At 66.0% G+C, this 224,262-nt stretch carries 195 protein-coding genes, 1 tRNA gene, 1 other RNA gene and 6 pseudogenes (2 of these 203 only partly in view); 87 read left to right on the forward strand and 116 right to left on the reverse strand.

Going from position 1 to position 224,262, the window contains the following annotated elements; translation table 11 throughout:
- The 12 genes from CCZ28_RS22145 to lipA form a co-directional block, all read left to right on the forward strand.
- On the forward strand, positions 1–855 hold the 3' portion of the coding sequence (locus CCZ28_RS22145; protein WP_140220898.1) for a glutamate-5-semialdehyde dehydrogenase. 411 nt of this gene lie to the left of the window's left edge; the window shows 855 of its 1,266 coding nt (coding positions 412–1,266); its start codon lies off the left edge, out of view; its stop codon occupies positions 853–855.
- Complete coding sequence (gene nadD / locus CCZ28_RS22150) at positions 855–1,508, forward strand: nicotinate-nucleotide adenylyltransferase (protein WP_140220899.1); 654 nt, start codon at positions 855–857, stop codon at positions 1,506–1,508. The genes CCZ28_RS22145 and nadD overlap by 1 nt, the downstream gene beginning before the upstream one ends.
- 20 nt (positions 1,509–1,528) lie before the next feature.
- Positions 1,529–1,879 (forward strand): ribosome silencing factor, encoded by a 351-nt coding sequence (gene rsfS, locus CCZ28_RS22155; RefSeq protein WP_058762171.1) that lies wholly within the window; start codon positions 1,529–1,531, stop codon positions 1,877–1,879.
- 5 nt (positions 1,880–1,884) lie between these two features.
- A complete protein-coding gene (gene rlmH / locus CCZ28_RS22160; RefSeq protein ID WP_007159668.1) occupies positions 1,885–2,352 on the forward strand; it encodes a 23S rRNA (pseudouridine(1915)-N(3))-methyltransferase RlmH in 468 nt (155 codons plus the stop codon).
- 12 nt (positions 2,353–2,364) lie between these two features.
- Positions 2,365–4,272: a penicillin-binding protein 2 gene (gene mrdA, locus CCZ28_RS22165; RefSeq protein ID WP_140220900.1), complete on the forward strand. Its 1,908-nt coding sequence runs from the start codon at positions 2,365–2,367 to the stop codon at positions 4,270–4,272.
- Between the two features lie 44 nt (positions 4,273–4,316).
- A complete protein-coding gene (gene rodA / locus CCZ28_RS22170) occupies positions 4,317–5,420 on the forward strand; it encodes a rod shape-determining protein RodA (RefSeq protein WP_140221416.1) in 1,104 nt (367 codons plus the stop codon).
- A gap of 21 nt (positions 5,421–5,441) precedes the next feature.
- Entirely contained in the window at positions 5,442–6,464 is a 1,023-nt protein-coding gene (gene mltB / locus CCZ28_RS22175) for a lytic murein transglycosylase B (protein WP_140220901.1), read from the forward strand.
- Between the two features lie 5 nt (positions 6,465–6,469).
- Positions 6,470–7,453, forward strand: coding sequence for a septal ring lytic transglycosylase RlpA family protein (locus CCZ28_RS22180; protein WP_437179239.1), 984 nt, complete (start codon positions 6,470–6,472; stop codon positions 7,451–7,453).
- A gap of 80 nt (positions 7,454–7,533) precedes the next feature.
- On the forward strand, positions 7,534–8,694 hold the full coding sequence (locus tag CCZ28_RS22185) for a D-alanyl-D-alanine carboxypeptidase family protein (protein WP_058762175.1): 1,161 nt from the start codon (positions 7,534–7,536) through the stop codon (positions 8,692–8,694).
- 73 nt (positions 8,695–8,767) lie between these two features.
- Entirely contained in the window at positions 8,768–9,043 is a 276-nt protein-coding gene (locus CCZ28_RS22190) for a DUF493 domain-containing protein (protein WP_058762176.1), read from the forward strand.
- Positions 9,043–9,699, forward strand: a complete 657-nt coding sequence (gene lipB / locus CCZ28_RS22195; protein WP_140220903.1) for a lipoyl(octanoyl) transferase LipB — start codon at positions 9,043–9,045, stop codon at positions 9,697–9,699. Before CCZ28_RS22190 ends, lipB begins: the two co-directional genes overlap by 1 nt.
- Before the next feature lies 1 nt (position 9,700).
- Complete coding sequence (gene lipA / locus CCZ28_RS22200; protein ID WP_140220904.1) at positions 9,701–10,699, forward strand: lipoyl synthase; 999 nt, start codon at positions 9,701–9,703, stop codon at positions 10,697–10,699.
- A 142-nt stretch (positions 10,700–10,841) separates the two neighbouring features.
- Here lipA and pgm read toward each other — a convergent pair whose 3' ends face one another.
- From pgm to leuS, 6 genes are all read right to left on the reverse strand, one after another.
- Positions 10,842–12,506, reverse strand: coding sequence for a phosphoglucomutase (alpha-D-glucose-1,6-bisphosphate-dependent) (gene pgm / locus CCZ28_RS22205; protein WP_140220905.1), 1,665 nt, complete (start codon positions 12,504–12,506; stop codon positions 10,842–10,844).
- 159 nt (positions 12,507–12,665) lie between these two features.
- A complete protein-coding gene (locus CCZ28_RS22210; RefSeq protein WP_140220906.1) occupies positions 12,666–13,988 on the reverse strand; it encodes a lytic murein transglycosylase in 1,323 nt (440 codons plus the stop codon).
- A gap of 84 nt (positions 13,989–14,072) precedes the next feature.
- Entirely contained in the window at positions 14,073–14,234 is a 162-nt protein-coding gene (gene arfA, locus CCZ28_RS22215) for an alternative ribosome rescue factor ArfA (RefSeq protein WP_140220907.1), read from the reverse strand.
- 96 nt (positions 14,235–14,330) lie between these two features.
- A complete protein-coding gene (gene holA, locus CCZ28_RS22220) occupies positions 14,331–15,374 on the reverse strand; it encodes a DNA polymerase III subunit delta (protein WP_140220908.1) in 1,044 nt (347 codons plus the stop codon).
- Positions 15,375–15,422: 48 nt separating this feature from the next.
- Complete coding sequence (gene lptE / locus CCZ28_RS22225; RefSeq protein WP_140220909.1) at positions 15,423–16,037, reverse strand: LPS-assembly lipoprotein LptE; 615 nt, start codon at positions 16,035–16,037, stop codon at positions 15,423–15,425.
- Positions 16,038–16,062: 25 nt separating this feature from the next.
- Positions 16,063–18,726 carry a leucine--tRNA ligase gene (leuS, locus tag CCZ28_RS22230; protein WP_140220910.1) on the reverse strand — a complete coding sequence of 888 codons (2,664 nt, stop codon included), beginning with the start codon at positions 18,724–18,726 and terminating at the stop codon, positions 16,063–16,065.
- Positions 18,727–18,902: 176 nt separating this feature from the next.
- Between leuS and CCZ28_RS22235 the strand changes: the two genes are divergently transcribed.
- Positions 18,903–19,226, forward strand: a complete 324-nt coding sequence (locus CCZ28_RS22235; protein WP_240795192.1) for a hypothetical protein — start codon at positions 18,903–18,905, stop codon at positions 19,224–19,226.
- A gap of 40 nt (positions 19,227–19,266) precedes the next feature.
- Positions 19,267–20,028, forward strand: coding sequence for a YdcF family protein (locus tag CCZ28_RS22240; protein ID WP_140220911.1), 762 nt, complete (start codon positions 19,267–19,269; stop codon positions 20,026–20,028).
- Here CCZ28_RS22240 and lnt read toward each other — a convergent pair.
- The 5 genes from lnt to miaB form a co-directional block, all read right to left on the reverse strand.
- Positions 20,019–21,566 (reverse strand): apolipoprotein N-acyltransferase, encoded by a 1,548-nt coding sequence (gene lnt / locus CCZ28_RS22245; protein WP_140220912.1) that lies wholly within the window; start codon positions 21,564–21,566, stop codon positions 20,019–20,021. The two genes, CCZ28_RS22240 and lnt, sit on opposite strands and share 10 nt — an antisense overlap.
- Positions 21,567–21,825: 259 nt before the next feature.
- Entirely contained in the window at positions 21,826–22,662 is an 837-nt protein-coding gene (locus CCZ28_RS22250) for an HlyC/CorC family transporter (protein WP_140220913.1), read from the reverse strand.
- Between the two features lie 7 nt (positions 22,663–22,669).
- Complete coding sequence (gene ybeY, locus CCZ28_RS22255) at positions 22,670–23,125, reverse strand: rRNA maturation RNase YbeY (protein WP_058762193.1); 456 nt, start codon at positions 23,123–23,125, stop codon at positions 22,670–22,672.
- Positions 23,115–24,134: a PhoH family protein gene (locus CCZ28_RS22260; RefSeq protein ID WP_140220914.1), complete on the reverse strand. Its 1,020-nt coding sequence runs from the start codon at positions 24,132–24,134 to the stop codon at positions 23,115–23,117. Before CCZ28_RS22260 ends, ybeY begins: the two co-directional genes overlap by 11 nt.
- Before the next feature lie 100 nt (positions 24,135–24,234).
- Positions 24,235–25,608, reverse strand: coding sequence for a tRNA (N6-isopentenyl adenosine(37)-C2)-methylthiotransferase MiaB (gene miaB, locus CCZ28_RS22265; RefSeq protein WP_140221418.1), 1,374 nt, complete (start codon positions 25,606–25,608; stop codon positions 24,235–24,237).
- Between the two features lie 290 nt (positions 25,609–25,898).
- Between miaB and CCZ28_RS22270 the strand changes: the two genes are divergently transcribed.
- The gene (locus CCZ28_RS22270) at positions 25,899–26,234 is read left to right on the forward strand and encodes a DUF1820 family protein (RefSeq protein WP_058762196.1); all 336 of its coding nucleotides are present in this window, start codon (positions 25,899–25,901) and stop codon (positions 26,232–26,234) included.
- A 52-nt stretch (positions 26,235–26,286) separates the two neighbouring features.
- On the opposite strand, the gene CCZ28_RS22275 is transcribed toward CCZ28_RS22270, so the two are convergent.
- The 4 genes from CCZ28_RS22275 to CCZ28_RS22290 all read right to left on the reverse strand — a co-directional run bounded on the left by CCZ28_RS22275 (position 26,287) and on the right by CCZ28_RS22290 (position 29,761).
- The gene (locus tag CCZ28_RS22275; protein ID WP_140220915.1) at positions 26,287–26,832 is read right to left on the reverse strand and encodes a tetratricopeptide repeat protein; all 546 of its coding nucleotides are present in this window, start codon (positions 26,830–26,832) and stop codon (positions 26,287–26,289) included.
- 198 nt (positions 26,833–27,030) lie between these two features.
- Positions 27,031–28,317 (reverse strand): glutamate-1-semialdehyde 2,1-aminomutase, encoded by a 1,287-nt coding sequence (gene hemL / locus CCZ28_RS22280; RefSeq protein ID WP_140220916.1) that lies wholly within the window; start codon positions 28,315–28,317, stop codon positions 27,031–27,033.
- A 20-nt stretch (positions 28,318–28,337) separates the two neighbouring features.
- Positions 28,338–28,967, reverse strand: a complete 630-nt coding sequence (gene thiE, locus CCZ28_RS22285; RefSeq protein WP_140220917.1) for a thiamine phosphate synthase — start codon at positions 28,965–28,967, stop codon at positions 28,338–28,340.
- Positions 28,964–29,761 (reverse strand): hydroxymethylpyrimidine/phosphomethylpyrimidine kinase, encoded by a 798-nt coding sequence (locus tag CCZ28_RS22290; protein WP_058772694.1) that lies wholly within the window; start codon positions 29,759–29,761, stop codon positions 28,964–28,966. Before CCZ28_RS22290 ends, thiE begins: the two co-directional genes overlap by 4 nt.
- A gap of 192 nt (positions 29,762–29,953) precedes the next feature.
- Here CCZ28_RS22290 and CCZ28_RS22295 point away from each other — a divergent pair, with 192 nt between their 5' ends.
- From CCZ28_RS22295 to amn, 3 genes are all read left to right on the forward strand, one after another.
- Entirely contained in the window at positions 29,954–31,687 is a 1,734-nt protein-coding gene (locus CCZ28_RS22295) for an ABC transporter ATP-binding protein (protein WP_140220918.1), read from the forward strand.
- Entirely contained in the window at positions 31,684–33,429 is a 1,746-nt protein-coding gene (locus CCZ28_RS22300; protein WP_140220919.1) for an ABC transporter ATP-binding protein, read from the forward strand. Before CCZ28_RS22295 ends, CCZ28_RS22300 begins: the two co-directional genes overlap by 4 nt.
- A 71-nt stretch (positions 33,430–33,500) precedes the next feature.
- Complete coding sequence (gene amn / locus CCZ28_RS22305) at positions 33,501–34,973, forward strand: AMP nucleosidase (RefSeq protein WP_140220920.1); 1,473 nt, start codon at positions 33,501–33,503, stop codon at positions 34,971–34,973.
- Between the two features lie 100 nt (positions 34,974–35,073).
- On the opposite strand, the gene CCZ28_RS22310 is transcribed toward amn, so the two are convergent.
- Positions 35,074–35,973, reverse strand: a complete 900-nt coding sequence (locus CCZ28_RS22310; protein ID WP_140220921.1) for a DMT family transporter — start codon at positions 35,971–35,973, stop codon at positions 35,074–35,076.
- A 446-nt stretch (positions 35,974–36,419) separates the two neighbouring features.
- Between CCZ28_RS22310 and CCZ28_RS22315 the strand changes: the two genes are divergently transcribed.
- The 4 genes from CCZ28_RS22315 (at position 36,420) to CCZ28_RS22330 (ending at position 43,218) form a co-directional block, all read left to right on the forward strand.
- On the forward strand, positions 36,420–37,583 hold the full coding sequence (locus tag CCZ28_RS22315; RefSeq protein ID WP_140220922.1) for a type III PLP-dependent enzyme: 1,164 nt from the start codon (positions 36,420–36,422) through the stop codon (positions 37,581–37,583).
- Positions 37,584–37,763: 180 nt separating this feature from the next.
- Positions 37,764–39,980, forward strand: coding sequence for a TonB-dependent receptor (locus tag CCZ28_RS22320; RefSeq protein WP_140220923.1), 2,217 nt, complete (start codon positions 37,764–37,766; stop codon positions 39,978–39,980).
- Between the two features lie 65 nt (positions 39,981–40,045).
- Entirely contained in the window at positions 40,046–40,729 is a 684-nt protein-coding gene (locus CCZ28_RS22325; RefSeq protein WP_140220924.1) for a Fe2+-dependent dioxygenase, read from the forward strand.
- On the forward strand, positions 40,729–43,218 hold the full coding sequence (locus CCZ28_RS22330) for a PepSY domain-containing protein (RefSeq protein ID WP_240795313.1): 2,490 nt from the start codon (positions 40,729–40,731) through the stop codon (positions 43,216–43,218). Before CCZ28_RS22325 ends, CCZ28_RS22330 begins: the two co-directional genes overlap by 1 nt.
- A gap of 2 nt (positions 43,219–43,220) precedes the next feature.
- On the opposite strand, the gene CCZ28_RS22335 is transcribed toward CCZ28_RS22330, so the two are convergent.
- Positions 43,221–43,664, reverse strand: coding sequence for a DMT family transporter (locus tag CCZ28_RS22335; protein ID WP_140220926.1), 444 nt, complete (start codon positions 43,662–43,664; stop codon positions 43,221–43,223).
- A 114-nt stretch (positions 43,665–43,778) separates the two neighbouring features.
- Here CCZ28_RS22335 and CCZ28_RS22340 point away from each other — a divergent pair, with 114 nt between their 5' ends.
- Positions 43,779–44,270 carry a hypothetical protein gene (locus tag CCZ28_RS22340; protein WP_140220927.1) on the forward strand — a complete coding sequence of 164 codons (492 nt, stop codon included), beginning with the start codon at positions 43,779–43,781 and terminating at the stop codon, positions 44,268–44,270.
- An 11-nt stretch (positions 44,271–44,281) separates the two neighbouring features.
- Positions 44,282–44,734, forward strand: coding sequence for a DUF421 domain-containing protein (locus CCZ28_RS22345; protein WP_140220928.1), 453 nt, complete (start codon positions 44,282–44,284; stop codon positions 44,732–44,734).
- Between the two features lie 68 nt (positions 44,735–44,802).
- Here CCZ28_RS22345 and CCZ28_RS22350 read toward each other — a convergent pair whose 3' ends face one another.
- From CCZ28_RS22350 to CCZ28_RS22360, 3 genes and pseudogenes are all read right to left on the reverse strand, one after another.
- The gene (locus CCZ28_RS22350; protein WP_140220929.1) at positions 44,803–45,153 is read right to left on the reverse strand and encodes a general stress protein; all 351 of its coding nucleotides are present in this window, start codon (positions 45,151–45,153) and stop codon (positions 44,803–44,805) included.
- 72 nt (positions 45,154–45,225) lie between these two features.
- Positions 45,226–45,357, reverse strand: a pseudogene (locus CCZ28_RS22355) (general stress protein); the annotation flags it as partial.
- Between the two features lie 299 nt (positions 45,358–45,656).
- Positions 45,657–46,520 (reverse strand): MBL fold metallo-hydrolase, encoded by an 864-nt coding sequence (locus tag CCZ28_RS22360; protein WP_140220931.1) that lies wholly within the window; start codon positions 46,518–46,520, stop codon positions 45,657–45,659.
- A gap of 206 nt (positions 46,521–46,726) precedes the next feature.
- Between CCZ28_RS22360 and CCZ28_RS22365 the strand changes: the two genes are divergently transcribed.
- Together CCZ28_RS22365 and CCZ28_RS22370 are read left to right on the forward strand one after the other, a co-directional pair.
- Entirely contained in the window at positions 46,727–47,107 is a 381-nt protein-coding gene (locus CCZ28_RS22365) for a GtrA family protein (protein ID WP_140220932.1), read from the forward strand.
- 8 nt (positions 47,108–47,115) lie between these two features.
- Positions 47,116–48,048, forward strand: coding sequence for a glycosyltransferase family 2 protein (locus CCZ28_RS22370; RefSeq protein WP_140221419.1), 933 nt, complete (start codon positions 47,116–47,118; stop codon positions 48,046–48,048).
- On the opposite strand, the gene zapE is transcribed toward CCZ28_RS22370, so the two are convergent.
- Positions 48,042–49,142: a cell division protein ZapE gene (gene zapE, locus CCZ28_RS22375; protein ID WP_140220933.1), complete on the reverse strand. Its 1,101-nt coding sequence runs from the start codon at positions 49,140–49,142 to the stop codon at positions 48,042–48,044. The genes CCZ28_RS22370 and zapE overlap by 7 nt on opposite strands.
- 160 nt (positions 49,143–49,302) lie before the next feature.
- Here zapE and CCZ28_RS22380 point away from each other — a divergent pair, with 160 nt between their 5' ends.
- Complete coding sequence (locus CCZ28_RS22380) at positions 49,303–50,523, forward strand: pyridoxal phosphate-dependent aminotransferase (RefSeq protein ID WP_140220934.1); 1,221 nt, start codon at positions 49,303–49,305, stop codon at positions 50,521–50,523.
- Here the strand turns inward: CCZ28_RS22380 and CCZ28_RS22385 are convergent, their stop codons facing one another.
- From CCZ28_RS22385 to CCZ28_RS22410, 6 genes are all read right to left on the reverse strand, one after another.
- Positions 50,524–51,285 carry a hypothetical protein gene (locus tag CCZ28_RS22385; protein WP_140220935.1) on the reverse strand — a complete coding sequence of 254 codons (762 nt, stop codon included), beginning with the start codon at positions 51,283–51,285 and terminating at the stop codon, positions 50,524–50,526.
- Positions 51,286–51,438: 153 nt separating this feature from the next.
- Positions 51,439–52,776 (reverse strand): sigma-54-dependent transcriptional regulator, encoded by a 1,338-nt coding sequence (locus CCZ28_RS22390; RefSeq protein WP_140220936.1) that lies wholly within the window; start codon positions 52,774–52,776, stop codon positions 51,439–51,441.
- Positions 52,761–54,206, reverse strand: coding sequence for a sensor histidine kinase (locus CCZ28_RS22395; RefSeq protein ID WP_140220937.1), 1,446 nt, complete (start codon positions 54,204–54,206; stop codon positions 52,761–52,763). Before CCZ28_RS22395 ends, CCZ28_RS22390 begins: the two co-directional genes overlap by 16 nt.
- Before the next feature lie 72 nt (positions 54,207–54,278).
- Positions 54,279–55,430, reverse strand: a complete 1,152-nt coding sequence (locus CCZ28_RS22400) for an L-talarate/galactarate dehydratase (protein ID WP_140220938.1) — start codon at positions 55,428–55,430, stop codon at positions 54,279–54,281.
- Between the two features lie 24 nt (positions 55,431–55,454).
- Positions 55,455–56,807, reverse strand: coding sequence for an MFS transporter (locus CCZ28_RS22405; RefSeq protein WP_140220939.1), 1,353 nt, complete (start codon positions 56,805–56,807; stop codon positions 55,455–55,457).
- Positions 56,808–56,894: 87 nt separating this feature from the next.
- Positions 56,895–57,929: a LacI family DNA-binding transcriptional regulator gene (locus tag CCZ28_RS22410; RefSeq protein ID WP_140220940.1), complete on the reverse strand. Its 1,035-nt coding sequence runs from the start codon at positions 57,927–57,929 to the stop codon at positions 56,895–56,897.
- Positions 57,930–58,081: 152 nt separating this feature from the next.
- On the opposite strand from CCZ28_RS22410, the gene CCZ28_RS22415 reads away from it, so the two are divergent.
- The 3 genes from CCZ28_RS22415 (at position 58,082) to CCZ28_RS22425 (ending at position 61,655) form a co-directional block, all read left to right on the forward strand.
- A complete protein-coding gene (locus CCZ28_RS22415) occupies positions 58,082–58,684 on the forward strand; it encodes a LysE family translocator (protein WP_140220941.1) in 603 nt (200 codons plus the stop codon).
- Positions 58,685–58,702: 18 nt separating this feature from the next.
- Complete coding sequence (locus CCZ28_RS22420) at positions 58,703–59,560, forward strand: AraC family transcriptional regulator (RefSeq protein ID WP_140220942.1); 858 nt, start codon at positions 58,703–58,705, stop codon at positions 59,558–59,560.
- A 121-nt stretch (positions 59,561–59,681) separates the two neighbouring features.
- Complete coding sequence (locus CCZ28_RS22425; RefSeq protein ID WP_140220943.1) at positions 59,682–61,655, forward strand: BCCT family transporter; 1,974 nt, start codon at positions 59,682–59,684, stop codon at positions 61,653–61,655.
- A gap of 154 nt (positions 61,656–61,809) precedes the next feature.
- On the opposite strand, the gene CCZ28_RS22430 is transcribed toward CCZ28_RS22425, so the two are convergent.
- The 4 genes and pseudogenes from CCZ28_RS22430 to CCZ28_RS22445 all read right to left on the reverse strand — a co-directional run bounded on the left by CCZ28_RS22430 (position 61,810) and on the right by CCZ28_RS22445 (position 67,794).
- Positions 61,810–62,559 carry a carbon-nitrogen hydrolase family protein gene (locus CCZ28_RS22430; RefSeq protein WP_140220944.1) on the reverse strand — a complete coding sequence of 250 codons (750 nt, stop codon included), beginning with the start codon at positions 62,557–62,559 and terminating at the stop codon, positions 61,810–61,812.
- 169 nt (positions 62,560–62,728) lie between these two features.
- Positions 62,729–63,957, reverse strand: a pseudogene (locus CCZ28_RS22435) (IS481 family transposase).
- Between the two features lie 127 nt (positions 63,958–64,084).
- Complete coding sequence (gene bglX, locus CCZ28_RS22440; protein WP_140220945.1) at positions 64,085–66,370, reverse strand: beta-glucosidase BglX; 2,286 nt, start codon at positions 66,368–66,370, stop codon at positions 64,085–64,087.
- A 206-nt stretch (positions 66,371–66,576) separates the two neighbouring features.
- Positions 66,577–67,794, reverse strand: a complete 1,218-nt coding sequence (locus tag CCZ28_RS22445) for an MFS transporter (protein ID WP_140220946.1) — start codon at positions 67,792–67,794, stop codon at positions 66,577–66,579.
- 98 nt (positions 67,795–67,892) lie between these two features.
- Here CCZ28_RS22445 and CCZ28_RS22450 point away from each other — a divergent pair, with 98 nt between their 5' ends.
- Entirely contained in the window at positions 67,893–68,783 is an 891-nt protein-coding gene (locus tag CCZ28_RS22450) for a LysR family transcriptional regulator (RefSeq protein ID WP_140220947.1), read from the forward strand.
- Positions 68,784–68,810: 27 nt separating this feature from the next.
- On the opposite strand, the gene CCZ28_RS22455 is transcribed toward CCZ28_RS22450, so the two are convergent.
- Positions 68,811–70,088 (reverse strand): glucarate dehydratase family protein, encoded by a 1,278-nt coding sequence (locus CCZ28_RS22455; protein ID WP_140220948.1) that lies wholly within the window; start codon positions 70,086–70,088, stop codon positions 68,811–68,813.
- A gap of 182 nt (positions 70,089–70,270) precedes the next feature.
- Between CCZ28_RS22455 and CCZ28_RS22460 the strand changes: the two genes are divergently transcribed.
- Together CCZ28_RS22460 and CCZ28_RS22465 are read left to right on the forward strand one after the other, a co-directional pair.
- Positions 70,271–71,932, forward strand: a complete 1,662-nt coding sequence (locus CCZ28_RS22460; protein WP_140220949.1) for a VRR-NUC domain-containing protein — start codon at positions 70,271–70,273, stop codon at positions 71,930–71,932.
- On the forward strand, positions 71,929–74,202 hold the full coding sequence (locus CCZ28_RS22465; protein WP_140220950.1) for an ATP-dependent DNA helicase: 2,274 nt from the start codon (positions 71,929–71,931) through the stop codon (positions 74,200–74,202). Before CCZ28_RS22460 ends, CCZ28_RS22465 begins: the two co-directional genes overlap by 4 nt.
- Positions 74,203–74,462: 260 nt before the next feature.
- On the opposite strand, the gene CCZ28_RS22470 is transcribed toward CCZ28_RS22465, so the two are convergent.
- The gene (locus tag CCZ28_RS22470) at positions 74,463–74,846 is read right to left on the reverse strand and encodes a glyoxalase superfamily protein (RefSeq protein ID WP_140220951.1); all 384 of its coding nucleotides are present in this window, start codon (positions 74,844–74,846) and stop codon (positions 74,463–74,465) included.
- Between the two features lie 244 nt (positions 74,847–75,090).
- Here CCZ28_RS22470 and CCZ28_RS22475 point away from each other — a divergent pair, with 244 nt between their 5' ends.
- Positions 75,091–76,725, forward strand: coding sequence for a glucan biosynthesis protein D (locus tag CCZ28_RS22475; protein WP_140220952.1), 1,635 nt, complete (start codon positions 75,091–75,093; stop codon positions 76,723–76,725).
- Between the two features lie 127 nt (positions 76,726–76,852).
- Here CCZ28_RS22475 and CCZ28_RS22480 read toward each other — a convergent pair whose 3' ends face one another.
- The 5 genes from CCZ28_RS22480 to CCZ28_RS22500 form a co-directional block, all read right to left on the reverse strand.
- A complete protein-coding gene (locus CCZ28_RS22480; RefSeq protein ID WP_140220953.1) occupies positions 76,853–77,587 on the reverse strand; it encodes a GGDEF domain-containing protein in 735 nt (244 codons plus the stop codon).
- Positions 77,584–77,973 carry a DUF1987 domain-containing protein gene (locus CCZ28_RS22485; RefSeq protein ID WP_140220954.1) on the reverse strand — a complete coding sequence of 130 codons (390 nt, stop codon included), beginning with the start codon at positions 77,971–77,973 and terminating at the stop codon, positions 77,584–77,586. The genes CCZ28_RS22480 and CCZ28_RS22485 overlap by 4 nt, the downstream gene beginning before the upstream one ends.
- An 18-nt stretch (positions 77,974–77,991) precedes the next feature.
- Positions 77,992–78,555, reverse strand: a complete 564-nt coding sequence (locus CCZ28_RS22490) for a SiaB family protein kinase (protein WP_140220955.1) — start codon at positions 78,553–78,555, stop codon at positions 77,992–77,994.
- Positions 78,549–79,787, reverse strand: a complete 1,239-nt coding sequence (locus tag CCZ28_RS22495; protein ID WP_140220956.1) for a SpoIIE family protein phosphatase — start codon at positions 79,785–79,787, stop codon at positions 78,549–78,551. The genes CCZ28_RS22490 and CCZ28_RS22495 overlap by 7 nt, the downstream gene beginning before the upstream one ends.
- 123 nt (positions 79,788–79,910) lie before the next feature.
- On the reverse strand, positions 79,911–82,055 hold the full coding sequence (locus CCZ28_RS22500) for a polysaccharide biosynthesis tyrosine autokinase (protein ID WP_140220957.1): 2,145 nt from the start codon (positions 82,053–82,055) through the stop codon (positions 79,911–79,913).
- A 534-nt stretch (positions 82,056–82,589) separates the two neighbouring features.
- On the opposite strand from CCZ28_RS22500, the gene CCZ28_RS22505 reads away from it, so the two are divergent.
- On the forward strand, positions 82,590–84,170 hold the full coding sequence (locus CCZ28_RS22505; protein ID WP_140220958.1) for a hypothetical protein: 1,581 nt from the start codon (positions 82,590–82,592) through the stop codon (positions 84,168–84,170).
- A gap of 40 nt (positions 84,171–84,210) precedes the next feature.
- On the forward strand, positions 84,211–85,485 hold the full coding sequence (locus CCZ28_RS22510) for a hypothetical protein (protein ID WP_140220959.1): 1,275 nt from the start codon (positions 84,211–84,213) through the stop codon (positions 85,483–85,485).
- A 95-nt stretch (positions 85,486–85,580) separates the two neighbouring features.
- Here the strand turns inward: CCZ28_RS22510 and metE are convergent, their stop codons facing one another.
- Entirely contained in the window at positions 85,581–87,869 is a 2,289-nt protein-coding gene (gene metE / locus CCZ28_RS22515; RefSeq protein ID WP_140220960.1) for a 5-methyltetrahydropteroyltriglutamate--homocysteine S-methyltransferase, read from the reverse strand.
- Positions 87,870–87,968: 99 nt separating this feature from the next.
- Here metE and CCZ28_RS22520 point away from each other — a divergent pair, with 99 nt between their 5' ends.
- From CCZ28_RS22520 to CCZ28_RS22530, 3 genes are all read left to right on the forward strand, one after another.
- On the forward strand, positions 87,969–88,886 hold the full coding sequence (locus CCZ28_RS22520) for a LysR family transcriptional regulator (RefSeq protein WP_140220961.1): 918 nt from the start codon (positions 87,969–87,971) through the stop codon (positions 88,884–88,886).
- A gap of 242 nt (positions 88,887–89,128) precedes the next feature.
- Entirely contained in the window at positions 89,129–90,223 is a 1,095-nt protein-coding gene (locus CCZ28_RS22525) for a DUF1615 domain-containing protein (RefSeq protein WP_437179240.1), read from the forward strand.
- Positions 90,224–90,366: 143 nt separating this feature from the next.
- The gene (locus CCZ28_RS22530; protein WP_140220963.1) at positions 90,367–90,723 is read left to right on the forward strand and encodes a hypothetical protein; all 357 of its coding nucleotides are present in this window, start codon (positions 90,367–90,369) and stop codon (positions 90,721–90,723) included.
- Between the two features lie 34 nt (positions 90,724–90,757).
- On the opposite strand, the gene CCZ28_RS22535 is transcribed toward CCZ28_RS22530, so the two are convergent.
- The 3 genes from CCZ28_RS22535 to CCZ28_RS22545 all read right to left on the reverse strand — a co-directional run bounded on the left by CCZ28_RS22535 (position 90,758) and on the right by CCZ28_RS22545 (position 95,223).
- Positions 90,758–92,005: a diguanylate cyclase gene (locus CCZ28_RS22535; protein WP_140220964.1), complete on the reverse strand. Its 1,248-nt coding sequence runs from the start codon at positions 92,003–92,005 to the stop codon at positions 90,758–90,760.
- 132 nt (positions 92,006–92,137) lie between these two features.
- Positions 92,138–93,382: a sensor domain-containing phosphodiesterase gene (locus tag CCZ28_RS22540; protein WP_140220965.1), complete on the reverse strand. Its 1,245-nt coding sequence runs from the start codon at positions 93,380–93,382 to the stop codon at positions 92,138–92,140.
- A gap of 83 nt (positions 93,383–93,465) precedes the next feature.
- Complete coding sequence (locus CCZ28_RS22545) at positions 93,466–95,223, reverse strand: putative bifunctional diguanylate cyclase/phosphodiesterase (RefSeq protein ID WP_140220966.1); 1,758 nt, start codon at positions 95,221–95,223, stop codon at positions 93,466–93,468.
- 240 nt (positions 95,224–95,463) lie between these two features.
- Here CCZ28_RS22545 and CCZ28_RS22550 point away from each other — a divergent pair, with 240 nt between their 5' ends.
- Both CCZ28_RS22550 and CCZ28_RS22555 read left to right on the forward strand, forming a co-directional pair.
- Positions 95,464–96,144, forward strand: coding sequence for a haloacid dehalogenase type II (locus CCZ28_RS22550; RefSeq protein ID WP_140220967.1), 681 nt, complete (start codon positions 95,464–95,466; stop codon positions 96,142–96,144).
- A 70-nt stretch (positions 96,145–96,214) separates the two neighbouring features.
- Positions 96,215–97,519 (forward strand): leucine-rich repeat-containing protein kinase family protein, encoded by a 1,305-nt coding sequence (locus CCZ28_RS22555; RefSeq protein WP_140220968.1) that lies wholly within the window; start codon positions 96,215–96,217, stop codon positions 97,517–97,519.
- Here CCZ28_RS22555 and CCZ28_RS22560 read toward each other — a convergent pair.
- Complete coding sequence (locus CCZ28_RS22560) at positions 97,516–98,208, reverse strand: aspartate/glutamate racemase family protein (protein WP_140220969.1); 693 nt, start codon at positions 98,206–98,208, stop codon at positions 97,516–97,518. The genes CCZ28_RS22555 and CCZ28_RS22560 overlap by 4 nt on opposite strands.
- 182 nt (positions 98,209–98,390) lie before the next feature.
- Here CCZ28_RS22560 and CCZ28_RS22565 point away from each other — a divergent pair, with 182 nt between their 5' ends.
- Entirely contained in the window at positions 98,391–98,582 is a 192-nt protein-coding gene (locus CCZ28_RS22565; RefSeq protein WP_140220970.1) for a hypothetical protein, read from the forward strand.
- Positions 98,583–98,646: 64 nt separating this feature from the next.
- Here the strand turns inward: CCZ28_RS22565 and CCZ28_RS25215 are convergent, their stop codons facing one another.
- From CCZ28_RS25215 to CCZ28_RS22575, 3 genes and pseudogenes are all read right to left on the reverse strand, one after another.
- Entirely contained in the window at positions 98,647–99,513 is an 867-nt protein-coding gene (locus CCZ28_RS25215) for a methyl-accepting chemotaxis protein (protein WP_437179241.1), read from the reverse strand.
- Positions 99,508–100,275, reverse strand: a pseudogene (locus CCZ28_RS25220) (MCP four helix bundle domain-containing protein); the annotation flags it as partial. The gene CCZ28_RS25215 and the pseudogene CCZ28_RS25220, both read right to left, overlap by 6 nt.
- A gap of 575 nt (positions 100,276–100,850) precedes the next feature.
- Entirely contained in the window at positions 100,851–101,660 is an 810-nt protein-coding gene (locus CCZ28_RS22575; RefSeq protein WP_140220972.1) for an SDR family NAD(P)-dependent oxidoreductase, read from the reverse strand.
- A 122-nt stretch (positions 101,661–101,782) separates the two neighbouring features.
- On the opposite strand from CCZ28_RS22575, the gene CCZ28_RS22580 reads away from it, so the two are divergent.
- Entirely contained in the window at positions 101,783–101,995 is a 213-nt protein-coding gene (locus CCZ28_RS22580) for a DUF3820 family protein (RefSeq protein ID WP_058760073.1), read from the forward strand.
- Here the strand turns inward: CCZ28_RS22580 and CCZ28_RS22585 are convergent.
- The gene (locus tag CCZ28_RS22585; protein WP_140220973.1) at positions 101,992–102,444 is read right to left on the reverse strand and encodes a GNAT family N-acetyltransferase; all 453 of its coding nucleotides are present in this window, start codon (positions 102,442–102,444) and stop codon (positions 101,992–101,994) included. The two genes, CCZ28_RS22580 and CCZ28_RS22585, sit on opposite strands and share 4 nt — an antisense overlap.
- Positions 102,445–102,446: 2 nt before the next feature.
- A complete protein-coding gene (locus tag CCZ28_RS22590; protein ID WP_240795194.1) occupies positions 102,447–102,671 on the reverse strand; it encodes a hypothetical protein in 225 nt (74 codons plus the stop codon).
- A 1,386-nt stretch (positions 102,672–104,057) separates the two neighbouring features.
- Here CCZ28_RS22590 and CCZ28_RS25225 point away from each other — a divergent pair.
- The 3 genes and pseudogenes from CCZ28_RS25225 to CCZ28_RS22600 form a co-directional block, all read left to right on the forward strand.
- Positions 104,058–104,237 (forward strand): annotated as a pseudogene (locus tag CCZ28_RS25225) (HAMP domain-containing protein); the annotation flags it as partial.
- A 36-nt stretch (positions 104,238–104,273) separates the two neighbouring features.
- A complete protein-coding gene (locus tag CCZ28_RS25230; protein ID WP_437179242.1) occupies positions 104,274–105,074 on the forward strand; it encodes a methyl-accepting chemotaxis protein in 801 nt (266 codons plus the stop codon).
- A 68-nt stretch (positions 105,075–105,142) separates the two neighbouring features.
- Positions 105,143–105,556: a VOC family protein gene (locus tag CCZ28_RS22600; RefSeq protein ID WP_140220975.1), complete on the forward strand. Its 414-nt coding sequence runs from the start codon at positions 105,143–105,145 to the stop codon at positions 105,554–105,556.
- A 13-nt stretch (positions 105,557–105,569) separates the two neighbouring features.
- Here the strand turns inward: CCZ28_RS22600 and CCZ28_RS22605 are convergent, their stop codons facing one another.
- Positions 105,570–105,920, reverse strand: coding sequence for a 4a-hydroxytetrahydrobiopterin dehydratase (locus tag CCZ28_RS22605; RefSeq protein WP_140220976.1), 351 nt, complete (start codon positions 105,918–105,920; stop codon positions 105,570–105,572).
- Positions 105,921–106,077: 157 nt separating this feature from the next.
- On the opposite strand from CCZ28_RS22605, the gene acs reads away from it, so the two are divergent.
- Both acs and CCZ28_RS22615 read left to right on the forward strand, forming a co-directional pair.
- Positions 106,078–108,036 carry an acetate--CoA ligase gene (gene acs, locus CCZ28_RS22610; protein WP_140220977.1) on the forward strand — a complete coding sequence of 653 codons (1,959 nt, stop codon included), beginning with the start codon at positions 106,078–106,080 and terminating at the stop codon, positions 108,034–108,036.
- Positions 108,037–108,323: 287 nt separating this feature from the next.
- Complete coding sequence (locus tag CCZ28_RS22615; RefSeq protein WP_140220978.1) at positions 108,324–109,286, forward strand: GlxA family transcriptional regulator; 963 nt, start codon at positions 108,324–108,326, stop codon at positions 109,284–109,286.
- A 13-nt stretch (positions 109,287–109,299) separates the two neighbouring features.
- Here CCZ28_RS22615 and CCZ28_RS22620 read toward each other — a convergent pair whose 3' ends face one another.
- From CCZ28_RS22620 to CCZ28_RS22630, 3 genes are all read right to left on the reverse strand, one after another.
- A complete protein-coding gene (locus tag CCZ28_RS22620; protein WP_140220979.1) occupies positions 109,300–111,867 on the reverse strand; it encodes a bifunctional diguanylate cyclase/phosphodiesterase in 2,568 nt (855 codons plus the stop codon).
- A 182-nt stretch (positions 111,868–112,049) separates the two neighbouring features.
- Complete coding sequence (locus CCZ28_RS22625; RefSeq protein ID WP_140220980.1) at positions 112,050–112,730, reverse strand: hypothetical protein; 681 nt, start codon at positions 112,728–112,730, stop codon at positions 112,050–112,052.
- A gap of 59 nt (positions 112,731–112,789) precedes the next feature.
- Entirely contained in the window at positions 112,790–113,389 is a 600-nt protein-coding gene (locus CCZ28_RS22630; protein WP_140220981.1) for a short chain dehydrogenase, read from the reverse strand.
- A 101-nt stretch (positions 113,390–113,490) separates the two neighbouring features.
- Here CCZ28_RS22630 and CCZ28_RS22635 point away from each other — a divergent pair, with 101 nt between their 5' ends.
- Positions 113,491–114,402, forward strand: coding sequence for a LysR family transcriptional regulator (locus CCZ28_RS22635; protein ID WP_140220982.1), 912 nt, complete (start codon positions 113,491–113,493; stop codon positions 114,400–114,402).
- A 139-nt stretch (positions 114,403–114,541) separates the two neighbouring features.
- Here the strand turns inward: CCZ28_RS22635 and CCZ28_RS22640 are convergent, their stop codons facing one another.
- The 5 genes from CCZ28_RS22640 to CCZ28_RS22660 all read right to left on the reverse strand — a co-directional run bounded on the left by CCZ28_RS22640 (position 114,542) and on the right by CCZ28_RS22660 (position 119,567).
- A complete protein-coding gene (locus CCZ28_RS22640) occupies positions 114,542–115,243 on the reverse strand; it encodes an ABC transporter ATP-binding protein (RefSeq protein ID WP_140220983.1) in 702 nt (233 codons plus the stop codon).
- Between the two features lie 11 nt (positions 115,244–115,254).
- Entirely contained in the window at positions 115,255–116,022 is a 768-nt protein-coding gene (livG, locus tag CCZ28_RS22645) for a high-affinity branched-chain amino acid ABC transporter ATP-binding protein LivG (RefSeq protein WP_058760085.1), read from the reverse strand.
- Positions 116,019–117,275: a high-affinity branched-chain amino acid ABC transporter permease LivM gene (locus tag CCZ28_RS22650; RefSeq protein ID WP_140220984.1), complete on the reverse strand. Its 1,257-nt coding sequence runs from the start codon at positions 117,273–117,275 to the stop codon at positions 116,019–116,021. The genes livG and CCZ28_RS22650 overlap by 4 nt, the downstream gene beginning before the upstream one ends.
- On the reverse strand, positions 117,272–118,195 hold the full coding sequence (livH, locus tag CCZ28_RS22655; protein ID WP_058760087.1) for a high-affinity branched-chain amino acid ABC transporter permease LivH: 924 nt from the start codon (positions 118,193–118,195) through the stop codon (positions 117,272–117,274). Before livH ends, CCZ28_RS22650 begins: the two co-directional genes overlap by 4 nt.
- A 250-nt stretch (positions 118,196–118,445) precedes the next feature.
- Positions 118,446–119,567: a branched-chain amino acid ABC transporter substrate-binding protein gene (locus CCZ28_RS22660; RefSeq protein ID WP_140220985.1), complete on the reverse strand. Its 1,122-nt coding sequence runs from the start codon at positions 119,565–119,567 to the stop codon at positions 118,446–118,448.
- A 212-nt stretch (positions 119,568–119,779) separates the two neighbouring features.
- Between CCZ28_RS22660 and CCZ28_RS22665 the strand changes: the two genes are divergently transcribed.
- Positions 119,780–120,097 carry a DUF2288 domain-containing protein gene (locus CCZ28_RS22665; protein ID WP_140220986.1) on the forward strand — a complete coding sequence of 106 codons (318 nt, stop codon included), beginning with the start codon at positions 119,780–119,782 and terminating at the stop codon, positions 120,095–120,097.
- A 46-nt stretch (positions 120,098–120,143) separates the two neighbouring features.
- Here the strand turns inward: CCZ28_RS22665 and CCZ28_RS22670 are convergent, their stop codons facing one another.
- On the reverse strand, positions 120,144–121,130 hold the full coding sequence (locus tag CCZ28_RS22670; protein ID WP_140220987.1) for an aldo/keto reductase: 987 nt from the start codon (positions 121,128–121,130) through the stop codon (positions 120,144–120,146).
- Between the two features lie 109 nt (positions 121,131–121,239).
- Between CCZ28_RS22670 and CCZ28_RS22675 the strand changes: the two genes are divergently transcribed.
- The 3 genes from CCZ28_RS22675 to CCZ28_RS22685 all read left to right on the forward strand — a co-directional run bounded on the left by CCZ28_RS22675 (position 121,240) and on the right by CCZ28_RS22685 (position 124,235).
- On the forward strand, positions 121,240–122,127 hold the full coding sequence (locus CCZ28_RS22675) for a LysR family transcriptional regulator (protein ID WP_140220988.1): 888 nt from the start codon (positions 121,240–121,242) through the stop codon (positions 122,125–122,127).
- Between the two features lie 89 nt (positions 122,128–122,216).
- Entirely contained in the window at positions 122,217–124,130 is a 1,914-nt protein-coding gene (gene selB / locus CCZ28_RS22680; RefSeq protein ID WP_140220989.1) for a selenocysteine-specific translation elongation factor, read from the forward strand.
- A 9-nt stretch (positions 124,131–124,139) separates the two neighbouring features.
- Positions 124,140–124,235: transfer RNA gene (locus CCZ28_RS22685), tRNA-Sec, on the forward strand.
- Between the two features lie 17 nt (positions 124,236–124,252).
- Here the strand turns inward: CCZ28_RS22685 and CCZ28_RS22690 are convergent.
- A complete protein-coding gene (locus tag CCZ28_RS22690) occupies positions 124,253–125,410 on the reverse strand; it encodes a Fic family protein (RefSeq protein ID WP_140220990.1) in 1,158 nt (385 codons plus the stop codon).
- Positions 125,411–125,785: 375 nt separating this feature from the next.
- Between CCZ28_RS22690 and CCZ28_RS22695 the strand changes: the two genes are divergently transcribed.
- Genes CCZ28_RS22695 through CCZ28_RS22705 form a run of 3 tightly spaced genes read left to right on the forward strand, consistent with a single transcriptional unit; the run spans position 125,786 to position 129,039 of the window.
- Complete coding sequence (locus CCZ28_RS22695) at positions 125,786–126,109, forward strand: DUF485 domain-containing protein (RefSeq protein ID WP_167509272.1); 324 nt, start codon at positions 125,786–125,788, stop codon at positions 126,107–126,109.
- The gene (locus CCZ28_RS22700; RefSeq protein ID WP_140220992.1) at positions 126,106–127,950 is read left to right on the forward strand and encodes a solute symporter family protein; all 1,845 of its coding nucleotides are present in this window, start codon (positions 126,106–126,108) and stop codon (positions 127,948–127,950) included. The genes CCZ28_RS22695 and CCZ28_RS22700 overlap by 4 nt, the downstream gene beginning before the upstream one ends.
- 54 nt (positions 127,951–128,004) lie before the next feature.
- Complete coding sequence (locus tag CCZ28_RS22705) at positions 128,005–129,039, forward strand: carbon-nitrogen hydrolase family protein (protein ID WP_140220993.1); 1,035 nt, start codon at positions 128,005–128,007, stop codon at positions 129,037–129,039.
- Here the strand turns inward: CCZ28_RS22705 and CCZ28_RS22710 are convergent.
- From CCZ28_RS22710 to CCZ28_RS22725, 3 genes are all read right to left on the reverse strand, one after another.
- Positions 129,007–129,906, reverse strand: coding sequence for a LysR family transcriptional regulator (locus tag CCZ28_RS22710; RefSeq protein WP_140220994.1), 900 nt, complete (start codon positions 129,904–129,906; stop codon positions 129,007–129,009). The two genes, CCZ28_RS22705 and CCZ28_RS22710, sit on opposite strands and share 33 nt — an antisense overlap.
- A gap of 533 nt (positions 129,907–130,439) precedes the next feature.
- The gene (locus CCZ28_RS22720) at positions 130,440–131,033 is read right to left on the reverse strand and encodes a LysE family translocator (RefSeq protein WP_140220995.1); all 594 of its coding nucleotides are present in this window, start codon (positions 131,031–131,033) and stop codon (positions 130,440–130,442) included.
- On the reverse strand, positions 131,030–131,935 hold the full coding sequence (locus CCZ28_RS22725) for a TauD/TfdA family dioxygenase (protein WP_205894612.1): 906 nt from the start codon (positions 131,933–131,935) through the stop codon (positions 131,030–131,032). Before CCZ28_RS22725 ends, CCZ28_RS22720 begins: the two co-directional genes overlap by 4 nt.
- Positions 131,936–132,070: 135 nt before the next feature.
- On the opposite strand from CCZ28_RS22725, the gene CCZ28_RS22730 reads away from it, so the two are divergent.
- From CCZ28_RS22730 to CCZ28_RS22755, 6 genes are all read left to right on the forward strand, one after another.
- Complete coding sequence (locus CCZ28_RS22730; protein ID WP_205894613.1) at positions 132,071–132,991, forward strand: LysR substrate-binding domain-containing protein; 921 nt, start codon at positions 132,071–132,073, stop codon at positions 132,989–132,991.
- Positions 132,992–133,313: 322 nt separating this feature from the next.
- Positions 133,314–134,531 carry an iron-containing redox enzyme family protein gene (locus CCZ28_RS22735; protein WP_240795195.1) on the forward strand — a complete coding sequence of 406 codons (1,218 nt, stop codon included), beginning with the start codon at positions 133,314–133,316 and terminating at the stop codon, positions 134,529–134,531.
- 3 nt (positions 134,532–134,534) lie between these two features.
- Positions 134,535–134,879 (forward strand): Rieske 2Fe-2S domain-containing protein, encoded by a 345-nt coding sequence (locus CCZ28_RS22740; RefSeq protein WP_140220998.1) that lies wholly within the window; start codon positions 134,535–134,537, stop codon positions 134,877–134,879.
- Complete coding sequence (locus tag CCZ28_RS22745; protein ID WP_140220999.1) at positions 134,876–136,054, forward strand: MFS transporter; 1,179 nt, start codon at positions 134,876–134,878, stop codon at positions 136,052–136,054. The genes CCZ28_RS22740 and CCZ28_RS22745 overlap by 4 nt, the downstream gene beginning before the upstream one ends.
- 10 nt (positions 136,055–136,064) lie before the next feature.
- Positions 136,065–137,306, forward strand: coding sequence for an ATP-grasp domain-containing protein (locus tag CCZ28_RS22750; RefSeq protein ID WP_140221000.1), 1,242 nt, complete (start codon positions 136,065–136,067; stop codon positions 137,304–137,306).
- On the forward strand, positions 137,299–137,979 hold the full coding sequence (locus tag CCZ28_RS22755; protein ID WP_140221001.1) for a phenylalanine--tRNA ligase beta subunit-related protein: 681 nt from the start codon (positions 137,299–137,301) through the stop codon (positions 137,977–137,979). The genes CCZ28_RS22750 and CCZ28_RS22755 overlap by 8 nt, the downstream gene beginning before the upstream one ends.
- Here CCZ28_RS22755 and CCZ28_RS22760 read toward each other — a convergent pair.
- Entirely contained in the window at positions 137,945–138,385 is a 441-nt protein-coding gene (locus tag CCZ28_RS22760; protein WP_167509273.1) for an Lrp/AsnC family transcriptional regulator, read from the reverse strand. The two genes, CCZ28_RS22755 and CCZ28_RS22760, sit on opposite strands and share 35 nt — an antisense overlap.
- Positions 138,386–138,624: 239 nt before the next feature.
- Positions 138,625–142,653: a bifunctional nitrate reductase/sulfite reductase flavoprotein subunit alpha gene (locus CCZ28_RS22765; protein WP_140221003.1), complete on the reverse strand. Its 4,029-nt coding sequence runs from the start codon at positions 142,651–142,653 to the stop codon at positions 138,625–138,627.
- Positions 142,654–143,237: 584 nt separating this feature from the next.
- Here CCZ28_RS22765 and nirB point away from each other — a divergent pair.
- Positions 143,238–145,787, forward strand: a complete 2,550-nt coding sequence (gene nirB / locus CCZ28_RS22770) for a nitrite reductase large subunit NirB (RefSeq protein ID WP_140221004.1) — start codon at positions 143,238–143,240, stop codon at positions 145,785–145,787.
- Positions 145,788–145,789: 2 nt separating this feature from the next.
- Positions 145,790–146,146: a nitrite reductase small subunit NirD gene (gene nirD, locus CCZ28_RS22775; protein ID WP_140221005.1), complete on the forward strand. Its 357-nt coding sequence runs from the start codon at positions 145,790–145,792 to the stop codon at positions 146,144–146,146.
- 87 nt (positions 146,147–146,233) lie between these two features.
- On the opposite strand, the gene CCZ28_RS25235 is transcribed toward nirD, so the two are convergent.
- From CCZ28_RS25235 to CCZ28_RS22790, 4 genes and pseudogenes are all read right to left on the reverse strand, one after another.
- A complete protein-coding gene (locus CCZ28_RS25235) occupies positions 146,234–146,512 on the reverse strand; it encodes a hypothetical protein (RefSeq protein ID WP_437179246.1) in 279 nt (92 codons plus the stop codon).
- A 188-nt stretch (positions 146,513–146,700) separates the two neighbouring features.
- Positions 146,701–146,859: pseudogene (locus tag CCZ28_RS25240) on the reverse strand (helix-turn-helix domain-containing protein); the annotation flags it as partial.
- 141 nt (positions 146,860–147,000) lie between these two features.
- Positions 147,001–147,669 (reverse strand): glutathione S-transferase family protein, encoded by a 669-nt coding sequence (locus CCZ28_RS22785; RefSeq protein ID WP_140221006.1) that lies wholly within the window; start codon positions 147,667–147,669, stop codon positions 147,001–147,003.
- Between the two features lie 27 nt (positions 147,670–147,696).
- Positions 147,697–148,977 (reverse strand): mechanosensitive ion channel family protein, encoded by a 1,281-nt coding sequence (locus tag CCZ28_RS22790; RefSeq protein ID WP_140221007.1) that lies wholly within the window; start codon positions 148,975–148,977, stop codon positions 147,697–147,699.
- 112 nt (positions 148,978–149,089) lie between these two features.
- Here CCZ28_RS22790 and CCZ28_RS22795 point away from each other — a divergent pair, with 112 nt between their 5' ends.
- Both CCZ28_RS22795 and CCZ28_RS22800 read left to right on the forward strand, forming a co-directional pair.
- Positions 149,090–149,479, forward strand: coding sequence for a DUF6491 family protein (locus CCZ28_RS22795; RefSeq protein ID WP_140221008.1), 390 nt, complete (start codon positions 149,090–149,092; stop codon positions 149,477–149,479).
- A gap of 6 nt (positions 149,480–149,485) precedes the next feature.
- Complete coding sequence (locus CCZ28_RS22800; RefSeq protein ID WP_140221009.1) at positions 149,486–150,040, forward strand: DUF488 domain-containing protein; 555 nt, start codon at positions 149,486–149,488, stop codon at positions 150,038–150,040.
- Here CCZ28_RS22800 and CCZ28_RS22805 read toward each other — a convergent pair.
- Both CCZ28_RS22805 and lldD read right to left on the reverse strand, forming a co-directional pair.
- Positions 150,037–150,243: a hypothetical protein gene (locus tag CCZ28_RS22805; protein WP_140221010.1), complete on the reverse strand. Its 207-nt coding sequence runs from the start codon at positions 150,241–150,243 to the stop codon at positions 150,037–150,039. The genes CCZ28_RS22800 and CCZ28_RS22805 overlap by 4 nt on opposite strands.
- Before the next feature lie 228 nt (positions 150,244–150,471).
- Positions 150,472–151,614 (reverse strand): FMN-dependent L-lactate dehydrogenase LldD, encoded by a 1,143-nt coding sequence (gene lldD, locus CCZ28_RS22810; RefSeq protein ID WP_140221011.1) that lies wholly within the window; start codon positions 151,612–151,614, stop codon positions 150,472–150,474.
- Positions 151,615–151,723: 109 nt separating this feature from the next.
- Between lldD and CCZ28_RS22815 the strand changes: the two genes are divergently transcribed.
- On the forward strand, positions 151,724–152,608 hold the full coding sequence (locus tag CCZ28_RS22815) for a LysR family transcriptional regulator (protein ID WP_140221012.1): 885 nt from the start codon (positions 151,724–151,726) through the stop codon (positions 152,606–152,608).
- 51 nt (positions 152,609–152,659) lie between these two features.
- On the opposite strand, the gene CCZ28_RS22820 is transcribed toward CCZ28_RS22815, so the two are convergent.
- Together CCZ28_RS22820 and CCZ28_RS22825 are read right to left on the reverse strand one after the other, a co-directional pair.
- Positions 152,660–153,481, reverse strand: coding sequence for a peptidoglycan DD-metalloendopeptidase family protein (locus CCZ28_RS22820; RefSeq protein WP_140221013.1), 822 nt, complete (start codon positions 153,479–153,481; stop codon positions 152,660–152,662).
- Between the two features lie 76 nt (positions 153,482–153,557).
- Positions 153,558–154,664, reverse strand: coding sequence for an L-dopachrome tautomerase-related protein (locus CCZ28_RS22825; protein ID WP_140221014.1), 1,107 nt, complete (start codon positions 154,662–154,664; stop codon positions 153,558–153,560).
- Between the two features lie 163 nt (positions 154,665–154,827).
- Between CCZ28_RS22825 and CCZ28_RS22830 the strand changes: the two genes are divergently transcribed.
- Positions 154,828–155,082 (forward strand): hypothetical protein, encoded by a 255-nt coding sequence (locus tag CCZ28_RS22830; protein ID WP_140221015.1) that lies wholly within the window; start codon positions 154,828–154,830, stop codon positions 155,080–155,082.
- An 11-nt stretch (positions 155,083–155,093) separates the two neighbouring features.
- Here CCZ28_RS22830 and CCZ28_RS22835 read toward each other — a convergent pair whose 3' ends face one another.
- A complete protein-coding gene (locus CCZ28_RS22835; protein ID WP_140221016.1) occupies positions 155,094–156,131 on the reverse strand; it encodes a purine-nucleoside phosphorylase in 1,038 nt (345 codons plus the stop codon).
- 73 nt (positions 156,132–156,204) lie between these two features.
- Entirely contained in the window at positions 156,205–157,584 is a 1,380-nt protein-coding gene (xseA, locus tag CCZ28_RS22840; protein WP_140221017.1) for an exodeoxyribonuclease VII large subunit, read from the reverse strand.
- Positions 157,585–157,714: 130 nt separating this feature from the next.
- Between xseA and CCZ28_RS22845 the strand changes: the two genes are divergently transcribed.
- A non-coding RNA gene (locus CCZ28_RS22845) (sX9 sRNA) lies at positions 157,715–157,806 on the forward strand.
- A gap of 40 nt (positions 157,807–157,846) precedes the next feature.
- Positions 157,847–158,398, forward strand: coding sequence for a hypothetical protein (locus tag CCZ28_RS22850; protein WP_058780128.1), 552 nt, complete (start codon positions 157,847–157,849; stop codon positions 158,396–158,398).
- A gap of 253 nt (positions 158,399–158,651) precedes the next feature.
- Here the strand turns inward: CCZ28_RS22850 and otnI are convergent, their stop codons facing one another.
- The 6 genes from otnI to CCZ28_RS22880 form a co-directional block, all read right to left on the reverse strand.
- A complete protein-coding gene (gene otnI, locus CCZ28_RS22855) occupies positions 158,652–159,431 on the reverse strand; it encodes a 2-oxo-tetronate isomerase (protein WP_140221018.1) in 780 nt (259 codons plus the stop codon).
- 14 nt (positions 159,432–159,445) lie between these two features.
- Entirely contained in the window at positions 159,446–160,906 is a 1,461-nt protein-coding gene (locus CCZ28_RS22860) for a GntT/GntP/DsdX family permease (RefSeq protein ID WP_140221019.1), read from the reverse strand.
- 141 nt (positions 160,907–161,047) lie between these two features.
- Positions 161,048–161,686 carry a 3-oxo-tetronate 4-phosphate decarboxylase gene (gene otnC / locus CCZ28_RS22865; protein ID WP_140221020.1) on the reverse strand — a complete coding sequence of 213 codons (639 nt, stop codon included), beginning with the start codon at positions 161,684–161,686 and terminating at the stop codon, positions 161,048–161,050.
- Positions 161,683–162,975, reverse strand: a complete 1,293-nt coding sequence (otnK, locus tag CCZ28_RS22870) for a 3-oxo-tetronate kinase (protein WP_140221021.1) — start codon at positions 162,973–162,975, stop codon at positions 161,683–161,685. Before otnK ends, otnC begins: the two co-directional genes overlap by 4 nt.
- A gap of 5 nt (positions 162,976–162,980) precedes the next feature.
- Positions 162,981–163,874 (reverse strand): L-threonate dehydrogenase, encoded by an 894-nt coding sequence (gene ltnD, locus CCZ28_RS22875; protein ID WP_140221022.1) that lies wholly within the window; start codon positions 163,872–163,874, stop codon positions 162,981–162,983.
- Between the two features lie 20 nt (positions 163,875–163,894).
- On the reverse strand, positions 163,895–164,599 hold the full coding sequence (locus CCZ28_RS22880) for a FadR/GntR family transcriptional regulator (protein ID WP_058787973.1): 705 nt from the start codon (positions 164,597–164,599) through the stop codon (positions 163,895–163,897).
- Positions 164,600–164,791: 192 nt separating this feature from the next.
- Here CCZ28_RS22880 and dksA point away from each other — a divergent pair, with 192 nt between their 5' ends.
- Complete coding sequence (gene dksA, locus CCZ28_RS22885) at positions 164,792–165,196, forward strand: RNA polymerase-binding protein DksA (protein WP_140221023.1); 405 nt, start codon at positions 164,792–164,794, stop codon at positions 165,194–165,196.
- 216 nt (positions 165,197–165,412) lie between these two features.
- Here dksA and pdxY read toward each other — a convergent pair whose 3' ends face one another.
- Positions 165,413–166,306, reverse strand: coding sequence for a pyridoxal kinase PdxY (gene pdxY, locus CCZ28_RS22890; RefSeq protein WP_140221024.1), 894 nt, complete (start codon positions 166,304–166,306; stop codon positions 165,413–165,415).
- 198 nt (positions 166,307–166,504) lie between these two features.
- Here pdxY and CCZ28_RS22895 point away from each other — a divergent pair, with 198 nt between their 5' ends.
- Entirely contained in the window at positions 166,505–166,942 is a 438-nt protein-coding gene (locus CCZ28_RS22895; protein ID WP_140221025.1) for a DUF4345 family protein, read from the forward strand.
- On the opposite strand, the gene CCZ28_RS22900 is transcribed toward CCZ28_RS22895, so the two are convergent.
- Positions 166,943–167,875: a LysR family transcriptional regulator gene (locus CCZ28_RS22900; RefSeq protein WP_140221026.1), complete on the reverse strand. Its 933-nt coding sequence runs from the start codon at positions 167,873–167,875 to the stop codon at positions 166,943–166,945.
- 120 nt (positions 167,876–167,995) lie between these two features.
- Between CCZ28_RS22900 and fpr the strand changes: the two genes are divergently transcribed.
- Positions 167,996–168,775: a ferredoxin-NADP reductase gene (fpr, locus tag CCZ28_RS22905; RefSeq protein ID WP_059229966.1), complete on the forward strand. Its 780-nt coding sequence runs from the start codon at positions 167,996–167,998 to the stop codon at positions 168,773–168,775.
- Positions 168,776–168,913: 138 nt separating this feature from the next.
- A complete protein-coding gene (locus tag CCZ28_RS22910) occupies positions 168,914–169,600 on the forward strand; it encodes a dihydrofolate reductase family protein (RefSeq protein ID WP_140221027.1) in 687 nt (228 codons plus the stop codon).
- Here the strand turns inward: CCZ28_RS22910 and CCZ28_RS22915 are convergent.
- The 6 genes from CCZ28_RS22915 to CCZ28_RS22940 all read right to left on the reverse strand — a co-directional run bounded on the left by CCZ28_RS22915 (position 169,597) and on the right by CCZ28_RS22940 (position 176,165).
- On the reverse strand, positions 169,597–171,810 hold the full coding sequence (locus CCZ28_RS22915; protein ID WP_140221028.1) for a putative bifunctional diguanylate cyclase/phosphodiesterase: 2,214 nt from the start codon (positions 171,808–171,810) through the stop codon (positions 169,597–169,599). The genes CCZ28_RS22910 and CCZ28_RS22915 overlap by 4 nt on opposite strands.
- A gap of 350 nt (positions 171,811–172,160) precedes the next feature.
- On the reverse strand, positions 172,161–173,537 hold the full coding sequence (gene ppnN, locus CCZ28_RS22920) for a nucleotide 5'-monophosphate nucleosidase PpnN (protein ID WP_140221029.1): 1,377 nt from the start codon (positions 173,535–173,537) through the stop codon (positions 172,161–172,163).
- 121 nt (positions 173,538–173,658) lie between these two features.
- On the reverse strand, positions 173,659–174,354 hold the full coding sequence (gene tsaA, locus CCZ28_RS22925) for a tRNA (N6-threonylcarbamoyladenosine(37)-N6)-methyltransferase TrmO (protein ID WP_140221030.1): 696 nt from the start codon (positions 174,352–174,354) through the stop codon (positions 173,659–173,661).
- Positions 174,355–174,385: 31 nt separating this feature from the next.
- The gene (locus tag CCZ28_RS22930; protein ID WP_140221031.1) at positions 174,386–174,652 is read right to left on the reverse strand and encodes a hypothetical protein; all 267 of its coding nucleotides are present in this window, start codon (positions 174,650–174,652) and stop codon (positions 174,386–174,388) included.
- A 69-nt stretch (positions 174,653–174,721) separates the two neighbouring features.
- Entirely contained in the window at positions 174,722–175,348 is a 627-nt protein-coding gene (locus CCZ28_RS22935; protein WP_140221032.1) for a CatB-related O-acetyltransferase, read from the reverse strand.
- A 67-nt stretch (positions 175,349–175,415) separates the two neighbouring features.
- Entirely contained in the window at positions 175,416–176,165 is a 750-nt protein-coding gene (locus CCZ28_RS22940) for a haloacid dehalogenase type II (protein ID WP_140221033.1), read from the reverse strand.
- 103 nt (positions 176,166–176,268) lie between these two features.
- On the opposite strand from CCZ28_RS22940, the gene CCZ28_RS22945 reads away from it, so the two are divergent.
- Both CCZ28_RS22945 and CCZ28_RS22950 read left to right on the forward strand, forming a co-directional pair.
- Complete coding sequence (locus CCZ28_RS22945) at positions 176,269–176,856, forward strand: HAD family hydrolase (protein ID WP_140221034.1); 588 nt, start codon at positions 176,269–176,271, stop codon at positions 176,854–176,856.
- 94 nt (positions 176,857–176,950) lie between these two features.
- The gene (locus CCZ28_RS22950; RefSeq protein ID WP_140221035.1) at positions 176,951–179,137 is read left to right on the forward strand and encodes a GAF domain-containing protein; all 2,187 of its coding nucleotides are present in this window, start codon (positions 176,951–176,953) and stop codon (positions 179,135–179,137) included.
- Here CCZ28_RS22950 and CCZ28_RS22955 read toward each other — a convergent pair.
- The 4 genes from CCZ28_RS22955 to CCZ28_RS22970 form a co-directional block, all read right to left on the reverse strand.
- Positions 179,134–180,135: an alpha/beta hydrolase gene (locus tag CCZ28_RS22955; protein ID WP_140221036.1), complete on the reverse strand. Its 1,002-nt coding sequence runs from the start codon at positions 180,133–180,135 to the stop codon at positions 179,134–179,136. The two genes, CCZ28_RS22950 and CCZ28_RS22955, sit on opposite strands and share 4 nt — an antisense overlap.
- A gap of 18 nt (positions 180,136–180,153) precedes the next feature.
- Positions 180,154–181,014 carry a KPN_02809 family neutral zinc metallopeptidase gene (gene ypfJ / locus CCZ28_RS22960; RefSeq protein ID WP_140221037.1) on the reverse strand — a complete coding sequence of 287 codons (861 nt, stop codon included), beginning with the start codon at positions 181,012–181,014 and terminating at the stop codon, positions 180,154–180,156.
- Between the two features lie 118 nt (positions 181,015–181,132).
- Positions 181,133–182,200: an NAD(P)-dependent alcohol dehydrogenase gene (locus CCZ28_RS22965; protein ID WP_140221038.1), complete on the reverse strand. Its 1,068-nt coding sequence runs from the start codon at positions 182,198–182,200 to the stop codon at positions 181,133–181,135.
- 226 nt (positions 182,201–182,426) lie between these two features.
- Positions 182,427–183,359, reverse strand: a complete 933-nt coding sequence (locus CCZ28_RS22970) for a LysR family transcriptional regulator (protein WP_140221039.1) — start codon at positions 183,357–183,359, stop codon at positions 182,427–182,429.
- Positions 183,360–183,523: 164 nt separating this feature from the next.
- On the opposite strand from CCZ28_RS22970, the gene CCZ28_RS22975 reads away from it, so the two are divergent.
- Together CCZ28_RS22975 and CCZ28_RS22980 are read left to right on the forward strand one after the other, a co-directional pair.
- Positions 183,524–184,588: an SDR family oxidoreductase gene (locus tag CCZ28_RS22975; protein ID WP_140221040.1), complete on the forward strand. Its 1,065-nt coding sequence runs from the start codon at positions 183,524–183,526 to the stop codon at positions 184,586–184,588.
- Between the two features lie 100 nt (positions 184,589–184,688).
- Positions 184,689–185,459, forward strand: coding sequence for a sulfite exporter TauE/SafE family protein (locus CCZ28_RS22980; protein ID WP_140221041.1), 771 nt, complete (start codon positions 184,689–184,691; stop codon positions 185,457–185,459).
- 164 nt (positions 185,460–185,623) lie between these two features.
- Here the strand turns inward: CCZ28_RS22980 and CCZ28_RS22985 are convergent, their stop codons facing one another.
- From CCZ28_RS22985 to CCZ28_RS23010, 6 genes are all read right to left on the reverse strand, one after another.
- The gene (locus CCZ28_RS22985; protein WP_140221042.1) at positions 185,624–186,598 is read right to left on the reverse strand and encodes a D-2-hydroxyacid dehydrogenase family protein; all 975 of its coding nucleotides are present in this window, start codon (positions 186,596–186,598) and stop codon (positions 185,624–185,626) included.
- 144 nt (positions 186,599–186,742) lie between these two features.
- Positions 186,743–187,549, reverse strand: coding sequence for an ABC transporter ATP-binding protein (locus CCZ28_RS22990; protein WP_140221043.1), 807 nt, complete (start codon positions 187,547–187,549; stop codon positions 186,743–186,745).
- Positions 187,531–188,544 carry a FecCD family ABC transporter permease gene (locus CCZ28_RS22995; protein ID WP_140221044.1) on the reverse strand — a complete coding sequence of 338 codons (1,014 nt, stop codon included), beginning with the start codon at positions 188,542–188,544 and terminating at the stop codon, positions 187,531–187,533. Before CCZ28_RS22995 ends, CCZ28_RS22990 begins: the two co-directional genes overlap by 19 nt.
- The gene (locus CCZ28_RS23000) at positions 188,541–189,581 is read right to left on the reverse strand and encodes a FecCD family ABC transporter permease (RefSeq protein WP_240795196.1); all 1,041 of its coding nucleotides are present in this window, start codon (positions 189,579–189,581) and stop codon (positions 188,541–188,543) included. The genes CCZ28_RS22995 and CCZ28_RS23000 overlap by 4 nt, the downstream gene beginning before the upstream one ends.
- Positions 189,578–190,522 carry an ABC transporter substrate-binding protein gene (locus CCZ28_RS23005; RefSeq protein ID WP_140221045.1) on the reverse strand — a complete coding sequence of 315 codons (945 nt, stop codon included), beginning with the start codon at positions 190,520–190,522 and terminating at the stop codon, positions 189,578–189,580. The genes CCZ28_RS23000 and CCZ28_RS23005 overlap by 4 nt, the downstream gene beginning before the upstream one ends.
- A gap of 296 nt (positions 190,523–190,818) precedes the next feature.
- Complete coding sequence (locus tag CCZ28_RS23010) at positions 190,819–192,834, reverse strand: TonB-dependent siderophore receptor (RefSeq protein WP_167509307.1); 2,016 nt, start codon at positions 192,832–192,834, stop codon at positions 190,819–190,821.
- A gap of 275 nt (positions 192,835–193,109) precedes the next feature.
- Between CCZ28_RS23010 and guaB the strand changes: the two genes are divergently transcribed.
- The 3 genes from guaB (at position 193,110) to CCZ28_RS23025 (ending at position 197,832) form a co-directional block, all read left to right on the forward strand.
- Positions 193,110–194,579 carry an IMP dehydrogenase gene (gene guaB / locus CCZ28_RS23015; RefSeq protein ID WP_140221047.1) on the forward strand — a complete coding sequence of 490 codons (1,470 nt, stop codon included), beginning with the start codon at positions 193,110–193,112 and terminating at the stop codon, positions 194,577–194,579.
- A gap of 89 nt (positions 194,580–194,668) precedes the next feature.
- Positions 194,669–196,246 (forward strand): glutamine-hydrolyzing GMP synthase, encoded by a 1,578-nt coding sequence (guaA, locus tag CCZ28_RS23020; protein WP_140221048.1) that lies wholly within the window; start codon positions 194,669–194,671, stop codon positions 196,244–196,246.
- Positions 196,247–196,536: 290 nt separating this feature from the next.
- Positions 196,537–197,832 (forward strand): hypothetical protein, encoded by a 1,296-nt coding sequence (locus tag CCZ28_RS23025; RefSeq protein WP_140221049.1) that lies wholly within the window; start codon positions 196,537–196,539, stop codon positions 197,830–197,832.
- A 341-nt stretch (positions 197,833–198,173) separates the two neighbouring features.
- On the opposite strand, the gene CCZ28_RS23030 is transcribed toward CCZ28_RS23025, so the two are convergent.
- The 8 genes from CCZ28_RS23030 to CCZ28_RS23065 form a co-directional block, all read right to left on the reverse strand.
- The gene (locus tag CCZ28_RS23030; RefSeq protein ID WP_140221050.1) at positions 198,174–200,612 is read right to left on the reverse strand and encodes an AAA family ATPase; all 2,439 of its coding nucleotides are present in this window, start codon (positions 200,610–200,612) and stop codon (positions 198,174–198,176) included.
- 484 nt (positions 200,613–201,096) lie between these two features.
- On the reverse strand, positions 201,097–203,043 hold the full coding sequence (locus tag CCZ28_RS23035; RefSeq protein WP_140221051.1) for a putative bifunctional diguanylate cyclase/phosphodiesterase: 1,947 nt from the start codon (positions 203,041–203,043) through the stop codon (positions 201,097–201,099).
- 618 nt (positions 203,044–203,661) lie between these two features.
- Positions 203,662–204,339: a type 1 glutamine amidotransferase domain-containing protein gene (locus CCZ28_RS23040; protein WP_140221052.1), complete on the reverse strand. Its 678-nt coding sequence runs from the start codon at positions 204,337–204,339 to the stop codon at positions 203,662–203,664.
- Positions 204,340–204,506: 167 nt separating this feature from the next.
- Positions 204,507–205,769, reverse strand: coding sequence for a hypothetical protein (locus tag CCZ28_RS23045; protein ID WP_140221053.1), 1,263 nt, complete (start codon positions 205,767–205,769; stop codon positions 204,507–204,509).
- 346 nt (positions 205,770–206,115) lie between these two features.
- The gene (gene arsC / locus CCZ28_RS23050) at positions 206,116–206,541 is read right to left on the reverse strand and encodes an arsenate reductase (glutaredoxin) (RefSeq protein ID WP_140221054.1); all 426 of its coding nucleotides are present in this window, start codon (positions 206,539–206,541) and stop codon (positions 206,116–206,118) included.
- Positions 206,538–207,584 (reverse strand): ACR3 family arsenite efflux transporter, encoded by a 1,047-nt coding sequence (arsB, locus tag CCZ28_RS23055; RefSeq protein WP_140221423.1) that lies wholly within the window; start codon positions 207,582–207,584, stop codon positions 206,538–206,540. The genes arsC and arsB overlap by 4 nt, the downstream gene beginning before the upstream one ends.
- An 85-nt stretch (positions 207,585–207,669) precedes the next feature.
- A complete protein-coding gene (locus CCZ28_RS23060; protein ID WP_140221055.1) occupies positions 207,670–207,993 on the reverse strand; it encodes an ArsR/SmtB family transcription factor in 324 nt (107 codons plus the stop codon).
- Between the two features lie 58 nt (positions 207,994–208,051).
- Positions 208,052–208,975 (reverse strand): LysR family transcriptional regulator, encoded by a 924-nt coding sequence (locus CCZ28_RS23065; RefSeq protein WP_140221056.1) that lies wholly within the window; start codon positions 208,973–208,975, stop codon positions 208,052–208,054.
- Between the two features lie 64 nt (positions 208,976–209,039).
- Here CCZ28_RS23065 and CCZ28_RS23070 point away from each other — a divergent pair, with 64 nt between their 5' ends.
- Together CCZ28_RS23070 and CCZ28_RS23075 are read left to right on the forward strand one after the other, a co-directional pair.
- A complete protein-coding gene (locus tag CCZ28_RS23070) occupies positions 209,040–209,573 on the forward strand; it encodes a GNAT family N-acetyltransferase (RefSeq protein WP_140221057.1) in 534 nt (177 codons plus the stop codon).
- Positions 209,573–210,733 carry an MFS transporter gene (locus tag CCZ28_RS23075; RefSeq protein WP_140221058.1) on the forward strand — a complete coding sequence of 387 codons (1,161 nt, stop codon included), beginning with the start codon at positions 209,573–209,575 and terminating at the stop codon, positions 210,731–210,733. The genes CCZ28_RS23070 and CCZ28_RS23075 overlap by 1 nt, the downstream gene beginning before the upstream one ends.
- Here the strand turns inward: CCZ28_RS23075 and CCZ28_RS23080 are convergent.
- The 8 genes and pseudogenes from CCZ28_RS23080 to mntR all read right to left on the reverse strand — a co-directional run bounded on the left by CCZ28_RS23080 (position 210,730) and on the right by mntR (position 217,876).
- A complete protein-coding gene (locus CCZ28_RS23080; RefSeq protein WP_140221059.1) occupies positions 210,730–211,482 on the reverse strand; it encodes a class II aldolase/adducin family protein in 753 nt (250 codons plus the stop codon). The two genes, CCZ28_RS23075 and CCZ28_RS23080, sit on opposite strands and share 4 nt — an antisense overlap.
- Positions 211,479–213,029 (reverse strand): amino acid ABC transporter permease/ATP-binding protein, encoded by a 1,551-nt coding sequence (locus CCZ28_RS23085; RefSeq protein WP_140221060.1) that lies wholly within the window; start codon positions 213,027–213,029, stop codon positions 211,479–211,481. Before CCZ28_RS23085 ends, CCZ28_RS23080 begins: the two co-directional genes overlap by 4 nt.
- 55 nt (positions 213,030–213,084) lie before the next feature.
- A complete protein-coding gene (locus CCZ28_RS23090) occupies positions 213,085–213,879 on the reverse strand; it encodes an ABC transporter substrate-binding protein (protein ID WP_140221061.1) in 795 nt (264 codons plus the stop codon).
- 28 nt (positions 213,880–213,907) lie between these two features.
- Positions 213,908–214,942, reverse strand: coding sequence for an isopenicillin N synthase family dioxygenase (locus CCZ28_RS23095; RefSeq protein ID WP_140221062.1), 1,035 nt, complete (start codon positions 214,940–214,942; stop codon positions 213,908–213,910).
- Between the two features lie 10 nt (positions 214,943–214,952).
- Positions 214,953–215,798, reverse strand: a complete 846-nt coding sequence (locus CCZ28_RS23100) for a sugar phosphate isomerase/epimerase family protein (protein ID WP_140221063.1) — start codon at positions 215,796–215,798, stop codon at positions 214,953–214,955.
- A 207-nt stretch (positions 215,799–216,005) separates the two neighbouring features.
- The gene (locus CCZ28_RS25245) at positions 216,006–216,548 is read right to left on the reverse strand and encodes a methyl-accepting chemotaxis protein (RefSeq protein WP_437179243.1); all 543 of its coding nucleotides are present in this window, start codon (positions 216,546–216,548) and stop codon (positions 216,006–216,008) included.
- A pseudogene (locus tag CCZ28_RS25250) lies at positions 216,543–217,319 on the reverse strand (PAS domain-containing protein); the annotation flags it as partial. The pseudogene CCZ28_RS25250 and the gene CCZ28_RS25245, both read right to left, overlap by 6 nt.
- A 107-nt stretch (positions 217,320–217,426) precedes the next feature.
- The gene (mntR, locus tag CCZ28_RS23110) at positions 217,427–217,876 is read right to left on the reverse strand and encodes a manganese-binding transcriptional regulator MntR (RefSeq protein WP_140221065.1); all 450 of its coding nucleotides are present in this window, start codon (positions 217,874–217,876) and stop codon (positions 217,427–217,429) included.
- A gap of 217 nt (positions 217,877–218,093) precedes the next feature.
- On the opposite strand from mntR, the gene CCZ28_RS23115 reads away from it, so the two are divergent.
- The gene (locus CCZ28_RS23115) at positions 218,094–219,443 is read left to right on the forward strand and encodes an Nramp family divalent metal transporter (protein ID WP_140221066.1); all 1,350 of its coding nucleotides are present in this window, start codon (positions 218,094–218,096) and stop codon (positions 219,441–219,443) included.
- A 112-nt stretch (positions 219,444–219,555) separates the two neighbouring features.
- Entirely contained in the window at positions 219,556–220,566 is a 1,011-nt protein-coding gene (locus CCZ28_RS23120; protein ID WP_140221067.1) for a hypothetical protein, read from the forward strand.
- A 231-nt stretch (positions 220,567–220,797) separates the two neighbouring features.
- Here the strand turns inward: CCZ28_RS23120 and CCZ28_RS23125 are convergent, their stop codons facing one another.
- Positions 220,798–221,355, reverse strand: coding sequence for a TetR/AcrR family transcriptional regulator (locus CCZ28_RS23125; RefSeq protein WP_140221068.1), 558 nt, complete (start codon positions 221,353–221,355; stop codon positions 220,798–220,800).
- 96 nt (positions 221,356–221,451) lie between these two features.
- Between CCZ28_RS23125 and CCZ28_RS23130 the strand changes: the two genes are divergently transcribed.
- Positions 221,452–222,633 carry an MFS transporter gene (locus tag CCZ28_RS23130; protein WP_140221069.1) on the forward strand — a complete coding sequence of 394 codons (1,182 nt, stop codon included), beginning with the start codon at positions 221,452–221,454 and terminating at the stop codon, positions 222,631–222,633.
- On the opposite strand, the gene CCZ28_RS23135 is transcribed toward CCZ28_RS23130, so the two are convergent.
- Complete coding sequence (locus CCZ28_RS23135; RefSeq protein WP_140221070.1) at positions 222,630–223,565, reverse strand: DNA/RNA non-specific endonuclease; 936 nt, start codon at positions 223,563–223,565, stop codon at positions 222,630–222,632. The two genes, CCZ28_RS23130 and CCZ28_RS23135, sit on opposite strands and share 4 nt — an antisense overlap.
- Positions 223,566–223,714: 149 nt before the next feature.
- Here CCZ28_RS23135 and CCZ28_RS23140 point away from each other — a divergent pair, with 149 nt between their 5' ends.
- Positions 223,715–224,262: the beginning of an OprD family porin gene (locus tag CCZ28_RS23140; protein WP_140221071.1), read on the forward strand. It continues 808 nt past the right edge of the window; 548 of the gene's 1,356 nt are visible here — the first part of the coding sequence; it begins with the start codon at positions 223,715–223,717; its stop codon lies off the right edge, out of view.

Here is a 224,262-nt window from a genome sequence, read left to right on the forward strand (position 1 = left end):
AGCCTCTGCCTGAAGTCCGGCAACGCCACCATCCTGCGCGGCGGCTCCGAGGCCATCCATTCCAACCAGGCCATCGCTGCCTGCATCCAGGCCGGCCTCGCCGAAGCCGACCTGCCGGCCGAGCTGGTTCAGGTCGTGGAGACCACCGACCGGGCCGCTGTTGGCGCACTCATCACCATGCCGGAATATGTGGACGTCATCGTGCCGCGTGGTGGCAAGAGCCTGATCGAACGCATCAGCCGCGATGCCCGGGTACCGGTGATCAAGCATCTGGACGGCATCTGCCATGTCTACATCGACCGTGCCGCCGACCTTGACAAGGCCATCCGCATCGCCGACAACGCCAAGACCCAGCGCTACGCGCCCTGCAACACCATGGAGACGCTGCTGGTGCATGCCGCCATCGCCGAGCGGGTGCTGCCGCCGCTGGCCGCCATCTACCGCGACAAACAGGTGGAACTGCGCGGTTGCGAACGGACCCGGGCGTTGCTCGACACTGACGTCCTGCTCGCCACCGAAGAGGATTGGCGTACCGAGTACAACGCGCCGATCCTGTCCATTCGGGTGGTCGACGGCCTCGATGCGGCCATTGAGCACATCAATGCCTATGGCTCGCAGCACACCGATGCGATCGTCACCGAGAACTTCAGCGATGCCCGACGCTTCCTCACCGAGGTCGACTCGGCGTCGGTGATGGTCAATGCCTCGACCCGCTTCGCCGACGGTTTCGAATACGGCCTCGGCGCCGAGATCGGCATCTCCACCGACAAGCTGCACGCCCGTGGCCCGGTAGGGCTGGAAGGCCTGACCAGCGAGAAGTACGTGGTCTTCGGCGACGGTCACGTCCGTCGCTGATGAGCAGCCTGCCCACCCGCATCGGTCTGTTCGGCGGTACCTTCGATCCCGTACACATCGGCCACCTGCGCGCTGCGCTGGAGGTGGCCGAGGCCCTGGCGCTCGACGAATTGCGCCTGATCCCCAGCGCCCGGCCGCCACATCGCGAGGCGCCCAGCGTCTGTGCCGAGGATCGCCTGGCGATGGTTCGGCTGGCGGTCGCCGATACCGCTCCGCTGGTGGTCGATGACCGGGAACTGCGTCGGGCGCGTCACTCCTATACCATAGAGACCCTGGAAAGCCTGCGCGCCGAACTTGGCGATGAGGTGCAGCTGCTGCTCATGCTCGGTTGGGACGCCTTCTGCGGTCTGCCGAGCTGGCACCGTTGGCGCGAGTTGCTGGAGCTGTGCCACATCCTGGTGTTGCAACGGCCCGATGCCGACAGCGAGCCCTGCCAGGAATTGCGTGACTTCCTGGCGGCGCGCAGTCAACCCGATCCCCAGGCCCTGAAGGGGCCGGGCGGGCAGATCACCTTTATCTGGCAGAACCCGCTCGCGGTGTCCGCCACCCAGATCCGTGGCCTCTTGGCCACCGGGAAGTCCATCCGCTTCCTGGTGCCCGATGCCGTGCTTGATTACATCCGGACGCACGGACTCTATCCGGCGTCCTCCTGAACCGAGGTAAGAGCTACACCATGCAAAGCGAACAACTCGTCCAGGTGGCCATCGCCGCCCTGGAAGACATGAAGGCCCAGGACATCATCTCCCTGGACGTACGCGAGAAGACCAGCGTGACCGACATCATGGTCATCGCCAGCGGTACCTCCAGCCGTCACGTCAAGTCGCTGGCCGACAACGTGCTGGAAAAGGTCAAGGAGCAGGGCGTGCGTCCGCTGGGCAGCGAAGGCCTGGAAGGCGGCGAGTGGGCCCTGCTGGACCTGGGCGACGTGGTGGTCCATGTGATGCTGCCGACCACCCGCGAGTTCTACGACCTCGAGCGCCTCTGGCGCGGTGCCGAGCAGAGCCGCGCCGCTCAGGGCGAGTAAGGCCGGTGCGCCTGCGTCTCATCGCTGTCGGCTCGCGCATGCCGCGCTGGGTCGAGGAGGGCTGGCACGAGTACGTCAAGCGTTTGCCGCCGGAGTTGCCGCTGGAACTCGTCGAGATCCCGCTACAGACCCGCGGCAAGAATGCCGACGTCGCCCGGCTGATCCGCCAGGAGGGTGAGGCCATGCTGGCCAAGGTGCAGCCGGGCGAGCGCGTGGTGACCTTGGAGGTCACCGGCAAGCCCTGGAGCACCGAGCAACTGGCTGAAACACTCCAGCAGTGGCGCCTGGAAGCCCGTACCGTCAACCTCATGGTCGGTGGCCCCGAGGGCCTCGCTCCCGAGGTGCAGGCACGGAGCGAGCAGCGCTGGTCGCTCTCGCCCCTGACCCTGCCGCATCCGTTGGTGCGCATCCTGGTCGGTGAGCAGCTCTATCGCGCCTGGACCGTGCTGGCCGGCCATCCGTATCACAAGTAGTCCGTATCTGCGATGTCGCAACCCATACGCCTCAAGGATCACGAGAAAGACGCCCAGCTCGTCCGCACCCGCGTGCTGATCGGCGGGGTGCTGTTTCTCGTGCTCGCCTGCGTACTGGTGGCGCGCATGTACTACCTGCAGGTCATCCAGTACCAGTACCACTCGACCCTGTCGGAAAACAACCGGGTGCACGTGCAGCCGATTCCGCCGACCCGTGGCCTCATCTATGACCGCAATGGCCTGATCGTCGCCGACAACCGGCCCAGCTTCAGCCTGACCATCACCCGCGAGCGGGCCGAGAACTGGCGCCAGACGCTGGACACCCTGGTACAGGTCCTGGGCCTGACCGAGGAAGACCGCGAGCTGTTCGAGAAGCGCATGAAGCAGGGCCGGCGTCCCTTCGAGCCGGTGCCGGTGCTGTTCGAGCTGACCGAGGAGCAGATCGCCAAGATCGCCGTCAACCAGTTCCGCCTGCCCGGGGTCGAGGTGACGGCGCAACTGGTGCGGCACTACCCCATGGGCGAGCACTTCGCCCACTCGGTGGGCTATGTCGGCCGGATCAACGAGCAGGAACTCAAGCGACTGGATCCGGTGAACTACAGTGGCACCCACCACATCGGCAAGACCGGCGTGGAGCGTTTCTACGAACCCGAATTGCACGGCGAAGTGGGTTACGAGGAAGTCGAGACCAACGCCCGCGGTCGGGTGTTGCGGGTGCTCAATCACACCGATCCCAAGCCCGGCAAGGACATCGTCCTCACCATCGACTCCCGGCTGCAGGCTGCGGCGGAAGCTGCCCTGGGTGGCCGGCGCGGTGCCATCGTCGCCATCCAGCCCAAGACCGGCGATGTGCTGGCCATGGTCAGCCAGCCCAGCTACGACCCCAATCCCTTCGTCACCGGCATCAGCTTCAAGGAATATTCCGCGCTGCGCGATTCCATCGATCGCCCGCTCTACAACCGGGTGCTGCGCGGTCTCTATCCGCCGGGCTCGACCATCAAGCCGGCGGTGGCCATCGCGGGGCTGGACAGCGGCGCCACCACGCCCCAGGCGCGCATCTTCGATCCGGGTTACTACGAGCTGCCCAACTACGATCACAAGTACCGCAACTGGAACCACGGCGGCGACGGTTACGTTGATCTGGATACCGCGCTCATGAGATCCAACGACACCTATTTCTACGACCTCGCCCACAAGATCGGCATCGATCGACTCTCGGAGTACATGGGCAAGTTCGGGCTCGGGCAGAAGGTGGCCCTGGACATGTTCGAGGAAGCGCCGGGCCTCATGCCCTCGCGCCAGTGGAAGCGCGCCACCCGCCGGCAGGCCTGGTTCCCCGGTGAGACGCTGATCCTCGGCATCGGCCAGGGCTATATGCAGGTGACACCGCTGCAACTGGCCCAGGTTACGGCGCTGATCGCCAACCATGGCAAATGGATCCGGCCGCACCTGGCCAAGACCCTGGATGGCCAGCCGCCGGTGGACACCCATCCCATGCCCGACATCGTGCTCAAGGACGACAGCTACTGGGATCGCGCCATCCATGGCATGGAGATGGTGGTGCAGAATCCGCGCGGTACCGCCCATAAACTCAGCATTGGTGCCCAGTATCACTTCGCCGGCAAGAGTGGTACCGCCCAGGTGGTCGCCATCCGCCAGAACGAAAAGTACAACTCGGCGGCGCTCAAGGAGCGGCACCGCGACCACGCCCTGTTCGTCGCCTTCGCCCCGGTGGAAAATCCGCAGATCGCCGTGGCGGTGATGGTCGAGAACGGCGAATCGGGTGGCGCCGTGGCCGGTCCCGTCGCGCGGCAGGTGCTCGACGCCTGGCTGCTGGATGAGCATGGTCATCTCAAGGCCGAATACGCCAAGCCCGCTACGGCCGGCACCCCAGCCGCCGCGACCAAGGTGCAGCCATGAGTCTCGCTCCCAACTTCGACCGCACCATCCCCGAAGGGGACGTGATGAAGCGGCGCGCGACCCTGTTGCAGCGCCTGCACATCGATGGTCCGCTGTTGATCCTGCTGTTGATGCTGGGGGCGACCGGCCTGTTCGTGCTCTATTCCGCCGGCGGACGCAATCTCGACCTGCTGTTCAAGCAGGCCAGCTCCTTCGGCCTGGGCCTGGTGGCCATGGCCATCGTCGCCCAGTTGGAGCCGCGCTTCATGGCGCGCTGGGTGCCCCTGGGCTATGTGGTCGGCGTGGCTCTGTTGGTGGTGGTGGACGTCATGGGCCACAACGCCATGGGTGCCACCCGCTGGATCAATATCCCCGGCGTGATCCGCTTCCAGCCGTCGGAATTCATGAAGCTCCTGATGCCCATGATGATGGCCTGGTACCTGTCCAAGCGCAGCCTGCCGCCCAACTTCAAGCACAGCCTGATCAGCCTGTCGCTGGTGGTGGTGCCCTTCGTGCTCATCCTCGACCAGCCCGATCTCGGCACCGCCATGCTGGTATTGGCCTCGGGCGGCTTCGTGCTGTTCGTCGGCGGCCTGCAGTGGCGTTGGCTGATCGGCGCGGTGAGCGCAGCCGTGCCCATGGCGGTGGCTATGTGGTTCTTCGTGCTGCACGACTACCAGAAGCGCCGCATCCTGACCTTCCTCGATCCGGAAATGGACCCGCTGGGCGCCGGTTGGAACATCATCCAATCCAAGGCCGCCATCGGCTCGGGCGGCGTGTTCGGCAAGGGCTGGCTGCTGGGGACCCAGTCCCATCTGGATTTTTTGCCGGAAAGTCACACGGACTTTATCATTGCCGTCCTCGGCGAAGAGTTCGGCATGGTGGGCGTCTGCCTGCTGCTGACGCTCTATCTGTTGCTCATCGGTCGTGGCCTCACCATCACGCTGCAGGCCCAGACGTTGTTCGGCAAGTTGCTCGCCGGCGGCGTGACCATGACCTTTTTCGTCTACGTCTTCGTCAACATCGGCATGGTCAGTGGCCTGTTGCCCGTGGTGGGCGTACCGCTGCCATTCATCAGCTATGGCGGCACCTCGGTGGTCACCTTGCTCACCGGGTTCGGAGTTTTGATGTCGATCCACACGCACCGCAAGTGGATCACCCAGGTTTAACAAGCAATGAAGAAGGGCTAGATGTCGATAATGGGATGGATGCGTCGCTGCCTGCAGGGCCTGGGGCTCGCGGGCGCGATGGGCGTGACGACCGGCGTCGTCGCCGGCGACTACGACGCGACACCGCAGGCGCGTGACTTCATCGCCGAGATGAGTCAGAGCTACGGCTTCGCGCCGGAGCAACTGCAGGCACTGTTCGGCGAGGTGCAACGCAAGCAGGCCATTCTCGATGCCATTTCGCGCCCGGCCGAGCGGGTCAAGCCCTGGAGCGAATACCGCCCCATCTTCATCACCGATCGGCGAATCGCCCAGGGCGTCGAGTTCTGGAAGGCCCACGAAGAGGCGCTGGCGCGTGCCGAGCGCGAATATGGCGTGCCGGCCCAGTTCATCGTCGCCATCATCGGCGTGGAAACCTTCTATGGGCGCAACACCGGTAACTACCGGGTGCTGGACGCCCTCTCCACCCTGGCGTTCGACTACCCGCCGCGCGCACCTTTCTTCCGCAGCCAACTGCGTGAATTCCTGTTGCTCGCCCGCGAGCAACAGGTCGATCCGCTCAGTCTCACCGGCTCCTATGCCGGCGCCATGGGCCTGCCGCAATTCATGCCCGGCAGCTTCCGTGCCTACGCGGTGGATTTCGATGGCGACGGCCATATCAATATCTGGTCGGACCCGACCGATGCCATCGGCAGCGTCGCCAACTACTTCAAGATGCACGGCTGGTCCGGTAGCGGGCCAACCGCGATTCGTGCCCAGGTGACCGGTAGTCGGGTGGAGGAGGGCGTGGTGCCAGGCATAGAGCCGGTCAAGACCGTCGCCGAGCTGCGCGCGCTGGGCTGGAATGCTCAGGACCCTGCCCTGCGCGACGATTTGCGTGTAACCTCGTTCCGCCTCGACGGAGACAAGGGACCGGAGTACTGGATGGGCCTGCCCAATTTCTACGCCATTACCCGTTACAACCGCAGCGTCATGTACGCCATGGCGGTGACCGATCTGGCCGCCGCCATCGCCGAGCGTCACGCGGCCGAGGGTGGTAAGCCGTGAAGCGTCTGGCTACCGTGGTGCGGCTGGCCGGCTGCCTGGGTCTCGGCCTGCTGCTGTTGAGCTGCTCCAGTCAGTCGCCCAAACCCACCAGCAAGGGTGTGGCGGGGCCGGGTGGCTACCTGCGCCCGCACCGCGACGGCGCGCCCTGGTGGGACGTCGACGTCAGCAAGATCCCCGATGCCGTGCCCATGCCCTACAACGGGCCGCTGAAGAACAACCCCTATACCGTACTGGGCAAGACCTACTTCCCGCTGACCGACTCGCGTGATTATCACGTGACCGGTACGGCGTCCTGGTATGGCACCAAGTTCCACGGCCAGGCTACCGCCAATGGCGAGACCTACGACCTCTACGGCATGACCGCGGCGCACAAGACCCTGCCGCTGCCCAGTTACGTCAGGGTCACCAACCTCGATAACGGCCGCAGCGTCATCCTGCGCGTCAACGATCGCGGTCCTTTCTATTCCGACCGGGTCATCGACCTGTCCTTCGCCGCGGCCAAGAAGCTCGGTTATGCCGAGATCGGCACCGCCCGGGTCAGGGTGGATGGCATTGATCCGCAACAATATTGGGCCGAGCGCGGCCAGGCGGTGCCCATGGTACTGGCCCAACCGCGCCAGGCTCCGGTAGCCCAGAAGACTACCGAGGTGCAGACCTTCGGTGCGGTGGAGACCTATACGCCGCCGGTCAACCAGCATGCCGAGCCGGTCACCCCGGCGGCCATAGACGCAAAAAAAAACGCTTCTGTCCCAGCCGCTGGGCTCTATCTGCAGGTGGCGGCCTTCGCCAATCCGGACGCTGCGGAATTGCTCAAGGACAAGCTCAGCGACCTGACCGGTGCCCCGGTGTTCATCAGCTCGACGGTGCGCAACCAGCAGACCTTGCATCGCGTGCGACTCGGCCCGGTCCAGCCGGCTGAGGTGCCCCAGCTCCAGAACAGCGTGCGCCTGGCCCGACTCGGCCAGGCCTCCCTCGTGCAACCGGATTGAAGCAAGGATGTTTCTAGGCGCCTGCCCACTGGCAGGCCCGCCCGCTGCTCCAGCCATACCCTAACCATTCAGAGATTCGGATGACTATCGCAACCTTTGCCCGCCGCCTGCTTCTTCTCGTAACGATCGCCTGTGTCCCGGCCGTCTGGGCGGCCGAGACCATGATTCCGGCTCCCCCGCAACTGGCGGCCAAGGCCTGGATTCTCATGGACGCCAACAGCGGCGCCGTGCTGACCGAATCCAACTCGGACGAGCGCCTGCCGCCGGCCAGTCTGACCAAGCTGATGACCGCCTACATCGCCACCCTGGAAATCAACCGGGGCCGGATCAAGGAATCCGACATGGCCACCATCAGCGAGCATGCCTGGCGTACCGGCGGTTCGCGGATGTTCCTCAAGCTCGGTTCCCAGGTGTCGGTGGGTGACCTGCTGCACGGCATCATCATCCAGTCCGGCAACGACGCCAGCGTCGCCCTGGCCGAGCACATCGCCGGCAGCGAAGACGCCTTCGTCGACATGATGAACACCACCGCGCAGAAGCTGGGCATGCAAAACACCCACTTCATGGATGCCACCGGCCTGCCGAATCCGAACCACTATTCCTCGGCCCACGACATGGCGATCCTGGCGCGCGCCATCATCAACGCCGATCCCCAGCACTACGCCATCTATTCCCAGAAGGAATTCTTCTGGAACAACATCAAGCAGCCCAACCGCAACCTGCTCTTGTGGCGCGACAAGACCGTGGACGGCCTGAAGACCGGTCACACCGACGAGGCCGGCTACTGCATGGTGGCCTCCGCCGTACGTGACGGCATGCGCCTGGTGGCCGTGGTGTTCGGCACCAACAGCGAGCAGGCCCGCGCCGCCGAAACCCAGAAGCTGCTGACCTACGGCTTCCGCTTCTTCGAGACCCAGTCCTTCTACAAGAAGGGCACCGAGCTGGCCAAGGCGCCGGTATGGAAGGGCGATGCGCGTGAGGTCCAGGCCGGTCTGGCCGAGGATCTGACCATGACCCTGCCGCGCGGCCAGGCCAAGAAGCTGCATGCCGAGATGGTGCTCAACCCGCAACTGATCGCCCCCATCGCCAAGGGCCAGGTGATCGGCAAGGTCGAGGTCAAGCTCGACGACAAGGTGGTCCACACCGCCGACCTGGTGGCCCTGCAGCCGGTCGAGGAGGGTGGCTTCATCCGCCGCCTGTGGGATAGCATCCGCCTGTTCTTCTACGGATTGTTCAACTGATCCGTCGCCCCGGAAAGGCCCGCGCAAGCGGGCCTTTCACCCCTGCCGACAAGGTTCGGCCTGGAACTTCCGCATGACCGAAGACGTACAACCCCCCAAGATCGAATTTCCCTGCCCGCGTTATCCCATCAAGGTGATCGGCGATGCGGGTGCCGATTTCGCCGAGCTGGTGCTCGATACCGTGCAGCGCCATGCGCCGGATCTCGACCGTGGCACCCTGGTGACCCGTGACAGCCGCAACGGGCGGTTCCTGTCCGTGCAGGTCCTCATCACCGCCACCGGGGTGGACCAGCTGCAGGCCATCCACCAGGATCTGCGCGCCACCGGCCGCGTGCACATGGTGATCTGATGACGACTCCCGCCCCGGTGACCCTGGGCGTGCGCCGCTGGGGCTTGAGGCCCTACGAGGCGACCTGGCAGGCCATGCGCCGTTTCACTGACGAGCGCGGTCCCGCGACGCCTGACGAACTCTGGCTGCTCCAGCACCCGGCGGTCTTCACCCAGGGCCAAGCCGGCAAGCCCGAGCACCTGCTCGCCGCTGGCGACATTCCGGTGGTGCAGGTCGATCGCGGCGGCCAGGTCACGTACCATGGTCCCGGTCAGCTCATCGCCTATGTGCTGCTGGACGTTCGCCGCAAGGGCCTGGGCGTGCGAGAATTGGTCAGCGCCATGGAAGACAGCCTGATCGCCCTGCTCGCCGACTGGGGCGTACGGGCCGAAGCCCGAGCCGATGCACCGGGTGTCTACGTGGAGGGGGCCAAGATCGCCTCCCTGGGCCTGCGCATCCGCAATGGCCGGTCCTTCCATGGACTGGCCTTGAACGTTGACATGGATCTGGCGCCGTTCCGCCGGATCAACCCCTGCGGTTATGCCGGCCTGGCCATGACCCAGCTCCGCGATCTGGTGACCGGGCCACTAGCTTTCGACGAGGTCCGCGAGTCTCTGGTCCGTCACCTGAGTCTGCGCCTGGGCTACCCCGAACCGATCACCCTGGAATCGGATTGACATGACCACAACAGTACAAGACAGCGCCCAGACCCTTACCCCGCCCGCTCGCCCGAACAAGGTGGAGGCCGGCGTCAAGCTGCGTGGGGCCGAGAAGGTCGCGCGCATCCCGGTAAAGATCATTCCCACCGAGGAACTGCCGCGCAAGCCGGACTGGATCCGCGTCCGCATCCCGGTCACCCCCGAGGTCGAGCGCATCAAGCAGCTGCTGCGCAAGCACAAGCTGCACAGTGTCTGCGAAGAGGCCTCCTGCCCGAACCTGGGCGAGTGCTTCTCCGGCGGCACCGCCACCTTCATGATCATGGGTGACATCTGCACCCGTCGCTGCCCCTTCTGCGACGTCGGCCATGGCCGGCCGAAGCCGCTGGACGTGGACGAGCCGAAGAACCTGGCGGTAGCCATCGCCGACCTGGGCCTGAAGTACGTGGTGATCACCTCGGTGGACCGCGACGACCTGCGCGATGGCGGTGCCCAGCACTTCGTCGATTGCCTGCGCGAGATCCGCAAGCTGTCTCCGGGCATCCAGCTCGAGACCCTGGTGCCGGACTACCGTGGCCGCATGGACGTGGCCCTGGCCATCACCGAGCAGGAGCCGCCGGATGTCTTCAACCACAACCTGGAGACCGTCCCGCGCCTGTACAAGGCTGCCCGCCCGGGTTCGGACTTCGAGTGGTCGCTGGACCTGCTGCAGAACTTCAAGAAGCGCGTGCCCCACGTGCCGACCAAGTCCGGCCTGATGCTGGGCCTGGGCGAGACCGACGAGGAAGTCATCGAGGTCATGCAGCGCATGCGCGAGCACGAGATCGACATGCTGACCCTCGGCCAGTACCTGCAGCCCTCGCGCAACCACCTGCCGGTGCAGCGCTTCGTCCACCCGGATACCTTCGCCTGGTATGCCGAGGAAGGCGCCAAGATGGGCTTCAAGAACGTCGCTTCCGGTCCCCTGGTACGTTCGTCCTACCACGCCGACCAGCAGGCGCACGGCAAGAAGATCAACTGATCCTCGCGTCGTAATCGAAAAGGGCAGCCTGATGGCTGCCCTTTTTCATGGTGGCTTCGAAACCCTCAGCCCCTGTTGATCCGCTCTTGGCCCCCTCTCCCGCACGCGGGAGAGGGTTGGGGAGAGGGCAGGCTCCGTGCTATTAACCGCGCAGCACCCCGTCCACCAGCGCCTTGGCCTCTTCCTGAATGCGGCCCAGGTGGGCTTCGCCCTCGAAGCTTTCGGCGTAGATCTTGTAGACATCCTCGGTACCCGAGGGACGGGCAGCGAACCAGCCGTTCTCAGTGACCACCTTGAGGCCGCCGATGGCGGCGCCATTGCCGGGGGCCTCGGTGAGGATGGCGGTGATCGGCTGGCCGGCCAGCTCCTTGGCGGTGACCTGGGCGGCGGAGAGCTTGCCGAGGCGAGCCTTCTGCTCGCGGTCGGCGGCGGCGTCGATGCGCTGGTAGACCGGGGCGCCGAAACGCTCGGTCAGCGCCTGGTAGCGCTCGCCGGGGTCCTTGCCGGTCACGGCGGTGATCTCTGCCGCCAAGAGGCCGAGGATGATGCCGTCCTTGTCGGTGGACCAGGCGCCGCCGGTCTTGCGCAGGAAGGAGGCACCGGCGGATTCTTCGCCGCCGAAGCCCAGGCTGCCGTCCAGCAGGCCGTCGACGAACCACTTGAAGCCCACCGGCACTTCCACCACCTGGCGGCCAATGCCCTGGGCCACGCGGTCGATCATCGAGGACGACACCAGCGTCTTGCCGATGCCGGCCTGCTGGCTCCACTGCGGACGGTGGGTGAAGAGGTACTCGATGGCCACCGCCAGGTAGTGGTTGGGATTGAGCAGGCCCACCGAGCGGGCGACGATGCCATGGCGGTCATGGTCGGTGTCGCAGGCGAAGGAGACGTCGAATCTGTCCTTGTTCTCGATCAGGCCGGCCATGGCGTGGGGCGAACTGCAGTCCATGCGGATCTTGCCGTCCCAGTCCAGGCGCATGAAGCGGAAGGTCTGGTCGACGCGGGTCGAGAGCACCTGCAGCGGCAGGCCATAGCGCTCGGCGATGCGCGGCCAGTAGTGCACCCCGGCGCCGCCCAGGGGATCGACGCCAAAGGTCAGGCCGGAGCCGCGGATAGCCTCGAGATCGATGACCTGGCCCAGACCCCCGACGTAGCTGTCGATGAAGTCGAATGTCTGCGTGGTGGAGGCCTTGAGCGCCTGGCGGTAATCCATCCGCTTGACGCCTTCCAGGCCGGCCACCAGCAGGGCATTGGCGCGATCCTGGATCCATTTGGTGACGTTGGTGTCGGCCGGGCCGCCGTTGGTGGGGTTGTACTTGAAGCCGCCGTCGGCGGGCGGGTTGTGCGACGGGGTGATGACGATGCCGTCGGCCAGGCCCGAACTGCGGCCGGCGTTGTATTCGAGGATGGCGTTGGACAGTGCCGGGGTAGGCGTATAGCCCGGCTCGCCGTGGGTCTCGGCGCAACCGGCGTCGATGCGCACCTCCACGCCATTGGCGGCGAGGACTTCCAGGGCGGAGATGAAGGCCGGCTCGGACAGCGCGTGGGTGTCCATGCCCATGAACAGCGGCCCGTCGACCCCCTGGGCCTTACGGTATTCGCAGATGGCCTGGGTGATGGCGAGGATGTGCCATTCGTTGAAGCTGCCCTTGAGCGAGGAGCCGCGGTGGCCGGAGGTACCGAAGGCCACCTGCTGGCCCGGATCGCTGGGATCGGGGCGATCGCTGTAGTAGCGCGCCACCAGGCGTGGCAGGTGGGTCAGGGTGTTCTCGTCGGGAAGGCGTCCTGCGTTGGCGGCAATACTCATCTCGGGTTCCTTGGTGTGAATAGAGCCCGGGCGGCTTGAGCGCACCGGGCGACGCGACTCGCGTTCGACCTTGGCGGTAGCGGTTTGCTCACCGCGCCTGGAGGGCGATCCTCAGAATGCCGATTCGTGCACGCTGAGGCCGCTCGTCAGGAGGCTATATCAGCCACGCAACCGCTGCAGCAGCTGCTGGCTGGGATAGCCGTCGGCGGGCAATCGCTGGGACTGTTGGTAGGCGCGGATGGCCTTGCGGGTGTTGGCGCCGATGATGCCGTCGGCACTGCCCGGGTCCAGGCCCAGGGCGGCCAGGCGTTGCTGCAGTTCAACTCTTTCGCTGCGGCTCAGCGGCAGATCGTCGGTGGGCCAACTGCCGGCGATCTGGCCGGCGTCGCGGTAGCGCTCCGAGAGCAGGGCCACGCCCAGGGCGTAGGAGGTGGAGTTGTTGTACTTGAGGATGGTGCGGAAATTATTGAACACCAGGAAGGCCGGACCGCGATAGCCGGCGGGCAGCAGCAGCGAGGCGGTATCCCCGGGCTGGGCGGCCGGTTGCGGCAGGCCGAGGCCCTGGATGCCCAGCGCCGTCCATTCGGCCAGGGTCTTGCGCACGCCCATGTCGGCCAGGCTGTAGTCGAAATTGGCCGGCACCCGGACTTCGTAGCCCCAGGGCTTGCCATCCTGCCAGCCGGAGGCCTTGAGGTAGTTGGCGGTGGAGGCCAGGGCATCGGCGGTGGAGCCCCAGATATCGCGGCGACCGTCGCCGTCGAAGTCCACCGCGTACTGGTCGTAGGTGGTGGGAATGAACTGGGTCTGGCCCATGGCGCCGGCCCAGGAGCCAATCATCCGGTCGGGGGTGACGTCGCCGTGCTGGAGGATGCCGAGGGCGGCGATCAACTGGTCCTGGGCGAAATCCGGGCGGCGACCCTCGTAGGCGAGGGTGGCCAGGGAGCGGATGACGCCCTTGTTGCCCATGTTGTTGCCATAGTTGCTCTCCATGCCCCAGAAGGCCACCAGCCGTGCCGGCTCGATGCCATAGCGCGCTTCCAGGGTCGCCAGCAGGCCAGCCTGCTGGATGAGCAGGCTCTTGCCGTTACGCACCCGCAGCGGCGAGACGGCCGTGGCCAGGTATTCCCAGACCGGCTTGGTGAATTCCGGCTGGCTGCGATCGGCGGCGATCACCGCCATATCGGGTTCAACGCCGGCGAAGGCCTGGTCGAAGGTGCTCGCCGAGATACCACGGCCGAGGGCCAAGTCGCGGAAGCGACTGCGCCACTGTTCGAAGCTTTCGGCCGGCTGCGGCATGGCCTCGGCTGTTGGAGCCGGTGCGTTGGTCGCGGGGGCAGGTTTGGGCGAGCTGGGTGAGGAGGGCGCCGCGGTGGGCGTCGTTGGCGTCTGGGCGCAGGCGGCCAGGGCGGCGGTCAGCAGGGTGACCAGGGTCCCGGCGAGGAGGCCGCCGGTCTTGAATCCGCGGGATTTCCCGAATTGCATCTGTCTCCACCGGACGTCTAGGCAGGAACAGTCACCTTAGCACGCCCCGGGTCATGGCGTCTGGTAGCCGTATCCGCCCGTCTTTCAGGCAGCCATAAAGACCGAAGCCTTCTCGTCTTGCAACGAGAAGGCTTCGCGGCGGTAGCTGCCTTTGCCCTTGGCGGGCTGTTCCTTGCGTGAGCGAAACCGGGGATCGCTGACGAGGGCCTTGGCCTTGTTGGGGCCGCGGCTGTATTTCTTGGCCATGGATGCGTGCTCCGAGAGGGATGGATACCCCTTGATGGGGGCACGCCAGTCTATTGCAAGGACCGCTGATTACAAGGGCCGCTATTGCAGGGGCGGCTATTGTAGGAGCTTGCCCAGCGCCAGCCGTTTGCCGGCGAGCACCAGGGCGAGGCTGGTCAGGGTCAGCCAGACATCGCCGGGCGCCTGGCCCTTGATCTGTTCGTCAGCCATCTGGGCATCGCGCAGCAGGGCTTCCAGACGCCGGGCGCCATGGCGCTGCAGGGCGCGGGTCATCAGGGGGCGGCGCTTGTCCCACACCGGCGGCTTGACCTGGGTGAAGGCGCGCTCCAGCGGCGTGCCGCTCTCCTGCAACTGGGCCAGATTGGCCAGCAAGCGTATTTCCCGCGCCAGGGCCCAGAGCACCACGGCGGCTTCCACGCCTTCGCCGCGCAGGCCTTCGAGGATGCGCAGGGCGTGCGCCGCCTCGCCGGCGAGAGCGGCATCCAGCAAGCCGAAGACATCGTAGCGGGCACTATCGGCCACCGTGGCGCGGACGGTTTCGGCATCCACCTGGGAGCCTTCGGTGAGCAGGCGGAGCTTTTCGATCTCCTGGGCGGCAGCCAGCAGGTTGCCCTCCACCCGCTCGGCGATCAGGTCCACGGCCTCGGGGGTAGCGGCCAGGCCCAGGCGCGATAGCCGCTGGTTGATCCATTGCGGCAGCTGCGCCACTTCCACCGGCCAGATCTGCACGAATTGCGCCTGCTCTTGCTCCAGCAGTGCCTTGGCCCACTTGGTCTTCTGGGCCGCGGCATCCAGCCGGGGCAGGCTGATTAGCAGCAGGGTGTCCTCGGCGGGACGCGCCAGGTAGTCGAGCAGGGCGGCGGAGCCCTTGTCCCCCGGCTTGCCGGTGGGCAGGCGCAATTCGAGGATGCGTTTCTGGGCGAACAGCGAGAGGCTGGCGCCGGCTTCGTAGAGGCGGCCCCAGTCGAAACTGGCGTCGACGTCGAAGACTTCGCGTTCGTCGAAGCCTTGCATGCGCGCCGCACTGCGAATGGCGTCGCTGGCTTCCTGGCAGAGCAGCGGCTCATCGCCGCTGACGGCATAGACCGCGGCCAGCGAGCCCTGGAGTTGCTTGCCCAGTTGATTGGCGTTGAGTTTCATGAGGGGCCGTGACGGCAGCCCGGAGCCTTGCGGCTCCGGGTGCGGCGCTTAGCGCGCGGGGGTGGGGATTTCGATCGGCGACTGCTGCGGCGGCGCGGACTCGCGAGCGCGGCGCTCGGCTTCCTGCTGGGCAGCGGCGCGGGCATCGGCGTCGCGCTGCAGTTTTTCCAGACGCTCCGGCGTCAGGGCCTGCAGGCGAGCGGCCAGCTGCTGCACCAGTTCGCGGCGCATTTCGCGACGCAGCTGATCCTTCTGCTGCTCGGAGCCGACGATGTTGTTCTGGTCGGTCACGTAGTAGCGCTGGGTTTCCAGGTAGTCGCTGAGCAACACGGTCTGGTTCTTGCCGACGATGCTGTAGGGCTGGCGGGTGGTCAGCTCGACCTCGGCGCTGCGGGCGCCGCTGGTGTAGCTGGCGGTACGCTCGCTCAGGGCTTCGCCGCCCAGGTCCAGGGTGTAGGGCGCGCCCGAGCTGATCCGCACGTGGGCATCCTCGAGCATGTCGCGCACTTCCTTGACGGTCTGGCCGTAGGCATCGCGCGCCGTCAGGTTCAGCTCGGTGATTTGCAGGCGGGTTTCGCCGGTACCGCGCAGCTGGAAGCCGCAGGCGGTCAGCAGGGTCGCCAGGCCGACTACCGCAAGGCCGGGGAGAATCCGTTTCTTCATCTGTTATCTGCTCCGTTCGCGTGTCTTAGTTGGCGACGATATTGACCAGTTTACCCGGGACCACGACGACCTTGCGGATGGTCAGACCCTCGGTGAAGCGTGCCACGTTTTCATTGGCGCGAGCGGCGGCCTCGATGGCCTCGCGGCTGGCATCGGCCGGGACTTCGATCTGGCCGCGCAGCTTGCCGTTCACCTGGATGACGATCTGCAGGCTGTCCTGCACCAGGGCGCTTTCGTCCACCTGCGGCCAGCGGGCATCGATGACCGCGTCGGCGTGGCCCAGTTGCTGCCAGAGACCATGGGCGATGTGCGGGGTGATGGGCGCCAGCAGCAGGGTGACGGCCTCCAGGCCCTCCTGCAGCAGGCGGCGATCGGTATCGCTATCCTGGGCGGCCTTTTCCAGCACGTTCATCAGGGTCATGACCGCGGCGATGGCGGTGTTGAACTTGTGGTGCTGGCCGATATCCTGGCTGGCCTGGCGGATGGCCAGGTGGATGGCGCGACGCACCTCTTTCTGGGCCGGCGACAACTCGCCAAGCGCGCCGGCAGCCGGCAAGCCCTGGGCGACGTGGGCCTGGGCCAGGCGCCAGACGCGGCGCAGGAAGCGGCTGGCACCTTCGACGCCGGAGTCGGACCACTCCAGGCTCATGTCCGGCGGCGAGGCGAACATCATGAACAGCCGGCAGGTATCTGCGCCGTACTGGTCGATCATCGCCTGGGGGTCGACACCGTTGTTCTTCGACTTGGACATCTTCTCGACGCCGCCGATTTCCACCGGTTGGCCGTCGCTCTTCAGGCGCGCGCCGATCACCTTGGCCTTGGCATCGCGCTCCACCTCGACATCGGCCGGGTTGAACCAGTCCTTGCTACCGTTGGGATTGGTACGGTAGTAGGTCTCGGCCACCACCATGCCCTGGGTGAGCAAGTTCTCGAAGGGCTCGTCGGAGTCGATCAGACCCTGGTCGCGCATCAGCTTGTGGAAGAAGCGCGAGTAGAGCAGGTGCAGGATGGCGTGTTCGATACCGCCGATGTACTGGTCGACGGGCAACCAGTAGTTGGCCTCTTCCTTGTCCAGCATGCCGCCGGTGAAATTCGGCGAGGCATAGCGGGCGAAGTACCAGGAGCTTTCGACGAAGGTGTCCATGGTGTCGGTCTCGCGACGGGCCGGTTGGCCATTGCGCGGATCGACGGTCTCGTAGAATTCCGGCATGCGCGCCAGGGGCGAGCCGGCGCCGTCGGGCACCACGTCCTCGGGCAGCACCACCGGCAGCAGGTCGGCCGGCACCGGGATGTCGACGCCGTCGTCACCATGGATGATCGGAATCGGGCAGCCCCAGTAGCGCTGGCGGCTGATGCCCCAGTCGCGCAGGCGGAACTGGGTACGCGGCTGGCCCAGGCCCTTGGCCTGCAGATCGGCGCCGATGGCGTCGAAGGCGGCGTCGTAGCTCAGGTTGTCGTAGGCGCCGGAATTGATCAGGAAGCCGTCCTTGCTGGCGTACCAGTCCTTCCACTGCACCGGGTCGAACTGGTAGCGCTCGTATTCCTCGGGGCTGTAGTCGTCCGGATTGGCCAGCACCTGGGTGGCTTCGGCGGTATCCACCACCTGGACGATGGGCAACTGGTACTTGTTGGCGAATTCGAAGTCACGCTCGTCGTGACCGGGAACGGCCATGACCGCGCCGTCGCCGTAGTGCATCAGCACGTAGTTGGCGACCCATACCGGCAGGCGGGCGTCGGTCAGCGGATGGCGGACGAACAGGCCGGTGTCCAGGCCTTTCTTCTCCTGGGTGGCGATGTCGGCTTCGGCGACGCCGCCGCGCTTGCATTCGTCGATGAAGGCCTGCAACTCGGCATTGCCCTGGGCGGCCTGGGTGGCCAGCGGGTGTTCCGCGGCCACGGCGACATAGGTGGCGCCGAGCAGGGTGTCGGGGCGGGTGGTGAAGACCTTCAGGGTGCCTTCGGCGCCGATGCTGTCCTGGTCATAGGGGAATTGCACCTCCATGCCGCGGGACTTGCCGATCCAGTTGCGCTGCATGGTCTTGACCTGCTCGGGCCAGCCGGGCAGTTGGTCGAGGGAATTCAGCAGCTCTTCCGCATAGTCGGTGATGCGGAAGTAATACATGGGGATCTCGCGCTTCTCGATCAGCGCACCGCTGCGCCAGCCGCGGCCGTCGATGACCTGCTCGTTGGCCAGGACGGTCTGGTCCACCGGGTCCCAGTTCACCGTGCCGTTCTTGCGGTAGATGATGCCCTTCTCGAACAGTTGGGTGAACAGCCACTGCTCCCAGCGATAGTAGTCCGGCTTGCAGGTGGTGACCTCGCGGGACCAGTCGATCGCCAGACCCAGGCTCCGCAGCTGGGACTTCATGTAGGCGATGTTCTCGTAGGTCCACTTGGCCGGGGCCACGCCGTTCTTCATGGCGGCGTTCTCGGCGGGCATGCCGAAGGCGTCCCAGCCCATGGGCTGCAGCACATTCTTGCCCAGCATCCGCTGGTAGCGGGCGATGACGTCGCCGATGGTGTAGTTGCGCACGTGCCCCATGTGCAGCTTGCCGCTGGGGTAGGGGAACATCGACAGGCAGTAGAACTTCTCCTGGCCCGGGCGCATGACGGCCTTGAAGGACAGATTCTGGTCCCAGAAGGACTGGGCGGCGGCTTCTATTTCGCGGGGCTGATAGTGTTCGTGCATGGGCGTGTCGAGGGCTGCAGAGGCGTTTGATCGAGCCGCCAAGCATACATGACCCCCCGAGTGCGGGGAAATGTCCCGCTCCGCCGCTTGTTTCGCACTCCGAGGGAGGCAAGGTCGGAAGGGCCGTACTAGGCTGTTTAAACGCTTGTTCCATCACCGGGAGGATAAGGCCCATCATGGGAAAGTTTCGACGCGAGTCCGAACGCCTGCCAGCCGATGTGCGCCTGCAACGGCGCCTGGCGCTGGCGCTGGATGAGGCCGCGACCCAGGAGCGCCTCTACGATCTGACGGCAGGGGAAATCGAGGTCAGCGGCCTGAGTCCGGCGGAGTACGCCCTGGTGAAGCGCTGGCTGGCGCGGCGCCAGGCGACGGATGCGGCCCTGGCCTGTTGCCTTAGGTGCGGACAGGTACAGCCGGCAGGCGCCTTCTGCAGCCAGTGCCAGCACCAGCAAGCCCTGGTCGAGAGTCCTTCTGCCTGGGCCCAGGCTCCCCTACACTGAGCGTCGCCGCGGCCCTGAGGTCGCCCCGACGGAAGTGACCATGGGCCTGCGCTATTTCTTCAAGCAACTGTTACTGCCGCCCGGCGGCCTGCTGCTGCTCCTGCTCGGCGGCTGGTGGCTGCGGCGGCGCCATCCCCGGCTGGGGCTGCTGTGCTTCTGTTGTGGCCTGCTGGGACTCTGGGCCAGCACCCTGCCGGTGGTGGTGGAGTTCGGCGGTCGCCTGCTCGAGCGCGATATCGCCTTGCCGCCGGCCAGTTGGCCGGGGCTGGCGCAGCGGGCGGATGCCATCGTCGTGCTGGGTGCCGGGCGCGAAGTGGACGATCCGGGTTGGGGCGGCGATGCCGCCAGTCACCTGGCGGTGGAGCGACTACGCTATGCCGCGCGCCTGGCCAAGGCCAGTGGCTTGCCGGTGCTGATCACCGGGGGCTCGCCCTATGATCGGCCGCTCAGCGAGGCGGCCCTGATGACCGAGGTGATGGAGCGCGATCTGGGAGTGCCGGTACGTTGGCAGGAGGGGGCCAGCCGCACCACCTGGGAGAACGCCACGCTCAGCGCGCCTATGCTGCGCGAGGCGGGGGTCAAGCGAGTGGTGCTGGTGACCCAGGCCTATCACATGGCCCGTTCGCGCTGGTGCTTCGAGCGCCAGGGCTTCGAGGTGGTGGCGGCGCCCGTGGGCTTCATCGGTATTCCCAACCAACGGCCCTTCGGCGGTTGGCTACCGGAAGCCAAGGCGGTCGAGCAGACCGCCCAGTTGCTCAACGAGGCCGCCGGCCTGCTAATGTACCCACTGGCCTATCGCTGAGTGACCACCAGCGGCGCCGGTTCGGGTTTGTCCTGCCGGCGCAGCAGCAGGCCCCACAGCAGGACCAGGGCGGAGAAGATCTCCAGCGGCCAGCGGTGGTACCGCAGATAGGGCGTCAGGCCCTCCATGGGTACCACGGTGCCCTGCAGCACGCCGACCTGGTAGGGCGGAATCTGCCGGCTGATACGACCGAAGGGATCGACCAGCGCCGTGATGCCGTCGTTGGTCACCCGGATCAGCCAGCGACCAGTTTCCAGGGCACGCATCTGGGCCATCTGCAGGTGCTGCTGCGGACCGATGGATTTGCCGAACCAGGTGTCGTTACTGATGGTGAGCAGCAATTGGCTCTGGGCGGCCATGTCGGCGACGAATTCCGGATAGACCACTTCGTAGCAGATGAAGGGCGCCACGCGATAGCCCTTCACCAGCAGCGGCTGCTGGTTTTCGGGTCCGCGAACGAAGTCGGACATGGGCAGATCGAAGAAGCCGATCAGGCCACGCAGGTATTCCTGCAGCGGCACGTATTCGCCGAAGGGCACCAGCTTCTGCTTGTAGTAGGTCCCCGAGCCATTGCCAACCGCGGTGATGCTGTTGAAGTAGCGCGACTCGCCATTGGCATCGCGTTCCCGGTCGGGCAGGCCGGTCACCAGGGCGCCGCCGTGGGCCGCGACCTGGGCGCCTTCCGCGGCGAGGAAGTCGGTGACGTATTCGCGCAGCACGGGAATGGCATTTTCCGGCCAGACCACCAGATCGGCGTCGGTCTGCTCGGCGGTGCGGTCGCGATAGAGCGCCAGGGTGGCGCGGGCGTGGTCCGGATTCCACTTGAGTTCCTGGGCGATATTGCCCTGCACCCCGGCGACCTTGAGCGGAGCGCCGGCCGGTTGCGTCCAGACCTGGCCCTTGAAGACGTCGCCAGCGACCCAGGGCAGCGCCAGCAGCACCAGCGCCGTCACCAACGCCGCCGGGCGCCGCAGCAGGCGTGGGAGATTGACCAGCAGCGCCGCCGTGAGGGCGAGCACCGCCGAGATCAGCCAGACACCGCCCAGGGGCGCCAGGCCCTGCAGCGGGCCGCTAAGCTGGCTGTAGCCGAGGAACAGCCAGGGAAAGCCGGTCAGCGCCCAGCTACGGAACAACTCCAGGGCGAACCAGAGGCCGACGAAGGTGAGGGCATCGCCCAGCGGCGCCTGGTTGCGTCTCAGGCACAGCGCCCAGAGCCAGGCGGGCAGGGCGAAGAACAGCGCGATGCCGGCGGCGAAGCCCACGGTGAGAAACAGCGCCAGGGGCGTCGAAGCCGCGCCGTAGGTGTGGATGCTGACGTAGATCCAGCTGGTGCCGGCGAGGAAGGCGCCGAAGCCGTAGCACCAGCCGCGCAAGAAGGCGCGCCAGGCGGTGAGGCCCTTGAGGCCGAGGTAGAAGAGGCCGGCGGACACCAGTGCCAGCGGCCAGATGTTGAAGGGGGCCAATGCCAGGGGCGTGAGGGCTCCCGCGAAGAGCGCCAGAAGGTTGCCCTTCCAGCCGGGTTGGGTGGTCCAGCGCATCGAGAATCCTTGGTCCGATCGAGGCTGCGCAAGCTTACTCGCCAGCGCGGGGGAGCGCCAAAGGTGCGTGCGGGGGAGCGAGCTGGATCGCAGTTGGGGAGGGCGAGGGTAGAGCTTATCGCGGCCATGGGCCGCTCCTACAGGATGTCAAGCTCTTGTAGGAGCGGCCGCATCGGCGGACCGCCATGGCCGCGATTGAATAGATAGAGCGCTTGGCCCTCACCCCAGCCCTCTCCCAGAGGGAGAGGGGGTAAAGGCGCTACCGGTTTACCGGGGTCACTCGCAGCAGGTGGATGCGGCGACCATCGGCGTTGAGCACGCGGAAGCGGAAGTCGTCGATCACCGTTTCCTCGTTGCGCTTGGGCAGGTGGCCCAGGCGATTCATCACCAGGCCGCCTGCCGTGTCGGCCTCGGCGTCGGCGAAGCGGGTTTCCAGGGTCTCGTTGAGGGTTTCGATAGGGGTAAGTGCCTTGACCACGAAGTCGCCATTGGGCAGCGACTTGATGAAGCTCTCTTCCTCCACATCGTGCTCGTCCTCGATATCGCCGACGATCTGCTCCAGGACGTCTTCGATGGTCACCAGGCCGGCGACGCCGCCGTATTCGTCCACCACGATGGCCATGTGGCTGTGGGTGGAGCGGAATTCGCGCAAGAGCACGTTGAGGCGTTTGGACTCGGGGACGAAGGTGGCTGGACGCAGTACCGTCTTGAGGTCGAAAGTGCGCTCGTGATCCAACAGCAAGGGCAGCAGATCCTTGGCCAGCAGCAGGCCGAGCACATCGTCGGGGCCGTCGCCGATCACCGGATAGCGGGAATGGGCGGCCTCGATCACCGCCGGCAGGAATTCCGCCGGGGTCTGGTGGGCGCGGATGCTGATGATCTGGGAGCGCGGCACCATGATGTCGCGCACCTGGAGGTCGGCCACCGAGATGGCCCCCTCGACGATGGACAGCACCTCGCTGTCGAGCACCTTGTTCTCGTGCGCTTCGCGCAGTAGTTCCAGCAGCTCTTGGCGGCTCTTGGGTTCATGGGCAAAGGCCTGGACGATGCGTTCCAGCCAGGAACGATGCCCATTGCCTGATCGATCTTCGTTCATGTGTGTGTCATTCACCGTAGGGATCGGGGTAGCCCAGTTCTGCGAGCAATTGGCGTTCCAGGTCTTCCATCTCCTCGGCTTCGTCATCTTCCAGATGATCGTAGCCGAGCAGGTGCAAACAGCCGTGGATGACCAGGTGCGCCCAGTGCGCCTTGGCGAGCTTGCCTTGCTCGGCGGCCTCGCGGGCCACCACGGGGGCGCAGATCACCAGATCGCCGAGCAGAGGGATATCGAGGAATTCGTCCGGCACGTCGGCCGGGAAGGACAGCACGTTGGTGGCGTAGTCCTTGTGCCGCCAGGTGCGATTCAACTCGCGGCCTTCGGCTTCGTCCACCAGGCGGATGGTGAGTTCCGAGTCGCCCTGACGGGCGCGCAGGGCCAGTTCACACCAGCGGCGTAAGTCCGGTTCCTCGGGGAGGTCGGCCGCCTCACTGGCGACTTGGACGTCCAGCTCAATCGCCATGGCGATCATCCCCGTTGGCGTTGGCGCGCGGCTGGGCCTGCAGCGCCTCGAAACGGTCGTAGGCCTCGACGATGCGCTGCACCAGCGGGTGGCGCACCACATCCTTGGACTCGAAGTGGGTGAAGCCGATGCCGGGGACGTCGCGCAGCACTTCGATGACGTGCTTGAGGCCCGACTTGGTGCCGCGCGGCAGGTCGACCTGGGTGACGTCACCGGTGATCACCGCGGTGGAACCGAAACCGATCCGGGTCAGGAACATCTTCATCTGCTCGAGGGTGGTGTTCTGACTTTCGTCAAGAATGATGAAGCTATTGTTGAGGGTACGACCGCGCATGTAGGCCAGCGGCGCGACCTCGATCACCTGGCGCTCGATGAGCTTGGCCACCTGCTCGAAACCGAGCATCTCATAGAGGGCGTCGTACAGCGGGCGCAGGTAGGGGTCGATCTTCTGCGCCAGGTCGCCGGGCAGGAAGCCGAGTTTCTCGCCGGCTTCCACCGCCGGACGCACCAGCAGGATGCGGCGGATCTGCTCGCGTTCCAGGGCGTCCACGGCGCAGGCCACGGCCAGGTAGGTCTTGCCGGTGCCGGCCGGGCCTATGCCGAAGTTGATGTCGTGGTCGAGGATCGATTTGACGTAGCGCTGCTGGTTGGCACCGCGCGGGCGGATCATGCCCTTCTTGGTGCGCAGGGCCACGCTGGTGTCGCCGCCGCGGTGTTCCTGCTGCAGGGCTTCCAGACCGGATTCCTGCAGATAGAGGTGCACCAGTTCCGGCGCCACCGGCGTGCCGCTGGCGGTCTCGCGATAGAGGCGCTGCAGGAGATTCTGCGCGGCGCGGGTGCGCTCGGGGTCGCCGACCAGTTCGAACTGGTTGCCGCGGTTGCGGATCTCGATGCCGAGACGGCTTTCGATCTGGCGCAGATTTTCATCGAGCTGGCCGCACAGGTTGGCGAAGCGGTCGGCGTCGAAGGGTTCGAGGGTGAAGTGCTGGAGCGTCTGGGGGGTATTCAAGGTGTGCTGGGAAACCTTTTGGCTTGGCTTTACGAAAACTTGACGTAACTGGAGAGTAACCCGCGTCGCGCCCTTGGCAAAGGGCGCGTGCGACCATCCATCAGGCCAGCGCGACGGCGACGGCCGGGCGGGCGCCGTTGGCGACCGGGCTCAGCAGGGTGCCGCGCAGTGAGTGTGGCAGGGCCTCGTCGATCTGTACCTGGACGAACTGGCCGATCAGGCTGGCATCGCTGCACCGGAAGTTGACGATGCGATTGTTCTCGGTACGGCCCTGCAGCATGCCCGGGTCGCGCTTGGAGAAGTCGCTGACCAGGATGGTCTGGACGCTGCCCGCCATGCGCCGGCTGATCTCGAAGCCCTGCTGGTGGATGCGCGTCTGCAGGATCTGCAGGTGCTGCTTCTTGACCTCGTCGGGAGTGTCGTCGACCAGGTCCGCTGCCGGGGTGCCGGGGCGGGCGCTGTAGATGAAGGAGAAGGAGAAGTCGAAGCCGACATCCTCGATCAGCTTCATGGTCTGTTCGAAGTCCTTCTCGGTCTCGCCGGGGAAGCCGACGATGAAGTCCGAGCTGATGCAGATGTCGGGCACCGCCGCCTTGAGCTTGCGGATGCGCGACTTGTATTCCAGCGCCGTGTGGTTGCGCTTCATGGCGGCCAGGATGCGATCCGAGCCGGCCTGCACCGGCAGGTGCACGAACTTCACCAGCTCCGGGATCTCGGCGTGGGCCTGGATCAGGGCGTCGGAGAATTCCAGTGGGTGCGAAGTGGTGTAGCGGATGCGGTCGATACCGTCCACCGCCGCCACCACATAGAGCAACTCGGCGAAGTCGGCGATGCGGCCATCACCGGTGGCGCCGCGATAGCCGTTGACGTTCTGGCCCAGCAGGGTCACCTCGCGCACGCCGTGCTCGGCGAGGTGGATGATCTCGGCGAGGACGTCGTCCAGCGGCCGGCTGACCTCTTCGCCGCGGGTGTAGGGCACCACGCAGAAGGTGCAGTACTTGCTGCAGCCTTCCATGATGGAGACGAAGGCGCTGGGGCCGTCGATGCGCGGCTCGGGCAGGCGGTCGAACTTCTCGATCTCGGGGAAGGAGATGTCCACCTGGGGCGCCCGGGTGGTGCGCGCGGCGTCGATCATTTCCGGCAGGCGGTGCAGGGTCTGGGGGCCGAAGACCACGTCGACGTAGGGCGCGCGGTCACGGATGGCGGCGCCTTCCTGGCTGGCCACGCAGCCGCCGACGCCGATCACCAGGTCGGGATTCTCCAGCTTGAGTTCGCGCCAGCGACCGAGCTGGGAGAACACCTTCTCCTGCGCCTTCTCGCGGATCGAGCAGGTGTTGAGCAGGATGACGTCGGCCTCGGCCGGATTCTGGGTGACTTCCAGGGGCTCACGCTCGCCGAGCAGGTCGACCATGCGCGACGAATCGTATTCGTTCATCTGGCAGCCATGGGTTTCGATATAGAGCTTCTTGGACATGCGCGGCAGGGAGTCGGTGGCGAGTGGACCGCGCATTATAGTGATGGCCTTAAGGACGGGGAAGAGCCGCCCGGAAGCGGCGGTCTGCCTACGGTGGTTGCTCGTGGCAGCGGGATGGCCCTGTTCGAGGCGGGCGAGGCTGCGCTAGCCAAGGCCCTGATTGGCTTGACGTCGTGACGGTGCCACGGGCGTCATTGGGCTTCCCGCAGCCGCCTGGGCGGGCGGCTGTTCTCGGTCGAGGCCCATGCTATGCTCGCCGCCCTTTTTCCCATCGAACCTCGCGCATCGCCATGAGCTCATCCCCCAGCAAGCCGGCCATCTACAAGGTGATCTTCGTCAACCAGGGTCAGGTCTTCGAGATCTACGCCAAGCAGATCTTCCAGAGCGATCTCTGGGGCTTCCTGGAAATCGAGGAATTGGTGTTCGGCGAACGTACCCAGGTGGTGGTGGACCCCAGCGAGGAAAAGCTCAAGGCGCAATTCGAAGGGGTAGTACGCAGCTTCGTGCCGATGCATTCGATCATCCGCATCGACGAGGTGGAGCGTCTGGGGCAGCCCAAGATCAGCGAGGCCAAGGGCGGCACCAATGTCATGCCGTTTCCCATGCCGATGCCCGACAAGAGCTGAGCATTGCTGAGGACATCAGCGCTGGGCGAGCTACGAGGCCAGCGCTGATAGATCAGTTCTGCGGCGGTTGGAAGGGATTCATGTTGCCGGCGGTCTGCATGTCCTGCAGATAGTCGCGGAAGATCTGGCCCAGCACCTGGGTGGCCACCTCCAGCTCGTCACGGCGCATCTGGGCGCTGACTAGGTCGGCGGTGTCCATGGCTTCGTCGTTGCCGTTGATGGCGGCCATCTTCAGCACGATATAGGCCTGGATGTTGTTGGGGGGTACGCCTTCACCGCGAAAGAACATGTTGCCTAGGCGATTCTGCGCATCGGCATTGCCCTTGAGCGAGGCCTGCTCGAACCACTGGCGTGCCTGGTTGAGATCCTTGGGCGTCTGCTTGCCTTCGTAGTAGAAATCACCGAGTTCGTACTGCGCCTGGGCGTCGCCGTCATGGGCGATCTGCTGGCAGCGGGCGATCGCCTGCGCCAAGGCTTCGTTGGCCAGAGTCAGGTTGCAACGGCTGGTGCTGGGGACGAGCAGGGAGTTGCCACCAGCCATGGAGGCCAGGGGCAGCAAAAACAGGGCTGCGCAGAGGATACGACCAGCGCGGTGCATGAAGCGCCTCCACAATCGAGGCAGGTTCTTAGAACCCGGCCGGCGAAACGCGCCGACGTCTCATTATGGGTCAAGCCACCACACGCTTTCAAAACCTTTACGCGTAACGGTGGAACTTTTTTTACCTGTGACGTCGGCCTCTCAACTAGGTGAGAGGCCGGCAGGGTAGAGAGGTTCCGGGAGCGAGACGGACGGTCCTCAATCGGTAAAGGTGGCGAAGGCGCGCTCGGCGGCATCCAGGGTGATGCGCAACTCCTCGTCGCCATGGGCGATGGAGGTGAAACCGGCCTCGAAGGCGCTGGGTGCCAGGTAGACGCCACCGTCCAGCATCAGGTGGAAGAAGCGCTTGAATCTCTCGCTGTCGCTGCCCATGACATCGCTGAAGGTGACGATGTCTTCGGCGCCGCTGAAGTAGAGGCCGAACATGCCGCCCGCCTGGGTGGTGACGAAGGGCACGCCGGCGGCATCGGCACGATCCTGCAGGCCTTGCAGCATACGTGTGGTGTAGTCGGTCAGCTCGGCGTGGAAGCCGGGGCGACGGATCAGTTGCAGGGTGGTCAGGCCGGCGGCCATGGCCAGCGGATTGCCCGACAGGGTACCGGCCTGGTAGACCGGGCCGAGCGGGGCGATCTTTTCCATGATCTCACGCTTGCCGCCGAAGCAGCCCACCGGCATGCCGCCGCCGACGATCTTGCCGAAGGTGGAGAGGTCCGGACGGATGCCGTAGTACTCCTGGGCGCCGCCCAGGGCGACGCGGAAACCGGTCATGACCTCGTCGAAGATCAGCACCACGCCGTAGCGATCGCAGAGGCTGCGCAGGCCTTCGAGGAAGCCGGGGGCGGGCGGTACGCAGTTCATGTTGCCGGCCACCGGCTCGACGATGATGCAGGCGATCTGGTCGCCGGTTTTCGCCAGGGTCTCTTCCACCTCGGCCAGGTCGTTGTAGGCCAGAGTCAGGGTGTGCTGGGCGAAGGCCGCTGGCACGCCGGGCGAGCTGGGCACGCCCAGGGTCAGGGCGCCGGAGCCGGCCTTGACCAGCAGGCTGTCGGAGTGGCCGTGGTAGCAGCCTTCGAACTTGATGATGGTGTCGCGCCCGGTATAGCCGCGTGCCAGGCGGATGGCGCTCATGGTGGCCTCGGTGCCGGAGCTGACCATGCGCACCATGTCCATGGACGGCACCAGCTCGCAGATGAGCTCGGCCATGGTGGTTTCCAGGGCGGTCGGGGCGCCGTAGGAGAGGCCGTGCTCCAGCTGGCGGCGCACGGCATCGAGCACGTCCGGGTGGCTGTGGCCGAGGATCATCGGACCCCAGGAGCCGACGTAGTCGACGTAGCGCTTGTCGTCTTCATCGACGACATAGGCACCCTGGGCATGCTTGAAGAACAGCGGGGTGCCGCCGACGCTCTTGAAGGCGCGCACCGGCGAGTTGACGCCACCGGGGATGTGGCGCTGGGCTTGGTCGAAGAGTTGGGCGGAACGGGACATAGGAGTCTCCTTGAATAGGGTCAGGCCGCGAACAACTGGGCGAAGGCGCGCGCGCGGCGCTCCACCTCGCCTGCCGTGGCGGCGGAGAACAGGGTGTGGACGACGGCGAGCAGGTCGACGCCGCGTTCGAGCAGCAGGGGGGCGTTGTCCAGGGTGACGCCGCCGATGGCGCACAGTGGCAGGGTGAAACGGCTGCGGGCCTGGTCGAGCAGGTCGAGGGGCGCCGGTGGGGCATCGGGTTTGGTACTGGAGGCGAAGAAGCGGCCGAAGGCCAGGTAGCTGGCGCCGGCCTGGGCGGCGACCGCGGCCAGTTCCAGGCTGGCGTGGCAGGTACCGCCGAGGACGGCATTCGCGCCCAGTTCGGCACGGGCGCTGGCCAGGGAACCGTCTTCCTGACCCAGGTGCAGGCCGACGCCCAGGGCGCGGGCCAGGGCTAGGTCGTCATTGATGATCAGGGTAGCGCCGTGCTGCCGGCAGAGGTCGGCCAGGGCTGCGGCTTCGTCGTGGCGGCGATTGGCGTCCTGCGACTTGTCGCGGTACTGCACCAGGCGGGCACCGCCCTGCAGGGCGGCTTCGACGTAGGGCAGCAGGCGACCGTCGGCGAGCAGGGCGCTGTCGGTGATGGCGTAGAGCCCGCGCAGATCGCTCATGAGCAGAAGTCCAGCGGCAGGCGGCGCGGCACGTACTGGCCGCGACCGGGACGTTCGGCGTCCCTCAGGGTGCGCCAGGTGTAGTCCAGGGCGCTGCGCACGGCGCTGGGCAGGGCTTCGCCCAGGGCCAGGCGACCGGCCAGGGTGCTGGCCAGGGTGCAGCCGGAGCCGTGGTAGCTGCCGGGCAGGCGCTGGCAGACATGGGTCTCGCAACGGCCGTCGCGGTCATAGAGGCGGTTATGCACCTCGTGCTCTTCGCCATGGCCACCGGTGATCAGCAGGTGGGCGCAATGGGGCAGCAGGCGTTCGGCGCATTGCTCCGGGGTGCCCTCGGGCAACTCGGCGAGGATGCGCGCCTCGGGCAGATTGGGGGTGGCGATGGTGGCGCGCGGCAAGAGGCGCTCGCGGATGGCGTAGCCGACCTCGTCCTTGCCCAGGGCGCCGCCGCCACCGGCGCGCAGCACCGGATCGCACACCAGCGGCACGCCGGGCAGGGCTTCCATGATTTCCAGCACCGTCTCGACCATCTCCACCGAACCGAGCATGCCCAGCTTGACCGCCGCCACCGGTAGGTCGGCGATGATCGCTCGAGCCTGGGCCAGCACCCACTCGCGATCCAGCACGCGGAAGTCCTGGACGTCGACGGTGTCCTGCACGGTCAGGGCGGTGACCGCGGGGGCGGCATGGCAACCCTGGGCGAGCAGGGCTTCGATGTCGGCCTGCAGGCCGGCGCCGCCACTCGGATCGTGGCCGGACAGACAGAGGACGACGGGGCGTTGGGGTTCGAGGGTCATGGACGTCAGCCTAGCAAAGAGAAGGGGGCGCAGCGGCCGGGCGCGGCAGGGAGTGGCACCCTACAACGACCTCGCGCCCCGCGCCACCCGTTGCCGTTCCGCCCGTAGATATGGGACCCAGATCGGACGATGGAACTCCGTTACCCCGGCGTGAGCCGATATACTGCACCTTTGGTTGCCTAAGGCGGATTTATGGCGTTGTGGCGGTTGTTGCGTGATTTTTTCCTCCGCCAACGGCGTGCCTACGGGACCGCGATCCTCTGCCTGTTGGGCGTCGGCCTGCTCAACCTGACCCTGCCCTGGTGGATCGGCAAGGCCATCGATGCCCTGCGCGCGGGCGAGCTGGATCAGACCGGGCTGCTCTGGCGCGTCGCTCTGATCCTGGTGGTTGGCTTTGGTCTCTATGTACTCAGATATCAGTGGCGGGTGCGGCTGTTCGGTACCTCCTACCAGGTCGGCGTGGAGCTGCGCGATGCCTTCTTCGCCAAGCTGGCGCGCCTCGATCCCGGCTTCTTCCAGTCCAGCCGTACCGGCGACCTGCTGGCCCGCGCCACCCAGGATATCGACGCCGTGGAGACCGCCGCAGGCGAAGGGGTGCTCGCCAGTTTCGACGGCATGCTGACCCTGCTGCTGGTGCTGCTGGCCATGTTCATCGGCATCGACGCACCCCTGGCCGCTCTGGCGCTGCTGCCCTTTCCCTTCATGGCCTGGGGCTTCTATCGCGTGGCGCGGCGGGTGCAGCAGCGCTTCGGCCTGGCCTTGGCGGGCTTTTCCGCGCTCAACGACCGCACCCAGGAAGCCCTGAGCGGCCTGCGCATGCTGCGCCAGCATGCGTTGATCGAAGCCGAGCTGGACGACTTCGACGAACGCGCCCGCAGCGTGGCCAAGGCCGACTACCAGGTACAGCGCACCGAGGCGCGCTACGAGCCGATCATCTTCGTCGCCCTGAGCCTGGCGACCCTGCTGACCCTGGTGATGGGCAGCTGGCGCTATCTCGAAGGCCATATCACCCTCGGCCAACTGACCAGCTTCAGCCTCTATCTGGTGCAATTGATCTGGCCGATGTTCGCCATTGGCTGGTGCTTCAACCTGCTGCAACGCGGCGAGGCGGGGGCGCGCCGACTGGAAGAGGTGTTCGCGGTCACCGAGCGTATTCGCGACGAGGGCACCCAGACACCGCCGGACCAGGCCGATCTGTCGGTCTACATTCCGGCCTTCACCTATCCCCAGGCGCGTCAGCCGGCCTTGCAGGACGTGGTCATCGACCTGCCTGCCGGCGATACCCTGGGCATCGTCGGTGCCACCGGCAGCGGCAAGAGCACCCTGCTGCGCCTGCTCTTGCGCCAGTTTCCGCTGGAGCAGGGCTGCATCCGCCTGGGCGGGGTGCCGCTGGAGGACTATCGACTGGCCGACCTGCGCGCCCAGTTCGCCTATGTGCCCCAGGACCCCTTCCTGTTCGCCCGCACCCTGGGCGAGAACGTCGCCCTCAGCCGGCCCGACGCCACCGCCGGAGAGATCCGCGAAGCCCTGGACGCCGCCGCCTTCGGTACCGATCTGGTAGCGTTGCCGCAAGGGCTGGACACCCCGGTAGGCGAACGTGGCCTGACCCTTTCGGGTGGCCAGCGCCAGCGGGTGGCCCTGGCGCGGGCGCTACTCTCGCCGGCGCCCATCCTGCTACTCGACGACACCCTCTCGGCGGTGGATACCGCCACCGAGGCCCGGCTGCTACGAACCCTGGCGGGACTGCAGGGGCGTACCACCTTGATCGTCAGCCACCGCCTCTCGGCGGTGCAGCAGGCCGACGAGATCATCGTCCTCGACCAGGGCAGCCTGGTGGAGCGCGGTCGCCATGCCGAGTTGCTCGCCGCCGGTGGGCTCTATGCCCGGCTCTGGACCCTGCAGCAGGCCGAGGAGGCTCGCCAATGACCAGGACCCGCGTACTCTCGCTGCTGCTCAAGCCGGTGCTGGCCAAGCCACGCAAGCTGGCCGGCACCCTGGCCATCCTGGTCGTGGCCACCCTGTTCGACGTGCTCGGCCCCTGGCTGACCAAGTACTACCTGGACACCTACCTGGTGCCCCACGACCTGCGCCTCTGGCCGCTGGTGGGCCTGGTGGCGGCCTATGTGGTCTCCCAGGGCCTGGCCGCCTACGGTCGCTACCTGCAATCTCTGAGATTCGCCGAGATCGCCATGGACGTGGTGCTTTTGCAGCGGCGCCGATTGTTCCGCCATGTGCTGAGCCTGCCGCAGAGTTTCCACGACCGCACCGCCACCGGCGAACTGGTGGCGCGGGTGACCAACGATACCGATGCCCTGCGCGAACTCTATGTGGCCTTCCTCGGCAACATGGTCGGCAATATCGTGCTGCTGATCGGCATCCTGGTGGCCATGGCCCTGCTCGACGTGCGGCTGATGGCCATCGCCGTGCTGCTGATCCCGGCAGCCATGCTGATCGTCTGGGCCTACCAGCGATACAGCGGCGCCGCGGCCATGGAGGTGCGCATGCTGCGCGCCGAGCAGAGCGCCCGGTTGGGTGAGGCCATCGGCGGCATGGGCCTGTTGCAGGCCTTCAACCAGACCGAACGCTTCCGCCAGGATTTCCAGCGGCTCAACCAGGCGCAATACGGCGCTCGCATGCGCACCATCCGCGTCTCCGGTCTGCTGCTGCGTTCGGCGCTGGACTTGGTCAGCGTGGCGGTGCTGGCGGTACTGCTGCTGGTCTACGGCCTGGGCCACCTGGAGGGCGGCGCCCAGATCGGCGTGCTCTATGCCTTCGTTACCTACCTGGGGCGGGTGACCGAACCGCTGATGGACATCACCCAGAGATTCAACCTGTTCCAGCAGGCCTCGGTGGCCGGTACCCGCCTGCTGCATCTGCTGGAGGAGAAGCCGGCGCTGAGCGGCGAGGATGACCGCCCCATCGCGACCGCGCACTTCCACCTCGACGGCGTGCGCTTCCGCCATGCCGGCGCCGGGCACGACACCCTGCACGGCATCGACCTGGACATAGCACCGGGTACCTTCCTCGGCATCGTCGGGCCGACAGGCAGCGGCAAGTCGACCCTGCTCGACCTGCTCGCCGGGTTGCAACCGGTCACCGGTGGTCGTCTCTGCCTGGACGGGCGCGAGCTGGGCAGCCTGACCCCGGAAGTGCTGGGTGCGGCCCTGGCCAGCGTGCCCCAGGAGCCCTTCATCCGTTCCAGCAGCCTCAGGGACAACCTCCTGTTGGGCAGCCAGGTGCCGGATGCGCGACTGCGCCAGGCCCTGGCCGCCGCCCACCTGGACGACCTGGTGGCGCGGCTACCCGAGGGGCTGGATACGCTCCTGGGCGAACGCGGCTTCACCCTGTCCACCGGCGAGCGGCAGTTGCTGGCCCTGGCCCGGGCGCTGCTGCGCGAGCCCAAGGTGCTGCTGCTGGACGAGGCCACCGCCAGCATCGACAGCGCCACCGAGGCCCGGCTGCAACAGGCGCTGGACGAGTTGCGCGGCCAAGTCACCCTGATCGTGGTGGCGCATCGGCTCTCCACCATCCGCCATGCCGATCGCATCCTGGTGCTGCGCGATGGGCGCAAGGTGGAAGAGGGTAGCCACGAGGAGCTGCTGCAGCGGCCCGAGGGCCACTATCGCCGGCTATGGGAGCAGCATGCCCAGGGGGAAAAGACTCTTTGATGGCGTAAGTCGTTGTCATGCAGGGGTGTTAGGCTGTTAGCCATAGCCAGTGACATAACAAGGAAACCCGCATGACGTCCGTACTCGAGGATTTCACCGCCGTTGCCACGGCCAGCGAGGCGGTTGATCGTCTCGCCGCGCTGCACGACGAGGCCACCCAGGCCCTGGGTGCCGCCCTCAAGCGCTATCTCAAGGACCGCGTCGAGCCCAGCGCGGCCGAGCGTGAGCTGTTCCGCTATCCCGAGATCCGTATCCGCTATCGCGCCCCCGGCGTGCCGCCGGCCACCACCCGCGCCTATGCCAAGATCCAGTTGCCGGGCACCTACGTGGCCACCGTCACCCATCCGGCGGCCTTCCGCGGCTATCTGCTGGAACAGCTCCAACCCCTGATGCATGACTACGACGTCCAGGTCGAGGTCGGGCGCAGTCGCCAGGACATCCCCTATCCCTATGTGGTGGAGCAGGGCGACGAACTGGCCGGCAGTGGCGTGACCGCCGCCGAGCTGGCGCGGGTCTTCCCCAGTACCGATCTCTCCGCCGCCCACGACGACATCGCCGACGGCCACTACGACTGGGAACGCATCGATCCGCTGCCGCTGGCGCTGTTCGACGCCGCCCGCACCGATTTCTCGCTGAGACGCATCGTCCACTACACCGGCAGCGACTGGCGCCACGTGCAGCCCTGGATCCTGCTGACCAACTACCATCGCTACGTCGACCAGTTCATCCAGCACGGCCTGGAGCAACTGCGCAGCGATCCGCGCTTCGTGCGCCTGGTGCTGCCGGGCAACGTCATCATCGAGCGCGACATGGAGCCGACCGAGGCCCAGGCGGTCATCGCCGCCATCGCCTGGCACCGCTTCCAGATGCCGGCCTATCACCTGATCGCCAGCGATGGCCATGGCGTCACCCTGGTCAACATCGGCGTGGGGCCGTCCAACGCCAAGAACATCACCGACCACCTGGCGGTATTGCGCCCGCACTGCTGGCTGATGATCGGCCACTGCGGCGGCCTGCGGCAGTCGCAGACCATCGGCGACTACGTGCTGGCCCATGCCTACATGAGACGCGACGGTATCCTCGACCGCGTGGTGCCGCCGCACATCCCGATCCCGGCGCTGGCCGAGGTACAGGTGGCGCTGCAGGACGCCGCCGCCAGCGTCACCGGCGAACGCGGCGAGGCGCTCAAGCGCCGTCTGCGCACCGGTACCGTGCTGACCTACGACGACCGCAACTGGGAGCTGCGCTGGGCCCAGGAACGCCCGCTGATTAATCTGGCCCGCGCAGTGGCGGTGGACATGGAGAGCGGCACCATCGCCGCCCAGGGCTATCGCCTGCGCGTGCCCTACGGCACCCTGCTGTGCGTCTCCGACAAGCCGCTGCACAGCGAGATCAAGCTGCCGGGCTCGGCCAACGCCTTCTATGCCCGTGCCGTCAGCCAGCACCTGGCCATCGGCATCGCCGCCCTGGACCAGTTGCGTACCCAGCTCGACTCCCTGCACTCGCGCAAGCTGCGCAGCTTCGACGAGCCGCCGTTCCGGTAAAACGCTTGGGCTGTTGGGCTTCGCTGCGCTCAACCCAACCTACAGCCGAGGCTCCGGTAGGTTGGGTTGAGACGGCTCCACCGTCGAAGCCCAACGGTACTTACCGTCGCGTCGTCACTGTCGATTCGCTATGCAAGACCAGCCAAACCGCCAGCCCTATCACCAGCGCGCCCAGCAGGGCGTTGGGCGCCAGGGTTTCTCCCAGCACCAGATAGCCCCAGAGCACGCCGAACGGCGGGACCAGAAAGGTCACGCTGAGGGTGCGTAGCGGCCCGAGATCGGCCAGCAGGCGGAAATACAGGCTGTAGGCCAGGGCGGTACACAACAGGCCGACCGCCAGGACGCTGAGCCAGGCGCTCATGGGTGGCGCGGCGGGCAGTGGATTCATGGCCAGGGTCGCCAGGCTGAACGGCAAGAGGAACAGCGTCGCGCCCGCCTGGCTGCCGAAGGCGACCAGGGTGGCATCGAGGCCCCCACGGTCGCCGATCCAGCGGCGTGCCAGGTAGCCGGCGGTACCGTAGCAGGCCGTGGCCAAGAGGCAGGCGGCGATGCCGACCAGCATGCCCGTCCCCGCATCCCCCTCGCCGCGCGGAACGATCAGGGCTACTCCGAGCAGGCCAGTGGCCACGCCGAGCCATTTGCGCCGGCTCAGGACCTCGCCAAAGCAGGCGCAGCCGATCAGGGCGCCCATCAAGGGCGTGGTGGCATTGAGCAGCGCCGAATAGCCCGCGGGAAGGGAGCGCGCCGCCAGGCAGTACAGCAGGAACGGCAACCCGGAATTGACGACGCCGAGCAAGGCCGCTGACCAGAACTTGCCGGCGAAACGCCAGGAGCGCCGCATCAGGAGCAACAGAACCGCCAGCCCCAGGGCGCCGAGCGCTACCCGCAGGAAGGCGGTATTCACGGCACCGAAGGCCGGCACCGCGATGCGCATGAAGAGAAAGCTCGCGCCCCAGATCGCCGCCAGCAGTAGCAGCCTCAGTCCATTCGCCTGGCCCATCCCTTCGCTCCCGAGCGGTGGCGTTTTCGCTCGGACGAGTATCCGCTCAGGTGCAAGGAGGGGCTGGCCGTTTCCGGTCAAGGCAATCGAGGAAAGGCTGAGCCTGAACGGTCCTGTCATCGCCTGTTCGGAACATCTCGTCGCCCGCTCCGGTCGGTTACCGGAGAGGGGTGAGTTCGCAGGCGTCACCGTTCGGTAAAGATGATGGATTTAACATTGATCTTCAGGGCGACTGGCCCTAAAGTTCGCGCCCGAACGTCCATGCTGGAAACGATCCATCCGGCTCAAGTACCGACGACGAGACAGCGAGGTCAACGCCAGCACGCGTTGACCTTTTTGCTTTCGGCGATGTGCCTTGGGAAGTAGGCGAACCAAAGTGGGGAAACGGATTAGGCGTTCAGAACACCCCTTCCTTCAATTTGTTCTGCCCATCGGGAGTCCGACGCATGTCCATCAAGGTCGAAGATTACTATTCTCGCGAAACCTTCCAGAAGATGAAGGCCTTCGCCGACCAGCATGAAACCCCCTTCGTGGTCATCGACACCGCCACCATTTCGCGGGCCTACGATGACCTGGTGAACAACTTCCCGTTCGCCAAGATCTACTACGCGGTCAAGGCCAACCCGGCCATCGAGATCACCGAGCTGCTGCGCGACAAGGGCTCGAATTTCGACATCGCCTCCATTTATGAGCTGGACAAGGTGCTGTCGACCGGGGTCGAGCCGGAGCGCATCAGCTACGGTAACACCATCAAGAAGTCCAAGGACATCCGCTACTTCTACGAGAAGGGCGTGCGCATGTTCGCCACCGATTCCGAGGCCGACCTGCGCAACATCGCCAAGGCCGCCCCGGGCTCGCGCATCTATGTGCGGATCCTCACCGAAGGCTCCAACTCCGCCGACTGGCCGCTGTCGCGCAAGTTCGGCTGCCAGCCCGACATGGCCCTGGACCTGCTCATCCTGGCCCGCCAGCTGGGCCTGGAGCCCTATGGCATCTCCTTCCACGTCGGCAGCCAGCAGCGCGACATCGACGTCTGGGACGCCGCCATCGCCAAGGTCAAGGTGATCTTCGAGCGCTTGAAGGAAGAAGACGGCATCACCCTCAAGATGATCAACATGGGCGGTGGCTTCCCGGCCAATTACATCCAGCGCACCAACAGCCTGGAGACCTATGCCGACGAGATCATCCGCTTCCTCAAGGAAGACTTCGGCGACGATCTGCCGGAAATCATCCTGGAGCCGGGTCGCTCGCTGATTTCCAACGCTGGCATCCTGGTCAGCGAAGTGGTGCTGGTGGCGCGCAAGTCGCGGACCGCCGTGGAGCGCTGGGTCTACACCGACGTCGGCAAGTTCTCCGGCCTGATCGAAACCATGGACGAGTCCATCAAGTTCCCGATCTGGACCGAGAAGAAGGGCGAGATGGAAGAGGTGGTGATCGCCGGTCCGACCTGCGACAGCGCCGACATCATGTACGAGCACTACAAGTACGGCCTGCCGCTGAACCTGGCCAGCGGTGACCGCCTGTACTGGCTGTCCACCGGCGCCTACACCACCAGCTACAGCGCGGTGGAATTCAACGGCTTCCCGCCGCTGAAGGCCTTCTACCTGTAAGGTTACCGGCGGTGAACGAGCCCGCGTCTCCTCGGGAGGCGCGGGCTTTTTCATGGCGGTCGAAAAGAGATCTATCAGCTCAGGTCAGTTTTGTTAAGAATAGTTTACATTCACTATGGATTTGATAATCGTTAGCAAATAGAATCGCGCCGCATTCACAAAAGGAGGCGGCTCGCCATCATGTCCAAGGAACTTTCCTCGTTGTCCCAGCGCCGTTTGCTGGTTTCCACTTTCAGCGTTGCCGTCGCGTCTCTGTCCCTGGGTGCCCTGGCCCAGGAAGCGAAGGAGCAGGTGACCAAACTGGAGAGCCTGACCATCGAAGGTCAGACGCAGCAGGAGGGCTTCAAAGCCGAACAATCCGCCTCGCGCAAGTACACCGCGCCCTTGCTGGACACCCCGCAGACCGTCACCGTGGTGCCGGCGCAGGTCATCCAGGATCAGCAGGCCCTGAGCCTGAGATCAGTGCTGTCCAACGTCTCCGGCATCACCTTCAACGCCGGTGAGGGCGGTGGCGGTTCCGGTGACAGCATCAACATCCGCGGCTTCAGCGCCAACTCGAACATCCAGATCGACGGCCTGCGCGACAGCACCCAGACCAACCGTACCGACACCTTCAACCTGGAGTCGGTGGAGGTCATCAAGGGCCCCAATTCGGTGTTCGGCGGCGCGGGCACCACCGGCGGTTCCATCAACCTGATCAGCAAGAAGCCCCAGGAGCGCCAGTTCACCCGCATCGGCGCCGGCCTGGGTACCGACAGCTATCGCCGCCTGACCCTGGACACCAACCAGCCGCTGCAAGGCGTGGGTGAGGGCAGTGCTTTCCGCCTGAACATGATGGCCCATGAGAACGATGTGCCCGGCCGTGACCAGATCGACCGCGAACGCTGGGGCATCGCGCCGTCGCTGGCCCTGGGGCTGTCGGACGACACCCGCCTGACTCTGAGCTATTTCCACCAGACCGACAACAACCAGCCCGACTACGGCGTACCGGCCTTGAACGGCAAGCGCCTGGCCGGTGTGGATCGCGACGCCTACTTCGGCTTCAAGAATATCGACAAGGAAGACATCAACAACAATGTCTTCACCGTGGAGCTGGAGCATCGCTTCAACGACAACCTGAGCCTGCAGAACCTGACCCGTTACAGCCGTATCGAGCGTGACGTGGTGATCTCGGCGTCCCACGTCAACCTGGGTGGCGTGGCGGCGGGGCGCTATCGCCCGGCCGGTCCGCAGGGCTATGGCCGTGACGTGACCTCGGAGATGTGGATCAACCAGACCAATCTGACCGGCAATTTCGACACCTTCGGCCTGGGCCATGCCTTCGTGCTGGGCGCCGAATTCTCCCGCGAGGACTACGACCGCGACACCTACAGCTACGGCCTCACCTTCCCGGCCGCCGGCTATTCCCTGGCCGCACCGCCGGAGCGCTATAACGGTGCGACCAACAAGCAGACCTCGGCCATCGCCAACAACGTGCTGACCGACAAGGCGCTCTATGCCTTCGACACCATCGCCCTGAATCAGTACTGGGATCTCAACCTGGGCCTGCGCTACGACTGGTTCGATGGCGACAGCGAGACCACGGCGGTCAGCAACGGCGTCCGTGGCGCCAAGACCAAGCTGAGTTCCGATGACGCCAAGTTGAGCGGGCGCGCTGGCCTGGTGTTCAAGCCGGCTCCGAACGGCCGGGTCTACGTGGCCTATGGCACCTCCTTCAACCCCTCGGCGGAAAGCCTGACCTCCACCGGCGCCGGGCTGAGCGCGGCCAACCAGGATCTGGGGCCGGAGAAGAACAAGACCTGGGAACTGGGCACCAAGTGGGAATTCCTCGACAAGCGTCTGGAGCTGGACGGCGCCCTGTTCCGCGTCGAGAAGACCAACGCCCGGGAAACCCTGATCGACGGCAGCACCGCCCTGGCCGGCGAACAACGCGTGCAGGGCATCGAGCTGGGCGCCACCGGTCGCATCACCCAACAGTGGAACGTCTACGCCAACTTCACCTTCCTCGACAGCGAGACGCTCAAGGCCGCCGATACCCCAGACGGACGCAATCGCGAAGGCCAGGCCCTGGCCAACACTCCGCCGCGTTCGTTCAACCTCTGGACCACTTATGAACTGCCGGCTGGCTGGCGGGTGGGCTATGGTGCGCGCTACGTCAGCGAGCGTAACGTCACCTCCAGCAACGACGGTGCCAAGCTCGATGCTTACTGGCTGCACAACGCCATGGTCGGCTATCGCGTCAACCGCAACGTCGACCTGCAGCTCAACGTCAACAACGTGTTCGACAAGGACTACGTGGAGCGGGTGCGCTCGCAATTGGGCGTGAGCACGAGGTCGTCGGCCATCGAGTACGGCGATGCGCGTTCGGCGGTCCTGACCGCCACCTACAGCTTCTAAGCATCCTGGCGATACCCCGAAGCCCTGCCGCCGCAGGGCTTTCGGCTTTGAGGAGGAAACCGCCGATGATGATCAGCGTTCCGGGCATCCTGACGCCCGAGCAGGTGAGGGATTGCCGTCAGCGGCTGGAGGCCGTGGCCTGGGCCGATGGCAAGCACACCGCCGGCTTCCAGTCGGCCATGGCCAAGGACAATCTGCAGCTGCCAGCGGATGACCCGGCGGCGCGTGCGGTGGGCGAACTGATCCAGCAGGCCCTGGCGCGGCATCCGCTGTTCGTCGCCGCGGCGTTGCCGGCGCGGGTGTTTCCGCCGTTGTTCAATCTCTACCGTGGTGGCCAGTCCTTCGGACTGCACGTGGACAACGCCCTGCGCCCCCTGCCGGATGGCGGCGGCTACCTGCGCACCGATCTCTCCGCCACCCTGTTCTTCTGCGCGCCGGAAGAATACGACGGTGGCGAGTTGGTGGTCGAAGACACCTACGGTGCCCACAGCGTCAAGCTCGCCGCCGGGGATCTGATCCTCTATCCGGCCAGCAGCCTGCACCGGGTGCTGCCGGTGACCCGCGGCGCGCGGCTGTGCTCCTTCTTCTGGATCCAGAGCCTGGTGCGCGACGCCGGCCAGCGCAGCCAGCTGTTCGAACTCGACCAGGGCATCCAGCGCGCCGCCGCCGAGCTGGGCCAGGGCCACGAGGCCTGTCTGCAACTGACCGGCGTCTATCACAATCTCTTACGGCTGTGGGCGCAGCCCTGATCCGCAGCGGCCTGTTCCAGCTGCACAGCCTGCTCGGGCTGGCGGCCGGCCTGGTGCTGGTGGTGCTGGGGGTGACGGGTGCGCTCTACAGCTTCCAGCTGGAACTGCTGCAACTACTCAATCCGCCACCAGTCGCAGCGCGGGCGGATCAGCGACCGCTGACGCTCCCGGAATTGCGCCAGCGCCTCGCCGCGCCTGGCCAGGAGCTGAGTTTCGTCTCCAGCCTGGTAGGGGAGGGCTACGGCATGGTCGGGCTGGTTCCGGCGGGAGCTCAGGGGCGCGGCGAGGTGCGGCTGTTCGATCGTTACAGTGGTGACGTCCTCGAATCGCCCCGTGGTCAGGGTTTCTTCGATTTCATCCTCAAGCTACACCGTTCCCTGGCGCTGGGTTCGCTGGGGCGAACGCTGACCGGGGCGGCCACCCTGATCCTGCTGGTGCTCTGTCTGTCCGGACTCTATCTGCGCTGGCCGCGCCAGGTGCGACGCTGGCGGACCTGGCTGACGCTGGACTGGGCCCGCCGCGGACGCAGCTTCCACTGGGACCTGCACGCCGTGGTCGGCACCTGGTGCCTGCTGCTCTATCTGCTGGCGGCGCTGACCGGCCTCTACTGGTCCTATGGCTGGTATCGCGAGGCCAGCGACCGACTGTTGGGAGCGGCACCCGAGCCGGAGATCGCCGGGGTGGTGGCCAGGCGGGACGTGGACCTGGACGCCCTCTGGCAGAGTTTCCGCCGGGAAACCGGAGGGCAGGTCGAGGGCTATGGGCTGCTATTGCCCAATCCGGCGCGCCAGGTCAGCCATCCGACCCTCTGGTACCTGCCGGAGGGCGCCGCCCATGTTCGCGCGCTCAATCGCATCGTCTTCGACGGCGCGGGGCGGGTGCTCGATCATCGTCGCTATCGCGAGCAGCCGCTGGGTGCTCGCTTGCTGCTTAGCGTCTACGCCCTGCACTCGGGTGAGTACTTCGGGCTGGCGGGACGGGTGCTCATGCTGCTCGCCAGCCTGGCCATGCCGGTGTTCCTGGTGACCGGGCTATGGCTTTACCTGGACCGCCGCCGCAAGCGTCGCCAGGCACGGGCAGCTCGGGCCGGACTGCCGCCCGCCACCACCGGGAGCGTCGACTGGCTGATCGGCTACGCCAGCCAGAGCGGCCAGGCCGAAGCCCTGGCCTGGCAGACCGCTGCCCAGTTGCAGGCGGCGGGGCTGGTCGCGGAGGTCGTCGCTCTCGCTCGGCTCGACAGCGCGCGCCTACAGCAGGCAACCCAGGCGCTGTTCGTCGTCGCCACCCACGGCGATGGCGAGGCGCCGGATGCCGCGCGCGGCTTCGAACGGCGGATGCTGGCCGCCGATCTCGCCTTGCCGGACCTGGGTTACGGCATGCTGGCTCTCGGTGATCGGCGCTACCAGGGCTACTGCGCCTTCGCTCACCGCTTGGATGCCTGGCTGGGCCGCCAGGGCGCAAGACCTTTGTTCGGCACCGTGGAGGTGGACAATGGCGATCCCCAGGCGCTGACTCTTTGGCAAGGTCGGCTGCAGGCGCTGGGTGCTGCCCTGGTCGAATCGCCGGCCGAGCGTCCCTTGCAGTCCTGGCGGCTGGCGTCGGTGCAACGGCTCAACGCCGGCAGCCCCGGTGGGCCGGCCTTCGAGTTGCGACTGGTGCCGCCACCGGCTAGCGCGTGGGCGCCGGGCGATATCCTGGAGATAGCGCCGCGGCAGAGCGCCGAGACTGTCAGCACCTGGTTGCAGCCGTTGGGGTTGGCCGCCGAGCGTGAGGTGCAGAGCGATGGCATGACGCTGCCTTTGGCCGCAGCCCTGGAAACCCGGTGGCTGCCGGATGACCGGTCGGCCTTGCGCGGATTGGACGCCCAGGCCCTGCTCGACGCCCTGGTACCCCTCGCCGTACGCCAGTACTCCATCGCCTCACTGCCCGGCGAGGGCGCGTTGCGCTTGCTGGTGCGCCAGGAGCGCAAGGCCGATGGTCGCCTGGGGATCGCCTCCGGTTGGTTGACCACGGCGCTGCGTCCGGGCGATCTGCTGCCGGCGCGGCTGCGCGCCCATCCGGGCTTTCGGCCGCCGCTGGACGAGCGCCCGCTGATCCTGATCGCCGCCGGCACCGGCCTGGCCGGGGTACGACCGCTGCTGGCGGCGCGCATCGCCGCCGGACGACAGCGCAACTGGCTGCTGTTCGGCGAACGCACGGCGGCGCACGACAACTTCTATGACGCGGAGCTGCAAAGCTGGTTGGCCCAGGGCGAGCTGGCGCGGCTGGACCGGGTGTTCTCGCGTGACGGCGATGGCTACGTGCAGGCGCGGCTACAGGCGCGACGCGAGGTGCTGCTCGACTGGCTGGCGGCGGATGCCGTCATCATGGTCTGCGGCAGTCTGCAGGGGCTGGGGCGTGGTGTGCATGCCACCCTGCAGGCATTGCTCGGCGAGACGGAAGTCCAGCGGTTGCTGGAGACCGAGCGCTACCGTCGCGATCTGTATTGAACTCAGGCGCGGGCGATGCACCAGACGCCCGCGCCGATCAGCACCACGCCGGCCAGCTTGCCCAGGGTGACCGGGTCCTGGCGAAAGCCGGCCCAGCCGAAATGATCCAGGCTCAAGGACATGGCCAACTGACCGGCGATGACCAGCGCCATGAACAGGGTGGCACCGATGCGCGGTCCGGCGAAGGCGGCCATGGCGATGAAGAAGGCGCCCAGCAGGCCGCCGCACCAGTGCCACCACTGCAATTCGCGCAGCAGGCCCAGGGTGGGCACGCCGCGTTGCCAAAGGGTCAGCCCCAGCAGGGCGAGCAGACCGACCATGAAGGAAATGGACGCCGCGGCGAACAGGCTGCCGAGGTGCCGTGCGAGTTGGCCGTTGATGCCGGCTTGCAGTGGCAGGCAGGCACCGGCGATGAGGGGCAGGACGAGTAGCCACCAGGCGGGCATCGGCGGGACTCCAGATGAAAAAAGGGCGGGCAGTATGCTCCAGGATGGGGCGAAGCGGTCGAACCGGCGACTCCCGGTCGGGCTCCAAGCCCTACCAGCAAGGGAGAATCCGCCATGGCGCCACCGCTGCAAGAAGGCCGTCCGATCCAGGAGGACATGCGGCTGCAACGCTGGATCTGGCGCTGCGAGCGCCTGGGCTGGGCGCTGCTGGGGCTGTTCGTGGTGCTGGCGTTGGGCGGGCTTTTCGCCAGTGGCGGTCCCTGGGTCACGGCGACCCGCGTCAGTGACGATGGCCAACTCAAGGTGCAATACGAGCGCTTCCAACGCCGCGGCGCCCCTACGACCCTGACTCTGGAATTGGCGCCCGGCTTGACCCGCGTTGGCCTCGACGAACGCCTGGTGGCGGACTGGACGGTGGAGGCCCTCTATCCACAACCGGCGCGGATGACCAGCAGCGACGGCGTGCTCTGGCTCGACCTGACCACCGGCAGCGGACCCAGTCGGCTGCACCTGGCACTGCGGCCGGATGCGCTGGGCAACCGGGACTGGCGCATCCTCAGACCTGATAAGGCACCACTCGCCCTCTCGGCCTTCATCTACCCCTAAAAGGAATCGCCATGGAATCCGTGCTGCGCGCTGCGGCCATCTACGTCTTCTTGCTGGTGCTCTTCCGCCTTACCGGGCGCCGGGCTCTATCGGAGATCACCACCTTCGATTTCGTTCTGTTGCTGGTGATCGGCGAGGCGACCCAACAAGCCCTGCTGGGCGACGACTTCTCGGTGATCAACGCCTTCGTGGTGATAGGCACCCTGGTGCTGATCGACATCCTGCTGTCGCTGTTCAAGCAGCGCTCGCCCCAGGTGGGGCGCTTTCTCGATGGCGTGCCCTTGATCGTGGTGGAGTACGGCAAGCCCCTGACGCAGCGGTTGCGCAAGGCGCGGCTCACCGAGGAGGACATTCTCGAAGCGGCGCGGCAGAGCCAGGGTCTGGAGCGGATGGAGCAGATCCGTTTCGCGGTGCTGGAGAAGAACGGGCAGATCTCGGTGATCCCCGAGTCCGGGGGTCGATAGCGAGGGCTCAAACGCAAGAAGGGCAGGATGATCCTGCCCTTCGTTAGCTCTGGGGTAGCGCCAAATCGCTAGCGGCTACCGCCCTTGCGACCGGCCTCGGAGGCCTTCTCGCGATCGTTGGCGAAGTTACCTCCGCTGTTCTCGCCGCCCTTGCGCCCGGCTTCGGCGGCGCGCTCGGGGTCATTGGCGAAGTTGCCACCGCTGTTCTGGCCCCCCTTGCGGCCGGCTTCGGCAGCCCGCTCGGGGTCGTTGGCGAAATTACCGCCACTGTTCTCGCCGCCCTTGCGCCCGGCCTCGGCGGCGCGCTCGGGATCGTTGGCGAAGTTGCCACCGCTGTTGTGGCCGCCTTTGCTACCGGCTTCGGACGCCTTCTCGCGGTCGTTGGCAAAATTACCGGGATTCGAATTGTTGGTGCTCATCTTGGGTTCCTCTTGCTCGTGGTCTCAGAGGAGCCAGGCCTGTCTGGCCCAGCTCCGCACAACGGCAGTGCCCTAGCGGCTGCCGCCCTTGCGACCGGCTTCGGACGCTTTCTCGCGATCATTGGCGAAATTGCCACCACTGTTCTGGCCGCCCTTGCGACCGGCCTCGGCGGCCTTCTCGCGGTCGTTGGCGAAGTTGCCGGGATTGGAGTTCGAATGCTTGGTGGTCATGGTCGCTCTACCTCTTGTGGGAATGTAGTGCAGAACTCATTGCCTGCCCTGGTATTGAGGGGCAGGTGCGGCGAGGTTTCCCAGCGATGGGATGGGTGGTCGCTGGCATTCGGCCACTGCCAGGGCTGTATCTAGCTTTGCCCGAATGGCTGTCCAACCCGGCCGCTGGGTTGGAAGGCGCATGGCTGTTCTGGACGACACGAGGGCTTGGACGCAGCGGTGCCGCTGCGTCCAAGCCCTGTGGCTATTTGGTTGTACGACGGGTGGTTCGTCTAGAAGCCGTCGATGGGAATCTTCAGATAGCGCCGCCCATTGGCCTCGGCTGGTGGCAGGGTGCCGGCGCGGATGTTCACCTGGATCGCCGGCAGGATCAGCGTCGGCATGGCCAGGGTGGCATCACGGCGGGTGCGCAGGGCGACGAAGGCCTCTTCGTCCACCCCATCGCGGACGTGGACGTTGAGCGCACGCTCTTCACCCACGGTGGTCTCGTGGCGCGCTTCGCGACCTGCGGGCGGGTAGTCGTGGCACAGGTAGAGGCGCGTCGCCTCCGGCAAGGCCAGCAGCCGGCGGATCGAGCGATATAGATCGCGGGCGCTGCCGCCGGGGAAATCGCAGCGCGCCGAGCCGACATCGGGCATGAACAGGGTGTCGCCGACGAAGACGTGGTCCTCCTCCACCTGGTAGGCCATGTCGGCCGGGGTATGGCCGGGCACGTGCAGGGCGCGGGCGGTGAGGTTGCCGATGTGGAAGAGCTCATCGGGCTGGAAGAGATGATCGAACTGGGAGCCGTCGAGGCGGAATTCCGGTTCCAGGTTGAAGACGTCCTTGAAGGCGCCCTGGACGCGGCGGATGCCTTCGCCGATGGCGATGCGCCCGCCCAGTTGCCGGCGCAGGTAGGGCGCGGCGGAGAGGTGGTCGGCGTGGGCATGGGTTTCCAGCAGCCAATCCACCGTCAGCCCCTGGTCGCGGACGAAGCGGGCGACGCGATCCGCCGAGAGGGTGGCGGTCCGGCCCGAGTGCGGATCGTAGTCCAGTACCGAGTCGACGATGGCGCAGCGGCTGCCGGGGGCCTCGTAGACCACATAGGTGAAGGTGGAGGTCGTGGTGTCGAAAAAGGGTTCGATGCGCGGAGTCATGGCCGGGCCTCGTAGAAAGCGGGATGGCCCACCTTAACACGGCTGTCGGCTGGTTCGCCGGGTAGGCGATAGCCACCCGGAAAAGGCCGCCGTGAAGCGTTGCGACCGTTCGTCGCCGGATGACGGAATTGCAACGGATGCAACAGGATGTTTCGGCGTCCGCGGGGTAACGTGCGCCGTCCATTGCCGTTGCGCCGAGGTCTAGCGTGTCTTCTTCCGGATCCCTGGCCAAGTCCGCGGCCAGACCCCTGCGATTCGCCTTGGTCGGGGCGGTTGCCACCCTGGTGCACATGGCCGTCGCCGCGCTGCTGCTGGGCCTGTGGGGCTGGCCGGCCTATGGCGCCAACCTGGGCGCCTTTCTGGTCGCCTTCGGGGTCTCCTACCTGGGGCACCGGCACGTCACCTTCGCCCGGGCTGGCTCGCCCTGGCGCTTCCTGCTGGTGGCGCTGGGCGGCTTCGGCCTCAATAACCTCTTGTTGACCGGTCTGCTCGCCTGCGGCGTGCCGGCGCTCGCGGCGCTGCTGGTGGCCACGGCGCTGGTCCCGGTATGCAGTTATCTGCTGTCGTCCTGGTGGGTGTTCAAATGAGCGATGCCGTGAAGCTGTCCCTGGTAGTACCGGTGTTCAACGAAGAGTTGGCCATCATGCTCTTCTATCAGGCGGTCTGTGCGCACGAGGAACTGGCCGGTTACGATCTGGAACTGCTGTTCGTCGACGATGGCAGTCGCGACGGCAGCGCCCGGGTGCTCGAGCGCCTGCGCCAGGAAGATCCGCGGGTGGTGGTGCTGCAACTGTCGCGCAACTTCGGCAAGGAGGCCGCGCTGTTCGCCGGCATCGAGCACGCCTCGGGCGAGGTGGTGGTGCCGCTGGACGTGGATCTGCAGGACCCGCTGGACGTCATCCCGCGGTTGCTCGAGCAGTGGCGGCAGGGCGCCGACGTGGTGCTGGCCAAACGGGTCGACCGTCGCAGCGACAGCCCGCTCAAGCGGCTGACCGCCGAGGGATTCTATCGGCTGCACAACCGCATCGCCCAGACGCCCATCGAAGAGAACGTCGGCGATTTCCGGCTGATGAGTCGCGAGGTGGTGGATGCCATCAAGGAGTTGCCCGAGCGCAATTTGTTCATGAAGGGCATCCTCTCCTGGGTCGGCTTCGATACCCGCGTGGTCGAATACGAACGGGCGCCGCGCAGCGCCGGCAGCAGCAAGTTCAACGGCTGGAAGCTGTGGAACCTGGCGCTGGAAGGCTTCACCTCCTTCAGCACCGTGCCGTTGCGGCTGTGGACCTACCTCGGCGGCGGTGTCGCCCTGGTGTCCCTGGCCTATGCCGGGGTCATGGTGTTCCGCAAGCTGGTGTTCGGCAATCCGGTGCCGGGCTATCCCTCGCTGATGACCGCCATCCTCTTCTTCGGCGGCGTGCAACTGATCGGCATCGGGGTGCTGGGCGAATACATCGGCCGTATCTACATCGAGACCAAGCGCCGGCCGCGCTATGTGCTCAAGCGCTCCGGGAAGCGTGACCCTCAGTAGCGTGCCTGCTGCATCTCCCGCAACCGACTCAGGGTGCGGCGAAAGGGGAAGTCCAGGCAGCCGCGGGTATAGAGCTGCTCCAGCGGCACGGCGGCGTCCAGGTAGAGCGGGCGACGGCGGTCGTAGGCTTCGTCGACCAGGGCGATGAAGCGACGTACCGCGTCGTCCTGGGGCGCCAGGCGCGGTAATTCGCGGTCCCCGGCGACCACCCGTTCCACGCCGTCTTCGGTGCCCCGGGCGATGCGACCGTCGCGCGGGTCGCCGGAGAGGCAAGGCACGCTACCCAGCAGCAGCGCGGGGAAGCGGGTGCAGAGGTCGATGTAGTCCGTGGTCGCCCAGGCGCCCTGGCAGAGGGTAGCGAAGTCCAGCCAGAGGGCGCCGGGTGCACGCTTTATCACCGGCAAGCAGCGACCGCCGAGCAGCAGGGGTTCGCTTGTGACGGATTCACCTGCGGTCAGGCAGGCGAAGGTCGCGGCCAGGGCGCTGGGGTCGTCCACCCAGTAGCGGGGCTCGGGCTCGCCCTGGTGCAGGCGGTGGTCCTGGCCGCCGTCCACTTCGAGTACGTCCAACTGCGCTTGCAGCGCGGCGATGGCCGGCAGCAGGCGCTCTCGGTTGAAGCCATCGGCATAGAGCTGCTCCGGCGGCTGGTTGGAGGTGACCACCAGCACCAGGCCCTGGTCCAGCAGGGCGCGCAGCAGACCGCCCACCAGCATGGCGTCGCCGATGTCGCTGATGAAGAGTTCGTCGAAGCACAGCACCCGCACCTCGGCGGCCAGTTCGCGAGCCAGAACCTGCAGGGGATCGCGGGTGCCGCTGAGCTGGAACTGGCGCTGGTGCACCCAGCGCATGAAGTGATGGAAGTGCTGGCGGCGCGCGGGCACCGGTAGGCTGGCGTGGAACAGGTCCAGCAGCCAGGTCTTGCCGCGCCCGACCGGACCCCAGAGATAGAGGCCGCGTGCCGGGCGACCGGCGAGCAGGGCGGCATGACAGGCTTCCAGCCGCTGTACGGCGGCGTCCTGGGCGGCATCGGGCAGCCGCTCGCCCCGGGCCAGGGCCTGGCGGTAGGCAGCGAGGGGGGAGGGGGCAGTGGACATGGCCGCCACTCTAGCGTCCACCGTGGCGCCAGACCATGCCCCGGTGGAATGACGTGAGTCCTTTATAGCGTTTGAAGGCGGACGGCAGCGGTTCGATAGTGCGAGACGATCCTTGCCGGACAGATCCGGCGCCTTCGTATTCATCGCCTGGAGCCCTGTCATGGCCGCTGCTTCCACCCTGCATACCGCCCACTGCCTCGCGTCCGTGGGTGTCTCCGAGATCCTCAAGATCACCGAGCGCGCCAATGCCTTGCGCCGCCAGGGCGCCGATCTGTTGGTGCTGGGCGCGGGCGAGCCGGATTTCGATACTCCGGAGCACATCAAGGAAGCGGCCATCCAGGCCATTCGCGACGGCCAGACCAAGTACACGGCGCTCGACGGCAGCCCGGCGCTGAAGGAGGCCATCCGCCGCAAGTTCGCGCGGGAGAACGACCTGGTCTTCGCCCAGGACGAGGTGACCGCCTCGGCGGGTGCCAAGCAGGTGATCTTCAACGCCATGATGGCGACCCTCGATCCGGGCGACGAGGTGATCATCCCCGCCCCCTTCTGGGTGACCTACGCCGATATCGTCGCCATCCTCGGCGGCACGCCGGTGGTGCTGCCCTGTCGCGAGGAAGACGGTTTCCGGCTCACGGCCGCCGCGCTGGAGGCGGCCATTACCCCACGCACGCACTGGGTGATGCTCAACTCGCCGTCCAACCCCTCGGGCGCGGCCTATGGCGAAGCGCACTATCGGCCGCTGCTGGACGTCTTGCTGCGCCATCCGCAGGTCTGGCTGATGGTGGACGACATGTACGAGCACATCCTCTACGACGGCTTCCGCTTCGTCACCCCGGCGGCGCTGGAGCCGCGCCTGCGTGAGCGGACCCTGACCATCAACGGGGTTTCCAAGGCCTATGCCATGACCGGCTGGCGGCTGGGCTATGCCGGGGGACCACGTGAGCTGATCCAGGCCATGGCCAGTGTGCAGAGCCAGGTGACGTCCTGCCCCTGTTCGGTGAGCCAGGCGGCGGCCATCGCGGCGCTGGACGGCCCGCAAGACATCGTGCGCGAGCGTTGCGAGCTGTTCCGCGAGCGGCGGGATCTGGTGGTGGACGCGCTGAATGCGGTACCGGGCCTGGCGGCGCGGCGGCCCGAGGGGGCCTTCTACGTCTATGCCAACTGTGCGGGGGTGTTGGGCCGGCGGACGCCGGGCGGGGAATTGATCGACAGCGATACCGCATTCGCCCGTTACCTGATGGACGAGGGTGGCGTGGCGGTGGTGCCAGGCTCGGCGTTCGGCCTGGCGCCGTATTTCCGCGTGTCCTATGCCACCTCCCGCGCGGTGCTGGAGGAGGCCTGCCACCGGATCGCCGAGGCGACCCGGCGGCTGCTGGCCTGATCAGCCGGCCGGCTGCGCGCCCGGAGCGACCGGCTGGACGCCGGGGGGCGGAGGCGGCGGCAGACGACCGGGACCGGGCGGGGGCGGCGGGGTGTCCAGGGTCTGCAGCGAGTTGGCGTCAGCGCCTAGGGCACTGACCCGGAAGGCCCGGCCCTGGGCATTGGCGATCAGCTCGCCACGGGCGGCCACGCTGGCGCCGGGCTTGAGCAGGGCTTGCAGGCGCAGGGCTTCATGGGGCGGCAGGCGCAGGGCGGTGCCGTCCTGCAGCAGGGCGCCATTCACGTCGCCGCGGGGACCGTGCAGCAGCTGGACGATCTGGCCCTGCAGGCTGTCGCCATTGCGCTCGGTGCCCGGTACCGGGGGAGCCGGCGGACGGGGGCCACCGGCGCGGTCGGGGCCTTCGTCGGTGACGGTCTTGCCGCTCTGGACGTTGGTCAGGGAGACCGCCTGGACCAGCGGCAGGCTGGCGGCGCGCAGGCCGGCGACATTGACGGTGTCACCCGGCTTGAAGGTGGCAGCCAGCTGCGTGGACAGGTGCGGCGGGGTGTTGACCTCGGTGCCATCGGCCAGGATCAGGCCATCGATATCGCCACGGGGATTGATCAGGAACTGCTTGAGTTGACCTTGCTGGGTGGGGATCTGGGCGCTGGCAGCGGTAGTGGTCGCCGCGCTGGTGGCCGGCGCGTTCTGTGCCAGGACGAGGCCGCTGACGGACAGCAGGGCGAAGGTCCCGAGCACGAGGGTTTGGGTCTTGGTAGGCATGGATGACTCCTGCGGTGGTTGACGATCAGGATGTTGCAGGGCCTGTGCCAACTTTTTATTTATATAAAAAACAATAACTTAAGATATTTTCAGGCGATCTTGGCCAGCCGTTGCGTCCGGCTCGCGGACACCCCTGTCGGCAAAGCGGACAGCCTAGCTCGGACTGTCGTCTTCACCGACACCCAGGCCGAGGCGGCTCAGCTTGGTGTAGAGCAGCTGACGATGGATGCCGAGCCGGCGCGCCGCCTCGGCGCGGTTGCCGCCACTGCGTTGCAGTGCCCGTTCGATCAACAGCCGCTCCAGGCGCGCGGTGGCTTCGGCCAGGGTTTCCTCGGGCCAGTTGGCGTCGATGACCAGGGCTTCCGGGGCATCGGCCTGCAGGAAGGCCAGGTCGGCGGCGACGATGCGTTCGCCCTGGGCCAGCGTCGCGGCCCGCTGCATGGCGTTGCGCAGCTCGCGCACGTTACCGGGCCAGGGGTGGCGCAAGAGCAGGGCCGCCGCATCGTCGGCCAGCACCCGGCCGCTGGGGGCGAGGAAGTGCTCGGCCAGGGGCAGGATGTCGGCGCGTCTTTCGCGCAGGGCCGGCAGGTGGATGGGCACCACGTGCAGCCGGTAGAAGAGGTCCTCGCGGAAGTCGCCGCTGGCGACGCGCTGGGCCAGGTCACGGTGGGTGGCAGCTACCAGGCGCACGTCCAGCCGTACCGGGGCGCCGCCCACCGGGGTCACCTCGCGCTCCTGCAGGGCGCGCAGGATCTTGGCCTGCATGGGCAGCGGCATGTCGCCGATCTCGTCGAGAAAGAGCGTTCCGCCCTGGGCCTCACGAAAGGCGCCGAGGCGATTGGCGGTTGCCCCGCTGAAGGCGCCGCGCACGTGGCCGAAGAGCTCGCTTTCCAGCAGGTCTGGCGGAATGGCTGCGCAGTTGACCGCGACGAAAGGCGCGCCCTGTCTCTTACCGTGTTCGTGGATGGCGCGGGCCACCAATTCCTTGCCGGTGCCGGTCTCGCCGGTGACCAGCACAGTGGCCTCGCTGTCGACCAGGCGGCCGATGGTCTTCTGCACCTGGCGCAGGGCATCGCTGCCGCCCACCAGGGTGTGGCCGTCCGCCGTTGCCGCCGGGGCATTGGCCGGACCGCGCTGGGCGGTCATGCCGGCCAGCACCCGGATCAATTCCTCGCGGCCGATGGGCTTGGTGAGGTGGTCGAAGGCGCCCAGGCGTATGGCCTCGATGGTGTTGCCGGCGCTGGCGAAGGCGGTGAGTACCGTGACCGGTGGCGGCTCGGGCAGGGCGCGGATACGCGCCAGCACCTCCAGCCCATCGAGCCCCGGCATGCGCAGATCGAGCAGCACGGCGTCGACGGCCTCTTGCTGCAACAGCCGCAGCCCGGCCTCGCCCTGGTCGGCTTGCAGGACTCGGTAACCCTGGTCCGCGGCGGTTTCCGCGAGGGCGTCGCGCAGGCCAGCGTCGTCGTCGATGATCAGCAGGGTAGGCATGGCAGCAGGATCTCGAAGCGGGTAGGGGGAGAGGTCTCGACCAGGCGCGCCTCGCCGCCATGGGCGCGGGCGGTCTCGCGGACCAGGGCCAGGCCCAGGCCAGTGCCCTCGGGGCGGCCGGTGACGAAGGGTTCGAACAACTGGCCGCGCAGCTCGGCGGGCGGGCCTTGGCCGTCGTCCTCCACCGCCAGCACCAGCCAATCGCCACCTTGGCTGACGTCCAGGCGGATCTCGCTGCCCGTCGGCGCGGCCTGGAGGGCATTCAATAGCAGGTTGTCCAGGGCGCGGCCCAAGGCGTCGCGATCAAAGCGTCCCTGCTCCACAGCGATCTGAGCAGTCAAGCGAATGCCGCGCGCCTGGGCCTGCTCTTCATGCCTGGCCAGGACTTCGTGGCAGAAGGCCGGCAGGTCGACGCAGGTCGGTTGCAACTGGGGTGGCTGGGTAAGGTCGAGCAGCCGCCGCAACAGGGCGTCCAGGCGGGTGATCTGCTGGAGGATGGCATCCAGGGCGCGCTGCTGGCGCACGCCATCGCCGGCCAGGGCGTTCTCGGCCTTGAGGCGCATGGCGGCCAGGGGATTGCGGATCTCGTGGGCGACCCCCGCGGCGACCCGGCCAAGCGCGGCCAGGCGTTCGCTGGCATGCACCTGGGTGGTCAGGCGCTGGGCTTCTTCGCGGGCCAGGGCCAGGCGCTGGCCCGCCTGGTTGAGCGCCGCCAGTACCCGGTCCAATTCCCGTTCGCCGGTCAGGGCAAGGGTGGGCAGGTCTTGGCTACCAGTGGCGCCGAGATCCCGTTCGACCCGGGTGACATGGCGCGACCATTGCCAGGTGAGCCGGCCGAGCAGCAGGGTGGTGGCGAGCATGGCCAGCAGCAACAGGCCCAGGCCCAGTTGCAGTTGGCGCTGGCCGCGGCTGTCGGCAAAGGTCAGGCGGGTCAGGGTCCAGGCGGCGAGATCGGGAATGGGGCCGGACAGCGGGCAGGCGGCGACCAGCACGGTGGACCCGTCGACGCTGAAGGACTCGCTCAGGCTGCGCGCCTCGGCCAGGGTCGTGGCGGCGAGGTCGGCCAGGTGCTGGCGCTCGGTGGCGGTCAGGCTGAAGGGGCTGGCATCGGCCAGCAGGCCAGCCTGTTCCTGCCAGAGGCCACCGGCCATGCCGCGATAGCGCAACAGGCCGACGCTGGCCACGCCGGTGAGGCCCTGGCGCAGCGCCGGATCGGCCAGGCCGGCGGTAGGACCGGACCAGCCGTTGCTGTAGAAGCGGTAGCTACCGGCGATGGTCTGGCAGGCCTGTTCGGCTTCCGCGGTGGCCTGGCCGAGCAGGGCGGTTTCCGACTGGCGCAAGAGCAGGATCATCAGCCAGCCGACGCCGATGGCCATGCCGCCGAGCAACAGCAAGACGGCCAGCAAACGACTGCGCAGCGATCCGAACATGGGTTTTCTCTTCCAGGCCTTGGCCTGGATAGAGTGCCACACCCGTGTGGAGTTCGCGGCGCAGAGCGGGTGTCAGCCGCGGCGGCCGAATTCCGCTTCCTGCGCCGTCCAGCCGGGTACCCGCTCGCTCAGGGATAGCCCAAGACCGGGACGGGTCGGCACCATCATCCGCCCGTCACGAGTTTCCAGACGTTCGTTGAACAGCGGCTCCAGCCATTCGAAATGTTCCACCCAGGGCTCGGTGGGATAGGTGGCGGCGAGGTGCACGTGCAGTTCCATGGCGAAATGCGGCGCCAGCATCACGCCGGCCTGCTCGGCCAGGGCGGCCACCTTGAGGAAGGGGGTGATGCCGCCGACCCGCGGCGCGTCGGGCATCAGGAAGTCGGCGCCGCGCAGGCGGATGAATTCCTGGTGCTCGGCGATGCTGGTGAGCATCTCGCCGGTAGCGATAGGAGTGTCGAAGGCCGCGGCCAGGGCGGCGTGACCTTCGGCGTCGTAACAGTCCAGCGGCTCCTCGATCCAGATCAGGTTGAATTCCTCGAAGCGCCGGCACAGGCGCTGGGCGGTGGGTCGGTCCCATTGCTGGTTGGCGTCGACCATCAGTGGGAAGCTGTCGCCCAGGTGGCGGCGTACGGTGGCGACGCGCTCTAGATCAACCGCGCAATCCGGCTGGCCGACCTTGAGCTTGATGCCGCCGATGCCTTTCTCGCGGGAAAGATCGGTGTTCACCAGCAACTGCTCCAGGGGCGTGTGCAGGAAGCCGCCGGAGGTGTTGTAGCAGCGCACCGAATCGCGCTGGGCGCCGAGCAGGCGCGCCAGGGACAGGTTGGCGCGGCGCGCCTTGAGGTCCCACAGGGCTACGTCGAAGGCGCCGATGGCCTGGGTGGCGAGGCCGCTGCGACCCACCGAGGCGCCCGCCCAGCAGAGCTTGGTCCAGAGTTTCTGGATGTCGCTGGGATTCTCGTCGAGCAACACCGGGGCGATCTCCCGGGCGTGGGCGAACTGGCCCGGGCCACCAGCACGCTTGGAATAGCTGAAGCCCAGGCCGCGCTGGCCGTCGCGGGTCTCGATCTCGACGAAGAGGATGGCGATTTCGGTCATCGGCTTCTGCCGGCCGGTGAGCACCTTGGCGTCGCTGATAGGGTTGGCCAGCGGCAGGAACACGGACGCCAGGCGGACCCAGGCGATGCGGTCCTGGTCGGCGCTGTAGGACATATCGTTCATGGCAGTGATCTCCAGGGGTAAGGATCAGGGACGCGTGGAAGCAAGGGCGGCGGAGGCGGGCGGTTCGTCGTTCAGTTCGCCCAGGTCCAGGCGCTTGAGCGGGCCGACGATGACCAGGTAGGAGAAGGCGCCGAGCAGGCCCATGGCGGCGACGTAGGTGAGGGCCACGTCGAAGGAGCCGAGCTGGTTGATCATCAGGCCGATGGCCAGCGGGGTGACGATGCTGGCGATGTTGCCGCAGAAATTGAAGACGGCGCCGCTCACGCCCATGGCGCGCTTGGGCGAGACGTCGCCGACGATGCACCAGCCGAGGTTGCCCACGCCCTTGGCGAAGAAGGCGATGGACATCACCAGGGTGACCAGGGCGATGGATTGGGTGTAGTTGGCCACCACGATGGTGCTGGAGAGCAGCAGGCCGACGATGATCGGCGTCTTGCGCGCGGCGGTGAGGCTGTAGCCGCGGCGCAGCATGCCGTCCGACCAGAGTCCGCCGATGACGCCGCCCAGGCAGCCGGCCACCGGCGGGATGGCGGCGATCAGGCCGACCTTGAGCATGGTCAGCCCCTTGGCCTCGACCAGGTAGGTGGGAAACCAGGTGAGAAAGAACCAGGTGATGGTGGTCAGGCAGAACTGGCCCAGGTAGATGCCGAGCATCATGCGGTTGCCGCTGATCGTCTTGAGGGTACGCCAGCTGAAGGGCGCCTTGGTGTCACCCAGGTCGGGCAGGCCGCCGCCGGCTTCGATGTGGTCCAGTTCGCTCTGGCTGACGCGCTTGTCGTGCCGCGGTTCCTGCACGGTGGCGAACCACAGCAGGCCGATGAGGATGCCGGCGCCACCGGTCCAGAAGAACACGTGCTCCCAACCGAACTGGTTGAGCAGGATCACCATCAACGGGGTGAACACCGCCAGGGCGAAGTACTGCGCCGACTGGAAGACGGCGGTGGCCAGGCCGCGTTCCTGGCGCGGGAACCACATCACCGTGAGGCGGTTATTGGCGGGAAAGGCCGGCGATTCGGCGACGCCCATGAGAAAGCGCAGCGCGAACAGCGCCAGCAGGGCCGAGGAGAAGAAGCCGACGTAGCCCTGCAGGAAGGTCAGTACCGACCAGAGGATGAGGCTGGCGCCCAGCACCAGGCGGGAGCCGAAGCGGTCGAGCACGATGCCGCCGGGGATCTGCATGGCGGTGTAGGCCCAGCCGAAGGCCGAGAAGGCCAGGCCCATGGCCACGGCGTCGAAGCCGAGATCGTGGCGCATGGCCGGCGCGGCGATGGAGAGGGTGGCGCGGTCGACGTAGTTGAATACCGTGACCAGGAAGATCATCGCCAGGACCAGATAGCGGACGTGGGTCCGCCGCGAAGCAGCAGTGGGAGTGCGCATTGTTATTGTCCTTTTCAGCGGGCAAGACCGGCGGCGAGGCCGGCACCTGCAGAGGGACGCTAAGCTGATTACGCAATCATTCAAGCGTCAGCGCGTGCTCTCGCGCATGACCAGTTCGAAGCCGGTATCCCGTTGCCGCGGCGCCTCCGCACCGGCCAGCCGGGCGAGCAGGGCCTCGGCGGCATGGGTGCCCATCTCGGCGCCGCGCACATCGACGGTACTCAGCGCCGGGATCAGATGGGCGGCGCTGGCGAGGTTGCCGAAGCCCATCACCGCCAGCTCTTCTGGTACCCGCAAGCCGCGGGCACGGGCTTCGGCCAGCACCCCGTGGGCGAGGGTGTCGGAGCTACAGACCACCACCTCGGGGCGGGTGCCGGCGTCGAGCAGCCGCGCCAGGCCTTCGCGACCCAGTGCCGGGGTGGCCGGCGGCGGCAGACTGACCGCGGGTGGCGTGGCCAGCCCGTGGCGGACCAGTTCGGCGGTGAAGGCATCACGGCGCAGGCGTCCACGGGGATCGTCCAGGGTCAGGCTGGCGAAGTGGCGATAGCCGCGTGCCAGCAACTGGCGGGCGATGGCCTGGCCCACCGCCTCGTGGGAAAAGCCCACCAGCATGTCCAGCGGTCGCTCGCCCTGGTCCCAGCATTCCACCAGGGGGATGCCGGCCTGGGACAGGCGCTGTCGGCTGGCGGCGGTGTGCAGGGTGCCGGTCAGTACCATGGCGTCGGGACGCCGGCGCAGCAGGGTGTCCAGCAGCCTTTCCTCGCGCTCGGCGGAGTAGTCGGTCAGCCCCAGCAGCGTCTGGTGGCCCGCCTCGGTGAGGGTCTGCATCAACGCCTGCACGGTGTCGGCGAAGATGGAGTTGACGATGGTGGGCACCAGGATGGCGATCAGCCGGCTGTCCTGGGGCGCGCTGCCGGTGGTGAGCATGGCTGGCTGGTAGCCGCTTTCACGCACCGCGCGGAAGACCTTTTCGCGCAGCACCGGGCGGACGATCTCCGGCCGGTTGAGGGTGCGCGACACGGTGATCGGCGAGACCCCGGCCAGGCGCGCCACGTCCTTGAGGGTCGGCGGCTTGCCGTCGGGTCGGCCACGCCAGGTCGAGGGGCTGCGATCGCTGGGCAAAGGAAGGTGTCCATTACGGGCTGGAGTCCTGGATTCTGCCGAGTCGTATGATGACTCTCAAGGTCGGAGCAGCGGATAGCCACGAACGTACAAGCCAGGGGCGGGGGCGCTGGCTAGCCCGGGCACTCCTTTCGACTGCTGGCAGGTGCCCCGTGGAAATCTTTCTCTATGCCTTGAGCGTCATGTACAGCCCTGGCCCGGTCAACGCCCTGGGCCTCGATGCCGGCCTGCGTGGCCAGGCCCGGCGCGCGGCGGGTTTCTATGCCGGGGTGGGCTGCGCCATGCTGCTGATGTTCCTGGCGCTGGGTTATGCCGGGGCGGCCGTCGTCTCGGGGGCGTGGCTACCCTGGTTGGCGCTGCTCGGCGGCGGCTACAGTCTGTACCTGGGCTATCGCATCGCCACCGCCGCAGCGCCGGTTGCCGAGGGGCAGGGCGCGCCGGCGGAGCGCTTGACCTTCACCCGTGGCCTGCTGATCCAGGGCCTCAATCCCAAGGGTTGGCTGGCCGTGCTGCCCATCGCCACGGTGATGTTTCCCGCTGCCCAGATAACTGGGGCGAAGATCGCCCTCTGCACCTTACCCCTGGCGCTGGCGGCAGGCGGCGCGCCTGCCGGTTATGCCCTGCTCGGCGCCGGGTTGGGACGCTACCTGGTGCGTGGGCGCGGGCTGCGCTGGGTGAACCGGCTGTTGGGCTTGAGTCTGGTCGGCTGCGCCCTGCTGCTGTTCCACGATGCCTGGCGCGGTCTGCTAGGCTAAGCGCCCGGAGGAACTGCCATGAGCACCACGATCGAGCTGCCCGGCGCCAGGGATTGGGTGCGCCATGCCCCGGCCTTTGCCGAGCTGGAGTCCATCGAGGCCTTTTTCGGCGGCCATGCCTTCGATCCGCATCGCCACGCCACCTATGCCATCGGCCGTACCCTGGCTGGGGTCCAGAGCTTTTCCTATCGCGGCGCCAAGGCCAGCAGCCTGCCGGGCGAGACCATGGTCTTCCATCCGGACGAGGTCCACGACGGCCGCGCAGGGGCCGCCTGCGGCTTTCGCTATCGCATGCTCTATGTGCCGCCGGCGCTGGTGCAGGACATCCTCGGTGGCCGGCCCTTGCCCTTCCACCGCGAGGGCGTCTCCCTCGATCCGCGTCTGGCGCGAGCCACCGACGCGGTGTTCGCCGCCCTCGACGAGCGTCCCGATGCCCTCGGACGCGACGATGCGCTCTATGGCCTGGTCACCACTCTGGCCGAGGTCTGCCAGGCCTGGCCCAGTCGCGGTCGGGTCGACTTCGGCGCCGCCCTGCGCGCTCGCGAATACCTGGAGGACAATCTCGACCAGGCCGTCACCCTCGACGACCTGGCGCGCTGCGCCGGTCGCGACCGCTGGAGTCTGAGTCGTGATTTCCGTGCCTACTTCGGCACCAGTCCGCATCGCTATCAGACCTTGCGTCGCCTGGAGCGGGTGCGCTGGCAGGTGCGCCAGGGCATGGGCCTGGCCCAGGCGGCGGTGGAAGCGGGCTTCTTCGATCAGAGTCATATGTCCAGACATTTCCGCCAGGCCTTCGGCATAGCGCCCGCGCGCTGGTTCAACGGGCTGGCCGCAGCGCCCGTCACGTCTGGCCTGGGCGGTTCGTCGGCCGGTTAGCGGCAGAGCGACCTGAGCGATCTCGCCGGACCAGGCGCCTGCTGCCAAGTGCGTCGCCAGCGAAACGATCAGAGGCGAGGGTAGTCAACCTGTGCGCACTTCATACACAGGAGCTCATTCCATGAACGGCCAAGGAGAATCCGCCGCTCGTCCCACCTTTAGTCCCCCGGTGTTCTGGACCTCGACCCTGCTGCTGCTGGCGCTGGTGCTCTACGCCAGCCTGTTCCAGGCCAATGCCCAGTGGCTGTTCGCCGCCATCCAGGGCTGGATCATCACCAACCTCAGCTGGTTCTACATCCTCGCCGTGGCCATCATCCTCGGCACCGTGGTGTTCCTCGGCCTCAGTCGCTATGGTGACATCAAGCTCGGCCCCGACCACAGCGAGCCGGACTACGCCAACACCACCTGGTTCGCCATGCTGTTCTCCGCCGGCATGGGCATCGGCCTGATGTTCTTCGGCGTCGCCGAGCCGGTGATGCACTTCCTCAATCCGCCCTATGCCGAAGGCCAGACGGTGGAGGCCGCGCGCCAGGCCATGCGCATCACCTTCTTCCACTGGGGCCTGCACGCCTGGTCGATCTACGCCATTGTCGCCCTGATCCTGGCTTACTTCAGCTACCGCCACGGCCTGCCGCTGACCCTGAGATCGGCGCTCTATCCGCTGATTGGCGAGCGCATCTACGGTCCCATCGGCCATGCCGTGGATATCTTCGCCATCATCGGCACGGTGCTCGGCGTCGCCACCTCCCTGGGTTTCGGCGTCTCCCAGATCAATACCGGGCTCAACGTGCTGTTCGGCGTGCCGGTGTCCACCCCGGTGCAGATCGGTCTGATCGTCATCACCACGGCACTGGCCACCCTCTCGGTGGTCTCGGGGCTGGACAAGGGCGTGCGGCGGCTGTCGGAGCTCAATCTGGGCCTGGCGGTGCTGCTGATGCTCACCGTGGTCATCCTCGGCCCAACGGTGCTGATCCTGCAGACCTTCGTCGAGAACACCGGTGGCTATCTCAGCGAGATCGTCAGCCGCACCCTCAACCTCAACGCCTACCGACCCACCGACTGGATCGGCGGCTGGACACTGTTCTACTGGGGCTGGTGGCTGGCCTGGTCGCCCTTCGTCGGGCTGTTCATCGCGCGGATTTCCCGCGGCCGCACCATCCGCGAATTCGTCTCCGGGGTGCTGCTGGTGCCGGCCGGTTTCACCCTGCTGTGGATGACGGTGTTCGGCAACACGGCCATCCACATGATCCTCACCGAGGGACTCACCGACCTGGCCGCGGCGGTATCCCAGGATAGCTCCCTGGCGTTGTTCGCCTTTCTCGAGCACTTCCCCTTCGCCAGCGTGATCTCGTTGATCGCCATCGTCATGGTGGTGGTGTTCTTCGTCACCTCGGCCGACTCCGGCGCCATGGTGGTGGACATGCTGGCCTCCGGCGGCCAGGACCAGACCCCGGTCTGGCAGCGGGTGTTCTGGGGCGCGAGCATGGGACTTGTGGCCATCGCCCTGCTGCTGGCCGACGGCCTCAAGGCGTTGCAGACCGCCACCATCGCCAGTGCCTTGCCCTTCACCCTGGCGCTGCTCTTGAGCATGCGTGGCCTGCTCAAGGCGCTGAAGCTGGACGCCACCAAGCGTGGCCTGCGCCATCAGGCGCTGAGTCTCACCCCGCCCACCACCCGCACCCCCGGCGGCTGGCAGCGTCGGCTGCGCGGCCTGGCGCTGTTCCCGCGGCGGGCCCATGTGGTGCGCTTCATCGGCGAGGTGGCGAGGCCCGCCTGCCTGGCGGTGGCCGAGGAGTGGCGCAAGCAGGGCTATGTCTGTGGCGTGGAAGAGCGCGCGGACGGCGGGGTACGGCTGCACGTCGGGCCGGCCGAGCAGCCGGAGTTCGTCTACCAGGTACGCCCCCATGCCTACGCCATGCCCAGTTTCGTCATGGGCAGCGAGCCGGGGGAGGAGCGCAAGTACTTCCGGGCGCAGGTGCACCTGCGCGAAGGCGGCCAGGATCACGACGTCATGGGCTGGTCGCGCGAGGACGTCATCGGCGACATCCTCGACCAGTACGAACGCCATATGCACTTCCTGCATCTGGTCGGTTGAGCCGCCTTGGCCGGGCATCGCGCCCGGCCAAGACTGCCGTCACTTCACCCGGAAGCGCCGCACCACGGCGACCAGCTGTTCGTTGGACGACTGAACCGCGGCGGTGCTCTGGATACGACCGACCAGGTCGTGCACCCCTCGGTGCCTCCAGGGTTCAACGGAGCAGGGGGCGTGGCTCACCCTGCCAGGTCGTCCCCTCCAGGCGGGCGATCAGCAGCAGCTCCCCGGCTCCAGGGGCGGCCGCCAGGCATTGGCCATCGGCCAGCCAGAAGGCGCTGCGACCGACGCAGGCGTAACCGCCCGTCGGAGCGCCATGATTGGCCAGCAGTACCGGAAACCCCAGCTCCCGGGCATGGGCCGCCAGATGCGCGCTGTCGGCGGCATAGCCGGTCGCGCCGATCACCGCCGAGACCAGATAGACGTCGGCGCCCTGGGCCCGGGCTGCCGTGGCGTGGGCGCGGTGATTGCTGTCGGCGCAGATGGCCAGGGCGCCGTTCAGCCCCCTGATGTTCAGTAGATCGCCACCGGTGCCGGCCGTGAAGGGGGGCGACTCGCCCGGATGCAGATACTGCTTGGTGTGTACCTGGCAACTGCCGTCGGCGCCCAGGATCAGGGCGCCGATGTGCAGGCCGGCGGGGCCGTGGACCGGAGCGCCGACGATGGCCGTGAGCCGCGCTTCGCGGCAGGCGTCGCGTAGGGACTGCAGACGGAGGTCGGTGGGTTCAAGCGCCAATTCCGCCGCCAGGGTCGGCTCGTAACCGGTCAGCGACAGCTCGGGAAACAGCAGCAGATCCACCCCTGATTCCGCGGCCGCCGCGATGAAGGCCAGGTGGGTGCGCAGGTTGCTGGCGAGATCGCCGGCGACCGAGGCGGACTGGGCGGCGGCAAGGGTGAGGGTGGGCATGGAGTTTTCTCGGGTCAGGCTTCCTACTTCGACCCTCCCTCAGGAAGACAGCGGGCGTCAAGGCATGCCTGGTGCTGTGATGTCTGGTCCGTTGGGCTTCGCTGCGCTCAGCGCTAACCGGCGGCGATCCGGCCTGGGGCCTCGGAGCGACTACCGAGGCCTCCAGGTGCTAGCTAGGGGCATCCCCAACCCTCTCCCAGGGTGTATAGCCCGGAGACATGGTGGACACCTGTTCGAGGACAAGGTGGACAGGTGTCAGGCGACGGAACGTCCCGTCGTCGCCGTCCGGGTGTGTAAGTTCAGGCACGCGATGCGCCAGGTGCGCCAGAGCACGTCGTACCGGCCGTCCACGCCCTCGGGACGGATCAGCACGGGCTCGCCGATGAAGGCCTTGCCCACGTGCCACTGATGACCTCGCCAGTTGATGAGCCCCTGATCGCGTACCGTGCGGACGATACCGCCTTCAGCGTACAGCGGCGCGGGTGGCGTGGGGCAATAGGCGCGGGGGCTGGGCTGATAGCGTGTCTGGGGCACCTGCATGCCCAGCGCCTGATGCGGCCGCTGGGCATTGTAGAGCTGTCGCCAGTGGTCGAAGGCCCGCTGCGCCTTGTCCAGGTCTGCCCACGGCGGGCCCTGCAGGACTTCGGCCTTGAGTGTGCGATGGAAGCGTTCGTCCTTGCCCTGCGTCTGCGGATGATAGGGCCGCGAATGGCTGACCCGGATGCCCTGGGCCATCAGCCAGACGTCCAGCCGAGTGTAGTGCTGGCCATCCGTGCCCCAGGGGCTGCCGTTGTCCATGGTCATTCGCGCCGGCAGGCCATAGCGCTCGAATGCGGCGATCAGGCACTGACGCACGGTGCTTTCCCGCTCGTCGCCGCAGGCCTGCAACACCACTGCGTAGCGCGAATGGTCGTCCAATACGGTCAACGGATGACAGCGTCCCCGCAACAGGGGTACATGACCCTTGAAGTCCATCTGCCACAGATCGTTGGCGTGCGGGTGTTCAAAGCGCTGCCAGGGCTTGGCCGCTTCCGAGGCCGCCGTGCTCACTGCGCCGTGACGGACCAGGATCGCATGCACCGTGCTAATGGCCGGCATCGGCATGCCCTGATCCTCCAGTCGACGCGCCAGCTTACGTGCTCCCCAAGCCGGGTGCTGCGCGCGCAAGGCCATGACCTGCGCCTCCTGTTCCGGTGCACAGCGGCCTGGCGACGTCGCCGGACGGCGCGAGCGATCCGTCAGCGCCTCACCGGCCCTGGCACGCGCCAGCCACTTGTATCCCGTCGTCGGACTAATCCCGAAGCGGCGACACAGCAGGCGTACGTTTGCTCCCGTCTGTTAAGCCAAGCCAACGAACTCTTCGCGTAGCTCCATCGTGGACCTCTCCTGCCACGGCATCGGCCTGCTCACTTCTGCCAAATGCCACAGCGTGAAGTGTCCACCCTGTCTCCGAACAGGTGTTCACCATGTCCCCGGGCCATACACAGGGGGAGAGGGGTAAAGCCACCGTGCCGCGATGCACCCCTTACAACAGCGTGAAGCTCCCCTCGCGCACCCGCTCCGAATCCAGGCCAACCATCACCTTGAATTCGCCGGGTTCCGAGACCAGTTTCAGGTCGTTGTCGTAGAAACGCAGGTCCGCCTCGGTGATGGGGAAGTCCAGCTCGCGGCTCTCGCCCGGTTGCAGCATCACCTTCTGGAAGCCCTTGAGTTCCTTGACCGGGCGGGCGATGGAGGCGGTCACGTCGTGCAGGTAGAGCTGCACCACGGTGGCGCCGGCGCGGGTGCCGGTGTTCTTCACCGTGACCTTGGCCGTGAGGGTGTCGCCCTGCTTCAGGGTGGCACTGGATAGCTGCGGCGCCGAGACGTCGAAGGTGGTGTAGCTCAAGCCGTAGCCGAAGGGGTAGAGCGGGCCGTTGACGATGTCGAAATAGCGCGAGGTGTACTTGTTCGGCTTGGCCGCGTCGAAGGGCCGACCGCTGCTCAGGTGGTTGTAGTAGAGCGGCACCTGGCCCACTTCGCGGGGGAAGGTCATGGTCAGCTTGCCGGAGGGGTTGTAGTCGCCGAACAGCACGTCGGCCACGGCGTTGCCGCCCTCGGTGCCGGGGAACCAGGCTTCCAGCAGGGCATCGGCCTGCTCCTGTTCCCATTCCAGGGCCAGCGGCCGACCATTCATCAGGACCAGCACCAGCGGCTTGCCAGTGGCCTTGAGCGCCTTGATCAGGTCGCGCTGGGTATCCGGTACGCTGATGCGGGCACGGCTGGACGCCTCGTGGGCCATGCCCTGGGATTCGCCGATCACGGCCACCACGACATCGGCCTGGCGCGCGGCGGCCACCGCCTCGGCGATCAGCTCGGCCGGGCGGCGTTCGTCCACGGCGACCGAAGGCTCGTAGGAGTTGAGATAGGCCAGCACATCGCGGTCGGCCAGCAGGTTGGCGCCCTTGGCGTAGAGCACCTTGCCGTTACCGGCCACGGCGTTTTCCAGGCCACGGCGGATGGATACCGCCTGGGCGGCCACGCCAGCGGCGGACCAGTTGCCCATGACGTCGCGCGGGCTGTCGGCCAGGGGACCGACCACCGCCAGGGTGGCGCCTTTGCGCAGCGGCAACACGGCCTTCTCGTTCTTCAGCAGTACCAGGCTCTCGCGGGCCACCTGGCGCGCCTCAATGCGGTGCAGGCGCGACTCGGCGTTGGTGTCCACCGGGTCCGGGCCCTGCAGGCGGCGGTAGGGGTCCTGGAACAGCCCCATGCGGTACTTGGTCAGCAGCACGTCGCGGGTGGCTTGGTCGATTTCGGCCTGGGTCACCTTGCCGGCCGCCAGCAGGGCGGGCAACTGCTTGCCATAGACGTCGTCGTGCATGTTCAGCTCGACGCCGGCCTTGAACGCCTTGAGCGCCGCCTGGCGGGTGTCCTGGGCCACGCCGTGCATGACCAGCTCGTTGATGGCGCCATGGTCGCTGATGACCAGGCCCTGGAAGTGCCAGTCCTTGCGCAGCAGATCCTGCAGCAGCCAGCGGTTGGCCGTGGCCGGCACCCCGTTGACGCTGTTGAGGGCCACCATCACCGAGCCGGCGCCGGCTTCGACGGCGGCGCGATAGGGCGGCAGATAATCCTGTAGCAAGCGTTGCGGACTCATGTCGACGTTGCTGTAGTCGCGCCCGGCTTCCACCGCGCCATAGCCACCGAAGTGCTTGACGCAGGCCATGAGGCTGTCGGGCGCGCTAAGGTCGTTGCCTTGGTAGGCGCGCACCAGGGTGGCGCCGATGCGCGAGGTCAGCCAGGTGTCCTCGCCGAAGGTCTCCGAGGCACGCCCCCAGCGCGGTTCGCGGGTCACGTCGACGGTGGGGGAGAAGGTCAGGTTGAGGCCGTCGGCGGCGGCCTCGATGGCCGAGATGCGTCCGCTGGTGGCGATGGCATCCAGGTTCCAGGTGCTGGCCAGACCCAGGTCGATGGGGAAGATCGTACGCATGCCATGGATGACGTCATAGGCGTAGAACAGCGGGATCTTCAGCCGGCTGTGCACGACCTGGTCCTGCATCTGGCGGATGTCGGGGCGGGTCACGGTGTTGAACATGGCGCCGACCTTGCCGGCGCGGATGTCCGCCATGATGGCTTCCTTGGGGTAGTCCGGCCCCACGCTCACCAGGTTGAGCTGGCCGATCTTCTCTTCCAGGGTCATCTTCGCCAACAGGGCGTCGACGTAGGCGCGCGCCTCCGGCGAGTCGAAGCTCTGGGCGGTGGCGAGGGTGGCGCTGACAGCCAGTCCCAGGCCGAGCATGAGTGCGGTGAGGCGTGGTGCGTTCAACATCTTCCCCGGATTCCCTGTGCGTGTTTTCTCGTTTTTCTTGGGCACTGCCGTGCCGCGCCGATTGTACAGGGGGAGAGGCGAGGAAGCGGAGCCGTCGACGGCCGGCGCGAGGCCGGTCGTCAGGGGTGGTGGTAGGGTGGATGACTCCCGCGGTCAGCGCGTTCGGTTCCTGCTCTGCCGACGTCTTGCGCGGATGGCACCCGTCGCTAGGCCCGCCCTGCGCTCAGGGCAATGGCCAGGCCAGCGAGCGCGAAGACCAGCCCCACCCAGCAGACCCCAGGCCACCCGGCGATCTGCCAGGCCAGGCCTGAAAGAGCGGCCCCAAGGGCGGAACCGAGAAAGAAGAGTCCGGTGAACAGGCCGTTCAAGCGCCCGCGGGCTTCCGGACGGAGCAGGTTGATCGCCCGGCGCCCCAAGGCTTGGTCGGCGATGACCCCGAGGTCGAGCGCGATGGCAGCCAGCAGCAGGAGCGACAGCGATACTGTCCTATTGGCAGCGAAACTTACCCCGCCCCAGTATGCCAGCAGCAGCGCAACCAAAATCGTGGCATGGGCCAGCAGGGTAGCCGGGCGGGTCAAGCCGCGATCACCGGCTCGCCCGGCCAGTGGGGCAACGATAGCGCCGGTCACGCCAACCAGGGCGAACAGCGCTATGCCGTTCGGTCCCAGGGTCAGGGGCGGCTCGGCCAGGCGCAGCGCGATGGAGGTCCAGAATACGCTGAAGGCGCCCATGCCCAGGGCTTGACTGGCGGCGCGAGCACGCAGCACCGGTTCCTCGCGCAGCAGCCTGCCGAGCGAGAGCAGCAGGCGGCCGTAGCTGATCCCGGCCGGTGGATGTAGGGGAGGAAGGCTGCGTGCCAGCAGAGGGATCAGGCCGCCGACCAGCAAGCCGAGCAAGGCATACAGACAGCGCCAGCTCAGCCATTGGGCGAGGAGGCTGGCCAGGGGCCGCGAGAGCAGGACGCCCAGCATCAGGCCGCTCATGATGGTCCCGACCGTTCGCCCGCGGTTCGCGGCTTCGCTCAACCCGGCTACCACGGGCACCAGCATCTGGATGACGCTCATCGACAGTCCGACGGCGAAGGCGGTGACGAGAAAGACCGGAGCGCTGGGCGCCACGGCGAGTAGCAGCAGCGCCAGGGCGTTGGTGGACAGGGTGGTGAGGATGAGCCGGCGATTCTCGAACAGATCGGTCAAGGGGACCAACAGCAGCAAGCCCGTGGCGTAACCCAGTAAGGTCGCGGTCGAGACCAGGCCTGCCAAACTCGGCGGCAAGCCCAGCTCAGGCCCCAGAACGCCGACCAGCGGCTGGGCGGCGTAGAGCGCCAGCACCAGGATACCCGCGGCCAGGGCGAACACCAGGGTCAGGCGCGAGCTGACTCCAGGCGCGCTGACCGATGCGGTTGCAAGAGGGCGGGTGGGCATGGGTAGCTCTCCTTCGTGAACGAGGGAGGCAATGTACTTTCTTCTGGTTTGCTGATAATCAGCAGGATCCTTGAGTCACTATCCAGGAATCCGTGAGAATGGCCACTCTCGAGCACTACCGTGCCTTCGTGGCGACGATCGAGGCCGGCAGCCTGACCGCAGCGGCAGGACGGTTGGGCTGCTCCTTGCAAACCGTCAGCCGGTCCTTGGCTTGCCTCGAGGAGGAGCTGGGCTGCGAATTGATCCGGCGCACGACCCGGCGCTTGCGGCCGACGCCTGCCGGAACCCTGTTCTATGACCGTCTCAAGGTCGCGTTGGGAGCCATCGACGAGGCTCGCAGCGAGGTGCTACGCGGCGCCGCCGAGATTTTCGGACTGTTGCGCGTCGGTGCCTCCAGGCACTTCGCCGCCCGTTTCGTCGTACCGGCCGTCACGGCTTTTCTGGCGGCCTACCCCGAGACGGAGGTCGACCTGGTGCTCGCCGATGAGCGCGCCGACTTGTTGGCAGAGAACCTGGACGTGGTGATCAGGATCGGCGATCCGCTCTCCATGTCCTTGCGCGGGCGGCCGCTCGTACAGCTACGCCGGGTGCTGGTGGCCACCCCCGCCTATCTCAATCGCCATGGGCGTCCCACGGTGCCCGCCGACTTGGCGGCGCATGTCTGCGTGGTCAGGACCACCGGCCCGGAGCGGGATTTGTGGCCGCTGACCTGCCAGGGAATCGGTATCCAGGTTCCCGTCTCCGGCCGGTTGCGTTGCAACGAAGCGGCGGCGGCCAATGCTGCTGTCGTCCAGGGCGCGGGAATTGGCCTGGCGCCGCTCTGGCAGGTCAGGGCGGAACTCGATCAGGGCCTACTGGAGCTCGTACTCGCCGATTACGAGCCGCCACCCTTGCCCGTCCAGGCGTTATGGCGCGAGCATCCGACCCCGACACGTATCCGTGCCTTCGTCGACCTGCTGCAACAGCGGCTGGCCGGCGAACGGCTTTGAACGCCATCGACGGCCGGCGCGGGGCCTTTAGAAACGCGGCTTGCGCGTCTCCCAATCCGGCTGGTACTTGCGCATCTGGCGCACGTCGTCGCGGCTGCGGATGTCGATGGCGAGGAATTGCTGGTGCAGCTTGGCGAGCTGCTCGTGATCCAGCTCCACGCCCAGACCGGGGGCATCGGTGATTGCCACGCAGCCATTGCGGATCGGCAGCTTGCCGCCCTGGATGACTTCCTCGTCTTCCTCCTGCCAGGGGTAGTGGGTGTCGCAGGCGTAGGCGAGGTTGGGCACCGCCGCCGCCACGTGGGTCATGGCCATGAGGCTGATGCCCAGGTGCGAGTTGGAGTGCATGGACACGCCCAGGCCGAAGGTGTCGCACATCCGGGCGAGGATCTGGGTATCGCGCAAACCACCCCAGTAGTGATGGTCGGCCAGGACGATCTGCACGCTGTTCTGCGCCACGCTGCGGCGGAATTCGGCGAAGTCGGTGACCACCATGTTGGTGGCAAGCGGAATGCCGGTGCGGCGGTGCAGCTCGGCCATGCCGTCGAGACCAGGGGTGGGGTCTTCGTAATACTGGAGATCGTCGCCCAGCAGCTCGGCGATGCGCAGGGACGTCTCCAGCGACCAGTTGCCATTGGGATCGATGCGCAGCGGCGCCTCGGGAAAGGCCTGACGCAGGGCCTTGATGCAGGCCGCCTCAAGATCCGGGCCGAGCAGGGTGCCGGCCTTGAGCTTGATGCTCTGGAAGCCGTTCTCCTCGATCATCCGCGCCGCCTGGGCGACCACCTGCTCGGGGTTGATGGCTTCGCCCCAGCGATCGGGCGGGTAGGGGGCGTCGATGTGCTCGGCATACTTGAGGAACAGATAGGCGCTGAAGGGCACCTCACGACGGACCGCGCCGCCGAGCAGTTCGACCAGGGGAATGCCCAGGGAGCGCGCCTGCAGGTCGAGCAAGGCCACCTCGAAAGCGGAGTAGGCATTGGCCACCTGCTTGCTCGGATGGGAACCGGGCGCCAGCTCGGCACCGGCCTCGACCCCGTCGGCGAGACGGGCGACGGTCGCCACCACCCGCGCGCGCAGGCCATTGAGGTCCCAGGCGGAGAGGCCGACCAGGCTGCTTTCCATGGCTTTCAGCACCGCCAGCACCGGGGCGTCGCCGTAGCTTTCGCCCAGGCCGATGTGGCCGTTGTCGCCTTCCACCTCGATGATGGATCTCAGGGCATAGGGTTCATGGATGCCACTGGCGTTGAGCAGCGGGGCATCGCGAAAGGCGATGGGGGTGACGGTGATGCGTTTGATCTTCACGCGCGGACTCCTGGACTTGTAGTTGTTCTGGAATTTGTCAGTCATCCTATGATCAGCGACAGGGTTCTTCAACTGGAAGAAAGACTGCTGCCCCGGGGAGATGACCGCGCATCGCGTCGGGGTTGCCCGCTCCGATCAGGGCTGGATAAATAGCCAGCCGCCTACCTGCTCGCCCGTTTCGCATGAAAGCTCCGCTCGAAGATCCCTTCTACTATCTGCACAACTTCCAGCGGGTACTGGATTGGGTCGCCCTGCGCTATCCCGATCTGCTCGACGACCGCGAGCAGGGCTTCATCGCTGCCTTTGCCGACTTGCCACAATCCTCGCGGGCGCTGCTGGTGCGCCTGGTGATGCGCAAGGGCGAGGTGTTCCGCGCCAGCAAGCTGGTCTATGCCGAGATCGGCTGCCCCCGTGCCGCGGCGGAGCCGCTGGTGACCCTCGGCTGGCTACTGGCCGATCCCGAATTGCACCTGATCGAGCTCTTCGCCCTGCTGCGCAAGGAAGAGCTGCTCGGCTGCTTCGGCAATCGCCTGTCCAAGGCCGGACGCAAGGAAGACTGGTTGGCCCGCCTGGAGGCCGAGCAGGCCACGCCCCTGGCCTTCAGCGGCTGGGCCGGTACGCTGCCCGAGCTGGTGGGGGAGGGCGTCTGGCGGCTGACGCTGATGGATCTCTGCGACCGCCTGCGTCTGTTGTTCTTCGGCAATCTGCACCAGGACTGGACCGACTTCGTCCTCGCCGACCTGGGTATCTTCCAGTACGAGACGGTGGCCTTCAGCGCCGAATCCCGGGCCTTCGGCCAGCGGCACGAGGTGGATGCCTATCTGCACATCCAGCGCTGCCGCCAGGCGCTGCGCGATGGCCTGCCGGCCGCCGAGTTGCTGCCGCTGCTGCCCGCCGAACGCTTCGCCAATACCTGGCTGGAACTGCGTCGGGGCAAGCTACTGCATGAACTAGCGCAGCATCATGAACGCCTGGGTGAGCTGGCCCAGGCGCAAGCCCTCTATGCCGCCTCGGCGCACCCCGAATCGCGCATCCGCGCCCTGCGCATGCTCGAACGCCTGCAGGACTGGCCCGCCGCCCAGGCGTTGGCGGAGGCCATCGCCGCCGCCCCGGCCCATGACGCTGAGCGCCAGCAGGTGGCGCGCATCCTGCCGCGGCTGGTGCGCAAGCAGGGTGGTCCGCCCAACAAGCGCCGCCCGGCCAGTACTGTGGAGCGCCTCGACTTCGAACTGGTCAACGACGGCCTGCGCCGGGTCGAGTGGCTGGTGCGCGAGCACCTGGGCCGTGACGAGGCGCCGGTGCACTACGTGGAAAACACCCTGCTCACCAGCCTGTTCGGCCTGCTGTGCTGGGACGCCATCTTCCTCGCTATCCCCGGTGCCTTCTTCCACCCCTATCAGCGCGAACCGGCCGACCTGCGCCTGCCAGGCTTTCGCGAGCGCCGCGCCGAGGCCTTCGCTGCCTGCCTGGCGCGACTGGACGACGGCTCCTATCCAGCGGTGATCCGCGAGCGCTTCGCCAGCAAGCGCGGCCTGGCCTCGCCCTTCGTCGCCTGGGGCATCCTCGGTGCGGAGCTGCTGGAGCAGGCGCTGGCCTGCCTGCCGGCGCAGCATCTGCGGCTGTGCTTCGAGCGCCTGCTGGAAGACCCGGAGAACAACCGCACCGGGCTGCCCGACCTGATCCAGTTCTGGCCGGCGGAAGGCCGCTACCGAATGATCGAGGTCAAGGGTCCGGGGGACCGGTTGCAGGACAACCAGCGCCGCTGGCTGGACTTCTTCGCCGCCCATGACATTCCGGTGAGCGTCTGCCACGTGCAGTGGCAGGCCGCCGTGACGCCGGCATGAGCTATCGCATCGCGGTTCGCGCCCTCTGCGAATTCACCGCCAAGGCCGGCGACCTGGACCTGAGGTTCACCCCGTCGCCTACCGCCTTGGAGGGCATCGAGGGCCACCAGCGGGTGGCGGCACGGCGCGGCCCCGACTACGAGCGGGAGGTCAGCCTCCAGGGTGACTTCGAGGACCTGCAGGTGCGCGGCCGGGCCGACGGCTTCGATGCCGCGGCCCAGCGCCTGGAAGAGATCAAGACCCACAGGGGCAGCCTGGACCGTCAGCCGGGCAACCATCGCCACCTGCACTGGGCCCAGGCCAAGGTCTATGGGCATCTGCTGTGCCGGACTCGCGGGCTATCGCGCCTGACCCTGGCGCTGGTCTATTTCGACATCGGCAACGGCGCCGAGACCGTCTTCACCGAAGACTGGACGGCGGCGGACCTGGCCGCGCATTTCGAACTGCAATGTTCGCGCTTTCTCGCCTGGGCGCGCCAGGAACTGGCCCATCGCGCCGCAAGGGATACCGCCCTGGCGACTCTGGCCTTTCCCCATGCCGACTTCCGCCACGGCCAGCGGCCCCTGGCGGAGGCTGTCTACAAGGCTGCCAGCGTCGGCTGTTGCCTCCTGGCCCAGGCACCCACCGGCATCGGCAAGACGGTGGGGACGCTGTTCCCCATGCTCAAGGCCATGCCCCGGCAGAACCTTGACCGGCTGTTCTTCCTCGCCGCCAAGACGCCCGGCCGCGCCCTGGCCCTGCATGGCCTGGAGACCCTGGCCGCGCCGGTGCGGGTGCTGGAACTGGTGGCGCGGGACAAGGCCTGCGAACACCCGGAGCTGGCCTGCCATGGCGAGTCCTGCCCGCTGGCGCGCGGCTTCTATGACCGCCTGCCGGCCGCCCGCGCCGCCGCCCTGGCCGAACCCATGCAACTGACACGGGCGCGGGTGCGGGAGACGGCCCTGGCCCACGATGTCTGCCCCTACTACCTGGCCCAGGAACTGGCGCGCTGGAGCGACGTGGTGGTGGGCGACTACAACTACTATTTCGACGGCAGCGCCATGCTCCACGCTCTGGCTCAGACCCAGGAGTGGCGGGTTGGGGTGCTGGTGGACGAGGCCCACAACCTGCTCGACCGCGCCCGCGGCATGTACAGCGCCAGCCTCGATCAGCGCCGCCTGGCGGCCGGCAAGGCGGTGGCGCCGCCGGCCATCGCCAAGGGGCTGCAGGCGCTCAACCGCGAATGGAATCGCCTGCACAAGGAACAGCAGGTCGACTACCAGGTGCAGCCGGAATTGCCCGCGGCCTTCCTCACCGCCCTGCAACGGGTGGTGGGTCTGCTTACCGAGCACTTCGGCGAACCCGGTCAGCCACCGGCGCCGGAATTGCAGACGCTGTTCTTCGACCTGCTGCAGTTCATGCGCCTGGGCGAGACCTTTGGCGATCACTCCTTGTTCGACGTCACCCTGCTCAAGGGGCGCGGCAAGACGCAGTCGCAACTCAACCTGCGCAACCTGGTGCCGGCGCCCTTCGTCGGTCCGCGGCTGGCGGCGGCCCGCAGTTGCACCCTGTTCTCGGCCACCCTGATTCCCCAGCATTTCCACCGCGACTTGCTCGGGGTGCCGGCTGGCAGTGCTTGGGTCGATGTCGCTTCGCCCTTCGCCGCCGAGCAACTGGAAGTACGGCTGATCAGGCTGTCCACCCGCTACGCCGACCGCGCCGCCTCCCGACTCCCCATCGCCACCCTGATCGCCAGCCGCTATCGCCAGCGGCCGGGCAACTACCTGGCCTTCTTCAGCAGCTTCGACTACCTCGACCAGGTGGCCGAAGCCCTGGCCGAGGCGGCTCCCGACGTACCCCAGTGGCGCCAGTCCCGCGGCATGGACGAAGCCGCCCGCCAGGCCTTTCTCGAGCGCTTCCAGGCCGACGGCCGTGGCATCGGCTTCGCCGTGCTCGGCGGCAGCTTCGGCGAGGGCATCGACCTGCCCGGCGACCGCCTGATCGGCGCCTTCGTCGCCACCCTGGGGTTGCCCCAACTCAATCCGGTCAACGAGCAGCTGCGCCAGCGCCTGCAACGGCGCTTCGGCGACGGCTATCGTTACGCCTATCTTTATCCGGGCCTGCAAAAGGTCATCCAGGCTGCCGGGCGGGTGATCCGTACCGTGCAGGACCGCGGCTGCCTCTATCTTATCGACGATCGTTTCACCCAGCCTGAGGTCAGGGCACTGCTGCCGAGCTGGTGGCAGGTGGAGGAGGGGGCAGTGCCGCTGCCCGAGTCCCTGCCGGCCTGAGACCGTTGGGCTTCGCTGTGCTCAACCCAACCTACGAAGGAGACGGTGAACTTGTGCGGTTGCCTTTCCCTCACCCCAGCCCTCTCCCCGAGGGAGAGGGGGCAGAGCGGCAGGGGGCGTGACGCCGGCGTAGGGTGGAAAACCGCGCAGCGTTTTCCACCTGAGGTCCATGCCCAGGCAGCCGAGGCGACCCGAAGTCCTCGTAGGTTGGGTTGCGACGGCTCCACCGTCGAAGCCCAACGAAGCGGGTCCGCGCCGTGCTAACCCGCCGCCTCTTCCTCACAGAACCTCAGTCGATTACCAAAGGGATCGGCGATCTCCATCACCAGGCCCCAGGGCAGTTCCTGGATGCCCGGGCGGGCGAAGCCGTAGTGCTGGGCCAGCAGCTCCGCCTGGAAGGCGCGGATGCCGGCCATCCGTACGAAGACCGTCGAGCCCGGGCAGGCGTCGCCGTGGTGCCCGGACAGGTGCAGGCGCAGGCCGGCGCGTTCGACTTCGGCGTAGAGCGGCAACCCCGGCTCGAAGCGGTGTTCCCAGACCAGGCGGAAACCCAGGAAGTGGCAGTAGAATTCACGCGCCTTTTCGTCATCGAAGATGCGCAGGATGGGACTGGGTTGCCCGAAGGCGATGGCTGTGTCGGACATGGACGATGCTCCAGGGCGCAAGCGGTATGGACCGGGAAGGGCTCAAGTTGCGCCTTCCACAACGATGGGTAACCCGAACTGTGAACCGGAAAGCTTTGGTAACCCTCCTAGCAAGCCAGAGCGTGAGCTGGGCTGCAGTTCACCGGTGCGATGGCGAAGCTATCCGGGTATCGTGCATTCTTTTTTTCCTTCTGGCGGTTCGGCTGGGCCGAATCTTTCATCCTTAGTGAACCAAGGTTGATCCATGCAGCGTAGACACCTGCTCAAAGCGTCTCTGGCCCTGGCGGCCTACACCGGCATTCCCTCCACCGGGCTGTTCGCCCTCCAGGCCTTCGCCAATCCGGCCGATGGCGAAGGCCAGACCTTCGATTTCGACTGGCTCAAGCAGCAGGCCAAGGAACTGTCCGGCCAGCCCTACCAGCCCACCGCGCAAAAGCTGCCGGACACCTTGGCGAACATGACGCCCCAGCAGTTCAACGCCATCGGCTACGACAGCCAGCATTCGCTCTGGCACGACCTCAAGGGCCAACTGGACATCCAGTTCTTCCACGTCGGCATGGGCTTCAAGACGCCGGTACGCATGTACTCGGTCGATCCCAAGACCCACCAGGCCAAGGAAGTGCACTTCCGCCCAGAGCTCTTCAGCTACAACGACAGCGGTGTCGACCAGAGCCAACTCAAGGGCGACCTGGGCTTCGCCGGCTTCAAGCTGTTCAAGGCGCCGCACCTGTCCCAGTACGACATCGTCTCCTTCCTCGGCGCCAGCTACTTCCGCGCGGTGGACAAGACCCGCCAGTACGGTCTCTCCGCCCGGGGCCTGGCCATCGACACCTATGCCGGTCGTCCCGAAGAATTCCCCGACTTCACCAAGTTCTGGTTCGTCACCCCGCCGAAGAACAGCACCCGCTTCGTGGTCTATGCGCTGCTCGATTCACCCAGTGCCACCGGGGCCTATCGCTTCGACATCGACTGCCTGAACGACCGCGTGGTGATGGAGGTCGACGCCAACGTCAACGCTCGTCGCGACATCAAGCAACTGGGTATCTCGCCCATGACCAGCATGTTCGACTGCGGCACCTACGAGCGCCAGACCTGCGCCACCTATCATCCGCAGGTCCACGACTCCGATCGCCTGTCCATGTGGAAGGGCAATGGCGAGTGGATCTGCCGCCCGTTGAACAACCCGCCCAAGCTGCAATTCAACGCCTTCGAAGACGAAAGTCCGAAAGGCTTCGGCCTGGTCCAGACCGATCATGAGTTCGCCAGCTATCAGGACCTCATGGTGCGCTACGACCGTCGCCCAAGCCTGTGGGTCGAGCCCACCACCGCCTGGGGCAAGGGCGCCATCCAGCTGCTGGAGATCCCCACCTCCGGCGAGACCCTGGACAACATCGTGGCCTTCTGGGCCCCCGCGGAGCCCATCACCGCCGGCAAGTCGCTGCACTTCGGCTACAAGCTGTACTGGAGTGCCCTGCCGCCGGTGAGTACTCCGCTGGCGCGGGTCTATGCTACCCGTACCGGTATCGGCGGCTTCCCCGAAGGCTGGGCGCCGGGCGAGCATTGGCCCAAGGTCTGGGCGCGGCGCTTCGCCCTGGATTTCAACGGCGGCGGCCTGTCGCTCTTGCCCGAGGGCACCGGCATCGAGCCGGTGGTGACCGTCTCCAGCGGCAAGGTGCAGGATTTCCATGTGCTCAAGATCGACGAGATCGGCGGTTACCGGGTGCTGTTCGACTGGTATCCCACCAGCGACAGCACCGAGCCGGTCGCCATGCGCGCCTTCATCCGTACCCAGGACCGTCCGCTGAGCGAAACCTGGCTGTATCAGTACTTCCCGCCGGCACCCGATCAGCGCCGCTATCCGGACTGGAAGAAGTCCTGACGGCGAAACTCAGGGCCGCTGCGTCTTCCGGCGCAGCGGCCCTTTTTCTTGGGCGGCGCAAAGGCCCGGGCATAGCAGGCCCGCCAGTACGAGGGGGAGTGGCTAAGGTGAAGGCGGCCCGAACGTCTCAGTCGGCCAGTACGATCTGGTTGCGACCGCCGCGCTTGGCCTGATAGAGCGCGGCGTCGGCCGCGCCATAGGCGAGTGCGAAGTCGGTGCCCGGCGGGTTGAGGCTGAGGCCGAAGCTGGCGGTCACCGGGGCCGGCCCCGTCGCGTCCAGGGCGATGCGCTGGCGCAGGCGTTCGGTGATGGCCAGGGCCGCGGCCGAATCGCGTGTCGGCAGCAAGACGGTGAACTCCTCGCCGCCCACTCGACCGATGATGGCCGGCGCCTTGACGATCTCCTGCAGGCAGCGGGCGATGGCCTGGATGACAGTGTCGCCGGCCGGATGACCGAACTCATCGTTGATGCGTTTGAAGTGATCTATATCCAGCACGATCATGGCGCCGCCGTTCTGCTGCAGGGCCTTGCCGGCGTAGTCGATGACCGCCCCACGATTGAGTACCCCGGTGAGGGCATCGTGGGTGGCGCGGTATTCCAGTTGCTGGGTGAGCGCCTGCAACTGCTGGTTGAGGGCATTCATCTCGCGTTCGGCGCGGTCGCTGCGGGTGATCAGCCGCCGCGTCTCGCGCATCAGTCGCTCGAAGTGCAGGGTCAGTTCGCCAAGCGCTGCCCGGTAGGCTGCGGCCTCGGCATTCCCCGCGACATACAGCGAGCGGGCCGCTTGCAACGCCAGGGCTTCCTGCTCGAACAGATCCGGGCCAGGGGCGTTGGTGCCGTAGCAGCGGGCGCTGGCGGTCATGCCGGTAGCTCGGGGTGCTCGAAGAACTTCAACGCCTGGAAGTCCAGGCGCAGCTCTTCGCCGAATTCCTGGATGGTTTCGTCTTCCGCATCGAAATACCAGTGCAGCTCGACGACGTTGCCGGCTTGGGCCGCCTGGTCGAGGGCAGCGAACAGGGTGAACAGCATCTTGGTGCTGGAGCTGTTGAAGTAGGCCAGCGCCACATTGACCACGATGGTGGCGCCATGGCGTTGCGCGAGATAGGCGCGCAGCTGTTCGATCACCGGCAAGTAGAAGGCGGCGGCGTTTTCGGGAAAGGACTCTCCCTTGAGCCAGAGCACATCGTCGGCAAAGCGGAAGTCCACTTCGGGAGATGTGGGTGTGGGAGCGATGAACACGGTGTCCATACGAGTATAGGGCCCTGGTCAGATGGTGGCTTTCAGGCAGAACAGCGTCGTGCCCGGATGCCGCGTGGAAGGATGGAAGGCGAATTCCAGCGGAGCGCTGGCATCCCGGGCCATGGTCAGGAAGCCCAGCCCGGCGCCCTTGCTGTCGACGGGCGTCTCGGCGCGCAACGATTCGCGATAGGCCTGCTTGATCTGGTCGAGCGACATGCTGCACAGCGGTTCGAGGCGCTGGCGCAGGGCGTCCACCTTCTGGCTGGCAATGGGATTGGCGCAGAGCATCTGGTAGCTGCCGTCCTGGCGAGTGATACAGACCGAACCCTGGCCCAGCTTGGTGTCCTCGGGCGGATCCGTGGGCAGGGCATCCGCGGAATAATGCAGCACGTTCTGTGACAATTCGATGAAGGAGGAGAACAGCTTGCGCCGGGTGGCCCCGCTGACCCCCGCGAATTCCAGTTGCAGCTTCACCACCTCGGCCATGGCGGCGACGATGCCATGGGAGAAATAACCGTGGTGATAGAAGATGACGTGTTGCTGCTGGGCGATTTCGAGGAAGGCCCCGTCCTCCATGGAAAGATTCAGCATGTCAGCGAGGCCACTTTGATACAGAAGAAGGTGAGGTCGTCACGGCGCAGTTCATCCCCTTGCCAGGTGGCGAGGTCGTCGCTCAGCTGCCGGCAGAATTCGGCGGTGGGCAGGTGCCGTGACTCGGCCAGGCGGGTCAGGGCACGGCGCTTGCCGAAGGAGGTCCGGCGCGGGCCGCCGATCTGATCGATCAGGCCATCGGTGGTGGCGAACAGCAGGCTGCCCGGTTGCAGGGTCAGGGTGGTGGCCGGCCAGTGCTGGTCGACGGGGCTGTCGGCATAGCCCAGGCCGATGCGCAGTGGCGTCAGGGTCACGGCCGTGGTCTCGTCCGGGGGCAGCACCTGGAGCGCCAGGCGGGCGCCGGCATAGGTGAGGGTATGTTCGCGGCGATCCACCCAGAAGCAGGCGATGTCCAGGCCGTCGTTGGATTCGGAGAGATCGCCGGACTGCCCGAGCATGGCCTTGACGCTGGCATTGACCGCCGCCAGCAGGGCGGAGGGATCGCGTGGCCCCCGCTGTTGCAGTGCCTGGGTCAGGGAGGAGGAGGCGATCATGGTCATGAAGGCGCCGGGCACGCCATGGCCGGTGCAGTCGGCGAGGGCACCGAACCAACCGTCTTCGTATTGGGCGAAGTGATAGAAGTCGCCGCCGACCACGTCACGCGGCTGCCAGACCAGGGTGGCGTCCTGTTCCATTACTGCCAGGGCCTCGCGGGAGCTGCGCAGCATGGCGCGCTGGATGACGCTGGCGTACTCGATGCTGTGCATGATCTGGCGATTCTTCTCGGCTTGCAGGTCCGCGACGATGCGCATCAGCTGCACGCCCAGGCCGAGTCCGGCGAAGCGTCCTTCACGGGTGACGATGAAGCCGTCGGCCAGGGCCTTCTCGCCCACCTCGACGGTCCGCCGGGTCAGCTCTTCGATGGACAACCCGGCATCCACTACCAGGGGTTCCTTGTCCATGAAGGCGATGCAGCTTTTGCGGTCGTAGACTTCCCGGTGATACGGCTTGCTCATCTGCGAGAGGAAGATATCCCGGTTGATGAGGCCGATCGGCCGCTCGTTGTCGATCACCGCGAGACTGGTGATCTCGCGCCGCTCGTTGAACAGGTCCATGACCATGGCATTGGTATGCTCGGCCTCGACCGCCGGCCAGGAGGTACAGAGATCGAGGGCGCAGCGTTGTCCGAGATGGACGGCGGCGCGGGAGGCGTGCAGGGGAGCGGACGACATCTGTACGAATCCGTTCGGGAGATCGGGCCAGTCTAGGGGGGCTGTGTTGAGCTTTCATGACAGGCGCTGGCACGACGCCAGCACGCGGCGGCCCGTGCTGGCGTCAGCAGCGGATACGGTGGCTCAGCCGGTCAATACTCCCAGCGTGCCCCGGGTGAAGGGCGCCGTCGGGACGCCATTGAGCACCGCGCCCTGCAGGACCAGTCCACTATGGGCGAACTGGCGCTGGGTGGCCTCGATTTCCTTGGCGGTATTGCAGCCGTGGCGCGATACCAGCAGGCAGGTTCCGGCCTGGGCGGCGAGCAGCACCGCATCGGTCACCGCCAGTACCGGTGGGGTATCGAGGATGATCAATTCGTAGTCATGCTGCAGCTGGCGCAGCAGCTCGGTGCAGCGTGGACTCATCAACAGCTCGGCCGGATTGGGCGGCCGGGTACCGCCCACTAGGCAGTCGAGGCCGGGCACGGCGGTAGCCTGGATAGCCTGGTCCGGCGTCGCCAGGCCCGCCAGCACATCGGCCAGTCCTGGCCGCCGGGCCACCTGCAGGCGCCGATGCAACCGGCCGCGGCGCAGGTCGGCGTCCACCAGCAGCACCCGCGTTCCGCCTTCCGCCATGACCCGGGCCAACTGCACCGCCACCGACGACTTGCCCGCGGCCGGACTGGCGCTGGTGATCAGCAGCAGGTCGTTGCGCGCCGCGGTACGGGTGAAGGCCAGGCTGGTCCTGAGGATCCGCAGGGCCTCCTGGTAGGCGGGATCGGCGGGCGCCTGCAGCGGGCCGCTGATCGCACGGCGCGGGGCGAGCGGCAGTTGCGCCAGCAGCGGCAGGCCCAGCCGTTCGAAGGCGTCGCCATCCTCGATGCCATGCTCCAGGCTGGCGCGCAGATAAACCCAGGCGCCACCGGCCAGGCAGCCGAAGAGCAGGGCGCTGAGTACCAGCAGGGGTTTCTTGGGATAGACCGGGGCGATCTGGGCGTAGGCCGTATCGATGATGCGCACGTCGCTCACCGTGCCCGCGCGGACCACCGCGAGTTCCTGGATGCGCTTGCTGATCAACGCATAGACCTTATCCGCCGCTTCCACCTCGCGCTGCAGGCGCAGCACCTCTTGCTGGGTCTCGGGCAGCGCACCGAGGCGCCGTTGCAGGGCCTGCCGCTCCTGGGTCAGCACCTGACGGCGCGCCAGCAGGGCCTGGTAGAGCGGGTGGGTAGTGGTGAAGCGCAGCGCCAGGGCCAGGCGTTCCATCTCCAGGGCCGAGAGCTGGCCGTCGAGGTCCACCGCCTGGCGCAGCAGGCTGCGCGCCTCTTCGCCAATGGCCACGGAGCCCTGGCGCCGCTGATAGGCGTCGAGCGCCTGGCGGCCCGCGGCCAGGCGCTGACTCACCCGGGGCAGTTCCTGGCGCAGGAAGGCCAGTTGCTGGGTGGCTTCGTCGGCATTGCGGACCACGTCCTGGCGTACGTAGGCCTCGGTGATGCCCTGCAGGATGCGCTGTGCCCGTAGCGGATCCGGGTCCTGCAACTGGATCGACAGGATGCCCGAGCGCTTGCCGCGCTCACTGACGTTGAGCTGCTCCTGCAAGGCCTGGATGGCCACCTCGCGGCGTTGCTTGACCAGGATGAACTCGGTACCCGGATAGGCACGCAGCTGGGCGATGTCCAGGCTCAGGGCGCCCGCACTGGCTGGCTGGCCCAGGCGCCCGTCCAGCAACCGCGTGCCCCGGGCATCGAACAGCACGAAGCGATCCGGCGCCTCGGCCTTGAGCGTGAGCGGCTGACCGTAGAGGGCATCGGGCACCGTCAGCGTGGTGATCGCCAGGCGCTCGCCGCCCCAGCCGTACTGGTTGAGGCCGAAGCGTGCGGGCGCGATGTCGCCATGGCTCCCTTCATGGCGCCGCGCCAGCCAGTCGCCCAGCACTGGCAGGCGGCGCGGCGTGATGGTCAGGTCGAGGCCCTGGGCATCCACCACTTCGCCCACCACCCGCCGCGAGGTCAGCAGCTGCATCTCGGTGATGGCTTCCGGTGGCGGCAGGGGGCGGCCGTTGTCGGCCTCGTCCAGCCGTACGATGCCGCGCTGGTATTCGATCTGGATGGTCGCCACCGCCTGGTAGCGCGGCGCGGCGAACTGGGCGTAGGCCACTCCCAGCAGCGTACAGAACGCCACGCAGGCGAGCAGGCTGCGGCGGTGGCGCCAGAGGGCGGCGCAATAGCGGGCTAAGCCGATATCCACCGCCGGCTGGGCAGCGGGTAGAGCCTGATGCGACATGTCCATGCAGAGTAGGGGCCTTGGGCAGATACGGTGAGGACAGCCGTCGCGGGAAACGCTCGCCCGGCGAGCGTCAACGGTCGGCGAACCGGTTCACACCACACTAGAACCCCAGGCGCTGGATCGGGGATCTGCGCCTCGTCAGCTGGGTGCTACTTCGACTCTAGGCGAAAGCAAAAGCTAAAAATGTGACTTTATGTGCAGAACGCGGCGGCTGCCGGCTTGGCAGTCTCAAGGTGCTAGGGCAGTCTGCTTCGCGACCTCTCGTGTCTTCCTGTGCCTGGCACCGGGAGCGGGTCCGTTCGTTGGCGACCCGTTGCGGTCGTTCTGTTTCAGGCGCCGTTGCCTCCTGGTAGCGGTGTGCTCTTGGCGGCTTCTTGAATGTAGTCAGCGGTTGAAGCCCGGTTACCCGCCAGCAGGCCTGAGTGCCCGCCGTGCGGCTTCGCACCGGTTGTACCAGGCCCGCGGTTGGCGGAGCCCTGGTTCTTCACTGCCCTGGACGGCGTTCTCGACTGCATGGCTGTCAGGAGACAAGCGAACATGAGCGTGCTATCCAGCGTTACCCCTGCCGGGGTCCAGATCAGACGGCGGCCGTTCTGGCTGGGCGGTCTGGCGGTGGCCCTGCTGTTACTGATCGCGCTGCTCTGGCGCCTGCCGGATTTTCGCGACGGCATCGGCGCCCAGAGTCTCGAAGCCAGCTATCACGTGCTGCTCAGCCTCAATGCCCTGGACGAATCCGGCGTGGCCCGGCATTGGTGGCTGCCCACCATCACCCTTGGCGGCAGCCATGACCAGCAGGTGTCCTGGGGGGCTACCATCCCCACCCACAGTGGCGCCTATGTCTACACCAGCTTCACCAGCTACGGCTTTCTCGCCCCCTATCTGGGGCTCAAGGCGGCTGGCCTAGCTCCCTCGCTGCACAGCCTGGCGCTGTTCAATGCGGCCCTCGGTGCCCTGACAGCCCTGCTGCTGTTCCGCCTGCTGTATCTGGTGCTGCGTAGCAACGGTGCCCGCCGCGGCCTGGCGGCCACCACCGCGACCCTGGCCTGCCTGATCGCGGTGTTCAGCCGGGAAGCGCTGCTCTCGCAAGGCGTGCTCTATTGGGTACAGAGCTTCTACCAGGTGCTGCTGCTGGGCTGCCTGCTGACCTTCTTCCACTATCTGGAAACGCCCGACGCCCGCCAGCGCACCCGGCTCGGCTGGCTGCTGGCCGGTCTGGTCTGCTTTGGCGCCCTGACCGAATGGACCGGCTACGTCTTTGGCGGCGGCTTGGCCGCGTTGTTCTGGCTGCAGCGTCAGCAACTGCCGGAAGGCCGGCGGATGGCCTGGCGCCTGGCCTTCGCCTCGGCCTTGGCCGGGCTGCTGGTGCTGTTGCACTACAGCCTGGCGGCAGGCCTGTTGCCGACGCTCAAGGCCTTCGCCCGGCGCTTTCTCGCCCGCAGTCCGAACAACGCCCATCTGAGCGACTTCTTCGCCGGCTATGGCCTGTCGTTCGGGCTGTTCCTCGCTGCCGTAGCGGTCGCGGGTGCTGTGCTGCTCTGGCGGCGCCGCGCCCTGAACTGGCCGCGTAGCACCGCTCTGCTGCTGGTGGTCGCCAGTGTGCCGCTGCTGGAAAACCTCCTGCTGCTGCAACACGCCACCCAGTTTTCCTTCGACCGCCTCAAGTTCATCTTTCCTGCCGCGCTGCTGCTCGGCCTGGCCTTCATCACTCTGAAGACGACCGGTCGCGCCATCCTCGCCGTGCTGCTGGTGTTGGCCGCGCTGCAGAATGCCCACACCTATCGCAGCGATCTCGCCGGCTATGCCGGTTGGACCGCCATCGACCGGCAGAACCAGGCGCTGGCCGGCCTGGTGCGCAATCAGGTCGATCTGGGCTGCACCCTCATCTCCACCGACATGACGGTGCGCGGCTACGCCAATCTGCTGTTCCACCGCAGCATCCACGAGTTGCAGCGCCAGCCGCTGGACTATCGCAGCGAGCCGGGTGCCTGCGGCGGGCTCTATCTGGAAGGCCGGGATTTCCGCGTCGACCTGCCCGAATACACCCGCGCCCGCCTGACCCTGGCGGACGGCCGCCAGCTGACCTACGCCAAGGTGGATGGCGACTGGCGCCGGCAATGAACCTTCTATCCATGACCAGGCCACGAGGAGACCGGGACCAATGCCGGGTACGCTGATCAATCGACTGAGTTTTCTGGCCCTGGGTGGCCTGATGGTCCTGCAATTCGGCGTGTTCGAACAGAGCCCGACCAATCCGGTGGGCATCCGCTACGTGGGCGAGCTGTACCTGGCGATTTGCTTGGGGTTCTTCGCGCTGTTCACCCTGAGCACCTGGCATCGGCCGCAGCGGGACTATCGCCTGCTGATGGCCTTCTGCCTGTTCTCGTCGGCGGTGTTCGTCGGCTTGCCGGCGCTGTTCGCCCAGCTGTTCTGGGGCCAGCCGCTGATCTACGGCATCATCGAGGAGCGGCGGGTGCTCTACTGCTTCAGTGCCTTCCTGGTGCTCTACCTGGCCAAGCGCCTGAGCGCCGCCCAGTTCGAGAATCTGATCATCCTGGTCGGCCTGCTCTCGGCGCTGCTGTGCTGGCTGTCCTACTTCAAGATGCTGCCCGACCTGCGCGAAGAGGTGAAGGATCTCAGCCGTCCCGGCCGGGCCTCCACCGGGGCGGTCGCCATCTTCTTCGGCTACTTCATCTGCATCTACTTCGCCGGCCGCGGTCGCTCCTTCATCGATGGCCAACTGCGACCCAAGCTACGCCATGGCGTGCTGGCGCTGTTCTTCCTCGCCACCATCGTGGTGGTGCTGCAGACTCGCCAGCTGATCGTCGTCTGCATGGTGTTCACCATCCTCGCCTTGCGCGCCCGGCTGATCGGACCGGCGTTGTTCGGCGCCATCGCCATCTCCCCGCTGATCCTCTATCCGCATCTCCTGGAAACCCTTGGCTTCAACCTGGATTTCTATGCGCGCTCGGTCCAGGAAGGGCCCACCGACAACGTGCGGGAAAACACCATCTCCCAGATCATCAACCACCTGCAGCTGTACAACGGCATGCCCAGCGGCAGCCTCAGCCTGATGTGGAACGATGGCTTCAAGCCGATCTTCGGCGACTATTTCTTCCTTTCCGACGTGGGCATCTTCGGCACCGTGTTCCGGTTCGGCTACCTGTCCATCCTGGTGATTCCCATCGGGCTCGCCGTCCACTACCTGGTGGCCCGCAAGCTGTGCCGGGACCTGGAATTCACCCTGGCGGTGTTCCTTTCCTTCATGGTCATCTGGCCGCTGCAGGGCCTGTTCGAATACCAGGGCACCGCCGCCTTGCTCTTCGTCATGCAGGCGCTCAAGACCTACCACGGTGCGCCCCAGTACGGCGTGGTGACCATGCAGGAGCGACCGGGGGCTGTAGCACCCGGTCGACAGTCGTTGCCAGCGGTCTAGCGCGTCGCGGCCGATGAGGGGCATGGGGTGCGCTGACCTGAACAGGCAGGGCCGGGCGCGCCACATCCCGTTTTATCAGGCCGGCTGATCCGCCGTCAGACGAGGTCCTCCCGCAGGGTGCGCGCGGCCGCCACCATATTGACCAGGGCGGCTTCCGTTTCCGGCCAGGCGCGGGTCTTCAAGCCGCAGTCGGGATTGACCCAGAGCCGTTCGGCGGGGATGCGCTGGGTGGCTTTGCGCAGCAGTTTGACCATCTCGGCCTGGCTCGGCACCCGCGGCGAGTGGATGTCGTACACCCCCGGACCGATCTCGTTGGGATACTCGAACTTCTCGAAGGCATCGAGCAGCTCCATGTCCGAGCGCGAGGTCTCGATGGTGATGACATCGGCGTCCAGGGCAGCGATGGATTCGATGACGTCGTTGAACTCGCTGTAGCACATGTGGGTGTGGATCTGGGTGCCATCGTCGACGCCGGACGCGCAGAGACGGAAGGCCTCGGTCGCCCAGGCCAGATAGTGACTCCAGGCGTTCTTGCGTAGCGGCAGCCCTTCGCGGAAGGCCGCTTCGTCGATCTGCACGATCCGTATTCCGGCGGCCTCCAGGTCGACCACTTCGTCACGCAGGGCGAGGGCCAACTGCCGTGCCTGCACCTCACGTGGGATGTCCTCCCGTGGGAAGGACCACATCAGCATGGTCACCGGTCCGGTCAGCATGCCCTTCATGATCTTGTCGGTCAGCCGTTGGGCGTAGGAGATCCACTTGACCGTCATCGGTCGGGGGCGACTGAGGTCGCCGTAGATCACCGCGGGCTTCACGCAGCGCGAGCCATAGCTCTGTACCCAGCCGAAGCGGGTGAAAGCATAGCCATCCAACTGCTCGGCGAAGTACTCGACCATGTCGTTACGCTCGGCCTCGCCGTGCACCAGGACATCCAGCCCCAGGCGTTCCTGGAACTCGACCACCGCGGCGATCGAGGCCTGCATGACCTGCTCGTACGCCAGTTCCGAGAGGCGGCCGCTACGCCAGGCCTGGCGGGCATGCCGGATCTCGGCGGTCTGCGGGAAGGAGCCGATGGTGGTGGTGGGAAAGGGCGGCAGCTGCAGATCGGTCCGCTGCCGGGTGATGCGTTCGGCGAACGGCGAGTGCCGCCGATCGTCACCAGGGCGAATGGCGGCGACGCGCGCCTGCACCTCGGGCTTGTGAATCCGTGCCGAGCTGGCGCGGTCAAGCTGCACCGCACGGCTCTGGGCCAGCGCGGCGGTGACGTCGGCGGCGTGAGGCGCGGTGGCGCTGCGCGCTAGCACGGCGACTTCGGCGCATTTCTGCACGGCGAAAGCCAGCCAGCTCTTCAGTTCGGGGTCGAGCTGGTCTTCGCGCTCCAGGTCGACGGGGCAGTGCAACAACGAGCAGGATGGCGCGATCCACAGGCGCTCGCCCAGTCGCGCCTGGGCGTGGCGCACGAGGCCCGCGGCTTGCTCCAGATCGCAGCGCCAGACATTGCGCCCGTTCACCAGGCCCAGTGACACGACCTTGTCGGCGGGCAGACGATCGAGCAGCTCGGGAAGTTGCTCCGGGGCCCGGACCAGATCGACGTGCAGCCCTTCCACTGGCAGGCCGGCGGCCAGGCCCAGGTTGTCCTCCAGCCCCCCGAAATAGGTCGCCACCAGCTTCTTCAGCGGCGCGCGTTGCAGCTGCTGGTAGGTCCGTTCGAAGGCGTTTTGCCAAGCCCGGGGCAAGTCCAGCACCAGGATCGGCTCGTCGATCTGGACCCACTCCACACCTTGGGCGGTCAGGCGCTGGAAAATCTCGGTATAGAGCGGCAGCAGGCGTTCCAGCAAGGCGAGCTTGTCGAACGGCGTGCCCTTGGTCTTGCCCAACCAGAGATAGGTGAGGGGGCCGAGTATGACAGGTTTCACCGCATGGCCCAGGGCGCGGGCCTCCGCGACCTCCTCGAAGAGCTGCTCCCAGCTCAGGGCGAACGCCTGGTCTTCCGTGAACTCGGGGACCAGGTAGTGGTAGTTGGTATCGAACCACTTGGTCATTTCCTGGGCATGCGCGCCGGCGCCGCAACTGTCGCTCACGCCACGCGCCATGGCGAACAGTGTCTGCAGCGTGGGGGCGCCGGCGTCGCCGCGGAAGCGTTCCGGGATGGCGCCGACCATCAACGAGTGGGTCAGGACCTGGTCGTACCAGGCGAAGTCACCCACCGGCAGCAGTTCGATGCCGGCTTCGCGCTGCACCTGCCAGTGCCGGGCGCGCAGTTCGCACCCCACGGCGCGTAGCCCCGCTTCGTCCAGTTCACCCTTCCAGAAGGCTTCCTGGGCCTTCTTCAATTCGCGCTCGTGACCTATGCGTGGAAATCCCAGGTTATGTGCCAATGCCATCGTCATGACTCCATCAAGAAAAGTTGATGGACCTATTGTTCGATCCCAGAGGTGTATGAGACAAACTCAATAAATTTGTCTGTAACGAGAGTTTTTCTCATGATCGAATTTCGCCACCTGCAGACGATCAGTGCCCTACGCGAGGCCGATAGCCTGATCCAGGCCGCAGAGCGGCTGCATCTCACCCAGTCCGCGCTGTCTCACCAGTTCCGCGAACTGGAGGATCAACTGGGCACTCCGCTGTTCCTGCGCAAGACCCGGCCCGTGCGTTTCACCAGCGCGGGATTGCGCCTGCTGCAGCTTGCCGACCAGGCGCTACCCCTTTTGCGCGAGGCGCAGCGCGACCTCGGCCGGCTGGCGGGTGGCCTGGCTGGACGCCTGCATCTGGCCATCGAGTGCCACAGTTGCTATCAGTGGTTGCTGCCGACCCTGGATTCCTTCCGCGCTGCTTGGCCAGGGGTGGAACTCGATCTGGCCGCGGGGTTCGCCTTCGCGCCGCTGCCCGCGCTGACCCGTGGCGATCTCGACCTGGTGGTGACCTCGGACCCCGTTCCGCTACCCGGCATCTCCTACGTTCCGCTATTCGCGTACGAGGCGTTGCTGGCCGTCGACAATCGCCATCCGCTGTGCGCCAAGCCCTATGTCGAGCCCGCGGACCTGAGCGACCAGACCCTCATCACCTATCCCATCGAGCGCCAGCGGCTGGATATCTTCACGTGCTTTCTCGATCCCGCCGACGTGGAGCCGGCGCACCTACGCACGGCGGAACTCACGCTCATGATGATGCAGTGGGTAGCCTCCGGACGCGGCGTTTGCTGCCTGCCCAATTGGGCGTTGCACGAGTACAGTGCGCGCGGTTACGTCACGGCGTGCCGCCTGGGTCGTGATGGACTCCAGGCAACCCTGCATGCCGCCGTGCGTAGCGACATGCTGGAACTTCCCTACGTCAGGGACTTCCTGCTGACCGCCAAGGACATCTCCTTCTCGACCCTGGAGGGCGTTCAGACCGTCGTTTAGCGTTGCGCGCAGCATGATGTCGAGGTTCATCATGCTGGTGATGTCGAACCCAAACGGCTCGGCCAAGGTAAGGATGTCCGACCATTTTGTAGGACTTGCTTTCGCTGTCCATCCAGCAAGCGCCTTGGGTTTGACAGGCGAAGGCGGTCGTTTGGCTCGCGGCGTGGTCAAAGCGGCCAATGCATCGGTTCGGAGTCGCCGTGTCGTCCACCCTCGTAACCTTTCCTTCCCGGTCTTCGTCCTTGCCGCGGTTGCGGGCCTGGGCTGGCGTGCTCGGTGGCCTACTGCTGGTTGGCTGTAGCCTGACGCCCACGGCACCCGGCCCGAGCCGTTCACCCGCCGAGGTCCGCACCGAATTGCTGCGCCTACTGCCGACCAGCGTGGCGGATCGCCAGGGCTGGGCGAGCGACATCCAGACCGCCTTCAGTGTCCAGCAGCTCGACCCCTCCACGGAGAATCTCTGCGCCGTACTGGCGGTGGCGGAGCAGGAGTCCACCTACCGGGTCGATCCGCCGGTGCCGGGCCTGGGGCGCATCGCTCGCGAGGAGATCGACCGCCGCGCGGCTCGCGCCTATGTGCCTCAGCTGCTGGTACGCACGGCGCTGAATCTCAGGTCGCCCACCGGCAAGACCTATGCCGAACGCCTGGACAGTGCGCGAACGGAGCGCGAGCTGAGTCTGATCTTCGAGGACTTCATCGCCATGGTACCCCTCGGTGGCCAGTTGTTCGGTCGCTTCAACCCGGTACGCACCGGCGGTCCCATGCAGGTGAGCATCGATTTCGCCGAGGAACACGCACGCGGCTATCCCTACGAACGCAGCGGTTCCATCCGCCACGAGGTGTTCAGTCGACGTGGCGGTCTGTATTTCGGGACCCTGCACCTGCTCGGCTATCCCGTGGACTATCCCTCGCCGTTGTATCGCTTCGCCGATTTCAACGCCGGCTGGTACGCCAGCCGCAACGCCGCCTTCCAGAGCGCGGTGAGCCGGGCGTCCGGCGTCAAGCTGGCGCTGGACGGCGATCTGGTGGTGCCGGGCTCGCGGGCCTTGGGCGAGACCGAGCGCGCGGTGAATCGCCTGGCGCCGGAACTGGGCATGAGCGACATCGCCATCCGCCATGATCTGGAAGCGGGCGATACCGCGGAATTCGCCGAGACCGATCTCTATTCCAAGGTCTATGCCCTGGCCGAGCGCAAGGCCGGACGCACGCTGCCCCGCGCCGTATTGCCGGGCATCACCCTGGAGAGTCCGAAGATCACCCGGAAGCTGACCACCGCCTGGTTCGCCCAGCGGGTCGAAGAGCGTTGGCAGCGTTGCCTGGGGCGCGCCCGCCGCTGAGCGGGCCGGCAAGGGCTGAACGGTGTCGCCGGGGGGATGAAGGTCGGTGGCAGGTATGGCAATTGGCCAGACTATTCGCCTACCATGCATGGATGCAGCGGCCTCACGCCGTGCGGTTCTGGTGTAGTCCCCTAGAGGTCCAGATGACCGATACCCCGCCTGGCTCCCGGTTGACGCTGATCGTCGACCAGGCCACCCCTGTAGCAAGCAACCGCATTCCACCCCGTGAGCAGGCCAAGGCGCTACGGCTGCTGCGTACCCTCGGTCTCGAAGCCGATACGCCGCCCGAGCTGGTGCTGGCCTGGCTGGAACGGCGCCAGGGCGGTTGCTCGCTGCCCGAGGCAGCGCGGCAGATCGGTTTGGGCAACTGGCTGGGGGTCACCACCAGCCTGGCTGACCTGAGCCAAAATCTGGCGCGTTTCGAGGCAGTCTATGCCTTGGACAGCGTGCTCGCTTCCCTGGCTACCCTGACCCAGCAATCGCCCCCTGAATCCCGCTGACCCTGGCTGGCGCCGGCGCCAAGGCCGACCGCGCCTAGCCCGCGTCGAGATTCACGCAGGTACGGCCACGGCCCTGCTGCTTGGCCTGATAGAGCCGCTGATCGGCCTCGTGGAGAAAGCCCTCCAGGTCGCTGGCGATCCCGGCGAAGACGCCTGCACTGAACGACAGTGGCGGCGCGCCGGGCGCATAGTGCTGCGATTGGCAATAGCGTCGGAGCAGATCCAGGGCCTGCTGCAACTGCGTCAAGGGCATTCGGCTGACCACCGCGAACTCCTCGCCGCCCAGGCGACCGGTCAGGTCCTGGGGCAGGGTGCGTGCCAGCGCCTGGGCGAATAGCGACAGGGCACTGTCACCGCTGGCATGGCCGTGCTCGTCGTTGATGCGTTTGAAGTGATCCAGGTCGAGCATGGCCACGCTCAGTGATCGCCCCTCGCGCTCGGCCAGCCGGAACCACTCCAGGGCCTGCTCCTGGAAGGAACGGCGATTGCGCAGGCCGGTCAGGGCGTCGTACTGGGCGGCATGGGTCAGGGCGCGCAGGAGATCGCGGCGCTCCAGCGTGGACACCACCCGGCAGTTGAGTTCTTCCGGGCAGAAGGGCTTGCGCAGAAAGTCGTCGGCGCCCTGCTTGATGAACTTGGCGCTCAAGGAGCCCTTTTCATCGGCGGACAGGCCGATGATGCTGAGATCGTGGCGCCCCAGCTTCTGGCGCAGCATCTGCACCAGTTCGAAGCCGCTCAGACCCGGCATGCTGTGGTCCACCACCAGCAGATCGATATCCGGCTGCTCCTGCAGCAGGCGCAAGGCCTCATGACCATCGTGGGCATCCAGCAACTGGTAGCGGTGCGGCCGCAGGACGTAGCGGATGTAGTTGCGGGTAGCGTCCGAATCCTCAGCGATGAGGATTTTCACCTTCGCATTGTTCTCCAGGCGGCGCAGCAGCCGGAAGGCGAATTCGTAGGAGTATTGGCTCTCCTTGAGCACGTAGTCGACCACGCCCTTGGTCAGCAGTTCGTCACGCCGGCGTTCGTCGTAGGAACCACTGAGGACGATGCAGGGCAGGCGATAGCGCAGCACCAGATCGACGCTCTCGCCATTGGGCCCATCGGGCAGGTTGAGATCCACCAGGGCGGCGAAGAACAACTCGGCCGAGGTTTCCAGCATCACCTCGGCATCGGCCAGGGTGGCGCAGAACACCGGTTCGAAATCGCGCTGCTGACGAAAAAGATGCTCCAGGATCTTGAGGACCATGGGGCTATCTTCGATGACCAGAATTGAACGCACCGGTTGCTCCTGCTGAAACGATGATCGGCCGACAGAGGGTCCGGCGTTGACTGGAACCACGGACTTCGTATGGTTATCGACCGACTGGTCAGCAACACGCGACATCGCTGACAACGCTCGGCTCAATCAACGTCAAGGCTCTTCGAGCTGCTGGTAGAGCGGCAGCTGCAGTGCCTCGACGCGGGGCAACGGGCAGGAGAGTAGGTTGCCCTGTACCTTGTCGACATTCAAGGTCTTGAGCGCCCGCAACTCGGCAAAGGTCTCCACGCCCTCCGCGATGACTTCCTTGCGGGTCTCCTGGGCGAAAGCGATGATCGCCGAGGCCAGGGCGCGGCGCTCTGGGTCGTGGTCGATGTCGCGGACCAGGCTCATGTCCAGTTTGATCATGTCCGGTCTTAGCTTGAGGATATGCCGCAGGCTCGAATAGCCGGCACCGGCGTCGTCGATGGCCAGCCGGACGCCCTGAGCCCTCAGGGGTTGTAGCTGGGCATGCAGGGCGTCGTAGTCCTCCACCTCGGCGTGCTCGGTGATCTCCAGCACCAGCCGTCCCGGGGCACTGCCCGCCAACAGCTCCGGCAAGCGGCCGCCGAGAATGGTCTGCGGCGAACAGTTCATGGTGAGGTAGGTGGCGTTCGGCAGGCTTTGCAGCCCCTGCAAGGCATAGCGCATGGCGCTTTCTTCGAGTTCGTCGCCCAGGCCGACGGCGCTGGCTTCGGAAAACCACAGGTCGGGGCTGCGTTGCGGCGGGCAATGGAAGCGCGACAGCGATTCCCAGCCGGCGATGCGCAAATCCGCGAGATGATAGATCGGCTGATAGACGATACTGGGCTGGTGGGCGGCCACCGCGCCGCGGATGCGTTGGCGCATCTCCACTTGGCCACGGCGACTGGACAGGTCCAGGCTGAGCCGGTCGGCCACCAGTTCGGCGAAGGTGCGCACCAATTCCAGATCGCGTGGACTCAAGGTCGGATCGGGCTGGTACCTGAAGCAGCAGAACGTCCCATACAACTCGCCGTCACTGAGTCTCACCGGCACGCTCAGGTGCGCTCCAATGGGCACGCTGCGGGTCTCCGGAATCAGGCGCGTGGCACCCACGGCACGGGTATCGGGAATCAACTCGGGCAGGTGTCCGGTCACTACCTGCTGACAATAGCCTTGGCTGAGCGGGATGACGTCGCCGGCCTTGAGAGGCGCCTTGGGCTCGGCGTCCACGTGGCGAAAGACGCGATCCTGCTGGCGAAATTCGGCGAGAAAGGCCACGTCCATGTCCAGGTGGGTGCGCAGGGCATGCAGCACCTTGTCGATATAACCCTGGCTGCCCAGGTCACCGGTGCCCAGGCTGACCACATCCAACAACTCGGTACTCGATTCCCTCATATCCTCACTCCAGGGAAACTGCGACCTGAGTCAGTGTAGAGGCTGAAGTAAATTTGTCAGTCAAATGACGTCAAGTGAGTTGCTCAGCGCTGAGCGTCGTGCCACGCCTCGAAGGCCGCCAGGGCCATGGGCCGAGCCAGCAGATAGCCCTGCACCTCTTCGCAACCGGCCTCCTGCAGGAAGGCCAGCACCTCTTCGGTCTCGATGCCCTCGGCAACGCTGCGATAGCCCAGTTTACCGACCAGGGCGAGCAACGCCCTGACCACCTCTTGCTTGCGCGGGTCGGTGGGCAGGTCATGGATCAGCGAACGGTCCAGTTTCACACTGGTGACGGGCAGTTCGTACAGATAGGCGAAATTGCTGTAGCCGCTGCCGAAGTCGTCGATGGCGATTTCCACCCCCAAGGCGCGCAGGGCGTGCAACTGGGCGATGGCTGCCGGGTTGCGACGCAGCCATTCGCCTTCGGTGATTTCCACCTCCAGGCGCTGCGGGTCCACGGCGTGATGCGCGCAGGTCGTTTGCAGCAGATGGACCAGATCGCCTTCGTCGAAATCCCGTGGCGAGAGATTGAGCGACAACCGCCCTTGATAGCGTTCACCCCAGTGGGCGAGCTGGGTGATGGCGGTGCGGATCACCCAGCTCGTCACGGTATGGATCAGCGCCGTCTTCTCGATCGCCGGAATGAAGTCACCCGGAGCGATCGGGCCCAATTGCGGATGGGTCCAGCGCAGCAGGGCTTCGGCGCTGCGCAGGGTACGCCCGGGCAGCTCAAGGCGGGGCTGGAATGCCAGGCTGAAGTCGCCGCGTTCGAGCGCTTCGGGGATTTGCCGCACCAATTGGAAGATCCGCTGGAACGCCTCGTCCTGGGGCCGCTCGTAAAAGCCCCAGCGTTGGGCGTTGGCAGTGGCCTGGTCGACCGCCACCATGCCCTTGCGCAGCAGATCGCGTACCTCGCCGGGATTCAGCGTGAAGGGCACTACGCCGGCTTTCACCGGCGGATCGATGGGCACGCGATCGGCCTGCACCGGAGTGCGCAGTTGGGCGATCAAGGCATCGAGCAACGGCGGGTAGTCGTGATCGCCCGGCAGCAGAAAGGCGAATCTCTTGGTGTCGACGTGGTAGACCTTGACCTGTTCACCCAGCGCATCGCACAGGCGCAGGGCCAGCGAACGCAGGAAGGTCTCGAAGGGCCACATGCCCTGGGCCAGGATCAGTTGCTCCGCCCAGACGGCCTCCAGCGGATCCACCAGTACCAGCAGGCGCCGTTCGCCTGGGTGTAGCCCGGCCAGTTGGGCGACATCGGCCTGGAACTGCTGCCGGTTGGGCAGGCCGCTGATCGGGTCGCGGCGACGCACGTGCTGGCGCAGGGCGACGAGCCGCATCACCTGGGCGGCGAAGTCATCCAGCCGCTTGCGCTCCACCGCGTTCAATTCGCGCGGCCGGTGGTCGAGGATGCACAGACTACCGATGGCGTAGCCACCTTCGGTGACCAGGGCCGCCCCGGCATAGAAGCGGACGTAGGGTGCACTCACTACCAGCGGATTATGGCTGAAGCGGGCATCACAGATGGCGTCCCGGATCTCCATCCGGCCATCGGCTTCCCGGATGGTATGGGCGCAGAAGGCATCTTCCACCGGCATCTGCGCAAGGTCGAAGCCGACCCGCGCCTTGAACCACTGGCGATTGCGATCTACCAGGCTGATCAGTGCGGTGGGGACATCGAAGCTGCTGGCCACCAGTTCGCAGAGGCGATCGAATTCCTCCGCGGGCGCGGAGTCGAGCAACTCGAGCGCATGCAAGGCATTGAGGCGGTCGTCTTGTTGCAGCAGGGAATCGGCCATTGGACTATCTCGCGGGGGGCGATGAGCCCAGGAACAACACGTACATCTGAAAGCGCCCTGGCTAGTGAACCGCGCATGGCTGCGCGAGAGGCAGGTTGACCCAGGATATCGGTTAATGATGTCACTACTTTAGTAGCGTTTCCTCGGCTACCTTGCCCGCTCTACGGTACTGGACGAGGGCGGGAGTGCACCTCTGTCAACTGCTCGGGTCGAACGTTCTCCTTGCCCAGAGCCTCTCGCATGACCATCACTTGTTTGTTCGACATCAACGAAACCGTACTCGATCTGTCCGCCCTGGATGGCCTGTTCGCCGAACTTTTCGGCGATCCGCACAGCCGCGTGCTGTGGTTCGCCCAGACCTTGCAGAACGCCATGACCGCCGAACTCTGCGGCCGCCACGCGCCCTTCGCGACCCAGGGCCAGGCGGCCCTGGACATGCTTGGCGAGCGACTTGGGCGACCGCTCGGGGCCGCAGACAAACAGCGGGTGGCAGACGCGCTCAAATGTTTGCCGGCCCATCCCGACGTACGCCCCGCGCTCGCTTTCGCCCATGAGCACGGCGTACGCTGCATCGCTTTTTCCAACAACGCCCGGAGCGCTACCCAGGTGCAACTCGCGGCCGCCGGGCTGGCCGACGGCTTCGCCGCCATCCTGTCCGCCGAAGACGCCGCGGCACTCAAGCCGGCCACCGCCACCTACCGCCAGGCGGCCGCCACTCTCGGTCAGCCCGCCGACACCCTGTGGCTGATCGCCGTCCATGCCTGGGACATCGCCGGGGCTCAGGCGGCGGGGCTCAAGGGCGCCCTGGTGCAGCGCACCGCCGAACAGGTGGCCAACCCCTTGGCGCCGCCCCTGGTTATCGGTCGCGACCTGCAAGAGGCAATGGCGCTCATTCTGGCGCATGAAGACCGCCACCCGTAGCCAGCCGTGCTAACGTCCGCGCCAACACCGGGTTGGTCCCGGTTTTCCAAGACAGTGAGAGTCGTCCCCCATGACGGATACCCTAGCCCGGCTGCGCGCCGGTGAACTGGCCGGGGCCACGCGCCTGACCCTGCGCGCCGACCTGACCGAGTTTCCCGAAGAGATCTACGCCCTGGCCGACAGCCTCGAGATCCTCGATCTTTCCGGCAACCAGCTGACCCGCCTGCCCGCCGACCTGGGTCGGTTGCACCGGCTGCGTATCCTGTTCTGCTCGGGCAATCCCTTCGACGAATTGCCCGAGGTGCTAGGGACGCTGCCCAACCTCGAAATGATCGGCTTCAAGGCCTGTGGGCTGGAGCAGGTGAGCGCTGCGGCGCTACCCCCCAAGTTGCGCTGGCTGATCCTCACCGACAACCGCATCGCGGCCTTGCCGGAAGCCCTCGGCGAACGGCCGGCGCTGCAGAAGCTGATGCTGGCCGGCAATCGGCTCGCGGCCTTGCCTGCCGCCATGGCCAACCTGCACCAGTTGGAACTGCTGCGGCTGTCGGCGAATCGCTTCACGGCGCTGCCGTCGGCCATTCTCGACCTGCCGCGGCTGACCTGGCTGGCCTATGGCGACAATCCGCTGGGCGCCGCCCGCGAGCAGGAGGTCCGTACCCAGGCGGCGCGTCAGCAGCGCATTGCCTGGCGCGACCTGGAGCTTGGCGAACGGCTGGGGGAGGGGGCTTCCGGCATCATCCACCAGGCACTTTGGCAATCGCCCAGCGGCCCACGTGAGGTTGCCGTCAAGTTGTTCAAGGGCAGCATGACCAGCGACGGCACTCCGGAAAGCGAAAGCGCCGCCAGTCTCAGCGCCGGTACCCACCCCTGGCTGATCGGTGCCCTCGGCGATCTGGCCGAGCATCCCGAGCAGCGCAGCGGCCTGGTGCTGGAACTGGTGGAGCCGGCCTTCGGCAACCTAGCCGGCCCGCCCAGCTTCACCACCTGCAGCCGCGACGTCTATCCGGCAGACACCCGCTTCACTGCCGCTGCCGTGCGGGACATGGCCGGCGGCATGGCCAGCGCCCTGGCGCACCTGCACGCCCGTGGACTGGTGCATGGCGACTTCTATGCCCACAACATCCTCTGGGATGGCGGCGCACGCTGCCTGCTCGGCGACTTCGGTGGCGCCTCGCTATTACCCGAGGATGCCCGCCAGGCCGCACGGTTGCAGCGCTTCGAGAGTCGCGCCTTTGGCATCCTGCTGGAGGAATGGCTGGCGCGTTGCAGCGAGCCGGTCGATCCGGCGCTGAGTGCCCTGGCCGAAGAATGCCAGCAGAGCGCCCTGGATGAGCGACCGTTGCTCGCTGAGGTGGAGCGGCGCCTGAAGGACTAAGCCAGGGCCCAATCCACGGCGGCCAGGGCATGCAGGTGGGTGGTGTCGAACAGCGGCACCGCGCTGTCGCTTTGGTCCACCAGCAGCATGATCTCGGTGCAGCCGAGCACTATGCCCTCGGCGCCCCGGGCGACCAGCTCGGCGATGATCGCGCGATAGGCCTCGCGTGAGGTCGGGCAGATCTCGCCGCGCACCAACTCCTCGTAGATCACCCGATGCACGCTTTGGCGCTGCGCCGGTTCGGGCACCAGCACCTGCAGATCGAAGCGCTGTGCCAGCCGCTCGCGATAGAACGCCTGCTCCATGGTGAAGGCCGTCCCCAGCAGACTGATGGTCTTGAGGCCCCGGGCACGGATCGCCGCACCCGTGGGATCGGCGATGTGCAGCAAGGGCAGCGAGGTGGCTGCCTCTATCTCCGTCGCCAGGCAGTGCATGGTGTTGGTACAGAGCACCACTGCCTCGGCGCCTCCGGCGGCCAGCTGTTGCGCATGGCGTTGCAGGCGCTGTCCCAGCGTTGCCCAGTCACCGGCATGCTGCAGGGCGGCGATTTCGGCGAAATCCACCGACAGCAGCAGGCAGGCCGCCGAATGACTGCCTCCCAACCGACGGCGGACCTCTTCGTTGAGGATGCGATAGTAGTGAGCCGAACTCTCCCAGCTCATGCCGCCCAACAGGCCCAGGGTACGCATCGGTCTTCTCGCTCGGATCAAAAAAGCATCTTGCCAGGCGTGAAGGGTGATCAGTAAGGGGCAGTGACCGCCGGATCGGGCGGTACAGTCGCGTTAGCGATAGGTCCGTGCGGCCAGGTGGCAGTCGCCCTGACCTCCGCTATGCTTGCAAAAGGCCACTCCCGGCCTTGGAGGTGATCGTTATGCTGAAAGCGCTGTTCACCGTGGTAGCCCTGACCGTCTTCGCGTCTGCCAGTGTCCAGGCGGCGCCCTGTCGGGATGCCCAGGGCAAGTTCGTCAAATGCGCGGCGACCAAGACCAAGGCCGTGCAATGCAAGGACGCCAAGGGTAAGTTCGCCAAGTGCGGCACGCCCGGCGCCACGCCGGTCAACTAGAGGAAGCGTCCACTGCCCGAAGGTCACGCGCAGGGCGTGACCTTCGGGCGTTCCGGGGCGTGTCTCAGGCCACCTTGAAGCGGCTGACCATCTGATTCATCCGCACGGCCAGCTGCGACAGCTCACTACTGGCCGTGGCGGTCTGGCTGGCACCTGCGGCGCTCTGCACCGACAGATCGCGGATGGTCACCAGCGCTCGGTCGACTTCCCGGGCGACGTGCGCCTGTTCTTCGGCCGCGGTGGCGATCAGGGTAGTGCGCTCGGAGATGCCGGTCACCGCAGTGGTGATGATGGTCAATGACTGCTCCGAATCCCGCGCCAGGGTCAGGGTGCGCTGAGCGAGGCCAGCGGTGGCGTTCATGGTATTGACTGCCTCGCTGCTCCCACGCTGGACCTGGCTGATGACGGACTCGATCTCCTGCGTCGACTGCTGGGTCCGTTGGGCGAGGGCGCGCACCTCATCGGCGACTACGGCGAAACCACGGCCCGCATCGCCCGCTCGAGCGGCCTCGATGGCGGCGTTGAGGGCCAGCAGGTTGGTTTGCTCGGCCACCCCGCGGATCACCTCCAGCACCGTGGTGATGTTGCCGACGTCATGGGCTAGTTGCTGGATGCGGTTACTACTGTCGTTGACGTTGCCATTGAGCGCTGCGATGGCCTGGACGGTCTGTTCGACGCTGGCCCGACCCTGGCGCGAGGCGGTATCGGAATTGCGTGCTTCGCTCGAGGTGCTCTCCGCATTGCGGGCGACCTCTTCCACTGCGGCGGTCATCTGGTTGACGGCGGTAGCAGCCTGCTCGATTTCCTGGTTCTGCTGGTTCAGGCCACGATTGGCATCTTCCGTCACGGCGTGCATCTCGTTGGCGGCCGACGCCAGTTGGATGGCCGAATCGCTGATCTGTTGCAGCGTCTGCCCGAGATTGCTGCGCATCCGCTCGAAACTCAGACTGAGCTGATGGATCTCGTCGCGGCCCTGGTCCTGCCATACCTGTGTCAGGTCGCCATTGGCGATGCTTTCGGCCATCGCCATGCTGCGGCGGACCGGCACGACCAGACTCTGGGTGAAGCGCCAGGCGATCAGCAGGGTCATCGCCAGGGCCAGAGCTATGCTGGTGATGACATAGGTGAGGCTTTGTTCGTAGATTCTGGTGGCCTCCTGACCGACCTGGATGGCTTGACCGCGGTTGGCCTTGATCAGCTCCTGTACCTTGGCCAGCATCGGCTCGTTGAGCGGCCGGAAGCGCTCGTTACCCGTGGTCTGTGCAGTCTTCATACCCTCGCTCTCGGCCTGGCGCAGGACTTCATCCAAAGCGGCGCTCCAGGGGCCGATGAGTTGGTGCAGTTCCTGATAGGTCTGGCGTTCTTGTTCACCACTGACCAGCGACTGGTAATCCTCTATGCCCTTGGAAAAGGCAAGGCGATCCTGCTTGAGCAGCGCCATCTGGGTGCTAGTCTGCTCGGCGTCGCTTGCTTTGAGGAATTTCGTGAGATCGAGGCGGACGCGCAAGATGGTGGAGTCCAGGTAAGCGGCTTGCACTACGCTGGGGAGGACGTCTTTCTCGAGCACCTGCTCACTGTCGCGCAGCTTGCCTATTTGCCACAGGCTGAAACCTCCGAGAACGACCAGTAGCATGGCGAAGCAGGTAAAACAAAGTAATGCCCGTGTCCCGATTTTTAGACTGCGTAGCAACATCTTTCGCTCCTTGATAAAGACAGCAGTGCTGAAAAACAATGTTTCAAAAAAGACGTAGTCTGAAACGCCTGTTCCGATGAGAGCGCATAAATAAGTCGCCAGCCGGTAAAGTTATCAATCAACGGGTATGGCCTGGTTTCGGACTGGCATTTAAGTGGCGTTGTTTTTTTGTCGAATCGGGGCGGGAGGAGCTAGTGAAGCCTTGATCGCCTAGCGAAGGATCGCCGCTGGTCCACCCTTTGGTAGGGGGCGGCCGGGTCTGGTAGCGCGGTGAGTCGAACTTCCTGGCGCAGTGGCGCGGCCAAGGAAAGTGGGTGATATTTCACTGCGGGCGCAATGACAGGCTCGACAGCGTTGAAGAATTTATGGGCAGTTTATAAAAGAAAATTAGGCTGTCTTTTGGGTTCCAAATTTTCCTATGCCTAAAATTGTTATGTACGGCAGGCTTTGGCAGATTTTTCTCTATTTCGTCATGTTATTTACGGCTCGGCTATTTCTGGGAGAGCGGCGAGAGCGTTCTCGGGCCAGGGCGTAAACTAAGTAAGCCTCACGCCCTGGCTATGGATGAGGCTGTTTCAGGTGTCGCGTTGTGCCGAGCCCGGCTCCGACCATTGGCGATGTCGCTCGGCCTTTTCCGCTTCGCTCTCCACACGATTGAGCACCTCGCCTTCGTGCTGTACTTCGGGCCCGCCGCCGTAGACGTGGTCGAGTCCCTGCATCAGGGCCGCGTACCCCTGGGCCGCTACCTGTGCCGGATCGTTCTTCGGTCCGGCGCCGACGTTGGTGTCGTCTTCACCGGCACGATGGAAGAAATTGGTGTCGGTTTGGCCGGGCATCAGCACCGTCAGGGTGACGCCACTGTCCTTGAGTTCGTTGCGCACGGCAAAGGCGAAGGAGTTGATGAAGGCCTTGGAGGCGCCGTAGACGGCCTCGAAGGGAATGGGCGCCGTCGCCGAGATGGAAGAGGTGAAGAGCACCCGCCCGCGACCGGCGGCTACCATTTCCGGCAGCACCAGCTTGGCCAGGTGGACGGTCGACATCACGTTGAGCTGAATCAGCGCCAGCTCGTCTTCCAGGCGCGTCTGGCCGACGAAGGCGCCGCCCAGGCCGACCCCGGCGTTGAGCACCAGCACGTCCAGCGGGCGTCCCTGGCGGCGCAGGAACCGATAGGTTTCTTCCACACCTACGGCGGTGCGCAGGTCCGCCGCCTGGCTCCAGACCTTGACCCCCAGGGCGCGTAGTTCGCGTTCGGCGGCGTCGAGACCATCGCCGCGCGATACCAGCAGCAGATCGTGGCCATGGCGAGCCAACTGCTTGGCCAATTCAAAGCCGATGCCGCTGGAGGCGCCGGTGACGGCGGCTAGCGGCCGGGTAGGGTTATTCATACCGAAATCCTCTGCAGACCTGTGATGGTTGGGATCACCCCGGTTGCCGTGCGCTCCCTCCGGCCGACGGGTAACCCGCTGCGGCATGGCATAATCGCCACGCTGTACCAAGGAGACAAGCGATGCAACCTGCGGATCTGGAAGCCCTGGTGACCTGGACCATGCCCTACGGCAAGTACGCCGGCCGCCTGCTGGCCGACCTGCCAGGTCACTACCTCAACTGGTTCGCCCGCAGCGGCTTTCCGAAGGGCGAGCTGGGGCGGCTGCTGGCGCTGATGCAGGAGATCGACCACAACGGCCTCAAGCCGCTGCTCGACCCCTTGCGGCGGCGTTAGGCGAGTGAGCGGCGCATATCGATATGGGGAATCCCGTCCTCGTCGTACACCTCTGAACAGGGCGTGAAGCCATAGCGCCCATAGTAGGCCTGCAGATGGGCCTGGGCGGAGAGGAATAGCGGTCGTCCTGGCCAGCGCTCGGCGCTGGCGCGCAGGGCTTCGTCCATCAGTTGGTGGCCGAGGCCGCTGCCACGGCCTTCCGGTGCCACGATCACCCGGCCGATCACCACCTCATCTCGTACGGCGCCTAGCAGTCGCAGATAGGCGTGCAGCTCGCCGGCCCGCCAGCCGAACAGGTGCCAGACGTCTGCCGCCAGGTCCAGGCCGTCGGGATCGGGATAGACGCAGTGCTGCTCCACCACGAAGACCCGCGCGCGCAGTACCAGCGCCGCGTAGAGTTCGGCGGGGGTCAGGGTTTGGGCGGCGCGGCACGACCAGTCGATGGCCATGCTCAGTCCTTGCGCCGGCCGAACATGAAGCGGAAGCGATTGCGGTTGAGCAATACGTAGCCGGTCAGTTGCAAGCCCACGGCGAAGAACAGGCTGCGCATCATGCCGGGCTCGGCGGGACGCGGCCCCTGGTAGAGGCCGTAAAGGGCGAAGGCCACGCCCAGCAGGCCGAGGATGAAGAAGACCAGACCTATCTTGGTCAGGCGACTTAGCTTTTTATCCAACACGGAGAGGAAGACTCCAGTAGTGGCCGTTCAGGCTTAGAAAGGCTCTATATCAAAGGTTTAAGATGTTTTTTGTGCATCGATGTAGGTCTCATTTCACCGTGAAATCTCGATTCGCACCACTTTGGCACCCAAGACGCCTTGCGGATCCTACACATTCAGGCTGAGCGGATTCAAACAGGAGACAGGCGGTTTCGATTGATGGCCTTTTGATTGCACTGCATCTCGCGATGATGTCCCACTCGAGGAGGTGTCTGTATGCATAGCTCCACGCAATATTCCAAACCCATGGCGCTGACATCCGAGGAGCGCGCCTGGTTGCCCTGGCTGGGTACCAATAGCAAGCTTGTGCGCAGGTGGGCCGCTTGCTTGAACCGGGATCGCCAATCTGAATTGGAGGCCACATTCGTCAGCTTCGCCAACACTCGTCGCGATCTACTGCAGACCTGGGCGGAAAGCATCTGGGAACATTTACGGACCTTGAAGGCGGCCATTACAGACCTGTCTGTGGAAGAGGTACCCGCCCTGCTGGCGGCCAAGCAACAGGTTATCCGGGACGCGAGCGAGATAGCGTTCATCGATGCCCAAGGCAAGGTGATAATTTCCACCAAGACCAGCCGCATCGGTAGTTGCGATCTGCACAAGGATGCGGTGCGCAACGGACTGACCCAGCGGTTCCTCCATGGCCCTTATGTGGATCCGGTGACGGAGGCGTTGGGGCGGACGTCCTCGAAGTTTCACGATGCGGTCACCCTAATGTTCTACGAGCCGGCCCGCTGTGGAGATCAGCAGGGTGCATTGATCGTGCGTATTCCCAATGATGTGCTCGGTGACCTGATCCAGCGCGAAGCGGGGCATATCTATCAGGATTCAGGCGACAACTATCTCTTCATGGTCGAATCGCGGTTCGATCCTAACCTGAAGCCGGGTATCGCCTTGTCGCGTTCGCGGTTCGAGGATTCGACCTTTTCCAAGGGGGAAAATCTGAAGAGTGGGGTCCATACTGCCTTCGGTGACGTCAGGATCCGCAACCATACCGAATTCGAGATCGTCTTCAACGATCCCGCCACGGGTCAGCTCCATCCCGGCATTCGCGAGACCATCCGCCACGGTGAAAACCTCTTCGTCGACTATCCGGGGTATGCCGATTACCGTCATGTGCCCGTGGTCGGACGAGGCATCACCTTTTCACTGCCAGGATCGCCTGATCGTTGGGGCATGATGTGCGAAGCGGATCTGGAGGAGGTCTTTCGCTATCGCAGCCTGAGATACCGCCTCAACCTGCACTTCTTGGTGACGTCGCTCTGCTGCAGTCTGCTACCGCTGCTGGCTTGTTCCAAACTGAACTTGGGGCTGGTCGCGCAGTGTGCAGCCGTAGTCACGAGCGCGATGACGGGTACGGTCCTGTTCAGTGCGCGTGTCAGCAGACCGCTGATAAACAGACTCAGGAAGACCAGTCAAATGCTGCGAACCATCGCCGAAGGCGGCGGCGATCTCACCGAGCGGTTGCCCGCCCAAAACGAGCGGCCCGACGAAATCTCGTTGGTGGCCCAGTGGATCAACAGCCTGATCGACAGCCTTGGCCAAATGGTGGGGCAGGTGGTCATGACCAGTAGTGACATCGAACAGGCCAACAGCCAGCTGCAGGGAACCAGCCAGCGTTCATTGAATGAGTCTCAGCGGCTGCGCTCGTCACTCGAGTTGGGCATGCAGACGCTCGGCAGTCAGGTGAAGGAATTGGAAGAGGCGGGGACGGAGGTGGAGGTCATGCGCGCCCAGGTACGAACCGCTGCACAGGAGGCGCGTAAGCAGTTTCAGGAGGTCCAGAGCAGCAGCAGCGATATCCAGCGTTCGGTACAGGAGGCCACCGTCACCATCAAGCAGGTGAAAGACAGCGCCAGTGAAGTCGGCCGGGTCGTGACGGTAATCAACGCCATTGCCAATCAGACCAACCTGCTTGCCCTCAACGCCGCCATCGAGGCGGCGCGCGCGGGTGAAAGTGGCCGGGGCTTCGCCGTGGTTGCCGATGAAGTCCGGCAGTTGGCCGATCGCACCTCACGTTCCACGGGAGAGATCGCCGACATGATCAGCAACATGCAGCGTCGAACCGAGGACGCCGTGGCCATCATGGACAGTAGCATTGAACAGCTGAAATCGGGCCTGCAATTGGCCTTGGCCGCTGCAGAAGACAGGCAGGAGGTACAACAGGTGTTGCAACAACTGTTCATCACCATCGACAAGCTCACCGCTGGAACTCTGGAGAACGGGCAGCGATTCAAGGTCATGGGCAGCCTGGCGGCCAGTGTTCATCAGTCCAGTACCGCGGCGCATCAGAGTGCGCAGTTGACCGGTGGGGCAGTGTGCACACTGGAGCGACTCGCCAACAGGTTCAAGGTGAGCGCTTGATCGCCGTAGCTTGACGGACTTGCAGAGCGGTATGGTGTTGGCGGATGGGAAGTCAACGGATACCGCTCATGTTCAGTCACATCCAGCTGGGTGCACGCGACCTGGAACGCTTGGTCGATTTTTACGATGCCGTTCTGCGTGAATTCGGTTTCGTGCGGATGCCCGTCGAGGACGACGGCGGTCCTCCTGGCTGCGGCTGGCAGCGGCAGGATCGCCCCTGGCCGCAATTCTATGTGCAGATTCCCTTCAACGGCCTGCCCGCGTCCTGGGGCAATGGCGTGCAGGTGAGCTTCGCCGCGCCGTCGCGCCAGGCCGTGGAGGCCGCCTGGCACCGGGCATTGCAATTGGGCGGTACCGACGAAGGCGCACCCGGGGTGCGCCCTGGCTATGGTGCGGACTTCTACGCCGCCTATTGCCGCGATCCGGAAGGCAACAAGCTGTGCTTCGTGCACGCCGAAGGACTGGTCGAGGCCAGCGCCTGAGGCGCTGGCCGGTCTAGCCTTGGACGGCCAGGGCGACGGCATCGGTACGCGCCGCCATGATGAAGTCATTGCGGTGCAGGCCGCCGATGTTGTGGGTCCACCAGCTCACCGTCACGCCGCCCCACTCGGTGAGCAGGGCCGGGTGATGGTCTTCGTCCTGGGCTTCGCGACCGACTCGGTTGGTGAAGTCCAGCGCCTCCAGGAAGTTGTTGAAAGGGTAGCGACGCTCCAGGCGGGCGATGCCGTCGCGGCTGACCAGGGTCCAGCCGGGCACCGCCTTGAGCAGTTCGGCGCTGGCCTGATCGCTCAGGGGCGGTTCGTTGGAGCGGCAGGGAACGCAATGGGATTGGGCGAGATCGACCATGGTCACTCCAGAAAGGTGGGGAAGGGCGCAGGGTGCAGCCTGACAGCCTTGGCGGTCCAGTCATCCCGTCCGACCATGGTCGAATGGCTCAAAGCAGGTGCGCGCCGTACAACGGACAACAACAAGAACAACAGTTTCCCGCCGAGGAGATCATCCCATGAGTGCCGCCTTTTACCCGGTCCGCGCGGAAGCCGCTTCCCGGACCTTGACCGACGAGGTCGCCTATCGTCGCCTGTACCAGCAGTCCATCCTCAACCCCGATGGCTTCTGGCGCGAGCAGGCCCAGCGCCTGGACTGGATCAAGCCCTTCACCCGCGTCAAGCAGACCTCCTTCGACGACCATCGCGTCGATATCCAGTGGTTCGCCGACGGCACTCTGAATGCCTCCTATAACTGCCTGGACCGTCACCTGGAAACCCGCGGCGACCAGACCGCCATCATCTGGGAAGGCGACAATCCGGCCGACAGCCGCCACATCACCTATCGCGAACTGCATCGCGAAGTCTGCCAGTTGGCCAACGCCCTGCGCGGCCAGGACATCCACCGCGGCGACGTGGTGACCATCTACATGCCGATGATCCCCGAGGCCGTGGTGGCCATGCTGGCCTGTGCCCGCATCGGCGCGGTGCATTCGGTGGTATTCGGCGGCTTCTCCCCCGAATCCCTGGCCGGCCGGATCAGCGACTGCCAGTCCAAGCTGGTGATCACCGCCGACGAAGGCGTACGCGGTGGCCGCAAGATCCCGCTCAAGGCCAACGTCGACGAGGCCCTGACCAATCCGGCCACCCATTCGGTGCACAAGGTCATCGTCTGCAAGCGCACCGGCGCCGACATCGCTTGGCATCGCCATCGCGATGTCTGGTACGAGGACATCACCTCGGTGGCCCCGGAGCATTGCGAGCCCAAGGAGATGTCGGCCGAGGCGCCGCTGTTCATCCTCTATACCTCCGGTTCCACCGGCAAGCCCAAGGGCATCCTGCACACCACCGGTGGCTACCTGACCTATGCCGCCCTGACCCACGAGCGAGTCTTCGACTATCGTCCCGGCGAGGTCTACTGGTGCACCGCCGACGTCGGCTGGATCACTGGTCACAGCTATATCGTCTACGGCCCGCTGGCCAATGGCGCCACCACCCTGCTGTTCGAAGGCGTGCCCAATTACCCGGACGTGACTCGCATGGGCCAGGTGATCGACAAGCACCAGGTCAACATCCTCTACACCGCGCCCACCGCCATCCGCGCCATGATGGCCCAGGGTGACGCCGCCATGCGCGGCATCGACGGCAGCAGCCTGCGCCTGCTCGGTTCGGTGGGCGAACCCATCAACCCCGAGGCCTGGCACTGGTACTACAAGACCGTGGGTCAGGAGCGCTGCCCCATCGTCGATACCTGGTGGCAGACCGAGACCGGCGGCATCCTCATCAGCCCGTTGCCCGGCGCCATCGGCCAGAAGCCCGGCTCGGCCACCCGGCCGTTCTTCGGCGTCCAGCCGGCGTTGGTGGATAACGAGGGCAACCTGCTCGACGGCGCCGTGGAAGGCAACCTGGTGATCCTCGACTCCTGGCCGGGCCAGTCGCGCTCCATCTATGGCGACCACGACCGCTTCGTCGATACCTACTTCAAGACCTTCAAAGGCATGTACTTCACCGGTGACGGCGCTCGACGCGACGAGGATGGCTACTACTGGATCACCGGTCGGGTCGACGACGTGCTGAACGTTTCCGGCCACCGCATGGGCACCGCCGAGATCGAGAGTGCTTTGGTGGCCCATCCCAAGGTCGCCGAGGCCGCGGTGGTGGGCATGCCCCATGACCTCAAGGGCCAAGGTATCTATGTCTACGTCACCCTCAACCAGGGCGAGGAGGGCAGCGAAGCCTTGCGCCAGGAACTCAAGCAGTGGGTGCGCAAGGAAATCGGCCCCATCGCGACCCCGGATGTCATCCAATGGGCGCCGGGCCTACCCAAGACCCGCTCCGGCAAGATCATGAGACGCATCCTGCGCAAGATCGCCGTCGGTGAATACGATGCCCTGGGTGACATCTCCACCCTGGCCGATCCGGGGGTAGTCCAGCACCTGGTCGGTACCCACCAGCAGATGAGCCAGGCCGTCGCCTGATTCCCCTGCGTCCCCAACCGCCCGCTATCGATCCGGTAGCGGGCGGTTTCTTTTGGGGGTCGTGAGCCTCATGTAAGGAGTTGTCGCCAGGGTAAAAGCCGTGGCCTCTCGCTGGCGCTAGAATCGCGCCAGCCGGCGGGTTGGACGGCGCTCTGGTCTGCCTCTGGCCCAAAGGCCGGGACAGCGTCGCCGCTGCGGCGTACCATGCGTGCCACCCCACAAGGGTTTCATGGCGCGCGGTCCCGGATCGGTCCGCACCCCGTTCTCGACAGGAAGCCAGACGTTAGATGACCACCCGCATCGCCTTTCTGCTTTGGCCCGACGTTCGTCCGCTGACCGTGGGCCTGGTCGAGGAAGCGTTGGAACTCGCCGCCCGGCAATCGAGCGACTCGCCCTACGAGGTGCGCTTCCTGCAAGCCTCCAGCGACTTGCAGCCACGCCTGCCGGGCGGACACTGGGAAGGACAACTGGAGCGGCTGGACCGTCTCTTCGTGCTGGCCGACGAGCCGCCGCGCTCGCTGCCACCGCCGTTGGCCGCTGCCCTGCGCCAGAGCGCCCGCGCCGGCGTGGTCTTGGGCGGCTTCTCCGCCGGCGTCCAGGTGCTGGCCCAGTTGGGCCTGCTCGATGGTCACCGCGCCGCGGTGCACTGGCGCTGGCTCGAGGAATTCAGCGAGCAGCATCCCAAGGTCATCGCCACCCATCATCTCTACGAATGGGATCGCGATCGCCTGACCGCCTGTGGTGGCCTGGCCATCCTCGATTTGCTGCTGGCCATGATCGGCCGTGATCGGGACGCGGAGCAGGCGGGCGCCATCGCCGAGGAGCTGATCGTCGAGCGCCTGCGCGAAGGCAGCGAGCGGCAGCGGATTCCGCTGAAGAATCGCCTCGGTTCGAGCCATCCCAAGCTGACCCAGGCGGTGATGCTGATGGAGGCCAACATCGAGGAGCCCCTCACCACCGACGAAATCGCCCAACACGTCTGCGTTTCGCGCCGGCAATTGGAGCGGATCTTCAAGCAATACCTGGCCCGGGTGCCCAGCCAGTACTACCTGGAGCTGCGGCTGAACCGGGCGCGCAAGATGCTGACCCAGACCAGCAAGTCCATCATCCAGATCGGGCTGTCCTGCGGTTTCTCTTCGGGGCCGCACTTCTCCAGCGCCTATCGCAACTTCTTCGGCGTCACCCCGCGCGATGATCGCAACCAGCGGCGTGGGGCGGCAGGCGAGGGCAGCATGGTAGCCGAGCGCTAGACCGCTGCGCGCTTCAGCTCAGCGCTTCAGGCGTCGCCTCATCCAGCCAGACGCTCAGGCGGTTGGCCGGTAAGGGCGAGCCGCAATAGAAGCCCTGGATCTCGTCCGCCGACAACTGCCGCAGCAGGCGCAGGTGCTCGGCGTCTTCCACCCCTTTCAGGGTGACCTTCAGCCCCAGCGAGCGGCCGAGGTCGATCAGGGCGCGTACCACGGCGCAGTCCGCGGGACCACGGTCGCGCCTCGCGGTGAGGCTGCGATCGAGGCGGATGCCGTCCAGCGGATAGCTGCGCAGATGGGCCAGTGAACAGATTCCGGAGCCGAAGTCATCCAGACACAGGCGCACGCCCAGACCTTTGAGCGCGGCCAGGGTGTTGGCGATGTCCGCTGCCGGATCAAGCAGGGTGCGCTCGGTGAGTTCCAGTTCCAGGCGCTGTGCGGCCAGGCCGCTGCGATACAGGGCCTCGGCCACGCTGTGCACCGGATCCTCGTTGGCATGGAATTGCTGGGGCGACAGGTTCACGGATACCGAGAGGTGTTCCGGCCAGCCTTGGGCATCGTGACAGGCGGTTTCCAGCACCCAGCGACCGAGTCGCTGGGCCAGGCCCGCATCCTCGGCCAGGGTGAGGAAGTCCAAGGGCTCCAACAGGCCTTGGCGGGGATGTTCCCAGCGTACCAGGGCCTCGAAACCACTGAGGCTGCCGTCGTCCAGGCGCCGCCGGGGCTGGTAGTAGAGGCTGAGCTGGTCATCGCGTAGCGCCTGGCGCAGATCCTGCTCCAGTTGGCGCCGCATCAGGACCTGTTCGTTCATGGCGGGCTCGTGGAAACGCCAGGTGCTGCGTCCAGCGGCCTTGGCCTGGTAGAGGGCGATATCGGCCAGGCGCAGCAGTTCGGCAGGGATACCGGTATCGCGCGGCGCCAGGGCTACGCCGATGCTGCTACCGATGAATACCCGTTGCTCGCCGAGGCGGAAGGGCTGGCGCAACTGTTCCACCAGCCGCCGACAGAGATCGGCGATGGCGCCCGGCTCACGCTCGCCACTGAGCACCACGCAGAATTCGTCGCCGCCCAGGCGCGCCACCAGATCGGTCGCGGTCACGTTCTGCCGCAGCCGCTGCGCCGCCTCCTGCAGGACCTGATCGCCCGCCGCATGGCCCAAGGCATCGTTGACCGTCTTGAAGCGATCCAGGTCCAGGCTGAGCAGGGCCAGCGGCTGGGGCTCCGGTCCTTCCAGGTGGGTTGCCAGGAACTGATGCAGGCGATGCCGGTTGGGCAGGCCGGTCAGGGGATCGTGCCAGGAGAGGTGCTGGACCTGGGCCAGGGCTTCGATCTCGTCGGTCAGGTCGGTGACGGTACCGCGGTAGCCGCCTTCGGGAATGGCGCGGGCCGCTACCCGGCAGGTGCGCTCACGCCCGGTGCCGTCCAGGTAGTGGCAGGTCAGCGGCGGGCGCGGCTTGCGCTCGTGATGGTGACCGGCGAGCCAATGGACGAGGGTATCGGCATGGGGGGTCAACAATTCGTTGAGAGGGCGTCCCAGCCAGCGCTCGGCGGATTCGCCGGTGACCTCGGCGAAGCGCTCCGACACGTAGACCAGCCGCAAGTCGGCGTCGACTTCCCAGAGCCAGTCCGAGGTAGCCTCGGCGATGTCGCGAAAACGGCGTTCGCCATTGGCCAGTTCGGCGCGGCTGGCCAGCAGGTCGTCGTACTGGGCGTCCAGTTGCCGCGCCGAGACCAGGGCTTGGCGCAGCAGCCAGACCAGCCCCAGCATGAGGATCAAGACCCCCCCACCGAACAGCGGCAGGGTCTGTTGCATCAGCCACAGACCCGGGCGTGGCGGTCGCCAGGTCAGGCTGTAGCGGGAGTTCGGCAATTGCCAGCTGGCGCGACCCGCGTTCGGGTCGGTGGTGGCAGTAAGGGGCGGCAGGCCATTGGCCTCGCTGAGTTCGGCCAGCTTGGTCGGACTCAGGACATCGACGAAGACCAGCACCGATAGTGGCGGATCGTTCTCGCGAGCCCCGGCATGGCCGCCGGGGGTAATGGCGGCGGCCGCCACCAGCGCGGGCATGCCGGCTACGGAAAGCACGCCGGAAACGCTGCCGTCGCGGGCATCGGGACTGCGTGCCGCCTTCAGCAGGCCGGTGACATTGCCTTCCAGCCAGTTAGCGGTCGCCGGGTCGGCGATTTGGCCGTTGAGCAAGCGGTAACGCGGCCGGTCCTGGCCATCGAACACCAAGACCCCTTCGTAACCATAGACCTTGAACAGCGCCGTGCCGAGGTTGTCCTGCTCGAAGGCCCAGTCCAGGTCGAGGGTCTGGTGCAGGCGGCGATAGCCTTCCTCCCACTTGCTGTAGTCGATGATGTTACGGGCGACTTCTTCGTCGAGGCGGGTGAAGGTCCGCCCCACGGTTTGCTCCGTGCGCTGGGCGACCGCTGCGTCCTGCCGCATGGCGTTGTTCACCAGCAGGTAGCAACCCAGGCCGATCAGACCGAGGAGCAGAACACACAGGGCTGGAAACAGCCGCAGGATTAAGGTGTGGCCTCGGCGACGCGGTGCGGCGCCCTGGGCGACTGAGGATGGTTGCATGCCTGAACCCTGGCTGAGTGAGCGTTCCTGTGCCTTTGCTACGACCACCGAGACCGGTGGATGCTCAAGCGAAGCGAATAAAAGCTTGGCGCTGCCAGACTAGCCGCTGCTGGTGCGCGCCGCTGAACGTAAAGAAAGAGATGCCAAGGGCATCGCGATAATGGCGCTTGGAAAGCGGCGACCTAGGTAGGGTTCCCTGCGCCACCGTAGAAGGCGCAGCCCTGCCAGGCCTCGCCGTTGATACGCAATTCGGCCTGAAGCGATTGCACGGTGCCGGTGCGACCGTCCACGCAGCGCCGCGGACTGATCCACAATTCGACCTTCTCGCCGTTGGCCTCGGTGGACAGCGCGCGCATGCCGCCGGGAAGTTCTTCCTGCAGATAGGGAAGGGCGCGGCGTTGCTGGCCGCTGGTACTGATCAGCATGCCCTGGTTGCTGACCTGGACGCTCCAGTCCGGACCGTGGCCGCCAGCGCTCATCGCGGTGCGCTTGAAGTTCGGATCGCTGCAGCCGGGGCCGGTGTATTGCACACGATAGACCTCGGTGACGGCGAAGACGCCCTGGGCACCGTCGTGGCCGCCGGACTTCACCTTGCCGCGCAGATCGGCGAACAGCGAAGCGGCACCGCTGTCGGCGGCCAATTCGTGGGCGTCACGCAGGATGGCGGTGTTGTTGGCGTCGGTGACGTCGAAGAAACGCTGCTCCTGGCAGGGACGGAACAGCAGCTGCTCGCCGCTCCAGCGTAGATCGCCCTGCAGGCGCTCGCCACCGGGCGCCTGGGGCGTGTCGTCGCTCTGGAACAGGCTGCAGCCGCCGAGTAGGCCGAGCAGGGCAAAGGGAAAGATGGAACGCGGCGCTGGCATCGCGGGACTCCGACTGAGGTGGGCACACGTTACTCAGACAGCGCCGCGAGCTCAAGGACTTACCAGACGCGATACGTCTTGCCGGTTTCCGCGCCTTCGACACTGCGTTCGTAGGCGCGGGCGGCTTCGGCGACGGGAATGGCCTTGAAGCCCAGGAAGAAGTCGCCGTAGTGCGCCAGGGATTCCTCCACCACGGTGGGGCTGACCACGTTCAGACGCTGGCCGCGTGGCAGTTCGATGGCGGCACCCCGGACGAAACCTTCCAGCCCCGCGTTGACCATGGCCGCCGCGCTGCCCTGGCGGATGGGATGTTCGCTCACGATGCCGCTGGTGAGGGTGAAGGAGGCACCGTCGGCCGCCTGGGCCTGGCCCAGCAGCACCAGGTTGACCTGGCCCATGAGCTTGCTGCTCAGCCCGACCTGGAAGTCGGCCTGGGTCAATTCGGTCACGGGCGCGAAGGCCAGGGAGCCGGTGGCACTGACCAGGGCATCGAATCGACCGACCTTGGCGAACATCGCGCGGATGGATGCTTGCTCGGTGATGTCCGCCTGGAGATCGCCGGAGTGCCGCCCGACCCGGATCAGGTCGTGACGACGACCGAGGCGTTCGGCAATGGCGCTGCCCAGGGTACCGCTGGCACCGACGAGGATGACTTTCATGGCGTGGCTCCGTGATGACTACTGAAGAGCTTCCAGCCTAGGCTTGCACACTTCAGCGATAAATCGCCTAATCGGCAATCCAGTGTTTCCAAGGGGAAACGATGCAAGACGATTTCGCCGATCTCGCGGCCTTCGCCATCCTCTGTGAAAGCGGCAGTTTCACCCGCGCGGCCGAGCGCTTGGGATGCAGCAAAGGGCAGCTATCGAAGCGCATCAGGGCCTTGGAGCTAAGACTGCAAACCACGCTTTTGCATCGGACCACTCGGCGTCTCGACCCCACGACGGCTGGCCGCGCCTTGCTGCCCGAGGCCCAGGCGTTGTTGCAGCAACGCGAGCGGGCGCTGCAAAGCGTGGCGCGGCTGCGCGAGGAAGCGGCAGGCCAGGTCCGTCTAACGGTGCCGGTTTCCCTCGGCTATACCTTCTTCGAGGTGCTGCTGTCGTGTCGCGTCGCCCATCCGGACATCCAGCTGGAGCTGGTGCTGGACAACGGCTATCGCGACCTGGTGGCCGAGGGCTTCGACCTGGCCATCCGCGCTCGGGTGGAGCCGGACGAGCGTCTGGTGGCACGTCCGCTGTTCGCCATGCAGGAGGTGACCTGCGCAGCACCAGCCTATCTGGCGGAGCGTCCATTACCGACCCGCCCCGAGGACCTGCTCGCGCAGCGCTGTGTGGTGAACAATCACTATGCCGAGGGGGATGTCTGGCTGTACCACCACGAGCACCAGCTCAGCCGCGTACAGGTGGCGCCCAGTCTGTCCTGCAATCATTACAGCCTGCTCAAGCAGGCGGCCCTGGCCGGACACGGCATCGCCCGCCTGCCGTCCTTCATGGTGCACGAGGAATTGGCTGCGGGGACGCTGGTGTGGCTGCTCAAGGAGTGGCGCACGCCCAGCCTGCCGCTGTTCCTCGTCCATCCCTACCAGAGTGGCTTACCGAAGCGGACGCGGGTGGTGGCCGAGGCCTTGAGCGACTGGTTCGAGCGCAGTCGGCAGCGGTTGGAGGCTTTGGGGTAGGGCAACCTGTCGCCATTGTAGGTTGGGTTGAGCGCAGCGAAGCCCAACAGATCGGTGGTTTGGACCTACACCGTTGGGCTTCGACGATGGAACCGTCTCAACCCAACCTACGGTCATCGCGGTGTTAGGATCTTCTGACTCAACCGCCCAGATAGGCCTTGCGCACGTCCGGGTTGGCCAGCAGCTCGGCGCCGCTGTCCTGCATGACGATGCGGCCGTTCTCCAGCACGTAGCCACGGTCGGCCAGCTTGAGCGCCTGGTTGGCGTTCTGCTCGACGAGGAACACCGTTACCCCATCCCGGCGCAGCTGTTCGATGATCTCGAAGATCTGCTGGATGATGATGGGCGCCAGGCCCAGCGAAGGCTCGTCGAGCAGCAGCAGGCGCGGCTCGCTCATCATCGCCCGGCCGATGGCGAGCATCTGCTGCTCGCCGCCGGACATGGTGCCGGCGCGTTGCGCATAGCGTTCCTTGAGGCGCGGGAAGAGGCCGAGGACCTTGTCCAGCTGGCGCTCGTAGGCGGCCTTCTCGGTGAAGAAGCCGCCCATGGCCAGGTTCTCTTCCACCGTCAGGCGGGCGAACACCCGGCGGCCTTCCGGCACCACGGCGATGCCCTTGCGCATGATCTGCGCGGTGTCCTGGCCGACCAGCTCCTCGCCTTCGTAGCGGATGCTGCCGCTGTGGGCGCGCGGGGTGCCGCAGAGGGTCATCAGCAGGGTGGACTTGCCGGCACCGTTGGCGCCGATCAGGGTGACGATCTCGCCCCGGTTCACCTGAACGCTGACGCCGTGCAGGGCCTGGATCTTGCCGTAGAAGGTGGAGACGTTGTCGAACTGCAGCATGGAGGTCTCCATCAGGATTCGCCCAGGTAGGCCTTGATCACGTCGGGATTGTTGCGGATCTGCTCCGGCGTCCCGTCGGCCAGGGGGGTGCCCTGGTTGATCACCACGATGTGGTCGGAAATGCTCATCACCAGATGCATATCGTGCTCGATCAGGAGCACGGTCACGCCGTGCTCGGCACGCAGCAGGGCGATGAGCGCCTTGAGGTCCTCGGTCTCGCGCGGGTTGAGGCCGGCGGCCGGCTCGTCGAGCATGAGGATCTGCGGCCGGGTCATCATGCAGCGGGCGATTTCCAGGCGGCGCTGCTGGCCATAGGCGAGGTTGCCGGCGTTGCGGTTGGCGAACTCGGTGAGGTTGACCTGTTCCAGCCAGAAGCGGGCGTAGTCCATGGCCTCGGCTTCGCTCTTGCGGAAGGCCGGGGTCTTGAACAGGCCGGCCAGGAAGCCGGTGTTGAGATGGCGGTGCTGGGCGACCAGCAGGTTCTCCACCGCGGTCATTTCCTTGAACAGGCGGACGTTCTGGAAGGTGCGCACCACCCCCTTGCGGGCGATCTTGTGCCCGGGCAGGCCCTGGATGGCCTCGCCGCGCAGCAGGATCTCACCACCGGTGGGGCGGTAGAAGCCGGTCAGGCAGTTGAATACCGTGGTCTTGCCGGCGCCGTTGGGGCCGATCAGGGAGACCACCTGGCCTTGCTCCACGCGGATGTTGACGCCGTTGACGGCCAGCAGGCCGCCGAACCTCATGGACAGGCCGGTGACATCGAGAAGGGCTTGGCTCATTTGCGCAACTCCAGGTGCGGGCGTTGCATCGGGAGCAGGCCTTGCGGACGCCAGATCATCATCACGACCATCAGCAGGCCGAACATCAACATGCGGTATTCGCTGAACTCGCGCAGCAGCTCCGGCACCAGGATCATCACGATGGCCGCGAGGATCACGCCGAGCTGGGAGCCCATGCCGCCCAGCACCACGATGGCCAGGATGATGGCCGACTCGATGAAGGTGAAGGATTCCGGCGATACCAGGCCCTGGCGGGCGGCGAAGAAGCTGCCGGCGAAACCGGCGAAGCAGGCGCCCAGGGTGAAGGCCGAGAGCTTGATCAACGTGGGGTTCAGGCCCAGGGCGCGACAGGCGATCTCATCTTCGCGCAGGGCTTCCCAGGCGCGGCCGATGGGCATGCGCAGCAGGCGGTTGATCACGAACAGGGTCAGCAGCACCAGCAACAGGGCGATCAGGTAGAGGAAGATCACCTTGTATTCCGAGTTGTAGGGGATGTTGAAGTATTCGTGGAAAGGCGTCATGCCCTCGGGGGCGCGGCGTTCGAAGGTCAGGCCGAACAGGGTCGGCTTGTCGATGCCGCTGATGCCGTTGGGTCCGCCGGTCCAGTCGGTGAGGTTGCGCAGGAGGATGCGGATGATCTCGCCGAAGCCCAGGGTGACGATGGCCAGGTAGTCTCCACGCAGGCGCAGCACCGGGAAACCGAGCAGGAAGCCGAACAGCGCGGCTATGGCGCCGGCGATGGGCAAGCAGGTCCAGAAGCCCAGGCCGTAGTAGTGCGAGAGCATGGCGTAGGTATAGGCGCCCACCGCGTAGAAGCCCACGTAGCCCAGGTCCAGCAGGCCGGCCAGGCCGACCACGATGTTCAGGCCAAGGCCGAGCATCACGTAGATCAGTACCAGGGTGGCGAGGTCCACCGCGCCGCGCGAGCCGTAGAAGGGCCAGGCCAGGGCGAGCAGGATCAGGCCGAGGATCACCCAGCGCTGGGTCTTGGGCTCGGTGAGCTTGGTGCCCAGGCCGGTCTGCGGCAGCTGCAGACCGCCGCTGCGGCGCCAGCCGGCGGTGACCGGGTCACGCACCAGTTGCCAGACGAACATCAGCACCGCGGCGATCGCGATGGTCCAGAGGATGCGGGGCGAGGCGCCATGCACCTCCAGGTTGACGCCCACCGTCTCCAGCTTGAGGCCGAGGACGGGATAGGCGACGGCCAGCACCAGCAGGGCGCTGAAGAAAGCGGTTCGCAGACGGGCACTCATACTTTTTCCACCTCGGGACGGCCGAGGATGCCGGTGGGACGGAACAGCAACACCAGCACCAGCAGGCTGAAGGCCACCACGTCCTTGTATTGGTCACCGAAGACGTCGGCGCCGAAGGCCTCGGCCACGCCCAGCACCAGGCCGCCGAGCATGGCGCCGGGGATGCTGCCGATGCCGCCGAGCACCGCGGCGGTGAAGGCCTTGATCCCGGCGAGGAAACCCAGGCTCGGGTTGATCACGCCGTACTGGATGCCGAGCAGCACCGCCGCCACCGCCGCCAGGGCGGCACCGATGACGAAGGTGAGAGCGATGATGCCGTTGGTGTTGATACCCAGCAGGTTGGCCATCTTGATGTCCTCGGCACAGGCGCGGCAGGCGCGACCCAGGCGGGAGCGAGAGATGAACCAGGTCAGGCCGAGCATGGTGAGCAGGGTGACGATGAAGATCAGCACCTGCACATAGGAGATCACCACGCCATTCATGGCATCGGTGCCGATGATGAAGTTGCCCGGCAGGAGGTTGGGGATGGCCTTGTCCTTGGAGTCCTGGGCCAGCAGCACCCAGTTCTGCAGGAAGATCGACATGCCGATCGCCGAGATCAGCGGGATCAGCCGGTTACCGCCGCGCAGGGGGCGATAGGCGATGCGTTCGATGCTGTAGCCGTAGGCACTGGTGACCACGATGCTGGCGGCGAAGGCGGCGAGCATGACGATGGGCAGGCTGTGGATGCCCAGCATGGCGAGGCCGGCGATGGCGATGAAGGCGACATAGGAGCCGATCATGTACACCTCGCCGTGGGCGAAGTTGATCATGCCGATGATGCCGTAGACCATGGTGTAGCCGATGGCGATCAGGGCATAGGTGCTGCCGACCGTGAGGCCGTTCACCAGCTGTTGCAGGTAGTGGTAGAAATCGGGCATTGCTGTCTCCAAGGGATTCCCGGATGCGCGGCGGCGCTGGCGTCAAGTCACGGCGTTGCGGAGAACGCCAGCCCGTCCTGGGCGGCCCCGTTGGCGTGGTTCACGCGGGCTGGGGAGGTTGCCGGGCGAACTCTGCGCACGGCCCTGGCGCGCCGTTGGGCGTCTTCCAGGCAAATCCCGTGCCTCTAGGCGAGGCGGATAAACGAAGCCCACTGCCGGGGCAGTGGGCTTCGGCTGGTACGGGCGGGTCTTACTTGACTTCGGTCTTGGTGCCGTCGGCGTGCCATTGGTAGACGACGAACTCGAAGTTCTTCAGGTCGCCCTTGGCGTCGAACGAGAGGTCGCCGGTGGGGGTGCTGAAGGTGTTGCTGCGCAGGGCCTTGGCCACGTCTTCGGGCTTCTCGCTGTGGGCTTTCTGGACACCATCGGCGATCAGTTGGACGGCGGCGTAGGAGGGGAACACGAAGGGACCGCTCGGGTCCTGCTTCTTGTCCTTGAACGCCTGGACCAGGGCCTGGTTCTTCGGATCCTGGTCGAAGGAGCGCGGCAGGGTGACCAGCAGGCCTTCGGACGCCTGGCCGGCGATGGCGGAGATGGCGCTGTTGCCGACGCCTTCCGGCCCCATGAACTTGGCCTTCAGGCCTTTTTCCGCTGCCTGGCGCATCAGCAGGCCCAGCTCGGGGTGGTAGCCGCCGTAGTAGACGAAGTCGACGTTATCCTGCTTGAGCTTGGCGATCAGCGAGGAGAAGTCCTTGTCGCCGGCATTGATGCCTTCGAACAGGGCGACCTTGACGCCGGCCTTGTCCAGGGTCTGCTTGACCGCGGTGGCGATGCCTTCGCCGTACTGCTGCTTGTCGTGGATGATGGCGACGACCTTGGGCTTGGCATGCTCGATGATGTACTTGGCCGCGGTCGGGCCCTGCATGTTGTCCAGGCCGATGGTGCGGAAGACCAGCTTGTAGCCACGGTTGGTGATGTCCGGGCTGGTGGAGGCCGGGGTCACCATCAGGATGCCTTCGTCCTCGTAGATGTCCGAGGCGGGCTGAGTGGAGCTGGAGCACAGGTGACCGACGACGAAGTGGATACCTTCGTTGACGATCTTGTTGGCCACCGCGACGGCCTGCTTGGGATCGCAGGCATCGTCGAAGACCACGCCTTCCAGTTGCTTGCCGTCGACGCCGCCGGCCTTGTTGATCTGGTCGATGGCCATCTGCGCACCGATGAATTCCATCTCACCGTATTGCGCGACCGGACCGGTCTTGGGACCGGCCAGGGCGATCTTCAAGGTGTCGGCGGCGAAGCTGTGGCTAGCCAGACCGGCCAGCGCCAGGGCGGCGAACAGACGGGAGAAACGCAGGGATGCCTTGTTCATGAGTGCTCCACTCGGAATGCTTTATTAATGAGGCAGTTGGAAGCGAGATCGTGCCAATTTGGTTGTTATGACGCGCTGCGCAGTTTAATCACCGTCCGTTCGTCTTGGAAAGCTGGCGGCGACAACTTGTCGGCTCTGTCTGCCGCACGTCTGGATGCTCGGCAAGCGGGGAGGGCACCGGTAGAATCCGCCCTTTTCGCGAGGCCAGCACCATGACCGATCACGCAACGCTCTATGCCACCCTGCTCGGGCAGACCGCCGCCATCGGCTGGGAGGAATTGCAACCGCATTTTGCGCGGGGGGTGTTGCTCGAGGTGGCGCCGGAGCTGGACCTGATCGACGCGGCCATCGCCGTGACCCAGGACGATGCCGCCCGGGTGGGGCAATGGTTGCAGCAAGGGCAACTGGCCAAGGTCGACGAAGCGCGGGCTCGGCGCCGGCTGGACGCACCGGAAGTGGCGCTGTGGGCGGTGGTGGTGGCGCCCTGGGTGCTGATGCAGGAGCGTCCGGCCGAGCGCGGGGAGGGCTGAGACGCCAGCGGCCCGCGCAAGGCGAGCCGCTGGATGCTGGCTGGGATCAGCGTTCGCTGTCGAGGTCGCGTAGCTGGTGTTCACCGTAGCGATCGCCGGCCACGGCGCCTGGCGGCAGCAGGCGTTCCAGTTCGGCGCGATCCGCATCGCTCAGGGTGATGTCCAGCGCGCCGAGGGACTCGTCCAACTGATCGCGGCGCCGGGCGCCGATCAGCGGCACTATGTCTTCGCCTTGGGCGGCGACCCAGGCCACCGCCAGTCGCGCCGGTGTGGTGCCCCGGCGTTCGGCGAATTGCCGCAGTCCTTCCACCAGCGCCAGGTTGCGCTCCACGTTGCTCGGCTGGAAGCGTGGGCTGTGGGCCCGGAAGTCGCCATTGCCCTTGGGCTGGCGCCAGTGGCCGCTGAGCAGGCCACGGGAGAGCACGCCGTAGGCGGTGATGCCGATACCCAGTTCCCGGCAGGTCGGCAGGATGTCCGCCTCGATGCCGCGGGAGACCAGCGAATACTCGATCTGCAGATCGCTGATCGGATGCACCGCGGCTGCCCGTTTCAGGGTCGCGGCCCCCACTTCCGACAGACCGATGTGGCGCACGTAGCCGGCCTGCACCAGCTCGGCGAGGGCGCCCATGGTGTCCTCGATGGGTACCTGGCGATCCAGGCGTGCCGGACGATAGATATCGATATGGTCCACGCCCAGGCGCTTAAGGCTGTAGGCGACGAAATTCTTGATCGCCGCGGGCCGGGTGTCGTAGCCCAGCCATTCTCCGCCCGGACCGCGCAGGGCGCCGAACTTGACGCTGATCAGGGCACTATCGCGGCGGCCGCGCAAGGCCTCGCCCAGCAGCAGCTCGTTGTGGCCCATGCCATAGAAGTCGCCGGTGTCGAAGAGCGTAATGCCGCGCTCCAGGGCGGCATGGACAGTGGCGATGGCCTCGCCGCGGTCGGCGGCGCCATAGAGGTCGGACATGCCCATGCAGCCCAGACCGAGGAGCGATACCTGCGGGCCCTGCCGGCCCAAGCGACGCTGTTGCATCAGGGATACCTCGTGAGGGAATGAGTCTTCACTCTAGCCATGACAACGCTGTGCGATAATCCGGTCTCTACACAACGACCTGTTCGGCTTACCGTACAGTGGAGGCGCGATGAACCTGGATGACCTGGCGGCCTTCGCCGCCGTGGCCGAGGCGCGCAGCTTTCGTGGGGCGGCCTATCGGCGTGGGGTGGCGGCTTCATCCTTGAGCGATGCGGTACGCCGCCTGGAGCGAGAGCTGGAGGTGCGGCTGCTGCATCGCACTACCCGCAGCGTGACCCCCACCGATGCCGGCCAACGCCTGCTGGAGCGGCTGACGCCGGCCCTGCGCGAGGTGCATGAGGCGCTGGATGCCATCAACACCGAGGGCGCGAGCCCAGTGGGCAGTCTCAGGCTCAACGTGCCCACCATCGTCGCCCGGGTGTTGTTGCCGCCACTGCTGGGGCCCTTCCTGGCGGCCTATCCCGGTATCCGCCTTGAGGTGGTGGCGGACGATAGCCTGATCGATGTGCTGGCCGCCGGCTATGACGCCGGGGTGCGCTACGACGAGCATTTGGAAGGCGACATGATCACCGTGCCCCTGGGGCCGGCCAGCCAGAGATTCGCCGTGGCCGCAGCGCCCGCCTACCTGGCACGCCACGGCGTGCCGCAGCATCCCGCCGAACTCCAGGGCCACTCTTGCATCGGCCATCGCTTCGCCAGCGGCCTGGTGGCGCCCTGGAGCTTCGAGCGTGGCAGCGAGAGGGTGCAGATCCAGCCGGGACAGCGCCTGCTGGCCTCCACCCTCGACCTGGAGCTGCAAGGTGCTCTGCAGGGCATCGGTCTGATCTGCTCCTTTGCCGACTACCTGGCCGAGCCCCTGGAGGACGGTCGCCTGGTGGAGGTGCTGGCGGACTGGTCAACCCCCTTTCCCGGTCCGCGCCTCTATTACGCGGATCGCCGCCATTTGCCCGCGCCCTTGCGGGCTTTCGTCGCTTTTTTGCGCGAGCGTCACGGCTAGGCGAGGTCGCCGGGCGCCGCTACTCTGGACGTCTGATCGCTGTTCGGAGCCCTCCTGATGTCAATGTTTCCCCGCCTGGTGCCACCCTCATGATCATCGGCACCGCCGGCCACATCGACCATGGCAAGACCGCGCTGATCCAGGCCCTGACCGGTATTGCCGGTGATCGGCGCCGTGAAGAGCAGGCGCGCGGCATCACCATCGACCTGGGCTACGTCTACGCCGACCTGGGCGACGGCCAACTGACCGGTTTCATCGACGTGCCCGGACACGAGCGCTTCGTGCACAACATGCTGGCCGGGGCCAGCGGCCTGGACCTGGCCTTGCTGGTGGTGGCGGCCGACGATGGCGTGATGCCGCAGACCCGCGAGCACCTGGCGATCCTCGAATTGCTCGGCATTTCGCGGGCGCTGGTGGCCCTGACCAAGGCCGACCGGGTAGGCACGCAGCGCCTCGCCGAGGTGCGCCAGGAGGTGACGACGCTGCTCGGCGGCGGTCCCTTCGCTGGAGCGTCCTTGTATCCGGTGGCCAGCCCCAGCGGTCAGGGTATTCCTGAACTACGCGCAGCGCTGCTCGCGGCGCTGGGGGAGGGGCGCGCGCGCCATGCCCGGGGTGGTTTCCGCCTGGCGGTGGATCGGGTATTCAGCGTCGCCGGGGCCGGGGTGGTGGTCACCGGAACCGCCTTTGCCGGCCAGGTGGCGGTGGGCGACGAACTCATCCTCACCCCGCGTGGCCAGCGGCTGCGGGTGCGTGGCTTGCATGCGCAGAATCGTGCCGCCGAGACGGCCCATGCCGGCCAGCGTGTCTCCCTTAACCTTGCCGGCGAGCGCCTGAGCACCGACAGCATCGCCCGCGGCGACTGGCTAGTGGCCGAGGCGCTGCATGCGCCCACCACCCGCATCGATGTCGAACTACGCCTCCTGCCGGGCGAGTCGCGCCACCTGGCCCACTGGGCACCGGTGCATGTCCATCTCGGCGCCCAGGATCTCACCGGTCGGGTCGCCCTGTTGGAGGGCGACAGCCTGGCGCCGGGCGCCACGACCCTGGCGCAGCTGGTGCTCAATGCGCCACTGCACGGGGTGCATGGCGATCGCCTGGTGCTGCGCGACCAGTCCGCCCAGCGCACCCTGGGTGGCGCCTGGCTGCTCGATCCCTTCGCCCCGGCGCGCCATCGGCGGACGCCGCAGCGCCTGGCGCAACTCCAGGCGCTACGCCAGGGCGGTTTGGAGGCAGCCTTGCCCGAGTTGCTGGCCCAGGCCGACGGCGGCCTCGATCCACGGCTGCTGGCTCGTCAGTTCAATCGGCCCGAGGGCGATTGGCAGCTACCGGCCGATACCCTGAGGGTAGAGACGCGGGTCGGCCCCCGACTGTTCGCCGCGCCGCTGTGGCAGAGCGCCCTCGATCGCCTGGGCGCGGCGCTCGCCACCTTCCACCAGGAGCAACCCGACGAGCTGGGCCCGGATCGTGATCGCCTGCGCCGCATCGCCGCGCCGGAGCTGGAGCGTCCGGTTTACCTGGCGCTGCTGGAGGCGGCCCTGGCCGAAGGGCGGCTGCAGAGCAGCGGTCCCTGGCTGCATTTGCCCGATCACCGGGTGCGGCTCACCGCGGCGGAGGAAGGGCTCAAGGCCCGGCTCTGGCCGCTGCTGGAAGCCCAGCGCTTCGATCCGCCCTGGACCCGGGATCTGGCCAAGAGCCTCGGCCAACCCGAAGCGGACGTGCGGCTGCTGTTGCGCAAATTGGCCCGGCTGGGGGAACTGACCCAGGTGGTCAAGGATCTGTTCTATCCTCAGGCGAGCCTGGAGGCCGCGGCCGGCGAGGCCTTGCGCCTGGAGCGCGAAGCCGGGATCATCCGCGCCGCGGCCTTCCGCGATGCCCTGGGCATCGGCCGCAAGCGTAGCATCCAGATCCTCGAATGCCTGGATCGCATCGGCTTCACCCGTCGCTTCGGCGACGAACGCCGGGTCCGCCCGGACAGCGCCTGGGCCCGCGCCGCCGAGAGCTAGCGCAACAGAGGAAGGCAATCACGCCCGGTGGCGTGGCCGGGCTTCAAACCCGGTTGGGGACGGCAGCCGTTCCCGGGTGGGTTCGACTCCCACTGCCTTCCGCCATTTTTCCTGGGCAAGGTCTAGGGACGCAGTACCGGCGCGGGGACGAAGCCTTCGTCGGTCAGGGCTGCCATTACACCGCGCACCAGATAGTTGTTTCTGAAGCCCAGGGTGTACTGTCTGGCGTTCGCGCTGATGGGCAAAAGCATGCCATTGCTCACCAGTTTCTTGATCTGATAGGTCCGCTGGGCTGCGGTGAGACCTTTGGGAAGGGCTGGGCTCAGGTCTGCGGATTTGACCTGCCCGTGTTTGATCGCCAGCTTCAAAACCGCTTCCTCCACGGAAGTGATCCAACTGCGCTCGCGGGCGAGCGCCACGGCCGGATTGAGAATGCGCTCCTGCAGGTAGCGGTAGTTGGTTAGTCGATCGACCTTTTCGATTTCTTCCCGGATGCCTTGCAGGACGTAGGTACACCAGGCTTCGCGACCTTCCAAGGTACCCCTGTCTGCACCGGACAGCATCGCGTAGTAACGTTCACGATCATTGCAAAAGACGGCGGTAGGGTTCAGCAGCCGATTGGCTGTACCCACGTTGAAGCCATACTTGACCAGCAGCGCATAGGTGAGCAGCCGGACGACTCGCCCGTTACCGTTGCCAAACGGATGAATCCAGCCGAAGCGATGATGGGCCAGGGCGACCTTCATTAGATCGTACTTCGGTGGATCGGCTCGATTGACGAAGTCAACCAGTTCGCGCATGTACTCCGGGACGAGCAAGGCGTCTGGTGGGCGATGATCGGATTGCGCAATCAGGACCGGTTGGGTTCTGTAGGTCCCGGGCGTTCTGTCGCCCTCGCGCCGCAAGTCCACTACCGTGAGGGCATGCAGCTCGCGGATGAAATGCTCCGTCAGCGGTGTCCCTGGCGAGGTGACCTCTTCGACGTAATCCATGGCCGCTTCGATATTGGCGACCTCCCGTAACTGGTCGCTGGCCTTCTGTCTCCCCTCAACCTTGCTGTCGACATAGTCAGCTAGCGTCGTGTGGTTGCCTTCGATCCGTGCCGAACCCAGGCTTTCCAGGATATGGAAGATCGACTTGAGCTGGAAAAAGACCTGAGGTGGCGTGCTCCCTGCCAGATTCAGTCGACGCAAGTATTCCAGTTCGGCTAGCACGTCGACCAAAGGAGAGTCGAAAGACGGATTGAGCAGTTCGAGGTCGTGGTGCAGGAACGTAGGCATGCCGAGATTATCTCAAGTAGCTTGAAGCGATATCTTCAAATATACCTCTGTAAGCCTTTTGAATTGGGCAATGCAGAAAGCATCAAGGAAAAATTATCTCTAATGGCTCAACAGCATAAATAGATACCGTTGAGCACGACGAGGAAGGCAATCTGGCCTGGTTGGGACGACTGCTACTCCTTCTGCGGGCATTCCCACGCTCGCTCTGCCCTTGCAAATCTGCAAGGGGCGTTTCGCGATTGCTGCTCAGGTCGGCTGGCCCTTGGCCTTATGCTGGGGACGTTGTCCTGTCCTAGAGCGTTCGCAAACGCCGTCGTGGTCTGGTCGCTCGCGGCCCTTGCCTTCTGCCGTCCTTCGTCGTTTGGAGTACGGATTATGTCCACCCCTTCCACCCTTCCCTGGGAACTCATCAGCCGTGATGCGGAGTTCGTCGCCACCACGCGCGCCAAGGCGCGGCTGGTCACGGTGCTCATGGTGATCGCGGCGATTTATTACTTCGCCTTGCCCCTGGGCGCTTCGCTGCTCAAGCCACTGTTCCAGCAGGCCCTGGTGGGCCAGTTGAATGTCGGTCTGGTCTTCGCGCTGTCACAGTATCCCGTGGGCGGCCTGCTGGCCGTGGCCTATCTGCGCGGTACCCGCACCCTCGATGCCCGGTTGCAGGCGGTACGCCTGCGTTACCTGCAGGAGGTGACGCCATGAGTCGTCAGCTCTGCGGTTCCGGGCTGGCGCTGTTGGCGCTCTGGGCCTTGGCGCCTTCGGCTTCGGCCGCCGAGGCGGTGGTGACCGCCGACTATCGCACCCTGACCTTCAGCGTCTTCGGCGCCATCCTGCTGCTGACGTTGCTGGTCACCGCCTGGGCGGCGCGCCAGAATCGTTCGGCGAGCGCCTTCTATACGGCGGGCGGCGGGATCAGTGGCCGGCAGAACGGCCTGGCCATCGCCGGGGATTATCTGTCCGCGGCGGCCTTTCTCGGCGTCTCGGGCTTGATCGCCCTCTATGGCTTCGACGGTATCCTCTATGTGGTGGGCTTCTTCGTCGGCTTCGTCCCCGTGCTGTTGCTGGTGGCCGAGCCCTGCCGCAATCTGGGGCGCTACACCCTGGGTGATGTCCTGGCCTTTCGCAATGGTTTCCGGGCAGCCAAGAGCGCGGGCGCCGTATCCAGTGTCGTGGTGGCCATCTGTTACCTGATCCCCCAGGTGGTGGGTGGCGCGGTGATCATCAAGGCGTTGATCGGCGTGCCCTTCGAGCTGTCGGTGATGCTGGTCGGGACGCTGATGCTGATCTATGTGTTCTTCGGCGGCATGCTGGCGACCACCTGGGTGCAGCTGATCAAGGCGGTCCTGCTGATCTCTACCTGTTTCCTGCTGGTGGCCCTGGCCTGGGCACCGTTCGGCTTTCGTATCCCGACCTTTCTCGGCACCCTAGCCGCCGAGCCGACGCTACGCAGCTATCTGGCAATCCTGGCGCTGGGGCAGGAGGGGACAAGGGCCTTCTTCGAGCCGGGCCTCTATCTGAAGAGTCCGGTAGAGCAATTCTCGCTGGGGCTGGCCCTGGTGCTGGGCACCGCGGCCATGCCTCATGTGCTGATGAGATTCTTCACCGTGAGCGATGCCGAGCGGGCGCGCAGCTCGGTGCTCTGGGCGATGCTGGCCATCGGCGTCTGCCATCTGTTCATCATCGGCATTGGCTTTGCCGCTGCCTATTACGTTGGCTCGGCGACCATCGCCGGCTTCGACAAGGGTGGCAACCTGGCGGCGCCCTTGCTGGCGCAATTCCTCGGCGGTGGCGCCGACAGCCTGATGGGCAACTTCCTGCTGGCCTTCGTCGCCGCCGTGGCCTTCGCCACCATCGTCGCGGTGGTGGCCGGGCTGGCTCTGGCCGCCGCCTCGGCGCTGGCGCATGACATCTATGTGGGAGCTATTCGCGGCGGTCAGGTCAGCGAGCGCGAGCAACTGCTGGCGGCCCGCCTGGCCACCGTGGCGGTGGGCTTGATCGCCATCGGGCTGAGCATCCTGGCCAAGGGGCAGAACGTCGCCCACTTGGTGGGGCTGGCCTATGCGGTGGCGGCCTCGGCGAATCTGCCGGCGCTGCTGCTGACCCTCTACTGGCGGCGCTGCACCACCGCCGGGGTACTGGCCGGCGTGATCGGCGGCACCCTCGCGGCGGTGGTCCTGGTGTTGGTTTCGCCGAACATGACCTATCCCCAGGCCGTACGGGCGGCTGCGGAGCAGCGGGTGGTTCAGCTGCAACAACGCCTGGATACCTTGCCGGCCGGAGCCGAGCGCATCGCCCTGGAAGCCAGCCAGGCCCAGGCGCGGCAAACGGTGGCCGCTATCGACCCGGATGCGACCAGTCTGGTGGGCCTGGCCCAGCCATTGATCAGCTTGCGCAATCCGGGGTTGATCTCCATTCCGCTGGGCTTCCTGCTGGTGATCCTGGTGTCGCTCCTGCGCCGCGATCCGCTCAGCGAAGGCCGCTGGGCCGAGATGCTGGTGCGCCAGCACACCGGTTTGGGCATCGACAGCCCGGTCGCCCATTGACGCTGCCGGGCGACGCGTGTCGCCCGGTCCTTTCCTCCCTAGAAGGGCTCTGCCATGACCTCTCTTGCCTCGCTCAAGGCTGCGGCGTGCCACGTCGCGCCCGTATTCCTGGACAAAACCGCCACTACCGCCAAGGCCATCGACCTGATCCGCGAGGCCGCCGCCAACGGCGCCGAGCTGGTGGTCTTTCCCGAATCCTACATCCCGGCCTTTCCCATCTGGGCGGCGCTGTGGTCGCCGCTGCTCAACCATGACCTGTTCGAAGCCATGGTGCAGAACAGTCTCTATCCCGCCGGCCCTGAGTTGGCGGCGATCCGGGCTGAGGCCAAGCGTCGCGGGGTGTTCGTCTCCCTCGGCTTCAGCGAGCGCAGCGAGGTGAGCGCGGGCTGTATCTGGAACAGCAATCTGTTGATCGGCGACGAGGGTGACGTGCTGGTGCATCACCGCAAGTTGGTGCCGACCTTCTACGAGAAGCTGGTGTGGGCCTCCGGCGACGGCGAGGGCCTACGGGTGGCCGATACCCGCATCGGCCGGATCGGCGCCCTGATCTGCGGGGAGAACACCAACCCCCTGGCGCGCTATGCCCTGATGGCCCAGGGCGAGCAACTGCATATCTCCTGCTGGCCGGCCCTGTGGCCGACGCGTCCGCCGGCGGCGGGTGGCAATTTCGATAACGTAGCCGCCAACCGCATCCGTGCGGGGGCCCATTCGTTCGAGGCCAAGGCCTTCGGCATCCTCTGCGCCGGCTACATGGATGCGGCCATGCGTGATTTCCTCCTGGCCCGCGATCCGGCGGTGGCGCCGATCCTCGATGACACGCCGCGCGGCGCCACCCTGTTCCTCGACCCCACCGGCAGCCAGATCGGTGGGATGCTGCAGCAGGAGGAGGGCATCCTCTACGCCGACCTCGATCTCAATCGCTGCATCGAGCCCAAGCAATTCCACGACGTGGTCGGCTACTACAACCGCTTCGATATCTTCGACCTGAAGGTGGAACGCCGTCGCCACCAACCGGTGCGCTGGCAGGACGAGAGCGGTGCTCCCAATCACTGGCCTTCAATAGGCGTAGAGCGGATCGCTGGCGAATAGCTGCTGGAGGAAGCCCACCACGGCCTTGATGCGCGGCGCATAGCGCAGGTCGTGGTGCACGCTCAGCCAGAGGTCGCGACGGACCTCCACCTCCTGGGCGAGGACGCGCTGTAGACCGAAGCGCTGGGCGCCGGCGAATTCGGGCAACAGCACCAGGCCGCTACCGGCGGCGGCGGCGAACATCTGCGCCAGCATGCTGCTGGACTGGAACACCGTCTGGGCGTCGGGGACGGCTTCTTCCAACCAGCGGACCGCCTCGATCTGCACCAGGTCGTCGATGTAGCCGACGAATTCGTGGGCGCTCAGCTCAGCCGCCGTGCGCGGCTCGCCCAGGCGTGCCAGGTAGGGAGCCGAGGCGTACAGGTGCAGGGCGAAGCGCCCCAGATGCTCCACGTCCAGGCCGCTGCCGCTGGGCTGGAAGAAGCTCAGGAAGATATCGGCTTCGCGGCGCGTGACGTGCAGTTGCTGGGTGGAGGTGACCAGCTCCAGGGTGATGCGTGGATGGCTGAGGGTGAAGCGCGGCAGGTGCTGGGTGAGATAGAGCGAGGCGATGCCTTCCATGGTACCGATGCGGACCGGCCCGGCGACCTCCCGGGCCTGGCCACCGAGGCTTGTCAGCGCGGCGGCGTAGGCACTGTCCATGGGGTCGGTGGCGGCCAGGACCTGGTGACCCAGGGTGTTGAGCTGCAAGCCCTTGGGCGTGCGCTCGAACAGGCTGGCGCCCAGGGCCTGTTCCAGGTGCGCTAGGCGCCGGCTGACGGTGGATTGGTCGATCTTCAGCCGCTTGGCGGCCCGGGCCAGGCTGCCGGCGCGGGCCAATTCGAGGAAGATGCGCAGGTCGTCCCAGTTCAGGTGTTTGGCGAGCATGGTTTAGGATCGGCGGTGGAGGTCGCGTCCAGCTTGGCAGCGTCGCGCTCGTCGGCCAAGTATCCTGTGCCGCTTGGGTGCGCCAAAGTGGCGCTTGGCTACCTTCCGCCATTTCCCGCCATGTCGAAGAGGATCGCTAGATGCGCCGGCCCGGGGTTTCCTATCGTCTTCACCACCTGGGTATCCCCACCCAGGAGCCCTTGCCGGGCGAGCGCTACGCGGCTGGGGTCGGGATGTATACCAGCGATGACCTCAGTGGCCCGGTGCCTATTCAGTGGCACAGGTTCACGCCTGATTCCCCCCTGCATCCGCTGATCAAGACCCAGCCCCATGTGGCCTACCAGGTCAGCGACCTGGCGGCGGCGCTGGTCGGCCAGGAGGTCATCCTCGGGCCCTATGAGCCCATCGAGGGTTTCCGGGTCGCCATGATCGACCACGGCGGCCTGCCCATCGAATTCATCGAGACTGAACTGAGCGACGAGGTCGTCTGGAGTCGCGCGCGCAGTGGCCGCCAGGCACCGCTGTATCAGGCCTCAGCCGAGGGAGAGGGCGCGCAGGCCCAGGCCGACGGAGGCCAGGCCAATCAGGCAAAGGGCGGCGCTAGGCAGGTGCTGGGTGAGTCGACTCAGGCGGGTCAGCCGATGCATATGGCCGGCTAGATAGCCATAGGCGACCAGCACCAGCAGGTCGATGGCGGCCCAGATCGCCAGTAGCACCGGGGCCTGTTGCCCGAGCGGTGCCTGCAGGGAAATGAACGCCGGCAGGAAGGCCACCAGGAAGAGGATGTCCTTGGGGTTGGACAGGCCCACCAGGAGGGCGCGCCGAAAGCTGCCGCGTCGAGCGCTCGACAGGTCGTCGGCCTCGGCCTTGAGCAGGCGAATACCCAGCCAGAGCAGATAGAGACCACCGAGGATCTGGCCGGCCAGCAGCAGCTTCGGGTCGATGCCGATGGCCAGGTGGATCAGGCCCAGCGCCAGTAGCAACAGGACCTGGGCGGACAGCACGCCGCCGAGGATCGTCCACCAGGGAAAGCCATGGCGACCGTCGGCGACCACCAGGGCGACGATGGGGCCTGGCGAGGAGATCAGCAGGAAGACGGTGATGGCGAAGCTGAGATATTCACTCATGGCGCATAGGGCCTCAAGCCGATGATCCGCGACGGATCGCCCGTCTCGCCGATCAACTGGCGCTGGTGGGAGATGGCGAAGGTGCGCTGGATCCAGCGGTCGCTACCGTCAAACCGGGCCTGGAAGGCGCTGCGCGCATGGGCCGCGCGGCGATTGTCGATGATCAGCAGGTCGCCCGCCGCGAGGCGCACCGGCTGGGCGACACTCCAGGCGATCTCCTTGATTTCCTCGATCAGCCGTTGCATCCGGGCCGAGCGGGCGAGCATGAAGTGCGGATCGAATCTGAGGTAGGGCTTGCCGCGCTGGCCATAGAGCATTGGCCGGTGCCGGCCCAGGTCGATCCGGCAATTCTTTTCGCTCAGGCAGTAGTCGGAGAGAAAGTTGAAGGGCTCCGCGAACAGCAGCTCGGTGGTTTCGGCGTCGACCTCCTCGAGCATCTTGTCTACCGAGGCGATGTAGGTGATGGCATCGTCGTTCGGTGCGGCCCTCAGGCAGAGCAGCGCCAGGAAGTCCGGCGGTACCTCGTGGAAGGCGTTCTCGGTATGCAGGTCGAGTTCGGTGTCGAAGCTGTCCGAGGACAGCTGGCGGGCGTTGGCGGCATGGGGAAAGAAGTTGTTGATCAGGCTGCCGTCGGATTCCTGGGGATAGCCGATGGGATCGCCGAGCAGCGCCGTGGCCTGGAGCAGCAGCAATTCGCTGCGGTAGTCCGGCTTGGCCAGGCTCTGGCGGTCAGCGGGTGTGGCCGGGACGCTGCCAATGTCCTGATTCGGCAGCAGCAGGAAGCCCTGGGGATTGCCGAAGACGCGGAAATGGAGGATGTCGCTGATGGCGGCGGCCGAGAGCTCACCTTGACGGAGGGCGCTGTCCAGCAGGGCGTCGAAGGAGACTGATCCCAAATACATACTGTGTCTCGAAGAACCAGGCAGTCATGACGCGCCAAGGCGTCAAGGACGGCCATCATCCGGTGCTGGACGCAGGGGTAAAAACGGATAAAACTGGGTGGAAGGATGATTCAAACTCATTATCGAGGACCAAGGATGTCCCGCCTCCCGCCGCTCTATGCGTTGCGTGCCTTCGAAAGTGCGTCCCGGCAACTGTCCTTCACCCGTGCGGCGCAGGAACTGAACATCACCCAGAGCGCGGTCAGCCGTCATATCAAGACGCTGGAGCAGGACTTGGGCTGTCTGCTGTTCGAGCGCCGGGGCCCCAGCCTGAAGCTGACCCCTACCGGGCTGATCCTGGCGAAGGACCTGAGCTCGGCCTTCGCCGACATGCAGGGCGTCTGCGATCTGGTGCGCAGCGGCCGTGGCTGTCTGAGGCTCAAGGCGCCTTCCACCCTGACCATGCGCTGGTTGATGGCCGCCATCGAGGCGTATCGGGTGGCGACGGGGGAAAATCGGGTCCAGTTGACCAGCGTCTGGATGGACGTCGACTTCGTCGACTTTCGCTCCGAGCCCTATGACTGCGCGGTGATCCTGGCCGACGGTGAATTCCCCAGCGATTGCGCTAGCGTACGGCTGTTCGATGAGTGGCTGGTGCCGGTCTGCGCGCCGCGTTATCAGCGTGCCTGCGGTGGCGAGGATCCGATCTTCGGTGGGGACGGGCTGCTGCACGCCTCCCACGATTGCCGCGACTGGCGCCTCTGGCTGGACCGGATCGGTCGTCTGGCCGAGGTGAACTGGCATGCCGGCAAAAGATTCGAAACCCTGGACGCGGGCATCTCGGCCGCGGTCCAGGGCTTCGGGGTGGCGATCGGTGACCTCTCCCTGGTCCAGGATCAGATCGCCTCCGGGCAACTGGTGTTCGCCAATCGCGCCGTGGTTCGCTCAGGGCTGAGCTACTACCTGGTCTGGCCCAGACGCAGTGAGGCCCATGACGTCCTCGCCGGGTTGCGGGACCACCTGGGCGCGGTGGCGCCGGTCTTGCCCAGGCTGGAAGGGCTGATCTTCCTGGATTGACGCGTCGCACTCCTTTGCGCGCGGGCTCGCCGACGCTGAATAGCTAGCAAAGCGGCTAGTGAAATTCACTAGAGGATGCTCGTTTTCACTAGGAAAACAGGCGTTTTCATTATTCAAGGCATGCGAATTAACCGAAATAATAGTTTGGCTAATTTGCCTGCAAGGATAGTGGAATATGCTCGCGATACACTTGGAAGATGCTCTTTTGGAGAGCGCGCTTAACCTTGTGAAAGGTCATCCTCTTCTCGGGCAGCCGGACAGTTTCCTGGTGGACGGCCCTTATCAGCGGCCGGTCAGACCGCAAGATATTACTCTCGCTCAATTGAAGACTTGCCTACGCCAGGATAGTTTCGGCAAGCCCAGTTACCTCGCCGCGCAACGGCTATTGCTCAATCGCTATGAACAGGATCTCGTCTTTCTACCGACGGGACGTTCCCTCGCGCTGGATCAATTCAACAGTTTCTATAGCGGCGAGTTGCGCATGGCCCTGGAGTTGCTGCGGCCGACGCTGGAACGGCATGCCTTCGGCTGGCTGAACGACGAGATCACCCTGTCCGGCGACTGGGACCTGGACAGTTTCGTGGCCTATACCGACGAGGTGCTGCAGCGGATCCGCCAGGCGCCGTCGGGCCTGGTCAAGGCCATCCGCAATGCCAAAAATCCCCGGGAGGCAGCCAGGTACTACCTGGTGCAGTGCTCGGGCGATTTCCTCAGCGAAGCCTCGGCGATGGGGCGCAATGTCCTGGGTAACTTCGGGCCCTATACCAGCGAACTGTTTAAGATCTATATCGATGAATACGGCTACGGTGTCCACGAGAAGAAGCACAGCACCATCTTCGAACGACTGATGGTGGCCGCCGATCTCGATCCCCATCTGCATACCTACTGGCAGTTCTATACGGCGTCTTCGCTGTCGCTGATCAATTACTTCCATTATGTCTCGCTGGATCACAGCAAGTTCTTCCGTTATCTGGGCGCCATGTATTTCACCGAGGCCAGTCTGGCCATCGTGACCCGTAATCAGGCCGAAGCGGTCAAGGCCGGATTCGGCGCTGACTTCGATACGCTGTATTTCGATGAGCACAATCATATCGATCAGCATCATGGGCGCATGGCGCTGGAAAAGTTGATCGTGCCCTTGGTGCAACAGCATGGCGTGCAGATCCTGCCGGAGATCCTGCGCGGTTTCGAAGAGTTTCGCCTATTGCAGGACGTGGCGGACGAGGATCTGTTCCGCAACCTCGAATGGCAGGACAACCTGCCCAAGTACCGGGACCTGGCCCGGGAACATTTTCCCAAAGGCCACGAGGATCGCCACAGCGCCGTCTTCGTCGAGCCGCAGCACGAGTTGTCGGTACTGCACACCCATCCCATGGCGGAGTTGTTCAGCGTGCGCTCCGGCCTGATCGAACTGGTCGCGGCGCCGAACCAATCCATCCTGCTCAAGGAGGGCGAAAGCATCGTCATCCCCAAGGGCGTCCTCCATGGGACCCGGGTGTTGTCCGAGAACTGCTGCTATCTGGTGACGGGGCTGGAGTAGAAGATGAAGATCTTTACCGTTGGTAGGCACAGCTTCAATCGGGTACGCGCCGGGCAGGTCGACTATTTCGCCTTCGACCGTAATGGCAGCTATGCCCTGTTGCCCAGTCAATGCCCGCATCGCGGCGGCCCTCTGCACCTGGGCGCGGCCTCGGCGTGCAAGGCCAAGGTGGTCTGCCCCTGGCACGACAACGCCTATGCCGTGGCACGTCTGGAGCCCAAGGGGTTGCCGGTGATCCGTACCGGCGACACGGTCAGCTTCGTCACCCGCGAGGACGAGGCCCTGTTGTGGAACGAGTTCCTGCCGGGCGTCTCGAGCGGGGCGGCGTCGCGGGAGACTTCGTCATGAAGCCCGCCGTCATTCGTTTCTATGGTGTGGTGGCGCTGTCCGCCCTGGCGGACATGGCGCTGCTGATCGGCCTGATCTGGGCGGCACTGCGGGTCACCGGTTCGCCGCTGCTGCTGGGTACGCTACTCGGGGTCAGCGCCCTGATTCCCTTCTCGATCCGGCGCAGTTTCCCGGCGCTGGACAGCACCCGGCTGTCGGTGCGCCGCGTGGTCCTGCTGCGTGGCGGCGTGTATGGCGGCCTGCTGCTGATCGCGCTGGCGGGCCTGCTGCAGACGCTGGCCGGGTTCGTGGTAGCGGCGGTGCTGGTGGGCGTGCTCAATTACATGACCACCAGCGCCTACGAGGCCGCCAATACCAAGCAGGTGCTGGCGGGCCTGCTGGACAGCCAGCGCTCGGCGCGCTGGATGCAGACCGCCTTTCAACTGGGCGCCTTTTCCGGGGCCTTCCTGGGCGGCCTGGTGCTCGACCGGGCGTCGCTCGATGTGCTGGTCTATGCCGTGGCCGGCCTGGCGTTGCTGACGGCTGGCGTGGCTGCCGTGCTGCCCGCCGACCGGCAGCCACCGGCGCCCGTGGTGCGGCGTGACGCCAGTGCGGCCCCTGACGGGCTGGGCGACGTGGGTGGGCGCGGCGTCACGCTGCTGTGTCTGGCCTTGGGCATGATCGGCTTCCATATTGGCGCCTTCAACACCCTGATTCCGCTGGTTTACCAGCGCCTGCACGGCTGGAGTTCGGCGGACTTCGGCCTGGCCAGCGGCATCGCCGGGGTGGGCGCCTTCCTGGCCGCCATCCTGCCCTGGCCACGTGGCCGGGTACTGCTCTGGGCCGGGCTGCTGGTGGTGGGCGACTATCTGCTCGCCTTCAGTCCGCTGCCCTGGGTCTCCATGGGGATCTGCCTGCTGATCGGCTTCGGCATCAATACGCTGCGCATCGATCTACGCCAGCAGATGATCGAGGCCGCGACCACCACGGAGCAGGCCAATCGGCTGGCGGCCACCAGCTCCGTCTATTTCATCTTCCTACAGTCGGCAGCGCCCCTCGGCGTCGGCCTGCTGTGCAGCGAGTATGCCTTCGGCCCAGGCGCCGCTCCCCACGTCTTCGTCGGGGTGGGTGGCCTGCTGCTCGGCGCCGTATTGCTGACCCGCATGCATCGTCCGCGTGCCGCACTCGCTCAATGAGATCAAGAACATGAATCCGGCTAGAGACATCGTCATCATCGTAGATCCCTTCTCCACGGGGGCGCTGTACGCCCCCCTGTTCCGCGCCAGGGGATATCGCTGCTATGCGGTCCTGTCGTCATCCTCGGTCCCGGCGCGCTTCGTCGACGGCTTTTCCGGGCACGCGTTCGAGGGCCGCGAGTTGCTGAGCCTGGCGGAGTGCCTGAAGGTCATTCCGGCGGCCCGTGTGCGGGCCGTGGTGGCGGGCAGCGAACTCGGCGTCGAGGCCGCGGAGCGGCTCGCCTTGCATTTCGGCGTCGCTGGCAACGACCCGGCCACCCTGGCGTGGCGGCGCGACAAGTTCGAGATGCAGCAGCGACTCGCGGCCGCGGGACTGCGCAGCATACCCACGGTCAAGTTGAGCGAGGCGGGCGACACACGGCGGGCCCTGGCGCAACTGGGGCAGGGGGAGCGCTTCGTGATCAAGCCGAACAACTCCTTCATGACCGATGGCGTCGAGTTCATCGAGGGCCGCCAGGCGCTCGAACAGGCGCTGCGCTGGTTGGAATGGGGGCGGATCAATGCGCTGGGGGTACGCAACAGCGGCTATCTCGTGCAGGCCTTCGTCTCCGGCCCGGAATATGTGGTCGATCTGGTGGCTTCCGCGGCGGGTACCCTGGTCGTCGGTCTGAGTCGCTATCGCAAGGCCGAGCACAATGGTTCCCGCTTCGTCTACGAGGGTCTCGAGGTGCTCGACCCGCGCGACGAACGCTTCGCGGACCTGATCGCCTATGCCCGGGCCTGCAGTAAGGCCCTGGATATCGGCTTCGGGCCGGTGCACATGGAGTTGCTCGACAGCGCCGACGGTCCGGTGATGATCGAGGTAGGTGCCCGCTTGCACGGGGGCGTGGCGCCCAGTCTGTTCCAGGAGTGCTACGCCCCGGATCTGCTGTCGGTCGCGGTCGAGGCCTATCTGGGCTTCGAGCCCGCGTCGGCGGCGAGCCGGCTGATCCGCCCGGGACGCATCGTCTTCCTGATCAACCGCCGCCTGGGCGCGCGCCTGGCGACGGACGAGCAGCGTTTCGCGGCGTTGCAGGCCATCCCGAGTTTTCGCGGCTTCAAGCCATTCGCCGAGCCCGACGAAGCCTTGCCGCTGACGCGTGACCTGGCCAGCTGTCCGGGTATCGTCTGGCTGGCAGCTGCCGGGGAAGAGGAACTCGACCGGGACGAGCGCCAGGTGCGGCAACTGTTCGAGGGGTGTCTCGGTGAGTGACGTCCAGGCCATGCTGGCCCGATTGCAGCCCCGCGCCCTGTATCTCGAAGGCGTGCGGGTCTTCGAGACCGAGGTCTATCGGCCGTCGATGCTCAGGCAACTCGACTATCTGCGGGAGAACTACGCGGCCTTCGTCGGCAGTCCCCACGTCAGGGGCTACGGGACGCAACTGAGTCTGCTCGGCTTTCCCGAGACCAAACCGGCCAATCTCAAGCTGATCGATCGCTGCCTTGAACAGGGACCGCTGTCCATCAACAACGTCGTGGATGCCTACAACGTGGCGGCGCTGACCTATGGCGCAAGCCTGGGCGGCCATGCCCTGGAGCAACGGCCTGCGGCGCTGGAGCTGCGCCTGGCGCGCCCTGGCGAGCGGATCCTGCCGCTGTTCCAGAGCCGGACGCTGCCCATAGCCGCCGGTAGCCTGGTGTATGGTATTGGCGCGGAGGTGTTGGCCTGCATCGGCAGCCGCGACGTGGACGCCGATGGCTTTCGCATCACGGAGGCGACCCAGGGGCTACTGCTGGTCTCTCTCGGCCATGCCGACACCAGCGCGGAGTTCAACGCCCAGGTACTGGACCTGGCGCTGGAGCTGGTGAAGATAACCTGCCCCGACGTTCAGGCCTGGCCGGTACCCGTCACTATTGGTGTTGCCAGTGTCGCAGCACCGGCATGATGACGACGCTGCGCACCAGGCCGGTCGCCAGGACGGTTTCCTTGAAGTCGACCACGTTGCCGATGGTGACGTGGTCGTAGCGCACCAGCATGTCGACGTTGCCGAACAGCGAATAGGCTTCGAGCACGCCCGGGTGATCCTTGATGCTGTCCCAGACCTGGGAGCAGACGTCGGTGCCGTTGTTGACGAACTGCATGAACGAGGTGTGGCCCGGGCCACAGTGGCTGTCCGCGGCGCAACGCACGGTATAGCCGAGGATGGTCCCCTGGGCTTCCATCCGCTCGATGCGGGATTCGACGGCGGTACGGGATTTGTGAACGCGCCGGGCGATCTCGGAAATACTGGTGCGGGCGTCGGCCGTCAGGATCTGGAGAATCTTCTGGTCAATGCTATCAAGGCCGGACATTGGTGAACTCGCTCGTAGTGCATCCCGGACGCGTCCCGGGGATTCCTCCATGAAGAAACACACAGGCAGGGCCTGGCGTGCGCGCCGGCAGTCTAAGGCATAGCACCGGGCACGAGAACCGCACCCCGACGCAATGCCCTCCGGCGCGGCGTGCCGTTTCGTGGGGTACGGCGGGAAGGCGCGTGCCTCTGCGAGCCTTGGAGCTGCGGCGCTATCCCGCGAGGAGCGTCGCCGCGGGCTCAGTACACATCCTTCAGATAGCGCTTCTGCTCGCTCATCCCGCGCACATAGTCGGCAGCGGCCTCTTCGCTGAGCTGGCCGTGGCGGGCCACCACCTGGCGCAGGGCCTGGTCGACGTCCTTGGCCATGCGGCTGGCGTCGCCGCAGACATAGACGCGGGCGCCGTCCTGCAGCCAACGCCAGACCTCGGCGCCGCGTTCCCTCAGGCGATCCTGCACATAGATCTTCTCGGCCTGGTCGCGGGAGAAGGCCAGGCTGAGTTCGCTCAGGGTGCCATCGTGCTGAAAGGCTGCCAGTTCGTCGCGATAGTAGAAGTCGTGGGCGGCGTGCTGTTCGCCGAAGAACAGCCAGTTGCGGCCCTTATCGCCACGGGCACGGCGTTCGTGGAGGAAGCCACGGAAGGGCGCGATGCCGGTGCCGGGGCCGATCATGATCAGGGGCACGTCGCCTTGCTCGGGCAGGCGGAAATGGCGCGACGGCTGGATGTGGACCTCGGTGGTGGCGTCTTGCAGGCGATCGGCGAGGAAGGTCGAGGCCACGCCCTTGCGGGTGCCGTAGCGCACCGCCGAGACGGTGAGGTGCACCTGGCCGGCGTGGGCCAGGGGGCTGGAGGCAATGGAATAGAGTCGCGGTTGCAGGCGCTTGAGGCTGGCGAGCAGTTCCTCGGCGGCGAGACGCGCGGGGAAGCTGGCCAGGACGTCGGCCAGTTGCCGGCCCCAGAGCCAGCTTTTCAATTCGTCGCGGGCCGCCAGCAGGGCGCGGCAGTCGGCATGGCCGCTGCGTTCGGCCACCAGGGCCAGGGTTTCGTTGCTGGGACGGGCGATTTCGTAGTGCTCGGCCAGCGCCTGGCGCAGAGACAGCTCGCCGACCTTGGGCACCGTGACCGGCTGTTCACCGTCGAGCCCGGTCAGGGTCAGGATCTCGTCCACCAGCTCGGGGCAGTTGCGCGCCCTTACGCTGAGGGCGTCACCGGCCTGATAGGCGAGGGGCTGCTCGGCCTCGAAGCCGAACAGCCGGACCTCCTTGTTGGAGCCGGCGCCGTTGAGTCTTTGATTGATGACCAGCCGCGCCGGCACCGGGGCTGGGCGATTCGCCGGGGCGGTGCTGGCGGCGATGCTGCTCGCGGCAGGCGATAGCAGCTTTTGCAGCCCGGCCAGCCAGGCGTCGGCGCGGTCGTGACCGTCGGCATCGCAGTCGAGTCGCGCGCAGAGGCGGCGGGCGCCGAGTTCGGCCAGGCGGGTATCGAGGCGTTGGCCGTGGCCGCAGAACTGGTCGTAGGTGGAGTCGCCCAGGGCCAGCACCGCGTAGTCCAGCTCGGCGAGCGAGGTGTCGAGGCGGCTGAGCCCTTGCCAGAAGGCCTGGCCGTTGTCCGGGGCCTCGCCGTCGCCAAAGGTGCTGCTGACCAGCAGGGCGCGCCGGGCACCGCTCAGGCGCTCCACCGCATAGGCAGCCATGTCGTGCAGCTCCACCGCCAGCCCCGCTTCCCGCAGTTGGGTGGCGCAGCGCTCGGCCAGGGCTTCGGCGCTGCCGGTCTGGGAGGCCCAGAGCACCACCAGGTCGGCCGGAGCCGTGGGGGCCGGGGCCAGACTGGCGCTCTGGCTTTCGGGCAGGCGGCTGAACAGCCCGGCGAGCAGGCCGTCGAGCCAGAGGCGGGTGTCGGCGGCCAACGGCGCCTGGACCGGCAGGCAGGGTACGCCCTGGAGGCCACCGTCGCGCAGGCCGTCCAGGAAACCGGCCAGGTAGGTGCGTTCGGCGGCGCTGAGTTGAGGGCGTACCGCGGTCGCCACGCCAGTAAGTTCGGCCAGGCGCTCCAGGGCGGTCTGGCGGGTGCTCTCGGTGACGGCTTGGTCGATGGGGAGCTGGTGGTGAGGGATGGTGGCGACGCGGGTCAGGCGTACGGCGCAGACCTTGAGTTCCGGCTGTTGGGATAGGGGGTCGATGGCATCGCTGGTGACGGCGTTGATGGCCAGGTCCGCGCCGTGTACGTCGGCCCAGTGGAAGGGGGCGAAGCAGTTGCCGGGCTGGACCCGGTCGCTGATCGTCACCGGCAAGACGGCGCGCCCACGGCGGGAGGTGATTTCCAGGCGGTCGCCGTCCTTGAGTTCCAGCGCCTGGGCATCCTGGGGATGCACCTCGACGAAGGGTGCCGGGTTGAGGCGGTTGAGGGCGGCGATCTTGCCGGTCTTGGTCAGGGTGTGCCACTGGTGCTGCAAGCGGCCGGTGTTGAGCACGAAGGGGTAGTCGTCATCGGGCAATTCCGCCGGATCCAGGTGCGGGCGGGCGAAGAATTGCGCCTTGCCGCTGGGGGTGGCGAAGTTGAGCGCGGTCGGTTCGCCCGACTCGTCCAGGCGCAGGGTCTGGCTGCGGCCGTCGTTGAGATAGCGGATCGGCTGGCGCGGAGCGCTCTCCGTGCTGGAGCAGGGCCATTGCAGCGGGGTTTCGCGCAGGCGCGCATGGCTGGCGCCACGGAGGTCGTAGCCGGTCTGGGGATTGTGGAAGTGCGTGATCTCCTCGAACACCTCGGCGGCCGAGGCGTAGGCGAAGTGCTCGCCATAGCCCATCGCGCAGGCCACGTCGGCGATGATCCGCCAATCGGCCCGGGCCTCGCCGGGCGGGCTGACTGCCTGTTGCGCCAGGGTCAGGTTGCGCTCGGAATTGATCTGCACCCCATCGGCCTCGGCCCAGAGGGCGCCGGGCAGGAGGATGTCGGCGTAGCTGTTGGTCTCGGTGTCGAGGAAGGCGTCCTGGGTGATCACCAGCTCGGCGGCCTGGAGGCCCTTGATGACGGTGGCGCGATTGGCCACGCTGGCGACCGGGTTGGTGCAGATGATCCAGCAGGCCTTGACGGTGCCGGCGGCCATGTCCTCGAACAGGGCGACGGTGCCCTTGCCCAGGCGGGTATGCAGGGTGCCCTCCGGTACGCCCCAGGCCTGCTCGACGAAGCTGCGGTCGGCGGCGGACAGCAGGCTGCGCTGGCCGGGCAGGCCGGGGCCCATGTAGCCCATCTCGCGCCCGCCCATGGCGTTGGGCTGGCCGGTGAGGGAGAAGGGGCCGCTGCCCGGCCGGCAGATTTTACCGGTGGCCAGGTGCAGGTTGCACAGGGCGTTGGTGCTCCAGGTGCCGTGGGTGCTCTGGTTCAGGCCCATGGTCCAGAGGCTGGTCCATTCGCCGGCCTCGCCGATCCAGCGGGCGGCGGTACGGATGTCCGCCTCGGCCAGCCCCGTTTCCGCCGCGACGCGCGCCGGGGTGTAGTCGGCGAGAAAGGCCGGCATGGCGTCCCAGCCTTCGGTATGGGCGGCGATGAAGGCTTCGTCGAGATAGCCCTCGGCGTGCAGCAGGTGCAGCAGGCCATTGAGCAGCAGCAGGTCGGTGCCCGCCCGCAGTTGCAGGAACAGATCGGCCTTTTCGGCGGTGGCGGTGCGCCGCGGATCGATGACGATCAGCTTGGCGCCGCTCTTTACCCGGTCCAGCAGGCGCAGGAAGAGGATGGGATGGCAGTCGGCCATGTTGGCGCCGCTGACCAGGAAGAGGTCGGCGCGGTCGAGGTCGTCGTAGGAGCCGGGCGGGGCGTCGGAACCCAGGGACAGCTTGTAGCCGGTGCCGGCGCTGGCCATGCACAGCCGCGAGTTGGATTCGAGCTGGTTGGTACCGATGAAGCCGCGCGCCAGCTTGCTCGCCAAGTACTGGGCTTCCAGCGACATCTGGCCGGAGATATAGAAGGCGATGGCGTCCGGCCCGTCGCGGTCGAGGATGGCGCGGAGCCGCTCGGCGGTGGCGGCGATGGCCTGGTCCATACCGGTCTGTACCGGTTCGTGGGAGCGGTCGCCTCTGATATAGGCCTGCTCCATGCGCCCGCTGTCCACCAGCGCCTGGTGGCTGGTGCTGCCCTTGGTGCAGAGGCGGCCACGATTGGCTGGATGGTCGCGATCACCGCTGACCTTGGTCACGCGGCCGTCTTCCACCTGCATGACGATCCCGCAGCCGACGCCGCAGTAGGGGCAGACGCTCTTGAGGTGGGTAGTGGCCATGGCGAGGATCCTTCGAAAGCTGGAAAGCAAAAAGGCGCCGGTCGCTGTCCCCGAGGGGAAGCGAACACGGCGCCTTTGTCGTGAAAGGGAGCGATCGGCGTTGACCGTTCCATGAACGGGATTTAGCAAGGCCCGCGCCAGTTCGCCTCGCGTGGCGGTGCGAGGCGCATAGGTACTGGCCTCGCGGGGTCAGGATGACGAACGCGAAGGTGTCACCCGGCACGGGCTCGGTGCGCCGCGACGGGGCAAACGGGCGAGGTCTTGCACCGTTCTGGTTCCAGTTGGCTGCCCGGCGTTTTCCGCTTCAACCTGGTCTGCGGACTCTACAGGCCGCGCCAACTGGGGATTTCCAGGCGCCGGCGCAAAACTGGCACAGCCGATGCAGGAGCCTTGGCAGACCCGCCAATTCGGGTCGCCCGGTCGATCAACGGCGATCGACTGCCACTGCAGGCGACGGGCACGGAGCAGAGCCAAGGGCTCCTCCTTACAGAGAACAGGCAAAGGCGCCTGAGACCGCAAGGTTTCAGGCGCCTTTTTATTTGCCGCGAATCAACCTGATTGGCCTCGGCCGGGGGATAGCCTCCATGAACAGCATCGTGACCCGCAAAGAACGCCTGATCGTCGTCGGCAACGGCATGGTCGGTCACCACCTCGTCGAGCAACTGCTGGCCGCCGGCGCCCTGGATCACTACGAGATCCATGTCTTCGGCGAAGAGCGCCAGCGCGCCTACGACCGGGTGCACCTCTCCGAATACTTCGCCGGCCGCGATGCCGAATCCCTGGCCATGAGCGAAGCCGGCCTCTATGCCGTACCCGGCCTGGTGCTGCACCTGGGCTGCGCGGTGACCGCCATCGACCGCGAGCAGCGCCAGGTGCTGACCGCCGAGGGCGCCTTCGGTTACGACCGCCTGGTGCTAGCCACCGGCTCCTATCCCTTCGTGCCGCCCATCGAAGGCGCCGAGGGCGATTCGCGCCTGGTGTACCGCACCCTGGATGACCTGGACACCATCCGCCTGGCCGCCGCCAAGGCCCGCCGTGGCGTGGTGGTGGGCGGTGGCCTGCTGGGCCTGGAAGCGGCCAACGCCCTGAAATCCCTGGGTCTGGAAGCCCATGTGGTGGAATTCGCCCCGCGCCTGATGCCGGTGCAGCTGGATGACCTGGGTGGCGCCGCGCTCAAGCAGCGCATCGAAGACCTCGGCGTCGGCGTGCACCTGTCCAAGGCCACCCAGAACATCACCGCCGGCAGCGAATACCGCTACCGCATGAACTTCGCCGGCGAGGATTTCCTCGAGACCGACCTGGTGCTGTTCTCTGCCGGTATCCGCCCCCAGGATGCCTTGGCCCGTGGCTGCGGCCTGGAAATCGGCCCGCGCGGCGGGGTGGCGGTGGACAATCTCTGCCTGACCAGCGATCCCGCCATCTACGCCATCGGTGAATGTGCCGCCTGGAACGGCAGCATCTTCGGCCTGGTCGCCCCCGGCTACCAGATGGCGCGCCTGGTCTCCGCCGAACTCTGCCACGGCCAGAGCACCCCCTTCACCGGCGCCGACATGTCCACCAAGCTCAAGCTGCTCGGCGTGGACGTGGGCTCCATCGGCGATGCCCATGGCGCCACCCCGGGCGCGCGCAGCTATCGCTACATCGACGAGGCCAGCGCCAGCTATCGCCGCCTGGTGGTCTCCGCTGACGGCAAGCAGGTGCTCGGCGCCGTGCTGGTGGGCGACAACAGCTACTACGACACCCTGCTGCAATACGCCCAGAACGGCATCCCGCTGCCCCAGGATCCGGCCAGCCTGATCATGCCGGTGGGCGAGGGCGCCCCGACCCTGGGCGCTGATGCCCTGCCGGCCACCGCCACCCTCTGCTCCTGCCACAACGTCACCAAGGGCGCCGTCTGCGCCGCCATCGACGCCGGCTGCACCGACCTGGCCGGCATCAAGAGCTGCACCAAGGCCGGCACCGGCTGCGGCGGTTGCGCGGCGCTGGTCAAGCAGGTGTTCGAGCACGAGCTGCTGGCGCGCGGCGTGGAAGTCGACAAGAGCCTCTGCGAGCACTTCGCCCATACCCGCCAGGAGCTCTACCACCTGGTCCGCGTGGAAGGCATCCAGAGCTTCGACGACCTGCTGGCCCGCCATGGCCGCGGTCATCACGGCTGCGACATCTGCAAGCCCGCGGTGGCCAACATCCTGGCCTCCTGCTGGAACGCGCCCATCACCGATCCGCACCTGGTGCCCTTGCAGGACACCAACGACACCTTCATGGCCAACATGCAGAAGAACGGCACCTATTCAGTGGTGCCGCGCATCCCGGGTGGCGAGATCACCCCGGAAGGCCTGATCGCCATCGGCCAGGTGGCGAAGAAATACGACCTCTACACCAAGATCACCGGCGGCCAGCGCATCGACCTGTTCGGCGCCCAGTTGCACGAATTGCCGGACATCTGGGGCGAACTGATCGCCGCCGGCTTCGAGACCGGCCATGCCTACGGCAAGTCCACCCGCACGGTGAAGAGCTGCGTGGGTAGCACCTGGTGCCGCTACGGGGTGCAGGACAGCGTCAAGATGGCGCTGGACATCGAGCACCGCTACAAGGGCCTGCGCGCCCCGCACAAGCTCAAGTTCGCCGTCAGCGGCTGCACCCGCGAATGCGCCGAGGCGCAGAGCAAGGACATCGGCGTGATCGCTACCGAGAACGGCTGGAACCTCTATGTCTGCGGCAACGGCGGCATGCGGCCGCGCCACGCCGAGCTGTTCGCCACCGACCTCGACGACGAGACGCTGATCCGCTACATCGACCGCCTGCTGATGTTCTACATCCGCACCGCCGACCGCCTGCAGCGCACCTCGGTGTGGCGCGAATCCCTGGAGGGCGGCCTGGACTACCTCAAGCAGGTGATCATCGAGGACAGCCTGGGCCTGGCCGCCGAGCTGGAAGCCCAGATGCAACTGGTGGTGGATCGCTACGAGTGCGAATGGGCCAACGCCCTGAGCGATCCCGACAAGCTCAAGCGCTTCCGCACCTTCGTCAACGAGCGCGGCAGCGATCCGGACATCCACTTCGTCAAGGAGCGCGGCCAGCGCCGGCCGGCGCGCCACCATGAACTTCAGCTGATCGCCGTCACCGAGGAGGTTTGACCATGACCCAGACCAACACCGCACGCGCCCTGCAATCCGCCTGGCAACCCCTGTGCAGCCTGGCCGATCTGGTGCCTCAATCCGGCGTGGTCGCCCTGCACCAGGGTGAGCAGGTGGCGTTGTTCTACCTGCCCGATACCGAGCAGAAGGTCTTCGCCGTGGGCAACCGCGATCCCAAGTCCGGCGCCAACGTCATCGGCCGCGGCATCGTCGGCCACCTCGGCGGTGAGTTGGTGATCGCTTCGCCGCTGTACAAGCAGCATTTCCGCCTGAGCGATGGCGGCTGTTTGGAATACCCCGAGCAGACCTTGCCCACCTGGGCGGTGCGGTTGAACGGGGAGCAGGTGGAGATCGCCTGAGGCGGCTTGCCCTCACGCCAACCCTCTCCCGGAGTGTATGGCCCGGAGACATGGTGGACACCTGTTCGAGGACAAGGTGGACAGGTGTCAGGCGACGGAGCGTCCCGTCGTCGCCGTCCGGGGGTGTAGATTCAGGCACGCGATGCGACAGGTGCGCCAGAGCACGTGGTACTGGCCATCCATCCCTTCGGAATGGATCAGCACGGGCTTGCCGAGGAAGGCCTTGCCCACCCGCCACTCCTGGCCTCGGCAGTGGATGAGTCCCTGGTCGCGCACCGAACGGATGATACTGCCTTCAGCATACTGCGGCGCAGGTGGCGTGGGGCAATAGGCGCGGGGGCTGGGCCGATAGTGCGTCTGGGGCACCTGTATACCCGGCGCCTGATGCGGCCGCTAGGCATCGTAGCGCTGTCGCCAGTGGTCGAGTGCCCACTGCGCCTTGTCCAGGACTGCCCACGGCGGGCCTTGCAGGACTTCGGCCTTGAGCGTGCGGTGGAAGCCTGTTTCGGTGCACAGCGGCCTGGCGACGTCGCCGGACGGCGCGAGCGATCCGTCAGTGCTTCGCCGGCCCTGGCACGCGCCAGCCATTTACATGCCGTCGTCGGGTTAATGCCGAAACGGCGACACAGCAAGCGTACGTTCGCTCCGGCCTGTTGTGCCAAGTCAACAAATTCTTCGCGTAACGCCATCGTGGACCTCTCCTGCCACGGCATCGGCCTGCTCACTTCTAGCCAGATGCCGCAGCTTGATGTGTCCACCCTGTCTCAGGCTATACATCTGCCAGAGGGAGAGGGGTTTATCGAGGTCATGGACGCTACGAGGTTGGGTTGAGCGCAGCCAAGCCCAACGGGCCCTCAGGCGTAGACGTAGGGCCCGCCCTGCTGCAGCGCCCGCTGGTAGGCCGGGCGGGCGTGGATGCGCTGGAGGAAGTCCACGAGCTTGGGCCGCTTGCCGTTGTCCAGGCCGGCGCGGGCGTTGGCGGCCTCCAGGGGGAAGCTGAGCTGGATATCGGCCGCGCTGAAGCTATCACCGACGAACCAGCCGCTGGCGCCCAACTGGCTTTCCAGGTAATCCAGGTGCAGGTCCAACTGCGGTTGGATGAAGCTGGCCGTGGCTTTGGCTGCTATGCCCTTGGCGATGGGCTTGGCGAAGAAGGGCATCGGCGAGGTGGCGATGCGGTCGAACACCAGCTTGAGCAGCAGCGGCGTCATGGCCGAGCCCTCGGCGTAGTGCAGCCAGTAGGTATAGCGGACGAACTCGGGGCTGTCCTGGGCCGGCAGCAACTGGGGACCGTAGCGCCGCGCCAGGTAGTCGATTATGGCGCCGGATTCGGCCAGGGTCAGGTCGCCATCGACGATCACCGGCGACTTGCCCAGCGGATGCACCTCGCGTAGTTCCGGCGGGGCGAACAGGCCGCCGGCGGCGCGCTCGTAGCGCTGCACCCGATAATCGAGGCCCAGTTCTTCGAGCAGCCAGAGCACCCGCTGGGAGCGGGAGTTGTTCAGGTGGTGGACGATGATCATGGTCTTTCCTTGAGCCTGGGCCGGGGATCAGGGCGCCGGGGTGCCCGGCTCGCCCAGTGAAGTCATGGCGTCCCGCGCGTCGAGCCGTCCGCGGAAGTCGCGTCCGCTCGGGTGCTGGAACACATGGAGGCCGAACTCCGGGAGGATGGCCAGCAGGTGGTCGAAGATGTCCCCCTGGATACCTTCATATTGCGCCCACACCGTGGTGTTGGTGAAGCAATAGACCTCGATGGGCAGGCCCTCGGCGGAGAGTGGCATCTGCCGCACCAGGAGAGTCATGTCCTGGCGTACGCCGGGATGGGCGCGCAGGTAGCGTTCCACATAGGCACGGAAGGTCCCCAGGTTGGTCACCCGCCGGGTGTTGACCGGTTCCTGGCCGCGCTTTTCCAGCTTGAGATTCCAGTCGGCGAGTTCCTCTTCCTTGGCGGTGAGGTAGTCGTCCAGCAGGTTGAAGCGGTGCAGGTGCTCGCGCTCGGCATCGCTGAGGAAGTGCACGCTGTTCTGGTCGATGTTCAGCGAGCGTTTGATGCGCCGGCCGCCGGCTTCCTGCATGCCGCGGTAGTTGCGGAAGGAGTCGGTGATGAATCTCTTGGTGGGAATGGTGGTGATGGTCTTGTCGAAATTTTGCACCTTCACCGTGTGGAGGGCGATGTCGATGACGTCGCCGTCGGCGTTGAGCTGGGGCATCTCGATCCAGTCACCGACGCGAATGATGTCGTTGCTGGAGATCTGCACGCTGGCCACCAGGGAGAGCAGGGTGTCCTGGAAGATCAACAGCAGCACCGCGGCCATGGCACCCAGGCCGGAGAGCAGGATCAGCGGCGAGCGATCGATCAGGGTGGCGATCATCAGGATGACCGCGATGGCATAGATGACGATCTTGCTGACCTGGACATAGCCCTTGATCGGCTTGAGTCGCGCCGAGGGCCGCCGCGAGTAGAGCACGTTGATCACGTTGAGAGCGCTGCCCAGGGCCAGGGCGATGGTCAGCACGATGAAGGCGCTGCAGACGTTCTGCACCACGGTGACCAGCGCCTTGGGCAAACCGGAGATCAGCCCCACGCCGCCGGCCAGCACCAGCGCCGGGACGATGTTGGCCAACCGGCCGATGACCCTGTGGTGATTGAGTTCCTGGTCCTGGCCGAAGGAGGTGCTGCGCAGCAGGCGATAGAAGCCGCGCACCAGGATACGCTTGACGACCCAGTTGAGGATCCAGGCGGCCAGCAGGAGGCCGAGGCAGGCGAGTAGGGTGGTGAGTTGCGGGTGTTTTTCCAGATCGTCGATCAGTTGGGTAAGGGCCGTGGGCATAGGGGGTCTCTTGACGGGATACTACGGGCGCCACGTTAGCAAAGCTGCGCCGCGGTTGCCGTATTCGTCGCCGGTGGCCGGTCCAAGGTTCAGTCTGTTCAGGAAAATTCCCATGCGTGTTCGCTCTACTGCGCTGCTCCTGGCCGCTGCCGTGCTGCTCGCCGGCTGTGCGGCGCGTCCCTTCGGCCCGCCGACCCTGGACGATCGGCTGGCCGAGTTGGGTTATCGCCAGGGCGCGCCGGTGGACACCATCCTCGGCTTCGATCTGTCCGGTTGGAACTACCTGGATAGCCGCCACCTGGCGTTGGGAACCGGCCTGGGCCGGGCCTATCTGGTGGACTTCGCCGCGCCCTGCGGTAACCTCGCCGCAGGCAATCGCCTGGGCTATCGCTCACGCGCCGCCGGCTTGCGACCGGGCGATTTCCTGGTCTCCACCGATGCCCGGGGCAGCCGGATGGACTGCCCCATCGGCGGCCTGTACCGCCTCGATCCGCTGCGTTGAGCCGCCATGATCCTGACCCTCGGGCATTCCAATCACCCCCTGGCGCGCTATGTCGAGCTGCTCCAGGCCCAGGGCGTGACGGCCGTGGCCGATGTGCGTTCCCAGCCCTATAGCCGCCATGTGCCGCAGTTTTGCCGGGAGGCCCTGCGCGAGGGCCTGGCGACCGCAGGGATCGCCTATGTCTTCCTCGGGGCGGAGCTGGGGGCGCGCAGCCCTGACCCGGCGCATTACCAGGACGGTCGGCTTCGCTACGACCGCTTGGCCGCCAGTGAGCTATTCCAGCAGGGACTGCTGCGGCTGGAGCAGGGCCAGACGCGTTGGCGCATCGCCCTGCTGTGCGCCGAGCGCGATCCCCTGACCTGCCATCGCGGTTTGCTGGTAGCGCCCTGTCTGGTGCAGCGGGGCTTGGCGGTGATGCACATCCACCCGGACGGGCGCCTGGAAAGCCAGGCCGAACTGGAAGACCGACTCCTGGCCGCGAGCGGCCTGGCGGATGGCGATCTGTTCAGTTCGCGGGAGGAGCGGTTGGGGCGGGCCTATGCCCGCCACGGCTGGAGCTAGCGCTCGACCGGCTCGCGCTTCTTCCACCAGCCGGCGAACAGGCCAACGGGATAGACCGTCACCAGGACGGCATAGACCACCCAGGTACGCCAGGACCAGGCCGACAGCACGAAGCCCTGGGAAAAGCCGACCAGCAGATAGCAGGCTGCGGCGACCAAGAGGATGCTGCCGAGGGCGCTGCCGAAGCGGGGTTTTGGCGTCATGGCGGGTCATTCCGGGGCTTGGGCGGATGGGGGCGTCCCTTTTAAGCCGAAGCCGGATGCCTGGCAATGCCTGCCACTGCAACCAATTGTTTAGGCATCCTGCCAGGCCGTCGCCGTCTTGAGGAGAGGTCACTGAATCGCTCATTGGCCCAGGGCGGCCTCATGGCCAGCGCTCAGGCGCGGGCCATGGCCGTAGCGATCCGTCACGGCGTGGGACAGCGGTCGGCCTCAGCGAGCGTCTTCCACCAGGTTGCTGGCGTCGATCTGATCGATACGGGTCACGCCTGTCAGGGTCATGGCCACGCGCATCTCCTGGGCAAAGATGTCCAGCAGGTTTTCCACCCCGCCCTGGCCGGCGGCGGCCAAGGCGTAGACGGCGGCGCGGCCGAGCAGGACGCCGCGGGCACCCAGTGCCAGCATACGCACCACGTCGAGCCCCGAGCGGATGCCCGAGTCGACCAGCACGGTCAGGTCGCTGCCTACCTGTTGGGCGATGCGTGGCAGCGCCCTGGCGGTGGAGAGGACGCCATCCAACTGCCGACCGCCATGGTTGGAGACCACGATGCCGTTGGCGCCGAAGCGCACCGCGTCCTTGGCATCATCGGGGTCCAGAATGCCCTTGATGATCATCGGCCCCTGCCAGAACTCCCGGATCCATTCCAGATCCTGCCAACTGATCGAGGGATCGAAGTTCTTCGCCAGCCAGCCCACATAGTCTTCGAGCGAGGTGGCCTTGCCCAGGTACCTGGAGACGTTACCGAGGTCATGAGGCCGGCCCCGCAGCCCGACATCGAAAGCCCATTGCGGTTTGCCCATGGCTTGCAGGATGCGCCGGGGCGAGGCGTAGGGGCCGGACATGCCGGAGTGCGCATCGCGATAGCGGGCCCCGGGGGTGGGCATGTCGACGGTGAACACCAGGGTGGTGACGCCGGCTGCCTGGGCCCGCTCCAGTACGTTGCGCATGAAGCCACGGTCCTTGAGCACATAGAGTTGGAACCACAGCGGTCCTGGCGTCTGGGCGGCGACCTCTTCGAGCGGACAGACCGAGACGGTGGACAGACAGAACGGGATCCCCTTGTTGGCCGCCGCCTTGGCGGCCTGGACTTCGCCACGCCGGGCATACATGCCGGTGAGACCGACTGGGCTCAGCACCACCGGGAGCGCCTGGGACTGCCCGAAGAGGGTGGTTTCCAGGCTCAGGTCGTCCACCTTGCGCAGAATGCGTTGGCGCAGGCTGATGCTGGAGAGGTCCGCGGTGTTGGCGCCCAGGGTGTGTTCGGCATAGGCGCCGCCGTCGATGTAGTCGAAGAGAAAGCGCGGCAGCTTGTGTTTGGCGGCGGCACGGTAGTCGCTGGCGGAAGAGATGATCATGGGTAAGTCTCCCTGTCTGGGGCCGAGGTGGCTGAAGCCAGGCTAAGGAAAAGATCGTTATGATAGAAACGACTTTTTTCCATGGCTTCGAGTCGTAAAGGGAATACCCATGAATCTGCGTATGCTGCGAACCTTCGTCGAGGTCGTTCGCCAGGGCGGCTTTTCGCAAGCGGCCCCGGTGGTCTGCCTGACGCAGTCCACGGTGAGCAAGGCGGTCAAGACGCTGGAGGACGACCTGGGGCTGCCGCTGCTGAACAGGCTGGGGCAGGGCATCGAGCTGACCACGGCGGGTGAAATCCTCTATCGAAGAGCCCTGGTACTCCTCGCCGAACAAAGTGATTTACTGGCCGAGCTCGAGGCGCTGCGTGGCTTGAAGCAGGGACGCTTGCGCATCGGTCTGCCGCCCGTGGGCAGTGGCGCCCTGTTCGCCGCCCTGTTCGCGACCTTTCGGCAGCGCTATCCCGAACTGGATGTCGAGCTGGTCGAGCAGGGCGGCCAGCGACTGGCCGAAAGCCTGGCGGCGGGCGAGGTGGACCTGGCCGCCATCCTGATGCCGGTTCCCGAGGAGTTCGACTATCAGGAGGTGCGCAGCGAGCCGCTGATGGTGGTGCTGCCCGCGCGGCACCCGCTCGCTGGCCGCCAGCGCCTGGACATTCGGACGTTGGCGACGGAGCCCTTCATCCTGTTCGAGGCCGGCTTCGCGCTGAATGTCAAGATCCTGGCCGCTTGCGCCCTGGCCGGTGTGGTACCGCGGGTAGTGGCGCGCAGTGCCCAGATCGACTTCATCGCCGACCTGGTCGAGGCCGGGCTGGGCCTGGCCTTCCTGCCGAGGGTGGTGGCGAGGCAGCATCTCCGCCAAGGGTTGGTGATGGTGCCCCTGGACGCGCCCAATACCGAATGGCGGCTGGCACTGGCCTGGCGCCGGAACGCGCACCTGTCCCCGGCCGCCCTGGCCTGGCTGGACCTGGCGAAGGAGCGGTTCGCGTCATCCTAGTGTTGAGGGGTTGGCTTGCGCGCCCTGGTCCTTGCCCGGCTGGTCCAGGCCTCAGGGCGTGAAGGCGCCGATGAAGATGCTCGGGTCGACCCGCACGTCGTTGAGGCTGACGTTCCAGTGCAGGTGCGGCCCTGTGGCACGCCCGGTGCTGCCGACCTGGCCGATCACGCCGCCGCGGGGCACCTGCTGGCCGACCTGGACGTCGATCCGCGAGAGGTGGCAGAACATGCTGATGAAACCCTGGCCGTGGTCGACGAACACCGTCTTGCCGTTGAAGAAGTAGTCGCCCACCAGCACCACCTTGCCGGCGGCGGGCGCCTTGACTGGGGTGCCGGCCGGCACGGCGAAGTCCAGGCCGGAATGGGGATTGCGCTCCTGGCCGTTGAAGAAGCGGCGCAGGCCGAAGGGGCTGGAAAGCGGGCCATTCACCGGTTTGTCCAACAGCAGGTTGCTCGGCTGGTTCGGCGAGAACAGCCGGTAGGCGGCCTGCTGCTCGGCCAGCTCGTGCTCGAACCTCTTGAGGTCCTCGGGATTGGGGGTGACCTGGCGCTGGTTCTTCAGGGTGATGCGCTGTTCGGCGTAATGCCGGCTGCCAACGGTGAACGCCAAGGGCGCAGCGCCGGCGACTTGCAGTTGCTGGCGGCCAGTTGCCGTACCCAGGGGGATGCCGACGATGGCCACCCAGCCGTTGCCGTCCTTGACCACCAGCACCGGTTTGCCCTGGTAGCTCACCCGCGGCGCCTGCTCGCCAGGGACCGGCACCACGGCCACGCCACCGGGCACGGGCTTGTCCAGCAGGCGCTGCAGATAGGTACCGGCGTGGGCGGGAAGGGTCAGCAGCAGGCAGCAGAGCAGGGCGAACAGGCGGGACATGGGCGCTTCCGGTGGCGAAAACGCCCATGCTGGGGCAGGCAGAGGCCGCAAGGCAAGGCGCTGGCGGCCCGCTTCGTCAGTTGGGCACGATCTTGTAGAGCACGGTTTCCAGGGCGGGCTCCTGCTTGGGATCGAAGAAACTCATCTCGGGGATGCGCGAATCCGTGACATAGACGGTGCCGTCCGGACCGCGGCCGAAGGTGTCGGGCCAGCTCAGTTTCTTGTCCTGGACCAGGGTGGTGAGCTGGCCGTTCTCCCGGACCTTGACCGCATGCTCTTCCACCGAACTGACATAGAGTCGGCCCTGGGGATCCATCAGCAGGCCGTCGGCCGGGCCGTTCTCGCCGACCTTTTCCACCTTGGCCGGCAGGCTGGCGAGATCGTCGCTCTGCAGGGCGGCGGTGGGAATGCGATAGAGGGTGTTGCCCTTGACCGCCTGCCAGTAGAGGTAGTCGCCGGTCGGGGAGAGGGCGATGCCGTCGGCGGCGAATTCCACGCCACGGCCATCGGGGCGCATCAGCGGCTTGCCATCGGCCTTGACCTTGACGCCCTTCTCGGCCTGGGTGCTGGGGTCGCCATCCAGGGCACGGCGGGCCTTGCCGCTCTCTAGATCCAGTACCACCAGGGCGCCTCGGGCGCCGGAGTCGGTGATGTAGGCATGGCGACCGTCCGGGCTGAATCTCACGTCGTTGAGGTAGCTACCCTGGGGCGCCACGCTCTCGTCCAGCGCATAGACCTTGCTGACCTGATTGCTGGCCAGGTCGATCTTCACCAGCTTGGGCGCGCCGGGCACCACCAGCGCTTGAGCGGGGGCACCCGGGTCGATCACCCAGAGGCTGCCCCGGCCGTCGGCTACCACGGATTGCACGCACACCCAGCGGTCGCCCGGCGTCAGCTCGTCGCGCTTGGCATTGCGCCAGCCGTTCCAGGCGGCGTCGGGATAGGGCACCAAGCTGCCATCGGGCTTGAGTTCGGCGACCGAGACCTCGCTGTCTTCGGTCCAGCGCGGGAAGTTGACGAAGATCCGTCCAGTCTCGCTGACGGTGACGCCAGTCACTTGGTGATCGAAGCTGGCGACCTTTTCCAGCTTGGCGCTGGGGTCGGCGGCGAAGGCGGCAGGGGCGAGTGGCAGCGTGGCCAGCAGGGTGGCCAGGGCGAGGCGATTGAGGGCGAGGCTGGGCATGGCGGTGTCCTTGTAGGCGGTGACCGGAAGCTCCGGTGCTACAGGTACGACTGCGCCTAGCGCGGCGAAGATCGCCAGGGCCGACGACCGGCCGGGCGTGCCTTGGCGGGGGAACGCGACGGGGAATCCGGCAGTCCTCCTTGAAACCCCAGAGGAGAAGACCATGCCCCGTTTCGTTACCAGCAGCCTGGCCCTGCTTACCCTGAGCGCCCTGCTCGCCGGCTGCGACAAGCCGCCGGAAACACCGCCACCCCAGCGCAGCGAGGTGGTGCAGAAGAGCGCCCCGGGCAGCGATCCCGCTACCCAATCCCCCGGGCGGACGGTGGAGCAGACCAACAAGGACCTGCTGGCACCACGGGCGCCGGACACCGCCAATCCTTCCCAGGCGACGCCGCAAGGGACGGAGCGGGCGCAGTAATCCTCAGGCTCTTAGCTCGCGGGAACGCCCTTCTGCCAGACGTTCCAGTGCTCGACGATCTCCTGCACCAGCGGATTGCCGGTGCGATAGAGATTCTCCAGCGCCGGGGCGAAGCCGCCCTGCTTGGCGTAGTCGAGCAGGTTGTCCACCTCGGAGGCGCCCTTGGCCGGGCGGTCGAAGTCCGAACCGGCGCGGACCACCGCCAGGCGTTGCAGGTCGACCTTGCCCAGGCGGCTGGCGCGCAGTAGCGCCTCGTAGGTGGCGTTGTCTTCCTGTTGGGTGGTGCAGTAACGACCTTGGCCATCGGTGAGCAGGCGGGTCCATTCCTCGGCCCGCTCGGAGAGGCGGGTACCGGAATACCAGGTATCGCCGGCCAGGGTGTCGCAGCGGGTCACCACCGGCGGCTGGTTGGCCGGGGCGTAGTCGTAGCGTTGGCGCCAGGCCTTGGATTCCGCGCTCTCGGTCAGTTGGGCTTGGCGGGACAGGGCGTAGGCCTTGTCTCTCAGGCGCACATTGAGTTCGAACACCTCGGTCTTGTAGTCCAGCGGCGGCTTCTCGCTGGGGCTACGGGTATTAATGCCCAGGTAGCCGGTCGGCCAGTCCTTGGGTACGTCCCGCGAATCGATTTCCCATTGGATACCGAAGTCCACCAGGTAGCGGGCCCAGGCGGTGGTGCCCAGGGTGCCTTCCTTGGGGCTGATCCCGGCGATGCCGGCGACCAGGAAGTAGGTCTTGCGCAGGTCGAACTTGGGCGACAGGGTCAACGCCAGGGTCGAGGCGGCAGCGTTGGCATGCCCCATTCCGGTGGTCATCAGGCACACCCGTGCCTCATTGCAGAGCACATTGGGGTAGTCGGCGGAAAGACCATCGACGGCGACCTTGCGGGTGAGCTTGAGGCGATCGATCCAGGTCTGGGCCTCGGGACCGAACATGGCCACGATCATGACCTTGGGTTGCAGCGGCGCGGCGGGCGGGGTCTCGGCCTGGGCCGTGCCGGCCAGCAGGGCGGTGGTGAGGGGCAACAGGGAAGAGCGTAGAAGGGCGTGCATGGAGAGCCTCGGTGGGGAAAATTCCTGACCGAGGGTTCAAGATGCGTGCCATCATCGGTCCGGGTTGGACTGTTTAGTCCAACAGAGACAGAGTGGTTGGTTCTTGGTGATTGTCCAGTACCCGTACCGCCAGTTCGCCCTGGGCGAGCCGGGCGGTGAGTTTCTGTCCATTGGCGACCTCAGCGGCTGAACGCACGGCGTGACCGCGCTCGTCGAGCAGGATGCTGTAGCCGCGGCCCAGGGTGGCCAGGGGGCTGACGATCTGCAGGGTCTGCACCGCGCCGGCCAGACGCTGCTGGCGCTCCTTCAACTGCCGCTGCATGACGCGCGGCAGTTGCTCGGCCAGGAGCTCCAGGCGTTGGCGCAACTGGGCCAGCTGGCGCCCGGGATGCTGACCGGCCAGGCGGGTGTCCAGGTGGGCCAGGCGATCGCGGCGACGATTCTGGGCGATGACATAGGCACGTCGCAGACGCAGGTCCAGGTCATCCAGGCGCTGGGCCTGCTGGCGTAGCCGCTCGCCGGGATGACGCAGGCGACGGCTGCAGGCTTCCAGGCGCAGGCGCTCGCGGGCCAGGCGCTCGCGCATGCGCAGCAGCAACTGGTGCTGCAGGCCGTCCAGCCGCTGGCGTAGATCGGCGCTGTGGGGCGCCAGCAATTCCGCCGCTGCCGACGGGGTCGGCGCGCGGACGTCGGCGACGAAGTCGGCGATGGAGACGTCGGTCTCATGGCCGACAGCGCTCACCACCGGGGTCTGGCAGGCGGCCAGGGCGCGGGCCACGGGTTCTTCGTTGAAGCACCAGAGGTCTTCCAGGGAGCCGCCGCCCCGGGCCAGGATCAGCGCATCGAAACCCTGGCGATCGGCCAGCTGCAGGGCGCGGACGATCTGGGCGGTGGCCTCGCGACCCTGCACGGCGGTGGGGACCAGGGTCAATTCCACCTGGGGCGCGCGTCTCTTGAACACACTGATGATGTCGCGGATCACCGCGCCGGTCGGCGAGGAGACGATGCCGATGCGTTGGGGATGGGCGGGCAGCGGTCGCTTGCGCTCGGCGGCGAACAGGCCCTCGGCGGCCAGGCGTTCCTTGAGCGCCTCGAAGGCCAGGCGCAGGGCGCCATCGCCGGCCGGTTCGACGCTGTCGAGGATCAGCTGGTAGTCGCCACGGCCTTCGAACAGCGAGACCTTGCCGCGCACCTTGACCGCCAGGCCGTCACGCAGCGCCTGGCGCACCCGGCTGGCGTGCTGGCGGAACAGGGCGCAACGCACCTGGGCCTGGCCATCCTTGAGGGTGAAATAGAGGTGGCCCGAGGCGGGCTTGGCCAGGTTGGAGATCTCGCCCTCGACCCAGACCTGGGCGAAGACGTCCTCCAGTAGCACCCGGGCGCGGCTGTTGAGCTGGCTGACGCTGAGCACCTCGCGGTCGAGACCGAGGCGGGCGAAGGGGTCCTTGAACATGGGGCACTTTCTGTGGCTTTCGTCGGCGTCACCTTAGCAGCTAAGGGCGCGGGGCGAGCAGCGGATTAAGAGCGACCAACAAAACTACTGCGCGTCCGCCAGACGGGCGCGTGCAGTGCTCGGAATCCTCATGTACCACTCGTACACTCGTGCGCGAGCCCGGTCCGGTTCCTGCGCGCCGCGCACGCCCGCCTGACAACCGCTCGCTACGTTTTGTTCGCCGCTCTAAACTGCGCGCCCCTGCCTTCGAGACCTAGGTTCCATGACCCTGCGCCAGACCATCCTCGCTCCCCGTATCTCCAGCCATCCGCGGGTGGAGCGTACAGCGGTGGAAATCCTCGGCTGGCTCGCCGCCTCTGGCGTGGTCGCAGCCGAGGCCTCGCCCTGCCTGCCCAGCCGCGGCCGACGCGGCCATGCGCCGGGGCCGCGGCTGACCGAGGTGCTGCGCCTGGCGCCAGGCATGGACGATCCGCGCGACTATGCCGACGGCGGTCTGGAAATCGTCACCGAACGCTGCATCTTCACCCCGCTGGACGGCTTCGCCGGCCGAGCGCGCTGCCCCGCCTGCCGCCGCGAGATCGGCGAGGCGCTGTTCGAGCACCTGGAAGTCTGGATGCCGGCGGAAAGCGACAACTTCGCCTGTCCGGAATGCGATCACGAAGACGACATCAACGGCTTCGACTTCCCCCAGCCCTGCGCCTTTTCCGACCTGGGCTTCATCTTCAACCACTGGCCGGCCCGGGCCTTCGCGCCGGCCTTCCTGGAGGAATTCCGCCGGCGGCTGGGGCAGCCGTTGGCGGTGGTGGAGGTGTAGGGTTTTTAGGACGTTTTATCGCGGCCATGGGCCGCTCCTACGGGGTAAACCGAGTGCTGTAGGAGCGGTCGCTACGGCGCACCGGCATGGCCGCGATAGAGCGATAGATCCGTAGCGTGGAAAACCGCGTAGCGTTTTCCACCGGGCACGGTGCTTGATGGTAGGTTGGGTTGAGACGGCTCTTTCGTCGAAGCCCAACAGGCACGCGCGGTGGGGTGTTGGGCTTCGCTGCGCTCAACCCAACCTACGTCTCTTATGCCTGCAACTTGCGCAACCACTCCAGCCCCGCCGAGGTATCGCCGCGGGGGCGATACTCGCAGCCGATCCAACCGTCGTAGCCGAGGGCGTCGAAGCGCTCGAACAGGTAGGGATAGTACAGCTCGCCCAGGTCCGGTTCGTGGCGGTCGGGCACCCCGGCGATCTGCACGTGGCCGATGCCGGCGAGGTCGCGCTCGAAGGTCTTGCTGACGTCACCCTCGACGATCTGGCAGTGGTAGCAGTCGAACTGCACCTTGAGATTGTCAGCGCCTATGGCCTGGCGGATGGCCTGGGCGTCGTCCTGGCGGTTGAGGAAGTAGCCCGGCATGTCACGCGGGTTGATCGGCTCGATGAGGATCGTCACCCCGGCCGTGGCCGCCTGTTCGGCGGCATGGGCCAGGTTGCCCAGGTAGGTGTCGCGGGCGCGGGCCCGGTCGACCCCGGCCGGTAGCAAGCCGGCCATGACGTGGACCAGGCGATTGCCCAGCACGGCGGCGTAGTCCAGGGCGCGGTCGATGCCGGCGCGGCACTCGGCCTCGCGGCCGGGCAGGGCGGCCAGGCCGCGTTCGCCGGCCGCCCAGTCACCGGGCGGCGCGTTGAACAGCACCTGGGTCAGGCCGGCACCGTCCAGGCGGGCCTTGATCTCGGCGGCGGAGTGCTCGTAGGGAAAGAGGTATTCCACGGCCTGGAAGCCGTCCGCCGCGGCAGCGGCGAAGCGGTCGAGGAAGGCCTGCTCGGGATAGAGCATGCTGAGGTTGGCGGCGAAACGGGGCATGGCGATTTCCTAAGTCAGACGAAGGGCCAGAGCAGCAGGGTGATGGCGAAGCCCAGGACACCCAGCAGCGTGGTCAAGACGGTCCAGGTGCGCAAGCCATCGGCGACGCTCAGGCCGACCAGCTTGGTGAAGATCCAGTAGCCGGCGTCGTTGATGTGCGACACGGCCAGGCCGCCGGCACCCATGGCCAGGCACAGCAGGGCCATGTGGTTGGCCGAGAGACCCAGGGTGGCGATCAGCGGGCCGAGGATGCCGGCGGTGGTGACCAGGGCCACGGTGGTGGAGCCCTGGACCGCCCGCAGCAGCAGGGTTAGCACGAAGCCCAGCGCCAGCACCGGCAGGCCGGTGGCGCGCAGCAGTTCCGAGACCACCGCGCCGATGCCGGTGTCCACCAGCACCTTGCCGAACACCCCGCCGGCACCGGCGATGAGGATGACCATGGCGACGCCGGGCAGCGCCGAGCCGATGACCTCCGACACCTGCTCGCGCGACCAGCCGCGCCGGAAGCCCAGCACATAGGCGCACAGCAGGGTGTCGATAAGCAGGGCCACCAGGGGCGCGCCGACCACGGTGAGGATGTCGCGCAGCAGATTGCCGGCCGGCAGCCAACTGGTGGCCAGGGTGCCTAGCAGGATCAGCACGATGGGCAGCAGGATCAGGGTCACCACCAGGCCGAAGCCGGGGGCCGGGGCGGGCGGCAGACCGGCGGCGACGCCGGCCGGGGTCTCGTCCATCTTGACCGCGGCGGCACCGAGGCTGGGCAGCCCCGGGTCCATGTCCTGGCCGCGGCCCCATTGCTGCAGATGGGTGTCGGTGACTTGGGCGCCATAGACGTCGGTGCGGATGTCGTCGGTCATGGGATAGTGGCGGCGGGTCATGCGCCCGGCGATCCACCAGCCGACCAGCGCCAGCACCGCGGTGATCGGCAGGCCGAACAGCAGTACCCGGCCCAGGTCCGCGCCCAGTTGGCCGGCGGCGGCCACGGCGCCCGGATGGGGCGGCAGCATGGCGTGCACCGTGAGCATGGTGGCGCACATGGGCAGGGCGAAGACGATCAGCGGTTTGCGCGCGGTACGGGCGATGCCATAGGCCAGCGGCATCAAGACGATCACCCCGACCTCGAAGAACACCGGGATACCGACCAGGAAGCCGGCCAGGGTCAGGGCCAGCGGCGTGCGTCTGTTGCCGAAGCGCTCGATCAGGGTCTTGGCCAGGGCCTCGGCGCCGCCGGACAGCTCGATGATGCGGCCGATCATGGCGCCCAGGGCGATGATGATGGCGATGTGGCCGAGGATCTTGCCCATGCCGCCTTCGATGGTGGCGACCAGCTTGGACGGTTCCACCCCGGCGGCCAGGGCCACCAGGATACTCACCAGCATCAGCGCCACGAAGGGCTGGAACTTGTACTTCAAGACCAGGAACAGCAGCAGGGCGATCCCGGCCGCGGCGATGAGGACCAGCAGCAACGGACTCATGAGCGACGCTCCGAGCGGATGGGGCTGACGACGTAGGGCATGGCATTTTCCTCGCTATTGTTGTTGTTCAGGGCAAGCCGCTCCCGCGACGGCCAACAGCGGCCATCGTGGGCGGGTATTCCAGTGGTGCGGGTCTTCAGGTCACCAGACGGCGCCGAAGGTCTTCGCCAGTTCGGCCAAGGCGGCAGCATCGAGCGGCGCCGGGCGCGGCTCGGTCAGCAGCCACAGCCGCGCGGTTTCTTCCAGCTCCTCCAGGGCGAAGCTGGCCTTGCTCACGCTGCTCTCCCAGACCACCGGGCCGAGGCGTTCGAGCATCACCCCACGTACCCGGTTGGCCAATTGCGCCACCTGCTCGGCGACACTGGCGGCACCCGGGCGCGCATAGGGGATCAGCGGGATATGGCCGACCTTCATCACCTGATAGGGCGTGATGGGCGGCAGGATGTCGTCCGGGCGCCAGACGCCGGCCAGGGTCAGGGCCACCAGGTGGGTGGAGTGGGTGTGTACCACCCCGCCGACACCGGGATTGCGGTCATAGACCTGGCGATGCAAGGCCAGGGTCTTGGACGGCTTGTCCCCGGAGACCCAGTCGCCGTTCAGGCCGACCTTGGCGATGGCCGCCGGATCGAGGCGACCCAGGCAGGCATCGGTGGGGGTGATCAGCCAGCCGTCTTCCAGGCGGGCGCTGATGTTGCCGGCGCTGCCTACGGTGTAGCCGCGGGCATAGAGGCTGGCGCCGACGGTGCAGATCTCCTCGCGCAGCCGGGCTTCGTTGCTCATGCTTTTTCTCCTGCCAGCTGGCGCAGGGCCTTGGCGAAGAAGTCGCGGCTGCCGAAGTTGCCGGACTTGAGCGCCAGGGCCAGGGGTTCGCCCTGCACCTGTCCCAGGGTGGCGGGCACCCCCGGATCGATCTGGGCGCCGATGCGCAGGGTCCGCACGCCCAGGGCCTGGACCACGGCGCCGGAGGTCTCGCCACCAGCCACCACCAGGCGGCGCACGCCGCTGTCGAACAGGCCACGGGCGATCAGGCCGAGGGCGCGTTCCACCAGTTCGCCGGCACGCGCCACGCCCAGCTCGCGCTGGATGGCCTTGACCTCGTCGGCGGGGCTGGTGGCATAGATCAGCACGGCCTGGCCCTGCTCGCGCGCCCAGGTGAGAGCGGCGTCGATGGACTCGTCACCCTGGGCCAGCGCCAGCGGATCCAGGCGCAGGGCCGGGCGGTCGGCTTCCAGCCAGGCCGCGACCTGGCCGTTGGTGGCCTGGGACGCGCTGCCGGCCAGTACCGCCTCGCCACCGACGGGCAGGTCGAGGGCGGCGGCGTCGTGCTTGTCCAGCAGACCGGCGCGGCGAAAATTCTCCGGCAGGCCCTGGGCGATGCCTGACCCACCAGTCACCAGGGGCAGCTCGGCACAGGCCGCGCCCAGGGTGTGCAGGTCGGTGTCGGACAGGGCATCGGCGATGGCCAGGCGGTGACCCGACTCGCGTAGCTCGGCGATGGCCTGGCGCACGGCTGCGGGGCCCTGGGCGATTTGGTCATAGCGCAGCAGGCCGACCTTGGCGCGACTCTGGGCTTGCAGCACCCGCACCAGGTTGGCGTCGCCCATGGGCGTCAGCGGGTGGTGCTGCATGCCGGATTCGCTGAGCAGTTGGTCCTGCACGAACAAATGGCCGCGGAACAGGGTGCGACCGGTCTCCGGGAAGGCCGGGCAGGCCAGGGTGAAGTCGCAGTCCAGCGCCGCTTGCAGGGCCTCGGCCACCGGGCCGATGTTGCCTTCCGCGGTGGAATCGAAGGTGGAGCAGTACTTGAAGAAGAACTGCCGGCAGCCGCGCTGGCGCAGCCAGGCGAGGGCGGCCAGGGATTCGCTCACCGCCTCGGCAGCCGGCGTGGTGCGGGATTTCAGCGCCACTACCACGGCGTCGGCGGCCTCCAGTTCGACGTCCGCCGCGGGTACGCCGATCACCTGCACGGTGCGCATGCCGCCGCGCACCAGCATGTTGGCGAGATCGGTGGCGCCGGTGAAGTCGTCGGCGATACAGCCCAGCAGCGGGCGGGTCTCGGTCGGGCTCATCGGGCTCACTCCGCGGCCTTGGGCAGCTCGATGCCCGGGAAGATCTTGATCACGGCCGAGTCGTCTTCACGACCGAAGCCCGCGGTGGAGGCCTGCATGAACATCTGGTGGGCGGTGGCCGACAGCGGCAGCGGGAATTTCGAGGTGCGCGCGGTATCCAGCACCAGGCCGAGGTCCTTGACGAAGATGTCCACCGCGGACAGCGGCGTGTAGTCGGCCTTGAGGATGTGCGGCACGCGATTCTCGAACATCCAGGAATTGCCGGCGCTGTGGGTGATGACCTCGTACAGCGCGTCCGGGTCGACGCCTTCGCGCAGGCCCAGGGCCATGGCCTCAGCGGAGGCGGCGATGTGCACCCCGGCCAGGAGCTGGTTGATGATCTTGACCTTGGAACCCTGGCCGGGGGCATCGCCCAGGCGATAGACCTTGCCGGCCATGGCGGCGAGTACCGCCTCGCCCTTGGCATAGGCTTCCGAGCTACCGGAGGTCATCATAGTCATCTCGCCGCTGGCGGCCTTGGCCGCGCCGCCGGACAGCGGGGCGTCCAGCAGCAGGATGCCCCGCTCGGCCAGGCGCTCGCCCAGCTCCACGGCGTAGGCCGGAGCCACGGTGGCGCAGGCGATCACCAGGCTGCCCGGACGCAGGGCGGCAACCGCGCCCTGCTCGCCGAACAGCACGGCTTCGGTCTGCTCGGCATTGACCACCACGGTGATGAGGATGTCGCAGCTATCGGCCAGGGCGGCGGGCGAGGTGCAGGCCACTCCGCCTTCGCTGGCGAAGGCTTCCAGCACGCTGGCGCGCACGTCGCAGGCATGCACGGCGAAGCCCGCGCGCAGCAGCGACCGGGCGACGCCCAGACCCATGGCCCCGAGGCCGATGACACCGACATTGTCTTGCATCTTGTTGTTCTCCGAAAAGGTCAGGCGAAGCCGGCCTGCCGCAGGCGGCGGGCGGCGTTGTAGATGTGCTGGCGGGCCGCGTTGGCGGCGGCCAGGGGATCGCCGAGGCGGATGGCGGCAACGATGGCTTGGTGTTCTTCATGCACCTGGCGGGAAAAGTCCTCGCGCCGCGCCTCGTTGGTGCGGGTGATGCGCGTGGCCGTCTCCAGGTACTGGCTGACGAACTCCAGGGTCTTGATGAAGTAGGGGTTGCCGGTGGCCTGGGCGATGGTGCGGTGGAAGGCCACGTCGGCACGGACACCGTCACGGCCGTCGGCCACGTCTTCGTCGATGGCGGCGAGGGCTTCGTCGATGGCGACCAGATCGGTCTCGCTGCGGTTGATAGCGGCTTCGGAGGCGATCTCCGCTTCGATGGCGCGGCGCAGGGCCAACAGGTGGAAGACGCTGCCGGGCAGGCTGGCTTCGTCGGCGTCGATGCGCAGCGGGCGGATGCTGGCATGAGCGGTGACGAAGATGCCGCGGCCTTGCTGGGGCTGCAGCACGCCTTCGTTCTTCAGTCGCGAGATGGCCTCGCGCACCACGGTGCGGCTGACGCCGAAGGCTTCGGAGAGCAGGGCTTCGCTGGGGATCTTGGTACCGGGTGCGAAAACACCGGCTTCGATCTTGTCCAGCAGCTGCTGAGCGACGTTGTCGCTCAGGACATTGGCGGGGACCTTGGCGAACATGGAGACCTGCTTATGTGGTTATAAGGTTGTCATACAGGTTGTGACGTTACTTTCGCACAGGCTTTTGGCTTTGTGTAGTGGTTTTGACTGAGGCACTACGGAATTTTTGTAACGGCCGCTGCGGGGGACAGGGGCAGGCTAGAGCAGGTGGAAAGTGTTATAATGTAACATTTACTGATGGAGAGCCCTCTCATGACCCCTGAAGAACTCCTGGCCCAACCCGCTGCGGACTACATGAACGAGGCCCAGCGCGGTTTCTTCCGCGAATTGCTGCTGGCCCAGCGCGGTGATCTGCAGAGGCTGATCGATGAGCAGGTGGAAGACCTGCGCGGCATGGATGCCCACGGCGATCCGGCCGACGTCGGCAATGCCGAGCAGCAGCGTCAATGGCAATTGCGCCAGCTGGAGCGGGAGAAGAAGCTGCTGGACAAGATCGATGAAGCTTTGGAGCGCCTGGCTCGCGATGAATACGGCTGGTGCGCGGAGACCGGCGAACCCATAGGCCTGGCGCGCCTGCTGTTGCGGCCTACCGCGACCCTGAGCGTGGAGGCCAAGGAGCGCCAGGAGCAGCGCGAGCGGCATATGCAGTCGTCGTGAGGCGTCGGCGGCTGGGCTTTCCCTCACCCCAGCCCTCTCCCTGAGGGAGAGGGGGCGGTACGGTGCGACAGGTGGCTCTGAAGCAGGCGTAGGGTGGAAAACCGCGTAGCGTTTTCCACCTGAAAGATGCTGATTCGTAGGTTGGGTTGAGACGGCTCCATCGTCGAAGCCCAACAGGGCGGGGCACCGTTGGGCTTCGCTAACGCTCAACCCAACCTACGCAAGCCGCTGGGCCTCGAACAGCTCACCCGGCCGCACGATCTGCTCGCGCGCGGCGATCAGCGGTAGGTCGCGGCTGCCGGGTCCCGTGCGGGCGACCAAGGCGTAGAGGGCGCTGACCGCATGGGAAGCCGCCGCAGGGGTGGACTGGCCATTGAGCAACTGGCCGAGCAGCACGGCGGAGAAGACGTCGCCCATGCCGTTGGGTAGCGGCTGCAGGTCCAAGTAGGGCGTCTGCACCAGCCAGGCGTCGTTCGCCTCCACCACCAGGGTGCTGAGGACGTCGGCGGGCAGGTCCGGGGTGCGCAGGCTGGTGATGACGATGGTTGCCGGACCCGGCTGGCCGGGGCGACCGAGCAACAGGCGGGCGGCGGCCACGGCGTCGGCGGTGTCGGTCAGCGGCTGGCCGTGCAGCAGCTCGAATTCGTACTGGTTGGGGGTGATCAGGCTGGCCTGCTCGATGGCGCGGCGGCGCAGGAAGTCGGGGATGCCGGGACGGACGAAGATGCCGCGGCCGACGTCGCCCATCACCGGGTCGCAGAGATAATGCAGGTCGCTGCGTTGGCGGCGGATCTCCTGCACCACGCCGAGGATCACCTCGCCGATGGCGGCATCACCCAGGTAGCCGGAAAGTACCGCCACGCAGCGTTCCAGCACGCCACGGGCGCGCAGGCCGTCGAGCACGTCGTGGATGTGTTCGGGCGGAAAGACCTGGCCCTTGAATTCGCCGTAACCGGTGTGGTTGGAGAACTGCACCGTGTTGACCACCACCGGCTGCAGGCCGAGCAGTTGCAGCGGCAGGGTGGCGGCGGCGTTGCCGACATGGCCATAGGCGACATGGGACTGGATGGACAGCACCAGTGGCGGCTGGGCGGGTGGGATGGCGGGCATGGCGGTCACCTGGGCAGCGGGCTCGCGGTGCGGAGCCGGAAGGGCGGATGCCTGCAGCTTAACCCAGGCCTCCGGGCGAACCCTACCCCGGCTGTGGCGGTCTGCATCGGCAGTGCGGATCGCTACCTGCGCCCGACCCTCGGGCTGGCTACACTGGAGCGGCTGTCATCCACCCACGACCCCAAGGAGAAACGGGGAATGTCCGAGCTTCGCTTCGCACGTCTGGTGTTGGGTCTGCAGGCCCTGGTCTGGTTTGGACTCGCCCTGGCGCACTGGTTCTATCCCTACGAGATGGCCAACGCCCGCGGCATGGTGCTGATGGATTCGGCGTCGGTCGCCGAGGCGCGGGTCTGGTACGGCGGCATGCAATTCGCCCTGGCACTGTTCGCCGTACTGGCCTTCCGCCGCGCGGAATGGCTGTCGGCCGGGCTGCTGCTGGTGGCCTTCGTGCAACTGACGCTGTTCGTGGTGCGGCTGATCAGCGGCATGCTGGGTGAGTCGGCCACCGCCGAGCTGGATCTCTACTCCCAGGGCTATCGCCTGCTCATCGGCGTCCTGGCGCTGCTGGCCCTGCGTGCCCATCGCCGCCATGAGCAGCGGGAACTGGAGAATCGGCGGCTCTACGAAGGCCAGTGATCAACGCGAAGGACCGGGCCGTGCGGTGTCGATCTGATCGCTGCGGGCGAGGCCCAGGGTCAACTGCCGGCAGAGGTCGAGGAATTCCACCATGGCCCCGGTCTGGTATTTTTGCTTGTGCCAGATGAAGCAGAATTGCCGGCGCAGATCCAGGGTCGGGGTCGCGATGGGCACCAGGGTGCCGCGGGCGAAGGCGTCTCTCAGCGCCAGGCGTGACAGGCAGCCGATGCCCAGCCCCGATTCCACCGCCCGCAGGATGGCCTCGGTGTGTTCCAGCTCCAGGCGCACGTCCAGCGGCGCGGCGTGGTGGCGCATGGCCTGGTCGAAGGTCAGGCGGGTGCCCGAGCCCTGTTCGCGCAGGATCCAGGCCTGGGCTTCCAGCTCGGCCTGATCTGCCGTGCCATTGGCCAGGGGATGCGCGGGAGCGCAGAACACCACCAGTTCGTCCTCGATCCAGGGCTGCACCTCCAGATCCGGATTCTGGCAGTCGCCTTCGATCAGGCCGAGATCGATGTCATGGTTGGCGACCCGCTGCACCACGCTGGCGGTGTTGTGCACGTGCAGCCGTACCCGGCAGTCGGGATGGCGCTGCATGAAGTCACCCAGCAGCAGGGTGGCCAGGTAGTTGCCGATGGTGAGGGTGGCGCCGAGCTCCAGGGAGCCGAAGCCGGTCTTGCCGCGCAGCAGGTTTTCCACCTCGGCACTGCGGTCGAGCAGGGCCACCGCCTTGGGCAGCAGTTGACGTCCCAGGGCATTGAGCGTCAAACGCTTCCCCGCGCGGTCGAATACCCGGCAGTCGAATTGCCGCTCCAGTTCGCCCAGGGCGGTACTGGTGGCCGACTGCGACAGATTGAGCGCCTCGGCCGCCCGGGAAACGCTTTCCTGGCGGGCCACGGCGACGAACACCTCGAGTTGACGTAACGTGAATCTCATATCTGCCTTTTGGATAATCGATATTCGAATTATTCATTTCACGGATATTTTCCCCCTCTATAAACTGTCGCGCAATTTCTATCCAGCCCCGGGCTGTACCGATTTTTCCTGGAGTCATCGATGAGCAACCTGTACACCGAGCGCGTCCTGAGCGTTCATCACTGGAACGACACCCTGTTCAGCTTCAAGACCACCCGTAATCCGGGCCTGCGTTTCGAAAACGGTCAGTTCGTGATGATCGGCCTGGAGACCGAAGGCGGTCGCCCGCTGATGCGTGCCTACAGCATCGCCAGCCCGAACTACGAAGAGCACCTGGAGTTCTTCAGCATCAAGGTGCCGGACGGCCCCCTGACCTCGCGCCTGCAGCACCTCAAGGAAGGCGACAACCTGATGGTCAGCCGCAAGCCCACCGGCACCCTGATCCTCAGCGACCTGAAGCCCGCCAAGCACCTCTATCTGCTTAGCACCGGCACCGGCATGGCGCCCTTCCTGAGCACCATCCAGGACCCGGAGACCTACGAGCGCTTCGAGAAGGTGATCCTGGTCCACGGCGTGCGCTACGTGAACGAGCTGGCCTATGCCGACTTCATCACCAAGACCCTGCCGGAGCACGAATTCATCGGCGATCTGGTGCGCGAGAAGCTGATCTACTACCCCCTGGTCACCCGCGAGGAATTCCGCAACCAGGGCCGCCAGACCGACCTGATGCGCAGCGGCAAGCTGTTCGCGGACATCGGCCTGCCGCCGATCAACCCGCAGGACGACCGCGCCATGATCTGCGGCAGCCCGAGCATGCTGGACGAGACCAGCGCCGTGCTGAACGAATTCGGCCTGACCATCTCGCCGCGCATGGGCGACCCGGGTGACTACCTGATCGAGCGCGCCTTCGTCGAGAAGTGATGCCGCCAGGCTCTGCGAAAACCCGCCCTCCGGCGGGTTTTTCGTTTCCGCAGGCCGCTTCCGCTGAACTCCATCGGCGCCGGACCGGTCGGTTCCTGCAAGACGTGTCATGGCGACACGCCACTGCCGGGAGCCCCCATGAAGCCCTATGTGATCTGCCATATGATGTCGTCGGTCGACGGCCATGCCCTCACCGATGGCTGGGATCGTGCCGTCAAGAAGCAGGCCGATGCCACCTACGAGCGCCTGGCCGAGCGCTTCGAGTTCGATGCCTGGGCCTGCGGCCGGGTGACCATGGAAGAAATCGCCCATGGCGAGGGCTATCCCACGGGCGTGGCCCAGGCGCCCATCCCTCGTGCTCATCACTTCGCCCAGCGCGACGCCGCCAAGTACGCCATCGCCATCGATCCCCAGGGCAAGGTGGCCTGGAAGAAGAACGAGGCGCTGGATTCCCATGTGGTGGCGGTGCTCACCGAAGGGGTGAGCGACGACTACCTGGCCCACCTGCAGAACATCGGCGCGTCCTACGTCTTCGGTGGCCAACAGGAGCTGGATCTGGCCGCGGTGCTGGAGCTGCTGAATACCGAGCTGGGCATCGAGCGATTGGTGGTGGAGGGCGGCCCTCACGTCAGCGGCTCCTTCGTGGCCGCCGGGCTGGTGGATGAGGTCAGTGTGTTGCTCATCCCGCTGGTGGACGGTCGCGGCGCCCACCCGGCGTCCTTCGAGATCGCCGAAGAGGCCTGGCAGCAGCCGCTCTATCTCAAGCTGGATTCGGCTGAAGCCCAGGACGATGGCAGTGTCTGGCTGCGCTATCGCCAGCGCTAGCCGAGCGCCTTCGCCAGGGCCAGGGCGTTGGCCTCGGCCTGTAGCGGACAGATGCCACTGGCGTAGCGTCTGACGACCTCGGCGACCTGCGCCAAGGGTACCGGCCGGCTGATGTGATAGCCCTGGATGAAATCGCAACCCAGGGCGCACAGCAACCGCAGCTGTTCCAATTGCTCGACCCCCTCGGCGGTGACCCTGAGCTTGAGCGGCCGGGCCATGCCGACGATGGCCTGGACGATCTGGTGATCGGCATTGCCCTCGGCCAGCCCGGTGACGAAGGAGCGGTCGATCTTCAGGGTGTCGATGGGCAGGCGCTTGAGATAGGCCAGCGATGAATAGCCGGTACCGAAGTCATCGATGGACACCGTCACGCCCAGGTCGCGAATGCGCTGCAGCACCTCGACGGTGGGCTGCACGTTCTTGACCAGGGCGTTCTCGGTCACCTCCAGTTCCAGCCGCCGGGGTGACAGGCGATGGTCGTCCAGGCACCAGGCGATCTGTGCCGGCAAGGCCTCGTTGCTCAGGCTCAGCGCCGAGCAGTTGATGGCTAAGCGCAGGTCCGTGAGGCCTGCGGCAGTCATTTCGGCGAGGTCGCGGCAGGCGCGCTTGAGGACCCAGGCATCCAGCTCTTCGATGAAACCATTCGCCTCGGCGACGCCGATGAAGAAGTTGGGTGCGAGCAGCCCCAGCCGCGGATGGTCCCAGCGGATCAGTGCTTCGGCCTTGTCCAACTGGCCGCTGGCCACGTCCAGGATCGGCTGGTAGTAGAGTTGCAGGCCACATCCCTCGGCCAGCGCCTCGCGCAGTTCGGCCTCCAGCTCCAGCTGGAGCGAAATCTTCTCGCGCAGGGTCTCGTCGAAGAAACTGAAGGTGTTGCGGCCGTTGCCCTTCGACAGATAGAGCGCCAGGTCGGCGCTCTTGAGCAGTTCCTCGCAACAGCCGCCATCGCGGGGATAGAGGCTGATGCCGATGCTGGTGGTCATCACCAGGGTGCGGTTGCCGACGGCGATCGGGTTGCGCAGCCGTTCCATGATGCGCTGGGCGAGAAGGCGTGCCTCGTCCGGCCCGGCCAGACTGGCCAGGATGCAGAATTCGTCACCGCCGAAGCGCGCCACCAGATCGCCTTCGCGTACCGCCTCGCGAATGGTCTTGGCCATGGCCACCAGCAACTGGTCGCCGGCATCGTGGCCAAGGCTGTCGTTGATGCGCTTGAAGTGATCGATGTCGAGGAACATCACCGCCAGGTTGAGTCCCTGGCGAGCATGCCGGGCCAGGATATCGGCGAAGGCCTGGTTGAAGGCGCGGCGGTTGTGCAGATTGGTGAGGGGATCGTAATGCGCCGCCTGCTGCAGGGAGGCTCGCGCCTCGTCGAGCTGGCCGACCAGGGAGTTGACCCGCTCCAGATCGTTCTCCTTGCGCTGTAACTGGCGATCCGCCCAGGCCGCGCCCAGGCCGCCCACCACCATCAGCAGGGCAATGATGGCGATGCCTACGCCGAGTTGCCAGGCGTTGCTGTCGCCCTGCAGTGTCGGGGTGGATTGTGCCGGCGCGATCAGCACCATGGACCACATGCCGGTGAAGTGCATGGCGGCGATGGCCAGCCCCATCATCAGGGCGGTGACCATGCGTAGCCAACGAAAGACGCCGGTGTAATGACGGCGGAAGATCTGGATCAGTTGCAGGGCGGCGAAGCTGGCCACTACCGCGATGGCGATGGACAGCAGGAAGGGGGCCGGGCGATAGAGCACCACGGCGTCGGTGTGCACGGCGGCCATGCCGGTGTAGTGCATGAGCACTATGCCTGCACTGAGCACCAGGCCAGCCTTGAGGCGTTGCCCCAGGGTGAGGTCGGGCTGGCTCAGGGCGGGCATGGCCATGAGGCCGGCCAGCACCACGATCAGCAGTGAGGCCAAGGTGATGAAGAGATCGTAATGCACTCGCGTGGGCACGCTGAAGGCCAGCATGGCGATGAAATGCATGCCCCAGACGCCGAAGCCGAAGCTCAGGGCACCCATCAGACTCCAGGCCCGCCGCCGCGCCAGGGTACGGGTCTGGCCGATGCGCTCGGCGAAGACCAGGGTGACGTAGCAGGCACTGACCGCGACGAGGTAAGCGAGCGCCACCAGCCAGGCGTCGTGCTGGCCATGCAGGTGTACTTGGTCGTGGGAAGCGGAGTCGATCAGAAAGTCGAGTCCCAGCCAGTTGTTCATTCCGTGGCCTCGGCAGGAAGTCCGGCGCGGCTGGTGCAGACGGCCCAGTGGGGCTCCTGCCCGGGCGACTTACACGACTGCAGCCTGCGCTCTAAGTTTAGCTTGCCTTGCCCTATCGGCGACGTGAAGAGGGGCTTTAGCACGGACCTCAGCAGTTAGCGCGCGAGGCTTTTGAAAGACACTTTAGAGGCTGAAAATTCGTAAAACAAGGAGAAAGCGCAACGCTCTAGATAGCTAGCTAGCGACTTTATGATGGTATCTTGCTGTCAGTACGACCGTTCGTCGAGCAGGGCTCTGGACGAACGGTCGGCAGCGGGAGAAACCGGCCGGGACGACCGGTTGGTGTGGGCTCAGCTCACTACGCGATAGCAAGGCTCATAGGCCGCGCCACCGGGCAGCTTCATGCGGTGCTGTTCGACGAAGGCCTGCAGCAGTCGATCCAGCGGACGCATGATGTCGGGATCGCCATGGATCTCGTAGGGACCATGCTCCTCGATCAACTGGATGCCCTTGGCCTTGACGTTACCGGCGACGATGCCGGAGAAGGCCCGCCGCAGGTTCGCGGCCAGTTCGTGGGGCGGCAGCTCATGGGTCAGTTGCAAGGCCGCCATGTTCGCGTGGGTGGGATCGAAGGGGCGTTGGAAGCCTTCCTCGATGCGCAGCAGCCAGTTGAAGTGGAAGGCGTCGTGACGCTCGCGGCGGAATTGCTTGACCGCCTTGAGGCCCTGGGCCATCTGCCGCGCCACCTCGACCGGATCGTTGACCACGATCTGGTAGTGACGCTGGGCGGCTTCGCCCAGGGTGGCGCCGATGAAGGCGTGCAACTGCTCGAGGTAGGGCGCGGCGCTTTGCGGACCGGTGAGGATCACCGGGAAGGGGATGTCCCGGTTGTCCGGGTGCATGAGGATGCCCAGCAAATAGAGGAATTCCTCCGCCGTGCCGGCACCGCCCGGGAAGATGATGATGCCGTGGCCAACGCGGACGAAGGCCTCCAGGCGCTTCTCGATGTCCGGCAGGATCACCAGTTCGTTGACGATGGGGTTGGGCGCCTCGGCGGCGATGATGCCCGGCTCGGTGAGGCCCAGGTAGCGACCGTGCTGGATACGTTGCTTGGCGTGGGCGATGGTGGCGCCCTTCATCGGCCCCTTCATCACGCCCGGACCGCAACCGGTGCAGATATCCAGGCTGCGCAGGCCGAGTTCGTGGCCGACCTTCTTGGTGTACTTGTATTCCTCGGTGCTGATGGAGTGGCCGCCCCAGCAGACCACCATCTTGGGCTCCATGCCGGCGCGCAGGGTGCGGGCGTTACGCAGGAGGTGGAATACGTAGTCGGTGATGCCCTCGGAGCTGTCCAGATCGATGCGCAGGCTGCTCTGCTCGCTCTCGGTGTAGACGATGTCCCTCAGGGCACTGAACAGCATCTCGCGGGTGCTGGCGATCATCTCGCCGTCGACGAAGGCATCGGCCGGGGCATTGATCAGTTCCAGGCGGACACCGCGGTCCTGTTGGTGGATAAGGATCTCGAAGTCCTGATAGGCCTCGAGGATGGTCTTGGCGTTGTCGCTGTGGGCGCCGGTGTTGAGGATGGCCAGGGCGCACTGGCGAAAGAGTTGGTAGAGGTTGCCCGAGCCGGCGGCGCTGAGCTGCTGGACCTCGCGCTGGGAAAGGGTCTCCAGGCTGCCCTTGGGGCTGACCTGAGCGTTGATGACCTGTCTGCTTGGAGCCATAGATGTTTCCCTAATCGGTGATACGGCCGTACGGCGACCGTAGCCGGTGGCCGGAACGCCTCATGCGCTCCGGCAGCCCCATTGTTGGGGCCTCGCGTGGTGGAATGCAAACCGGCCGGCTTCAGGACGCGGCGGTCACATCCAGAACGTGGATCTGGGTCGCCGTCGGATAATGCCAGTGCACCTCCACGTCCCAGAGGCGTACGCCATAGCGACGCTCGGGGGTAGGGTGCTGGTAGGCCGGGCGCGGGTCCTGGGCCAGGCATTGCTCGATCAGCTCGACCAGCGGCTCGCCCAGGCGCTGGCCATGGGCGGCGGCCTGCAGCCGGGCGGCGGCCTCCCAGCTCACCGGCAAGGCTGGCGGCGGTGCCTCGGCGATGGCGTTGTGGGCGCCCAGGGGGCTGTCGGCATAGGGCACATAGGGTTTGATGTCCAGCACCGGGGTGCCGTCCAGCAGGTCGAGGCCCGAGAGCAGCAGGCGCCCCGGTTCGATGCCGTCGAGCCGTACCACCGACTGGCCGATGCCGTTGGGTCTGTGGGTCGCGCGGGTGGCGAACACGCCCAGGTAGCGATTGCCGCCCAGTCGTGGTGGCCGCACCCGCAGACGTGGTTCGCTTTCCAGCGCCTGGTGGAAGAGGAACAGCAGCCAGATATGGCTGACGCCCTCCAGCCCTTCGACTGCTTCGGGGCGATCGAAGGGCGGCAAGAGTTCCAGCACGCCCCGGGCGGCCGGCGCAAGGGCGGGCTGCCGGGGGATGGCGAATTTCTCCTTGAAGCAGGAGCGGACATGGCCGATGGGGGTGACGCTGTGCTGCATGGCGCTGGGCTGTCGGACCTGGGGTCGGCCATTATGCCTGGCCGGAGCCCTCGGGTAGCGCCGCCGCGTCGTTCGCGTTACGCCGGACGCCGCGCAGATTCATCGCCGCCAGGCCCAGTTGCAGCACGATCAGCGCATAGGCCTCGGCCTGCAGGCCCCAGGTAATCCACAGGGCGTTGCTGAGGAGAAACACCCAGAAGCCCAGGTTGCGCCGGCCTTGGCGCTGGGAGGCCACCAGCCAGGCGGCGAGCAGGGTGATGGCCATGGCCGGCCATTGCAGCAGATCGAGGACTTCCATGAACAACCTTCAACAAAATGACTAATGAAGGTGAGCCTAGGGGAGGGGCAGGAGTTCCGAACGCGGGATTCAGGGTGCCGGATGGCGGGCCCGGGCGTAGGCGATGAAGCCGTCGATATCGGCACTGCACAGGCGTTCGCCGGCGGCGAGGATGTCCGCTTCGGGCCAGTCCCACCAGGCGATGTCGAGCAGCGCCTGGCAGGTGGCTTCGGGAAAACGCCATTTGATGAAACGCGCCGGGTTGCCACCGACCACCGCATAGGGCGGCACATCGCGGGTGACCACGGCACCGGCGGCCACCACGGCGCCATGGCCGACGGTGATCCCGGACAGAATCAGCGCATCGGTGCAGATCCAGCAATCGCTACCGATCACCACGTCGCCACGGGTACCGCCGTAGTCGGTGATATGGGCCAGGTCGTCGACGAAGGCGGGAAAGGGATAGGTGGTCACCCAATCCAGGCGATGCAGGCCGCCGAGCAGGATGCGTACCCCTTCGGCGATGGAGGTGTAGCACCCCAGGCGCAAGGTGGCGCCTTCCTTGAGATCGAACACCTGCGGCGTGCCATAGGTACCGGCACCGACCTCGTAGTCGGGCAGCTCGCGCCGTAGGCGGGCGGTACGTTGATGCAGGCGCGGCAGGGCGGCCAGCGCCTGGCGTTCACGTTTCTTGCGCAGCTTGTCGAGAAAACCCATGGAGGTGCCCAGGTGAAAAGTATCCAGCAGGATACAGAAGCGCCAGGGCCGCGCTCAATCACCGCACTCAGGCCTTTTCCCGGTCATCGCCGGCCTGACGCGGGGTCGGCGGCAGGCCCAATTGATCGGCCAGATCCTGCAGGTCGCTGACCTCCAGATCCCAGCCACCGCGCGATACCTCGCCACCCGCCGGACCCTTTTCCCGCGGGCGCTGGATGAAGGCGGTGGCCAGCCCCAATTCCTGAGCGGCCTGCAGGTCACCGTTGTGGGCGGCGCAGAGCATCACCTGTTCGGGTTGCAGGTCGAGCAGGGTGCAGGCGCCCAGGTAGACCTCGGCGGCCGGCTTGTAGCGCTGGAAGAGATCGGCGCCGAACAGCATGTCCCAGGGCAGCCCGGCGTGGCGCGCCATCGCCAGCAGCAGGCTGACATTGCCATTGGACAGGGCGCACACCGGGTAACCCTGACGCAGGCGTTGCAGGCCGGGCACGGCATCGGGCCAGGGCTCCAACTGGTGCCAACGACGATTGATCCAGGCCACCTCGGCATCGGTCAGCCCGACCAGGCCGTGGCGGGGCAGCAATTCGTCCAGCGCCAGGCGATGGACGTCGTCCAGGGGCAGCCAGGGCAGGGTACGGGCCTCGATCTGCGGCAGGATGGCCTCGTAGGCCTCGGCCCGCCAGGCGTCCGCCAGAGCGCCCCAGTCGCTTTGCACGCCCTGCTTGGCGGCCAGCCCCTGCAACTGGTCGACCAGGCTGCCGCGCCAGTCCACCACGGTGCCGAAGACATCGAAAAGCAGCGCCCGCACGGTCGTCGTCATGGGTAGACTCCACAAGATAGGTATTTCCACCAGACGGAGCGCGCGGGACCAGGGTTCCCCCCGCGCGTCCGGAGGTCGTCCTTCATCCCGACAGGATCTTGCCATGACGTTGCGCCACCTCAGCCATTGGGTGTTCGACCTGGACGGCACCCTGACCCTGGCCGTCCACGACTTCGCCGCCATTCGCCGGCACCTGGACATTCCCGAGCAGGCGGACATCCTGCATCACCTGGCCGAGCTGCCCCTCACCGAACGCGAGGCCAAGCATGCCTGGCTGTTCGAACACGAACGCGAACTGGCCGTGGCGGCCCGCCCGGCGCCGGGGGCGGTGGCCCTGGTGCGCACCCTGCACGAGCAGGGCCGCCGCCTGGGTATCCTGACCCGCAATGCCCGCGACCTGGCGTTGTTGACCCTGGCGGCCATCGGGCTGGAAGACTGCTTCGAGCCGGCCGCCGTACTCGGGCGTGACGAAGCGGCGCCCAAGCCTGATCCGGGTGGTCTGCTGCATCTTGCCGACCTCTGGCAGGTGGCGCCCGGCAGCCTGGTGATGGTCGGCGATCACCGCTATGACCTGGAGTGTGGCCGGGCGGCGGGGTGCCGCACCTTGCAGGTCAACCAGCCCGGCGATCCCTGGCCGGCGGCCCGTGACCAGCGCTTCGAGGACTGCCAGGAGCTCTTGTCGGCTCTTTGACGCTCGAAAAACGTCCTTTAGGCGCCGAGGGATATGTCCTTCGCTGGTCGGATGGATAAGATGCGGTCTTTGGATCAGCCCTGGGGCCAGTCGCATGAGCCTTCCTTCCGCCAGTGATCGACTGCCCTCCGGTGACCTGCGCCAGTACGAGCGCCAGGCGTTGGAAAGTCTCGCTACCGGGCTGCCGCTGGCCAGGGTCCTGCACTCCCTGATGCAGCGGGTGGAGCGCCTGGCGCAGGTGCGGTTGCATGCCTGCATCCTGTTGCTCAGCGACGATGGCCGCTTCCTGGAGGATGGCATCGCGCCGAGTCTGCCGGCCGCCTACAGCCAGGATCTCGGGCGGCTGGAGATCGGTCCCCAGGCCGGTTCCTGCGGCACCGCCGCCTATCGGCGCGAGCCGGTCTACGTCGAGGACATCGCGACCGATCCGCTGTGGGATAACGCCCGCGAGCTGGCGTTGAAGCATGGTCTGCGCGCCTGCTGGTCGATGCCGATCTTGGCCCTCGATGGCCGGCTGCTGGGCACCTTCGCCAACTACTACCTGGAACCACGGCGCCCCTCGGCCGCCGAGCGTGATGCCTTCCGCCTGGTTACCGAGACCGCCGCCCTGGCCATCGAGCGCCATCAGGCGGATCGCCAGCTGCGCGAGAGCGAGGACCACTATCGGCACCTGGTGGAGCTCAATCCGCAATACACCTGGACCTGCGATCCCACGGGACGCGAGGTGGTCTTCTCGCCGCGCTGGCAGCAGCTGACCGGCCAGGCCGCGCTGGATAGCGGGACCTTCTGGTCGCTCCTGCATGCGGACGATCGCGCGCTGGCCCGGCAGGCCTGGGAGGCGGCTCTTGGCGCCGGCCAGGCCTATGACCAGGAACATCGCGTGCGGGTGGCGGACGGTAGCCACTGCTGGATGCGCACCCGCGCCTATCCCCGCCGCGACGAGCACGGCGCAGTGATCCGCTGGTATGGCACCACCGAAGACATCGACGACCGCCGCGAAGCCGAGGAAGCCCTGCGCCGCGAGCGCGCCACCCTGGAAGTCCAGGTGCAGGCGCGTACCGCCGAGCTGGAGGCGACCAATCGGCAACTGCGCGAAGAGATGCAGAATCGGGCGCAGGCCGAGGACCTGCTGCGCCAGGCGCAGAAGATGGAAGCGGTCGGTCAGCTCACCGGTGGCATCGCCCACGATTTCAACAACCTGCTGGCCGGTATCCAGGCCAGCCTGGACCTGCTGCGCCGTCGATTGGACCCGGACGGTCTCGCGGCGGTCGCCGGCCTGCTGGACACCGCGACCCAGTCGGTGGGCCGCGGCGCCAGTCTCACCCATCGCCTGCTGGCCTTTTCCCGTCGGCAGACGCTGCTGCCCCAGGCCGTCGACGTGGCCAACCTGATCGGCGATTTCCAGGAAATCCTCCTGCACAGCCTGGGGCCGCAGATTCATTGCCGGCTGGAGCTGGAGGAGGGACTCTGGCAGGTGGACGCCGATCCCCACCAGTTGGAGAACGCGCTGCTGAACCTGGCCATCAACAGTCGGGATGCCATGCCCGCGGGCGGCACCCTCACCATCAGCGCCCGTAACTGGGGGCAGCACAGCGCTGGGGCGGCGCTGCCGGTGGGCGACTATCTGTTGATCGAGGTGGGCGACGATGGCGTCGGCATGGCGCCGGAGGTCCTGGAGCGCGTCTTCGAACCCTTCTTCACCACCAAGCCGGTGGGCCAGGGATCGGGCCTGGGCCTGTCGATGATCTATGGCTTCGTCCAGCAGTCCCGTGGCCAGGTGATGGTGACCAGCGCACCTGGCCAGGGCTGCCGCGTCAGCCTGCACCTGCCACGCCATCCCGGTACGCCGGCCCTGGCGCCGGTGAGCGTCGTTGCGGCCAAGGTGGCGCGCGAGCTACCCAGTGCCCGGGTGCTGCTGGTGGAAGACGATGCGGTCATTCGCGGCCTGCTGGTGCAACTGTTCGACGAACTGGGCTGGCGCTATCGCGATGCCAGCGACGCCGAGTCGGCGCTGGCGGCCCTGCGCGAGGGTGAGGGCTTCGACCTGCTGATCACCGATGTCGGCCTGCCCGGCCTGAATGGTCGCCTGCTAGCCAATGCCGCCCGTACCCTGCGGCCGAGTCTGCCGGTGCTGTTCATTACCGGCTACGTGAACGATGCCGAGCCGCAATCCTGCCTGGTTGCCGAGGGGATGCAGGTACTGGCCAAACCCTTCACCCTGGATACCTTCGTCGCCAAGGTCCAGGGGCTGCTGGGGACGCATCCGGCGCTGAGCCTCTAATTCACGGCGCTGAACAGTGCCTGCCGGCCTTGGGGTGAGGTGAACATGGCATCGCCGTTGTGCCCCACGCCGGGCACCTCGACCAGTTGCTGGGGCAAGCCGGCATGGCGTGCTTGCAGATAGTGGTAGTAGTTCAAGCCGCGTGCCAGGCGATAGGGGCCCTGGGCCTCGGCGGCGCAGCTCTTGTCCAGCGCCGGATGCTTGGGGTCGGTGTCTTCCGCGCCCAGCAGATAGGTGATGGCGAGACCCGCGTAGTGCCGCTCCAGCGTGGCTGCGTCGCGGCCCTCGGCGTAGGCCGGCAGGCCTTGCATGCCGTATTTCCAGGTATTGAAGTCCGGGCAGGTCGCCGCGCCAGCGAAGGGCCCAACATGGCCCTGGGCATCAGGCCGCTCGGCGTCGAAATAGGCATAGGACGACGGATTGGCCACCACGAACCTCAAGCGGATGCCGCTGCTGGCCAAGGCGCGTTCGCCCTGGCCGAGCACGGCGTAGCGCTGCACCACTTGGCCGCCGCCGGAATGGCCGGCGATCACCACCTCTTGCAGATTGGGCAACAGCTTGCGATCCGCCAGGTGCGCGAGCAGGGCGTCGAACACCGCGAAACTGCTCAGCGGCCTTGGCCCGATAGCCGGCTCACCACCCATCCAGGCATTGCCCTGCCAGCGCAGCAGATCGTCCGGCAGGTGATGGCGTTTGACGTCCTGTTCGTTCAAGAACTGCGGCGCGATGACCAGGGTATCGGCGCTGGCGCCCGCCGCCTGGGTGGCGGTCTCGCCGGAGCGAAAATAGGTGGCGGCGTTGCGCAGGCGGCCATGGACGATCACCAGGGCGCGGCGGATTTCCGGATGTGGCTGATTCCAGTCGGTGGAGAGCTGCAGCGCGGCCTGGGCCGCCCCGAGCGGCAAGCGGTCGTCGACGATGCGGGCGACGCCCTCGTGTGGCGCCGCCAGCGCTGAGCCGAAGACCAGGGACAGGCACAGCGCGAGCAAAGGACGCATCGACGAACTCCCAGCAGGTCAGAGCGCCTGCGTAGCGAAGGTGTTGCAGCTTTCCACCTTGCCACTGTCGAAGCCGGTGCGGAACCACTTCACCCGCTGCGCCGAGCTGCCATGGGTGAAGGAATCCGGCACCACGCGCCCCTGGGCCTGGCGTTGCAGGCGATCGTCACCGATGGCATTGGCCGCGTTCAAGGCCTTTTCGAGGTCGCCCGGTTCCAGCCAGTTCAGCCGCTGCTGGGAGTCGTGGGCCCAGACGCCGGCGTAGCAGTCGGCCTGCAGCTCCAGGCGGACCGACAGGCCGGTGGCACCCTCGGTAGGGATGCCCCGGCGGCGCGCCGCTTCCATCTTGCCCGTGGTACCGGTGAGGTTCTGCACGTGGTGCCCAACCTCATGGGCGATGACGTAGGCGCGGGCGAAGTCGCCGTCGGCGCCGAAGCGCTGCTGCAATTCCTGGAAGAAAGACAGATCCAGATAGACCTTGCCATCCACCGGGCAATAGAAGGGGCCGCTGGCCGCGGTGGCGCCGCCGCAACCGGATTGCACCTGGCCGTTGAACAGCACCAGCTTGGGCGGCTGGTACTGCTCGCCATGGGCCTGGAAGATGCGCGTCCAGGTATTCTCGGTTTCACCCAGTACCGTGCGCACGAAATCCACCTGCTGGGTATTGGCCGGGGTGGTGTTCTGCTGCTGGGTAGGCGCGCCCTGGTCGCTGAGGCTGATCAGAGTGCCGAGGATCTGCGTCGGGCTCTGGCCGCTGAGCAGGCCGAACACCACCACGATGGCCACGCCGCCTAGGCCCAGGCCACCGCCGATCTTCAGGCCGCGTCCGCCGCTGGCCTGTTCCACGTTGTCGCTACGTTGTCCCTTGTCCCATTGCATGGCGGCCGCCTCGTCATTGTCGTCATCGCTAGGACCGCAGGGCGCGCCAAAAATGCGTTACCGGACATGACAACGCCCGCGACGGGCGCGGGCGTGGTCGGCGGAGCGGAGCGCGGGATCAGGCCGCGGTCTGGCCCTGCTTGAGGCTTTGCATGTCGATCACGAAGCGGTACTTCACATCGCTCTTGAGCATGCGCTCATAGGCGTCGTTGATGTCCTGGATGGCGATCTGCTCGATGTCCGAGACGATGCCGTGCTTGGCGCAGAAGTCCAGCATCTCCTGGGTCTCGCGGATGCCGCCGATGAGCGAGCCGGCCAGTTGGCGGCGCTTCATCACCAGGTTGAACACGCTGGGCGCCGGGTGCGGCTCGGCGGGTACGCCGACCAGGGTCATGGTGCCGTCCCACTTGAGCAGCGTGAGGAAGGCATCCAGGTTGTGCGGCGCGGCCACGGTGTTGAGGATGAAGTCGAAGCTACCTAGGTGGGCGGCCATCTCGTCTTCGTTCTTCGACACCACCACCTCGTCGGCGCCCAGGCGCAGGGCGTCGTCCTTCTTGCCCGCGCTGGTGGTGAAGAGCACCACGTGGGCACCCATGGCGTGGGCGATCTTCACGCCCATGTGGCCCAGGCCACCCAGGCCGACGATGCCGACCTTCTTGCCCGGACCGACCTTCCAGTGGGCCAGCGGCGAATAGGTGGTGATGCCGGCGCACAGCAGCGGCGCCACGGCGGCCAGGTTCTCGGTATGGCTCACCTTGAGCACGAACTTCTCGTTGACCACGATGTGGTCGGAGTAGCCGCCCTGGGTGTTTTCGCTGCCACCGTAGAGGTTGCCGTTGTAGGTACCGGTGAAGCCGTTCTCGCAGTAGGACTCCTCGCCGGCGTCACAGGGGGCGCAGTGCTGGCAGCTGTCGACCATGCAGCCGACGCCGACGGTGTCGCCGACCTTGAAGTTCTTCACGTGGGCACCGACCGCGGTCACCTTGCCGACGATCTCGTGGCCCGGTACGGACGGATAGAGGGTGTTGTTCCACTCGTTGCGCGCGGTGTGCAGGTCCGAATGGCAGACGCCGCAGAAGAGGATGTCGATCTGCACGTCGTGGGCACCCGGTTCGCGCCGCTCGAAAGCGTAGGGCGCCAGGGGCTGGTCGGCGGACTGGGCAGCGTAGCCTTGGGCTTGGCTCATGAGATACCTCATCTAGATGGTGGAACGGGGCGGCCAGGTTGGCCCGGCCGAATAGCGAACCGGTGATCCTGCGGAGCCAGAGTCCGCGGGGCCAATCGATCGTCTCGATAATCGTCATGCCGCCCATCGATGGAACTCGGGCGGCCAGGGATACGATGTTTTACGACTAGGGTTCCCCTGGCGATGTTCCCGCACCGATCCGTCTGCCCCTGGGCAGCCGTCGCTCTCAGCGCGCCAGCCGTGGCGCTACCGTGGACAACAGCCGGGTGGCCAGGTGGTCGAGCAGCACGCGGACCCGCGGCAGCGTTTCACGGCTGCGCGGCCACACCAGATTGATCGGCAGGCCGTCGACGGCGAGATCCGGCAAGACATCCACCAAGGCGCCACTGGCCAGGTGCTCGGCGATCAGCCAGGTCGGCAACTGGGCGATGCCGTGGCCGGCCAGGGCTGCCAGCACCTCGCCTTCGCCGTCGCCTACCGCCAGGCGTGGACTGAACACCCAGCGTTCGAGATCGCCCGGCTGCTCGCCACGCAGATGCCAGGGGCTGACCAGGCCGTCGGCCTGGCGAAAGCCGATGCACTGGTGCTCGGAGAGGTCGGCGGCGCACTGCGGATGACCCTGACGGGCGAGATAGGCCGGGGCGGCGCAGAACACCTGGCGTTGGGTGCCCAGGTAGCGATGCCCCAGACTGGCCGGCCAGGCGTCGGAACCGCCGATGCGCACCAGGATATCGATGCCCTCGTGGACGGGATCGACGAAGCGATCCGAGAAGGACAGGTCCGGTTGCAGCAGGGGATAGCGATGCAGCGCCTCCAGCAGCACCGGCAGCACGTGCAGGCGGCCGTAGGAGGCGGGCAGGTCGATGCGGACCCGGCCATGGGGTTCGCCGTCCTGGGTGGTCAGGCCCAGCTCGGCCTGCTCCAGTTCGGCCAGCACCGCCGTGCAGGTGCGATAGAAGCTGGCGCCGGCCTCGGTCAGCGTCAGCCGCCGGGTGGTGCGCTGGAACAGCCGCACGCCCAGCCGCTCCTCCAGCCGGGCCACGCTCTTGCCGATGGCCGAGCCGGTGAGATTGAGCCGCTCGCCAGCAGCGGTGAAGCTGCCGAGATCGGCCACGGTGACGAAGACGTCGAGCCCCTTGAGGCGTTCGGAGGAATACAAGGCAGGCTCCTGATTGCGGAATCCAATTCCCGTCAGAGGGGAATTTTTACCCAGGATACGCCGTTAATTCTCCAATAGGCTGGAGTCATCCATCCCTCGCGACACTCCCTTATTCATACGCCCGCATCTCTTGCAGGCCGTCGCCCATTTCTCTCGGAGGTTTCATGCGTAAAGGCACCGCTCTCATCGTCGGCGTGACCGGCATTTCCGGCTACAACCTGGCCCACACCCTGGTCGCCTCCGGCTGGACCGTCTACGGCCTGGCGCGCAAGCCGGTGGAGCAGGAAGGCGTCATCCCGGTCGCCGCCGATCTACTGGACGCCGAGGCCACCCGCCAGGCACTGGCCGGCCTGCCGATCAGCCATGTGTTCTTCTGCACCTGGACCCGCCGCGCCACCGAGAAGGAAAACGTCGAGGCCAACGGCGCCATGATGGACAACCTCTGCCAGGCGCTGGACGGCGCGCCTTTGCAGCATCTGGCGCTGGTCACCGGCACCAAGCACTACCTGGGCTCCTTCGAGGAATACGGCAGTGGCAAGGCGGAAACCCCCTTCCGCGAAAGCGAACCACGCCAGGCCGGCGCCAACTTCTACTACACCCTGGAAGACATCCTCTTCGCCGCTGCCGAGCGCCATGGCTTCGGCTGGAGCGTGCACCGCTCGCACAGCATGATCGGCCAGGCCAAGGGCACCAACGCCATGAACATGGGCCTGACCCTGGCGGTCTATGCCTCGCTGTGCAAGGCCACCGGCCAGCCCTTCGTCTTCCCCGGTTCCCGTACCCAGTGGGACGGCCTGACCGACGTCACCGATGCCAGCCTCTTGGCCGAGCAACTGGAATGGGCAGCCCTGGCACCGGCGGCGCGCAACCAGGCGTTCAACACCGTCAATGGCGACGTCTTCCGCTGGCGCTGGTTGTGGGGTGAGATCGCCGCCTTCTTCGAGCTGGAGCCGGCGCCCTATCCCGAGCAGCCCATGCCGCTGGAAGCGCGGCTGAAGGACGTGGCGCCGGCGCAATGGCGCAAGCTGGCCGAGGAACATGGCCTGGTAGAGCACGACGTCGACAAGCTCGCCTCCTGGTGGCACAGCGACGCCGACCTGGGCCGCGAGATCGAGTGCCTCAACGACATGACCAAGAGCCGCGACCTAGGGTTCTTCGGCTATCGCGACACCCGGGCGAGCTTCCTCGACCTCTTCACCCGGTTGCGGGCGCAACGCCTGATTCCCTGAGCCGCTCTGATCCGCCCGTTCGCATTGGTTTATGCGACGGGTGGTTTTCAGTCCTGAACTCGGGGTGCAGAATGCGACATCTTGTCGCAGGATGCGCCCCATGTTCGATTCGCTGTCCGCTCTGCTGCCGGCCTTTGGTCCGCTCGACTGGTTATGCGTCGAAGCCATCCTGGTGCTGGCCTATCTGATCTTCGGCGTCGCGGGTTTCGGCAGCGCCCTGGTCGCCGGTCCCTTGCTCACCAGCTGGCTGCCACTGTCACGCATCGTCCCGCTCCTGGTCCTGCTGGATTTCCTCGCCTCCTTCCACAACTGGTTGCCGGATCGCCGCGCCATCGCCGGCCGCGAACTCCAGCGCCTGCTGCCCATGCTGCTGCTCGGCGCCGCGCTGGGCACCTACCTGCTGCTGCGCACCGATGCCCGCCTGCTGATGCTCTGGCTGGGGCTGTTCGTGGTGGCCTATTCGACCTACAGCCTGCTGTCGCCCAAGGGCTTTCGCCAGCTGGCACCGGCCTGGTCGATTCCCGCGGGCAGCGTCGGCGGCCTGTGCGGGGCCCTGTTCGGTAGCGGTGGCTTTCTCTATGCGCTCTATCTCAATGGTCGCCTGCAGGACAAGAACGCCATCCGCGGCACCCAGAGTTTCCTGATCGGCTGCAGCGCCGCCATCCGCATCACCCTGCTGCTGATCGCCGGTGCCTACAGCGATGGCAGCCTCTTGCTGCTCGCCCTCTGCCTGTTGCCGGCCATGCTGCTTGGCGGCTGGATCGGCCGCCACCTGCAGCGCCGGCTGTCGCGGGAACGCTTCACCCGGCTGGTGACCTGGTTGGTGTTGGTGTCGGGCGTGACCTTGATTGTGCGGTATTTGGCAGGGTAGAGCATCCCAAGGTCGCGACGGTCCCGTAGGTTGGGTTGAGACAGTTTTATCGTCGAAGCCCAACGAGGCCGGCCCCCGTGTTGGGCTTCGCTACGCTCAACCCAACCTACCGGACCAGCCCCCTCTCCCTTTGGGAGAGGGTTGGGGTGAGGGCGACGTTGGGCTTAACCCTTGCCCAACACCTCCGGATTGGCCAACCCGGTCGGTTCCCCGGTGAAGAAGCCCACCAGATTGGCGAAGGCCTCGCCGAAATAGAGTTCGTAGCTGTGCTTCTCCACATAGCCCAGGTGCGGGGTGCAGAGCACCTGGGGATGGGCGAGCAGGGGATCGTCGGGTGCCACGGGCTCCTGCTCGAAGACGTCCAGCGCCGCCTGGCCGGGATGGCCCAGTTCCAGCGCGGTGAGCAGGGCGCCGGGTTCGATCAGGCCGGCGCGGGCGGTGTTCACCAGCAGGGCGCTCTTCTTCATCCGTGCCAGGTCCTCGGCACGCACGCAGCCGCGGCTGCGCTCGCTGTATCTCAGGTGCAGGCTGATAACGTCCGCCTCGGCGAAGAAGGCCGCCTGGCTGGGCGCCGCGCGATGGCCGTCGGCTTCCGCCTTGGCCCGCGAGGCCTTGCTGCCCCAGACCAGCACCGGCATGCCGAAGGCCTGGCCATAGCGCGCCAGCCGCTGGCCGATCTTGCCGTAGCCCCAGATGCCCAGGATCTGGCCATCCAGGCGTTCGCCGAGATTGACCTGCCAGCGCCCGGCATAAAGGGCGTCGATGGCCGGCTTGAGGCGGCGACGGGCCATGAGGATCAGGGTCCAGGTCAACTCGGCGGTGGAGACCGGCGAGCCGCTGCCTTCGCAGACCGCCACGCCCTGGCGGGTACAGGCGGCCACGTCGAGGTGTGCGGTGGCCTTGCCAGTCTGGCTGATCAGCTTGAGCCGCGGCAGGTGCGCCAGCAGCTCGGCATCGATGCGGGTGCGCTCGCGAGTCAGCACCAGGGCGTCGGCGTCGCGGAAGCGCTCCACCAGCACCTGGGGATCGCGCTCGGCATCGTGGTAGAGGGTCACCTGGTGCCCGGCGCGCTGGAGTAGGGGATAGCAATCCAGGGTTTCGACGACGTGCTGGTAGTCGTCGGGGATGACGATATGCATGGCGGGCTCCATTGTTATTCTGAGCCGCCAGTGGAGCACCTGCGGAGTCGTCCGACAAGCATGAAGCGGGGTGGTGGACAAGGCTGCGCCGTTGTTCACCCTACCCGTAGCCTGGAAAACCGCGCAGCGTTTTCTGGGGCCTGGCTAGTAGGGAATCACCAACGGCGTACCCGCCAGCGGATTCTCGATCACCGCGCACTTGAGGCCGTACAGCGCCTCGATCAGTTCGGGCGTGACGATCTCAGCCGGCGGACCCTCGGCGAGGATGCGACCGGCGCGCAGGGCGATGATGTGGTCGGCGTAGCGACAGGCCTGGTTGAGGTCGTGCAGCACTGCCACCAGGGTACGACCACCCTCGCGATTGAGCCGGCAGAGTAGCTCCATCAGCTCCACCTGGTGGGCGATGTCCAGGTAGGTGGTGGGTTCGTCGAGCAGCAGCAGCGGGGTCTCCTGGGCCAGCGCCAGGGCGATCCACACCCGCTGGCGCTGGCCGCCGGACAGGCTGTCCACCGCCCGCTCGGCCAGCTCCAGGGTATTGGTGGCTTCCAGCGCACGTTGCACCGCCGCTTCGTCGGCGTCGGTCCAGCCGGCGAAGGCCTGGCGATGGGGATGACGACCGCGAGCCACCAGATCGGCGACCAGGATGTCGTCCGGCGCCACGGCGCTCTGCGGCAGCAGGCCGATGCGCCTGGCCACCTCACGGGTGGGCAGCTCCTGGATCAGCCGGCCATCCAGCCGGACCTCGCCGGCGCTGGGGCGAATCAGCCGCGCCAGGCTGCGCAGCAGGGTCGACTTGCCGCAGCCGTTGGGGCCGATGATGACGGTGAAGCGGCCATCGGGCAGTTGCACGTCGAGATCGCGGCAGATCGGCTGGCCGCCGTAGCCCACGGTGAGGCCATGGGCGGCTAAGCGGCTGGGGGAAGCGTCTTGGCTCATGAGGTCCGCCGCCATTCGCGGCTCAGCAGGAAGATCAGATAGAGGCCACCCAGGGCGCCGGTGAGCAGCCCGACCGGAATCTGGAAGGGCGCCAACAGTCGCTGGGCCAGCAGATCGGCCAGGGCGGTGAGGCAGGCGCCGAGCAGGGCGGGCGCCAGGATGCCGAGATCGGCGCTGCGGGTCAGGCGCCGCGCCAGTTGTGGCGCCGCCAGGGCGACGAAGCCGATGGGGCCGGCGGTGGCGATGGCCAGGGCCGCCAGGGCGACCGCCACCGCCAGCAACAGATTCTGGCTGCGCAGCACCGGCAGGCCCAGGGCGCGGGCCAGGTCGTCGCCCAGCTCCAGCAGCCGCAGCCGGCGGGCCAGCCAGGCGGCCAGCGGCAGGAGCAGCAGGCAGCCAGTGAGCAGGCCGAGGGTACGGCTCCAGGTCATCATGTCTAGGCTGCCGAACAGCCAGAGCCGGGCTTCCTGAGCCTGGTCCAGCTCGGCGCGGGTCAGTAGGTATTCGTTGAGCGAGGCGAGCAGGGCGCTGATGGCGATACCGAGCAGGATCATCCGCTCGCCGCGAATGCCGGCCAGGGCGGCGAGCCCGACCACCAGCACGGCGGCCAGCAGACCGCCAGTCAGGGCACCGAGCATCAGCGCCGCACCGCCCAATTGCAGCCAGAGCAGGGTGATGAGGGCGCCACTGGCCGAACCGACGGTGAAGCCCACCAGATCCGGGCTGGCCAGGGGATTGCGCGCCAGCCGCTGGAAGATGGCGCCACTGGCCCCTAGCGCGGCGCCAACACCAAAGGCGGCCAGCAGGCGCGGCAGGCGCAGGTCCAACAGGATGAGGCGGGTGAGGGCATCGCCCTGGCCCAGCAGGGTGGCGACCACCTGGTGCGGCGCCGGGGCGAAGGCACCGCCGGTGAGGCTGAGGGCACAGATGCCGATTGCCGCCAGCCCGAGCAGCAGCAGGCAGGCCTGGAAGCGCGCCGAGCGGCGTGGGGCGAAGCGATGACGGCTCACGAGCGCACCCGGCGGGCGGAGCGGATGACCAGGAACAGCAGCACCGGCGTACCGAGCAGGGCGCAGACGATGCCGGCCTCCAGTTCGCCCGGCAAGGCCATGCGGCGCCCCAGGGTATCGGCCAGCAGGAGCAGGTTGGCGCCGGCCAGGGGCGCCAGTGCCAGGATCCAGCGCCAGTCGGCGCCCACCAGCAGGCGCAACGCATGGGGCACCACCAGGCCAAGGAAGCCGATGGGCCCGGCCACCGCGGTGGCGGCGCCGCACAGCAGCACGATGGCGACGAAGGCCAGCAGCCGCACCTGCCCTGGTCGGGCGCCGAGGGCGCGGCCCAGGTCGTCGCCCAGGGCCAGGGCATTGAGCCGGCTGCCCAGGGGTAGGCCCAGCAGCAGACCGATCAGCAGCAGCGGCAGGATGGCCAGGGCGCCACCCGGCGTCTGCCCACTCAAGGCACCCACGGCCCAGAAGCGGTAGCTGTCGAACACAGCGCTGTCGAACAGGGTGATGATGCCGGTGCAGGCGTGGAGGCTGGCGCTCAAGGCGATGCCGGCGAGGATCAAACGCAGTGGCTGGCCACGCGCCGGGGCGCTGCCACCGAGCAGATAGACCAGGCCAGCAGCGAGGGTGGCACCCAGCAGGGCGCAGGCCAGGCGCAGCGGCGCATCGTCCAGCCCCACCAAGGACAGCCCGACCACCACGGCGAAGGCTGCGCCGGCATTGATCCCCAGCAGGCCGGGGTCGGCCAGGGGATTGCGCGTCAACGCCTGCATCAGGGCGCCGGCCAGGCCCAGGGCGGCGCCCACCAGCAGGCCGAGCAGGGTGCGTGGCAGGCGCAGGTCCCAGAGCACCACGGCTTCCGTCGAGCCATCGGGGGCGAACAGCAACTGGAGGATACGCGCCGCTGACAGCGGCCGGGCGCCGATGCCGAGGCTCGTCACCACGGCCAAGGCCAGGGCGCCGAGCAGCAGGAGCAGTACCAGGCCACCGCGGACGAAGGAGACCCGGCTGGCGCGGGGCGCGGGACTGGCGAGCGAGGTCATGCCACCCCCAGGGCGGTGGCGACGGAGGTCACCACTTGGTGGGCAGCCAGGGGGCCGGCGTTCAGGTAGAAGGCATCGGTATCCACGCGGATGGCCCGGGACTTGCTCACCGCATTCAGCCGCGGCCACAGCGGCTGCCGCGCCAGGCTGGCCAGGGCGGTGCCTTGCTCGGCGTAGAACAGCCAGTCGGCATCGGCCAGATCCAGCAATTCCGCGCTGACGTCCCGCGAAGTGCCCTTGAATCTCTGCGCGGCGGGGCGGGTGACGCCCATCGCCTGCAAGAGGCCACCGGGGAAGGAGTCCGCGCCCATCAACCTCAGCCGGGCGCCGCTGGAAAACAGCAGGGACGCGGAGGGCGGTTGGCTGCCCAGGCGTTGGGCGATGTTGGCAAGATCACGGTCCAGCTCTGCCAACAGCCGCCCGGCCTGCTCGCGGCGGCCCAGGGCGTCGGCCAGCACGAGGAAGTCCGGTCGCCAGTTACCCCCGGTGCCGCGCGCCACCACCGTGGGGGCGATGCGCGAGAACAGCTCCAGGCCGCCGGCGCGCAAGACGGTGCGGTTGAGCAGGATGAGATCCGGCGCCAGCCGTGCCAGGGCTTCGAGATCCGGGGCCTGACGGGTGCCCAGGTCGACCATGGCATCCAGTTCCCCGGTACGCTGGGCGTAGGCGGTACGCAAGTAGGCCGGCGCCAGCTCGCGATTGTCCACCCGGGTGGTCCCGGCCGGGATCACGCCCAGGCTCAGGGCCGCGTCCAACTGACCGGTGGAAATCACCGCCACGCGCCGTGGCTCCCGCAGCAGGGTGGTGCTGCCCGCCACATGCTCTACCTGGCGCGGAAATTCACCATCCGCCGCCGACGCGCGAGCGCACACCCGACCCGGCAGACCGGCGAGCAACGCGGCACCACTGGCGAACTGAAGGAAAGCGCGACGATCGAGCATGAGGTGGGCTGGCTGGATGGCGGAAAGAGGCCCGCCAGACGGGCCGGGGACCGTGACGGGGCAGCTAGCATAGAGCATCGCTACGGGCCTGGCACCCGCTACGGACGCCAGGCTGTTCCGGCCGGCCACCATCCGCCCCTCTCTCCCTTGAAGATTGGGCGGATCGCGGCCATGGGCCGCTCCTACAGGCGATGCGTTCTTGTCCGTAGCGTGGAAAACCGCGAAGCGTTTTCCACTGGATAGCTTCACGCCTTGTCGTCCCTTCCTCGTCCGGGAGGGGGCGGGGACAACCCCGATCAGAAGCTCACAATGGCACTCAGCCGCGCCGTCCGCGGCTCACCCACCGCCACCTGCAGCGGACTGTTGGCGCTCGACGGGTAGTACTCCTTGTCGAACAGGTTATCCAGGTTCAGCTGCAGCCGTGCCTGGTAGCCGGTCACCGGCAGGTCCCAGCGCAGGAAGGCGTCGGCCACGGTGTAGCTGTCCATATAGAAGCTGTTGGCCGGATCACCAGCGCGTTCGCCGACGTAGCGAGCGCCACCGCCGACGTGCCAGCTGCCCAGGTTGGACGGCACGAGCAGGTGATGGGTCAGGTAGAGACTGCCGCTGTGCTTGGGCGCCTGGGTCAGGCGATTACCCTCGTTGGTGGGGTCGTCGAGTACCTCGGTGTGGTCGTAGGCGTAGGTGGCGATCACATCCCAGCGCTCGGCCAGGCGCCCGGTGAGGTCCACTTCCAGGCCGCGCGAGCCCACCTTGCCGGCGGCTTGGCTCAGGCTCACCCCGTTCACGGTGGTGGTGGTCACCACGTTCTTTTTCTCGATGTCGTACAGCGCCACGTTCAGATTCAGCCCGGGCGTCAGGTCGTACTTGGCGCCCACCTCGAAGCTGCGACCTTCTTCGGGATCGAAGGTGTTGCCGCGGTCGTCCACGGTGGTGTTAGGCACGAAGGAGCGGCTGTAATTGCCGTACAGCGACAGGCTGTCGGTGGCCTGGAGTACCAGGCCGGCCAGAGGCACGGCGGCATGATCGCGCTTGTCCAGGTTGACCACATGGTTGTTGCCCAGCCCCTGGTCAGCGTATTGATCAAAGGACTGGTAGCGACCGCCGAGCACCAGAATCCAGCGATCGTCCAGATGCCAGTTGTCCTTGAGGTACAGCGAGGTGGACTTCAGGTTGCTGTCCTGGTCGCTCTGGGTCGCGCTCAACAGACTCGGCGGCGCCAGGTTGCCGTACACTGGCGCATAGATGTTGAGGTTGCGGCGCGAGGCATTGTTATTGCGGTAGGTCTTGCCGCGGAGCTGATCGCTGTCCTCATGATCGACCCCCACCAGCAGGTCATGGCGCTGGCCGAACAGCTCTTGGCGACCGATGAAATCCCAGCTCGCGTACGTCGTCTCATAGTCGTAGTCGGCACCGTTGGCGACCCGCAGCAGGTTGCCGTTGGCAGCCAGCGAAACCGGCTGGGCGAAGTCCAGGCTGTATCTATCGTTGTTCCAGGCGTAGGTCAGGCGAGTCTTCCAGTCGTCACTGAGCTGGTACTCGTAGCGCGCACTGGCGGTCTCGGTGATGCCTTCGCTCTTCGCCCATTTTTCGTCGAGACGCTTGTCGTAAGCGACGTGGGCGGGATGGCCGTTGACGAACACCGCGCCTCTATCCACCGGGCCAGTGTAGTCGTTGTAGGAATAGGCCAGGGTCAGGCTGGCGCGCTCGCCGGTCCAGGACAGCGACGGTGCCACCAGGCTGTGCTGGTCCACGCCGTAGTTGCGCCAGTAGTCTTCGCTTTGGCGCTCGGCGACCAGGCGATAGGCCAGGCCGGTATCGCCAAGGGGACCGGTGGTGTCCAGGCCGAGATTGCCGCCGCCTTCACTGTAGGCCGAGCCGCTCAGGGTGGTGCGCTGTTGATATTGCGGCTGCTTGCTGACCACGTTGATCAGACCGCCCGGTTCCAGGGCGCCATAGAGCAGCGAGGCCGGCCCTTTGAGCACTTCCACCCGCTCGACGGTGGCATCGAAGTTGTGCGACAGACTCGAACGCACCCCATCGCGGAAGATGGAGCCATCGGCGTTGGTGCCGAAACCGCGTTTGACGAAAGCATCCTTGGTGCCGGCCAGGGTATTGCCCTGGGTGACGCCGCTGACGAACTGCATGGCATCGTCCAGGCTGCTTACCGCGAAATCGTCGAGGGTTTGCGGCGTCACCACCTGCACCGACTGGGCTTCCTCCTTGAGCGGCACTGCGCTCTTGCTCGCGGTGGAGGCCTCGCTCGCCCGATAGCCCGTGTCCGCGTCGGTGGCTGTGGTGGAAATGTCCATGGGCGCAAGTGTGGTGCTCTCCGCTGCCAGCAGTCCCGAACTGGTCGCCAGGGCCAGCGTGCTGAGGGCAAAAGGAGCGAAGCGACGAAGGGCTCTGGGCTGGGCGTTCAAGGGCGGTCTCGGCGGGATTTGAAAGAGGGTCAGCGATTCTAAGTTGATAGCCATTCTCAAGTAAATCGAATTCCCCGCCGTTGGTGTCCTGGCGCGTTGCCGCCCATCACAAAGCGCAGGTATAATGTCGCGCTCCTTATTTTTCCCGCCCGGGAGCCCCCGCCATGCTGCGCATCAGCCAAGAAGCCCTGACGTTCGACGACGTACTCCTCATCCCCGGCTATTCGGATGTCCTGCCGAAAGACGTCAGTCTCAAGACCCGCCTGACCCGTGGCATCGAGCTGAACATTCCCCTGGTGTCCGCCGCCATGGACACCGTGACCGAATCCCGTCTGGCCATCGCCATGGCCCAAGAAGGCGGCATCGGTATCATCCACAAGAACATGACCGTCGAGCAGCAGGCCGCGGAAGTCCGTAAGGTCAAGCGCTTCGAGGCCGGCGTGGTGAAGGACCCCATCACCATCGACGCCGACGCCAGCGTGCGCGATCTGTTCGACCTGACCCGCCAACACAACATCTCCGGCGTGCCGGTCCTCTCCGGCCGTGACCTGGTGGGCATCGTCACCTCCCGCGACGTGCGCTTCGAGACCCGCCTGGACATCCCGGTGCGCGACGTCATGACCCCTAAGGATCGCCTGGTGACCGTGCGCGAAGGCGCCGACAAGCAGGAAGTGCGCGAGCTGCTGCACAAGCACCGCATCGAAAAGGTGCTGATCGTCGACGAAGCCTTCGCCCTCAAGGGCATGATGACCGTCAAGGACATCGAAAAGGCCAAGGCCTACCCCAACGCCAGCAAGGACGACGCCGGTAGCCTGCGCGTCGGCGCGGCCGTTGGCACCGGCGCCGAGACCCCTGAGCGGGTTGCCGCCCTGGTCGCCGCCGGTGTGGACGTCATCGTGGTCGACACCGCCCACGGCCACTCCAAGGGCGTGATCGAGCGCGTGCGCTGGGTCAAGGAAACCTATCCCCAGGTCCAGGTGATCGGCGGCAACATCGCCACCGCCGAAGCCGCCAAGGCCCTGGCCGACGCCGGCGCCGACGCGGTCAAGGTCGGCATCGGCCCGGGCTCTATCTGCACCACCCGCATCGTCGCCGGTGTCGGCGTGCCGCAGATCTCCGCCATCGCCAACGTCGCCGCCGCCCTCGAAGGCACCGGCGTCCCGCTGATCGCCGACGGTGGCATCCGCTTCTCCGGTGACCTGTCCAAGGCCATCGTCGCCGGCGGCTACTGCGTGATGATGGGCTCCATGTTTGCCGGTACCGAAGAGGCCCCGGGCGAGGTCGAGCTGTTCCAGGGCCGCTCCTACAAGTCCTACCGTGGCATGGGCTCCCTGGGCGCCATGGCCCAGACCCAGGGCTCCAGCGACCGCTACTTCCAGGACTCCGCCTCCGGCGCCGAGAAGCTGGTCCCCGAAGGCATCGAAGGCCGCGTCCCCTACAAGGGTCCGCTGGCGGCGATCATCCACCAGCTGATGGGTGGCCTGCGTGCCTCCATGGGCTACACCGGTTGCGCCACCGTCGAGCAGATGCGCACCAAGCCGCAGTTCGTGCGCATCACCGGCGCGGGCATGGCCGAATCCCACGTCCACGACGTGCAGATCACCAAGGAAGCGCCCAACTACCGCGTTGGTTGATTCCAAAACTGTTTGTACTTCTACGTTGCGATTCGGGGCTGTCTAGACAGCCCCGAATCGTCTAAACCTAGCGCTATCGAGACCTGGCCATGTCCCAAGACATCCACGCCCACCGCATCCTCATCCTCGACTTCGGTTCCCAGTACACCCAGCTCATCGCCCGCCGCGTGCGCGAACTGGGCGTCTACTGCGAACTGCACCCCTTCGACATGGACGACGCCGACATCCGCGCCTTCGCTCCGCGCGGCATCATCCTCGCCGGTGGTCCCGAGTCGGTCCATGAGGCTGGCAGCCCCCGCGCACCCAAGGCCGTGTTCGACCTGGGCGTCCCGCTGCTGGGCATCTGCTACGGCATGCAGACCATGGCCGAACAACTCGGCGGCAAGGTCGAAGGCTCCAACGTCCGTGAATTCGGCTACGCCAAGGTCGACGTGGTCGGCAAGAGCCGCCTGCTCGAAGGCATCGAAGACCACATCGACGACGACGGCGTACTCGGCCTGGACGTCTGGATGAGCCACGGCGACAAGGTCGGCAAGCTGCCGGACGGCTTCCACATCGTCGCCAGCACCCCCAGCTGCGCCATCGCCGCCATGGGCGACGACGAGCGCGCCTGGTACGGCGTGCAGTTCCACCCCGAGGTGACCCACACCAAGCAGGGCGGGCGCATCCTTTCGCGCTTCCTGAAAGACATCTGCGGCTGCGAAGCCCTCTGGACCCCGGCCAACATCGTCGAGGACGCCATCGCCCAGGTGCGCGCCCAGGTCGGCAGCGCCAACGTGCTGCTGGGCCTCTCCGGCGGCGTCGACTCCTCCGTGGTCGCGGCCCTGCTGCACAAGGCCATCGGCGAGCAACTGACCTGCGTCTTCGTCGACAACGGCCTGCTGCGCCTGCACGAAGGTGACCAGGTGATGGCCATGTTCGCCGAGAACATGGGCGTCAAGGTGATCCGCGCCAATGCCGAGCAGCGCTTCCTGACCAACCTGGAAGGCGAAGCCGACCCGGAGAAGAAGCGCAAGATCATCGGCCGCACCTTCATCGACGTCTTCGACGCCGAGGCCAGCAAGCTCAACAACATCAAGTTCCTGGCCCAGGGCACCATCTACCCCGACGTCATCGAGTCGGCCGGCGCCAAGACCGGCAAGGCCCACGTCATCAAGTCCCACCACAACGTCGGCGGCCTGCCCGAGGATATGAACCTCAAGCTGGTCGAACCGCTGCGCGAACTGTTCAAGGACGAGGTGCGCAAGATCGGCCTGGAACTGGGCCTGCCCTACGACATGGTCTACCGCCATCCCTTCCCCGGCCCGGGCCTGGGCGTGCGCATCCTCGGCGAAGTGAAGAAGGAATACGCCGACCTGCTGCGCCGCGCCGATGACATCTTCATCAGCGAACTGCGCAAGGCCGACTGGTACCACAAGGTCAGCCAGGCCTTCGTCGTCTTCCAGCCGGTGAAATCCGTCGGCGTGGTCGGCGACGGCCGCCGCTACGCCTGGGTCGTCGCCCTGCGCGCGGTGGAAACCATCGACTTCATGACCGCCCGCTGGGCCCATCTGCCCTACGAACTGCTGGAAAAGGTCTCCAACCGCATCATCAACGAAATCGACGGCATCTCCCGCGTCACCTACGACGTTTCGAGCAAGCCGCCGGCGACGATTGAGTGGGAGTGATCCTGCGTCCGGCATAGACCGGTACGTCTCGCAGAAAAAGCCCAAAGCCCGCGTAATTGCGGGCTTTGGGCTTTTTGAATCTGGCAAATTCTGGCAGCTTTATGCATCTCCAAGCATGGGTGCAGTATGCACGGGATAAGAGCTTCATCTAATGCCATGCTGATCTCAGGCTCTATACCTACTCGGAAATTCCTGCAGGATACAGGAGCGGTATATGACTACACAGATTGCTACCAAACAAGGGGCTGCAGTTACTTTTGCTTGGGGCTACGATGAATAGTAGAGAACAGATGTGTGAGCAAGCCCTCATTCGTGTTCTCGATAGCCTCTATCCTGATGGGGATCAGCAGCTAAGCTCATTTGTAGTTAGCATACCAGGTAGGCCGGTAACGAATTTTGGGCTTGTTGCCACTATATTCGTCAGGGAGCGTAAATATATCGAGGCTCTGATTTTTCTTAGGCGAAATGGAGCGCGTCACCTTCGAGATATCTCGATCGGTTCGCTATGGTCGATCGTTACCAACTTTGTGACAGAACACTACTACTACATATCTAATGGGCGGCTAAATTTAAATTCAGGCGTTTCTTTGGCTAAGCAAATCTCCCCTGAAGGGATAGCAGTACTATCTAAGGCGTTATTTCGCTCTTCGCTTTTTAGTGTAATTAACAAAATCACCCTCTACCCGCTAGTTACAGTTAAGGTCGAGAATGGATTTCAATCCCGCCACTTCGCGTTTATAGGCTCGGATGGATTAGCCGCAGCTCTTGAGGTCTTTGGGGCTCGTCATTCGTCGTTGATCCCTGCCCAATTTCCGCCATTTTTGCACTTGCAACAGTATGGGGAGCCAACCGGGAACTGGTTATGCATCAGCTCTCCTGATTCGTTAATTGCCCGCAAGCTCGCATGTGCGACTTTGGGCGCTCTCGCACTTACACCTATTAGGAGAGAGCGATATCTGCAAACCGGGCGATCAGTTCACGGCGGTTATTGCACGGTGGCGAACGGAGTTGTTTCGTATACCGCGGGAACCGCGCCGATGACGCCACGGATATCTAGCGACATCGTTCTCACACAAGCTGATCACACCTGGTTAGAGATTCTCAGTACGTTGTTCGATCATGAGGAGCATGCGCAAAGGTCGCATGTGCGGGCTCTCGAATACTTTCATCGCGCTTGGTTCGACGAATCTAGGGAACGCTTTCCCACCCTATGTATGGCGTTGGACTCTTTAGTTGGAGCACAGACTGGCCACACCAAGGCAGCAGTGGATTTTGTCGTATCTACACTCGGTGAGCCAGTTGATCAAGATAGACTGCGCATGCTTCTGAAGCTTCGTGGCGCAGTCGTCCATGGCGCTGCTCCTGACGTTTATGAGTCGCAGTTCTATGACGCCTACTACGCCCAGTACTTAGTGGATCCGATCTGTGATTTAGAGTTGGTTGTAGCGAGGTGTCTAAGACAAGAGATTTTTCAGGGTAAGCTGCACGCGCACCCAGATCCGCATGCTGAGATAATTACGCGTGCGCAGGAGTCGGGGCGACTTCCTCGTAACATGCGCGGAAGGTCGATCATTGCAGACGATTAATTAAATTACTGGATAGGCGAGCGCTGTCAAGGACTCCAAAGCCAGCGGCCGGCGGTGGTTCTTCGCCCATGGCCAACGTGCGTTCGTAAAAATCGAGCCTTGGTTAATTGCTCAGTAGAGGGTGACTCATATTTTTATAAACCAAGTTAATTGAAATAACCACTCTTGCTAGAGTCGGGCCTGCCAATATCGGTGAAAACCGGCTAGAGAGAAAAAAATCGCCGTAACCCGTATACTTAACGTTAGGATGATTTGATCAGTGGATTTTTGGCTAAAATAAATCTATCCCCTTTTTTATTGAGTCGGCGCCCAGCAGGTGTGCCGACTCAAGATCAATTAACTTAAAATGGGATATCCGGGGCAGGATCATCTGGCCCTGCCGAGTATTGATTGGGAGCCTGCGCTGCGGCAGGCATCATCGCAGCTGCTATAGCGCCCCTTAATTCGACGGCATCGTCATTTTTAGGCGTACCAACAACCACGTTAAACGTCTCTGCTCCGGCTGCAGCATCGCCAAGATTGGCTATCAAATTTTCACCTTCTGGCTCAACGTCAACTGGATCTAAATCGATGAAGTTACGGCCCATCATCATTTTATAATGAGGCATATGATCCATAACTTTGAATATTTTGAAAAAAATCCTCATGTAGTTGTGCGCCATGCCATCGCTTATGGCTACGTAAAGCTCGTCTGGCGAATAGTGGGAGCCATCGTTTACCCAGCTGATCAAGGACTGGCACTGAACTTTTTCCTGCCCTTCAAACTTTCCAATTATGACGCTCGTATCTGTATTTCCCAGGATTTTGAAGTAATTTTCCAATATTCTGCGCATTGTGTTCTGAATGGTAAGTGCAGGTAATGGATTTTTCGTCAGCTCCGCCCAAAGAAGCTGGTAGGAGGTTTTAATTGGGTTCGTCTCAAACCCTTCAATTCTCGAAAAACAATCCGGTTTTCGTACTATCCAAAATGTTTCATCCTTTATGGGATTATCGCCAGCCCTTTGAGGGTTAAACGTGATTTCTTTGTGAAAGTGCACATTATGGGTCAGGATAAAGACCTGCTTGATGTTGTTCCCCTTCTGGCGAGCGTCGTGAAAGAGTTTTTTGATTAAACTACTCACAATGAATAGCACGTCGCTATCCAGGCTTGAAACTGGGTCATCAATGACGACAATTCGATCAGTATTGATACCCGAGGTCGTTATGCTTCCCCTCAGCAAATGATAGAAATACAGGAAGGTAACGAAGGTCTTTTCGCCTTCACTGAGCGTTGCCTTAGCATCAGTTCCATCGCTTCTAATCAGTCGATATGAATTATCGGTACATGCAGTATCTAGGGAGAAGCTTCGAAAGCCGAAGTCCTTGAGTATTTTGTTTATCGCAATTACGGTAGGCCTTACGCTTGTCAGCGAAGTTTCGATCTTTGCAATTTCCGCGTCAGCTATAGAGATGTCTAATTCTGCTTTTTCCAAGCTTGCGCTAATGCCAAAAATTGCTTTGCTAATACGATTAATATCATTGGTGTAGTCAGTGAGAGTGTCTTTAAGCTCAACGTCGAGAAGATACCGCCAAACCGAGCCTGTTAACCTTTTTTGTTCGACGGAGAAGTCTGAAACAAGGCGATTATGCTCAGAGACCTTTAGGTTGGCTGAATTGATTAGCTCAGAAATTTTTTGTGGAACTTCAGCAAGATCTTCCAGCGCTACATCGATACTTGGACTAGCCACTTTTTGATCAATGCGCTGTCTGTTTACCAATATGATTGCATTTAGGGCGTGTAATTCAGCCTCAAGTTTTTCTTTGTCTAAATGCTTGCAGTCCGTGGTCAGGAGTGTCTGAGCTTGGGCTAACAGTGTATCTGCTGTTGACCAATAAGTATCGCGAAACTGCGATAGAGCTCTAGTGTCAGCCTCAAATGTTTCGTCGAAGTAATCTTCAAGCCTCTTCTCGAAATCATGAGGCAATTGCTGTTGGCAGAAAGGGCAGTCATTATCTGTATGGCCCAGATACCTCGTACCTTGCCTAATCCAGTCACTGTTTCCTAAGTGCTGGATCATCGCAGATACACTGACATCCTCTTTGCCAACCACTTTTTTGCTGAGCACAGGATTTTGTTCAAGCCCTACCAAACGAGACAGATCAAGGCTAGGAACAGTAGTCATTGGTGATGGTGCGTCACGATAGAGAACGTCTGCGCGTTTGCGCAAGTCTTCTAATTCAGCCAGCTGCGATGTATTATCTTTGTACTCCTGCAAGACCCTATTCTTGAAGGCTTCTTTATTGTTTCTCAGGCCTGTAAAAGCTATTTGAAAATCATTGTCGTGTTTCTGTTTTTGCTCCCAGCACCGTGTTAATAGCTTTGCTTCCAGCGCTTTTTTTTCGCCGATCTTGCCGCTTTCGCCATCGAGACCTTTTAGGTTTTCTTGTGCTCTAGTTTTGACCTGTTCGTAACCGCGTCTTTCTCTCTGAAGCGCCTCTAAACGATCAAGCTGCGCCTTCTCGGTTTTTCCCAGCGTGAAAACACCCTTGAACTGCTTCGAATCAGTGAAGTTCGCAGCGATGAAGTCGTTGTTATAGACCATGGCAGGGATCGGATTGCCCTTTGCCCAGGTGACCTTGGAGGCGGCTGATAGTGCTGGCTCGTCTATAAGCCTGCTGATCGTTGTTTTGCCTGCTCCATTTGCACCGTAGAAATAATTAACAGTCTTCAGGTTTTGAATCGTTTCGGGGGTTACGGAGCTGTAGGTCGCTATGCCGGAAAGGGTGATCGATTCAATCATGTCTCTCATCCATGGGAGGGAAATAGGGGAGCAAGCCAAAGGGTGGTGCTAATGCCGCACCCTCACCCTGGAATCCAGAGCAGGAAATGGCATTTTGAGGTCTCAGCATAGACCACTACACCAGCTCGTGAAGCCGGTCGCGCTTGAGAATAGCATCGCGAGCCCGGAGTAGTGATCTTCTATGTTTATCCGTCGCTCTGGGGAGTGGTTAAGCGCGTCCTACGATCCCGGCCACAGTTAACCGCCGTGCATCTCCTCAAATTGCGCATCATCGAAAAGGGAGCATATTTATTTTTCGACCGCTGTCCGCTTATGGCAGGTTTCTGCCAGTCGTGAAGGGTAGTACCCTCCAGAATCGGACAATCTTTTTCGTAGCCTGAGAAGGCTGCTCTTTAGGCTTGAGGGCAACTACGAACTAGGCCGGTTGACGGATTAGGATTGCCGCCGGGATATGGCCGCAAGCTCACCTTGGCCTCTCAACAAATCAAACCTCCAACACCTTCTCCAAATGCTCCCCCTCCAACCAACCCCTAATCTCACTCGCCCGCATAGGCTTGGCGAATAGATAGCCCTGGGCCCTGGCGCCGCCGAGGTTTTTCAGGGCGTCGAGTTCGGCGACGGTCTCTACGCCTTCCACGATGCATTCCAACTCCATGTCCTGGCACAGGGCGATCAGTGACCTGACGATCTTCACGCTGGCCGGGTCGAGGTGGAGGTTGGTGACGAAGGTGCGGTCCACCTTGAGTTTGGTCAGCGATAGCGCGTGGATCTGGCTCAGGCTGGAATAGCCGGTGCCGAAGTCGTCGAGGGAGATGCCGCAGCCCAGTTCGCGAAAGCGGCTGATGGCGCGTTGGGTCTGGGGCAGGTCCTGGATGGCGGCGGTTTCGGTGATTTCCAGATCGAGGCAGGCCGGGTCGAAACGGCTGTTCTTGATCAGCTCGACGATCTGCTGGGCGGCGTCCTCCGAGCCACAGTCGTGGGCGGACAGGTTGAAGGCCAGGCGGATACCCGCCGGCCAGCGTGCGGCGGCGTTCAGGGCCTTGTTCAGCAAGGGGAGGGTGAGGCGATTGACCATGCCGATGCGCTCGGCAATGGGGATGAAATCATCCGGCGGTACGTGGCCCAACTCTGGGCTTTCCCAGCGGGCCAGGGCTTCGAAGGCCACGGTTCTCTTGCTGTGAAGGTCCACGATGGGCTGGAACACCATGTAGAACTCCCGCTCCAGATCGGCGCGGCGCAGGGCCTGTTCGGTCAGCCCGTCGCGGCTGAGCTGCTGGCGGTGAGTGGTACTGAACAGGCAGGCCGTGCCGGGGCGGTGACGCTTGCTCTGGTACAGGGCGTAGTCGGCGTATTCATAGACGTCCGTGGCGGAGGATGCCTGGTCCGGGAAGGTCGCGATGCCCAGAGATCCGCTGATCTGAATGGGGATGTCCACCAGCAGGAAGGGCTCGCGCAGGCTGGCGCAGATGTCTTCGCCAAACGCGCGCAACTGATTGTCACTCATGGCCTTGGTGATGATCAGGCTGAATTCGTCGCCGCCCAGTCGGGCCAGGTGCACTTCGTCGTCGAGCAGCCCGGCCAGGCGCTGGCCCACCTGATAGAGCAGCCGGTCACCCACGCTATGGCCATAGAGGTCGTTGACCGGCTTGAAGCCATCCAGGTCGATGAGCCCCACGGCCAGGCGAGTCTCCTGCTCGCGGGCGCGGGCCAGCAGCGTATCGAGGCGGGAAAAGAATTGCCGCCGATTGGCCAACCCGGTCAGGCTGTCCTGATTGGCCAGCTTGAGGTTTTCCTCGCTGAGTTTTGCCGTCTGCGCCTGCATGTTCACCAGCCGGGTGAAGTCGGTGTACTGCGCCTTGAGGATGACCAGCATGGCGATGGACACCAGCAGGACATCAATTGCCGTAGCCACGAAGGTGATGATCTGGGTGGAGGCAAAGAACACCACGAACGCCGTGTTGACCACAACGGCGGTAGCCAGGGCTGCCGGCAGCAGGTGCATCATGCAGAAAGTGCAGCCGATGACGGTGATGGCCATATAGAAGGCGACATACGCCTGGCTATAGCTGTCGCCATAGGGAAACAGGGCCAGCGACCAGGCGGTGAACGCCATGGCCATCAAGGGCGCGAGTCTATTGGTGCGCTTCAGCGCCGTCAGCATCTGTGCCGGGCTGCGCGTCTGATGGCGCGTGCGCAGCCATTCCGCCGCCCGAATCACGCCGAACAGCGTCATGATCAGTGGGCAGTACACCACCAGCCAGCGCGGGGCGAGCTTGAGGTGGGTGCTCGCCAGCATCAGGGTGTTGCTCAGCAGGATGAAGTACATCATCGGCAACTGGCGAGCCAGAGCGGTGTATTGCGCCTTGACCAGGCCAGGGTTGTCCTGGGGTACGGACAGCAAGGCTCGCACGCCGAGCAGGGTTCTTTTCATTAGGCAGTGCTCTGAAATACGACGAGGTAAATCACCGAGCGGCTTATCCTTCCAGCCTGGACGGAGCAGAAGCTAGACGCTTCGCTTATGGGAGGGTGTCGGCCAATCCGCGGATTTCTGCAGTCTTTACGACTGGTGGCACTTTGCTTTCTTTTAGCGAGCCGCTCGTGAAGGTAGAGGCGATACCTGGGGCTGGTAGCGGAGTTTTACGGACGCCTAGCTGCGATTGGTCTTTGGGTGATGGCGAGCGTGGGCAAGAGGGGGAGTACGCCGGTTACCAGGCGATTGCGCTGGTCTTTCGGCTTCGTCTTCGGCCCAGAATCCAATGGATCTCTTTCTGAGCCTCACGTCGATATGAAAAAAAGCCCGCCATTCGGCGTAATGCTGTTCACTTAAGCATTTGAGGTTTGACGGGAGTCCTTCAAAAAATCGCTGCCAGCCTCCAGCAGCGATTTTTTGTATGGTTTTGGGCATTGAGCGGGGCTCCGACGCCTAAATTTCCCCGCACAGGATAGAAATCAGGCCACGAAAAACGCCACGGCTCTCATGGAGTCCGTGGCGTTTTTCTTAAGTGAACAGCATTACGCCATTCGGCGGGCTTTCTAAAGTCTGGGTCACTCAGCCGAGCTTAGCCAACAGCGCATCCGCCGCATCTTCCGAACTGGCCGGATTCTGGCCAGTCACCAGGTTACCGTCTTCGATCACGTAGCTGCGCCAGTCCGGGCCTTTCTCGTAGTGGGCGCCGAGTGTCTTGAGTTCGTCTTCCACCAGGAAGGGCACCACGTCGGTGAGTTGTACCGCGGCTTCTTCGCTGTTGCTGAAGCCGGTGACGGTGCGGCCCTTGACCAGCGGCGTGCCGTCGGCGGCCTTGACGTGGCGGAGCACGCCGGGGGCGTGGCAGACCAGGGCGAAGGGTTTGCCGGCCTGGGCGAAGGCTTCGAGCAGGGCGATGGAGTCGCGGGATTCGGCGAGATCCCAGAGCGGGCCATGGCCGCCCGGGTAGAAGAGGCCGTCGTAGGCGTCGGCCTTCACCTCGGTCAGGGGGAGGGTGGTGGCCAGGGCTTTTTGCGCTTCGGGGTCGTTCTTGAAGCGTTCAGTGGACTCGGTCTGGGCGTCGGGGGCGTCGCTCTTGGGGTCCAGCGGCGGTTGGCCACCGGCGGGGGACGCCAGGGTGATCTGGGCGCCGGCATCCTTGAAGACGTAGTAGGGCGCGGCAAATTCTTCCAGCCAGAAGCCGGTTTTCTTGCCGGTGTCGCCGAGTTGGTCGTGGGAGGTCAGGACCATCAGGATCTTCATCGCGCGTTCCTCGAACTTGTCAGGGTATTGCTAGACAGACCCCCGTGAGCGCGGACAAGTGCCGAGGCGGTGCATCAGCGGTAGAGCAGCCCATCCGTGACCGGCAGTACAGGGGAATGCCGGAGTCCTACCCCTGCGGCAGCGGTTAGGACTCCATTGCTGAGCGGTCAGCCCCAGCTACCGACGCCGCGTTCGCCGGCGGCGACGGTGCTGGCGACGTCCTGCAGATCGTGCACGCCTACCAGTTGGATGAGCGAATCCGCGCTCTTGATCTCGGTGCCGCCGCCGCCGATATCGTAGTAGACGTAGGTGTCCTGGCCGTAGTGGAAGACCGCAGCATGGACCTTGTCGATAGTGACCTGGGCTACCTGTTGCAGGGCATCGTAGAGACTGGTGGTGCCCTTTAGGGCGACATCCGCCACGGTGGTGACCGCCTCTTCCTTGAAAAACGCCTGCTGGAAGATGATCTGATCATCCTTGGCGTTGTAGTCGGTCACGGTCACATGGTTGGCCACCAGCGAACGATTGGCCGCGGCGGTGCTGCTGTTGTCAAAGTTGACCAGGGTGGAGGTCAGCACGTTGAGGGTGTCGTTACCCGCACCCAGGGTCACGATGGCGCCGTGGCCGAAGCTGCCGCTCAGGTTGGCGTTGTGGGCGGCCACGCCCTTGGTGAACAGCAGGGCGACATCGTCATTGCCGGCGCCGGCCTTGACGATCACATCGGCCTGCTGGATGTGGACGCCGATGTTGTCGTCGCCGGCGCCGGTGTCCAGGGTGATGGCCTTGACCCGGGAGTTGGCGAGAGCGGCGACGCTCTCGAGTTCCGGGGCGGTGAGGGTGCTGACCTGGACCGAGTCACCGCCGCTGCCGGTGGTCACGGACTTGAGCAAGGCGCTCTGGCTGGCATAGGTGTATTGCACGCCATCGTTGTAGCCATGGAGGAAGTCGATGGACAGGCCAACTGTCGACTTGGAGCCATCGAAGGTCTGCAGGCTATCGAAGTTATCCAGCGTGATGATGTCGCTTTCGTGGAATTCGTTGGTCGGCACGTCGGTGAGGCTGACCGTGAGCTTGGCGATGCTCGAATCCAGGGTGTCTATGCCGGTGGTGGTGCCGCGGGTATGACCGTCGAGACGCGTCAGCTGGCCTTCGTAATGGCCGGTCAGATTGAGTTCGGTCAGCGTCGAGCCGGCGGTGTAGTGCGGCCCTTTGGCATCGAAGGTCTTGGCGAAGCCGACATATTCGGGGGTGGCGTTGATGTCGAGCGTGAGACTGGGCTTGCTCTGGAAGGCGTAGTAGGTGACGCCGTCGAAGGTGCCGGCGGGCTTGGCCGGCGTGGGCGCGAGGGGCGCCTTGGTGGCAGTCGAAGCGGCGAAGGCTTGGGTGAAGAGGGGTTGGTCGGAGTCCAATGGCTGTTTCTTGTAGGTCATGACGGTCATCCTTAATGCATGCAGGCCGAGCGCTCGCTGGACGGCCTCGCGACAGGGCGAGGGGTCTTGCCGAGCGTCACGCCGACAGTGCCTAGCTTTCCGCAGGTCCACCGCGAACCACGCCGCAATTTCATCGGGCCACTAGTGGCATACCGCCAAACGGTAGTGCGCTAAAAGTTCAATGGCCAAGCAGCCGAAGCGACCAGCAGTTGGACCAGCAGGAGTGATCCTCCCGTCATCACCTGGAGCCTTGAGGTGAACAGCGCCGGGCCGAGATCGGCGCGACGCGGGAGGGCACCGATCCGACCGAGACGTTAGCGCGGCGCCGCGGACGCCCTGACGTCGCTCAGTCGTGCGCGGCCGCAGGCACTATCACCACCTCGCCGTCTTCCTTGACGAAGGGCCCGCGCTGGGGATCGGGCAGGATCTCCAGCACCCGTTCCGAAGGCCGGCACAGACGGGTGCCCAGGGGCGTCACCACGATGGGTCGGTTGATCAGGATGGGATGGCGCAGCATGGCGGCGATCAGCTCGGCATCGCTCAGCTGCGGAGCGTCCAGACCCAGCTCGGCATAGGGCGTACCCTGCTGGCGCAGTAGGTCGCGCACCGGGATGCCCAGGGCGGCGATCAGCCGTTCCAGGTGCGCGCGGTCGGGCGGGGTCTCCAGGTAGTGGATGACCTGCGGCTCGACGCCGCTGTTGCGGATCAGGCCCAGGGTGTTGCGCGAGGTGCCGCAGGCGGGGTTGTGGTAGATGGTGATGGCGCTGCTCATGGACGGTCTCGACGGAGGGCAGGGGAACCGCGTTCGTACCAGGCGCGCGAGCCGTTCACCAGGCGCACGACCAGCAGCATCAACGGGACTTCGATAAGGACGCCCACCACGGTCGCCAGGGCGGCGCCGGAGTGGAAGCCGAACAGGCTGATGGCGGCGGCCACGGCCAGCTCGAAGAAGTTGCTGGCGCCGATCAGCGCCGAGGGGCAGGCCACGCTATGGCTCTCGCCCACCAGGCGATTCAGCCAGTAGGCCAGCGCCGAGTTGCACAGCACCTGGATCAGGATGGGCAGGGCCAGCAGAGCGATCACCAGCGGCTGCGCCAGGATGGCCTCGCCCTGGAAGGCGAACAGCAGCACCAGGGTGGCCAGCAGCGCCGCCATCGACAGCGGCCCGAGGCGGGCCAGGGTGAGCTCGAAGGCGGCCTGGCCCCGGCGCAGCAGGGCGCGGCGCCAGAGTTGGGCGAGGATCACCGGCAGCACCAGATAGAGGACCACCGAGAGCAGCAGGGTGGCCCAGGGCACCGCGATGGACGACAGCCCCAAGAGCAGGCCGACGATGGGCGCGAAGGCGAACACCATGAGGGTGTCGTTCAGCGCGACCTGGGACAGGGTGAACAGCGGATCGCCCTGGGTGAGCCGACTCCAGACGAAGACCATGGCCGTGCAGGGCGCCGCCGCCAGGAGGATGAGGCCGGCGATGTAGCTGTCCAGTTGGTCCGTTGGCAGCCAGGGAGCGAACAGCTGGCGAATGAACAGCCAGGCCAGCAGCGCCATGGAAAAGGGCTTGACCGCCCAGTTGACGAAGAGGGTGACGCCGATCCCACGCCAATGCTGGCGTACCTGGCCGAGGGCGCCGAAATCCACCTTGAGCAGCATGGGCACGATCATGACCCAGATCAGCAGGCCGACCGGCAGGTTGACCTGGGCCACTTCGAGCCGCCCGATGCCGCGGAAGACCTCGGGGGCCCACTGGCCAAGGGCGATCCCGGCGAGGATGCAGAGCGCGACCCAGAGACTCAGGTAGCGTTCGAAGGCGTTCATGGGGGCAGCGACCGGTGGGCAGGCGGGTGCGGTAGTCATGGCGAGTTCAGGCGCTGGCGGTCGGTGGCGGGGCGGTTGTCGGGGATCAGCATGGGCAGCGAGGGGTGGTGGTGACCGCACAGTCGGTGCCGGCGCAGCAGTGCTCGGTGAGATAGCCGAGCAGGGCGTTCATCTGGTCGTAGGCCGCGCGATAGATGAGGTTGCGCCCCTGTTGCTCCACGCTGACGAGGCCGGCCGTGGCCAATTCCTTGAGGTGGAAGGACAGGTTGCTGCGCGCCACCTCGAGCTGGTCGGCCAACTGGCTGGGCATGAGGCCGTCCGCGCCAGCGACCACCAGGGCGCGAAAGACCTTCAGGCGCTGGGCATGGGCGAGGGCGGCGAGGGCGGAAACGGCGAGTTCTTCGTGCATGATTCGATAATACAAGGATCGTTGAATCATTGGATGGTAAGCCAGGGTCGAGCGCCGATCAACTGCGCAGCTGGCGCAGTGCCTCCAGCACCTGTTGCAGGGCGCGACTCAGGGGTTTGTCGCGGCGTAACACCAGGGCCAGGGTACGGGTCAGGGGCGGTGCCAGGGGCTGGACGCGCAGGCTGCGGCGATGGTGCGCGGTGGCCACGGCGATGCCGGGCACCAGGCTGTAGCCGAGGCCCGCTGCCACCAGCTCCTTGAGCGCCTCTATGCTGCCCAGCTCCATCACCGGGCGGCTAGCCTGGCCGGCGCGGCGGAACCAGTCGTCGATCAGCAGCCGGGTGCTGCTGCCGGTCTCGAAGGCCAGTAGCGGCGTCTCGGCCAGGTCCGCTGGGGAGAGCGGGCGCTGCGGCAGCGGACTGGCCGGCGGCAGCAGGGCGACGAAGGCATCCTCCAGTAGCGGCTCAACCACAAGGTTGCGCCCGCTGGCCGGCAGGGTGACCAGGCCCAGGTCGAGGCGGTTATCTTCAACCGCGCGCAGTACGTCCAGGGTGTTGCCGGTGCTGACCCGCACGTCCAGCTGTGGAAAGCGCTGGCGCAACTGGCCGAGCAAGGGTGGCAGCAGATGGATGCAGGCGGTGGCACCGGTGCCGATGGCGACCTGCCCGGTGACCGTCGCGCCGTGGCTGGCCAGCGCCTGCAGCGCCAGGTCCACCTCGGCCTGGATGCGCGCGGCGTGGTCGAGCAGCAGGCTGCCGGCGGCGGTGGGCTTGAGGCTGCGCCCGAGACGCTCCAGCAGCTTGAGTCCCAAGCGCCGCTCCAGCTGGCGGATCTGCAGGCTGACCGCCGGCTGGCTCAGGCCCAGGCGGTCGGCGGCGGCGGAAAAGCTGCCGGTGGCCACTACTTGGACGAAGGTCTGCAGCTGGGTGAGATTGAGCTCGGCCATGCCAAGGTTTCGCTTATACCGGGGATAACCGAGCATAGCTTTATCTTTGCTGGGCCGTCCCGGCATGATCTCGCCATCGAACCCTAGGCTGATAGAACCCGTGAACACCGCCCTGCAGCTGCGCGACGCCACCACCGCCGATCTACCGGCCATCCAGGCCATCTATGCGCAGCATGTCCTGCACGGCTGCGCCAGCTTCGAGATGGAGCCGCCCGATGTGGCGGAGCTGGGGCGTCGCCTCGCCGCCGTGCGTCAGGCGGGGCTGCCTTACCGAGTGGCGGAGCTGGAGGGCGAGGTGGTGGGCTATGCCTATGCGGTGCTCTACCGGCCGCGACCGGCCTATCGCCATACCGCGGAGGATTCGGTGTACGTACGCGAAGGCCTGGCTGGCCAGGGCATCGGCCGGCGCCTGCTGGAAGAGGTGATCGCGGCGTGCACGGCGGCGGGCTTTCGCCAACTGGTCGCGGTGATCGGCGACAACGCCAACGCGGCCTCCATCGCCCTGCATGGGCGCCTGGGCTTTCGAACCGTGGGGACCTTCGAGGCAGTGGGGTTCAAGCACGGGCGCTGGGTGGATACCGTGCTCATGCAACGCAGCCTCGGCGAGGCTGACCGCACGCCCGGTAACCGTTGATGACGCCGATGCCGAGCGACCGCGCCATCTGGCAACTGGGGCTGATGCAATTGCTGGCCTGGGGCCTGGCCTTCTATCTGCCCGGAGTCTATGGCCCGGCGATGGCTGAGGGGCTGGGTTGGGAGGCGCGTTGGGTCTACGGCGGTTTTTCCCTGGCCATGCTGACCATGGGGCTGGTGTCGCCCTTCAGCGGCGCGGTGATCGAGCGCCTGGGTGGCTGCCGGACCCTGCAACTCGGCCTGGTGCTGGATGGCCTCGGCTGCCTGGGTCTCGCCGCGGCGCATTCGGCGCCACTGTTCTACCTTGCCTGGGTGGTCCTGGGCGTGGGGATGCGCCTGTCACTGTACGACGCTGCCTTCGCCACCCTGGCGCGACTGGCCGGCGACAGATCGCGGGCGGTGATGGTGCGCATCACCCTGCTGGGTGGCCTGGCCTCGGCGGTGTTCTGGCCACTGGGGCATTGGTTGCTGGAAATGCTGGGCTGGCGGCTGGGCCTGGTGGTCTATGCGGCTATCGCCCTGGCCGGTCTGCTGCTCCTGCTGCCGCTGCCCAATATGCGGGGGCGCTTGCCCACTGCCGACCTGCCGCCCTTGGCCGCCGGCACCTCGCCACGGTGGGCGGGGGTGCTGTTCGCCACCGGCATGGCGCTGATTGGCTTTCTCTCCGCCGGGCTGTCGGCTCATCTGCCGGCCTTGCTGGCCGAGCGCGGTGTGCCGGTGGAGGTGGCGGCGCTCTGGGGCATCGGCCAGGTCTGCGCGCGGCTGGCGGAGCTGGCCTCGAATCAGCGGCTGGCGGCGCGCCAGCTCAATCTGCTGCTCGGCCTGGGGTTGCCCTTGAGTTTCGCCCTGGCGCTGGCGAGCGAAGGCCATCTGGTGCTCACCGCCGTCTTCGTCTTGCTCTATGGCGCCCTCAACGGCCTGGTGGCGGTGCTGCGCGCCAGTCTGCCGCTGGAGCTGTTCGACCGGGCGCTCTATGCCCGGCTGACCGGCAAGCTGCTGGCGCCGAGCTTCCTGCTCTCGGCGGCCGCGCCCTGGTGCTATGCCCTGGCCCGGGAGCACTGGGGCGACCGCGGCCTGCTCGGCCTGTGCCTGCTGGTCAGCCTGGGGGTGACCCTGGCCGCGGTGGGCTTGCTGGGGCAGCGACGAGTGTCGGTGGGCTAGCGACACCAGTCCTGGCGCTGGTCCTCGATCAGCGACAGGGCTGCCTGCCAGGCCAGGTCAATCAGGCCTTCGGCGCCGTCGGCCTGGAATTGCGCGGCGGTGTGCTGGCAGACGGCTTTGCTGGGATAGTGCAGCGCCACGGCACCGGCCAGGGCCTGGATCTGCGCCTGGCAGGCGCGCTCCAGGAAGTAGATCTCGTGGAAGGCCTCCGCCGGGGTGGCGCCGCCCACCAGCAGGCCATGGTTGCGCAGGATCATGGCCTTATGGGGTCCAAGGTCGGCGACCAGCCGGGCGCGTTCGTCCAGCGACAGGGCGATGCCTTCGTAGGTGTGGTAGGCCAGGTGGCCATGGAACTTCAGGGCGTGCTGGGTGAGCGGCAGCAGGCCGTCGCGCTGGGCTGCTACCGCCATGCCGGCGGCGGTGTGGGTGTGGATCACGCAGTGCAGGTCGGGGCGCGCGGCGTGGATGGCCGAGTGGATGACGAAGCCGGCGGCGTTGACCCGTTGCTCACCGAAAGGACCGGGTTGGGGACGGCCGTCCAGGTCGATCAGCACAAGGTCGCTGGCGGTCATGCGTTCGAAGGGCACCCCGTAACTGTTGATCAGGAAGAGCTCGCTCGTCCCCGGCAGGCGCAGGGTGATATGGGTGTCGATCAGGTCGGTCATGCGGTAGTGGGCGATCAGCCGGTACAGCGCCGCCAGGTCGCAGCGCGCCTGCCATTCGCCGGGACGCAGGTCGGAGCTGTTCATGTCGTGATCTCCTCGGCGACAGAGGTAGCGGCGGGGGCGGTCAGGCCCATGAACTGGCGGATGCGCGGATCGCAATGACCCTGGCGGATCGCCTGGGGCGCGGCATCGGTGTGGATCACGCCGTTTTCCATGAAGATCACCCGGTCGGCGATGGACAGGGCGAAGTCCATCTCATGGGTGACGATCAGCAGGGTCATGCCTTCGTCGGCCAGGGTGCGGATCACCTTGAGCACCTCGCCCACCAACTCGGGGTCCAGCGCCGAGGTGGGTTCGTCGAACAGCATGATGTCCGGCGCCATGGCCAGGGCGCGGGCGATGGCGACGCGCTGCTGCTGGCCGCCGGAAAGCTGGTGCGGGTACTTGTGGGCGTGGGCCAGCAGGCCGACCTTGTCCAGCATCGCCAGGGCGCGTCGACGCAACTCGCCGGCCTCGGCCTGGCGATGCTGACGGGGGGCGAGGCTGACGTTGCCCAGCAGGCTCAGGTGGGGGAAGAGGTTGAAGCTCTGGAACACCATGCCCAGGTGCTGCAGGCCTTCGCGCAGCCGGCGCCGGGGCGTGCGCTCACCGGCGCGGATGAAGCCCTCGCCGAACAGCAGGATCTCGCCGGCGTCCAGGCTTTCCAGGCCGTTGAGGGTGCGGATCAGCGAGGTCTTGCCCGAGCCCGAGGGGCCGATCAGCGCCAGCACCTCGCCGCGGCCGACCTTGAGATCGATGCCCTTGAGCACCTCCTGGGCGCCGTAGCGCTTGCGCACGCCGCGCAGTTCCAGGGCGGGCGGATCGCCTGGGCGCGGGGTGGGGAAGCGCGGGCCGGCGGCACCGGGCAGGCTAGCGCGCAACTCGGCTTCGGCCTGGGCATCGAGGGTGCCCGGGCGGCGCCGGTTGAGGTCCAGGCCGCGTTCCAGCGCCTGCAGCAGCCAGCCGAACAGGGTGACGATGAGCACGTAGTAGACGGCCACCGCGGCCAGGGTCTCCAACACCAGGAAGTTGGCGGCATAGAGTTGCTGGCCGACCTTGAGGATTTCGGTCAGGGAGATCACCGAGATCAGCGAGGTCAGCTTGACCACGGTGATGTATTCGTTGATCAGGGTGGGCAGGGCGATGCGTAGCGCCTGGGGAATGACGATCAGCCGCTGGATGCTCAGGGTGCCCAGGGCCAGGGCGCGACCTGCCTCACGCTGCCCCTTGGCCACCGCCAGCAGGCCACCGCGATGGATCTCGGCCATGTAGGCGGTTTCGGTGAGCACCAGGGCGAACAACCCGGAAACGAAGGGATTCGACAGCAGCGGGCCGCTCATCGGCAGCAGTTGCGGCAGGTTGTAGACGAACACCACCAGCACCAGCAGGGGCACGCTGCGAAAGAACCAGATGTAGCCGCCCAGCGGCCAGCGCAGCCAGGCCGGCCCGTGCAGCCGCGCCGAGGCCACCAGGAAGCCCAGCGCCAGGCCGATCGACCAGGCCAGGCCGCTGAGCTCGACCACGGTGATGCAGGCCTTCCAGAACGCCGGCAGAGAGAACAGCGAGAAGAAATAGGGCCAATCGAATTGCATGGGAATCACCAGGCGTCGCCGCCACGGCCGGGGCCGCGGCGGTTCGGCTCCTCGCTCAGTTCGCCGGGACGTCTTCCAGGTTGTACTTCTTCAGCAGGGCGGCGTACTCGCCGGAGGCCCGCACCTTGGCGAAGGCCTCTTCGAGGGCCTGCTTCAGGGCCTCGTTGTCCTTGCGCAGGTAGATACCCAGGGTCTCCTTGTACACCAGCTCCGGCGAGGTGATGCGCACCCGGCCACGGGAGCGCTCGACGATCTGGCTGGCCGCGCCGCCGATCTCCATCTGGGCGTCCACGTTGCCAGCCAGCATGGCCTGGGTCGCCTCGGGCGCGGAGGGGAATTCGCTGACGGCGATGGCGCCCTTGCCCTGGGGCACGCAATAGTCGGCGGAGAGTTTCTGCAGCTTGGCGACCCAGGTGGTGCCCCGTTGCAGGCCGACCTTCAGGCCGCAGAGATCCTCCGGTACCTTGGGTTCTTTGGCAGCGCCGGCCTTGGTCATGATGGCCGCGCCGGTGCGCGCATAGGGGATGGCCAGGGCCTGGGCGGTGCGCTCCGGGGTGATGTACATGCCGGAGATCACGGTGTCGAAGTGGTTGGATTTGAGCCCCAGGATCAGTCCGGCGAACTCGGTGTTGACGAAGTCGGCCTTGAGTCCCAGTTGCTTGGCCAGGTCGCTGGCGAAGTCCGGATCGGAGCCCACCACCTTGTCGCCGTCGAAGGATTCGAAGGGCGGATAGGTGATGTCCATGCCGACCTTCAGCACGCCGGGGGTGACCGTCTTGACCTCGGCCTGGGCCGCGCAGGCCAGGCTGCCCAGCAGGATGACGCTCAGGGATTTGCGCAGGATGTTCATGGGGATGCTCCGGGGGTTGTCGTTATGGTCAGGCGTGGTTCTTCAGATGGCCGAACGTCGCGGTCTTGCGCGCGCGCTCCGGCAGCGCCAGCTCGCCGGCGGCGACCTTGGCGCGCAGATAGCTGTAGGTCTGCAGCGCCTGGCTCCACATGTGCTCGCCGATGGCCAGGGCCTCGTAGCCCTCGGCGTCCGCGGCGAACTGGGGTAGCGGCTCGATGCGCGTGTGGTAGTCGCAGGCGTAGAACAGCGGGAAGGAATAGCGCTCGGCCTTGACCTTGCGCACCCGGTGGGCGGTGGCGATGAAGGCGCCGGCGGTCATCACCTCCAGCATGTCGCCGATGTTCACCACCAGGGCGCCGTCCAGCGGCGGGGCATCGATCCACTGGCCGGCTTCGTTCATCACCTCCAGGCCCGGCTGGTCGGCCAGCAGGATGGTGAAGCACTCGTAGTCGGTATGGGCGCCGATGCCGGGGGCGTCCTCGGCGCTGGCGTCGAAGGGGTAGTGGATCAGCCGCAGCTTGGACGGCGGCCGGCTGACCAGGGCATCGAAGGTGTCCTCCGGCAGCTCCAGTGCCAGGGCGAAGCCGCGGAACAGTTGACGGCCGAGGGCGAAGGCCGCTGCGTAATAGGCCTGCACCCGCTCGCGAAAACCGGGCAGCGTGGGCCAGGCATTGGGGCCGAGCAGCGGGGTGCCGGCCAGCACCAGGGGGTCGTCGGCCGCCACCTCGAAGCCGACGTCGAAGGCCTCCTTGTGATCGGGCTTACCGGTGCCGTAGATCTCCTCGCCCTCGGGCACGAAGCCCTTGTGCGAGGCGGAGCTGCCGATGTAGTGGCCCATCTTGGCGGCCAGTGGCTGGGCGAAGTAATCCCGCGCCGCCTGGCGCAGGCCCTCGATCAACGCGGGGTCCAGGCCATGGTTGCGGATGTAGAGAAAGCCCACCTCGCGGGCGGCCTGGCCGAGTTCGGCGGCGACGGCCTGGCGCTGCGCCAGGTCGGGGCTGAACAGACCGGCGATGTCCACCACCGGGATGGACTGAAAGGCGGTGTCTTGGGCGTCTGGCATGGTGGGCTCCTTAGCGGTCCTGGAGAAAGCGTTGGAACTGGTCGCGCTGGTTGTCGGCCATCCAGCGGTTAAGCTCCCAGAGATCGGCGATGGGAATGCCGGTGAAGGGCAGGCGGAAGGTGTAGCCATCGGGACCGAATTCGGGCGTGAGGGTGGTCACCGGATAGCCGCGCTCCTGCTGGGCGCGCCAGACCGCCGCCCAGAATCTCTGGTGGAAGGCCAGTTCGCGGGCGTATTCCGGCGCGGCGGGGTGGGGCACCTGGGGGCCCTGGTCGTAACCGACCCGGGCCTGGATGTGGTGGACGCGGCTGATGAAGTCGTCGAGGTCGTCGGCGGGATCGTCCAGCAGCCGTTCGCAGCCCACCACCCAGTGGCTGATGTCGGTGGTGAACAGCAATTCGGGCAGTTGGCGCGCCACCTCCAGGGTGACCCAGGGCGTGGCCAGGCAACGCGCGCGGTGGGTCTCGAAGCTGCACAGGTGGCCGCCACGGCGGGCGATTTCCTGAGCCTGGCCGAAGAAGTCCAGCTGCTGGTGGGTGGACCAGCGATCATTGCCGGCCAGCACATTGACGAAGCGCGGCGCCAGTTCGGCGGAGGCGTCCAGTTGGCGCTCCAGATCGCGCAGGTGCTCGGCCGGCGTCAGGGCCTGATCAGGCAGCACCGAGCCGCCGGTGAAGATGATGGCGATGTAGTCCAGGCCCTCGCCGGCGAGCAGGGCGCCCAGCTCGCGGCGCTCGGCACCGGTCTGCGGCAGCCGTGCCTCGATACCGACGAAGCCTGAGGCGCGGGCCTCGCGACAGGCGCTGGCACGCTGGTCGGCGTAACCCCAGAGGGAGCGGAAGAGATCGAGTTTCATGCGGGCGACTGCCTCCCAGGTTCGGGTCGGGGTGATGGCAGTGGCGAGAAGAGGAAGTGGCCGCAGCTCTGCTGGCTAGGTGCCGTGAGCGATTCTGCGGGGGGCGGGACCGCCATTGAATAGGCGGCGGCAAATACTTACTTCAGAAATTTCTCAACTGAAGGCGGCAACGGCAAGACGACCGTCACCGCCTGTGCGGGGCGGGACTCAGCTCAAGCGTTGGGCGAACTGACCCACTGCGCCGACCACCCGCTGGGCGCCGTCCTGGATCTCGGTGATGCGGGCACCGGCGGCGTTGGCCAGTTCCAGGCCCTGTTCCGCCTGGAGCTTGCTCGCCGCCATATTGGCCACGGCGGTCTGCGCCAGTTGCTGGTTCTGCTGGACCACCCCGACGATCTCCTCGGTGGCCTTGCTGGTGCGGCCGGCCAATTGACGGACCTCGTCGGCCACCACGGCGAAACCACGACCCTGCTCGCCAGCGCGGGCGGCTTCGATGGCGGCGTTGAGCGCCAGCAGGTTGGTCTGCTCGGCGATGCCGCTGATGGTCTTGACGATGGTGCTGATCACCAGCGATTGCTCGCCCAACGCCTCGATGCCATTGGAGGCTACCTGCAATTCCTCGGCGATCTTGCGCATCACCGCCACGGTGTCCTGCACCACCTCGGCCCCCTGGCGGGCGCTCTCGTCGGTCTGCTGGGAGATGTCGAAGGCCACCTTGGCGGCATCGGCCACCGCCTGTTCCTGTTCCACCTGTTCGGTGATGACGGTGGCGAACTTGACCACCTTGTACAGTTCACCGCGGGTGTTGAGTACGGGATTGTAGGAGGCTTCCAGCCAGACCGTGCGGCCGTGGCTGTCCAGGCGCTTGAAGCGGCTGGCGATGAATTCGCCACGGTTCAGCCGCGCCCAGAAGGCCTGGTACTCGGCGGAATTGGCTTCCTCGCTGCTGCAGAACAGCCGGTGGTGCTTGCCCTGGATCTGCGCCAGGGAATAGCCCATGCCTTGCAGGAAGCGATCATTGGCGGTGAGCACCTCGCCGGCCAGGTTGAATTCGATCACGGCGGTGGATCTCAACAGGGCGTTGATCAGGCCGGAATGCTCGGTAGCGGTCTCCACCTGCTCGGTGCGGTCGTTGGCGTAGCAGATGGTCTTGTGGATGTGGCCCTGGGCATCGCGCAGCGGTTGCCAGGTGGCATAGAGCCAGGCCTCCTGGCCATTGGCGCGCAGCAGCCGGTACATGCCGCTGGTCTGGATGCCCTGGCTGAAGGCGCTCTTGAGTTCGCGATAGCAGGGTAGTTGCTTGACGTAGTCGGGGATGAAGTCGTCCAGCGGCCGGCCCACCAAGGATTCGACTCGATAGCCCATCTCCCGGCAGAAACGCTCGTTGGCCTGGGCGACATGACCGCGGTCATCCAGAGTGAGGCTCAGCGCCTGGCTTTCGAAGCCCGCGTGCAGCTGACGCAATTCGGCGACCTCAGCACGCAGCTGGGCGAGTTCGGTCTTGAGGTGGCGATTGAACATGGCAGGCACCGGCAGAGAGTAAGGGGTGTGGCCTCTATTACTTCGACGGTGCCGCGATTTTCTGAAGGGGAGCGCCTGGCGACTTTCGCTCAGACGAAGACGCCCGCTTAGCGCTGCTGGCTGGCGATGAAGCGGCGGAACATTTCCAGGGTGGCTTCGCTGACATGGTGCTCCATGCCTTCGGCGTCACGGCGCGCGGTGTCGGCGTCCACGCCCAGGGTCAGCAGGAAGGTTTCCACCACATGGTGACGCGCCCGGCTGGCTTCGGCCAGGGCTTCGCCTTCGGGGGTGAGGAAGACGCCGCGATAGGGCCGCTGCACGATCAGGCCGGCGGCGGCCAGGCGCTTGAGCATCTTGGCCACGGTCGGTTGGGCGACGCCGATCCGGGCGGCGATGTCCACCTGGCGCGCCTCGCCACCGTCTCGAATGAGGTCCGAGATGAGCTCCACGTAGTCTTCGATCAGCTCCTGACGATGCGCCTCGCGGACCTGTTGAAAACCTTCCATGTGAATGGATGGATCGACCAACCGATTCAGCAGTTCGTCGTCCTTAGTCATGTTGCCCACCTGAGTGACCTTCTCCGCAAGACCTGTGGCGCTTCGACGGGAAGCGCCCGGGCGCCATTTTGACCGAGTTACGGGCGAATACCAAAGTTTCCTTTACCAATGGGCGTTATCGACAGCTGAGATAGAGATTTTTTATTGCCGGATGTGTGAATTTTAGCCTAGGCTAAATTCTCCAAAGGGTAGTCCTATCCCGCTGCACGAGCCCGCCATGAAAGAATCTGCCCACTACGTCGAGCCTGCCTGGCAGGAGCCCGCGGCCCCCGTCCGGCCCAGCCTGGGGCGGATGAACGCCAGTGTGCCGGTGCCCAAGGACGGCTCCTGGTTCCGTCGCCTGCTGGCCTTCCTCGGGCCGGGCTACATGATCTCGGTGGGGTACATGGATCCGGGCAACTGGGCCACGGACTTGGCCGGCGGCTCGCAATTCGGCTACCTGCTCTTGTCGGTGATCCTCATCTCCAATCTCATGGCCATCCTGCTGCAGGCGCTGGCCGCGCGATTGGGCATCGCCACCGGACTGGACCTGGCCCAGGCGTGCCGGGCGCGCTATTCGCGGCCGGTGAGCTTTTTGCTGTGGATCGCCTGCGAAATCGCGATCATCGCCTGCGATCTGGCCGAGGTGATCGGCACCGCCATCGCCCTCAATCTACTCTTTGGCATTCCCCTGGTGTGGGGCGCCATCCTCACCGCGCTGGACGTCTTTCTCATCCTGTTGCTGATGAATCGGGGCTTCCGTTGGCTGGAGGCCTTCGTCATCGCCCTATTGACGCTGATCTTCATCTGCTTTGGGGTACAGATGGTACTGGCGCAACCGCCCATCGCCGCCGTGCTGGATGGCTTCCTGCCCAAGGCCGAGGTGGTCACCAATCCGGCGGCGCTGTACCTGGCCATCGGCATTATCGGTGCCACGGTGATGCCGCATAACCTCTACCTGCATTCGTCCATCGTGCAGACCCGCGCCTATCCGCGTACCGAGCAAGGCCGGCGCATGGGCCTGCGCTGGGCGGTGGCCGACAGCACCCTGGCGCTGATGCTGGCGCTGTTCGTCAACGCCGCCATCCTGATCACCGCGGCCGCGGTGTTCAACAGCGCTGGGCGTACCGACGTGGCCGAGATCCAGGACGCCTATCACCTGCTGTCACCCATGCTGGGGATCGGCATCGCCTCGCTGCTGTTCGCCGTGGCGCTGCTGGCCTCGGGCATCAATTCCACCGTGACCGCGACCCTGGCCGGGCAGATCGTCATGGAAGGCTTCCTGTCGCTGCGCATTCCCGACTGGGCGCGGCGACTGATCACCCGCGGCATCGCCGTGATCCCGGTGGTGGTGGTGACCGCTCTCTATGGTGAAAGCGGGACGGCCAAGCTGCTGGTGCTGAGCCAGGTGGTGCTGTCCATGCAGTTGCCCTTCGCGGTGATTCCCCTGGTGCGCTTCGTCTCCGATCGTCAGCTGATGGGCTCCTTCGCTATCGGCCGGGTCACCAAGGTGCTGGCCTGGGTGGTGGCTGGACTGATCCTGGTGCTCAACGTGAAGCTGCTGCTGGATACCCTGCTGGGCAACTGAAAAAAGGCCTGGCAAAGGCTCTGGAGTGCCGTTGTGGGAACTTGAGGCGACGTGACGGACTCAATCCGTTACCACAATAAGTTCTCGCTAATCCTTCTACGGAGCACTTGCCATGTCCTACGACAACCACACCACTGCCGCCTACGTTGCCCCTGGCACCGCCACCGCGCCGCTGCTCAAGCGCATCTCCTGGAGTTCGATCCTGGCCGGGGTGGTGATCGCCCTGACCGTTTCGCTGCTGCTCAGCCTGCTCGGCACCGCCATCGGCTCGGCCTCCATCGATCCGCAACAGGAAGCCAATCCGCTGTCCGGCCTGGGTACGGGCACCGGCATCTGGGTCGGCGTCAGCGCCGTGATCTCGGTCTTCGTCGGCGCCTGGATCGCCGGCCGCCTGGCACAACGCGAAGGCGCCCTGCACGGCATCCTGGTCTGGGCTACGGTGACCCTGGTCAGCGTCTATCTGGTATCCAGCGCCGTGAGCGGCGTGGTGCGCACCGGTCTCAACGTGGCAGGCAGTGGCCTGTCGATGATCGGCAGCGGTATTTCCCAGGCCGCGCCGGCCCTGACCAATCAGGTGCAGGACCAACTGCGTCAGCAGGGCGTGCAGTTCGACCTGAGCGATCTGCAGAATGAGCTGGAAACCGCACTGCGCCAGACCGGCAAACCCGCGCTGCAGCCGGAGAATCTCCAGCAGCAGGCCCAGGGCGCCGAGCAGGATGCCAAGAACACCGCCGAGAACAGTGCCAACAATCCGCAGCAGACCGATGATCAACTGAGCGCCCTGCTGGATCGCCTGAAGCAGCGTGGCGACCAGGCCTGGAACGCCGCCGACCGTCAGGCGCTGGTCAACCTGATCAAGGCCCGTACCGGCAAGAGCGACGCCGAGGCCAATGCCATCGTCGACAAGGCCCAGCAGACCTATCAACAGGCCTATGCCAAGTACCAGGAGCTCAAGGCCCAGGCCGAGCAGAAGGCCCGTGAAGCCGCCGATGTAGCCGCGCGCAAGGTCTCCCAGGCCAGTTGGGTGCTGCTGATCAGCCTGATCGTTGGCGGTGTCGTCGGTGCCGTGGGTGGTGCCCTGGGTCGTCGTACCCAGCCGGCCAACAAGGTAGTTGCCGTCTAACCGAGCGTTTCAGCAAGGCCGAAAGGTCGACTCGATGCCCGAACCGGACCAGGTTCGGGCATCGGCGTTTTCGAGACAGCGGTTTTCGTTAGAGCCTGTTCAAAATCTCGCGAGCTAGAGCCAAACAAGGCGAAAATGGCTGAGGAAGCGGAGTTTACAAGTGGTAAATGAGCATTCCGAAGCCATTTTCAACGCCGTTTGGCCGACGCGCAGCAGATTTTGAACAGGCTCTTAGACGTCCGGGCGCAGCACCCGGGCAAGCAGGCTCTGGCACAGTTGGCTATCGGGCCGCTGGGCGCGAAACAGCGTCCGATAGACCAGCGGGGCGACCAGGCCGTCCATCAGGGCTTCCAGGCTGGGCGCCGGCTCGCCGCGCGCCCGGGCCCGTTCGAGCATGAGCTCCAGGCGTTCCCGGGTCGGCTCGGTGCAGCGCACCGCGCAACCGGGATCGGTGGCCGCCAGGGAATCCCTGAGCATGGCCTGGCCGGGCGTCGAAGCCAGGTCGTCGACATAGTGTTCGAGCCAGAGCTCGAGATCGCCTCTCAGGCTGCCGGTATCTTCCGGCGGCTGATCCGGAAGCAGGCGTTGCAGCTCGACGTCGGCCAGCAGGCTGGGCAGATTGCCCCAGCGGCGGTAGAGCGTGGAGGGCGTGACCCCGGCACGAGCGGCGATCAGGGGCACGGTCAGGGAGTCACGCGGCTGTTCCTGCAACAGTGCCAGGACGGCTTCGTGGATGGCTTGCTGGACGCGGGTGCTGCGGCCGCCGGGGCGGGCTTGCTTGATGGTCATGCCGACAGGATACCCGTGCCTTAACGCAAACGCATTGCTTTTGCTGGGCAAAAGGCTCAGGCTCTAAAGCTATTATTTAGCTTTTAGGTGGTGGCCATGACCTTGGCATCAGTCTCCTCCCGGGCTCGTCTGACCTTGCTCGGCGCGATGCTCCTGACCTTCCTCGCCGCCTCCAGTGCGCCGACACCGCTCTATGCCAGCTACCAGCAGGCCTGGGGTTTCTCGACCTTCTGGCTGACCTGGGTGTTCGCGGTCTATGCCTTGGCCTTGCTGGCCGCGCTGCTGGTGGGCGGGCGACTGTCCGATCATCTGGGCCGGCGACCGGTGATCCTGGGCGCCCTGGTCTTGGAAGCCTTGGCCATGCTGCTGTTCCATCAGGCCCAGGGCCTGGCGGATCTGGTGGTCGCCCGGGCCGTACAGGGGCTGGCGACCGGGATCGCCACCAGTGCCCTGGGCGCCGCCTTGCTCGACGTGGATCGCGAGCGCGGGCCCTGGCTGAACAGCCTGGCGCCGCTGCTGGGCATGGCCGTCGGTGCGCTGGGTTGTGGCCTGCTGGTGGAATTCGCCCCCGCGCCGCTGCAACTGGTCTATCGGCTGTTCCTGGCGTTCTTCGTGGTGCAGGGACTGTTGCTGCTGCGGCTACCCGACACCCTGGCGCGGCGGCCCGGATTGCTCGCCGCCTTGCGTCCGCAACTGGCGGTCCCGCCCCAGGCGCGGGCCATGCTGTGGCGGGTGTTGCCGCTGGAGCTGGCGGTCTGGGCGGTGGGTGGTTTCTATCTGTCGCTGATGCCGGGACTGATCAAGGCGGCCACCGGCAGCTCCTCGATCTTGGTCGGGGGTGGGGTGGTGGCCGGCCTGACCCTCACCGGCGCCGCCTGTCTGCATGGCCTGCGGCTCTGGCCGGCGCCACGTTTGCTGCGCCTCGGCGCGGTCACTCTGGTCCTCGGCCCGGCGCTGCTCTGGTTGGCAGTGGTCAGCGGTCAACTCGGGCTGTTCGCCCTGGGGACCCTGGTGACCGGCGTCGGCTTCGGCAGCGGTTTTCTCGGTGCTACCCGCAGCCTGCTGCCCCTGGCCGAACCGGATCAGCGTGCCGGCCTGCTGGCGGCCTTCTATGTCTTGAGCTACCTGGCGTTTTGCGTACCGGCCCTGGCGGTCAGTGCCCTGGTGCCCTGGCTGGGACTCAAGGGCGCCGCCCAGCTGTACCTGGCCGGGTTGATCCTGCTGGCGCTATTGGGGCTGCGCAATAGCGCGCCGCGTCCTTGCGTGCAGCCAGGTTAAAGACGGATATCGGCCGGGCCGAAGATGGCCCGTTCGACTGGCGTGCCGGTGGCGCGCTCTTCGTTGGAGAAGCCGTCGTAGTCGGCCAACTGGCCGAAGTCGATGCCGGTCAGTTGCTGGATGCTCAACACGCTGCACTGGTAGGTGCGCAGGCGGCCGAAGGCGATGGAAAGCTCGTCCAGCTCGCGGCGCTGGTCGATCAGATAGGCGCTGGCGGAGGGTTTGCCGTCGTCGCCGAGAAAGGCCACCACCTTCCAGAAGGCTTCGGGAATCCGGGCGTCGCGATAGGCACGATCATCGGCGCGCAGCACCGGTCCGCTGAAGACGGTCACCCGCGCCTGCCAGCGCTGGGTGTGGTCGAGGATATAGTCCTCCAACTCCAGCCAGGTCTTCTGGTTGAAGGCGGCCATCTGCGGCGCACAGTTGGTGAAGTGGAAGGTATCCCGGTTGGCCTGAGTGGCCTCGGGTCCCCAGTTGGGGTCCTGGCGGCGCACCAGGTGGCCGCGATCGAGCAGGTTGTCGGCATAGAGCTCGTCGCCCAATTGGGCGTCCAGCGGCACCCGGCCATCGTAGGCCCAGGCATCGCGACTGCGCGGCACCTCCACCGCCGGGCCGCCGTCGATGTTGACGCCCACCCAGAGTGCCATCCGTCGGCTCCGCGACAGGGCCACGGAAAAATGGGTGTAGTCGAGGCGATCCGCGGAGTCGGGTAGGGGATAGACGTCGCTGGCGAGGGTCGCGCTCGGCTTGGGCCAGGGCACCTGGAAATCGCCGAGAAAGTCGGCGTTATAGCCTTGGCGGTCCGCCAAGTCGGCGGCGGGCGTGATTCTTGGACCGCCGCGCAGTCCGCTGGCCGCGTCAGGCACCAGGGGGCGCAAATCGGCGAGGCGGGGGCGGTAGGCGAGATCGACGACGAAAGGCTGAGCGGACATGAGCACTCCCTGGAGGTGAGCCTGAAGTCTCAGCGCAGCATAGCGGCATTGCCAAATGATGACAGTCGTCATTCAAGCTACGGGTAAAAGCTGGCAAACTCATTCGCTACCTAACGATTTCAATGACGAACTCTGCGAGTGAGACGCCCATGACGCTAGCGCTGTTTTCCTCTTTCGCCCGCCCGCGGGCCTGGCTGCTGGGCGTGCCCGGCCTGCTCCTCACCGGCGCCGCCCTGGCCAGCCAACAGTCCGACGCCAAGGGCTTCGTCGAGGACGGCGACCTGACCCTGCTGCTGCGCAACTACTATTACCTGCGCCAGAACGAAGGCGATGGCCACGGCGCCGAGCCGCGCAACAGCCGCGATCCGCGCAGCTGGACCCAGGCCTTCCTGCTCAACTACACCTCGGGCTTCACCCAGGGCACGGTCGGCGTCGGCGTGGATGCCTTCGGCTATCTGGGGCTCAAGCTGGACGGCAGCGATGGCCACGCCAACACGCCCAACCTGCCAATGGACGGCGATGGCAGCCAGCGGGACGAATTCAGCCGGGGCGGGGCGGCGGTCAAGCTGCGCGTTTCCAATACCGTACTCAAATACGGCGACCAGCAACCCACGGCGCCGGTACTGGCGGCGGGCGGCAACTGGCTGTTTCCCCAGACCGCCCGTGGGTGGAGCCTGGTGAGCCAGGAGGTCGATCA

Source organism: Pseudomonas oryzihabitans (assembly GCF_006384975.1).
Lineage (GTDB): Bacteria > Pseudomonadota > Gammaproteobacteria > Pseudomonadales > Pseudomonadaceae > Chryseomonas > Chryseomonas psychrotolerans_B.

What these genes read in the sequence shown, in the direction of transcription:
- CCZ28_RS22555 (WP_140220968.1), top strand. Translation starts at nt 96,215, where the DNA reads ATGACGGATACCCTAGCCCGGCTGCGCGCCGGTGAACTGGCCGGGGCC.
- leuS (WP_140220910.1), bottom strand. Translation starts at nt 18,726, where the DNA reads ATGCACGAACACTATCAGCCCCGCGAAATAGAAGCCGCCGCCCAGTCC.
- amn (WP_140220920.1), top strand. Translation starts at nt 33,501, where the DNA reads ATGACGTCCGTACTCGAGGATTTCACCGCCGTTGCCACGGCCAGCGAG.
- CCZ28_RS22520 (WP_140220961.1), top strand. Translation starts at nt 87,969, where the DNA reads ATGATCGAATTTCGCCACCTGCAGACGATCAGTGCCCTACGCGAGGCC.
- CCZ28_RS22580 (WP_058760073.1), top strand. Translation starts at nt 101,783, where the DNA reads ATGCAACCTGCGGATCTGGAAGCCCTGGTGACCTGGACCATGCCCTAC.
- CCZ28_RS22765 (WP_140221003.1), bottom strand. Translation starts at nt 142,653, where the DNA reads ATGGCCACTACCCACCTCAAGAGCGTCTGCCCCTACTGCGGCGTCGGC.
- CCZ28_RS23125 (WP_140221068.1), bottom strand. Translation starts at nt 221,355, where the DNA reads ATGACCATCAAGCAAGCCCGCCCCGGCGGCCGCAGCACCCGCGTCCAG.
- otnK (WP_140221021.1), bottom strand. Translation starts at nt 162,975, where the DNA reads ATGAGCCCGACCGAGACCCGCCCGCTGCTGGGCTGTATCGCCGACGAC.
- CCZ28_RS25230 (WP_437179242.1), top strand. Translation starts at nt 104,274, where the DNA reads ATGACCAGTAGTGACATCGAACAGGCCAACAGCCAGCTGCAGGGAACC.
- CCZ28_RS22860 (WP_140221019.1), bottom strand. Translation starts at nt 160,906, where the DNA reads ATGAGTCCGTTGCTGCTGGTCCTCATCGCCGCGGCCGGGATCGCCCTG.
- CCZ28_RS22935 (WP_140221032.1), bottom strand. Translation starts at nt 175,348, where the DNA reads ATGGGTTTTCTCGACAAGCTGCGCAAGAAACGTGAACGCCAGGCGCTG.
- lipB (WP_140220903.1), top strand. Translation starts at nt 9,043, where the DNA reads ATGACGACTCCCGCCCCGGTGACCCTGGGCGTGCGCCGCTGGGGCTTG.
- CCZ28_RS22720 (WP_140220995.1), bottom strand. Translation starts at nt 131,033, where the DNA reads ATGAGTGAATATCTCAGCTTCGCCATCACCGTCTTCCTGCTGATCTCC.
- CCZ28_RS22975 (WP_140221040.1), top strand. Translation starts at nt 183,524, where the DNA reads ATGCGTAAAGGCACCGCTCTCATCGTCGGCGTGACCGGCATTTCCGGC.
- CCZ28_RS22190 (WP_058762176.1), top strand. Translation starts at nt 8,768, where the DNA reads ATGACCGAAGACGTACAACCCCCCAAGATCGAATTTCCCTGCCCGCGT.
- CCZ28_RS22710 (WP_140220994.1), bottom strand. Translation starts at nt 129,906, where the DNA reads ATGCTCGCCAAACACCTGAACTGGGACGACCTGCGCATCTTCCTCGAA.
- pdxY (WP_140221024.1), bottom strand. Translation starts at nt 166,306, where the DNA reads ATGCCCGCCATCCCACCCGCCCAGCCGCCACTGGTGCTGTCCATCCAG.
- CCZ28_RS22425 (WP_140220943.1), top strand. Translation starts at nt 59,682, where the DNA reads ATGAACGGCCAAGGAGAATCCGCCGCTCGTCCCACCTTTAGTCCCCCG.
- CCZ28_RS22495 (WP_140220956.1), bottom strand. Translation starts at nt 79,787, where the DNA reads ATGTCGTCCGCTCCCCTGCACGCCTCCCGCGCCGCCGTCCATCTCGGA.
- arfA (WP_140220907.1), bottom strand. Translation starts at nt 14,234, where the DNA reads ATGGCCAAGAAATACAGCCGCGGCCCCAACAAGGCCAAGGCCCTCGTC.
- lipA (WP_140220904.1), top strand. Translation starts at nt 9,701, where the DNA reads ATGACCACAACAGTACAAGACAGCGCCCAGACCCTTACCCCGCCCGCT.
- CCZ28_RS23065 (WP_140221056.1), bottom strand. Translation starts at nt 208,975, where the DNA reads ATGCTCGGTTATCCCCGGTATAAGCGAAACCTTGGCATGGCCGAGCTC.
- mrdA (WP_140220900.1), top strand. Translation starts at nt 2,365, where the DNA reads ATGTCGCAACCCATACGCCTCAAGGATCACGAGAAAGACGCCCAGCTC.
- pgm (WP_140220905.1), bottom strand. Translation starts at nt 12,506, where the DNA reads ATGAGTATTGCCGCCAACGCAGGACGCCTTCCCGACGAGAACACCCTG.
- CCZ28_RS22675 (WP_140220988.1), top strand. Translation starts at nt 121,240, where the DNA reads ATGAACCTGGATGACCTGGCGGCCTTCGCCGCCGTGGCCGAGGCGCGC.
- CCZ28_RS22800 (WP_140221009.1), top strand. Translation starts at nt 149,486, where the DNA reads ATGATCCTGACCCTCGGGCATTCCAATCACCCCCTGGCGCGCTATGTC.
- CCZ28_RS22320 (WP_140220923.1), top strand. Translation starts at nt 37,764, where the DNA reads ATGTCCAAGGAACTTTCCTCGTTGTCCCAGCGCCGTTTGCTGGTTTCC.
- CCZ28_RS22725 (WP_205894612.1), bottom strand. Translation starts at nt 131,935, where the DNA reads ATGTATTTGGGATCAGTCTCCTTCGACGCCCTGCTGGACAGCGCCCTC.
- CCZ28_RS22465 (WP_140220950.1), top strand. Translation starts at nt 71,929, where the DNA reads ATGAGCTATCGCATCGCGGTTCGCGCCCTCTGCGAATTCACCGCCAAG.
- CCZ28_RS22405 (WP_140220939.1), bottom strand. Translation starts at nt 56,807, where the DNA reads ATGCGCACTCCCACTGCTGCTTCGCGGCGGACCCACGTCCGCTATCTG.
- rodA (WP_140221416.1), top strand. Translation starts at nt 4,317, where the DNA reads ATGAAGCGGCGCGCGACCCTGTTGCAGCGCCTGCACATCGATGGTCCG.
- CCZ28_RS22910 (WP_140221027.1), top strand. Translation starts at nt 168,914, where the DNA reads ATGAAGCCCTATGTGATCTGCCATATGATGTCGTCGGTCGACGGCCAT.
- CCZ28_RS22235 (WP_240795192.1), top strand. Translation starts at nt 18,903, where the DNA reads ATGGGAAAGTTTCGACGCGAGTCCGAACGCCTGCCAGCCGATGTGCGC.
- CCZ28_RS22965 (WP_140221038.1), bottom strand. Translation starts at nt 182,200, where the DNA reads ATGAGCCAAGCCCAAGGCTACGCTGCCCAGTCCGCCGACCAGCCCCTG.
- CCZ28_RS22880 (WP_058787973.1), bottom strand. Translation starts at nt 164,599, where the DNA reads ATGTTCGCCAAGGTCCCCGCCAATGTCCTGAGCGACAACGTCGCTCAG.
- dksA (WP_140221023.1), top strand. Translation starts at nt 164,792, where the DNA reads ATGACCCCTGAAGAACTCCTGGCCCAACCCGCTGCGGACTACATGAAC.
- CCZ28_RS22270 (WP_058762196.1), top strand. Translation starts at nt 25,899, where the DNA reads ATGAGCTCATCCCCCAGCAAGCCGGCCATCTACAAGGTGATCTTCGTC.
- CCZ28_RS22930 (WP_140221031.1), bottom strand. Translation starts at nt 174,652, where the DNA reads ATGGAAGTCCTCGATCTGCTGCAATGGCCGGCCATGGCCATCACCCTG.
- holA (WP_140220908.1), bottom strand. Translation starts at nt 15,374, where the DNA reads ATGAAACTCAACGCCAATCAACTGGGCAAGCAACTCCAGGGCTCGCTG.
- CCZ28_RS22850 (WP_058780128.1), top strand. Translation starts at nt 157,847, where the DNA reads ATGACCCTGCGCCAGACCATCCTCGCTCCCCGTATCTCCAGCCATCCG.
- CCZ28_RS22530 (WP_140220963.1), top strand. Translation starts at nt 90,367, where the DNA reads ATGACCGATACCCCGCCTGGCTCCCGGTTGACGCTGATCGTCGACCAG.
- CCZ28_RS22830 (WP_140221015.1), top strand. Translation starts at nt 154,828, where the DNA reads ATGCCCCGTTTCGTTACCAGCAGCCTGGCCCTGCTTACCCTGAGCGCC.
- CCZ28_RS22575 (WP_140220972.1), bottom strand. Translation starts at nt 101,660, where the DNA reads ATGAATAACCCTACCCGGCCGCTAGCCGCCGTCACCGGCGCCTCCAGC.
- CCZ28_RS22340 (WP_140220927.1), top strand. Translation starts at nt 43,779, where the DNA reads ATGGCGCCACCGCTGCAAGAAGGCCGTCCGATCCAGGAGGACATGCGG.
- nirB (WP_140221004.1), top strand. Translation starts at nt 143,238, where the DNA reads ATGAACAGCATCGTGACCCGCAAAGAACGCCTGATCGTCGTCGGCAAC.
- CCZ28_RS22475 (WP_140220952.1), top strand. Translation starts at nt 75,091, where the DNA reads ATGCAGCGTAGACACCTGCTCAAAGCGTCTCTGGCCCTGGCGGCCTAC.
- ypfJ (WP_140221037.1), bottom strand. Translation starts at nt 181,014, where the DNA reads ATGCAATGGGACAAGGGACAACGTAGCGACAACGTGGAACAGGCCAGC.
- ppnN (WP_140221029.1), bottom strand. Translation starts at nt 173,537, where the DNA reads ATGGCTCCAAGCAGACAGGTCATCAACGCTCAGGTCAGCCCCAAGGGC.
- CCZ28_RS22240 (WP_140220911.1), top strand. Translation starts at nt 19,267, where the DNA reads ATGGGCCTGCGCTATTTCTTCAAGCAACTGTTACTGCCGCCCGGCGGC.
- CCZ28_RS22480 (WP_140220953.1), bottom strand. Translation starts at nt 77,587, where the DNA reads ATGACCGCCAGCGCCCGCTGCTACGGCACCAACGCCCCTGGCCCGGAT.
- CCZ28_RS22350 (WP_140220929.1), bottom strand. Translation starts at nt 45,153, where the DNA reads ATGAGCACCAACAATTCGAATCCCGGTAATTTTGCCAACGACCGCGAG.
- CCZ28_RS22835 (WP_140221016.1), bottom strand. Translation starts at nt 156,131, where the DNA reads ATGCACGCCCTTCTACGCTCTTCCCTGTTGCCCCTCACCACCGCCCTG.
- nirD (WP_140221005.1), top strand. Translation starts at nt 145,790, where the DNA reads ATGACCCAGACCAACACCGCACGCGCCCTGCAATCCGCCTGGCAACCC.
- CCZ28_RS22945 (WP_140221034.1), top strand. Translation starts at nt 176,269, where the DNA reads ATGACGTTGCGCCACCTCAGCCATTGGGTGTTCGACCTGGACGGCACC.
- CCZ28_RS22400 (WP_140220938.1), bottom strand. Translation starts at nt 55,430, where the DNA reads ATGAACGATATGTCCTACAGCGCCGACCAGGACCGCATCGCCTGGGTC.
- CCZ28_RS22650 (WP_140220984.1), bottom strand. Translation starts at nt 117,275, where the DNA reads ATGAGTGCCCGTCTGCGAACCGCTTTCTTCAGCGCCCTGCTGGTGCTG.
- CCZ28_RS22745 (WP_140220999.1), top strand. Translation starts at nt 134,876, where the DNA reads ATGAAGCCCGCCGTCATTCGTTTCTATGGTGTGGTGGCGCTGTCCGCC.
- thiE (WP_140220917.1), bottom strand. Translation starts at nt 28,967, where the DNA reads ATGAGCGATCTGCGCGGGCTCTACGCCATCACCGACAGCGCCCTGCTC.
- rsfS (WP_058762171.1), top strand. Translation starts at nt 1,529, where the DNA reads ATGCAAAGCGAACAACTCGTCCAGGTGGCCATCGCCGCCCTGGAAGAC.
- mntR (WP_140221065.1), bottom strand. Translation starts at nt 217,876, where the DNA reads ATGACTAAGGACGACGAACTGCTGAATCGGTTGGTCGATCCATCCATT.
- CCZ28_RS22585 (WP_140220973.1), bottom strand. Translation starts at nt 102,444, where the DNA reads ATGGCCATCGACTGGTCGTGCCGCGCCGCCCAAACCCTGACCCCCGCC.
- CCZ28_RS22665 (WP_140220986.1), top strand. Translation starts at nt 119,780, where the DNA reads ATGACCGATCACGCAACGCTCTATGCCACCCTGCTCGGGCAGACCGCC.
- CCZ28_RS22980 (WP_140221041.1), top strand. Translation starts at nt 184,689, where the DNA reads ATGTTCGATTCGCTGTCCGCTCTGCTGCCGGCCTTTGGTCCGCTCGAC.
- CCZ28_RS22565 (WP_140220970.1), top strand. Translation starts at nt 98,391, where the DNA reads ATGCTGAAAGCGCTGTTCACCGTGGTAGCCCTGACCGTCTTCGCGTCT.
- CCZ28_RS22460 (WP_140220949.1), top strand. Translation starts at nt 70,271, where the DNA reads ATGAAAGCTCCGCTCGAAGATCCCTTCTACTATCTGCACAACTTCCAG.
- CCZ28_RS22505 (WP_140220958.1), top strand. Translation starts at nt 82,590, where the DNA reads ATGAGCGTGCTATCCAGCGTTACCCCTGCCGGGGTCCAGATCAGACGG.
- CCZ28_RS22990 (WP_140221043.1), bottom strand. Translation starts at nt 187,549, where the DNA reads ATGGCGGCGGACCTCATGAGCCAAGACGCTTCCCCCAGCCGCTTAGCC.
- CCZ28_RS22310 (WP_140220921.1), bottom strand. Translation starts at nt 35,973, where the DNA reads ATGGGCCAGGCGAATGGACTGAGGCTGCTACTGCTGGCGGCGATCTGG.
- CCZ28_RS23135 (WP_140221070.1), bottom strand. Translation starts at nt 223,565, where the DNA reads ATGTCCGCTCAGCCTTTCGTCGTCGATCTCGCCTACCGCCCCCGCCTC.
- ybeY (WP_058762193.1), bottom strand. Translation starts at nt 23,125, where the DNA reads ATGGCGATTGAGCTGGACGTCCAAGTCGCCAGTGAGGCGGCCGACCTC.
- CCZ28_RS23045 (WP_140221053.1), bottom strand. Translation starts at nt 205,769, where the DNA reads ATGACCTACAAGAAACAGCCATTGGACTCCGACCAACCCCTCTTCACC.
- CCZ28_RS22325 (WP_140220924.1), top strand. Translation starts at nt 40,046, where the DNA reads ATGATGATCAGCGTTCCGGGCATCCTGACGCCCGAGCAGGTGAGGGAT.
- CCZ28_RS22820 (WP_140221013.1), bottom strand. Translation starts at nt 153,481, where the DNA reads ATGTCCCGCCTGTTCGCCCTGCTCTGCTGCCTGCTGCTGACCCTTCCC.
- acs (WP_140220977.1), top strand. Translation starts at nt 106,078, where the DNA reads ATGAGTGCCGCCTTTTACCCGGTCCGCGCGGAAGCCGCTTCCCGGACC.
- CCZ28_RS22500 (WP_140220957.1), bottom strand. Translation starts at nt 82,055, where the DNA reads ATGGACATGTCGCATCAGGCTCTACCCGCTGCCCAGCCGGCGGTGGAT.
- CCZ28_RS22695 (WP_167509272.1), top strand. Translation starts at nt 125,786, where the DNA reads ATGTCCACCCCTTCCACCCTTCCCTGGGAACTCATCAGCCGTGATGCG.
- CCZ28_RS22950 (WP_140221035.1), top strand. Translation starts at nt 176,951, where the DNA reads ATGAGCCTTCCTTCCGCCAGTGATCGACTGCCCTCCGGTGACCTGCGC.
- guaA (WP_140221048.1), top strand. Translation starts at nt 194,669, where the DNA reads ATGTCCCAAGACATCCACGCCCACCGCATCCTCATCCTCGACTTCGGT.
- CCZ28_RS22490 (WP_140220955.1), bottom strand. Translation starts at nt 78,555, where the DNA reads ATGCTGAATCTTTCCATGGAGGACGGGGCCTTCCTCGAAATCGCCCAG.
- miaB (WP_140221418.1), bottom strand. Translation starts at nt 25,608, where the DNA reads ATGTCCAAGAAGCTCTATATCGAAACCCATGGCTGCCAGATGAACGAA.
- ltnD (WP_140221022.1), bottom strand. Translation starts at nt 163,874, where the DNA reads ATGCAAGACAATGTCGGTGTCATCGGCCTCGGGGCCATGGGTCTGGGC.
- CCZ28_RS22730 (WP_205894613.1), top strand. Translation starts at nt 132,071, where the DNA reads ATGTCCCGCCTCCCGCCGCTCTATGCGTTGCGTGCCTTCGAAAGTGCG.
- CCZ28_RS22705 (WP_140220993.1), top strand. Translation starts at nt 128,005, where the DNA reads ATGACCTCTCTTGCCTCGCTCAAGGCTGCGGCGTGCCACGTCGCGCCC.
- CCZ28_RS22385 (WP_140220935.1), bottom strand. Translation starts at nt 51,285, where the DNA reads ATGCCTACCAAGACCCAAACCCTCGTGCTCGGGACCTTCGCCCTGCTG.
- CCZ28_RS22295 (WP_140220918.1), top strand. Translation starts at nt 29,954, where the DNA reads ATGGCGTTGTGGCGGTTGTTGCGTGATTTTTTCCTCCGCCAACGGCGT.
- guaB (WP_140221047.1), top strand. Translation starts at nt 193,110, where the DNA reads ATGCTGCGCATCAGCCAAGAAGCCCTGACGTTCGACGACGTACTCCTC.
- CCZ28_RS22795 (WP_140221008.1), top strand. Translation starts at nt 149,090, where the DNA reads ATGCGTGTTCGCTCTACTGCGCTGCTCCTGGCCGCTGCCGTGCTGCTC.
- CCZ28_RS22750 (WP_140221000.1), top strand. Translation starts at nt 136,065, where the DNA reads ATGAATCCGGCTAGAGACATCGTCATCATCGTAGATCCCTTCTCCACG.
- lptE (WP_140220909.1), bottom strand. Translation starts at nt 16,037, where the DNA reads ATGAAGAAACGGATTCTCCCCGGCCTTGCGGTAGTCGGCCTGGCGACC.
- livG (WP_058760085.1), bottom strand. Translation starts at nt 116,022, where the DNA reads ATGAGCCAAGCCCTTCTCGATGTCACCGGCCTGTCCATGAGGTTCGGC.
- tsaA (WP_140221030.1), bottom strand. Translation starts at nt 174,354, where the DNA reads ATGCAGCACAGCGTCACCCCCATCGGCCATGTCCGCTCCTGCTTCAAG.
- selB (WP_140220989.1), top strand. Translation starts at nt 122,217, where the DNA reads ATGATCATCGGCACCGCCGGCCACATCGACCATGGCAAGACCGCGCTG.
- CCZ28_RS23035 (WP_140221051.1), bottom strand. Translation starts at nt 203,043, where the DNA reads ATGAAAAGAACCCTGCTCGGCGTGCGAGCCTTGCTGTCCGTACCCCAG.
- otnC (WP_140221020.1), bottom strand. Translation starts at nt 161,686, where the DNA reads ATGAGCAACGAAGCCCGGCTGCGCGAGGAGATCTGCACCGTCGGCGCC.
- CCZ28_RS22690 (WP_140220990.1), bottom strand. Translation starts at nt 125,410, where the DNA reads ATGCCTACGTTCCTGCACCACGACCTCGAACTGCTCAATCCGTCTTTC.
- CCZ28_RS22625 (WP_140220980.1), bottom strand. Translation starts at nt 112,730, where the DNA reads ATGCCAGCGCCGCGTTCCATCTTTCCCTTTGCCCTGCTCGGCCTACTC.
- CCZ28_RS22395 (WP_140220937.1), bottom strand. Translation starts at nt 54,206, where the DNA reads ATGTTCGGATCGCTGCGCAGTCGTTTGCTGGCCGTCTTGCTGTTGCTC.
- CCZ28_RS22470 (WP_140220951.1), bottom strand. Translation starts at nt 74,846, where the DNA reads ATGTCCGACACAGCCATCGCCTTCGGGCAACCCAGTCCCATCCTGCGC.
- CCZ28_RS22360 (WP_140220931.1), bottom strand. Translation starts at nt 46,520, where the DNA reads ATGACTCCGCGCATCGAACCCTTTTTCGACACCACGACCTCCACCTTC.
- bglX (WP_140220945.1), bottom strand. Translation starts at nt 66,370, where the DNA reads ATGTTGAACGCACCACGCCTCACCGCACTCATGCTCGGCCTGGGACTG.
- metE (WP_140220960.1), bottom strand. Translation starts at nt 87,869, where the DNA reads ATGGCATTGGCACATAACCTGGGATTTCCACGCATAGGTCACGAGCGC.
- CCZ28_RS22825 (WP_140221014.1), bottom strand. Translation starts at nt 154,664, where the DNA reads ATGCCCAGCCTCGCCCTCAATCGCCTCGCCCTGGCCACCCTGCTGGCC.
- CCZ28_RS22785 (WP_140221006.1), bottom strand. Translation starts at nt 147,669, where the DNA reads ATGATCATCGTCCACCACCTGAACAACTCCCGCTCCCAGCGGGTGCTC.
- CCZ28_RS23005 (WP_140221045.1), bottom strand. Translation starts at nt 190,522, where the DNA reads ATGCTCGATCGTCGCGCTTTCCTTCAGTTCGCCAGTGGTGCCGCGTTG.
- CCZ28_RS22660 (WP_140220985.1), bottom strand. Translation starts at nt 119,567, where the DNA reads ATGAACAAGGCATCCCTGCGTTTCTCCCGTCTGTTCGCCGCCCTGGCG.
- CCZ28_RS23080 (WP_140221059.1), bottom strand. Translation starts at nt 211,482, where the DNA reads ATGAACAGCTCCGACCTGCGTCCCGGCGAATGGCAGGCGCGCTGCGAC.
- CCZ28_RS22640 (WP_140220983.1), bottom strand. Translation starts at nt 115,243, where the DNA reads ATGCTGCAGTTCGACAACGTCTCCACCTTCTACGGCAAGATCCAGGCC.
- CCZ28_RS22390 (WP_140220936.1), bottom strand. Translation starts at nt 52,776, where the DNA reads ATGCCTACCCTGCTGATCATCGACGACGACGCTGGCCTGCGCGACGCC.
- CCZ28_RS23025 (WP_140221049.1), top strand. Translation starts at nt 196,537, where the DNA reads ATGTGTGAGCAAGCCCTCATTCGTGTTCTCGATAGCCTCTATCCTGAT.
- CCZ28_RS23095 (WP_140221062.1), bottom strand. Translation starts at nt 214,942, where the DNA reads ATGCCAGACGCCCAAGACACCGCCTTTCAGTCCATCCCGGTGGTGGAC.
- CCZ28_RS22335 (WP_140220926.1), bottom strand. Translation starts at nt 43,664, where the DNA reads ATGCCCGCCTGGTGGCTACTCGTCCTGCCCCTCATCGCCGGTGCCTGC.
- CCZ28_RS22445 (WP_140220946.1), bottom strand. Translation starts at nt 67,794, where the DNA reads ATGCCCACCCGCCCTCTTGCAACCGCATCGGTCAGCGCGCCTGGAGTC.
- CCZ28_RS22915 (WP_140221028.1), bottom strand. Translation starts at nt 171,810, where the DNA reads ATGAACAACTGGCTGGGACTCGACTTTCTGATCGACTCCGCTTCCCAC.
- CCZ28_RS23090 (WP_140221061.1), bottom strand. Translation starts at nt 213,879, where the DNA reads ATGAACATCCTGCGCAAATCCCTGAGCGTCATCCTGCTGGGCAGCCTG.
- CCZ28_RS23030 (WP_140221050.1), bottom strand. Translation starts at nt 200,612, where the DNA reads ATGATTGAATCGATCACCCTTTCCGGCATAGCGACCTACAGCTCCGTA.
- zapE (WP_140220933.1), bottom strand. Translation starts at nt 49,142, where the DNA reads ATGTCCACTGCCCCCTCCCCCCTCGCTGCCTACCGCCAGGCCCTGGCC.
- arsB (WP_140221423.1), bottom strand. Translation starts at nt 207,584, where the DNA reads ATGAACGCCTTCGAACGCTACCTGAGTCTCTGGGTCGCGCTCTGCATC.
- CCZ28_RS22485 (WP_140220954.1), bottom strand. Translation starts at nt 77,973, where the DNA reads ATGGACACCGTGTTCATCGCTCCCACACCCACATCTCCCGAAGTGGAC.
- CCZ28_RS23075 (WP_140221058.1), top strand. Translation starts at nt 209,573, where the DNA reads ATGACGCCGATGCCGAGCGACCGCGCCATCTGGCAACTGGGGCTGATG.
- CCZ28_RS22540 (WP_140220965.1), bottom strand. Translation starts at nt 93,382, where the DNA reads ATGAGGGAATCGAGTACCGAGTTGTTGGATGTGGTCAGCCTGGGCACC.
- nadD (WP_140220899.1), top strand. Translation starts at nt 855, where the DNA reads ATGAGCAGCCTGCCCACCCGCATCGGTCTGTTCGGCGGTACCTTCGAT.
- CCZ28_RS22805 (WP_140221010.1), bottom strand. Translation starts at nt 150,243, where the DNA reads ATGACGCCAAAACCCCGCTTCGGCAGCGCCCTCGGCAGCATCCTCTTG.
- CCZ28_RS22450 (WP_140220947.1), top strand. Translation starts at nt 67,893, where the DNA reads ATGGCCACTCTCGAGCACTACCGTGCCTTCGTGGCGACGATCGAGGCC.
- CCZ28_RS23040 (WP_140221052.1), bottom strand. Translation starts at nt 204,339, where the DNA reads ATGAAGATCCTGATGGTCCTGACCTCCCACGACCAACTCGGCGACACC.
- CCZ28_RS22275 (WP_140220915.1), bottom strand. Translation starts at nt 26,832, where the DNA reads ATGCACCGCGCTGGTCGTATCCTCTGCGCAGCCCTGTTTTTGCTGCCC.
- CCZ28_RS22210 (WP_140220906.1), bottom strand. Translation starts at nt 13,988, where the DNA reads ATGCAATTCGGGAAATCCCGCGGATTCAAGACCGGCGGCCTCCTCGCC.
- CCZ28_RS22315 (WP_140220922.1), top strand. Translation starts at nt 36,420, where the DNA reads ATGTCCATCAAGGTCGAAGATTACTATTCTCGCGAAACCTTCCAGAAG.
- CCZ28_RS22955 (WP_140221036.1), bottom strand. Translation starts at nt 180,135, where the DNA reads ATGCGTCCTTTGCTCGCGCTGTGCCTGTCCCTGGTCTTCGGCTCAGCG.
- CCZ28_RS23000 (WP_240795196.1), bottom strand. Translation starts at nt 189,581, where the DNA reads ATGACCTCGCTCGCCAGTCCCGCGCCCCGCGCCAGCCGGGTCTCCTTC.
- CCZ28_RS23130 (WP_140221069.1), top strand. Translation starts at nt 221,452, where the DNA reads ATGACCTTGGCATCAGTCTCCTCCCGGGCTCGTCTGACCTTGCTCGGC.
- CCZ28_RS22345 (WP_140220928.1), top strand. Translation starts at nt 44,282, where the DNA reads ATGGAATCCGTGCTGCGCGCTGCGGCCATCTACGTCTTCTTGCTGGTG.
- CCZ28_RS22380 (WP_140220934.1), top strand. Translation starts at nt 49,303, where the DNA reads ATGGCCGCTGCTTCCACCCTGCATACCGCCCACTGCCTCGCGTCCGTG.
- CCZ28_RS22985 (WP_140221042.1), bottom strand. Translation starts at nt 186,598, where the DNA reads ATGCATATCGTCATCCCCGACGACTACCAGCACGTCGTCGAAACCCTG.
- CCZ28_RS22290 (WP_058772694.1), bottom strand. Translation starts at nt 29,761, where the DNA reads ATGACCCTCGAACCCCAACGCCCCGTCGTCCTCTGTCTGTCCGGCCAC.
- CCZ28_RS22635 (WP_140220982.1), top strand. Translation starts at nt 113,491, where the DNA reads ATGCAAGACGATTTCGCCGATCTCGCGGCCTTCGCCATCCTCTGTGAA.
- livH (WP_058760087.1), bottom strand. Translation starts at nt 118,195, where the DNA reads ATGCCCGATTTCTACCACTACCTGCAACAGCTGGTGAACGGCCTCACG.
- CCZ28_RS22740 (WP_140220998.1), top strand. Translation starts at nt 134,535, where the DNA reads ATGAAGATCTTTACCGTTGGTAGGCACAGCTTCAATCGGGTACGCGCC.
- CCZ28_RS22300 (WP_140220919.1), top strand. Translation starts at nt 31,684, where the DNA reads ATGACCAGGACCCGCGTACTCTCGCTGCTGCTCAAGCCGGTGCTGGCC.
- CCZ28_RS23010 (WP_167509307.1), bottom strand. Translation starts at nt 192,834, where the DNA reads ATGGACATTTCCACCACAGCCACCGACGCGGACACGGGCTATCGGGCG.
- CCZ28_RS22545 (WP_140220966.1), bottom strand. Translation starts at nt 95,223, where the DNA reads ATGGCCGATTCCCTGCTGCAACAAGACGACCGCCTCAATGCCTTGCAT.
- CCZ28_RS23120 (WP_140221067.1), top strand. Translation starts at nt 219,556, where the DNA reads ATGTCCTACGACAACCACACCACTGCCGCCTACGTTGCCCCTGGCACC.
- CCZ28_RS22250 (WP_140220913.1), bottom strand. Translation starts at nt 22,662, where the DNA reads ATGAACGAAGATCGATCAGGCAATGGGCATCGTTCCTGGCTGGAACGC.
- CCZ28_RS22605 (WP_140220976.1), bottom strand. Translation starts at nt 105,920, where the DNA reads ATGGTCGATCTCGCCCAATCCCATTGCGTTCCCTGCCGCTCCAACGAA.
- arsC (WP_140221054.1), bottom strand. Translation starts at nt 206,541, where the DNA reads ATGAGCAGCGCCATCACCATCTACCACAACCCCGCCTGCGGCACCTCG.
- CCZ28_RS22620 (WP_140220979.1), bottom strand. Translation starts at nt 111,867, where the DNA reads ATGCAACCATCCTCAGTCGCCCAGGGCGCCGCACCGCGTCGCCGAGGC.
- CCZ28_RS22420 (WP_140220942.1), top strand. Translation starts at nt 58,703, where the DNA reads ATGAGCACCACGATCGAGCTGCCCGGCGCCAGGGATTGGGTGCGCCAT.
- xseA (WP_140221017.1), bottom strand. Translation starts at nt 157,584, where the DNA reads ATGTTCAAGGACCCCTTCGCCCGCCTCGGTCTCGACCGCGAGGTGCTC.
- CCZ28_RS23085 (WP_140221060.1), bottom strand. Translation starts at nt 213,029, where the DNA reads ATGCAATTCGATTGGCCCTATTTCTTCTCGCTGTTCTCTCTGCCGGCG.
- CCZ28_RS22185 (WP_058762175.1), top strand. Translation starts at nt 7,534, where the DNA reads ATGACTATCGCAACCTTTGCCCGCCGCCTGCTTCTTCTCGTAACGATC.
- CCZ28_RS23100 (WP_140221063.1), bottom strand. Translation starts at nt 215,798, where the DNA reads ATGAAACTCGATCTCTTCCGCTCCCTCTGGGGTTACGCCGACCAGCGT.
- mltB (WP_140220901.1), top strand. Translation starts at nt 5,442, where the DNA reads ATGTCGATAATGGGATGGATGCGTCGCTGCCTGCAGGGCCTGGGGCTC.
- CCZ28_RS22670 (WP_140220987.1), bottom strand. Translation starts at nt 121,130, where the DNA reads ATGCAACAGCGTCGCTTGGGCCGGCAGGGCCCGCAGGTATCGCTCCTC.
- lldD (WP_140221011.1), bottom strand. Translation starts at nt 151,614, where the DNA reads ATGATCATCTCTTCCGCCAGCGACTACCGTGCCGCCGCCAAACACAAG.
- CCZ28_RS25215 (WP_437179241.1), bottom strand. Translation starts at nt 99,513, where the DNA reads ATGCGCAGCAATCTCGGGCAGACGCTGCAACAGATCAGCGATTCGGCC.
- CCZ28_RS22430 (WP_140220944.1), bottom strand. Translation starts at nt 62,559, where the DNA reads ATGCCCACCCTCACCCTTGCCGCCGCCCAGTCCGCCTCGGTCGCCGGC.
- hemL (WP_140220916.1), bottom strand. Translation starts at nt 28,317, where the DNA reads ATGTCCCGTTCCGCCCAACTCTTCGACCAAGCCCAGCGCCACATCCCC.
- CCZ28_RS22560 (WP_140220969.1), bottom strand. Translation starts at nt 98,208, where the DNA reads ATGCGTACCCTGGGCCTGTTGGGCGGCATGAGCTGGGAGAGTTCGGCT.
- CCZ28_RS22790 (WP_140221007.1), bottom strand. Translation starts at nt 148,977, where the DNA reads ATGCCCACGGCCCTTACCCAACTGATCGACGATCTGGAAAAACACCCG.
- CCZ28_RS23060 (WP_140221055.1), bottom strand. Translation starts at nt 207,993, where the DNA reads ATGCACGAAGAACTCGCCGTTTCCGCCCTCGCCGCCCTCGCCCATGCC.
- CCZ28_RS22600 (WP_140220975.1), top strand. Translation starts at nt 105,143, where the DNA reads ATGTTCAGTCACATCCAGCTGGGTGCACGCGACCTGGAACGCTTGGTC.
- CCZ28_RS22700 (WP_140220992.1), top strand. Translation starts at nt 126,106, where the DNA reads ATGAGTCGTCAGCTCTGCGGTTCCGGGCTGGCGCTGTTGGCGCTCTGG.
- otnI (WP_140221018.1), bottom strand. Translation starts at nt 159,431, where the DNA reads ATGCCCCGTTTCGCCGCCAACCTCAGCATGCTCTATCCCGAGCAGGCC.
- CCZ28_RS22940 (WP_140221033.1), bottom strand. Translation starts at nt 176,165, where the DNA reads ATGACGACGACCGTGCGGGCGCTGCTTTTCGATGTCTTCGGCACCGTG.
- CCZ28_RS22630 (WP_140220981.1), bottom strand. Translation starts at nt 113,389, where the DNA reads ATGAAAGTCATCCTCGTCGGTGCCAGCGGTACCCTGGGCAGCGCCATT.
- CCZ28_RS22510 (WP_140220959.1), top strand. Translation starts at nt 84,211, where the DNA reads ATGCCGGGTACGCTGATCAATCGACTGAGTTTTCTGGCCCTGGGTGGC.
- CCZ28_RS22815 (WP_140221012.1), top strand. Translation starts at nt 151,724, where the DNA reads ATGAATCTGCGTATGCTGCGAACCTTCGTCGAGGTCGTTCGCCAGGGC.
- fpr (WP_059229966.1), top strand. Translation starts at nt 167,996, where the DNA reads ATGAGCAACCTGTACACCGAGCGCGTCCTGAGCGTTCATCACTGGAAC.
- CCZ28_RS22615 (WP_140220978.1), top strand. Translation starts at nt 108,324, where the DNA reads ATGACCACCCGCATCGCCTTTCTGCTTTGGCCCGACGTTCGTCCGCTG.
- CCZ28_RS23115 (WP_140221066.1), top strand. Translation starts at nt 218,094, where the DNA reads ATGAAAGAATCTGCCCACTACGTCGAGCCTGCCTGGCAGGAGCCCGCG.
- CCZ28_RS22895 (WP_140221025.1), top strand. Translation starts at nt 166,505, where the DNA reads ATGTCCGAGCTTCGCTTCGCACGTCTGGTGTTGGGTCTGCAGGCCCTG.
- CCZ28_RS22550 (WP_140220967.1), top strand. Translation starts at nt 95,464, where the DNA reads ATGACCATCACTTGTTTGTTCGACATCAACGAAACCGTACTCGATCTG.
- lnt (WP_140220912.1), bottom strand. Translation starts at nt 21,566, where the DNA reads ATGCGCTGGACCACCCAACCCGGCTGGAAGGGCAACCTTCTGGCGCTC.
- CCZ28_RS22900 (WP_140221026.1), bottom strand. Translation starts at nt 167,875, where the DNA reads ATGAGATTCACGTTACGTCAACTCGAGGTGTTCGTCGCCGTGGCCCGC.
- CCZ28_RS22760 (WP_167509273.1), bottom strand. Translation starts at nt 138,385, where the DNA reads ATGTCCGGCCTTGATAGCATTGACCAGAAGATTCTCCAGATCCTGACG.